This window comes from uncultured Tateyamaria sp., from assembly GCF_947497045.1.
Lineage (GTDB): Bacteria > Pseudomonadota > Alphaproteobacteria > Rhodobacterales > Rhodobacteraceae > Tateyamaria.
The window spans coordinates 1-210,372 of the sequence record NZ_CANMEU010000006.1; the positions used below are offsets into that span (position 1 = coordinate 1).

Sequence of the window (210,372 nt, forward strand, 5' to 3'; positions counted from 1 at the left end):
CTTAACTAAGCCCAGATGAGCGACGACTCCTCAAAGTCAAACCGCCATCTGTCTCAAACCATTTGATGACGGACAATTGTCTGAGGTCAGCGCCTATGGGACCATTTAGGGCGATTTGCTAAGAGAGGGTTTGTTGCTCATCGTAACCATTGAGGAGTGGACGATGAGAAAGACAGCGACGAGCCCTGGCGGGAAGATCGCCAAAGACATCAAGCGCGCCACGCGCAAGCAGTATTCTAGCGAAGAGAAGATCAGGATCGTGCTGGATGGCCTGCGTGGGGAAGACAGCATTGCTGAACTTTGCCGCCGTGAGGGCATATCGCAAGGCATCTATTACAAGTGGTCGAAGGACTTCATGGAAGTTGGTAAGAAGCGATTGGCGGGCGATACGGCACGCGCCGCGAACACCGATGAGGTCAAAGCACTGCGCCGCGCGGCAAAGGATCTGACTTCGGCATCCGTCGGGCCGCTTTGTGAAGCTCCGAAAGAAGGTCGAGATGCTCTTCGCCCATGTGTCACGTTTTTAGGCTTCTGTTGGTGGCTTGCGAACATGATGTGAACATCTCTGTGTCAGTTTTGTGTCAAAACGTGACGCAAGCGGCCTGAAAACCAGCGAAATCCAACGAATACAGGCGCTTAGGGTGTAATTGTGTGGTAATCAAAAAAGCGGTTGTTATTCAGTGCCTTGAAAGTTATTCCGATCAACGGAGACGTGGCCGAGTGGTCGAAGGCGCTCCCCTGCTAAGGGAGTAGGCCCGGAAGGGTCTCGAGGGTTCGAATCCCTTCGTCTCCGCCATTTTCTTTCTTGAGCTGCCGCCTCCGACTACCTAAGTGCGCCTGGGTTCGAACGCTGGCCGAACCACCCTGCCGCCCAGTCTACAATATCCATGACTTCCGCGCGAAGAGAGGCCGCTTTGGTTCGTGTTGGACCATGGTGGCGTTGCTGAACCGGGACTGTATTTCAACCCTTGGATATGAAACGAATTGCGCACATGTCAAAGCCGCAGGTGTTCCTGTGATGTAAAAGACCCTTATGGAACTGTCGGCAAACTGCACTCCGCTCGCCAGTGCAAACACCACGTGTTTGGCGATTTGGAACCCAACAGATGCACCGTGGTCAGAGGCCCGAAACGATACCTCCGTCATTCAAAGTCGGGAAGCGCGGCTTTCTTTTTCATGTATATCTTGGTCCGGTCTATGGCGGATTTTGCCAGACGGGTGCTTTCCATACCCCTCTTGATTGCGGATTGTGCATTGCGAATGGCGGCCTGTTTGGCGGGGATGAAGGTCCGATCCGCCATATGCAGTTGATTGGTGATCTCCTGTTTCAGATCGAACGTGGACGCATCCACCCACGCGTCCCAGGTCAGACCCTTGCCGCTGGTGCGCATGCGCGAAATCGTTGTCGCCCAAAAGCTGGGGCTGGTCATCTTGTCAAAGGACTCAGACAGCGTGCCCACGGTCAGGCCGACCATCGAAATCTCGTTCTTTGGGTCCAGCAGGTATTTTACACCGGCTTCTTTTGCAGCACCTTTGGCCTTTTCCGCGGGCACGCCGGTGATCTGTTTCATCGCCTCCTTGTTCAGTTTCGCAAGTTCGTCGCCTGATGCCTTGGCTGCTTTAGCTGCGGTCTTGGACAAGCCCACCAACAGGGTCAGAACAGCCGCGGCGATGTCCACGGCCTTGGAGGTGGCTTTGACGTCCTTTTCGATCCTCAGCAGATATTTCTCCAGATTATCCCGGGATTTCTGCAATTCCTTGATCCGGGCATCAGCCCGTTTGGCGGCGGTAGCGAACAGGTCCGACTGCTTGGCAAAGTGGGCAGCCAGCGCGGCCTCGCCGTCAATCAGGTCGAGGTAGTGCAGTTTCTTCTCGATGATCGCCTTCTTTTGCTTCAGCGTATAAGGAATCTGCAAGACGTCGCCGGGCACGAGCGCATCGGGCGTCTTGCGCTTGGACTTTACCGATTTGTTCATCGGGTCATCCCAGATATAGCTGGCTTTGGCGATGCCCCAAGACTTTGCAATTTTTTCGAGGGTGTCGTTCTTCTTGAATTTGTATTTGCCTTGTCCAGACATGGCGTAACCTCATCTAATTGGTTTAATAATCTTCTTTTCATTCAGTAAATTAGCACATTCCGATCACTCGGACGGGTCCAGACATGTCGATATCTGATGACAACAGGAGGCGAAAAATGCCTGCCAGTACATCAGCGACATGCGGTTGGTTCATAAAATATGGGCTAGGGTGACGGATTGCTCCGCGTGCGACAATAACTGTCTTGGTCATCGGCTTGGTCCCGCTGATCGGGGTCGGAAATGCCATCTTCAGGATTGTGATTTCGCGCTTTGCGGGTTGTCATCAAAGGCCTAAACTTGCGTGATAGCCAAAATCACATCCAACCTTCAGGAGTCGTCATGTCGCTCACTCTCAACCGCCGTAGTTTCCTCGCCAGCACCGCTGGTCTGATCGCATTGCACCCGTTTTCGGCCAATGCGGCGACAAATCAGGCCCACCTGCGGATCATGGAGACGACGGACCTGCATGTTCACGTGTTTCCTTACGACTATTATGCGGACAAACCGCGCGACACCGTCGGACTGGCCCGCACCGCCTCGCTGATCAATGCCATCCGGGCTGAGGCCTCAAATGCGCTGCTGATCGACAATGGTGACTTTTTGCAGGGCAATCCGATGGGGGATTACATCGCCTACGAGCGGGGCATGAAAGAGGGTGACACCCACCCCGTCATTCAGGCGATGAACGCGCTTGGGTTTGATGCCTCCACCCTTGGGAACCACGAGTTCAACTATGGCATAGACTTCCTGATGAAGGCGCTGGCGGGGGCCAACTTCCCGGTGGTGAATGCCAATATCGCGCTGGAATTGGGAAGCGATCCCACCAAGGACAAGACCCTGATCCCGCCCTATGTCATCCTTGATCACAGTGTGACCGACGGCGCAGGTGCGGCACATGACCTCAAGGTTGGTCTGATCGGGTTCACGCCGCCCCAGGTTATGAACTGGGACCGCCGCCATCTCGAAGGCAACGTGCAGGCCCGCGACATCATCGAGACGGCCAAGGCGTATATTCCGCAGATGAAAGAGCAGGGGGCCGATATCATCGTGGTGTTGTCCCATTCCGGCATTGGCGCAGCGGACGCCTCTGATGGGATGGAAAACGCGTCCGTCCCCTTGGCGGGGCTAGACGGGGTGGATGCCATTCTGACAGGGCACAGCCATCTGGTGTTTCCATCGCCGGACTACGCAGATTTTGCAGGCGCGGACGTGGATGCAGGCACCTTGATGGGCACCCCTGCGACGATGGGCGGCTTTTGGGGCAGCCATATGGGCCTGATCGATCTGTTGATCGAAAAGGATGGCAATGAGTGGCGTGTGGTGTCTGCCGTGTCCGAGGCGCGCCCGATCTCCAAACGCAACGAGGACCGGTCCGTTACCGCACTTGTCGAAAGTGATCCGGCAGTTCTGGCCGCTGCGCAAACCGAGCATGATGAAACCCTTGCCTATGTGCGCCGTGCGGTTGGCAAAACAGACGCGCCCCTGCACAGTTATTTCGCGCTGGTCGCTGATGATCCATCGGTGCAGATCGTGTCCATTGCGCAACTTTGGTACATTGAAGAGATGATGAAAGGGACCGAGCATGAGGGTCTGCCGATCCTGTCCGCAGCAGCCCCGTTCAAGGCCGGTGGGCGCGGAGGCCCGGAGTATTTCACCGACGTTCCAAAGGGCGATGTGGCGATCAAGAACGTCTCGGATCTGTACCTCTATCCAAACACCGTCCGTGCGGTGCGTGTCACGGGCCAACAGGTCAAGGACTGGCTGGAACGCTCGGCGGGGATGTTCAACCAGGTGGAGTCGGGTGCGCAGGATGTGGTCCTGCTGAACCCTGAATTCCCAAGCTACAACTTTGACGTGATTGACGGCGTGTCTTATCAGATCGACCTGTCGCAGCCGTCAAAATACGATCCCAAGGGTGAGTTGCTGGACGAAAATGCCAGCCGCATCGTCAACCTGACCTATGACGGCGCGCCGCTGGATCTCGCGGCCGAGTTCATCATCGCAACCAACAACTACCGCGCAGGCGGCGGCGGAAACTTTCCCGGCGCAACATCGGAAACGACCGTGTTTGAGGGTCCCGATACAAACCGCGATATCATCGTGCGCTACATCGTTGAAAAAGGCACGATCAGCCCGCGCGCTGACAGCAACTGGTCCTTTGCGCCGATGGAAGGCAGCACAGTCCTGTTCGACACGGGGCCTGCCGCGACGGCCTATCTTGATCAGGTGGACGTGGATATCGAGCCTGTCGGGGACGGCCCGGACGGGTTCGCACGCTTCCGTATCTCGCTTTAGTCGCGCGACTGCATGGTCGGGGTCTCCCGGCCATGCCAGTTTGAGCGGTCAATGCGCATCTCCTGCGACGTAGACAACTCCGGTTCCCAGAGTTCGCAAAAAAGCCGCGTGATCAACCATTCGTTGCAAATGCGCTCGTATTGATGAACTCTACACTTGGATCGAAAGCGATCTGTGGCAGAATGAAACATCCGGGGCCGCGAAGTAGGGGGAACGACAATGACACTCGAACTGCGCAATGTCTCGAAGGTGGTGGATGGGCTGACACATATCCATCCCACGGACCTGACGCTGAGCAAGGGGACGATGAATGTCCTGCTTGGGCCGACTTTGTCTGGCAAAACCTCTCTGATGCGGCTGATGGCAGGGCTGGATGTGCCCACGACGGGGCAGGTGTTCTGGCAAGGCGAGGATGTCACCGGCATGCGGGTGCAGGACCGCAAGGTGGCGATGGTCTATCAGCAATTCATCAACTACCCCTCCATGACCGTCTACGACAACATTGCCTCACCGTTGCGGCTGATGGGCAAATCCAAGACCGAGATTGACGCAGCCGTTCGAAAATCTGCGGACCTCATGCAGCTTTCGGCGATGCTGGATCGCAAGCCGCTGGAATTGTCGGGCGGGCAGCAACAACGCTGTGCCCTGGCGCGGGCCCTGGTCAAGGATGCGGGGCTGGTACTGCTTGATGAACCGCTGGCAAATCTTGATTACAAGCTGCGCGAAGAGTTGCGGGTCGAAATCCCCAAGATATTCGAAGAGGCGGGATCGATCTTTGTCTATGCCACGACCGAGCCGGAAGAGGCGCTGTTGCTGGGTGGGCATACCGCCGCGCTGTGGCAAGGCGAGGTGCGCCAGTTCGGGCTGACACCTGACGTTTATCGCCAGCCCGCAGATGCCATCACGGCCCGCGTGTTCAGCGACCCGCCCATGAATTTCCTGAAGGTGATCAAGGCGGGTGGCACCATCAAGTTTGGTGATGGGCAATCCGCGCCAGCCACGGGGCCACTGGCCAAGCTGACAGACGGTCAGTATCTGGCCGGGTTCCGCCCCAACCATGTGGAGTTACAGGCCCAAGGCGAGACCTCCCTGACCTTTGCCACAAAACTGAACGTGACCGAGCTGACGGGGTCGGAAACCTTCATCCACCTTGATCATCACGGGGACAGTTGGGTGGGTTTGGTGCACGGTATTCACGACCTCGACCTGGGGGCCGCGCTGGAGGTGCATATTGATCCGCGCCATGTCTACATCTTTGGTGAAACGGGCGATCTGGTGGCTCCCGCTGCCTATGCGATGGCGGCTTAAGGGAACGACAGAATGGCAGAAATCACGCTCGACAATCTGGCGCATTCCTACAGCCCCAACCCCAAGGGCGAGGGGGATTTTGCCCTCAAGGAATTGAACCATGTCTGGTCCGATGGCGAAGCCTATGCGTTGCTTGGAGCATCGGGCTGTGGCAAGTCCACATTGCTCAATATCATCTCGGGCCTTTTGCACCCCAGTCAGGGGCGCATCCTGTTTGACGGTAAGGATGTGACCCAAGCCACCACGGCGGATCGCAACATCGCGCAGGTGTTCCAGTTTCCGGTCGTCTACGACACGATGACGGTGCGTGCGAACCTCGCCTTCCCCCTCAAGAACCGGGGGGCTGACCCAAAGTATATCGCAGAGCGGGTGCAGCGGATCGGTGCCATGATCGGGATGGAGGCGGAATTGGACAAGCGCGCGCGCGGCCTGACGGCGGATGCCAAACAGAAGATCTCGCTTGGGCGTGGAATGGTGCGCGAGGACGTGAACGCCTTGCTGTTTGATGAGCCCCTGACCGTGATTGATCCCCACATGAAGTGGGAGTTGCGCACCCAGTTGAAATCGCTGCACCACGACTTTGGGCACACGATGATCTATGTGACCCATGACCAGACCGAGGCGCTGACCTTTGCCGACAAGGTGGTGGTGATGTATGATGGGCGCGTCGTTCAGATCGGCACCCCGCAAGAACTGTTTGACACCCCCCAGCATACCTTTGTGGGCTATTTCATCGGCTCGCCGGGGATGAACGTGATCCCCGCCACGGTGACGGGCAAGCATGCGATTGTGCATGGCAATGAGGTGGAACTGGCCCGCGGCTATGACGCCTTGGACGGTAAGGTCGAAATCGGCGTGCGGCCTGAATTCGTGCGGCTGACAGACGGTCCCGGCCTGCCTGTCACCATTCGCCGTGTCGAAGACGTTGGGCGCCACAAAATCGTGCGCGCTGACCTGTTTGGCAGCCCGATCAACATTCTGGCGGGCGAAGATCAATCCATCTCGCCCGATATGACTCATATCTCTTTCGATCCGGCCCGCGTGAACGTCTACGTGAATGACTGGCTGAAACATGGAAAGGCCGCCTGATGGAAAAGACAGTCAATCAAAAGGCATGGTTTCTCATCCTGCCAGTGCTGATCCTTGTCGCCTTTTCGGCGGTGATCCCGCTGATGACGGTAGTGAATTACTCGGTGCAGGACACATTCGGGCAAAACCAGTTTTTCTGGGCCGGTCTTGAGTGGTTTGCCGAGATGCTGGAATCGGACCGGATGTGGGATGCGTTGGGGCGTCAGTTGATGTTCTCGGCCATCATTCTGACGATCCAGATCCCGCTTGGGGTCTTTGTGGCGCTCAACATGCCCAAAAGCGGGTTCTGGTCCAGCTTTTGTCTGGTGGTGATGTCGCTGCCCCTGTTGATCCCGTGGAATGTGGTCGGCACAATCTGGCAAATCTTTGGCCGCGTGGACATTGGGTTGTTGGGCTACACGCTCGATGCGCTCGGCATTTCCTACAACTACACGCAGGACACGTTTGCGGCCTGGGCCACAATCATCGTGATGGATGTGTGGCACTGGACATCGCTTGTGGCCTTGCTGGCCTTTGCCGGTCTCAAGTCCATTCCAGATGCCTATTATCAGGCTGCCAAGATTGATCAGGCGAGCCGATGGGCGATCTTCCGCTACATCGAGTTGCCAAAGATGATGGGGGTGCTGATGATCGCGATATTGTTGCGATTCATGGACAGCTTTATGATCTATACTGAGCCGTTTGTGGTCACGGGCGGAGGGCCGGGCAACGCCACCACCCTGTTGTCCATTGATCTGGTGAAAATGGCGCTTGGGCAGTTTGACCTTGGCCCCGCAGCCGCGTTTTCGATCATGTACTACCTTGTAATCTTGCTGATTTCCTATGTGTTCTACACGGTTATGACCACTGTCGAAAAGAATGAGGGCTAGACCATGAGCGATACAACCCTCACCCAGGACGCGGCCCAACCGATCACCGCAACACCGCGCAAACCGTTCCGCATCAAAGGCTCGGTCGTGGTGATGACGCTCTATTTGGTGTTCCTGATGTTGCCGATCTATTGGCTGATCAACATGAGCCTCAAGACCAATACCGAGGTGCTGAACACCTTCACCCTGTGGCCCCGAAACCTGACCTTCGCCAACTACGTGACCATCCTGACGGACCCGGCGTGGTACAGCGGCTATATCAACTCGATCATCTATGTGGTGATGAATACGGTGATCTCGCTGGCTGTGGCACTGCCTGCGGCCTATGCGTTCAGCCGCTATCATTTCATGGGCGACAAGCATCTGTTCTTTTGGCTTCTGACCAACCGCATGGCACCGCCCGCGGTTTTTGCGCTGCCGTTCTTTCAGCTTTATTCATCCGTTGGCCTGTTTGACACGCACATCGCGGTTGCGCTTGCGCATTGCCTGTTCAACGTGCCGCTTGCGGTGTGGATTCTTGAGGGGTTCATGCGCGGTGTCCCAAAGGAGATTGACGAGACAGCCTATCTGGATGGCTACAGCTTTGGGCGGTTCTTCATCAAGATTTTTACGCCGCTGATTGCATCCGGCATCGGGGTGGCGGCGTTTTTCTGTTTCATGTTCAGTTGGGTTGAGTTGCTGCTGAGCCGGACATTGACCACCGTGGATGCCAAGCCGATTTCGGCAATTATGACGCGGACTCAGGGGGCGGCGGGCATTGATTGGGGCGTGCTGGCGGCGGCGGGGGTGCTGACCATCGTGCCGGGTGCCTTGGTTATCTATTTTGTGCGCAATTACATCGCCAAGGGTTTTGCCTTGGGCCGCGTGTAACAGCGCAACTTAAAAAAAGGGGAGATCAACATGGATTGGATGGCATGGACGTGGCCCACTGCCCTGTTCTTTATCTGCATCGTGGTCATACTGACGGTGTTCACCGTGCTTGCGATCAGATTTCCCGAAACACCCCGCAAAGGGATTTTACGACTTGAGACGACGCGCGGCGACCGTCTCTTTATCACACTGCTCGGCTCTGCCTTTATCAATCTGGCTTGGCTGGGGGTGGTCGGCGCGAACCAACCGCTCGCGCTGATTGTCTGCCTTGTCTATGCCGTCGCGGTTTTCCGTTGGGTCTAGGCAAGGATCGGCGCGCGACACAGCGAACCCATGCTGGCGCGCGCTATTTCAGAAGCATATTTCCGATAGGGAGGAAAGAATGACATTCTCACTTAAATCAAGTACGGCAATTGTGCTGTCGCTTGGCATGATGAGCACACCTGTGTTCGCTGATATGGACGCCGCACGTGCGTTCCTGGACAGCGAAATCGGCGATGTGTCGGTCCTGTCGCGAGCGGACCAAGAGGCCGAGATGCAGTTTTTCGTGGATGCCGCCGCACCGTATCAGGGGATGCAGATCAAGGTCGTCTCCGAAACCATCGCGACCCATGAATACGAAAGCCAGGTGCTTGCGCCGGCCTTTACGGCCATCACCGGCATTCAGGTCACCCATGACCTGATCGGCGAAGGTGATGTGGTTGAAAAGCTGCAAACCCAGATGCAGTCGGGCGAAAACATCTACGACGCCTATATCAACGACAGCGACCTGATCGGGACGCACTGGCGCTACCAGCAAGTGCGCAACCTGACTGACTGGATGGCGGGTGAAGGCGCGGATGTCACGCTACCGACGCTGGACCTTGACGACTTTATCGGGACGTCCTTTACCACAGGGCCTGATGGCAAGCTTTATCAGCTGCCCACACAGCAGTTCGCGAACCTTTATTGGTTCCGCTATGACTGGTTCAACGACGAACAGAACAAGGCCGACTTCAAAGAGCAGTTTGGCTATGATCTGGGCGTTCCGGTCAACTGGTCCGCCTATGAGGACATCGCCGAGTTTTTTACCGGCCGCGATTTGTCCCGCATGGGTGTGGATGGCGACGTGTTCGGCAATATGGACTACGGCAAGAAAGACCCGTCATTGGGCTGGCGCTATACTGACGCGTGGATGTCCATGGCTGGTATGGGCGACGCGGGTGAACCAAATGGCCTGCCTGTCGATGAATGGGGTATTCGTGTCAACGAGAACTCCCAGCCAACGGGGTCTTGTGTGTCTCGTGGGGGTGCCACAAACGCGCCTGCCGCCGTCTATGCAGTGACCAAGGCGATTGAGTGGCTCGACAAGTACTCGCCCCCTGCCGCAGCAGGCATGACGTTCAGCGAGGCGGGTCCAATTCCGGCCCAAGGCAACGTGGCCCAGCAAATGTTCTGGTACACAGCCTTTACGGCGGCGACCGTGCTGCCTGATCTGCCGGTGATGAACGAGGACGGTACGCCTAAGTGGCGCATGGCCCCCTCGCCCCACGGGGTCTATTGGAAAGAGGGCCAGAAGATCGGCTATCAGGATGCAGGATCCTGGACGCTGATGGAAAGCACCCCCGTGGATCGCGCACAGGCCGCATGGCTTTATGCGCAGTTCGTGGTGTCCAAGACTGTCGACCTCAAGAAGTCTGATGTGGGTCTGACCTTCATCCGCGAGTCCACCATCGACTCCGAGCACTTCACCGAGCGCGCACCCCGTTTGGGTGGTCTGGTAGAATTCTACCGCTCGCCCGCGCGCGTTCAGTGGTCACCAACCGGCACCAATGTCCCTGACTATCCAAAGCTCGCGCAGCTGTGGTGGCAGAATATCGGTGACGCAATGTCTGGTGCCAAGACGCCTCAGGAAGCGTTGGATGCGCTGTGTGCCGATCAGGAAAAAGTCCTGGCCCGGCTTGAGCGTGCAGGGGTGCAGGGTGATCTGGGCCCCGTTCTCAACGAAGAGATGGGTGCAGAGCACTGGTTTGCACAACCCGGCGCGCCCTTTGCCAAGTTGGAAAATGAGGACGAAGAGCCAAAGACAGTTCCCTATGACGAGCTGATAAAATCCTGGCAGTAAGCCCGGATCAAAAGGACACAAGGCGCTTTGAGGGAAGCGCCTTGTGTCACGTTTTGAGGGCGCTTCATCGGCCTAGCCTGGGGCTGTGACGCGCGTCAAAGACCGAACAGGCCGAGACATGACCACGGTCCTGACGCCTCCCTTCCTCTTCACCCACCCCCCCCCTATGAGCCGAAACCCGCAAGTGGCCATGGCCCTTCGAGGCCACGCTTGACTTCGCCACAGCGCGGGCTTTACCTAGCGAAACGCAATCCCTGCAAGGAGGACGACCATGACTGTTGGCAAGAATATCCTCCCGGCCGGCATCCCTTTTGGATTTGCCGCCTCCTGACAATTTGAGGCCGTATCGGCCCTTATGTCAGCCTTCTCTATTTCCGCTTTCGGAACCATCACATCTTTTGCAGGGCGCGGTTTTTGATACCGCGAAAATTCCATGTCCCGATTTTCTGCCGACGGTGCCCTTGCGCGCGTCCTTTCCTTCACCGTTCGGCTCTGGTTGCGCCTGCGCGGCCTTATCGTTGCCATTCTGGTCTTGGTGCTGACCTCGACCGCTGCGGATATCACGATCCCCGTGGTCACGGGGCGTCTGGTCGCTGCCGTCGCGGACGGGGCGACCCCTTGGGGCATCTTCGCCGCTCTTTTGGGGCTTGGGATCGTGTCGATCGGGGCCAAAATCCTCAGTTATTTCTGCATCATTGATCTGACAGTGCCCACGATGCGCACCGCCGAGGCCGAAGCCTTTGCGCATATCCAACGACTGCCTGCTGATTGGCATGCCAACGCATTTGCGGGGTCAACGGTGCGCAAGATCACGCGTGGGGCGTGGGCATTGGATGATCTGGGCGATGTTCTATTGCTCGCGCTCTTGCCTTCGGTGCTGATCCTGTTGGGCACCATCGGCACGCTGACGGCTTTCCGATGGGAGGTCGGGCTTGTCGCGTTCATCGGGGCCACGTTGTTCCTGGGGCTGTCCCTTGCGCTGACGCTGTTCTGGGTTGCACCAGCCGCGCGGCTTGCCAACGCCCAAGACAGTCGGGTGTCAGGCGCGCTGGCCGATGCGATTACGTCGAACGCGGTCGTGCGCGCCCATGCAGGCGAGGCGCGTGAGGACACCCGGTTGGGGCGGGTTCTGGACAAGTGGGCGCATCGCACACGACGCACGTGGCGGCGTGGCACATGGTCGGGATTGTCGCAGGACCTGTCGATCTGGGGACTGCGCGCGGCGGTGCTGGGAGGGGCCTTGCTCACCTATACGCGCGGTTTGGCGGATGCGGGCGAGATCGCCTTTGTTGTGTCGGCGCTTGGGATGCTGGACGGGTATCTGCGCCAGATTGGCAACCATGTGCGCGCGCTTCAAAAGGCGGTCAACGATGCCGAGGAACTGGTAGAGCTGATGGCGGCCGTCCCAGAACAGGAGGTTGCCCGCCGTCCCGCACATCCCCTGCCTGCACGTGCGGCGGCCCTTGCCTTCGAGCATGTGAATTACGGGTATGTCGGCGCGCCCTCACCGCTGTTCACGGACCTGCATGTCACGATCCCGGCCGGTCAGAAGGTTGGTCTGGTAGGCCGTTCTGGGTCGGGCAAGACGACGTTTGTGAAGTTGATCCAACGGATCCATGAAGTGTCGGGCGGTGCGATCACGCTGGAGGGCGTCGACATTGCGCGCGTGCCGCTGGCCCAGTTGCGCCGCCAGATCGCACTTGTGCCCCAGGAACCGATCCTGTTTCACCGCTCGCTTGCGGAAAACATCGCCTATGCCCGTCCCGGGGCCACGCGGGTCGACATCCACGAGGCCGCGCAGCAAGCGGGGGCGGCGGAGTTCATCGCCCGCCTGCCCAAAGGCTACGGCACCGAGGTGGGCGAGCGCGGCGTGAAGCTGTCAGGCGGCGAGCGCCAGCGCGTCGCCATTGCCCGTGCGTTCCTGTCGGATGCGCCGGTTCTGGTCATGGACGAGGCGACATCCTCGCTTGATTCCGAGGCCGAAGAGCGGGTCGCTGAAGCGGCTGAGCGCTTGATGGAAGGCCGCACGACCCTTGTGATCGCGCACCGGCTGGCGACGGTCGAACGGATGGATCGGATCCTAGTCTTTGATCAGGGGCGCATCGTCGAAGACGGTACGCCCGCTGCATTGATGGCCCGCGAAAACGGTCTGTATCGGGCTTTGCGCCAACGACAAACCTTGGTCGCGTAAACCAAAACGGGTCGGGGCGGATGGGGCGGGGATGCCTCATCCGCCTGCGATAGAGGGATCAAGTTGTCACGCAAAGAGTTGCGCCAGCGCCTGAAGCTCGCTTTGAACCAGTGCGTGTCCGCCGGTGTGAACATCCGTGTGTACCCTAGCGCCTTGGGCGGCGAACCAGTCGATCAGGGCCTGGGTTTGCGGCCAAGGGCAGATTGGGTCCCGCTGCCCCGCTGTGATCAGAACGGGACGCCCTGAAAGCTGTGGCGCGGGGGGCGGTGTCCATGGGATCAACGGGTGCGGCAACTCGATCCGATCAAACAGCTCCGGGTGCGTCATCGCGACCGAGGCCAGAATATTGGCCCCGTTCGAATAACCGAACCCATAGACCGGCGCATCTGGGTGGTCTGCTTTGTGGGCCGCAATGAACGCGGCCATTTGCGTGGCGCGTTTGGCCAAATCCTCCATGTCTTAGATGCCTTCCCCGGTGCGGCGGAAAAACCGCGCCGCACCCCCTTCGGAGACATCGCTCCGGGGCGAGATGACACCCGCGCCGGGTAAAAGTTGGCTGGCCAGATCAAAGAACTGGTGTTCATCCCCGCCGGTGCCATGAAAGGCGAATACAAGGGGTGCGCCGGGTACCGGCCGGGTGGACCGGCTGGTATAGGTGTGATGTGCCATGTCGTTATGCGCCTTAGCCAAAAATGGTTGGCAACAACCCCTCGATCTGGGCGCGCTGCGGCTCGTAGCGGGTGGGCAGCTTGAGGGTCTGGCCAAGGTTGGCCGTGTCCTCGTCCCGGTCAAAGCCCGGCTCGTTGGTGGCGATTTCGAACAGGATTCCGCCGGGTGTGCGGAAGTAAATCGCCCAGAAATAGTCGCGGTCGATCACGGGCGTGACCTGATACCCGGTGTCCATGAGCGCGCGTCGGACCTCAAGTTGGGCGGCGCGATCCTCGACCGCGAAGGCGATGTGGTGGACCGATCCGGCCCCTTGGGTGGCCGCCGCACTGCTTGGCATTTCCTGTAGGTCGATGGTGTCTGCGGCATTCCCGCCTTCGATCACATAGCGGGTTGTGTCGCCCTCACGCGTGTCTTTCTGATAGCCCATAAAGGTCAGCAACTCGCCCGTTGCATCGGCGTCGCGCAGCTGGAACCGCGCCCCACGAAAGCCCAATACGCCTGCGTCTTCCGGAACGTCGGCCTGGGTCCATGGCGTGCGCCCCTGCGCCTCGCTTTCGACAAGTGCAAAGCCGTCGCCATCGGGCCCATCAAAGGTCAGCCGATTTTCGCCAAGGAACGTATCCGTGCCAAGGCCTGTTACGCCGTGTTCGGTAAATCGCGCGCTCCAATAGGGCAGGGCACCCTTGGGCACCGCAAACTCTGTCACGCCCACCTCGCCCGTGCCGCGCCGTCCGCGTGGCATCTGACCGAACGGAAAGGCGGTCATCACTGACCCCGGTGTGCCGACCTCGTCCCCGTAATAAAGGTGGTAGACCTCCGGCGCGTCAAAGTTCACCGTCTTTTTCACCCGGCGCAGGCCGAGCGTCTTGGTGAAGAACGTATTGTTGGTATTCGCATCGCCAGCCATGGAGGTGACGTGGTGCAATCCTTTGATCTCTTTGATCATGGTGGGCCTCTTGGGGTTATTGTGTCGCTCGGGCCCTAGATAGTGGCGTTGATAATTGATCAGAATAGAAATAGTTGGGCATTCACTATTGTTATGAATGGAATAATTAAATGAAAGACCTGCATCCCATCCGCGTCTTTCTAAAGGTCGCGGAGCAGGCCAGCTTTGCTGCGGCGGCCCGTGATCTGGCCATGACGCCCGCATCGGTCACGCGGATCGTGGCCAAGCTTGAGCACACTCTGGGCCAGCAATTGTTGTTGCGGACGACTCGTCATGTGTCGCTGACGGCGGCAGGGTCGCGGGTCGCGACGCGTTTTGGCCCGATCGTCGAGGATTTTGACCGCGCAAGCGAAGAGATGGCGCAGGCCGTCCGCCCGGACCGAGGTCGGTTGCGTATCAATGCGCCGGTATCGATGGGGGGGCGCCTGCTGCCGGGGCTGATCGACAGCTTTCGCCTTGCTTATCCCAATATCGAAGTCGACGTGACGATGACCGACCGCCTCGTCGATATCATGGCCGAGGATTGTGATCTGGCGATCCGCATCTCGGGTCCGCCGGGTGATCTGTCGACAATCTGGCGCAAGGTATGCGAGATCCCGCGCCGCGCCATTGCGGCCCCTGCGCTGTTTGAGCGGATGGCGGGGCCTGTTCATCCCTCTGATCTGGTCGTGGACACCTGCCTGTCTTACAGTGCGGACGGTGCGGGTGAGCCGTGGGTTTTCACGAAAGGCACACACCGCCACAGCCTGCGGGCCGGAACGGCGGTGGTGTCCAACAACGGTGATTTCCTATACGCGCTGGCAAAGGCGGGCGGGGGCATCGCGGCGTTGCCGGATTTCATCACACATGCGGGTCTTGAGAGTGGTGCGGTGATCCCTGTACTGCCGGACTGGTCCGTCGCCTCGCTCTGGCTGATGCTGTACTATCCGCCCTACACGCAATTGCCGCCCCTTGTGGCCACGTTTACGGATTTCTTTGTGGCGTATATGCGCGATATGGATGGGTTGGACTTTTCGAATGCGACCTAGGCGTTCACCCCATCAAATGGGCTGGCGCTGCGTGGATTTTGGACGCAGAGTGCGCGCATTGTCCAAAGCGGTTTGTCCGCGACGTCCATCGATCAAAGAGACCACAGATGCCCAATACGACTCCGACTTTGCCACATTATGATGTTGTGATCATTGGTGGCGCAATCATGGGGGCTTCGACCGCGTGGTTCCTCAGCGACAACCCTGATTTTGATGGCTCTGTCCTCGTGGTCGAGCGGGACATGACCTATGAGGCCTGCTCGACTGCGCACACCAATTCCTGCATGCGCCAGCAGTTTTCGACGGAACTCAACGTGCGTATCAGCCAGTTTGCGGCGGACTTTGTCAAGAATATCCGCCGCTACATGGGGGGCGATGACCGCGTGCCCGACTTGGGCATTCGCAACTTCGGCTACATGTATCTGGCCGACGCCGAGGCGTTCGCGGATGTGCTGCGCGACAACCTCGCGGTGCAGCAGGCCGCCGGGGCCGGAACGCAGCTGATGACGCCCGAGCAGATCAAGGCCGCCTATCCATTCTACAATGTCGACGACATCGTGCTCGGCTCGATCAATACGGTGGACGAGGGATATTGGGACGGGGCTGCGGTCTTTGACTGGTGGCGGCGGCAATCGCGCGAGCGGGGTGTCGAGTATGTCCAGAACGAGGTTGTCGCGATGACTCGCAACCCGTCCGGGTCGCGGGTGGACAGTGTGACGCTGGCCAGCGGCGAGGTGATCGCGTGCGGGCAGGTCGTCAACGCCTCGGGGCCGCGGGCGGATCGCACGGCGCGGATGGCGGGCATCGCTGTTCCGGTGGAGCCACGCAAGCGGTTTTCGTGGATTTTCGCAGCGGAAAAACCGTTGGAGGTTGATCTGCCACTCACCATCGACCCCTCGGGCGTCCATGTGCGCGAAAACGGTGGTGGCACCTATCAGTGCGGTGGGCACTCCGATATTGACCCGGCTGTGGACTATGACGATTTCACCATGGATCACGCGATGTGGGAAAACCATGTCTGGCCGATCCTGGCCAACCGCATCCCGCAGTTCGAGGCGATCAAGGTCACCCATGAATGGGGCGGCCATTATGCGATGAATACCTTTGATCACAACGCGATCATGGGGCCGCATACCGAGGTCGAGAACTTCATTTTCCTGAACGGGTTTTCGGGTCACGGGTTGCAGCAATCACCCGCCATGGGGCGGGGGACTGCTGAGTGGTTGACCTATGGGGCCTATCGCAGCCTTGATCTGACTCCCTTCAACTATGCGCGCATCGTGCGCAACGATCCCATCATAGAAAAGGCGGTGATCTGATCACCGAAGGACTGGCATGAAGAAACTGATACTTACGGGGGCCGCAGGCCGACTCGGCTCGCATCTGCGCGGCCCGCTTGCGACATTGTGCGAGACGCTGGTCAGCACGGATATCGCCGACAACGTGACCGATCTTGCCCCGAACGAGACCTATGTGCAGGCCGATCTGTCCGATCTGTCTGCCATGGTAAATCTGCTGCAAGACGCTGATATAGTTGTGCATTTTGGAGCCATCGGAGACGAGGCCCCCTTTGACGACATCTTGAACGCGAATATCATCGGGGCCTACAACATCTGGGAGGCCGCCTATCGCAATGGGGTGCGCCGGGTGATCTATGCCTCGTCTATCCACGCGGTTGGGATGCATAAATCCGCAGATATGGTTGATGTGAACACATCCCATCGCCCCGACACCTATTACGGGCTGGCCAAATGCTTTGCCGAGGATCTGGCGCGCATGTATTGGGACAAGCGCGGGATCGAAGCGGTGTGCATGCGCATCGCCAGTTGCGCCACGGTGACCAACGCCCGGGCGGTTGGAACATGGCTCAGCTATGCCGACCTGATCCACATGGTGACCCGTGCCATCGACACTCGTGTCACTGAATTCTCCATCGTCTACGGAGTGTCGGACAACGACCGCTCTCCTTTCGACAACACCGGCGCGCGGCATCTGGGTTATCGGCCTCAAGACAATGCCGAACAGTTCGCCGACGAGATGTTTGCGCAGGCCCCGCCCGCTGATCCGTCCGACCCCGCGCAGGCCTGCATCGGTGGCCCCTTTGCGACGGTGGAATTGGGGGATAGCGGCCTGGCGGGCCTCAACCTTGCCAAGGACGAAACCTGATGCGCATCGACAACCTGCAATATGCCAACTGGTCGGAAAAGATTTTTCGCCAGATGCGCGCGGGTGAAGTGGATGCGGTGCATGTCACCATCGCCTATCACGAGAATTTCCGTGAAACGGTGCTGAATTTCGAGCAGTGGAACCGCTGGTTCGAGCTTTATCCCGATCTGATCACCAAGGGGCTCTGGGCCAGTGATATTGACCGGGCCAGGGCCGAGGGCAAGACAGCGATCTTCTTTGGCTTTCAGAACCCCAGCCCCATCGAGGATGATATCGGGCTGGTCGAGATCGTGCACAGCCTTGGTGCCCGTTTCATGCAGCTGACATACAACAATCAATCCCTGCTTGCGACGGGCTGTTACGAGGCCGAAGACACCGGCATCACCCGCATGGGGCGTCAGGTCATCAAGGAGATGAACCGCGTGGGTCTGGTCGTGGATATGAGCCATTCTGCGGATCGCTCGACTATTGAAGCGGCCGAGATATCCGAACGCCCCATCGTGATCACCCACGCCAACCCGCATGACTGGCATCCTGCCCTGCGCAACAAACGCGATGATGTGATCCGGGCGGTGACCGAGGCTGGCGGGATGATGGGCTTTTCGCTCTATCCCCATCACCTTAAGGGTGGGTCCGACTGCACGCTGACGGATTTTTGCGAGGCCGTGGCCCGCACCGCTGAACGCTATGGCACCGACCGGATCGGGATCGGGTCGGATCTGTGTCAGGACCAACCCGACAGCGTGGTTGAATGGATGCGCGTCGGTCGGTGGAGCAAGGAGATCGACTATGGCGAAGGTTCTGCCGCCGCGCCCGGGTTTCCGCCCCAACCAGGCTGGTTCCGCGACAATCGTGACTTTGGCAATATCGAGGATGGCCTGCGCGCCACAGGCATGAGCGATGCAGACGTGGCCGGGATCATGGGCGGCAACTGGTATCGGTTCTATGCCGGAAATTTCAGCCCCAAACCCTGAGCGTATGTCGCAAACAAGATGGACATGCCGCACACCTGTCCCTTGGCTGGATGCAAGGACCCCAGAGGGAGACAGGGCGCATGAAAATCGGATTTATCGGACTGGGCAATGTGGGAGGCAAGCTGTCAGGCAGCCTGATCCGCAATGGCCATCAGGTGTGGGTGCATGACCTGAACGCCGAATTTGTGGCCGGTAAGGTTGCGGATGGGGCGCGGGACGGTCAAAGCCCGGCGCAACTGATGCAGGACTGCGATGCGGTGATCACCTGCCTGCCAAGCCCTGCTGCTTCGGCTGCGGTGATGGCCGATATGTTGCCCTATGTCGGCTCCGGCAAAATCTGGATGGAGATGTCGACGACGGACGAGGCCGAGGTGAAACGCATCGGTGCGCAGGTAATTGACGCAGGCGGCGCAGCGGTGGACTGTCCGGTCTCGGGTGGGTGCCACCGTGCCGATACGGGCAACATCAGCATATTTGCAGGCTGCGACCGGGCGACCTTTGAGCGTATCCTGCCGCTTTTGACCACAATGGGGCGGCGGGTGTTGCACACGGGCGACCTTGGTTCCGCGTCCGTCCTCAAGGTGATCACGAACTACCTTGCCACTGCCAATCTGGTCAGTTGCGCCGAGGCGCTGACCGTGGCCAAGGGCGCGGGCATGGATCTTGGCACCGCCTATGAGGCCATAGCGATGAGTTCGGGCACATCCTTTGTGCACGAGACCGAAAGTCAGGTGATCCTGAACGGCAGTCGCGATATTTCCTTTACCATGGACCTTGTGGCCAAAGATATCGGCCTGTTTCAGGACGTGGCGGACCGGGCCGGGGTGCCTTTGCAGGTGAACCCGCTGCTGATCGACATCTTCAACGACGGGATCGCCCGGTTCGGGCCGCGTGAACTCTCGCCCAACATCATCAGGCGGCTCGAAGAGGCGACGGGCCTTGATGTGACGGCCCCCGGTTTTCCGGCCGGGATGACAGATGACGAACCCGAAGAGAAAGGGGCCGAGGTGATCGTGCGGCGCTGATGGGGCTTGTGAGCGGGCGGGGGGCGGGCTAGGAGCGCGACATGCTGCCAGAGAATACAGAGCCAGATCAGGTCATCGCGACCATCGCCGCCTCACCGGGCCGCCGCATCCTCGGGATCGGGTCGCTTTATATATTGTCGTTGATGGTGATTTACGTCGCCATCGTGCGCCCGCCCGATATCGGCTGGCAGGTATTCCTGTTCGTATTGGGCGGCGGGTCGATCTGGATCGCCGAGCAGATGCGGCGCGCCACGGCTGTGCGTCTGGAACTGACGATGGAGGCGCTGCGCGACAGTGATGGCGATATTCTGACACGTGTCGAGGATATCGTGGCCATTGATCGGGGCATGTTCGCCTTCAAGCCGTCCAACGGATTTCTGTTGCGTCTGTCCCGACCCGGCCCGCGCACGTGGCGTCCGGGCCTGTGGTGGCGGATGGGATCGCGCATTGGGGTCGGGGGCATGACGCCCGGTCATCAGGCGAAATTCATGGCCGAGATGATCTCGGCCATGATTGCGCAGCGCACGGGTGACTAGCTATTCGCTGCTCCACAAGACCCGCGGTGCATAGCGGGGACGGGTAAAGACCGAATTGTGGATCTCGCGCGCTTGCAGCCCGGTATCGAACGGCGGGTCGTATTTCACGAAGGTTTCGACCAGCATGATATGTTCGTTGTGCGGCAGGACAGGCAGCCTGTGCGCGATTTCGTTGACGTCTTCGGTCGTCAGAGACGCCTTCCAGCCCCGCTTTCTTGACCAGTGGCGTCGGTATTCGTCATAGGTCGCGTTATACTTGATGCTGGTGATCCGAATGGCCACGTCGCTCTCGTCGTTGGCCGTCAGATAGGCCAGCAGCTTGCGGGTGCCGTTCAGGTAATCCGGGTTCAGCGGCGTGGTTTCGCGCGAGATGATATCACCGATCGTATAGGCGGCCTTCACGTTCACCGCATGTTGGCGATAGGCGTCGAAAGTGGCGAACATGGCCAGGTACGCCCAGAACAGGGCAGGAATGATCAAGACGGTTTCCACCGCGATGCTGCCGCGTTCATCATCGCGAAAGCGACGCAGGTGTTTGAAGAGACGGATCATGAGTTTGGCTCCTGCACGAAGGCCGAGAGGGCAAGCATCTTGGCGCGCTCCGAGCCATCTTCGGTGCGGGTAAAGGCATAGCCCATGCCCGTCGTGGGAAAGATCGGATCAAAGAGATAGCACGCACGGATCATCATCAGCTGGTGCTCGCCACCATGCACAAACGTTCGTGACGGCTTGAGTGGTTTGGTGACGTCGATGCAGTCTGCCACACCACCGAAACCCGCAAACGAACGTGGATTGATTGGCGTCATCTCAAGCTTCAGGGCGTCGTCGCAATCGGGCAGAAACCCGGCATTCTCGCAGATCATCGTCTTGAGTTGAGCGTGTGTGTAGTTGATGGCCGTGTTCAGCCGCACATCGCGAATGGCCATATCGAGGCCACGGTCCAGAAAGTTCTGGCGCATGGCGTAGATGCCCATTTCAACCGAGGTGAGGAACAAGGTCAGGATCAATGGGACCGCGAGGGCGAATTCCACGAGCATCTGCCCATCCTCTTCGCGACGGAAGCGGCGCAGGAATGTTGTGACTGTGTGCATCATTTTGTCAGCCTCAGTTGGTTGATCTGCTTGGCAATCGCTTCGAAGGCCTCGGTGATCTCCACGCCTTCCACATCGAAATAGTGGCTGGGAGAGGACGCGCAGTCTTCCATGACCTGGCCGCCGTGGGTTTCGGTTTCGAACCCAACGGTCCAGATCACGATGCCTTTGGCTTTGGCGGCGTCACAGATGTCTTCCAGCAGGTCATCTGCGTGGCTGCTTGTGATATATTGGTAGTCCGCCGGTCCCTTGCCGCCGTTCCAGTTGTCGTAGACGTGGTATTCCCACCAACCGAAGTTCTGTTGCGACCATTGCTTGCGTTCGCTGTAGGAATTGTAGGCCCAGTTCGAAATCCGGTTGGAATTACTGTTCTGCCCATCGGTCATCAGAACGATGGTTTTCAGGGTTTCCTCGTCGTCGTAAGACACGGGGCGACCTTTCAACGGGTCCGTTGACGCTTGGTTTTTGTCAACAATTGTCCGCATCGAAGGGTCAAGCAGGGCAACGCCCCATTTCATTCCCATATAGATCGCCGTCCCCGCACGCGGCTGCAATGCCTCAATCTGGTTCTTGAGGGCCGTCTTGTTCTGACTGACCATTTGAATGCGTTCGTAGGAATATCGTGGACACACTGTATCCTTGACGGTGTAGCGGTTCGAGTAGTTCCATTGGAAATGCTGCGTTTGTTGATACCATATCGAGGTATCCAACGCGGTCTTGCCAAACTCGGCGTCCGGCACTTCGACGCAATGGGAGTAGCCGTGAGAGTGGTACCGGTTGAGGTTGTTGTAGATGTTGGGGCCGATATTCACGTGCTCGGAATAGGGCACAATCGACAGCGAGATCAGGTCTTGCGTTTCGGTTTTGATCACCGCGTCGACGAAGGCCTTGCCAGCCGCCCGCATGTTCTGAATTTTGCTGTCGTTCGCCATCGACCCCGAGATGTCGAGGATCAGCGAGATTTCGACGTTGGAAATCCGTTCTTCAGCCGAACTGGCGACGGGCACAGGCAACTCAGATACGCCCACCAGCCGCATGAACTGCGTTGGCGTAGTGTTGTTTGTGGTCGCGACGACGGTTTTGTAGTTGATGCCCTTGTACTGGACAGAGGCGTCGGGGTTCACGGACACGGTGTAGTGCCCCAAACCCGATTTCGCCATGTAGTCATCGACAACGGCCTTGGCATCCAGAGGCTGGTCAAGGTCAGCGGCGGCCAGCACGGCACGGTCCAAGGTGGCCTGCACCCGTGTGCGTTCCATCTCGTTGCGCATCAAGTCGACCCCGATACCCCCCACCAGCAACATCATCATAATAATGCCCAGGCCGAAATATGTCATCGATCCCGCTTCGTTGCGCACGAAGGAGCTGACGCTGCTTTTCAGCGCCGCTTTCGAGAGCGATTTCAATGTCCAGTTCGTTGACATGTTACACCTTGCTTTCTATCGCAGTCTGACCCGTATGGCCTTTTCGTCCGATGATTGGTGTGCAGGGGCATTGTGTTCGAAATCGGGCAAAACAGGGAAACCTCTGTGGAGTTTATGGACCTGTCTTGATCAATCCTGCACTGGGGCCGGGACTGTTTACGATTTGTTAATCAAAAGTGGTCTTGGCACCTATTTTCTCAATCTGCACAAAAAAGTCGCACCCATTAACGGAACCGTCATAGGCTGGGTCCACAGACTGCCCCCACAGGCGAGTCGAACTGTATAAAGGAGACCTGGATGAGCACCCCAAATGAACCGAGCTTCCGCGAGAGTGTGGATATCATGTTCAATCGCGCGGTGGCGCTGATGGACCTGCCCCCCGGGCTCGAAGAAAAGATCAGGGTATGTAATGCTACCTATACCGTCCGGTTCGGTGTGCGCCTGCGCGGCCAGATCCAGACCTTTACCGGATATCGCTCGGTCCATTCCGAACATATGGAACCGGTCAAGGGGGGGATCCGCTTTGCGCTCGGCGTCAATCAGGACGAGGTCGAGGCCCTTGCGGCGCTGATGACGTACAAGTGCGCATTGGTTGAGGCCCCGTTTGGTGGGTCCAAGGGGGGCTTGTGTATTGATCCGCGTGAATATGACGATCACGAGCTGGAGCTGATCACGCGCCGCTTTGCCTATGAGCTGATCAAACGCGATATGATCAACCCGGCCCAGAACGTGCCAGCCCCCGATATGGGCACGGGCGAGCGCGAGATGGCGTGGATTGCGGATCAGTACAAACGTATGAACACCACCGACATCAATGGTGTCGCCTGCGTGACCGGGAAACCGACCAATGCAGGTGGTATCCAGGGGCGCACCGAGGCGACCGGCCGCGGCGTTCAATACGCGCTGCGCGAATTCTTCCGGGATGATGAGGGCGTCGCCAAGGCGGGCATGTCAGGCACGCTTGATGGCAAGTCCGTGGTTGTGCAGGGCCTTGGCAATGTGGGGTATCACGCCGCCAAGTTCCTGTCCGAAGAGGATGGCTGCAAGGTTGTCGGTATCATCGAGCGCGATGGCGCACTGACGGACCCCAAGGGGCTGGATGTCGAAGCGGTGCGCAACTGGATCGCAGGCCATGGCGGGGTGAGCAGCTGTCCGGAAGGGACCCATGTGGAAAATGGCTCATCCGTGCTGGAGATGGATTGCGATATCCTGATCCCCGCAGCACTCGAGGGCGTCATCAACCAGTCAAATGCGCCGCGCATCAAGGCCCCGCTGATCATCGAGGCCGCCAATGGCCCCGTGACCGCTGGCGCTGACATGATCCTGCGCGAAAAGGGCTGCGTCATCATTCCTGATATGTATGCCAATGCCGGTGGGGTCACGGTGTCCTATTTCGAATGGGTCAAGAACCTCAGCCACATCCGCTTTGGTCGTATGCAGCGCCGTCAGGAAGAGGCGCGCCACCAACTGGTCGTGGATGAGCTGGAACGGCTGAGCCATCATTTGGGGGATGCGTGGAGCATTACGCCTGACTTCAAAAGCAAGTATTTGCGCGGCGCGGGTGAATTGGAACTGGTCCGCTCGGGTCTGGATGACACGATGCGCACGGCCTATCAGTCCATGGCATCCGTCTGGCACGAGCGTGGCGATGTCGATGATTTGCGCACTGCGGCCTATCTGGTGTCCATCGGCAAGGTTGCTGACAGCTACCGCGCCAAAGGTCTCTGACCGACCGGGCTGGCCCGTTGACGGGCCAGCCTGCCATTTGAGGCAGCAGTAGGAAACCGGGGCGCTGACGCGCTGCGCGACGTATTGCAGTGGCATCTTTGCATCTGGCGGGGGGCTTTGAACGGGGACGGGGGTTATCCCTCGGGCATCGCCGCACCGATCTGGTCATAAACAGCCGTGCAGATGTCGTCCATTTCGATCATAAAGAACGCCTTGGCCGCTTTTGTATTCGGGTGGTAGGGGTCCTTGACCTTGCCTGCGGAATTGACGCGAAAGTAATGCTTGTTTCCTTGATTGGCCGCGACCGTTTCCGGGGTCGCCCCTTCAACAAAGCTGCATGAACTGCCGGTTTCGGCAAAGGCCCGTTTGACATTGGCCTGCGCTTTGATCCTGAGATCGGTGATCTTCTTGGAGTAGCTTGGCGCGGTTGTCATAAAGATGCAGGCCGTGCCAGCGGGCAGTTGAGCGTTCATCTTTTCGACGTCCTCGCGAGCCGTTTCATAGTCCTCTGCCCACCGCTTGGCTGAATTGCCGAGGAAGGACAGCAAAATCAGTTTGGGGTTGTAATAATCCGGCCGGAACATCGTCTCAAACGCCGACTTGTCCATTTTGCAGAACTGGTAGGCGTCCCCCTGTCCGATTTGTTTGTACTTGTTGCCCGTGGTGTTGATGAACCCGTAGGTGCCTGCATTCACCTTCCATTTGGGGTCGACGTCGCAGATTGCGCCCTTGGCCCGACCCATCCGCGCCGTCCAGGAGTGCAGTGAGGTGGAGCGCACCCCGATTACCGCCACTTTCATGTCCGCCAGCACCTCAAGGTTTTGCGCCTGCGCAGGCGTTGGGGGGCAATGTGTTTTGATATTTTCGAAGAACTCGAGGAACACCGGCCCCGATCCAAACGGAATTTGGCTGTCGCCCAGGATCACGATGGAGGGGGAGTCAAAGCCCGCGTCTTGCGCATTGACCAGCACGGGCAGGCAAAGCGACAGGGCGGCGGTACGCAAGATCTTGAGCAGCATGGCGGGGCCTCGTTTTCCAATTTGACAATTCAACCGCAAAATCCATGGGCAGGACAGTCCCCACCCCCTCACTTTGTGCTGATCGGTCGCTGCCAGACCGGTCGGTGTCGAAAAGTGATGTGGTGTCGGGTTGGGGGCTTGATACATCAGAACAGATGTTGATGGTGTAAAGCCAATGACGCCGATGGTTATGGGGGCGAGGGTGCGCATGCGCTTTTCAGGGCTGAAGGTTCTCAAGGAAGGGCTGACCGGGAACAAGGGATGGGGCCCGCATTGGCGTAACCCCGAGCCGAAGTCCGAATACGATATCATCCTGATCGGCGGCGGTGGGCATGGGTTGGCCACAGCGCACTATCTGGCGAAAGTGCACGGGCTGCGGAATGTGGCGGTGCTTGAGAAAGGCTATCTTGGTGGCGGCAATGTGGGCCGCAACACCACCATCGTGCGCGCCAATTACATGCTGCCTGGCAATTCCGAGTTCTATTCCCATTCCCTCAAGCTGTGGGAAGGCCTGGAAGAAGACCTGAATTATAACGTGATGCATTCCCAACGTGGCATCATCAATCTGGTCCATTCGGACGGTCAGCGGGACGCCTTTGTGCGCCGTGGCAATATGATGGTGGGTCGTGGTGATGACGCCGAGATGCTGGACACGAATGGCGTGCGCAAGCTGCTGCCAATGATTGATTTCGACCAGACCCGGTTTCCTATCTATGGCGGGCTGTACCATCGCCGTGGCGGCACGGCCCGCCATGATGCAGTGGCGTGGGGCTTTGCCCGGTCGGCCAGCGATCATGGTGTCGATCTGATCCAGCAATGTGAGGTGACGGGTATCGATGTTGAGGGCGGCGTCGTAAAGGGTGTGCAGACCACCCGCGGTCCGATCCGTGCCAAGAAGGTGGGCATGGTCGCCGCGGGCCGGTCGTCTCAGGTCGCGGCGATGGCGGGCATGCGCTTGCCCATCGAGAGCCATGTCCTGCAAGCCTTTGTGACCGAGGGCCTCAAGCCTTGTCTGGACCATGTTGTGACCTATGGCATGGGCCACTTTTACATCAGCCAGTCCGACAAGGGGGGCCTCGTGTTCGGCGGTGATCTGGATATGTATTCCAGCTATGCGGCGCGCGGGAACCTGCCTCTGGTCGAACATGTCGCCGAGGCGGCCATGACCCTGATGCCCCGGATTGGCAAGGCCCGCGTGTTGCGCAGTTGGGGTGGCATCATGGACATGTCGCCCGATGGGTCCTTCATCATGGACAAGACCGATATCGAGGGTTTGTACGTCAACACCGGCTGGTGCTATGGCGGCTTCAAGGCGACCCCGGCGTCTGGGCATACCTTTGCCCATCTGCTGGCCACCGGAGCGCCACACCCGACCACCGTGCGCCATCGTCTCGACCGGTTCCGCACGGGCGCAGGTATCATGGACGAAGAGTCGACCGGCTCGCAACACAATCTGCACTAGGGGATACTCGGATGTTGGATGCCTCCGGCGGGAGTTTTTTTGGCAAGATGAAGCAGGGGATCACGCCCCGGGGAGAGGTCTGATGCGACTGCCTTGTCCGATGTGTGGCGCGCGGGACGTGCGTGAGTTTTACTATCAGGGTGCGGCGGTGATGCTGGATCGTCCCGCTCCGGATGCGGATGTTGAGGTGTGGGATCACTATCTGCATGTGCGTGAGAACCCCGCCGGGGATATTGAGGAGCTATGGAGCCACGATGCCGGGTGCGGTGCCTGGCTGAAGGTTGTGCGCAACACGGTCACCCATGAGGTGAAGAGTGCCAAACTGGCCGCAGAGGTGGCGCGATGAGGGTTGATGGCAAGGGCCTTGTTGACCGGACGCGTCCGCTGTCGTTTCGATTTGACGGGCAGAGCTATTCCGGATTTGAGGGCGACACGTTGGCCTCGGCGTTGCTTGCCAATGACGTGCGTCTGGTGGGGCGGTCGTTCAAGTATCACCGTCCCCGCGGCATTCTGACGGCCGGATCCGAAGAGCCCAATGCGCTTGTCACCACTGGCAAGGGCGGCGCGCGCGACCCCAATGTTCGGGCGACCGTTCAGGAACTCTATGCCGGGTTGGAGGCGCGCAGCCAGAATGCGTGGCCGTCGCTCGCCTTTGACCTGCTCAGCGTCAATGACCTTGCTGCCCCGTTTCTGGGGGCCGGGTTCTATTACAAGACCTTCATGTGGCCCCGCGCGTTCTGGGAGAAGGTGTATGAACCTGCGATCCGGCGTGCGGCGGGCCTGGGGGCGTTGGCCGAGACGAAGGATGGCGATCACTACGAGAAAGCCTATGCGTTTTGTGACGTTTTGGTCATTGGTGCAGGGCCGACCGGTCTGATGGCGGCTTGGGCTGCGGCGCAGTCCGGTGCTGATGTGATCTTGGCGGATGAGGATGCCCGCATGGGAGGCCGTCTGAACGCCGAGACGTTGCATGTGGACGGCATGCCCGGTGCGGAGTGGGCGGCTGATATGGTCGCGAAGTTGGCCGAGATGCCCAACGTACGCCTGATGACCCGCACCACCGTGACGGGTGCCCATGATGGCGGCACCTTTGGCGCGTTGGAGCGGGTCAGCCAGCATATCGACGGCCTGCCCAAGGGCGGCGTGCGCCAGACGTTCTGGCGCATCGTTGCCAAACGCTCTGTTCTGGCGGCAGGTGCGATTGAGCGTCATGTCGCGTTTCAGAACAATGACCGCCCCGGCATCATGGCCGCAGGTGCAGTGCGGGCCTACCTCAACCGTTGGGGGGTTGCCCCCGGTAAGACGATCAGCGTGTTCGCCAATAATGACGACGCCCACCGCACCGCGATGGATTTGCAGGAGGCGGGCGTGGATGTGGCAGCGGTGATCGACAGCCGCGCAGAGTCCAGGGCGCTTGGCGACTACCGTGTGATTGCGGGCGCGATGGTGACAGGCTCGACAGGGCGGAAGGGTTTGACGGGGATCGAGGTGCAGACCGGGTCCGGCACCCAAAAGATCGCGACTGATTGTCTGGCGGTATCCGGCGGGTGGAATCCGACCGTCCATATGACCTGCCACATGAACGGGCGTCCCACATGGAACGAGGAGATTGCCAGCTTTGTCCCGACTCCGGGCGCAATTCCGGGGATGGAGACCGCTGGTGCCTGCAACGGTGCCTTTTCGACCGCCGCCTGTCTGGCGCAGGGGGTTGCGGCGGCCAAGGCGAGCCTTGAGGCGATCAACATGAAAGTTACGGACGTGGACCTGCCCGTGGCCGATGACACTGCTTACAGTGTGGCCCCGCTGTGGGCCGTACCCGGCAAGGGGCGTGCCTGGCTCGATTTTCAGAATGATGTCAGCGTGAAGGACGTGCGCCAAGCGGCCAGGGAGAATTTCACCTCTGTCGAGCACATGAAACGCTACACCACCCAAGGGATGGCGACGGATCAGGGCAAAAATTCCAACGTGACCGCGCTGGCGCTACTGGCGGATGCGTCAGGCCGCGGTATTCCGGAAACCGGCACCACCACATTCCGCCCGCCTTTTGTCCCCGTGGCTTTGGCGGCCTTCGGGGCTGGCGCGCAAGGCAAAGGCTTTGCGCCCGAACGCAGGACCACCAGCCACGCGGCCACCATCGCGGCGGGTGCGCCCATGATCGAGGCGGGGATGTGGTATCGCCCCTCTTACTTTCCCGCACCGGGTGAGACCACATGGCGTCAGTCCTGCGACCGTGAGGTCGGCTATGTGCGCGAGGCGGTGGGCGTGTGCGATGTGTCCACCCTTGGCAAGATCGACATTCAGGGCCCGGACGCGGCCAAGCTGCTCGACTTTGTCTACACCAATATGTTCTCGACCCTCAAGGAAGGGCGCGTGCGCTATGGGCTGATGCTGCGCGAGGACGGGTTCGTGATGGATGACGGGACCACCGCGCGTCTTGGCCCCAACCACTATGTGATGACGACAACCACAGCCGCCGCGGGGCAGGTCATGCGCCATCTGGAGTTTGTGACCCAGGTGCTGCGCCCCGACTGGGACGTGCGGATCATGTCCGTCACCGAACAATGGGCGCAATTTGCCGTGGCCGGACCAAAGGCGCGCGATCTGTTGAACGGCTTGCTTGATACGCCCATCGACAATGACGCATGGCCTTTCATGGCCTGCGGTGAGGTGTTGGTGCAGGGCGTGCGGGGGCGCTTGTTCCGCATCTCGTTCTCGGGCGAGCATGCCTATGAGATTGCGGTACCGTCCCGCTATGGGGACAGCCTGTTCCGCCTCTTGGTTGCCCGCGCCGAGGGTGCAGGGGGTGGGGCTTACGGGATGGAGGCGTTGAATGTGCTGCGCATCGAAAAGGGGTTCATCACACATGCCGAAATCCATGGCCGCGTCACGGCGCAGGATATCGGGATGGGCCGGATGTTGTCCCGGAAAAAGGATTTCATCGGCAAGACCATGGCCGCCCGACCGGGGCTGAATGCCGAGGGGTTGGAGCAGCTGGTGGGTCTGAAACCTGTTGGTCCCGTCAAACAGCTGACGGCTGGTGCCCATATCTATTCAGATGGCGAAGAGGCCGTGAGCGAACATGATCAAGGCTATGTCACCTCGGTCGCATTCTCGCCGACGCTTGGGCACTACATGGGTCTGGGCTTTGTGCGTGACGGGCTGAGCCGGCATGGTGAAACGCTGAATATGGTGGATCATTTGCGGGGCATCCAAACACGGGTGGCGTTGTGTGATCCGGTGTTCTTTGACCCAGAAGGGGAACGCACCCGTGGCTGAGTTGACTGCAAAGACACCGCTTGATGGGGTCGGGCCCGTAACCCACGGCAGCGTGACGATGCGCGAGGTGGACCTTGGTGCGCTGACCTCAATCGCGCCCTTCAAAGGGCTGGGCAAAGCGGCGGGAGCCGCCCTCAAGGAAGCCCACGGGATCGCATGGCCCGCACCGAACCGGGCGACGGGCAAGGAGGGCGCGCGCGCTATCTGGTTTGGGCGCGATATGGTCCTGCTGGCCGGACCACGGGTGGATGCGCGTATGGCGCAGCATGCCGCCCTGACCGATCAAAGCGACGGGTGGAGCGCGGTTGAACTCTCGGGCGCAGATGTCGAGGATGTTCTGGCCCGGCTGATCCCGGTGGACCTGAGTGCTGCGACTTTCAAGCGTAACCATACTGCGCGCACCCAAGTGCAGCATATGAACGGCTCGGTCACACGCACCGGAGCCGAGACGTTCCTGATCCTTGTGTTCCGCTCGATGGCGGGCACTTTGCGTCACGATCTGGAGAGAGCCATGGCAAGCGTGGCCACACGGCGCTAAAAGAGGCGCCATGATTCTCGTATCTGACCGGAGCCTGCCATGACCCGCTTGTTTGTGACCCTGTTTGCCCTGATCCTCGCGCTGCCTGCGCTGGCGCAAGACACGGCCGAAACCCCTGAGGTTGACGAAAAAGTGGTGAGCTGCGGCTATCAATCCGATGTGGTTGCAGCTGTTCAGCAGGCCCGGCTTGAGCGGATCGCCGAACGCGACGTGCCCGAGCATGTGCTGGCACAATCGCCCGCATGGCCCGAAAAGTATAATAACGTGATCCCCCTGATCACCCCTTGGGTCTACGAGCAAAAGCGCAAGATCATCCGCAACGAAGATCTGGGTGCTGCCTGGAGCGAGCTGTGTTTGCAGCAATAGTCGGGACTCGACTCTGACCGCTCGCGCACCAATATTAAAGGGATGAGCCTGCCCCCTGGATTTCTGGACGAATTGCGCACGCGCCTGTCAATCGGGCAGGTGGTGGGGCGCAAGGTCACCTGGGATGCGCGCAAGTCCAATCAGGGCAAGGGGGATCTTTGGTCCCCGTGCCCGTTTCATCACGAAAAGACGGCCAGCTTTCATGTCGATGATCGCAAGGGCTATTACTATTGCTTTGGGTGTCATGCCAAGGGTGACGCTATCAGCTTCGTGCGCGAGACCGAGAATGTCGGCTTCATGGAAGCGGTCGAGATTTTGGCCGGTGAGGCGGGCATGCCGATGCCCGAACGCGACCCGCGTGCGCAGGAAAAGGCAGATCAGCGCACCTTGCTTGCGGACGTCATGGAAATGGCAGTTCAGCATTTTCGCCTGCAACTCAAAACCGGAGTGGCTGCGGATGCACGCGCCTATCTTGAGCGGCGCGGCCTTGATGCGGCTGCTCAGGACCGGTGGGAGATCGGCTTTGCCCCCGATGCGTGGCAGGGCCTTTGGGATGTGCTCAAGGCCAAGGGGGTCGAGGATGATCTGATCCTTGGCGTGGGGCTCGCCAAACCCAGCCAGAAGGGCGGCAAACCCTATGATACGTTCCGCGGGCGCATCATGTTCCCGATCCGCGATGCGCGCGGACGCTGCACGGCCTTTGGCGGTCGCGCGATGGACCCGAATGACAATGCGAAATACCTGAACTCGCCCGAGACCGAGTTGTTCGACAAGGGCCGCAGTCTCTACAACCACGGGCCGGCACGGACCGCTGCCGGCAAGGGCCAGCCGTTGATCGTGGCCGAGGGGTATATGGACGTGATCGCGCTGGCCGAACACGGGTTCGGTGCGGCGGTAGCGCCTTTGGGCACGGCGGTCACCGAACACCAACTCGCCATGCTGTGGCGTATCGCGGACGAGCCGATCATCGCACTGGATGGTGACAAGGCGGGCCTGCGCGCGGCCATGCGGTTGATCGATCTGGCACTGCCTGCGCTTGAGGCCGGGAAATCCTTGCGCTTTGCGTTGATGCCCGAGGGGCAGGACCCGGATGATCTGCTGAAATCCCAAGGGGCAGGGGCGCTGCAAAAGCTGCTGGATGAGGCCATGCCCATGGTCAAACTGCTCTGGCAGCGTGAGACCGAAGGACGCAATTTCGACAGCCCCGAACGCAAAGCAGCGCTCGACAAGGCGTTGCGCGACAAGATCAAACTGATTGCGGATCCGTCAATCCGGCAGCATTACGGTCAGGAAATCAAGGACTTGCGGTGGGCCTTGTTTCGCCCGCAACGCCCCGCTTTTGTGCCGGGGCGAAATGGGGGACGTGGATGGAAGAACGCGCCGCAACCCGCGATGCCCAGCACCAAATCCTCCGCACTTGTCTCGGGCGGCGAACAGGTCACGGAATATCTGGCCGAGGCGAAAATTCTTGCGGCCCTGATCTGCACCCCCGAAGTGGCGGATGAATTCGAAAGCGGGCTTGAGACACTGGTCTGCGCCGACCCGGATCACGGTATCTTGCGCGACCTGATTCTGCGCCACGCGCATGAGGGCGCGGAGGTGTTGCGTGAAAAGATATTTGGCGCACTGGGCCCCGATACCCTTGATAATATGCTGTCATCGCGCCATTTGGCAATTGTCCCGTGTATCCGCACACCCGGCAATGCTGACCTCGCCCGTATGACCGTGGCCGAGGAGCTTGCGAAACTCAGCGCGGCCAAAGGACTGAATGCAGAGATTGCAGATGCGATGCAGGATCTGGAAGGCGTTGCAGATGAAGGGGTGACCTGGCGGCTGAGCCAGGCCGCCGCTGCGGCGGAAAATGCGACACGCAGCGGGAAAGAGGACACCGCAGAATACGACACGGGGCATAACGGTGCCCGAATCAGTCGCAGCGAACGGGATGCGTTTGCCGCCCTGATGGAGCAGATCAAGTATTCAAAGCCGGGACACTGATGCGTTTTGGCCGCGATTCCTTAGGAAAATGCGTGTAGGAGGGTGGCCGAATCACCCTAGGCACGAAATGATTCTGGCAGCGATTCGGGCAAGCGAATCGTTCAGGAGCCCCGGTAAAGGAGCCCAGTATGGCCGCTAAAGACACGAACGAAGACGCAAAGACAGACGATCACGACGCCGAGCACTCGCTTGATATGAGTCAGGCCGCTGTCAAAAAGATGATCGGTGAGGCCCGTGAAAAGGGGTATATCACCTACGATCAGCTCAACACCGTGCTGCCCCCAGATCAGGTCAGCTCAGAGCAGATCGAGGACGTGATGTCGATGCTGTCCGAAATGGGCATCAACATCATCGAAGACGAAGAGGCCGAAGAGGAAGAGCAGAAAGGTTCGACCGATGTGGTCGCCACCGAAGGCACGCGTGATTTGACGCTTGGGGCCACGGGGCAGGAAAAACTTGACCGTACAGACGATCCCGTTCGGATGTATCTGCGCGAGATGGGCAGTGTTGAGCTGCTGAGTCGCGAGGGCGAGATTGCCATCGCCAAACGTATCGAGGCCGGCCGCAACACCATGATCGCGGGCCTGTGCGAAAGCCCGCTGACCTTTCAGGCCATCACCATCTGGCGCGACGAACTCCTGAGCGAAGAGATTTTGCTGCGCGATGTCATCGACCTTGAGGCCACATTCGGCGACCAGATGGGCGAAGAGGGCGAAGGCGTTTCCGAGCCCGTCGTGAATGCTGCCCCCGCCGCCTCGACCGAGGACAAGTCGCAGGCCAGCCCCGAGCTGGACGCGGACGGCAACCCCATCGCCAATGACGACGATGATGACGAAGACGAACAGGCCAACATGTCGCTTGCCGCGATGGAGGCCGCGCTCAAGCCGCAAGTGCTTGAGACCCTAGATGTGATCGCCAACGACTACGCGATGCTCAGCGAAATGCAGGACAGCCGGATTTCCGCGACCCTGAACGAGGACAACACGTTTTCGACCGGGGACGAGGAAACCTATCAAAAGCTGCGCGCCGAGATTGTGTTACTCGTCAACGCGCTGCACCTGCACAACAACCGGATCGAGGCGCTGATCGATCAGCTTTACGGCATCAACCGCCGGATCATGCAGATTGATTCAGCTATCGTGAAACTCGCCGATCAGGCCCGCATCAACCGCAAGGAGTTCGTCGATTCCTATCGCGGTCGCGAACTTGATCCCGGCTGGCTGGACGAAATGGGCGGCAAGACGGGTCGCGGCTGGCAGATGTTCATCGAACGCTCTGCCGAAAAGGTCGAAGAGTTGCGCAGCGACATGGCGCAGGTCGGTCAATATGTCGGCCTCGACATCTCTGAATTCCGCCGCATCGTGCAACAGGTCCAGAAGGGCGAAAAAGAAGCCCGCCAGGCCAAGAAAGAGATGGTCGAGGCCAACCTGCGCCTCGTGATCTCGATCGCCAAGAAATATACCAATCGCGGTTTGCAGTTCCTTGACCTCATTCAGGAAGGCAACATTGGCCTGATGAAGGCCGTGGATAAGTTCGAATACCGGCGCGGCTACAAGTTCTCGACCTATGCGACGTGGTGGATCCGTCAGGCGATCACCCGGTCCATCGCGGATCAGGCGCGCACCATCCGTATTCCTGTGCACATGATTGAAACGATCAACAAACTGGTGCGCACAGGCCGCCAGATGCTGCACGAGATTGGTCGCGAACCCACCCCCGAAGAATTGGCAGAAAAGCTGCAAATGCCTTTGGAAAAGGTGCGCAAGGTGATGAAGATCGCCAAGGAGCCGATCAGCCTCGAAACGCCCATCGGGGACGAGGAAGACAGCCAGCTCGGTGATTTCATCGAGGACAAGAATGCAGTGCTGCCGCTCGACAGCGCGATTCAGGAAAACCTCAAGGAAACGACGACCCGCGTTTTGGCGTCCCTCACCCCGCGTGAGGAACGTGTGTTGCGGATGCGCTTTGGCATCGGGATGAACACCGACCATACCCTCGAAGAGGTTGGCCAGCAGTTCAGCGTGACCCGCGAACGGATTCGTCAGATCGAGGCCAAGGCGTTGCGCAAGCTCAAGCATCCAAGCCGCAGCCGCAAGCTGCGCAGCTTCCTCGACCAGTAAGGGATCAGGGCCGTGTCAGTGACGCGGCCCTTTTTCTTATGCAGACCACCTTCAAGATACACACGCAGGGGCAGGGCCTGACGGAGTTCACCCGCGATGTCGCCGCATGGGTGCAAGGCGACGGCCTGCTGACCCTGTTTGTGCAACACACCTCCTGTTCGTTGTTGATCCAGGAGAATGCAGACCCCGAAGTGCAGGCTGACCTGCGCGCGTTTTTTGCCCGTCTCGTGCCGCCCACGACCGATCCTGCGATGGCATATCTGACCCACACCTATGAGGGCCCCGATGACATGCCTGCCCATATCAAGGCGGCTCTTTTACCGGTCAGCCTCACCATTCCGGTGCGCGACGGGTGCATGATGCTGGGCACATGGCAGGGCATCTACCTGTTCGAACACCGCGACACGCCCAAATTGCGCAAAGTGGCCGCGCATCTTTCCCAGGATTGTTGATATATCGTTGATTTGGCGCAGCGCCGCCTATGCGATACCATGGCGTGGATCGGAGTGCTGTCATGTTCAAATACTTGCGTCTTGTTGCGGTGGTCTTTGCTGTTCTGACCCCGGGTTGGGTGGGTGCAAATTCGTTTTTCCTGAAAGAGATTATCGTGATCCCGGTTCGCCCCATTGATGCAACCACGTTCGAAGTGATCGAAAATGACGGGGCCGGGGGCACGCAGATGTGGTGTGCGGCTGGCAAATTTACCCGCGGCTATTTGCGCCAACGTGGTGGCGATCTGACCGTGTTGACACCGCGGGCGGCGTCTGCGGTTTATGCGGGCCGCAAAAGTGTGATTTTCACCACTAGGGCTGTTGCAGGCGCGGTGTCGTCCACCTCGCAAGGGATCCGTACAGCCGGACAGAGCTTCAGCATGGCGCACGCCTATGCCCTGTGCAAATCCCGGCGCGAGCAATTCATCAAGGTGCGCGTCCTCGCCCCCCGAAATTAGATCGGGCGGGCCCTATTGCTCCAATTGGATTTGATGAAATAAGCCCTATCTTGTCGTCAAAGGAGATACCGCATGTTTCGTCCCATCCTTGCCCTCGCCCTTGGGGCTGCCATCTTCGTTCCAACCCTCGGTGCCGCCCAGGAAGAGGTGCGCCGAGAGCGGTTCGACATCCCGATTTTCCCCATTGATGCCAACACGTTCGAGGTGATCGAGAATGATGGGGCGGGGGGGACGCAAATGTGGTGTGCAGCCGGGATTTATACACGTCAATTTCTGGGGCAGCGTGGCGGGTCCATCTATATTCAGGCTGGCCGGGACAATTCCCGCGCGATTGTCGGCCGCAAAAGCGTGATCTTTACCACCCAAGCGGTCGAGGGTGCCTTTTCGTCCACGTCCCAGGGGATACGGCGCACGGGGCAGGTGTTCAGTATGGCGCATGCTTACGCGCTATGTCGCGGTACGCCGCGCCTGCAAATCAAAATCCGCGAGAACCGGCTGTAGCCCTGCCTGTCACAAGGCGGGCCATCAGTCGGTATCGTAAAGGACGGCTCCATACCAGCTGACCGGCGTATCGTAGTCTCGTGGCGGTTAAGTGATTTTCAATCGGGTCCAAGAGTCTCTATCTCTTGTGGGCAAAAGGAGATGTCCGATGTTGAAAAGGACCTTTGTTGTCGCGCTGGCCGTCGTTGTGACCACGCCTTCGCTGGCTTTGGCGGTGGATTCAATCCGTCAACGCTATACCCTGCCTGCTGCAGCCATCGATTCAAATTCATTCGAAATTATCGAAGCGGACGGCGCAGGCAATGCGCAGCTCTGGTGTGGTGCGGGCATTTATGCGCGTAAGGTACTCGGGGAACGGGGCGGTGATATCACGGTTGAAGTGGCACGTGGCCCCTCGCAAACCCGTCCGGGGCGCAAGGCTGTACGTTTCACAACCGACCCGGCTGCCGCTGCCGCTGGCACCTCGTCGCTGTCGTTGGGTGTGCGCCGGGAAGGTGTCGTTTTCACGATGACCCACGCCTATGCGCTGTGCCGCCAGTTTCCCCACCTCAAGCTGCGCACCGCACCCAACACATTGGTGCGCAAGTAACCCGTTCATGCCGAATGATACCGCTTATCTAGCGGTGTCATTTCCCCTCTACCCAAAACCTAGACAAACCCCTATAGTTTCGCCCAATGGGGGAGAAACCCCACGACAGGCAGGATATAAGAAGGGGGATGCGCGATGCGCTGTCCGTTTTGCGGCAATATCGACACTCAGGTAAAAGACAGCCGACCAGCCGAGGATCACGTATCGATCCGACGCCGCCGGTTCTGTCCCGCATGCGGGGGCCGGTTCACCACATATGAACGTGTGCAGCTGCGCGATCTGGTCGTTATCAAATCCAATGGCAAGCGTGAAGATTTTGACCGTGACAAGCTCGAACGCTCGATCCGTATTTCGATGCAGAAACGTCCCATTGATCCCGAACGTATTGATCAGATGATCTCGGGCATTGTGCGCCGCCTTGAATCCATGGGTGAGACCGACATCCAGTCAACCACCATCGGTGAGATCGTAATGGAGGCCCTGCACCGCATCGACACCGTTGCCTATGTGCGTTTTGCAAGTGTTTACAAGAACTTTCAGGCGGCGGACGATTTCGACAAATTCGTTCAGGAATTGCGGCCCGACAGCTCTTCGGACGAGTGAGCACAGACGACGACATCCGTTTCATGCGCCTTGCTCTCGCCCTTGGTCGGCGTGGGCAGGGCACGACCGCACCCAATCCATCGGTTGGGTGCGTTGTTGTTTCGGGGGGGCGGATCGTCGGGCGGGGCTGGACCCAACCGGGTGGGCGTCCGCACGCTGAAACCGTAGCGCTTGCGCAGGCGGGACAGGCCGCCAAGGGCGCGACGGTTTATGTCAGTCTTGAGCCCTGCTCTCATCACGGCAAGACACCACCCTGCGCCGAGGCGCTGGTTGCAGCAGGTGTGGCGCGCGTTGTTGTGGCAATCGAAGACAGCGATCCCCGTGTCAGCGGCGCAGGTCTGGCCCTGTTGGAAGCTGCCGATATCACGGTCGACACCGGAGTCTGTACCCAAGACGCCATGCGCGATCACGCCGGGTTTTTCTTGCGGACGGAACAAGGGCGCCCCTTTGTCACACTAAAACTCGCCAGCAGTTTTGATGGGCGCATCGCCACGGCCACGGGCGAAAGCAAGTGGATCACCGGCGGTGACGCCCGCCGCGCGGTTCATGCCATGCGCGCGCGTCATGATGCGGTGATGGTCGGTGGTGGCACCGCGCGCCACGATGACCCGGCCCTGACGGTGCGCGGTCTTGGGGATGTGCTCCAACCCGCCCGCGTGGTCGTGTCCCGCCGCCTTGATCTGCCGCTTATGGGCACGCTGGCGCGCACTGCCAAAGAGGTGCCTGTGCTGCTGTGTCATGGGCGTGACGCGGATATGATGTTGCAAAAAACTTGGCGTGATCTGGGGGCGACCTTGCTGCCTTGCGCGGCGCACGGTGCGCAGTTGGACCCGCATGATATCCTGCAAAATCTGGGTACGCATGGGCTGACCCGCGTCTTTTGCGAAGGTGGCAGCGCGTTGGCCGCCTCCCTTATCGAGACGGATTTGGTGGACGAGTTGGTGGGGTTTACCGCCGGTGTGACCATCGGTGCCGAAGGGTTGCCCAATATCGGCACGCTTGGCCTTGGGACGTTGAGCGAGGCGGCGCGGTTCGATCTGAAATCGGTGTCCAGGATCGGCGGCGATATCTGCCACATCTGGACCCGCACCCAAAACCCCTAGCGCCACAGATGCGCCCGACTGGCCAGTATCCCTTGCAGTTTTGACAAAAGCCGATTGGCAAGGCCAGCGCGGGGCAGGGTGCCTGTCGCAAGGCGTTCGACCACAACTTCGACCGGGCAGGGCTGGCCCGTCACGGGGTCAAAATAGCGCGGATAGTCGATCAATGTGGCATGTACGAGACCCATCAGGCTGATATCTTCGCGCCGCCGTGGCGGCACCGCCCCGCGATCCGTTGTCAGCCCCCACCCTGCATAAAACGGTGCCCCTGTGGTGACCACATCCACACCGCGCAGCAAAGCCTCGAACCCGGTCAGGGACGTCATTGTCCAGACCGTATCGACCGCCTCAAGCAGGGCCGTGATGTCCGCCGTCTCTGCGACAATATCGGCGACGGCCTGTGCGTCAAAGGCTCCGGCCCGCAGGCCAGCCTCAACATCCGGGTGGGGTTTGTAGATCAATGTGGCCTCTGGATGGGCCGCGCGTGCAGCATCCAGCAGGGCTGTATTTGTGGCAATCTCTCCGGCCCCTGTGCGGATCGAGGCGTCATCTTCGACCTGACCGACCACAAGTACTTTGGGCCCATCAGGCAGGGTGGGCATCGCGCCCCCAAGGTTATATTTGCTGAGGCCCTTGCGGGTCAGCGTGCGCACCAGCGCCTCGGCGCGGGCCACCTGATCGGGGCGCAGTGTCCGGCGCGATTGGATCAGCTTTTCCAGCCGGCTGGGACGGGACGGATCATAGTAAATGCCCAGATCATCGCTGACCAGCGACAGGGGCGGCACAAGTTCGGCACCCAACCCGCGCGAGCGCAGGAAGCCGTCTTCGATGCGCACCGCGCTCTCATGGCCGACTTCGGCCTTGCCCGCCCAAACCATCCACGGCCGGTCATGGGCGCGCGCCCTGGCCGGATCATCCTCGAATATCACCGGGATGTGCTGTCCGAATACCTGTTGCAAGGGCTTTCGTTTCCACATCCGCATGCCGCTTGCCACCCAGCCATGACGGTCAGCACGCCAAGCGCGGGTTTCGGCGGCCAGCGCCTCGATCGCGGTGGACAGGTCGCAAAGCTGATCGCGGTGCGGATCATACCACGTCGGGTAAAGCTCCATCGTGGCCGCAAAAAGCTGGGCGCGCGTCAGGCTGCGTTGGCGGCGCTGCACAGGGAATTCATCTGATGTCAGCCCCCATCCGGCATAGAAGGGTTGACCAAAGATACGCGGCTTGTGGCCTGCCAGGATCGCCTCGAACCCCAACCCCGACGACACCGTGTAGACCGCAATCGCACCTTCCATCAGCGTCCACGGGCTCACCGCATCGGTGAAGAGGCGCACGCGGCCATTGCAATCGGCCTCTGAAAAATAGCCACTGCGAAAGCCCTGTTCGGTCTCGGGATGTGTCTTGACCAGGATCTGCGCACCGGGATGTTCCTCCTGCGCGACGAACAACATCTCAAGAAAGCGGTTTCGATCCGCACCGCAGGCGGTGACGGAGGCGTCGCCTTCGGTCTGGTCAATCACCAGTACATAGCCAGGATCCGGCACGGCTGCGGCCGGGTCAAAGCCGGTGTACTTGGACAGGTGGGCCTCGGCCATCCGCGCGATGGCCCCGCGCGCCCGGTTCAGCAGGGCGGTGTCGTCAAGGGGGTGGGTGGCCAGCAGCTCTTCGAGGTCGGAAGGGCGCGAGGGATCAAAATGGACCCCCTTGTGGTCGACCAGCAGCCCCAAAGGCGGGGTGCCGCTGCGCCCGGGAAAGAGTGAGCGCAGGAACGCGTCTTCAACGCGCAAAACCTGTGCGGCGCGCCGTTCTGCCACGCCAAGACCGCGATGGGCGGTGGGGGAATTACCCCAGACCCCGACCAGATCATCAGGTCCCGGCCGCCCAAGCGAGATGTCATATCCCGCAAGGTCCAAGATGCGCCGCACCCGCTTCTGGGTCAGAAAACCGCCGTTATATACGTAAAGCCGCCGGGCCTTGTCAGGTCCGGCGGTTGGATTGGAGGTCTGTGTCACGCGCCCGCCGGATCAGTTACCCGTCAAACTGCCGGTGATCGAATTCACGCCAGAGATGGGGGTGGTCAGCGAGGTGATGATTTTCGCAAATTGCGTGAAGGGGGCCTCGGTTACATAAAGAGTGTCCCCGTCGCGAATGACGAAATCACGTGCCTGAAACATCCCGTTGGGTTGGGTCAGGTCAAGCACATAGATCAGCCGTTGCGCCCCGATCAGATCATCGCGGCCAAGCACCGCATTGGCGACCTCGGCAGGTTCGTTGCGAAAGACAAAGATGCCCGTGGGGTCCGACGCATTTGTCTGCAAACCGCCGACCTGCGCCAGTGCCTCAAGCGCGCTGAGCGTCTGGCTTTCGAATGGAACGACGGCCTGTCCGCCCGTTGCACCAAGGGCGGTGAAGGCGCGTGTGTCTTCTTCGACCAGCACCCGGTCGCCGCCACGCAGGGCGATATCGAGTTCGGGGTGGTCATAAAGATCCTGAAACCAGATGCGGCTGCGCATATCGCCCCGGATCACAGTCACCTGGGCGATTTCGGGTTCGATGGTCACACCGCCAGCACGGGCGAGCATGGTCGACAGGGTCCGCGTGGGACGCTCGATGGCATAGACGCCCTGTGCCCCCACGGACCCGATCAACGACACGGTTGAGCCGTCGCCTGCCACGCGGCGCACCTGCACCTGCGGGTCGGGTGTTTGCTCTTCGAGCTTGTTGGTGATGATGCGGCGGATCGCGTCCGGTGTGTTGCCAGAGGCCCGGATGCGGCCCGCATAAGGGACAAAGATAAAGCCAGCACCGTCAACCTGCACTTCTTCGAGGACGGTTGAGTTCTGGGTTTCGCCTGCGAGCAGCCCATCGTCCACGTTTTCCCAAATGGTGAGGCCGAGTACGTCGCCGGGCTGGATGGTGTCCGACCCGATCAGCCCTGCATTCTTGAACGCATCCGAAAAGCCCAAAGCAGGTGTTACAGCCGTGGCGCTTGTCACCTGATCGTTGACAGATACGATGAACGCATCACCTTCGCGCTGGACCGAGCCGGAATAGATCTGGCGCTTGTTCGGCCCGATCTGCGGCAATCCGCACGAGGAAAGGATGCCCACAAGGGCCAACAGCGCGCTCACACGCGTCCAGCGGAATGATTGGAAAATCACTGCTCGGTCTCCTCGACCTGTTCTTGTTCTGCCTCGGGATGCAGGTTGACCTGCACCATATTCTTTTTGTATCGCACTCATTCTGCGAGGTGCTTATTTGGGCTAACGTACCGGGTTGTGGTCCTAAAATCTAGCCATAGGGGTAGTGGTCATCAGGTTACCAACCGCAACTGTTGCCTTGGAGCCGCGGTGCCCGAGGCGAGCGCATCGTAAGGATCGTCGCCTGACAGCATCATATCGACCACCTGACGCAGCAATTGCCGCCTTCCCCGGGCCGAGTAGAACCCGCCGGGCAACTGGCTCGTTTCGAGCAGGTAGCGGCGGTAGTCCTTGTAGGCGCGGCTGTCGGGGCGGGTGGCGCCTGCAAAAAATTCGGGCAGGGGTTGGTCACTGACAAATTCCGGTTTGGCAAAGACCGCGCGCCCGAACACCTTGAGCGGGATACCCCGCCAAAGCACTTGCTGACCGGCGGTCGAATTGACGGTCACCGCGCTGCGCGCATCGTTGAGCAATTGCGCCAGTTTGCCACCGCGTACGAAATGCACCCGGCCTTGCAGCCCATGTTCTTTCATCAATTTGCGGATGGTCCGCCGGATCGGGGTGCGCCCGTCTTCGAGTGGGTGCGCCTTGATCACGAGGTGGTGGTGGCCGGGCGCCCCTTTGGCGAAGCCGTCAATGACCAGTTCCAGAAAGTCGGTCATCGTCCCGAAAGGGGAATGTTCCTGAAAGCTGCTGTCATGTTCGAGTTGCAAAAGCGCCAGATGATAGGGAAAGCCGCCATAGCGGATGCGCAAGGTCGCCTGCACCCGGTCAAGCGTGTGAAGCGGCATGAGCAGCAGCCGCTTGAGGTAGAGCTGGAATTCCTTGGCCACTGTCAGGGCGCGATGGGGCTGGAAATTGCGGTAATCGCCATTCCTAAACATCACGAACCAATGATAAAGCGCCCCGTAAAATACATGCTGGCGCATGTCGCCCCAGTGGCCCGGTGGCAATGGTGCTTCCATATCCGACAACGCAAGTGCGGCCTGCATCTGTGGCACACTCATCTCCATCAGCTTGGAATTGCCGTTGGACCCGCCGCGTTCATAAGTGACCCAGTAGGGGCGCATGTACCCTTCCTCGAACACATGGACCGCGATGCCGCGCCGTTCGGCTTCGGCCACGGCCTGGGCGTGGATGGGCCGTACATCACCGTAGAGAACGATGTCGGTGACACCCTTTTCTGTCACGAGCTGTGCGAAGGTCTCTGGCCATATGGCGGCCGTGCCCCGAAACGGAATATAGCTGCGGGGGTGAAACCAGAACGCCCGGTCGCCTGCGTTGAACCCGACCCGCCACACAACTGCCCCCGCCCGGCGCAGCATCGTGCCAAGCCGGTGAAAGAAGGGTCCGTGCGGGCCCTGAAGAAACAGGAAAACCCGGGGTGTCGGGGCGGCGAGGGTCATCGTGATCCTGCTTAGGCGGTATAACTTTGTATAAGGTGAACACCTGAGTGGGGCATTTTTATGGCCCGGATTGTGAAAATTCTCAATGGGTGTGGCCCTTGCCCTGACGCAGCGGCACGGCTAGGTCCAGTGGCGTAACATGAGGGACTGCAATGTTCACAGGCATTATCACCGATATCGGCACCATCTCAGAGCTGCATCAGGAAGGCGATCTGCGGGTGCGCATCGAGACGGCCTATGACACGGGCCACATCGACATGGGCGCGTCTATTGCGTCGGATGGGGTGTGTCTGACGGTCGTTGACCTCGGCCCGGACTGGTATGACGTGCAGGTCAGCGCCGAGACGGTGTCCAAGACCAACCTATCGGCTTGGGTGCCGGGTAAGCGCGTGAACCTTGAACGCGCGCTGCGGGTTGGTGACGAATTGGGCGGCCATATCGTATCGGGCCATGTGGACGGCGTGGCCGAGGTGATCTCGGTTGTGGATGAGGGCGACAGCACCCGCGTGCAGTTGCGCGCGCCCGCTGCGCTGTCCCGGTTTATCGCACCCAAAGGGTCGGTTGCCCTGAACGGGACGTCCCTGACCGTGAATGAGGTGCAGAGGGACGTGTTTGGCATCAATTTCATTCCCCACACCAAAGAGGTGACCACATGGGGCGATGTCGCGGTCGGTGATGCGGTCAATCTCGAGATCGATACGCTGGCCCGCTATGTCGCGCGCCTGGCCGAGGTCGGGTGATCCAACGGACAGGCCTTGCGGCCTGAATGTTCTTATCGCGCCCGTGGCCGCTGTTGCGTGTAACATGATCAGCTTGCCTGACCTGCGGAACGGTTTTCCGGCAGCAGTTTTTGGAACAAGACGCAAGGGCGCAGGCTCTGTGCGCGCCGTTTCTCTGGAACTCTGATCCTGCATCCTTTATGTCGCGGATGAGATGCTGCCACAGGTGATCCATGAGCTTTGAAACCCCCGGACCGGTCGAAACGGATTTGGCCTCTGCGATTTCGCCGATCGAAGAGATCATCGAGGCCGCCCGCGCAGGTCAGATGTTTATTCTGGTCGATCACGAGGACCGCGAAAACGAGGGCGATCTTGTCATTCCGGCCAATTTTGCCACCCCCGAGGCGGTGAATTTCATGGCCACCCATGGGCGTGGCCTGATCTGTGTGACCTTGCCGTCCGACCGGATTGACGCGTTGGGCCTGCCGATGATGGCGATGCACAACTCGTCGCGCCATGAAACCGCGTTTACCGTGTCGGTCGAGGCCCGCGAGGGGGTCAGCACCGGCATTTCCGCCGGAGATCGCGCGTTGACGATTTCGACGCTGGTGAACCCGCAGGCGACATCCGCCGATCTGGCCACGCCGGGGCATGTCTTTCCGCTGCGTGCCCGTCAAGGCGGCGTGCTGGTGCGCGCCGGACATACAGAGGCCGGATGCGATGTCGCCCGATTAGCCGGTCATTATCCCAGTTCCGTGATCTGCGAGATTATGAAAGAGGACGGCAGCATGGCCCGTCTGCCGGATCTGGTGGACTATGCCACGCGCCACGCCCTCAAGATCGGGACGATCAGCGATCTGATTTCCTATCGTCGGCGCCACGACAATCTGGTGGTCGAAACCGACAGACGCACCGTCACCTCGCAACATGGCGGTGAGTGGCTGATGCGCGTGTTCACCGACCAGACCCATGGGATCGAACATGTGACCCTGTCCAAGGGCGATCTGAGCACGGATGAACCTGTGTTGGTACGCACCCACGCGTTGACGGAAGTGACGGATATTCTGGGCCTGTCGGACAAGCCTGTGGGTGAATTGCCCCGCGCGATGGAGATCATCGCCGACGAGGGGCGCGGTGTTGTCTGCCTGTTCCGCGAACCGCGCAAGGCCCTGTTTTCCGAAGAGGAAGCAGGCCCGCGCATCATCAAGAACACCGGGCTTGGCGCGCAGATGCTCAGCAATATGGGCCTCACCCGCCTGATCCTGCTGACCGACAGTCCGCCCACGACCTATATGGGCATCGACGCCTATGACCTTGAAATCGTGGGCACCCGGCCCATCCTCGGAGACGGATAAATGGCCTCAATCGAACATCACGTTCTGGACCGCCCCAGTTTTGATGAGCCTGTGAAAGTACTCATCGTGGTCTCACCCTATTACAAGCAGATTGCGGCCCATATGGTCGAGGGGGCCAAGGCCGAGCTTGAGGCCGCAGGGGCCACATGGGATTTGATCGAGATGCCCGGTGCACTGGAAATTCCGACGGCCATTGGCATCTCCGAACGGATGTCGAATTTCGACGGTTATGTGGCTTTGGGCTGCGTCATTCGCGGTGAGACGACGCATTACGAAACCGTTTGCAATGACAGCAGCCGCGCGCTGCAATTGCTGGGCCTGCAAGGCTTGTGCATCGGCAATGGTATCCTGACGGTCGAAAACACTGAACAGGCCGAAGTGCGCGCGGACCCCGCCAAGCAAAACAAAGGTGGCGGGGCAGCAGCTGCGGCCTTGCACCTGATCGCGCTCAGCCGTAAGTGGGGCCGCCAGAGCAAGGGCGTCGGGTTCAAACCGGCCTCCGAGTATCAGCTGGCTGGCAACACGAGGTCGACCACCGCATGACCCTTTCGGGCAATCAGAAACGAAAAATGCGGTCTGCCGCGCGGCTTTACGCGGTGCAGGCCCTGTTCCAGATGGAGCAGTCCGCCCAGACCGTCGATCAGATCAAGGTCGAGTTCATGGACCACCGCTTTGGCGCGACCTATGAGGGTGATGAGCTGACCGAAGGTGATCCCGATCACTTTGCCCGTGTGATGGACGACGCGGTGAACTATCAGGCACCGATTGACCAGATGACGGACCGGGCCTTGGTCGCCAAATGGCCCATTGCGCGGATTGATCCGACCATTCGTGCGCTGTTTCGCGCCGCGGGGGCCGAGTTTCGGGACACATCCACGCCCCCCCGTGTGGTCATTACCGAATATGTCGATGTGGCCCGCGCGTTTTTTCCGGATGGGAAGGAGCCGAGTTTCGTCAACGCCGTGCTCGACCACATGGCCCGCGAGGCGCGCCCCGAGGCGTTTTGATTCCCGTCAGTGGCGGTTTTCAATCCGGTGGTGCAGATCCCGGATGATCTGACCGGCGGTGGATGGAAAAGCTGCCGGTACGATGGCGTGGATCAGCGCCGCCCCCGCAGCCAGCGCCAGAGCCGCCGCGAACCCGAGCGCAAAGCGGGCGTGTTCCCAGTAACTCTCGTTGACCTGTGCGGGGTGATCCACGAACAGGGCTCGCACGTGGCTGAGCGGACGGGGAAGAGCGGACATCGGGAAACTCCTGAGTTGGGGAATGGGGTGATGCCAATGTCTTGCGAAATGCTGCAAATGAAATCTCAAAGACGTTGATGATTGTGGAAAAGTCGGGATAATATCCCAGAGATGAATAGAAAAATGGATGAAATAGACCGTCGCATTCTGCGGGTCTTGCAGCGCGATGCGAGTCTCAGCGTGGATGCCGTTGCCGAGCGGGTGCACCTGTCGCGCAATGCCTGTTGGCGGCGGATCAAGACGCTTGAGGAAAAGAAGATCATTGCCCGTCGCGTGGCTTTGGTGACCCCCGAGGCGGTGGGACTTGACCTGACGGTCTTCGTGCTCGTGCGCACCAACCGGCATGACGCGGAATGGCTGACCCTGTTTGACAATGCGGTCCAGACCTTGCCTGAAATCATCGGGGCACACCGGATGTCGGGCGATCTGGATTATATCTTGCAGGTCCGCGTGGCTTGCGTAGCCGCCTATGACAAATTCTATCAACGTCTGATCGCACGGGTGCCGGTGTCGGATATTTCAGCCAGTTTCGTGATGGATGATATCAAGTGCACCACCGAATTGCCGCTCTAGGATGGTCGACTTCGACTTCGGCGGCGGCGCGGCTATCTTTCACGGCATGAGCGACCCCGGACCCAACCCCCTGATCCGACTGCTGCTGGGCGGCACTGCTGTAGGCTTTGCCCTGGCCGCGATCTTTGTCGCGATCCTGTGGGTGTGGGATGTGATGGGCCTTGCCAGTCATGCCGCATACAGTGGCGATGCGTTCCTGCTGCTCTTTATTCTGTGGTTCTTTAACGGCTTGTTGTTTGGGGCTGTGCAGATCAGCTATGTGGTTTGGACCATGGGGCGTGGCGAGGACTAGGCCCCCCGAACTCGCGGAGATATCGCAAATGCGCGCCATGCAAGTGACCGAACTGGGCCAACCCCTTGAGATGCGTGATGTGCCGACGCCCGCGCCAGATGCGAACGAGGTGTTGGTGCGCATCCACACCTGCGGGCTGAACTTTGGCGACACGTTGATTGTCAAAGGCACCTATCAGGAAAAACCGCCCCTGCCAGCGACATTGGGGATGGAGATGTGCGGCACCATCGAGGCGGTGGGTGCGGACGTTACCCACCTGTCCGTGGGCCAGCGTATCGCGGCCTATTCCGGTTTTGGGGGGCTGGCCGAATATGCGACCCTGGCTGCTGATATCTGCGTGCCGATCCCGGATGCGATGACGGCCCGTGACGCGGCGGCCTTTCTGATCGCCTATGGCACCAGCCATGTGGGGCTGGGATACAAGGCGGGCTTGCGCAAAGGCGAGCGCCTGTTGGTACTGGGCGCATCGGGCGGTGTGGGCCTGACGGCGGTGGAATTGGGCAAGCTGATGGGGGCGGAGGTGATCGCGGTGGCGCGCGGGGCGGAGAAGCTTGAGATTGCGCGCGCGGCAGGGGCGGATCATCTGCTGGACAGTGAAACCTGCGATCTGCGCGCCGACGTCAAGGCGCTTGGTGGGGCGGACGTGGTCTATGACCCCGTGGGGGGCGATCTGTTCATGGCGGCCTTGCGCGCCTGCAACCCCGAGGCGCGGTTGCTGCCGCTTGGGTTTGCAAGCGGTACGGTGCCGCAAATCCCGGCCAATATCCTGCTGGTCAAGAACCTCACCGTGATTGGCTACTATTGGGGCGGCTACACACGGGTCAACCCCTCGGTCCTGACGGACAGCTTTGCAGAGTTGTTCACATGGTATGAGCAGGGGCGGCTCAGCCCCCATGTCAGCCATGTTCTGCCGCTTGCCCAAGCCAATGAGGGGCTGGATTTGCTGCGTACCCGCAAGGCAACAGGCAAAGTCGTGATCGAGATCGAGATCGACGGCTAGTACCGTGCCTTGATCTTGGTGCGTGCCACAATGCGCGCTTTTTGACGCTCGCGCAGGAACACGAACAGGCCCGAGGCGAGGATGAGGGCGATGCCGACCCAGACCTCGACCACCGGTAGATCGCCAAAGACGACAAAGCCCCAGAACACGGCCAGCGGCAGGCCCACATATTCGAACGGCGCGACTGTGGCCGCATCTGCCAACCGATAGGCCTGGCTGAGGCAATAGCCGATGATTGCGGAATTGAACCCCAAACCCACCAGCACCCAAAGGTCTGCATCGGCAGGCCACACCCATGCGCGCAGCAAAAAGACCAGCGACGGGTTTGCAGCCCCTTGCGCATATCGCCCGTCTCCGGCGACCAGATAGAACGCAACCGAGACCAGAATGAACGTCGCCTGAATATAGACGGCCATGGCGCTGGCCTTGCTGTTGACCCCCAGTTTGCGGGTCAAAAGCTGGTTCAGGGCATAGGTGAGGGCGGCGACAACCGGCAACATGAGCACCCAACGATTGACATCCAGCGTGCCTGCATCCGCCCATGGGCGCTGCATGATGATAACCCCTGAAAAGCCGACCGCGACGGCCCCAAGACGCAGGGGACCAACCCGTTCGCCCAAAACCGGGATTGACAGCAGCGTGATGAACAAAGGGGCCGCAAAAAACAGTGCGGTTGCGTCCGCCAATGGCAGCACGGCCAGCGCCAGAAAAAAGGTCATGTTCGCAATCACGATCAACACCCCGCGCACCGTGTGCAGTAAGGGGTTCGCGGTGTGCAGAATGCTCCATCCGCCCTCGTATTGCACGATCAGCAGGGTGAACAGGATACCTATGCTAGAACGGGCAAAGACGATCTGATGCAAGGGGTAGCCGCCCGAGAGTTGCTTGATCAGCAGATCGTTGATCGAAATGCAAAACACTCCGACCAGCACAACCGCGATCGCCAGCCCGGCGATGTTTTGACGTGTCTCGCTCATGGGCTCAGCCCTATCACGGTCCGCCCATATGTCACGTGCGATGTGGGTCTAATCGCGGATAGGCAAAGTGCGAGACCTGCGATATTAGGGTCCCAAGTCCTGACGAATGGAGCCTTGCGCAATGAAGATGTCCGACACCCGCCAGATCGCCGCCCCACCTGCCGAGGTCTATGCCGCGTTGCTCAACCCGGATGTGTTGAAATCCTGCGTGCCGGGTGCCACCGAAGTCACAGGCAGCCCCGAGGGCGGGTTCGAGGCGTCGGTGACCCAAAAGGTCGGCCCCGTAAAGGCGACGTTCAAAGGGCAGGTGACCCTGTCCGATATGGTCGAAAACGAAAGCCTGACAATCACGGGCGAGGGCAAGGGCGGGGCCGCAGGCTTTGCCAAGGGCGGTGCCGAGGTGCGCATGACAGGCGTGGATGGCGACACTGAACTGTCCTATGACGTTGAGGCGAAGGTGGGCGGCAAGCTGGCCCAATTGGGCAGCCGGATCATCGACGGTTTTGCCAAAAAGATGGCTGATCAGTTTTTCTCGAACCTGCAGGAGACCCTTGAAGGGCCAAGTGCACCGATTGAGGATGAAGCCCCGCCCGAGGGCGAAGCCAAAAAGGGGTGGCTGGGACGACTGACGGGCAAGGACTAGATCACCTGCACAGCGCGTTGTGCGCTTGTGCGCTGGCATGGGCTGCGCCTGCGCGCTACTTCCCTGCCACCACCCTGAAGCGGAGACGGCATGCCAACCATTCTGAGTATCAAAGACCTGCGCAAAGCTTATGATGGCGGTTTTGAGGCGCTCAAGGGCGTATCGCTTGAGATTGACGAGGGCGAGATCATTGCACTGCTTGGCCCCAATGGGGCGGGCAAAACGACGCTGATTTCGACCGTGTGCGGGATCACAATGCCCACATCAGGGTCTGTCACGGTTGCCGGATTCGACATTCTGCGTGATTTCCGTCAGGCTCGTAGTCTGATCGGGCTTGTCCCGCAGGAAATCGCGCTTGAACCCTTTGAAAGGGTCATCAACACGGTGCGCTTTTCGCGGGGGCTGTTCGGCAAGGGGCGCAAGGATGCCGCTGTTGAGGATATTCTGAGACGCCTGTCACTTTGGGACAAACGCGACAGCCAGATCCGTGCGCTCTCGGGTGGTATGAAACGCCGGGTGCTGATCGCCAAGGCGCTGGCGCACGAGCCGCGCGTGCTGTTTCTGGATGAACCCACCGCCGGTGTCGACGTCGAGTTGCGCAAGGATATGTGGGAAATCGTCGAGGGCCTGCGGGCGGACGGTGTGACCACGATCCTGACGACGCACTACATCGAAGAGGCCGAAGCCATCGCCGATCGTGTGGGTGTGATCAACAAGGGCGAAATCCTGCTGGTCGAGGACAAGGACAAGCTGATGGCGCGCATGGGCCAAAAACAACTGAACGTCCAACTGACCACGCAACTGGACGCGGTGCCCGAAGCACTTGGTGGCTATGATCTGACACTTGGTGACGAGGGCTGGACGCTGATCTACAGCTACGACACCAAAAGCGAGCGCACAGGCATCACCAAGCTGCTTACGGATGTGGCGGGGGTCGGATTGCAACTGCGTGATGTGGTGACACGGCAATCGAGCCTTGAGGATATTTTCGTCTCCCTCGTCAAAGAACCGGAGGGCAGCGCATGAATTGGTCCGCAATCAGTGCCATTTACGTCTTTGAAATGGCACGTTTTTTCCGTACAATTGCACAGTCCCTCATCTCGCCGGTGCTGTCCACATCGCTTTATTTCGTGGTGTTCGGGGCCGCCATCGGCAGCCGTATCGACGAGGTCGAGGGCGTCAGCTATGGCGCGTTCATCGTGCCGGGGTTGATCATGCTGACGGTGATGACCCAAGCCATTTCTAATGCCTCTTTCGGGATATATTTCCCGAAATTCATCGGTACGATCTATGAATTGCTGTCGGCCCCGATCAACTTCCTTGAAATCGTCATGGGCTATGTGGGCGCAGCCGCCACCAAGGCGATGTTCATCGGGATCATCATCCTGATCACCTCGTTCTTCTTTGTGGATATTCAGATCCAAAACCCCTTGGCGATGGTGCTGTTTCTTGTGTTGACCTGCGTCAGTTTCGCCCTGTTCGGGTTTATCATCGGCATCTGGGCGGGCAATTTTGAACAGTTGCAACTGGTGCCCTTGCTGATCGTGACCCCGCTCGTGTTCCTTGGGGGCTCATTCTATTCGATCTCGATGCTGCCGCCAGTGTGGCAGACCATTTCGATGTTCAATCCGGTCGTTTACCTGATCTCGGGATTTCGGTGGGCCTTTTTCGGGGTGGCGGATGTGCACATCGGGATGTCACTGCTGGCGATTGCAGGCTTTACCGGGCTGTGTCTGGGGGCTGTGTGGTGGATTTTCAAAACCGGGTGGCGCATCCGGCAATGACGTGTCGGCACACAACTGATTGGGCGCGCGACCTTGTTTGGGTGATGGTCGCATTCTACATGGGCTGAGATGAAACGTTTTATCCCATTTTTGAAGTCTGACCCGCAGGTGGCCGTTATCCGGCTGCAAGGGGTCATCGCAGGCGGCACACGTGGCACGCTGAACGATCAGGCCCTCGCGTCGGTGATCGAAAAGGCATTTACCAAGGGTAAACCCGTCGCCGTCGCGCTTGAGGTCAATTCGCCCGGTGGCAGCCCTGTGCAATCCTCGCTGATTGGCGCGCGCATCCGGCAGCTGGCCGAGGAAAAGGACCTTCCCGTCATCGCCTTTGTCGAGGATGTGGCCGCATCCGGTGGCTACTGGCTGGCGGTGGCCGCAGACGAGATTTATGCCGATCCAAGTTCGGTTGTGGGCTCTATCGGGGTGATTTCAGCAGGGTTTGGCGCACATGAGTTCATGGCCAAGCAAGGGGTTGAGCGGCGGGTGTACACGGCCGGGAAATCCAAATCGATGCTGGACCCGTTCCGCCCCGAGAAACCCGAAGATGTGGCGCGCCTGAAAGGGCTGCTTGACGATATCCACACCAACTTTATCGACCACGTCCAAACCCGCCGCGCAGGCAAGCTGGACGCAGAGGCCGAGTTGTTCACGGGCGAGGTGTGGCTGGCGGCCAAAGCGCAGAAACTGGGGCTGATCGACGGGATCGGCCACCTCAAGCCGATGCTCAGGGCGCGCTTTGGCGACAAGGTCAAGCTACGTCGCTATGGTGTTCGCCGTCCTTTCCTGTCACGGTTCGGCGCACAAGTGATTGACGATACGATCAATTCCATCGAAGAGCGGGCAGCCTACGCCCAGTTTGGACTGTAACTGATGCTCTCAAAGATCGTCGTTCTGTTTCTGGTCTTTATCGGTGTGCTTGCCATGTTCGGCAAACTGCACTGGATCGGCGGCAAACGGCTGAGCAAGGCCAAGTGTGATTGCGGTCGCTATCGCATCGGCAAGGGGCCATGCGCCTGCGGGCGGGGCAAATCCTGATGGCCGAGCTGATGCCATGGAGCCTGAGCGGGTTGGGTCTGGTGATCCTGCTGCTTGCGGGGGACTCGCTGGTCAAAGGGGCGGTGAACCTGTCGCTGCGCCTCGGGGTGCCGGCCCTGATTGTCAGCCTGACCATCGTTGCCTTTGGGACCTCTGCGCCTGAACTGTTGATCGCGGTCGAGGCGATCCTTGATGATGCGCCGGGCCTTGCCATGGGCAATGTGGTGGGCTCCAACACGGCTAATATTCTGCTGGTCCTGGGCATTCCGGCGTTGCTTGCGACCATGCACACCTCTGAATGCGACACCAAAAAGACGTTCAACTACATGATTGCGGCGTCGATCCTGTTCATCGCCCTGGCTTTTCGTGGCACGTTTGACTGGGTTGCCGCCATCGTTCTGCTGGGTGCGTTGGCCTTTGTGCTCTTTGATCAGGCGATGGAGGCGAAAGGCCACCGCGACGCGGATGCGGCCACCCCTGATGTGGACGAAGAGATCGAAGGCGTTGACCCCGACCTGCCCGGTTGGCGCATTGCGGTGTTCCTGATCCTTGGGCTTATTGGTCTGCCGCTCGGGGCCAGCCTGCTGGTCGACAACGCCACCATCATCGCCAAGATGTACGGTGTCAGCGACACGGTCATCGGCCTCACGCTGGTGGCCATTGGCACCTCGCTGCCCGAACTTGCGACCACGGTCATGGCGGCCCTGCGCCGTCAGGCAGATGTGGCGCTTGGCAATGTGATCGGGTCGAACATGTTCAACCTGCTCGCCATCATTGGCATTGCGAGCCTTGTGGGGCCGATCCCGGTTGATCAGGCGTTCCTGCGCTTCGATCTGTGGGTGATGCTGGCCGCGTCGATCCTGCTGGTGCCCTTCGTCTACATGCGCCGGGATATCACGCGGATCTGGGGCGTGATCTTGACCGCGCTTTATGTGGCCTATCTGGCTGTTGTACTAAGCTGACAACCCAAGACAAAGGAGAGGGCGATGAAGCGCGCGCTTGTGACAGGGGCAGGGCACCGATTGGGCCAGGCCATGGCGGTCTATCTGGCCAAACGCGGATATGACGTGGCGGTGCATTACGCGAGTTCCGACAAAGGTGCGCTGGAAACCGTTGTACAGATCGAGGCCGAGGGGCAGCGCGGCGTCGCGCTCCATGCGGACCTGCTGGATGAGGACGCAACAGGAGCCTTGTTTGGCCGCGCGGTTGAGGCGTTGGGCGGGCCGATCACCTGTCTGGTCAACAACGCCTCGATCTTTGAATATGACGACATCACATCAGCGACCCGCGACAGCTGGGACCGCCACATGGACAGTAATCTGCGCGCGCCCTTCGTACTGACGCAGGCCATGGCAGCCCAGGGGCTTGAGCCTGCGCGCGACGACATGGACGAACCTGTGGCCGCGGGCCTTATACTCAACATGGTCGATCAGCGGGTGCGCAAGCTGACGCCCGAATTTATGACCTACACGCTGGCCAAGATGGGGCTGTGGGCGTTGACCCAAACAAGTGCGCGCGCACTGGCCCCTGTGATCCGGGTCAATGCCATCGGCCCCGGACCCACCCTGCAAGGGGGGCGGCAAAGCGCGGAGCACTTCGCCAAACAACGCGCTGCAACATTGCTGGAACGCGGATCAAACCCAGACGACATCGTCGCGGCCCTGGGCTATTTCCTCGACTCTCCTGCCATCTCGGGGCAATTGCTGTGCGTAGATGGAGGGCAACATCTGGCATGGGAAACACCGGACGTTGTAGGGGTCGAATAGAGGTGCCAAAGCAGACCGGCAGGATGACCCCAAGTAAGTTTTGCACCGCGTTAATCTCTGTTACAAAAATGTTAAAAAAATCTGAGACTTTTCAAATACTTGCGGTTGGCAAAAATAAAGGTCTTTATTTTTCAATGGGTTGAGTAACTGCCTAAAAATTAGGCATCCGAGAGAAGGGTCCAAAAAACAAGGAAAAATCCTCCCCACTTTTGAGTTATCTGCAGACTTACCCACAGGATCGGTGGATGCAAGATTGCTTGATCCCACCTTTGATACAGTGCAGCCCAACAGCGAAAAATACGAATCGAATGGCGAACGACTCAGATCATACTCTCCCTCAGGATGAGCAACCCGTGCCAACCGGCCACGCGGTTATTCATGCCTATCTCAAGACGCTGGATTCCTCGCCCGGCGTCTACCGTATGCTCGACCGCGAAAGCCGGGTTTTGTACGTTGGCAAGGCGCGCAACCTGCGCGCGCGGGTGTCGAATTATGCACGCCCTTCGCCGCAGCATTCGGGGCGGATTGCGCGGATGATTTCGATGACCGCGTCGATGATGTTCCTGACCACCCGGACCGAGACCGAGGCGCTGTTGCTGGAACAGAACCTTATCAAGCAGCTCAAGCCCAAGTTCAACGTGCTGTTGCGCGACGACAAATCCTTTCCAAATATCTTGGTCACGGGCGACCATTCCTTTGCGCAGATCAAGAAACATCGCGGTGCCAAAAAGGAAAAGGGGGCATATTACGGCCCCTTCGCCAGCGCGGGCGCGGTGAACCGCACCCTCAACCAGCTGCAAAAAGTGTTCCTGCTGCGCAACTGCACTGATTCAATGTTCCAAAGCCGGACACGCCCCTGCCTGTTGCACCAGATCAAGCGGTGTTCGGCCCCTTGTGTCGGCCTGATCTCCGAAGCGGATTACGCGCAATCGGTGAAGGATGCGGAACGCTTTTTGTCGGGGCGCAGCACGGATATTCAGGCCAAGCTTGCCGGGCAGATGGCTGAAGCCTCCGAGGCGATGGAGTTCGAACGCGCCGCCGCCCTGCGCGACCGTATCCGTGCCATGACCCAGGTGCAGTCCGCCCAAGGCATCAACCCGCGCAACGTGGACGAGGCCGACATCGTGGCCCTGCATCTGGAACAGGGACAGGCCTGCGTGCAGGTGTTTTTCATCCGTGCGGGTCAGAACTGGGGCAATCAGGATTTCTATCCCCGCGTGGGTGCGGATGTGGATGCGACCGAGGTGCTTGAGGCGTTCCTGGGGCAGTTCTACGACACCAAGGAACCGCCCCGCCAACTCATCCTGTCCAATGAAATTGAAAACCCCGACCTGATGGCCGAGGCGCTGACGGGCAAGCTGGGGCGCAAGGTCGAATTGCTGGTGCCCAAACGCGGCGAAAAGGCCGAACTTGTCGACAGCGCCCTGCGCAATGCCCGTGAAAGTCTGGCCCGCAAGATGTCCGAGACCGCGACCCAGACCAAATTGCTGCGTGGGTTGGCCGACGCCTTTGATCTGCCCGAACCCCCCGCCCGGATCGAGGTCTATGACAACAGCCATATTCAGGGCACGAACGCTGTAGGGGCCATGATCGTGGCCGGCCCCGAAGGTTTCGTGAAAAACAGCTATCGCAAGTTCAATATCAAGGGTGACGATCTGGTGCCCGGTGATGACTTTGGCATGATGAAAGAGGTGCTGCACCGCCGCTTCAAGCGGTTGCAGACCGAGGACCCGGATCGCGAAAAGGGCATGTGGCCCGACTTGTTGCTGATCGACGGCGGGGCGGGGCAGGTGAGCGCGGTGGCCCAGATCATGGCCGAACACGGGGTCGAGGACATTCCGATGGTGGGTGTTGCCAAGGGCGTGGACCGGGACGCGGGCAAGGAAGAATTCCATCGCATGGGCAAGCGCCCCTTTGCACTGCGCCACAACGATCCGGTGCTGTATTTCGTGCAGCGGATGCGGGACGAGGCGCACCGCTTTGCCATCGGCACCCACCGCGCCAAACGCGCCAAGTCCAATATGAAGAACCCGCTGGATGATATCGCGGGGGTGGGGGCGGCGCGCAAACGCGCATTGCTGGCGCATTTCGGGTCGGCCAAGGCGGTGGGGCGCGCCAATCTGGCAGACCTCAAGGCAGTCGAAGGGGTATCCGAGGGGTTGGCCCAGAAGGTCTATGACTTCTTTCACGACACATGATGCACGAGGCGAAAGGGGTAAGGCGCACGTCTGCGTGCGCCCCCTTCCGGCCCTGCGATGCGTAGGCTAAAGAGGGCGGTATGATCTGGAATGTTCCCAACCTTCTGACTGTTCTGCGCTTGTTGGCAGCCCCTTTGGTGGCTGTGATGTTCCTGTATTTCACGCGCCCCTATGCGGATCTGTTTGCGGTTGTGTTATTTGTGGGCGCGGCCATCACAGACTGGTTCGACGGCTATCTCGCCCGCGCGTGGGGGCAGCAGACGAAACTGGGCACCATGCTTGACCCCATTGCGGACAAGGCGATGGTGGTGATTGCGCTGATGGTCATTGTCGGGTTTTCGTCCTGGTCGCCGTGGCTTGTGTTGCCTGCGACCATGATCCTGTTCCGTGAGGTTTTTGTGTCCGGCTTGCGCGAGTTTCTTGGCGACACCGCAGGCACGCTCAAGGTGACGGCGCTGGCCAAGTGGAAGACCACGTTGCAGATGGTCGCCATTGCGGTTCTGTTTTCCCAAGGGGTTTTTGAACATTACTTCGGGATGTCGATCTGGGGCATGGACAATGAGATGGTGTCGGCCATTCTCAACGGGGACGAACCGGATTTGCTGGGCCTGCGCTGGAAGCTGAGCGGGGCCGAATGGTCGGGCCGGATCGGGCTGTGGCTGCTCTGGATCGCGGCGGCGCTGACCCTGATCACCGGGTGGGATTACTTCCGCAAGGCGACCCCCTATCTGAAAGGATAAGTGCGATGAATGTTTTGTACTTTGCATGGGTACGCGAGCGTATCGGACTGCCTCGCGAAGAGATAGAAACCGAGGCTGCGACGGTCGCGGATCTGGTCACTGAATTGTGCGGCCGTGAGGACCGTTATGCGGCAGCCTTTGCTGACCTCAGTGCATTGCGTGTTGCCGTCGATCAGACCCTGAGCGATTTTGATGCGCCTTTGGCGGGCGTGCGCGAAGTGGCGTTCTTTCCGCCCATGACCGGAGGGTAGCGCCATGGATGTGCGTGTGCAGGAGGCCACTTTTGACCTTGGTGCCGAGAGCGCGGGGTTTGTGGCACGCTGTGCGGCATCGGGAGCTGTGGTCACCTTCACAGGTATCGTGCGTGATGTGGCGCAGGGGCTTGAGGCGATGGAGATCGAGCACTATCCCGGCATGACCGAAGCCGCCCTAAGCGACATTGCTGCCGAGGCTTGTGCGCGCTGGATGCTCGAAGACGCGCTGATCATTCATCGCCATGGCCGTCTGGCCCCCGGTGAGATGATTATGATGGTGGCGACCGCGGCCCCGCACCGGAAGGATGCGTTCGAGGCGGCGGAGTATCTTATGGATTACCTCAAATCCCGCGCGCCGTTTTGGAAGCGCGAAATCACGCGGGCGGGGGCGACGTGGGTTGCGGCCAAAGATACGGATGAGGATGCCTTGAAGCGCTGGTGATCCGAAGGACGCCCTTGCGGGCGACACGATGTTCAGGGGGCGCTGCCCCCGTCGCTGGCGCGACTCCCCCGCGGTATTTTTGGTCAAAAGAAGGGGCGGAGTCGTAAGGCGGACGTGTCGTCCGCCCGTCTCAGCCTGCGTGTTGCCGGTCGATCCAGGCGCGTAGTTCTTCGGTTTCATGGCGCGCATCGCGCAGGCCATCCATGGCTGCGCGCAGTTCCGCCTCGGTCTGAGCCAGTTGGTTGGTCAGTTCCGCTTCGCGTTGTTGCAGATATGTGATCGCCTGATCGCGGGTTTCTTCGGCCTCGTGCAGTTCCTGACTCATCCGGTCGAGCTCGGCCACATCGCCCGCTGCAACCCGCGTAAAGCGGTGGATCAGCCAGTTTGCGAACCAGCCCAGACAGAACGCAATGAAGAGAATGATGGCTGTCGCAATGACAAACTCAGTTCTGCTCATCGTCGGATCCTTCGGTTTCGGCCGCAGCTTCGCTGTCTGTATCGCCTGAACCGGCGAGGGTTTCCAGCGTTGTTTCACCTTCCGGGGCAGATGGGGCAGGCCGGATCAGTTTGAATTCGATCCGCCGGTTGGCCTCGCGCCCTTCTTCGGTGTCGTTGTCCGCGATGGGGTTGCTTTCGCCGTATCCCTTGGCGGTGTAGGTTGAGGTCAGCACCCGGCGTGCCCGCAATTCGTTCAGCACCGACTGGGCGCGCGCCTGGCTGAGGCTTGCGTTCATTTCCTCGCGTCCCTGGCTGTCGGTATGCCCCTGAATTTCCAGTTTGATATCGCCGCATTGTTGCAGCAACTCGGCGATATCATCCATCGTACCCAAGGCACTTGCATCGATCGTCGCACTGCTGGGCTCGAATGTGATTTTCGAGGTCGTCAGGATGTTTGATATTTCGGCCTCGCATTCGTCGGGTGTGGGAAGTGCGGCAACCGGGTCCAGCTTTTCCTGATATGTCACCCGAATGTCGAATTCCTGTGCCTCTCCGAGTTTCGTGGCGAGCAGCGATGCAATATTCGTCGAGGCTTGCGGGTTGCCGGTGTTGCCTGACACCACCACCGTTTCCGGGGTGACCGTGACCGCGCCGTTTGACAGTTGCGACAGCGCCTCAAGCCCCGTCAGAACCCGCACGGGCCACGTATTGGGCAGGTTGTCGACAAGCCGCGTCGCCATGTAGACCGCATCCGATCCAAAGGCTGCCCGCGCATAGCTGTCCGCCACATTGCGCAGATTTTCGTCCGAAAGCCGTCCGCGCAGTTGCACCTGTCCTTCGGGGCTGAGCGTGGCCACAAATTCCTGGGGGCCCTGATTGGGGTCCACCGTCTCGGGCAGCTTGGCATAAAGGGCAAACACTTCGGGCAGGTCATTTTCCAACTCCCCCACGATCCGGTCGAAATCCGCCTGCTCTGTGCCTTCGGCTGCGACCAGCGTGATATCGGCATCCGAGAATGTGACCGTGCCCGCGCCAAGTTCTGCGAGTGCTGTGATGGCTTGTTCCACCGCTTGCGCCCATCTGGGACTGGGCACTCCCATGCCCACCATGCAGTCACCCGGCCCGGTCAATCCAGCGGCAAGGGCTGCATTCATAATCTGGGTTCGGCTTGCCATCGTGTCCGCCGAACATGCGTCAAACCGGGTTCCTTCGGTGTCCTTGACCAGCCGCAGCGTGAACGGTGTGATCACGGGTCGGGGGGCCGCGACATTCAGCGAGACCCGTAACCCCGGAGGTGTTGCGCGTCGCATTTGCGATTCCAGCCGTGTCTTTTCTTCTGCACTGTCGGTGATCGCATTTATTGCGACCCGCCCTGCGGACACGGACACCTTGGCGCGCGGCAGTCGTTCCATCGCGGTCAATGCAAAGCCAAGCGCGTCATTCCACCCGTCGGGCGTCGGATAGTCCGCCTGTTCGATCAGGTCGGTTACGGGGAGTTGTCCACTGATCGCGCGTACCCGGTCGAGCACCTCGTCCCGGTCGGTTTCCGCGGGGATCAGCCCGATGATTGACAGGCCCGCGTCGTTGCGCAGGATTTCAGCCGAAAACCGTGGGGGGGCGATGGCGGCTGCCGCTTCGACCTGCATGTCGTCAATGACCCGCGCCGCATCAACGACGGTGCCTGCTGTGGACAGTGCTGCAAAGCGCACTGCTTCGGTGGGTGCGATCCCGGCCAATGTCACTTGCAGCCCATCGGCCTGTACCTCGGCCCATGTCATGCCTTCTTCGTCCAGCGCGTCGCGCACCCCGATTTCCGAGCTGTCCTCGATCAATTGCACCGACAGATTGGCCGCCACCAGAGACAGCACCGCCGCCACGGCGAAAGTTCCGACAATCATCAAAAGCGAGGACAGGCGCATCGTGATCCCATGTGTTGTTGCTGTGGTTGTTCGGGTTTATGCCTGTCGGCCCCGTGTTTCAATCATGCCATAAGGGCAGCGCAAAAAAACAACAGCGGGATTATGCCAGTGTCTCGGTTGGCCCGGAACAGTTGCAGGCATTTGCCCGGGTCTTCGATGTCAAGCCCGCGCAGCTGCCATGCCATGTGCCAGCCCATCGCCCAAGGCCCCCCGAGTGCGAGGACCATGGCGAGGATTGACGCCTCATCAAGGGCTGCAAAGATCACGGCGATCCCCATCAACCCGACGGTGCTCATCAGGAACCGCCGCAGCCATTTGGCGGTATCCGTCCCGAACAGCCGGGCGGTCGATTTGATCCCGATCAGCGCGTCGTCCTCGGTGTCCTGATGCGCATAGATCGTGTCGTAAAACAACGTCCATGCGATCCCGGCGAGGTAGAGCACGACCGCCGGGGCTTCAAGCTGCCCGGTATGGGCGGTCCACGCCAAAAGCGCGCCCCAGTTGAAGGCAAGCCCCAAAAAGACCTGCGGCCACCACGTGAACCGCTTGGCAAACGGATAGATCGCCACGGGGACCAGCGCGAGAACCCCAAGCAGGATTGCGTTTGTGTTGAACGTCAGCAGGATGCCAAACGCGATCAAAGCCTGCGCGCACATCCAGATCACAGCGCCTTTGACGCTGACCTGTCCCGAGGGAATGGGCCGCGAGCGGGTCCGCTCGACCTGCCCGTCAAAGTCCCGGTCCGAAATATCATTCCATGTGCACCCTGCGCCCCGCATCAGGAACGCGCCGATCCCGCAGCCTATCGCGATCCATGCGTCGAACCACGTGGCACTCTGGTCGTGCAGCATTGCAAGGCTTAGCCCCCAGAGACACGGGATCAGAAGCAACCATGTGCCGATGGGCCGATCCGCCCGGCTCAGCCGCAGATAGGGTCGCGTCACGGCTGGTGCAATAGCGTCCACCCAATTGCCTTTTACCGCATCTGCGACATGCCCATCTGGTGCTGGTTCGGTGTTGGTCATATGCAGGGTCCATGAGTGAAGCCAAGATCCGCCTTTATGTAGAGCACCCTTTGGGGCAGGGGCAATCCGTCGTCCTGTCGCGGGACCAGGCGCATTATCTGTTTGGGGTCATGCGTTTGGCTTTGGGCGCGCCTGTGTTGCTGTTCAACGGGGTCGATGGCGAATGGCTGGCCGAGGTCGCCGAGGCGGGCAAGCGCGGCGGGGTTCTGGCCTGCGTCGCGGCGCGCCGCCCCTTGGTTATTCCGCCCGATCTGTGGTTGATGTTCGCCCCCATCAAGAAGGCCCGCACCGACTTCATCGTGGAAAAGGCCGCCGAGATGGGCGTGCGCCGCATTGTGCCTGTGCAGACCGAGTTTACCAATGCGGGCCGGGTGCAACGCGACCGGTTGCAAGCCCATGCGGTCGAGGCCGCCGAGCAATGCGGCGGCACCTTCGTGCCCGAGGTGGCTGAAATGGTGCGGCTGGATCGCGCTTTGGCGGATCTGGGCGACCGGCAGGTGATGTTTTGCGACGAGGCAGAGGTCGGCGGCGCGCCGGCCTTGCCGGACGTGGCGGGACCGTGGGCGGTGCTGATCGGCCCCGAAGGCGGGTTTTCGGACAAGGAACGCGCCCGGCTGCAAAGCCTTGATCAGGCGCATGCCGTCGCCCTCGGGCCGCGGATCTTGCGCGCCGATACGGCCGCTGTGGCTGCTTTGACCGTCTGGCAGCAACGCTTGGGGGATTGGTGAGGATGGCGCAGGACACCTGCGCCTTACGCCGTGCAGGCCGCGATGATGCAGCGGCGATAGAGCGGTTCCTGTCCGGGCATGCCGAAACCTCGATGTTCCTGCGGTCAAATCTGGCTGCGCATGGGATTGGGGACAGCACGGCGCGGGCCGCGACAGATTTCGTGATCGCACAAGATGCCGAGGGGATCAAAGCGGTCTTCGGGATCACCCGGGCGGGCTATGTGCTGGTACAGATGCCAAATCCCGTGCCGGAAATTCCGATATTGCAACACATGTGGGCCGGGCGGGCCGTTATGGGACTGACGGGGGTGCCGCATCAGGTTGCGGCGATGTTGACGGCGCTTGGCCTCGAACAGAGGGTGCCCGCGCTTGACGATAACGAACCGCTCTACACGCTCGCGCTTGGTGACCTGGCAGTACCACGTGTTGTGGTGCACCCGCCCACCCCGGCGGATCACACGCTGCTGGCGGGCTGGTTCGCAGCCTATGGGCGCGAGACCGGCACCGCCTTCACGGATGCCGAGGCACAGGAGCGGGCGACACGTGCCGTTGAAACCGCGGGGACACGTCTTCTCAAGGTCGAAGATCGCCCGGTTGCAATGACGGCCATCAATGCCAAAGTCAGTGATATGGTGCAGGTTGGGGGCGTGTTTGTGCCACCCGCTTTGCGCGCGCGCGGTTATGGCCGTCATGTGGTGGCAGGCCACTTGCAAGAGGCACGGGACGCGGGCATGAGCCGCGCCATCCTGTTCGCTGCCAACGCAGCGGCAGCCAGAGCTTACGAAGCGATCGGCTTCACACGGATCGGGGATTATCGCATTGTGATGTACGCCAACCCGGTCACCATCTGAAAGGAAGCGTGATGTTCTTTCGACCCGAAGCAACCGCCCAAATCTGGCGCTGGCGCGAAGTGCTGGTGGGCGTCGCACTGGCTGTTCTCGCCTTGTGGTGGTTGGCCGGGCCCGGCGGATTGCTGGGCTTCATCGCGCCCGTTCTGCTGGTCGGGGCAGGCGCGTTGATCATGGTCGGCCTGCAACGGGGCCGCTTTCGCGGGGCCGGGGGTGGGCTTGGTACCGTGCAGGTGGACGAAGGTCAGGTCACCTACTTTGGGCCACTGTCGGGCGGTGCCATCGCGATGCGCGAGATGCAGCGCCTCATGCTGGACGGCGCGCAGCGTCCTGCGCACTGGCGATTGGAACAACTTGGCCACCCGCCCGTGATGATCCCGGTGGATGCCGAAGGAGCGGATGCGCTTTTTGATGCGTTCGCGGCTTTGCCGGGGCTGAAAACCGAACGGATGCTGGCCCAATTGCGCGATGGACCCTCCAAGCCTGTGCTGATCTGGGAACGCGCCGCACCCACGCTTGCGCAGATGAAGCCTGCGGGCCGTGCCTGACTGCGCAAGCCCGAGTTGAGCGGGGGGCGAACCCATGCGCATCTGCGCGCACTGGCCCGTGAATTGGTGCAGACCCTGCGCGCATTGACACCCCCGCCAAATCGCCCCATCCCTAGACCTCAAACTTGCGGCCATTCGGGAGCGCCCAGTCCATGTCTATTCCCCAGTCCGGCGGCGGACCGATCGAGCATCACGACCAGTTGGCCGAATATATGGCTGAAGGGTGCAAACCCAAGGGCGCATGGCGCATCGGGACAGAGCACGAGAAATTCGGCTATTGTCAGGACACGCTGAAACCGCTGCCGTTCGAGGGCGCACGTTCGGTCGAGGCCGTTTTGGGTGGTCTGCGGGATCGCCACGGCTGGAGCGAAGTGCGCGAGGGTGGCAAGCTGACCGGACTTGAAAAGGGGAGGTGCAACATCTCGCTTGAACCCGGTGGCGCGCTGGAACTGGCTGGTGCCCCGCTCGAGACGATCCACGAGACCTGCGACGAGACCAACCAGCATCTGGCCGAAGTCACCGAGGTAGCCAATGAAATCGGAGTGGGTTTTATCGGTCTGGGGGCCGCGCCCCATTGGACGCACGAAGAAATGCCGCTGATGCCCAAGGGCCGCTACAAGCTGATGGATGCCTATATGGGCAAGGTCGGCACGATGGGGCGCACGATGATGCGGCGCACCTGCACGGTGCAGGTGAACCTTGATTTTGCCTCCGAAGCGGACATGGTCCAAAAGATGCGCGTCGCCGTGGCGTTGCAGCCCGTGGCCGTCGCCTTATTTGCAAACTCTCCGTTCTTTGAGGGCAAACTAAACGGCCACAAGTCGTGGCGGTCCCGTGTCTGGCGCGACCTTGACCCGGACCGCACCGGCATGGTGCCCTTCATCTTCGAGGACGGGTTCGGGTTCGAGGCATGGGTGCAATATGCGCTCGATGTGCCGATGTATTTTGTCTACCGCGACGGCAAATATATCGACGCGTTGGGTATGTCGTTCCGCGATTTCATGGCCGGAAAGCTGCCCGCATTGCCGGGCGAGACGCCGACGCTCAGCGATTGGGCCGATCACATGACGACCGCCTTTCCCGAGGCACGTGTCAAGAAATTCATCGAAATGCGTGGGGCGGATGGCAACCCGTGGCGGCGTTTGTGTGCGCTGCCAGCGTTCTGGGTCGGCTTGATGTATGATCAGAACGCGCTGGATGCAGCATGGGATCTGGTCAAAGGGTTTGACGCAGAAACGCGCGAAGGGTTGCGTGTCGCGGCCTCTGAACAAGGGCTTCAGGCCGAGGTGAACGGGGTGCGGATGCACGATCTGGCCCGTCAGGCGGTCGAGATTTCGCGGGCCGGGCTGGTGGCGCGGGCGCGCAGTGGTGCCGGTGGTCTGGTCCCGGATGAAACACATTTCCTGAACGCGCTTCAGGAAAGTATCGATACGGGCAAAGTGCCCGCGGACGAGTTGATCGACCGCTATAACTCCGACTGGAACGGCGACGTGACGCGGGTGTTTACGGACTATTCCTACTAGGCCAACTTGGCCGTCAGGATACGCAGGGCGGCGGCCCCGAAAAAGATCGCGAAGGCGGCCTCGAACATGCGTTTGGCGCGCGCATAAGCCCGGATCATTGGCCCGGATGAAAAGATAAACGCGTAGCCGTGAAAGACCGTAAAGCTAAGCGCGCCCACGGCCAGAATGACGGTGACAAGTGCCGAGACCGGCGCGCCGGGCGGCACCCCGACCGAATAAAGCGCGCCAAAGAACAGGATCGCCTTGGGATTCGTCAGATGCAGCCCCAGCCCCTTGGCATAGTGGCCCCGGATCGACTTTTGGCTGACGTCGGGCACTTTCAGTGAGGCACCCGCCCAGGCCGCGCGTGCGGATTTGATGGCCAGCCAGCCGAGATAGGCGGCCCCCGCATAGCGCACAATCTCGAACAGCCACGCATTGGCCAGCATGATCGCTCCAAGCCCAAAGGCCGCTGACACGGACCACATGAACGACCCTGTGGTCACACCTGATGCGACGGCCAACCCCGCCCGCCGTCCCGACGCCATGGAGGTGCCCGCAATCGTGAGCGTGGCCGGGCCGGGACTTGCGCCAGCCAACAAGGCGGCCAGCAGGATGAGGGGCAGGTTGATATCTGTCATGTTCGCCACCCTAGAGGTCAGGTCGCGCCGCGTCTACGAAGGCGCGCACCTTTTGATCAGACATTTCGCAGGGCCTGAGCTGTGCACCGGATGCCAGATCGTACCAGTTGAGGCTGATATAGTCCGGCCCGCCCAGTTCCTCTGCGACCAATTTAATGGATTTTCCGCCCGCAAAGCTGGATTTTGTGACCACATAGCGCCGCCCATATGCGGTGGCGGTGAAGGTGCCGTGCGGCAGGGCTGCAAGCCGTTGTGCAAAGCCGCTCAGTTGGATTTTGAACCGATCCTGGGCTCGGTCCCGGCGCGGATGCGTGCGATATTGGCCCGGTGGCGTAGAAAGATCAGCAGGGTCAAAAGGATGCCCATGATGATTGCATCGGGCCTGCCCAGAGACATCATAAGGAAGGTAGATGAGGCCGCCGCGACAAGCGCGCCCATCGACGACATTCGGCTCAGGGCTGCGCCCACCAGCCATGCCAGACAGGCACCAACCCCGATGGGCCAATGCAGCGCCAGAAGCAGACCGAGGAAGGTTGCAACCCCTTTGCCCCCCTTGAACGCCAGCCAGACCGGATAGCAGTGGCCAAGCATTGCGGCCAACCCGGCGATTTGGGCGGCATCCTCGACCCCCGTCATGGCCCGCGCCAGCAACAGGGCCACAGCCCCTTTGGCCGCATCCAGCACCAGCGTCAGTGCGGCGGCGGTCTTGTTGCCCGTGCGCAGGACGTTTGTGGCCCCGATATTTCCGGACCCGATGTCGCGCAAGTTGCCAAGGTTCATCACCCGGGCCAGCACCATGCCAAAGGGGATCGACCCCAAGCCATAACCAATCACCGCCCACAGGATCAGGGTGACCGCAGAAGAATCGAAGTAAGGCATTTAGGCTCTCTTATAGACAGAGTGACCGGCGACGAAGGTGTGCAACACTTTACCCTGCATCCGCGCCCCATCAAAGGGCGTGTTGCGCGATTTCGACTGGAGTGTGGCACGATCCATCACAAAGGGTGCGTGAGGGTCAAACAGCACCAGATCCGCAGGGGCCCCGATGGCGAGCCGCCCACAGGGCAGATCCAACCGTTTGGCCGGGTTCAGCGACATGGCCCGCCAGAGCGTCGGCAGATCAACATGATCGCTGTGAAACAGGCGCATGGCGGCGGGCAATAGGGTTTCCAGCGCAACCGCGCCCGACGCGGCGGCCTCAAAGGGCAGGCGCTTGCTTTCCTCATCCTGCGGTGTGTGCATCGATGATATCACGTCGATCAATCCGCTGTGGACGGCTTCGGCCATGGCAAGCCGGTCGTCCTCGTCCCGCAGGGGCGGTTTGATTTTGAAGAAGGTGCGGTAGTCGGCCACGTCCAGCGCATTAAGCGTGAGGTGGTGGATGGACGTGCCTGCGGTGATGTCGAACCCGTTTTGTTTGGCGCGTTCCAGCGGGGGCAGGGCGCGGGCAGTCGTGATCTGGTCGGCGTGATAGCGCGCGCCGGTCAGCTCGATCATCGCGATGTCGCGGTCCAGACCCATGCGTTCGGCCATGGGCGAGACGGCCGGCAGGCCGCGCAGGCTCGCGAATTTGCCGGATGTGGCCGCAGCCCCCGCCGAGAGGCCCGGATCCTGAGGATGCCCCAGCACCAGCGCGCCAAGCGAGCGCGCGTAGGAAAGCGCGCGCCCGAACACCTTGGTGTCGCTCACCACGTTGTCGCAATCGGTAAAGGCGACGGCCCCTGCATCAAGCAGAAAGCCGATCTCTGTCATTTCGCGCCCCTGTCGCCCTTTGGTCAGTGCGGCCATGGGCAACACGTTGACGGGCGCTGCTTCGCGTGCGCGGCGGATCACGAATTCCAGCGTTTCGGGGTTGTCGATGGCGGGGTCCGTGTCAGGACGTGTGACCATCGTGGTGACGCCGCCCGCGGCGGCAGCAAGCCCGGCTGAACCAAAGCTTTCCTTGTGCCGCTCGCCCGGTTCGCAGACTTTCACGCCCAGATCGACAAGGCCGGGGGCCAAGTGTTTCCTGTCGCAGTCCACAGTCTCTCTGGCCTGTGGGTGGGGCGTATCGTCCGTGATAATAGCCGAAATCCTGCCGTCCGTGACGCCGAGCGCCCCGGTGATGACAGTGCCACCTTCGGGGTCGACCAGCTTGGCATTGGTGAAAAGCGTGTCAATCATCCGGCGATCCAAATCATGGCCCATGTGAACAGACCCAACAGGATCAGCACAACGGTCGCGATGCGGCCTGACATGGCGGCATCCGATGGTTTCTTTTTTGTCGTGCCTTGCGGGGCGGAGTAGGGCTTGGCTGCCTCTGAGGTGACCGTTTCGGTCACGCTCCAGTCCGTGCGGACCTCGCCATAGGTGCCGATCAGTGTCAGCGCAGGATCGGGCGTCAGCGTGGTGGCGGTGCCCCCAAAGGCGCGGGAAAAGACGATCAGGACCCACCCGCCCAAGCGGTCGATCTTGGCGCGGTCGGGCGCGATCTGATCCTGGGGAACGGCATTGCCTTCGATCAGGTATCCGGCGAGGCCGACCCCTTCGAGGTCCGAGAGTGGAAAGATTTCGACCTGTTCGGCGTCGACATCGGCCCCGAGGGCCGTGTTGATCGTGCCCGGATTGTCCTTGAGGGCGTGAGCCTCCGTATCTGTCATCGACAGGGCGAAGACCCGGATCACACCGACTTCATGCGCGGGGATGGTGATGGGTGTCATGCCGCCCCCCCTTGCAGCGCGCGCTGGTTGCGGGCCAGCAAATCCATCGCCGCCATGCGCACGGCCACGCCCATTTCCACCTGATCCTGAATGACGGAGCGGTTGATGTCGTCGGCCAATGTGCCGTCGATCTCGACACCCCGGTTCATCGGGCCGGGATGCATCACGATGGCGTCGGGCTTGGCATAGGCCAGCTTGGCCGCGTCCAGCCCGTAGCGGTGATAATATTCGCGGCTTGACGGGATGAACCCGCCATCCATCCGCTCGCGTTGCAGGCGCAGCATCATCACCACATCGACGTCCTTGAGGCCCTCGGCCATGTCATCGAACACTTCCACACCGAACTCGGAAATCCCCGACGGCATCAGCGTGGGCGGCGCGATCAGGCGGATCCGGTTCTCCATCTTGCCCAGAAGGATGATGTTGGAGCGCGCAACGCGCGAATGCGCAATGTCGCCGCAGATCGCGATGTTGAGCCGATGCAGCCGCCCTTTGGCACGCCGGATGGTGAGCGCATCAAGTAACGCTTGGGTCGGATGTTCGTGCCGCCCGTCGCCCGCGTTCAGCACGGCACAGTTGACCTTCTGCGCCAGCAGATCGACTGCGCCGGAATGGGGATGGCGCACCACCAGCAGGTCGGGGTGCATCGCGTTCAGCGTCATGGCTGTGTCGATCAGGGTCTCGCCCTTGGTGATCGAACTGGCCTGCATGGCCATGTTCATCACGTCCGCCCCAAGGCGCTTGCCGGCCAGCTCGAAACTGGCCTGCGTGCGGGTCGAGTTTTCAAAGAACATGTTGATCTGGGTCAGTCCGGCCAGTGCGTCGCCATGCTTTTGCGTTGCACGGTTCAGGGTCACATAGTCTTCGGCCAGATCAAGCAGTGTCGTGATCTCGTCCTGGCGCAGGTGTTCGATGCCCAGAAGGTGGCGATGGGTGAAGGTCATGGTGATCCTTTGGCGCGTCTGGCGCGCTTATAGGCGGTGCGGGGTGGGCGCGGCAAGCGGTCGGATTTGCATATTTATCTGAACAATGAAGAGGCATTTTGGTTTCTGTTTGCACGGGATAGGCTGAGGGCATGGAATCGGCTGAATATCATAGCGCGTTGGCGGCCCTGTCCTGGCAGATTGAGCTGGGCGTGGACGAGTGCATCGCCGACGCACCCTTGGACCGCTATGATGTGCCTGCGGCAGTGCCGAAACCGGCCACCCCGGTTGTTGCGCCTTTGGTGGCCCCGGCGGTCGTTGAGGGCCCTGATCCGGTCGCCGCGGCCCAGGCGGCGGCGGATGCGGCGCAGGATCTGGATGGCTTGCGCGCAGCCCTTGCCACCTATGAGCATTGCGAGTTGAAGCTGGGCGCGCGCAATCTGGTGTTTTCGGATGGCACCCCCGGTGCGCGCGTGATGATTGTCGGTGAGGCTCCGGGCCGTGATGAGGACCGCGAGGGGCGTCCATTCGTGGGCCGCGCCGGGCAGTTGCTGGACAAAATGCTGGCCGCCATCGATCTGAGCCGCGAAAGCTCGGTTTACATCACCAATGTGCTGCCATGGCGTCCGCCCCAGAACCGGGACCCCAAACCCGAAGAGATTGCGATGATGCAGCCCTTCCTGCACCGCCATATCGCGCTTGCAAATCCGGATGTGCTGATGATTGTGGGCAATCATTCCTGTCAGGCCTTGCTGGGCGAGCGGGGGATCACCCGGCTGCGGGGCGACTGGACCGAGGCCTCGGGCAGGCCCGCGATCCCGATGTTTCACCCCGCTTACCTGCTGCGTAATCCGGCGGCCAAACGCGAGGCGTGGGCGGATCTGCTGAGCCTCAAGGCGCGGTTGCGTGATCGTTGATCCCATCCTGTTGCTGGCCTTCGTGCCTGCGGGCCTCGCGCTGAACCTGACGCCGGGGGCGGACATGATGTTCTGTCTGGGGCAGGGGGTGCGGTCAGGGCCGCGCGCCGCATTGGCGGCAAGTGCGGGCATTTCGCTTGGCGCGTTTGTGCATACTGCGCTTGCGGGTCTGGGACTTGGCGCGGTTGTGGCCACACTGCCTTGGGCGTTTGAGGTGATCCGGTGGGTTGGCGTGGCCTATCTGCTGTGGCTGGCGGTGCAGACCTTGCGCAATACAGCGCGCGCGGATGTGCCTGAGACCACGCCGCGCCGGGCCTTTCGCGCCGGGTTATTCGTAAACCTCACCAACCCCAAAGTGATCCTGTTTGTTCTGGCCTTTGTGCCGCAATTCGTGGACCCGACCGCCGGACCGGTCCTTGGCCAATTCCTGATCTTTGGCGCAATGCTGGCTTTGGGCGGGTTCGTGATCAACGGCGCAGTGGGCGTCTTTGCAGGTGGCATCGGTCAACAGCTTGCGCGCGGCAGCCGGGTGTTGGATTGGATTTCGGCCAGCGTGTTTGCGGCCCTGGCCGTACGTTTGGCAGTATTGGAGCGGACATGAGCCGGATTGACGAAGACCTTGATTTCATTGCTATTCGGATTGCCGTTCTCACGGTGAGCGATACCCGCAATCTGAGCGAGGACCGCTCGGGTGATGTGCTGGTGGGCCGGATCGGGCAGGCCGGGCACATGCTGGCGGATCGCAAGATCCTGCCTGATGAGCGCGCCCAGATCGCGGATCAGTTGCGCATGTGGTGTGATGACCCTGAGATCGACGTGGTGATTTCGACCGGCGGCACGGGCCTCACGGGGCGGGATGTGACGGTCGAGGCACACCGCGATGTCTATGAAAAAGAGATCGACGCCTTCGGCACCGTCTTTACCATCGTGTCGATGCAAAAGATCGGCACAAGTGCGGTGCAAAGCCGCGCCACAGGTGGCGTGCGCAACGGCACCTATCTGTTCGCGCTGCCCGGCAGTCCGGGGGCGTGCAAGGACGCATGGGACGACATCCTGGGCCGCCAGCTCGATTATCGCCACCGCCCCTGCAATTTTGTCGAAATATTACCGCGCCTCGACGAACATCAGCGACGGAAATAGGGTATGTGCCCGTAACAGTATTGTTGTTTGGTATTCTGCGCCAGTGGTCTACCTTATAGTGTGCTGCGATCCTGCGGGCTAAAGGCGTGAAAAGATGCGATTTTTGAGGCAGAGTCTGATCGGACTGGTGCTTGTGGCGCTCAGCCTCGGGTTGCTTGTCTATGCCGGACAGATCGTGGGGGCGGCGTTGCAGACCCGGCTTACACAGGACTCCAAGGCCCCTCCGGCGCGTGAACGGGTGTTTGCAGTGGGCGTTGTGCGCGCTACGCCCGACACCGTTATCCCGGTCTTGGAAAGCTTTGGAGAGATCGAAAGCCGCCGCCGCCTTGAATTGCGCGCAGCGGCATCAGGCCGGGTGATTGAACTGGCCGAGGGCTTTGAGGATGGAGGGGACGTGCGTGAAGGGCAGGTGCTTGTGCGCATCAATCCGGCAGATGCCCAGGCCGCACTTGACCGCGCTGATGCAGACCTGATGGATGCCGAAGCCGAGCTGCGCGATGCCGAACGCACGCTTGCCCTGTCGCGTGACGAAGAGACCGCGGCGCAGGAACAGGCGGACCTGCAACAGCGCGCCTATGAGCGGCAAGTCGATCTGGCTGACCGGGGTGTGGGCACCGCAGCAGCGGTCGAAGCCGCCGAACTGGCCGCCGCATCGGCGCGTCAATCGGTGTTGTCGCGCCGCCAATCCGTGACAGCGGCGGCTGCGCGCATTGACCAGGGCAACACGCGGCTGGCACGCGCCCGCATTGCATTGTCCGAGGCCGAGCGTGCCTTGAATGACACCACGCTCATTGCACCCTTTGACGGTACGTTGAGCGAGACCGATGTGGTCGCCGGTCGCCTCGCATCCGCCAATGAAAAGCTGGCCGTGTTGATCGATGCCCAGGCCCTTGAGGTCGCATTCCGCGTCTCGACCGCGCAATATACGCGGCTGCTGGATGCTGACGGCGCGGTGACCCCGGCCCCGGTCACGGTCACGCTGGATGTGGCGGGCATTGATCTTTCGGCCAGTGGCGTGATCAGCCGCGCCAGTGCGGGGGGTGAGATGCAGACCGGGCGTCTGATCTTTGCCCGTCTCGACACCGCGCGCGGGTTCAAGCCGGGTGATTTCGTGACCGTCTCGGTGCAGGAACCCCCGCTGGAAGATGTGGTGCGCCTGCCTGCGTCGGCCATTGATGCCAACAACACGGTGCTGGTCCTGGGTGAAGATGATCGGCTGGAATCCATCAAGGTTCGCCTGATGCGCCGTCAGGGTGATGACATTCTGGTGCGCAGCCCCGACCTTGTGGGCCGCGATGTGGTCGAGGCACGTTCGCCCTTGCTGGGTGCAGGCATTTCGGTCCGCCCTTTGCGCGCTGATCAGGCGATGGCAACGGAGCCGGAGATGCTGGAACTCAGCGCCGAACGCCGAGCCCGCCTTGTCGCTTTTGTCGAGGGCAACACCCGCATGCCGGCCGAGGCCAAGGCCCGCACTCTTGCCCAGCTTAGTGAGGACCGCGTGCCCGCCCAGATGGTCGAGCGGATTGAAAGCCGGATGGGGGGCTAGAGCATGGCGCGCGCAATCCCCAAAACGGCAGGTGGTATCCTCAGCTATTTCGTGCGTCACCGGACGGTTGCCAACCTGCTGCTGCTGGTCATGGTTGTGGCGGGTGTCGTGGCCATCCCCAACATGCGTGCGCAGTTCTTTCCCGATGTGATCATCGATAACGTGACTGTCTCCGTTCAGTGGGACGGGGCAGGGGCCGAGGATGTCGATGCGGGCATCGTGCAGGTACTTGAGCCGGGGCTTTTGGCTGTTGAAGGGGTCGAATCCTCCTCTGCCACCTCGCGCGAGGGCACGGGGTCGATCACGCTCGAATTTGAGCCGAACTGGGATATGGGCCGGGCGGCAGATGATGTGCAAACGGCGGTTGACGCGGTTACGACCCTGCCCGAGGAGGCCGAAGAGCCCACGGTGCGTCGCGGCGCGTGGCGCGACCGGGTGACGGATGTGGTGATCACGGGTCCTGTCGATCCCCAACAACTTGGCCTGTTTGCGGACGAGCTGGTTGTGCGCCTCTTTGCCGAAGGGGTCACGCGGACCACCATTCGCGGTGTCGCAGCGCCCCAGATTATGATCGAGGTGCCCTCGCTCGCGCTGATCGCAAATGACGTGACTATGGCCGAGATCGCAACAGCCATCGCCGCCGAGGTTGACACGGACCCCGCAGGGGATGTGACCGGGGCCAATGCGCGCGTGCGCACCGGCACCCAAAAGCGCACCCCCGAGGCGATCGGGGGGATCGTACTGCGCTCGAACCCGGACGGGTCCAAGTTGCGCATTCGCGACGTGGCGGGGGTCGAACAGTTGGGGGCTGCGCGCAATCGCAGTTATTTCGTGGGTGACAATCCCGCTGTCTCAATCCGGGTGGACCGCTCGAACCGGGGGGATGCCATTGCTGTACAGGCGCAGGTCGAGGATGTAGCGGCCGCGTTGCAATCGACCCTGCCCCCGTCCGTCTCGGTCGAGTTGATCCGCACTCGGGCCGAAGCGATTTCAGCGCGCCTCAACATCCTGATCGACAATGCGATGGTGGGGCTGACGTTGGTCGTGAGCCTGCTGTTCCTGTTTCTGAATGCGCGCACGGCCTTGTGGGTCGCCGCTGGTATTCCGGTTGCGCTGATGGCCGCGATTGCGCTGATGTATGTGGGCGGGTTGACGATCAACATGGTGTCGCTGTTTGGGTTGATCATCACCCTTGGGATCGTGGTGGATGACGCGATTGTGGTGGGTGAACATGCCGACCATCGCTACCGCGCCTATGGCGAGCCGCCTTTGGTAGCGGCAGAAAACGCGGCCCGACGCATGGCGATGCCGGTCTTTGCCGCGACGCTCACGACAGTGATTGCATTCTTCGGACTTGTGGCTGTGGGCGGGCGGTTTGGTGATCTGATCCGCGATATTCCTTTCACGGTCATCGTGGTGCTGATCGCCTCGCTGATCGAATGTTTCCTGATACTGCCGCACCATATGGGCCACGCCCTTGCCGCGTCGGATCGCCAACGCTTCAGCCAGGTCAAGCTGGGCCTTGCGGTGGTCAGCATCGCGGTGCTGATGGCGGTGATTTCGGGCGCGCTTGCCTATGTGTTGCTGCCCGGCGTGATGGAGGGTTCGGGCGATGCCGTCCCTTACCTGGCCCTCGGTCCGCTGGTGGCGGCGGCACTGTTCCTGCTCTCGCCCCGCGCGCGTAAAACCGAGTGGGTGGCGGCGATGGGCCTGCGTGGCCTCGATACCCCGTCCTTCATCGTCAATCGCGGTTTCGAGTGGATGCGCGAACGGGTCTTCCGCCCCTTCATGGCCGGTGTGATCATGGCGCGCTATGCGGTGTTGGCAGGTGTCTGTGTGGTCCTTGCCTCTCAGGTTGCCCTGTTCATCGAGGGCGACGTGCGCTGGCGGTTCTTCAATGCGCCCGAACGTGGCTCGGTCACCGGCAACTTCGTGATGGTCGAGGGGGCGAGCCGCGCCGACACGCTTGAGATGATGCGCGAGATGCAGCGCGCGACCAAAGCACTTGGGGCGGAATATGAGGCCGAACACGGGCGCAATCCCATCGACTATGTGATCGCCGAGATCGGGGGCAATGCGGGGCGCGGGCTGGCGGGGACCGACAGCAAGGATCCTGATCTTTTGGGCGGCATTTCCATCGAATTGATCGACGCCGATCTGCGCCCCTATTCGTCGTTTGCCTTTGTGGCCGCCCTGCAGGATGCGGTGATCCACCACCCGCTGGTGGAAACGGTCAGCTTTCGCGGCTGGCGCTCCGGGCCCGGGGGCGATGCGCTGGACGTCGAGTTCTTTGGCGCGGAGACTGACACCCTCAAGGCTGCCTCCGAAGACCTCAAACGCGCGTTGCTCCAATACGCCGAGGTCAGCGCGGTCGAGGACAATCTGGCCTATGACAAAGAGGAACTCATCCTTGATCTGACCCCCCAGGGCCAGGCTCTTGGGTTCACCATCGACACGCTTGGCCGGGCCCTGCGCGACCGGCTGAACGGGATCGAGGCGGCGACCTATCCTGACGGTCCACGCAGCGCGGAAATCCGGGTCGAGTTGCCTAAGAACGAGTTGACGGCTGACTTTCTGGATCGCACCCAGATGCGCACGCCCGAGGGCACTTATGTGCCGCTTGCGGACATTGTCAGTGTTGAGCGGCGCACCGGGTTTTCGACCGTGCGGCGCGAAAACGGGGTGCGGCTGATTTCGGTTACGGGTGATATTTCCGAAGATGACGCCACGCGTGCCGCCGAAATCAACACGGCATTGGCCGAAGATATCCTGCCCACCATCGCATCCGAGCGGCAGGTGGAGTATCGTCAATCGGGCCTGAACGAACAGGAAGACGAATTTCTGAGCGATGCCTTAACCGGGTTGATCCTGTGTCTGGCAGGGATTTATCTGGTCCTGTCATGGGTGTTTTCCAGTTGGACCCGGCCCATCGTCGTGATGGCCATCATTCCGTTCGGGCTGGTGGGCACGATCTATGGGCACGCGCTGTGGGATATCCCGCTGAGCATGTTCACTGTTGTGGGGCTGTTGGGGATGACAGGGATTATCATCAACGATTCCATTGTGTTGGTGACTACGATTGATGACTATGCCACCGAACGGGGGCTGGTGCCGTCCATTATTGATGGCGCGGCGGATCGGCTGCGGCCCGTGATTCTGACCACGTTGACGACTGTGCTGGGCATGGCACCGCTGCTTTATGAAACCTCGCAGCAGGCGCAGTTCCTCAAGCCCACGATTGTGACGCTGGTCTATGGGCTGGGGTTCGGGATGGTGCTGGTGTTGCTTGTCGTGCCGGCCCTTGTCGCGGTGCAACATGACGTGGGCCGTCAGGTGCGTGCCATGCGTCGTGGGTTGTGTGCGCCTGCGGGCGTGGTGCGGTGGGGGTTCATCGGCCTATGGGCCGTGGTGCTGGCCTGGTTTGGCGTGACAATGGGCCATGCGCTGATTTGGGGGAGCTTGCCGGATGCCATCCTTGGCGCAGTTCCGCAATTGGCGGGCAGCGGCGGCATGTCAGGTGCACTTGCGGTGTTTTCCGCTGGTGTTCTGATCGTGGGGTTTGTGGCTTATGTGCTGAGCGCGATTGGCTTTGCCCTGATGCGCCGGGCCTCCTAGCGCTGCTTACCCTGCGGTGCAGCCGCGCACGTCCACTGCATAGTCGCCACCCAGAATAGTGATCCGCACGTCCGAACGGTTCAGCGCAAAGGCCCCACCATCGGGGTGGATCATCTCGCTGATGGCCACGACGGTGTCGCCTTGACGCGTGGTGCGTGCTTCGCTGATCCACAAGCCCGGTGTGCCGGTTTCGATGACTGCGACCTCGGTGCCGCCGGTATGGGGCAGGGTCACATGGGCCTCAAGCTCCATGCCGAGATCGGTGGGGCGCAGGCTGCATGTGGCGGCGCGTACGCCTGCCTCGTCCGCGCTGTAGGGCGCATCGGCGAGGGCTGCGACAATGGCCGGGGTCGGGCTGGGATCGGGCGCATCCAGTGTCGCATCCAATTTGAACTGATGGGGCACGCAGACTTCGGCGCAGACCCCGATGGACACGGTGCTGCGCAAGCGGATCGGTTTGCTGTTTGTGCTTGGGGTCAGATACATCGGAATGATCACCTGATCCGAGTACCCGATAGAGCGCAGACCGTTTTGCTTATGCACCTTTGGGGTGGGCCAGGAGATCGAGACGGCCTCAAGGTTGCGTGCGCGGCTCCAGTCGAAATGGGGTGGAATGCCCGCATCGCCCGGCGCGCGCCAATAGGTTTTCCATCCCGGCGCAAGGGTTAGCTGCACGGCAGCGATGCGCCGCCCATCGGGCAGGTTCCAGCCCTGAAGCACGTCGGCCTTGAGCACATTGTCAAATTGCCCCTGGGCAAGGGCGGGGAAGGCTGTGGCGCACAGGACCAGAGCCGCGGCAGGGATCAAAGCGCGTTTCATGGCCCCTACATGGCCTTGCGCGCGATGAAATCCAAGTCACGATCCGGTGGGGCGTGCGTGGGCGTGCCTTTGCCGGTGCATGCCTCAGCCCTTGTCGGGCGGGTGACAGGGTTGCATGGTAACGGCTGATAGCAACAGGATGGCCCATGCAGGACCCCGATGACCTCGACCAGATCCTTGATCTGACCGGAACGCTATTGATTGCGATGCCGGGCATGGGTGATCCGCGCTTTGATCGGTCGGTCGTGTTCATGTGCGCCCATTCGGACGAGGGCGCGATGGGGCTGATCGTGAACAAACCGGCCCATGATATGGATGTGGGGGCGTTGATGGCGCAGCTGGATATCAATCCTCGGACCCGCGCGGCGAAATTGCCGGTCCATTTCGGGGGGCCGGTCGAGACGACGCGCGGCTTCGTGCTGCACACGGATGATTACCGCTCGCGCCTCCAGACGCTGAGCATTGCAGGTGGGTTCGGGATGACGGCGACGCTGGATGTGCTTGAGGACCTCGCGGCCGGAGAGGGGCCTGACCGTGCCTTGGTCATGCTGGGCTATGCCGGGTGGGGGCCCGGACAGCTTGAGGCAGAGATTGCCGAAAATGGCTGGCTGACAGTGGATGCGCATGCCGATCTTGTGTTTGGCACCGGCGACGGTGGCAAATGGATAGGGGCGCTGAAAACGCTTGGAATCGACCCGTTGGGACTATCCGGCGCGGCGGGGCGTGCCTGACGGGGCGCAGGACACCTGCGCCTTACGCTGCCATGCCATGCCGTAAGGCGCAGGTGTCCTGCGCCTGGGTCATCCCGTCAGCGCGGTGCGGCGGCGCGTGTCAGTCGGTCATTGATTGCCCGGCCCAGCCCTGTGTTCGGGATCGGGGCGGCGGCGATGGGCTGTCCCAGTGCATTCAGCCGGTGCAGGTGGTCAAACAGATGTGCTGCGGCCTCGACCAGATCGCCACTGACCGAAAGGTTCAGATCGGACTCCATCGGGCCAAAGCCCAACAGGACTTCGCCGGGGTGCGCGCGGTTTGCGTTCAATCTGACACTCGCGTCTGGCGCGTAGTGCGACGCCAGCTGACCGGGGGCTGTGATGGTGTCGACCCGCTTGGCCAAAGGCCCGATGATCGCCTCGATCTGTTCGACTGCGATGCCGCCGGGGCGCAAGAGGGCCGGGGGTATGCCTCCGATGATTGTGGATTCGAGGCCCACCGGGCAGCCCCCCCCATCCACCACCGCGTCGATCACCCCGGACAAATCGGCCAGCACATGAACGGCTGTTGTCGGGCTGATCCGTCCTGACAGGTTGGCTGAGGGGGCCGCAACGGGTCCACCAAAGCGCCGCAGGATTTGTTGGGCAAGGGGGTGTGCGGGAACCCGGATCGCTACGGTCCCCAAGTCCGCCGTGACCAGAGGGGACAACCCGTGCCCCATGGCCAAAGGCAATACCAGCGTCAATGCACCGGGCCAGAATGCAGCGGCCAGCTGCAACGCCATATCGTCGAACTGCGCAAACCTGCGTGCTGCGTCAATGTCAGGCACATGCACGATCAGCGGGTTGAAGCTCGGCCGGCCCTTGGCCGCGAATATCTGCGCCACCGCCCGCCCGTTGCGCGCATCGCCTCCCAGCCCATAGACCGTTTCGGTCGGGAACCCCACCAGCCCACCGCGCGCCAGCACCTTTGCGGCGGCCGCGATCCCCTCTGCATCGGGGGGCAGGGTCCGGGTGTCGATCGTGTTCATCTCTTGGGCATATCTGTCGAGGCGACCTTGTTGTGACGCGGCGTTTGAGTTGCGATGCAGGCTGCCGTCCGCATCTATTGTACCAAAGACGCCCCTTTACGCGTGAGCTTCGCGCTTGCCAAGACATTCATATCCGGAGCCCTTACTGATGCCATATCGCGCCCCCGTTGACGATTATACATTCCTGTTTGACCATGTGGTCGGGCTGGATCAGGTCACCTCAACTGATCGCTTTGCCGAGGCGACGCCGGACGTGACCAGCGCGATCCTCACCGAAGCGGGCAAACTGAGCGAGGACATCATGGCCCCGCTGCAACGTCCCGGCGACCTGCATCCGGCGCACCTTGAAAACGGTATCGTGCGCACCTCGCCCGGCTATGCCGAGGGGTACAAGGCCATCGCCGAAGGGGGCTGGGTCGGGATGGCCGCGGACCCCGAATATGGCGGCATGGGCCTGCCCATGACGGTGACAACGGCTGTGAACGAAATGATGAGTGCGGCCTGTCTGTCGCTGCAACTTGCCCCGCTCATGTCGCAGGGTCAGATCGAGGCGCTGGAACATCATGCCAGTGATGCGATCAAGGACCTGTACCTGCCCAAGCTGATTTCGGGCGAGTGGACCGGCACCATGAACCTGACCGAACCGCAGGCCGGATCGGATGTGGGCGCGCTGTCCTCGAAGGCCGCGGACAATGGCGACGGAACCTACAGCATCTCGGGTCAGAAGATCTATATCTCCTGGGGCGACAACGACTTTACCGAAAACGTATGCCACCTCGTGCTGGCCCGCCTGCCGGGTGCGCCTGCGGGCACCAAGGGGATCAGTCTGTTCCTTGTCCCCCGCAATATCCCGGACGAAGACGGCAATGCGGGCGTGGCCAACGCCCTCAAGGTCGTGAGCCTCGAGCACAAGATGGGCCTGCATGGTTCGCCCACCTGCGTGATGCAGTATGACGGCGCCAAAGGCTGGCTTGTCGGCCCGGAAGGGGGCGGCATGGCGGCCATGTTCACCATGATGAACAACGCCCGCCTTGGCGTGGGCGGGCAGGGTGTGGGTGCCGCCGAAGGGGCCTATCAGCACGCGCTTGGCTATGCGCTGGACCGCAAACAGGGCAAGACCGAGGGCGAGACCGGCACCATCATCGATCACGCCGATGTGCGCCGGATGCTGATGACCATGCGCTCCGAAACCTATGCGGCCCGCGGCATTGCGCTGATGTGTGCCGTCGCCATCGATATGGCCACCGCCACGGGCGAAGCGCGCTGGAAATCCCGCGCGGCCCTTCTGACCCCTATCGCCAAGGCCTTTGGCACCGATGTCGGCAACGAGGTCGCGGCCATGGGCATTCAGGTCCACGGCGGGATGGGCTTTGTCGAGGAAACGGGTGCGGCCCAATATGCCCGCGATGTGCGCGTGACCACCATCTATGAGGGCACCAACGGCATTCAGGCCATGGACCTTGTGGCGCGCAAGATGATGGATGGGGGTGAGGCGGCCAGCCTGATCTTTGACGAGATCGAAGCCGCCGCCGAAGCCGCGCGTGACACGCTGCCCGATCTGGCCGAGATGGTCTGGCAGGCCAGCGAATCCTTGCGCGAAACTACTGAATGGATGATCGAAAAGAACCATCGCGTCCGCTTTGCGGGGGCCGTGCCCTATCTGCGCGCCTTTGCCCGCGTTCTTGGGGCTTACGTCCACCTGATGTCCGCCGCTGCCGAACCCAATGGCGTGCGCGCCAAGGTGGCCCGGTTCTATATCCAGCGCATTCTGCCTGAACATGCGAGCCTTCTGGCTCATGCCATGGCGGGGGATTATGACGTCTATGCGCTCACGCCCGAAGAGTTCGCGGCCTGAAGCGTGGAGGATGCTGCCCCCGCCGGGCTGAGATATCCGTGGGAAGACCCACCCGTACCGGGCGCGGCCATCGAGGTTGCGCCGGGTGTTTTGTGGATGCGCTTGCCGTTGCCGATGAAACTGGACCATGTGAACGTCTACGCGCTTGATGATGGGGACAGCTGGACGATCATCGATACCGGGTTCTCGTCGGAAAAGACCATGGAAATCTGGCGTGATCTGATGGCCAGGCCTTTGGCGGGTCGGCCCGTCACGCGCGTGATCGTCACCCACCACCATCCCGATCATGTGGGCCTTGCGGGCTGGTTCCAGTCCGAATTCGGGGCCGAGTTGATCACAACCCGCACAGCTTGGCTGTTTTCGCGCATGTTGACGCTGGATGTGCAGGAAACGCCCGTGCCCGAAACGCTCGACTTCTGGCGCAGCGCGGGCATGGACGCGCAGGTGTTCGAGGCACGACGCCAGGAACGCCCCTTCAACTTCGGCGATATCGTGGCCCCCATGCCGCTTGGCTACACCCGGATCAAACAGGGTGACACGATCCGCATGGGCGGGCGGATATGGGATGTTCATATCGGGAATGGCCACGCGCCGGAACACGCCACCTTCTGGAGCAGGGACGACAATCTGGTGTTGTCGGGCGATCAGATTTTGCCATCAATCAGCCCCAATATCGGGGTCTACGCGACCGAACCGATGGCTGACCCGATTGCGGACTGGCTGGAAGCGTGCGAGCGGCTCGCTCCGCTTGCCCGGCCTGATCAACTGGTGCTTGGTGGGCACAAGCTGCCGTTCACCGGGCTGCCGACGCGCATGCGCCAGTTGATCGACAACCACCACGGCGCGCTTGAACGGTTGCACGCTTTCATTGACACCCCCAAGGCCGCCGCCGACTGTTTTGCCCCGCTGTTCAAACGCAAGATCGGTGCGGGTGAATATGGGCTCGCACTGGTCGAGGCCATTGCGCATTTGTCTCACCTTTATCAGACTGGGCGCGCGACCCGCGCACGGCGCGACGACGGGGCGTGGGTCTATCAGCGCAAAGGGTGACGACATGGACAACACGATCAAAACTGCCGCCGAAGCGGTCGAGGCCGAGGCCTTGCCGCGCAGGCATGAGGTTCACTCCGACCCCAAGGCGCGCAATGCCGCTGACCAGCCCGTGCCCAAGGGCGTGTCCAAGACCCCCGCAGCCAAGAAAAGCCCGGCCCAGTGGGCCTATGAGCGCATCATCATGTATCTCAAGAATTTCGAGGAAAGCCTTGATAACGAACATGAGGTCGCGATGGGCTTTACGGGCGGGGATGCAGGGGTGATGCGCATCGAGGGGATGGGGTATTTCGACCCCGATATCGTGACATTTTACGGCAGCGACCCGACGGGGGCCAAAACCCAACTGGTCCAGCATGTGACCCAGTTGAACGTGATGCTGCGTGCGCTGCCCAAAGCGGTTGAGCAGGCAGAACCCAACCGGATCGGGTTTCGACTGGCCCAGGATCTTGAGGATGAATAACGCCTCCCGCCCCGGTACACTGAATTGACGCAGTGACAGCATGAGCGCGATGCGCTAAAGCCCCGGGCAAGTCAATTCGAAGGAACCAGAAATGTCAGATCACAAGCACGGCGATATGGATGCCAAACCGCACGAGAAAACCTTTGACGGGTTCATGGCATGGACCAAGTGGAGTGTGATCGCGATCCTTGTGCTGTTGATCGGCATGGCGATCTTTATCTCCTGATCGACGGTGGATACAGGGATGTCCGGGATGCGTGTGATCGCAGCGCTTGCGGTGTGTCTGGTGCTGGCCGCCTGCGCGCAGCCGCCGGCAGTGCCTTATGCCTCAGATGAACGCGTGACTGCATCAGCCTACCGTGAACCCGGCCCCAATACGCTGACGGTTTTTACAATGGTCAGCAATCGTAACGGCAAAGGGGCGCATTCGGCCCTGATGATCAACGGCAGTCAGCGGGTGATCTTTGACCCCGCCGGATCATTTGTGAACGAGCGGGTCCCCGAACAGGAGGACGTGCTTTACGGTGTCTCGCCCGCGGTCCTCAAAGGATACAAGAGCGCGCATGCCCGCAGCACCTTTCATGTGGTCAGCCAGACCGTCGAAGTGACCCCCGAGCAGGCGGCCGTCGCCTTGCGTCTGGCCACCACAAACGGGGCTGTGCCGCGCGCCTTCTGCACCAGCGCCACCACGGGGTTGATGCAGCGCGTGCCCGGCTTTCAGGCGATTGAATCGACCATGTTCCCGACCCGGTTGATGGAACAGATGTCGACGTGGCCCGGTGTGGTCGAAGAGAAATACTATGAAGATGATGCGGGCGACATCGTGGAGGGCGTGGCCGGAATTGTGTTGCCCGACTAGGCGCGCCTAGACCAAACCATAGACCAGCGCGAGCAGGGTTGCGGCACCGGCCCCTATGGCCAGAAAGACGTTTTTGGTCCACATCCCTACGGCCAGCGTGACGATAGCGGCCGCAATACGCGTCGGGTCGGTGCTGCCGTTTTCGCCGGAAAACACCACAAGCGGCGTGACCAGTGCGGGCAGAATCGCAACGGCTGTATAGCGCAGATGGCGCAGGAGCCATTCTGGCAAAGGCCGATCCCCGACAAAGCCCAGAAAGGTAAAGCGCAGCAGAAAGCTGCCCACGCCAAGGCCAAAGATCACAATCCACAAGAGGGTGGTGTCAATCATGCCGCGCGCCTTTTCAGCCAAAGCTCAGTCTGTGCCCCGGCGATCATCCCGGCCATGCCCGCCACGATCAGGCCCATCGAATAGGGCACGTTGACTGCAAGCAGGCTGACCACGACGGCAACGAAGGCGGCAATCACGTGGGGCATGGTGCGCAGCATCGGGGCCACCATCGACAGGAACGCGATGGGCAGTGCAAAGTCCAAGGGCACATCCGGGGGCAGCGCCGTGCCCAGGGCCGCACCCGCATAGCTGCCCGCAAACCACACGATCATCACCAACGTGCAGGTTCCGAAATAGTAGGCCATACGCTGCGGCACGCTGAGTTCGGGCGTGGCCTCGAATTTGGCGTGGCTCAGCGCATAGCTTTGATCGACGAGTAAGTAGGCCGCAAAGATCCGCTGCCAAAGGGGCGCACCGCCCAGATAAGGGGTCAAAGCCGCGGAATACATCGCCACCCGCAGGTTTACGGCCAGTGCCGACATCAGAACGATGATGGTGGGGGCCTCATCCTGCATCAGTTGCAGGGCGGTGAATTGGGCCGCGCCTGCGATCACTACAAGCGAAAAACTCATCACCTCGAAAACGCTCAACCCCGCCTCGGTTGCCAACACGCCAAACAGCGCCGCAAACGGCCCTGCAACGGCCACAAAAGGTGCGCCATCGCGCACACCGGCAAGATATGCCGATTTGGTGGTGGTGGAGGACATAAGGACGCCTTACCGTGGGTGCGTAACGCTTAGCGGTCCGCATCCCGCGTTGCAATTGGGGGTATCACATTGGCACAGCACGACGACCTGACCGGATACATCATCGCGCCTGACCCGCAGGCCACCCGCCTGACGCGCAGCGTTGTGGGCCATGACCAGACCGGTGCCCCATCCGAGATTTCCGTGGTCGAAGAACGCCCCCTGACCATCTTTCTGAACGGGCAGGAAATTGTTACGGCAATGACCATCGGGGATTACCCCGACTACCTTGCCCTCGGGTTCCTGCGCAATCAGGGGATGCTGCTGGCCTCGGACAAGGTGACGGGTGTGTCCTATGATGACGAGTTGGAAACCGTTGTCGTGCGCACCGCCACCCCCACCAATCACGAGGAAAAGCTGAAGAAAAAGACCCGCACCAGCGGGTGCGCCGTTGGCACCGTCTTTGGCGACATGATGGAGGGGCTTGAGGATGTGCGGCTACCCGCAACGCCTGTCAAAACATCGGATTTGTATGCTTTAGCGGGCCGGATCAATCGGACGCCGTCCTTGTACCTGAGTGCGGGCGCGATCCACGGCACTGTCTTGTGTCAGGGTGCACAACCTCTTGTTTATATGGAGGATGTAGGCCGTCACAACGCGGTCGACAAGATCGCGGGCTGGATGCTGTCCGAAGGGGTCAGTGCGCAGGACAAGGTGCTTTATACCACCGGGCGGCTGACGTCGGAAATGGTGATCAAGACAGCGATGATGGGGGTGCCGGTGCTGGCGTCCCGGTCGGGTTTTACCGCGTGGGGCGTCGAGATTGCGCAACAGGTCGGGCTGACACTGATCGGGCGGATGCGCGGCCAGCGCTTCATTTGCCTGAGCGGAGAGGCGCGGTTGGTGCGTGATATCGACCCGGCCTCGGTTCCGGATGAGCCGCGTAAATCCGGACGCAAGGCCAGCGCATGAAACAGCCCCTTGGTGTTATCCTCGCAGGTGGGCAGGCCACGCGCATGGGCGGTGGCGACAAGGGTGTGCGCGTGCTTGGGGGGCGACGCCTGTTTGACCACGTGATAGACCGGCTGGCCCCGCAGGTGGCGGGCATGGCGCTGAATGCCAATGGCGATCCGGCCCGCTTTGCCGATCTGAACCTGCCGGTGATCGCCGACAGCATCGACGGGTTCGCCGGGCCGCTTGCAGGCGTGCTTGCCGGGCTGGATTGGGCCGCGACCCATGGGGCGGATGCCATCGTGACGGTGGCGGCGGATACGCCATTCTTTCCCTGTGATCTTGTGCCCTGTTTGCAGCTGAAGGGCGAGGGGATGACGCATCCCCTCGTGCTTGCTGCCACGCCGGATCCGAAACGCGGGCAGGCGCGACACCCGACCTTTGGGCTGTGGCCCATCGCCTTGCGTGATGATCTGCGCGCGGCCCTTGCGGGCGGGGTGCGCAAAGTCGTCCAATGGAGCGATCAGCATGACGGACGCACGGCGCTGTTTCCCGATGAGGCTGCATTTTTCAACGTAAACACACCCGATGATCTGATCCGGGCCGAGGCGATGTTATGAAAATATACGGCATTGTGGGGTGGAAAAATGCGGGCAAGACCGGGCTGATGGAGCGGCTGGTCGCAGAGATCAGCGGGCGGGGCTTTTCCGTCTCAACCGTCAAACATGCGCATCATTCTTTTGACGTCGATCATCCGGGCAAAGACAGCTTTCGTCACCGTGCGGCGGGGGCGCATGAAGTCCTGCTGGCCTCGCGCGAGCGGTTTGCGCTGATGCACGAGTTGCGCGGTGCGGACGAGCCGACGCTTGAGGCCTTGTTGGCCAAACTTGCCCCTGTCGATCTGGTGTTGGTCGAAGGGTACAAGCGTGACGCCCATCCCAAGGTCGAAGCGCATCGCGTGGTCACAGGCAACGCATTGATCGCGCCGGATGATCCGACCATACGGGCCGTGGCCAGTGACAGCCCGGTGGCGCTGGATCGCCCCATATTTGATCTGAATGACACCCGTGCGATTGCGGATTTCATCCTGCGCGAGGTTGCGTTGTGAGCATGGCGCGTGCCCATTTTGACACCATCATCATGGTGGATTGGTCGGGCGGGAACCAGGGGTCCGTCACACCGCAGGCGGATGCGATCTGGGCCTGTGTCGCGCAAAGGAACGAGGTCGATGCCCCCGTTTATCTGCGCAATCGCCAGCAGGCCGAAGAGTGGCTGCTGAAGACACTCGCGGCGGAACGCGCAGGCGGGCGGCGCGTCATGGTCGGGTTCGATTTTCCCTTTGGCTACCCCAAGGGGTTTGGGCGTGCGCTGACAGGCAGTGATGATCCGTTTGAGCTGTGGAACTGGTTTGCGCACCGGATCAAGGATGCGCCGACGGGGAACAACCGCTTTGATGTGGCGGGCCAGATCAACCTGCAATTTGGCGGCAACGGCCCGTTCTGGGGCAATGGGTTGAAACGCGAGGTGCCGGGTCTGCCGCGCACCAAGGAGGGTTATATCAATCCGTTCCCGATCAAGCGCGCGGCCGAAGAACATGCGACCCGCGCCTTTACAGTCTGGCAGATGTCGGGGGTCGGGTCAGTCGGCGGTCAAGTGATGATGGGCCTGCCTGTACTGTCGCGCCTGCGTGCGCATTTCGGGTCCGCCCTGTCGGTTTGGCCGCTTGAGGCGCGCGATGCGCCGATCACGGTGGTCGAAATCTGGCCGTCTCTCACTGTATCGACGGTGCCAGACGGTTGGATCAGGGATCAATGGCAGGTCTACGAGGTGGCCCGCGTGGTCGCCGCGATGAACGCCGATCTGTTGTGGCATATGTTGGATGTACCAGTCACGCCCGAGGGTTGGATATTCGGTCTGGGATTCGAGGACACGCTGCGTGCGGCGGCACCGGCACCTTTGCGCAACGACTGCTTTGCACTGCCAGCCGGGGTGGATTGGACGCCCGTGGATGCGGCTCTGACCGATTTGCGCGCCCGGCTTGGACCTGTGGTGGGAACCCAGCCTTGCCCGATTGGGGCGGCCTTGGGCCGGGTTGTGTCCGGCGACATCCGTGCGCCGCGCGCCCACCCGCCATTGCCCAACACGGCTGTGGATGGGTACGGCTTTGCCGGGGGGCGTGATGCGGGGCCGCATGTATTGCCTTTGGTCGCGGCGGACATGGCCGCAGGGCAGGCACCGGACACACCCGTTCCCGATGGCGCTGCGGTGCGCATCCTGACAGGTGCCGCTTTGCCACCGGGCGTGGACACGGTGATTTTGCAGGAAGAGGTCGAGGTCAACGGTGCCGAGATTTCATTTCTCGGACCCGTCAAGGCCGGGGCAAACACCCGTGCCGCCGGTGAGGACGTCACGCGCGGCGATATGGTGGTCCCGGAAGGGCGTAAGCTGACCCCCGCCGATCTGGCCTTGCTGGCCGCTGTGGGTGTGGAGGAGGTCGCGGTTCGCGTCCCCCTGCGCGTCGGGGTCGTATCGACTGGGGATGAATTGGTGCAACCGGGCAGCGATGCGGCCCCCGGTCAGATCTATGACGCGAACCGTCCCATGCTTGTGGGACTGGTAACACAGTTGGGTCATGTGGCCGTCGATCTGGGACACGTCCGCGATGATCGCGCAGCCTTGCGCGCGGTGTTCGATCGGGCGGCTGCGGCGGTGGATGTGGTGTTGACCAGTGGTGGTGCATCTGCGGGGGATCACGACCACGTGTCGGCCCTGCTGAATGATGCGGACGCGATGGCAACCTGGCGTATCGCGATGAAACCGGGCCGCCCGCTGGCCCTGGGGGTGTGGAACGGCACGCCGATCTTTGGCCTGCCGGGCAATCCGGTGGCCGCGATGGTGTGCACGCTTGTCTTCGCCGCCCCTGCGCTGGCCCAAATGGGCGGCGCAGCATGGCGTGATCCGCAAGGGTTCGAGGTGCCCGCGGGTTTTGAGAAGAACAAGAAAGCCGGGCGCCGGGAATACCTGCGCGCCCGTATGCGCGATGGCCGGGTCGAGGTTTTTGCCTCCGAAGGGTCGGGGCGGATCAGCGGGCTGTCATGGGCCGAAGGCCTTGTGGAATTGCCTGATCATGCGGTGCATGTGCGCCCCGGCGATCCGGTGCGGTTCATCCCGTGGGGTGGCTTCGGGCTTTAGTCGAACGTGCCTGCAACACGGCCAAGCAGCATGAAGGCGCGCGCCGTCCGGGTGTCACTGAGGGCCGAGATATCGGCGTCGCTGGCCCGTTCCGAGAAGCTCGAAATCGTCTTGTCAAAGCGGCGCAGGAAGTGGTGGGCGGCATCACGAAAGATCGGGTCCTGTTTCATCCGGCCCGCTGTAAGCGCCAATGAGGAGCGGTCGCGCACCCCGCCAAGAGCTGCCACGGGCCGTCCCCGCGCGCCACTAGCGAACTGGCGCCAGATTTCAGGGCGCGCGCGGTCGGGGCGCAGATCGTCCATGTAAATGCCGTCCTGGCTGAGTAGGGTCAGGATGTCCTGTGCCGCTTGAATCAGTTGCGAGGTTTCGCGGTCGCGCATCGCTTTGCGCAGGGCGGCGAACCCGGCTTCGTCCTCGGCGGTTTCGGGGAAATTCAGGGCGCGGATGAAATCTTCGGTCTCCAGCGGGCGGGCGAAATCGTCCGAGGATGTGCCAAGGGCCAGAACGGGCTGGTCATCGACCACGGGCGCTGCGGCAGGCGCAGGGGTGGCCGGTGCCGGATCATCGCGACGGCTTTGGAATGTGGCCAACGCGGTTTCGGTGTTGCGGGTGGCAGCGGCGATCTCGTCCAATTTGCGCGCGACCGAGGGTTCCTTGGTCAGATCGCGCCCTTGGGCCTGGGCGATATAGGCTTGTCGGATTGCGTCGATGGCGGTCTGCAATCGCTGGCTTTCCTCGCGCATGACGCGGCTGGATCGTGCAGCTGTTGCCGCCACCCAGATCATCGCGATGGGCATGAACACCGCCAGCATCGTGATGAGGAAACGCAGGCCTTCCGCCTCGGTCGGCTCGCCCTCGTCCCCGGTCAGCAGAAAGAACGCAGCGGCCCCCACCAACCAGATGGCTGAAAGGACAAGTGCCACGACTTCGATCTCTGTGACGCCCCCGTGTTTGGGTTTGTCATAGATGCCAAGGGGCGTCGGGCGCGCCTGAGGGTTGGGTTTATCGGCCATGGCCTCAGCTATAGCTGATTTTCAGGACTTCATAGGACTTTTCACCGCCCGGTGTGCGCACTTCGACACTGTCGCCCTCTTCCTTGCCGATCAAGGCGCGGGCAATGGGCGATTTGATGTTCAAAAGACCCTTTTCGATGTTGGCTTCGTATTCGCCGACGATCTGATAGGTCTTTTCCTCGTCCGTATCCTCGTCGACCAGCGTGACTTCGGCCCCGAACTTGATCGCGCCCGACAGCTTGGAGGTGTCGATGATGTCTGCCAGCGAAATCGCGCCTTCAAGTTCCTTGATCCGGCCCTCGATGAAGGACTGTTTTTCCTTGGCCGAGTGGTATTCGGCATTTTCGGACAGGTCGCCATGTTCGCGCGCTTCGGCGATGGCCGTGATGATGGCGGGCCGCTCCACGGATTTGAGCTGTTTCAGCTCGGTTTCCAGTGCGGTCGCACCGGCGCGGGTCATTGGGATCTTTTCCATCGGCGCGGTCCTACGTGTTGTCCTAATTGCGTGCGGCGGCCCCGATTGGGAGCCGCCGGTACATGCGATGGTCTTTACCTGACCCAAAGGCGCTGCGGATTGCAAGCGGATTTGGTGATTGCGCGATTGCGCTGCACACGTGTTTTGGCGAAAGGAGGGGGCGCTGCCCTTGTCGCATGTGCGCCCCCCCCCCGCGGTATTTTTGGTCAAAAGAAGATCGGGGTTGGTTGGTCCTAGTCGTATTGCACCACTTCGTATTCGATGTGGTCGGTGTCGTAGAAGTAGAACCGCTGGCCAGGTTCATAGTCGAAATGTTCGCCAGCCTCAAAGCCTGCCGCCTCGACGCGGGCGCGCATGGCGGCGATGTCGTCCACGACCACGGCGATGTGGTTCAGCCCGCCTTGGGTTGTGTAGTTGTCGATTGGTGCATCAAGGTTTCCGGTCTTGGGCGCATAAAGCGCAAGGTAGTGTGTGTCGGTTCCGACATGCACGGAATACCCTGTGGTCCGCGAGTCCCCCGTCCAGCGAATGTGCCAGTCAAACAGGGTGCACATCCATTTGGCTGTCGCATCAGGATCGGTGACGGTGAAGTTCGTGTGTTCAAGTTGCGCGGCCATATCTTTGGTTCCTTTACTGAGTTGATAAGGGTAGTGTCCGACCTCAAGTACACTTTAGGTCAAGAGGTTTTTTTCATGGCTGCATCCGAAGGTCTGAGCATCGGTGATATGGCGGCGCGCACCGGCCTCGCGGTGTCGGCGATCCGGTATTACGAGGATGAGGGTCTGGTGGCCCCGTGGCGCAATGGGGCGGGGCGACGCCGGTTTCAGCGCGCCGACCTGCGTCGGTTGAGCTTCATCATGGTGGCCCAGCAATTCGGATTCACGCTGGCCCAGATCAAGGTGGAACTGGACCGTCTGCCGCGTCACCGCGCCCCGACCAAGGCCGATTGGGCGCGTATCAGTGCCCAGTTTCGCGACGGACTGGACGCGCGCATTGCCCAGCTTGAAAAACTGCGCGACACGCTGGATGGCTGCATCGGCTGCGGGTGTCTGAGCCTTGAGGCCTGCGCGCTTTATAACCCGGCCGACAGCGCCGCCCGCTACGGAACGGGGCCGCGGTATTTGATGGGGGATCGACCGGCCCGCTGATCCTTCAGGGGTTGAAAAGCCCGTGTGATCGCGTTTCAAAGCGTACTTTTACGCCGTGTTCCAATTGCAATGCGTCCGGGGCTGGGCTAGCTGATTTGAAAGGGATTTTTGCGCGCAAACGCGCTGCACCGACAACATAAGGGAGACGCCCATCATGGCCCAGATTGAACGCGAAGCGATGGAATATGACGTTGTGATCGTGGGTGCGGGGCCTGCGGGTCTGTCTGCGGCGATCCGGCTTAAGCAGTTGGACGGCGACCTGAACGTGGTTGTACTGGAAAAGGGCTCGGAAGTGGGCGCGCACATCCTGTCCGGTGCCGTTCTGGACCCTGTGGGCCTGAACGAATTGATCCCGGATTGGGCTGAAAAGGGGGCACCATTGAACGTGCCTGTGACGGACGACAAGTTCTATATGCTGGGCGAAGCGGGCGCGATGCGCATCCCGAACGCACCCATGCCGCCGCTGATGAACAACCACGGCAACTACATCGTGTCGATGGGCAACGTCTGTCGCTGGATGGCCGAACAGGCCGAAGCCATGGGGGTCGAGATTTTCCCCGGCATGGCCTGTTCCGAGATCGTCTATGGCGACAAGGGCGAAGTGAAGGGTGTTGTCGCCGGTGTCTTTGGTCTTGAGGCGGACGGATCCTATGGCGAGAACACCGAGCCGGGCATGGAGTTGCACGGCAAATACGTGTTCCTGTCCGAAGGCGTGCGCGGGTCACTGTCCAAGGAAGTGATCGCCAAGTTCGATCTGGCCCAAGGCAAAGAGCCGCAGAAATACGGTCTCGGCATGAAGGAAATCTGGGAGATTGACCCCGACAAGCACAAGGAAGGGTCGGTCACGCACACGATGGGCTGGCCTTTGGGCGGCAATGCGGGTGGTGGATCATTCATCTATCATCTTGAGAAAAATCAGGTTTATGTCGGGTTCGTGGTGCATCTGAACTACAAGAATCCCTATCTGTTCCCCTACATGGAATTCCAGCGATTCAAGCATCACCCGATGGTGGCTGACCTGCTGAAGGGGGGCAAACGCATCGCCTATGGTGCGCGTGCAATCTCCGAAGGGGGATACCAGTCGATGCCCAAGATGGTCGCACCCGGTGTGGCGCTGTTGGGCTGTTCGGTGGGGATGGTCAACGTGCCACGCATCAAGGGCAATCATAACGCGATGCTGTCGGGCAAGGCCGCCGCCGAAGCCGCGTTTGACGCGATCAAGGCGGACCGCTCGGGCGATGAGTTGACCGCTTACGAGACCGAGGTGCGCGATGGTGCCATTGGGGCCGATCTGAAAAAAGTGCGCAATGTCAAACCTTTCTGGTCCAAGTGGGGCCTGACGGCGTCGCTGATGCTGGGTGGTTTCGATATGTGGACCAACACGCTCGGGTTCTCGTTGTTCGGAACCCAAAGCCACGGCAAGAACGACGCGGACGCGACCGAAGAAGCATCCCGGCACAGGCCAATCGACTACCCCAAACCCGATGGCAAGCTGTCGTTCGACCGGCTGACCAATGTGGCCTTCAGCTTTACCAATCACGAGGAAAGCCAGCCCGCGCATCTGCGTCTTAAGGATGAGAGTGTGCCGGTGAACGTGAACTTGGCCAAATACGCGGGCCCCTCGGCGCGGTACTGTCCGGCGGGGGTTTACGAGTTTGTGCAGGAAGAGGGCAAGGACACCCGCTTTGTCATCAACTTTCAGAACTGCGTGCATTGCAAGACCTGCGATATCAAGGACCCGTCGCAGAACATCACCTGGACCACACCACAAGGCGGGGACGGGCCGAACTATCCGAACATGTGATGATGCTATCTTGCGTCAGAAAAGGCCGGGCCATGTGCCCGGCCTTTTGCGTTGAACGGCCATGGACCTGCGGCCAAGCGCGCATCTTCTGACCATTTCGCGAGGTCACATTGCGCCCCGCGCCAGACGTGGTAGCCTCTGACCTACACAAAAGCAAAAAAGGCAGTACCCCCCGTGATCCGTTCGCTTTTTGGCAGCGCAGCGCTTGCCACCCTTCTTGCTCTTTCACCCGCCATCGGCACGGCGCAATCGCTTGCGGGCCCCTATCTGGCCGGGCGTCAGGCAGCGATCCTGAGCGATTATGAGGCTGCCGCGCGGTATTTCACTCAGGCCCTCGCACGCGATCCGTCAAACCCAAGTCTGATGGAAGACGCCATTGTGGGCCAATTGTCACTGGGCCGGGTGGATCGCGCCTTGCCCATCGCGCGTCTGATCGAGGAACAGGGGCTGCGCAGTCAGGCGGCCCACATGACCGTTATCGCGGATATGATCGCGAACGAGGATTACGAGGGCTTTCTGGCCCGTGACACCGAAACCCAAGGGATCGGGCCGCTGGTGGATGGGCTGCTGGTGGCCTGGGCCATGATCGGTGCCGACGACCAGGACGGCGCGCTGGCCGAATTCGACCGCATCAGCGAGGAACGGGGCCTGCGCGGCTTTGCGCTTTATCACAAGGCGATGGCGCTTGCGGGGCTGGGTGAGTTCGAAGCGGCTGAGGCGCTGTTCACGGACGAGGTGGGGCCCCTGCAACAGACCCGGCGCGGCGCGATGGCGCGGGCCGAGGTGTTGTCCCAACTGGACCGCAATGACGAGGCGGTCGAGTCGCTGCGTGTGTCATTTGGTACCGCGGCTGATCCCGAACTGCTGGCGATGATTGCAGCCCTTGAGGCGGGTGAGACGCTGCCATTCACCCATATCACCTCCGCCCGCGATGGCGCGGCAGAAGTGTTCTATTCGGTTGCGGGCGCACTGCGTCAGGATGCGGGTGCGGACTACACCCTGCTTTACGCCCGGCTGGCGCGGTATCTGCGTCCCGATCATATCGACGCGCTCTTGCTGACAGCGGACCTGCTCGAATCGCTGGATCAGTATGGGCTGGCCAACGCCGCCTACAAGCAGGTGCCGGCCGATCACCCCGCCTATCACGCCGCCGAGTTGGGGCGGGCCGCGGCCTTGCGCCAATCGGGCAAGCCCGAGGCCGCGATTGAGGTGTTGGAACAGCTGGCCAAGCGCTTTGGTGAATTGTCGATTGTCCATTCGACTTTGGGCGACGTCTTGCGTCAACAGGATCGGTTCGAGGAGGCCGTTGCCGCCTACGATCTGGCTATCGAACTTGACACCGAAAGCTTGCGGCGGTCGTGGTTCCTGCATTACGCCCGCGCGATTTCGCTGGAGCGGCTGGACGAATGGGATCGCGCCGAGGCTGATTTCCGCAAGGCGCTTGAATTGAACCCCGGTCAGCCGCAGGTGCTCAATTATCTGGGCTATTCGCTGGTGGAAAAGCAGATCAAGCTTGATGAGGCCCTTGGGATGATCGAGGAGGCCGTCGCGGCCAGCCCCGACAGCGGCTATATCGTCGATAGTCTGGGCTGGGTTCTTTACCGCCTTGGTCGCTATGACGAGGCCGTCGGCCATATGGAACGCGCGGTTGAATTGATGCCTGTTGATCCGGTGGTGAATGACCACCTCGGAGATGTCTATTGGGCGGTGGGGCGCGAACGCGAGGCCCAGTTCCAGTGGATGCGCGCGTTGTCCTTTGTCGACCCCGAAGAAGTGGACGGAGAGGCGGACCCGGCCCGGATGCGCCGCAAGCTGGAGGTCGGTTTGGACGTCGTTCTGCGGGAAGAGGGCGGCGAACCATTGAAGGTTGCGGATGAGGAGTGAGGCTTTTGCCCCGGCCAAGATCAACCTGACACTGCATGTCACCGGCCAGCGCGCGGACGGGTATCATCTGCTTGATTCGCTTGTTGTTTTTGCGGATGTGGGTGATCGGTTGTGGTTTGATGACAGCACATCGCTGAACCTTAAGGTGACGGGCCGTTTCGCGGGCGGAGTGCCCACAGATCAGCGCAATCTCGCGTGGCGTGCGGCTGAGGCTGCCGATGTGACCCCGCATATCCGCCTTGAGAAGAACCTGCCCCATGGCGGTGGAATCGGGGGCGGGTCGGCAGATGCCGCAGCGGTCTTGCGCCGCTTTGATGCGCCACAGGCCGCCGTAGATTTGGGGGCGGATGTGCCGGTCTGTTTGTCGGATGCACCACAACGGATGCGCGGCATTGGTGAGGATTTGAGCGATGTGCCGGGCGTTCCGGCCTTGGACATCGTCTTGGTGACCCCCGGCGTGTCAGTGCACACACCCGATGTGTTCCGCCGCCTTGTGCGCAAGGACAATGACGGGATGGGGGTGCTGCCGACATGGGCGGATCGGGCGGCATTTCTGGGTTGGCTTAACGAGCAGCGCAACGATTTGCAGGCACCGGCCTGCGATACCGCACCTGCAATTTCGGCGGCTTTGACCGCGTTGCAGGGCGCTGAACTGGCGCGGATGTCTGGCTCGGGCAGTACCTGTTTCGGGATCTATCCGACCGGGATGGCGGCAGCCGAGGCGGCAGGTCGGATCGCCAAGGCGCAGCCCTCGTGGTGGGTCTGCGCGGCGAAAACCAAAGGATCGCTTAGCTGACGCGCGCGACCACGTAGTCGGCCAGATCAATCAGCATGTCGCGCAACGCATGGGGGGGCAGGTGCCCAAGCGCGGTCTTGGCCTTGTCGGCCCAGGTCAAGGCATCCACCCTCGTCGCCTCAAGCGCGCCATGTTGGCGCAGCAGTGCCAGCGCATGATCCAGATCGCCGTCGCCTTGTTGCCCTTTTTCGATGGTGCGCGACCAGAAGGCGCGCTGATCCGCATCTGCTTTGGCCACCGCCTTGATGACCGGAAGGGTCAGTTTGCGTTCGCGAAAATCGTCGCCGATATTCTTGCCCGTGGCGGCGGACTGACCTTGATAATCAAGCAAATCGTCCACGATCTGAAACGCAATCCCAAGGGCGTCGCCGTAGTCAAACAAGGCGCGCACGATCTTGTCCTCGGCCTCTGCGATCACACCGCCCACTTCGGTGGCTGCCGAAAACAGTGCCGCCGTCTTGCCCCGCACCACTTGCAGATAGACCGCCTCGTCCGTCGCCAGATCCTGCGCGGCCGTCATCTGCAACACCTCGCCTTCGGCGATGGTGGCGGAGGCATCCGACAGGATGCGCAACACGTCCATGTTGCCCGTTTCGGTCATCAACTGAAAGCTGCGCGAAAACAGATAATCGCCCACCAGCACCGAAGACTTGTTGTCCCACAACAGGTTGGCCGTGGGTCGGCCCCGGCGCTGTCCGCTTTCGTCGACGACATCATCGTGCAGCAACGTGGCGGTGTGAATGAACTCGACCGTGGCGGCCAGATGGATGTGATAGGGGCCCTCGTAGCCACACAAATGGGCCGCCGCGAGGGTCAGCATCGGGCGCAACCGTTTGCCACCCGCATCGACCAGATGGCGGGTCACTTCGGGGATGCGGGGGGCGTGTTTGGACGCCATGCGCGTCTGGATCAGATCATTCACGGCCACCATGTCATCCGCCAGCCAGGCCGCCAGCCGATCATGGGGTTTTGCGATGTCAGATGCGTCCATTGCCCGCGCCCTCAATTTGAACTCTGCGCCCTCTCGACATTTAGTCCGCGATGGCCCTACATCCATGATATGAAGGAACTTTTGCGCAGCACTGACCCGACGATCATCGCCTTTGCCTCGGCCCTTCTTGAAGGCGAGGATATAGACTGCTTTCAGATGGACGTAAACATGAGCATCCTCGAAGGGGGCATCGGCATTTTCCCCCGCCGACTTATGGTGCGCAGCGATGATTATGACGCCGCGCTGCGCGTGGTGCGCGACAATGACATCGACCTCGGACAATGATCTGACATGTGATGCGTTTCTGGGCGGTAAACTGCATTTGTGGCAGCCGCGTGCGGGCTATCGTGCCGGGGTTGATCCGGTGCTGTTGGCCGCATCCGTGCCCGCCAAAGCGGGTGAAACAGTGCTGGATCTGGGCTGCGGTGTCGGGGCAGCGGCGTTGTGCCTTGGGGCGCGTGTACCGGGACTTGACCTTGTAGGGGTAGAGCGGCAAGGCGCATATGCCGCCCTTGCGCGGCGCAATGGGCTGAAGGTGTTTGAAACCGACCTGACGAACTTGCCCACGGCCCTTCACGAGTTGCAATTTGATCATGTGCTGGCGAATCCCCCCTTCTTTGATCGCAGGGCGGGGCGGTCGGCGGCGGATCAGGGGCGCGAAAGGGCGCGTGGGCATGATACACCCTTGGCCGCCTGGATTGATGCGGCAGCGCGGCGGCTGCGCTATCGTGGATACCTGCACATGATCCACCGCGCCGAACGGTTGCCTGAGTTGCTGGCGGGCACCACTGGGCGGCTTGGCAGCCCCGAAGTCTGGCCCATTTGCCCGCGGATTGGAAGACCGGCAGAACTGGTGATTTTCCGGGCACGCAAAGAAGGTCGGGCGCAATTTTGTCTGCATCCGCCAATTATTCTGCACAAAGGCGCGCGGCATGAACGGGACGGGATCAGCTATGTCCCTGAAATCGAGGCTGTTTTGCGCCACGGCGCGGCGCTGTTGAATTAACTGGTTGTTAATATCGAACCGATTGAATCGGCCATATGCTGCGCATGCGGCGTGACACAGACCTGAACCTGTGCTTGGCTGTACGTGCAACTTATCAGCAAGGAGTATTTTATGAGCGTGACAGCCCATCTCGAACAGTTGAAAAAGAAGCATCAGACATTGAGTGACGAGGTCGAAATGGCCGTCCGCTCACCGGGGGTCGACCAGATCGAAGTCGCCGCCATGAAAAAACAAAAACTCCGATTGAAAGAAGAAATCACGCGGCTGTCCAGCTAGTCGCGCCCAAGCAGGCTGGCGCGCGCTGCCAAAAGCGCGCCAGTCGTGATCAGCACGGCAGCGGCCACAAGCGACCAGCTTGGTGCTGCAACCCCAGCCATTACCAGTACAATCGTCGACAGCAGCGGTGCTGCATAGGATGCGGTGCCCAAAATCTGGATGTCGCCGCGTTTGACGCCAATATCCCAGACGTAAAAGGCCAGCCCGACAGGCCCAAGACCAAGCGCGATTGCGCTGCCCCATCCTGTCACCCCTTCGGGCCAGGCCGTCGTTTCGGTAATCAGATGCAGGGGCACGGATAGTGCGGCAGATGCCACGCAGAACATCGCGACCGATGCCGTGGGTACCATTCCGAACCGACGCGACATTACCGAATAGCTGGACCAGGTGAGCGCGCAGGCCATCGCCAAGGCGTAGCCAGGCAGGGCATCTGCCTGAAACCCGGTGGCTGCGCCGGTGACAATCAACGCGGCACCGCCAAAGCCGATGACCGCTCCGATGACATGGCCTGTGCGCAACCGCTCGCCCGGCAAAAGGCCGGACATCAGCACGATCAACAGGGGCCAAAGGTAGGCAATCAGGCTTGCCTCTGCCGCAGGGGCAAGGCGCAGGGCCGAAAAGTAGAGCGCATGGTATCCAAACAATCCCAATGTGCCGAGCAGATAGACGTGGACTGGCACGGTGCGCAGTTGCCCCAAACCACCAGAGGCCGCCGTCCAAACCAGCCCCAAAGTGCCGCCAACACTGAAACAGATGGCGTTTAGCAAGAAGGGCGGCGTGGGCGCAGACCCTACGGTGAACAGCGCCAGAACACCCCAGAGCAGGACGGCGACGAACCCGATCAAAGTGGCTGCGTTGCGGCTCATGGGGTCTGAAAATCGGCGGATGGCAGGCGGGTCAGCGCCTCTGTGATATGACTTGTCTTGTCGATTTCAGTCACGATCCAGTCCCGAAAGGCAGTGATTTGCGGACGGCTTTCCGCCCCTTGCGCGCACAAGAACCGGAAGCGGACCCCGGTGTCGAGTGCAATCGGAAACGGCAGCACAAGACGACCGTCCGCAACATCCTTGACCACCAACGCCCGGCGGCCGAGCACCACACCAACCCCGGCGAGGGCTGCGTCGATGGCATGATCCGCCTGGCTAAAGCGTGGGCCGTTCTGCGGGTCATGCTCAATCCCGACTGCGCGAAACCACGTCTGCCAGTCACTGCGCGGCTTTAGAAATCCGATACTGTCGTCAAAGATCAGGGGCGCGTCCTTCAGGCTTTCGACCGTTGGAAAACGGCGCGCCAATTCGGGGGTCATCACCGGGCACACCCATTCCTCGGCCAATGGGATCGAATACAGCCCCTCATCCTTGCCGTATCCAAACCGGATCGCAACGTCGATGGCATCGCGGCCAAAGTCCATCATCTTCAAGGATGCGGAAAAGCGCAGTTCGACCTGAGGGTGCGATTGGGCGAATTCATAAAGGCGCGGTGCAAGCCATTTTGCGGTAAAGGCTGGCCCCGCCGTGACGGTCAATGTCTGGTTGTCCTGGGTACGTTCGGCGGCACGCCACGCCGCAGCCAGCGCCTGAAACCCATCTGCGACACCGGGCGCGAGGGCATGCCCGGCTTCGGTCAATTCCACGGCTCGGTTCAGACGGCGAAATAACTGCGCGCCCAGATGTTCCTCAAGGGATTTGATCTGAAAGCTGAGCGCGGCAGGCGTGACGTGCAACTCATCCGCTGCTTTTGCGAATGACATATGACGCGCGGCGGCATCAAAGGCGCGCATCGCGGTCAGAGGGGGCAGGCGATCAGGCATGTTCAGTTAATTATAACTTAAGTGAAGGGATGAAAAGTCTCGTTTGTCGGATGCCGACCAAAGGCGCATATTCACCTCAAGTCAACTGACATCAGATCACAGGGAACGACACCATGTTTGAGACATCCGCAAATCCCGCCATCCGCAACGCCATCCAGAAAGCTCATACCGAACGTGGTGCCGTTCTTGCCGAAGCGTGGGGTTGGTTGTTCGGAGGCAAGGCTTTCCGCTGATGTGTGCACCATCTTACGGAATGTGAAAAGGGCCGGTACAGCGATGCATCGGCCCTTTTTTATATCTTAATCAGCTTGTTAGACGAAGAACTGCGCGCCGTTGGCCGAAATCGTCGAGCCGTTGATGAACCCGGAATCGTCGGAGGCAAGGAAGACGACGCAGCGCGCGATCTCTTCCGGTTCGCCCAAACGGCCCGCAGGAATTTGCGCGATGATCGATTCGCGGACCTTTTCAGGGACGGCCATGACCATGTCGGTGCCGATGTAGCCCGGGCAGATCGCGTTGGCGGTAATGCCTGCGCGCGCGCCTTCCTGCGCTAGCGATTTCACGATGCCCAGATCACCCGCTTTGGTCGCCGCATAGTTTACTTGTGCGAACTGGCCCTTCTGGCCGTTGATCGACGAGATCACGATGACCCGCCCGAACTTGCGTTCGCGCATGCCGGGCCATAGCGGATGGACGGTGTTGAACACGCCGGTGAGGTTCGTGTCGACCACCTGATGCCATTGTTCCGGCGTCATTTTGTGGAAGGGGGCGTCGCGGGTGATGCCTGCATTTGCGACCACAACGTCGATGGGTCCCAGATCGGCTTCGACCTTTTCAAGGCCTGCTTTGGAGTCGTCGTAAGCCGCGACGTTCCACTTGTAGGTCTTGATGCCGGTCTCGTCCGTGAACTTGGCCGCAGCCTCGTCATTGCCAGCATAGGTCGCCGCGACCGCGTAACCTGCATCTTTGAGGGCTGTGGAAATGGCGGCACCGATACCTCGGCTGCCTCCGGTGACTAGGGCGACGCGGGACATGGCTGGAACTCCTCCGGGTTATTTGTAATCTTATGTCGCTTATATTGGTGGTGCGCGCAAGATTGTTACGCGATACCGTCATGTTTCAGCGATCATTTAGGGGATCAAGGCGGCACGGGTCGGTGCCGCCTTGATCTGGATCAGCCCCGCTCAAGACACATGGCAACGCCCATACCGCCGCCGATGCACAATGTGGCAAGCCCTTTTTTGGCATCGCGGCGCTTCATCTCGAACAGCAGGGTGTTCAGGATGCGCGCACCGGACGCGCCGATGGGGTGACCGATTGCGATGGCACCGCCGTTGACGTTTACAATCGATGGATCCCAACCCATGTCCTTGTTCACAGCACAGGCTTGGGCGGCGAAGGCTTCATTGGCTTCGACCAGATCGAGATCTTCGGGTTTCCAGCCAGCCTTTTCCAGCGCTTTTCGGCTTGCATAGATTGGTCCGACACCCATGATCGACGGGTCAAGGCCCACGGTCGCGTAGCTCGCGATGCGCGCGAGCGGCTCAATCCCGCGCTTTTCGGCGTTCTTGGCGGTCATCATCAGGGCGGCTGCGGCCCCGTCGTTTAAACCGGATGCGTTCGCCGCAGTGACCGACCCCTCCTTGGTGAAGGCCGGGCGCATCTTGGCCATCGCTTCAAGGTTGGCACCGTGGCGGATGTATTCATCGGCATCGACCACGAGGTCACCCTTGCGGGTCTTCACGGTAAAGGCGGTGATTTCGTCCGCAAATCTGCCAGCTTTCTGGGCGGCTTCGGCCTTGTTCTGACTGGCGACGGCGAATTCGTCCTGCGTGTCGCGTGTGATTTGCCACTTATTCGCGACATTTTCTGCTGTCTGACCCATGTGATACCCGTTGAAGGCATCCCACAAGCCGTCACGGATCATGGTGTCGATATATTGGATATCACCCATTTTGTGACCGGCGCGCAAAGGAGCGGCATGGGGGCTGAGCGTCATGTTTTCCTGACCACCGCCGATAACGATGTCCGCATCACCCAATTGAATGTGCTGGGCAGCCAAAGCGACGGCGCGCAGACCTGATCCACAGACCTGGTTGATCGACCATGCAGCGGCCTGTTTGGGAAGACCGGCGTTGATGTGAGCCTGACGGGCGGGGTTCTGGCCTTGGGCAGCTGTCAAAACCTGACCCAAAATCGTTTCGGAGACCTCGGATTTGTCGATACCTGCCCGGTCCACGACGGCTTCAAGCACGGTTGCGCCCAGATCGTGGGCGGGTGTGTTGGCGAAAGAGCCACCAAAACTGCCAACGGCAGTGCGGGCGGCGGATGCGATGACGATATCGGTCATTTGAACAAATCCTCTGTCTGGTGAACGAGGATCAAGTCGGGAGCGGGCACCACAACTCTGGTGAGAGTGCCCCCAATCGCCTCGCGTTGACGTTGCGATACCGGATTCGCGTCGCCGTCGCAAACAGACAGCATGTCTCAGGCACGCATTCCCGCCTTGCTCACCCTGTTTTTATCACCGGATAGCCAACTTGGCCGGACTTGTGGTGCCTTGAAATAATACCCCTGCAGGCAATCGGCACCCATCTCGACCAGCATGTCGACGTCCCGGAGGCGTTCTACCCCCTCGGCAACGACCAGCATATCGAAGTGCTGCCCGATCTGGATCATGGCACGGGTCAGCACCTGCATATCGGGATCGTCCGCGATGCCATTGCAGAATTGCATGTCGATTTTCAGCACATCGAAATAGAAATCCTTGAGATATCGCAGCGCGGTATATCCGGCCCCGAAATCATCCAATGCAAAGCAGATGCCGCGTGTGCTGAGCCGGTTCATAAAATCGACAACCAGCTCGGGTTGGTCCATCGCAGAGCTTTCGGTGATTTCGAGGATCAGCCGCTCCCCCACCGAGGCGTCTTTTTTCAGCCAGCGGTTCAGGGTCTGCATCCAGCGTTGATACCCGATGGAGCGCGCCGACATGTTGATCGACAGCCGCACGGAGGGGTTTTCGTGCAACGTGCGCATGCCCATGTTCAGCGCGACGACATCGATTTCACGGCCCAACTCGGTCCGTTCGACCACGGGCATGAAGTCCTTGGCCGGGATGATCCGCCCGGTTTCATCCATGACGCGGATCAACCCTTCGTAAAAGCCCACGCGCGCCTGCTCCCGCGCGACGACCACGGGCTGAAAGGCAAGCAGCGTCTGTTGATGTTTGACCGCTTGGTCCACCATATGAAGGGTGTCGCGATCACGCCCACTGATCGCGGCGCTAAGCGGGTTTTCAGCCCCAGGGGGCACGTCAATCGGTCGATAATTTGGCATGGCCCGGCAGCGACCCCCCTAAATCAAATCCTCTGGCCAGCATTGCGCCATTGACGTAAAAACAGTCTTAATGTTTGCATTTTGTTCTAATTTTCCACGTTAACCAAAAGGGGTCTGATATGGGCGATGCATGTGGTTGGGCGGGGCCTGAACGGATCTACGCGGAGTATCACGACACAGAGTGGGGCGTGCCGGAATATGGGGCGCGCGCATTGTGGGAAAAGTTGATCCTTGAGGGGTTTCAGGCGGGCTTGAGCTGGATAACTATACTGAAAAAACGCGATAATTTTCGCGACGCCTTTGCCGGATTTGATCCTGACATTATCGCGCACTGGGGCGAGGATGACGCTGCGCGCCTGTTGGCCAACCCGGGCATCATCCGTCATCGCGGCAAAATTCAAGCGACGATCACTAACGCACAGATGTTCCAAAAGATTAACGCCCGGGAGGGGTTCGATCAGTTTTTATGGAAATATTTCGACGGTGTACCTTTGCAAAACCATTGGGAAACCGAAGCGGAGGTGCCGCCTTCTACCCTGCTATCCACCCAAATCTCGAAAGATCTCAAGAAAGAGGGGTTCAAATTCTGTGGCCCCACCATCGTCTATGCGTTTCTTCAGGCGTCCGGGCTGGTAAATGACCACATAACAACATGTTTTCGCCATGCCGAATGTGCCGCCCTCGCACCGGGTCCAAAGGGGCGTTGACTCTGTCCAGACCGCAGCTATAAGCGCGCATTCATTGGTGTTGGTGGCCCCCGCAAGGGGTTTCCTGTCGGTCTGGCAAAATCCAGGCAGAGGACAACGCCCTTTGGAAACCTGAACCGAAGGAGATCAGCCGTGACAAAACGCACAGCTGCCAAGTACAAACTTGATCGCCGCATGGGCGAGAACATCTGGGGCCGCCCCAAATCCCCCGTCAACCGTCGTGAATATGGCCCCGGCCAGCACGGTCAGCGCCGTAAAGGCAAGCTGTCGGATTTCGGCATTCAGCTGCGCGCCAAGCAGAAGCTGAAAGGTTACTACGGCGATCTGACAGAAAAGCAGTTCCGCCGCATTTATGCCGAAGCGGAACGGGTCAAGGGCGACACCGGTGAAAACCTGATCGGCCTGCTGGAACGTCGCCTCGACGCGGTTGTCTACCGTGCCAAGTTCGTCGCGACCGTGTTCGCCGCCCGCCAATTCGTGAACCACGGCCACGTCCGTGTGAACGGCAAGAAGGTGAACATCCCCAGCTACCGCGTCAAAGAAGGCGACGTGATCGAAGTGCGCGATCGCTCCAAACAGATGACGGCCATCCTTGAGGCGACACAGCTGCCCGAGCGTGACGTGCCCGACTACATGGACGTCGATCACTCCAAGCTGACCGCGACATTCGTGCGCACACCGTCTCTGGGCGATGTGCCTTATCCGGTGATGATGGAACCCAACCTCGTCGTCGAATTTTACGCCAAGAACTAAGCATCAGGCAGCACGCCTTGCTTTATCCTGCATCAGGCCGTCCCTCGGGGCGGCCTTTTTCTATGGTAAGGAATTGCTGCCTTTGCGTGCGGAAATTCTGACAGTACCATGGCGTATCTTCCGGGAAATTTCTGCCCGGTATCGGTTGCTGCTGTTGTTTTGTCGGAGTTTTTGAATGGAAAACAAATTGTCTGCCCCCGTGGGTGATCCAAAATGCAAGGACCCCAAACCGGGGAACAAGCCCAAGGATATCGCCACTATCGAATTGTGGCTGATTGCCCAAGGCGCGCCCTACAAGATGACGGGCAAGATGAACGCGGGTCTGGTCAAGATGATCCGGATGTATCAGGGCTCGAAGGGCAAGTTGTCCAAGGGCGACATCAACGGCGTGATCCAGCCCGGCGACAAGACGTGGAATGCGGGGGCCGTCAAATATTTCCGTTACCGCGATATGATTGCCAATTTCGAGGCCTATGAGGTGGTCGAAAAAGGCAAGACCAAGCTGATCGAGGTGGACGAATTCATCCGGCTTGAGATCGAGGCCCGGCGCAAGATCATCAACAATGCCAAGTCGGTACAGTCCGAAGCGGATGTGATCGAAAAACTGATCCGCAACGTCGAAGAAACGATGGCGGGGCAGGATGGCTATTTGAATGCGATGGTGGCGATTGGGATGCACGGTTTTGGCCTGTCCGATCCGCCCTCGGCCAAGGCCGCGCTGAATGCCCGTGCGGCCGCGGGCCAGGTGATCGCGGCCACGGACCGGTCCAAAGTGGACTGGAAAAAGGTCAAAAAGCTGTGCGCCCAGACCACCAAACTGCACAAGAAAGCGGTGAAGGAATGGAAGGATTACAACACCAAATACACCAAGCGGGCCGAGTGGGGGGCGTTTGGGGCCACAGTGGTATCCGAAGGGTCGTTTGCGGTGCTTGAGGTGCTGGCCACCGGGTACCTGATCACCACACGCGGGATGGACCCGAAACGGGCGCAGGTGATGGCGGCGGTGGGCTGCGAGGGCCTGAAGGTGTCCGCCGGAGAACTGGGCGAATACGCGGCCAACGACAAATTTGATCCCAAGGCGTCCACCCAGAAGGTGCTGGGCAACATGATGATCACCGGCGTTGCGGCCTCGCTTGGGGCGTCGCTGTCCTCCAAGGCCTATAAGGGCGTGGTGACCAAGGTTAGTCAGGCCGCCACCCGACAGTTCAACACGCGCATGCAGAAATACACGCTCAAGGTGGTGTCGGCCATCTTGGGCTCGGGCGTGGGGCAGAACATGATGAAAGGGGCGATTGCCGAAGTGGGCAACCTCGCCAAGGACGCCGCGGCGGGCAAAAAGATCGATGAAAAGCGGATTGTGGATGCACTGGCTAATTCGCTGATCGGCGGGCTTGCAGGGTGTGCGTCTTTCAAATCGCTCAAGAAATTCGACACCGGCTGGCAGAAACGATCTGCCGATATGGCGGGCACCCATTTCAGCCGGGCCATGGAAAAGTCGCTGTTCGTCAAAATGGTGGCCAAGCATGGCGACAAGTTCAGCAAGGCCGAGCTGATGGAATTTGCCTCGCGCGAAGGTGCGGACGTGACCATCGAAGCCGCCAAAAAGCTGACCGAACTGATGGGCAAGACTGCCTATGCCAGCATCGCCGACAAGATGACGGGCAACGAGGCCAGCGTTGAAGCCTATGAGAAGCTGGCGGCGAAAGGCTTGCAAAAGGACAGCGCCTTTATCTCTGCACTGGAACAGAAGGTGCTGGAAGAGGGCGAGAAGCGCCTGAAAAAGATGGCAAAAGCGAGCTAAGGCAGTCGCCCGATCCGTGCCGTTCTCCACACCGGGGCGGTCGATTGCGCGTGCGGCAAAAGTATCTCGCGCCGTGCCCGACCTGTGATAGACGTTAACTATTGATTAAGGACGTTGGAGGCTTGAGATGGGCGCACGCGACATTTCCTTTGCGAGCTTCAATCTGTTGAATTTGCAACTGCCCGGTGACGCCATTTACGGCGACCGCGACGGGTGGGATCAAGGCATTTATCAGCGCAAGATTGATTATACGGCCGCCACGATGGCGCTGCTGGATGCGGATGTGATCGGCATTCAGGAACTTTGGGCCAAAGAGGCGTTGGAACAAGCCTTGACCGAAGGCGGGATCGCGGACGACTACACCGCTCTTGTTCCGCCGGACCATAATGGCAAACGGATCGTGTGCGCGGCGGTGGTGCGTAATGACATGCTGGTGGGTACGCCGGAGTGGATCACCGACTTTCCCCCCGAATATGTCCTGAAGTCGGGCGGGGATGATCCGCAACAGGACTTCATCGAAGTCAAACTGAGCACCTTCTCGCGGCCCGTGCTGCACTTTCAGGTCCAGCCCGATCCGCGCACCCCTGCCATCCACGTGTTCGTGTGCCACTTCAAATCGCGCCGACCCACGCAGATCTGGCGCGAGCGCAGCTGGTATGACAAGGATGTGCACGGCCCCCACGCCAACGCGCTTGGCTACGCCATATCGACTGTGCGCCGCACCGCCGAGGCCGCAGCGTTGCGCGTGTTGGTCACGAACATCGTCAAAGGCTCGGACACGCCCGTCGTCGTGATCGGTGACATGAACGATGGCAAGGACAGCAACACGCTGAACATCCTGTCCGAGCAGCCCACGTATTTGTCCCCCTTGTCCACGGGGGGCGGTGACAACGCGCTTTATACCGCACAGACCATGCAGGAATATCGATCCGTGCGCGATGTCTATTACACCCACGTCTATCAGGGGCAGCGCGAAAGCCTTGACCATATCCTGTTCAGTCAGGAATTTTACGACAATTCCAAGCGGCGCAAATGGGCCTTTGACGAGATGACGGTGCAAAATGATCACCTGAATTACGATGATCACAAGGAAAGCGGCACCAACGATCACGGCATTATCCGCGTTGGGTTCAAATGGAAGCCCGCGCGGGGTACCACGAGCTAGCGGTCTTTTGTCACTGGTCACCTTGGCGTGTGGACCGTAAAACGGCTTCCAACCACGGAGGCCCCAATGACCCGCATCACCCCGCAACCCGGCATTATGGACATCGCGCTCTATCAGGGTGGGGCGTCGCATCTCGCGGGTGTGGAGGATGTGCTGAAACTCAGCTCGAACGAGAACCCGCTTGGCGCACCGCCCGTGGCGATCAAGGCGGTGTCGGAGGCGGTATTGGGCATGCACCGCTACCCCTCGACCGATCACGCGGGCCTGCGCGCAGCGATTGGCGAGGTGTGGGAGGTCGAGCCCGAGCGTGTCATTTGCGGGGTCGGTTCGGACGAGGTGCTGCAATTCGTGACCCAGGCGTTTTCCGGCCCCGGTGATGAGATTGTCTATACCGAGCACGGGTTTTCCATGTACCCGATCCTTGCGAACATGGCCGGGGCGACCCCGGTGCGTGTGGCCGAAGACGAGAGGGTTGTGAGCGTTGACACGATCCTTGCCGCTGTCACGGACCGAACCCGGATCGTGATGTTCGCCAATCCGGCCAATCCGACCGGCACCCTGCTTGAGATGGCAGAGGTCGAGCGGTTGGCGCGTAGCCTGCCGTCCCATGTGATCCTTGTGATCGACGGGGCCTATGTTGAATTTGCGCAAGGCTATGACGGGGGGCTTTCGCTGGCGCGCGCGCTGCCCAACGTGCTGGTCACGCGCACATTTTCCAAGATCTATGGCCTTGGCGGCTTGCGGATCGGATGGGGCTACGGCGCGCCGGAATTGATCGATGTAATGATGCGTATCCGCCAACCCTTTAACCTGTCGGTGGTCCAACTGGCGGCGGCGGAGGCGGCGGTGCGCGACACCGCCTGGGTGCGCGACTGTGTGGCGCTGAATGCGGATCAGCGGGCGCGGCTCACAGGTGCACTGCGCCAGTTGGGGCTCGCTTGCGATGACAGCCACGCCAATTTTGTGCTGGCGCGTGCCGGCTCCGTCGCTGAGGCGGATGCGGCAGAGGCGGCGCTGAACGCAGGCGGCATCCTTGTGCGCCGGGTCGCGGGCTACGGCTTTCCCGAGGGGCTACGGATCACGGTTGGGGATGCGGATCAGACGGGTCGCGTGATCGCGGCCCTGACCCGTTGGCGCGAGGAGGCAGCCGCGTGAGCACATATGATCGTGTCGCCCTGATCGGGCTGGGGCTGATCGCCTCGTCCATGTTCTGGGCCATCAAGCGGGGTAATTTGGCGGGCGAAGTTACCGGCTATGCCCGCACCGCCGAGACGCGCGACACCGCGCGCCGGATTGGACTGTGTGACCGGGTTTACGACAGTGTTGCCGAAACCGTTGAAGGGGCGGATCTGGTGGTGTTATGCGTGCCTGTCGGGGCGATGGGGGCGGTTGCGGCTGAAATGGCACCGCATCTGGCACCCGGTGCGACGGTCAGTGATGTGGGATCGGTCAAGCGTGCGGTGATTGACGCGGTGGGGCCGCACCTGCCGGAGGGCGTGCATTTCGTGCCGGGTCACCCGATGGCAGGCACCGAACATTCAGGGCCGGAGTCCGGCTTTGCGGAATTGTTTGACAACCGCTGGTGCCTGCTGGTCCCGGCGGAGGGCAGTGACCCGGCGGCGGTGGCGCGGCTGCGCGGCTTTTGGGAGGCGATCGGCTCCAACGTCGAGGAAATGGAGCCTGACCACCACGATCTGGTCTGCGCTGTGACCAGCCACGCGCCGCACCTGATTGCCTATACGATGGTGGGTGTTGCGGATGATCTGCGCCGCGTGACGGATACGGAAGTGGTCAAATATTCGGCCGCGGGGTTTCGCGACTTTACCCGGATTGCGGCAAGCGATCCGACCATGTGGCGCGATGTGTTTATGACGAACAAGGACGCCACCCTGGAGATTTTGGGGCGCTTTACCGAAGAGCTGTTCGCCCTTCAACGGGCTATCCGCACAGGCGACGGCGATCACCTGCACGACTATTTCACCCGCACCCGCGCGATCCGGCGCGGCATTATCGAGGCGGGGCAGGACACCGACGCGCCCGATTTCGGACGTGGAGCCAAGCGGTGAAAGCGTTGCTGCTGATCCTGTCGCTTTTCGCGACAAGTGCGGTGTCCGCGCCGGATGTGTCCAAGCGGCCCGTGGCGCGGGCTGGAACGGACGCGCGCAACGGCGCGTTCATACCACCTGTGCGGACGCAGGCGACGGCAACCCCGGCTGCGGTTATTGGCGGATCGCTCCGCCCGTCCTTGCGTCCGCGCGCCATTGAAAAGCGCATCATGTCGCGCCGTGCACAACGGCGCAAAGGGCAGGTCTGTGGCGATGTGGATCTGCAAGGCGACGTGGTGGGCGCAGTGCCCGGACGGATTGCAGGCTGCGGCATTCAGGATGCGGTGCGCTTGCGCTCGGTGTCCGGTGTGGTGCTGAGCCAGGCGGCGGTGATGGATTGCTCAACCGCCAAGGCGTTGAAAAAATGGACGGAAAAAGGGGCCAAGCCCGCATTGCGCAACACAGGTGGCGGTTTGGCCCGATATCGTGTGGCGGCGCATTATGCTTGTCGCACACGCAACAATCAGCGTGGAGCCCGTATCTCGGAACACGGGAAGGGGCGCGCGATTGATATATCGGGCTTTACCTTGCAGGACGGATCGACCTTGACCGTGCTCAACGACTGGAGTTCACGGCATCGTCGCGCGCTGCGCTCGATGCACAAGGCGGCGTGCGGGCCGTTTGGCACCGTGCTTGGACCCAATTCAGATCGGTTTCATCGCGATCATTTTCATTTTGATACAGCACGGTACCGCAGCGGCCCCTATTGCCGTTGATTTGATTGAGCGCTGCGCGCACCCGATGTTTTAGGGGGCTCTGCCCCCGCCCTCCGGGCTCCCCCGCGGTATTTCTGGTCAAAAGAAAGAGTGGGGTCAGCGGATGATGAGGCGGGGTGCGGGCGCGATTGGGATAAAGCCGAGATAGACCGCGCCATCTTTGAGCGCGAGATCGACATCCAATGTGGCCTCGTTGCCCGAGGCACGGGCGAGGGCGCGCAATATGCTGTCTGCCTGTTGTCTCAGTTGCGGGGGCAGCAGGCCGGAGGTTTCGGCCAGATCCAGCATGGTTGGCCAGTTTTCGGCCTGAAGTGCGACGCTGCCTTCTGGTGTCCCCGAATCATCAACCACAAGACTGGCCGCGATATTGAGGTTCAGGTCGCCCCATCGCGCCTCGGCCAGATGCAGGTCAATCTGGCGGGGTTGAGGGCGTTGGGCCTCAAGCGCGCGCCGGTCCCACGGGCGATCAAAGATGACATCGGCGTTCAGTTGCAGGCTGTCAAAGGCGCGTGGGATCGTTTCGGGTAGCCGGAGCGCGGCACGTGCGGTGTCCCCCGGTGCGAACCCGTCGGCGCGCGCCGTCAGTGCGTATGTGGCACCGGTCGTCTGCGTCATGGACAGGGTCAGCGTGTCAGCCTGCACCTGCACGCCGCGCGGATCAGCCACCTGCCATGACCCCGATGTCCACCCAAGGGCCTCAAGTTCAAGCGCGGTGCCTGGGTGCAGGTTCAGCGCCATAACGCCGCCTGACATGGTGAGGGTCGAGCGCCCCAAGGGTGAGGCGAGCAGGATTGGCCCGTCGCTGAGTGACACGGTGACATCGCCGGGCCACCAAGCCGGGGCGGTGATGTCCAGCCTGTCGGTTTCGATGGCCAGCCCGGCGTCGGGATCGGCCAGCGCCACATCGCGCAACTCGGCAACCAGGATGAGGGGGAAACCGCCCCCGTTGATCCCGGACAGGTCCGCTTGCCAGCCGGCCTCGGCCCGGTCCGCAAACCACGCCTCGATACTGCCGCGCAGCCCGGTCGAGGCCGCCCACCACCAACTGCACCACGCCATCGCACATAGTGCCAGTATCCACAACAGTTTGCGCATTGCCGCTCTTTCCCTCTGCCCTGAAATCGGGTCTACCGCACCTGAAACGGAAAGGACCAGAGGCAATGGCGATGTGGGTATTTGGCTATGGCAGTCTGTTGTGGAATCCGGGTTTTGAGGTTGCCGAGCAGCGTATGGCGACACTGCCCGGCTACGCGCGTTCGTTCTGCATGCGCTCGATCCACCACCGTGGGACCGAAGCGGAGCCGGGTTTGGTGCTGGCATTGGATGAGGTGGCCGATGCCAGATGTGATGGCGTTGCACTGCGGGTGAGCGAAGGGCAGGAGGACACCACGCTTGCCTATTTGCGCGAACGGGAACTGATTTCGTCCGCGTATCTGGAGAAGATGCTTGAGATCGGCTTGGCCGATGGGCGTCGCGTGACGGCGGTCACATACGTGATCGACGCGGATCATGTCCAATATTGTGGTGGGCTGCCGTTGGAAGAGCAGGCACAGATCATCGCCCGTGCCCATGGCGGGCGGGGGCCGAACCGCGAATATCTGCTCAACACGGCCGAGCATCTCCACGCCCTTGGGGTGGCGGATCCCGACCTGGATTGGCTGGCCCGCCGGGTTGCTGCGATTTCGGCATAAACCCTTGGCGCTCTGGCTCAATTCGAGATAGATTGCCACCAGAGCAGAGCAAAAGAAGAGGTCACGAGCCAGCCGATGGCACAGACCAGACCCGAGGCCCAACCGCACTTTTCCCAACCGGTGCGCCAAGTTGCATTGATGCTGATTGTGTTGATCCTGTCAGGGTTCGGCGCGTTTCTGGCGTTGCCAAGCGTGCTGCCGGTGTTTCGGTCCAACCCGTATCTGAACGGGTTCATCATGTTCGTGTTCCTGATCGGCGTCGTGTCCTGTTTCTGGATGGTTTATCAGCTGATCACCTCGGTGCGCTGGATCGAAGGGTTTGCCGCGGACGGCCCCTCTGCCAGCGGCAAAGCCCCGCAATTGCTGGCCTCCTTGGCATCGCTGCTGCGCTCTCGGGGCGCGCGGATGCAGCTTTCGGCGTCCTCGACCCGCTCGATCCTTGATTCGGTTGCGACCCGGATTGACGAGGTGCGCGAGATCACGCGCTATATCGTGAGTATGTTGATTTTCCTTGGTCTTTTGGGCACGTTTTATGGCCTTGCGACCACGGTGCCCGCCCTTGTCGAGACGATCCGCAGCCTTGCGCCACAAGATGGTGAAGCGGGGGTCGAGGTGTTCAGCCGCCTTATGACCGGGTTGGAATCCCAGCTTGACGGGATGGGCGTCGCCTTTGCCTCGTCATTGCTGGGTTTGGCGGGGTCGCTGATCGTGGGCCTGCTTGAGCTGTTTGCGGGTCACGGCCAGAACCGATTTTACCGGGAGTTGGAAGAATGGCTAAGCTCGATCACCCGTGTCGGCCTTAGTAATGAAGGCGATGTGACAGGCGATCAGACGGCGATGGCCGGGGTGATTGATCATCTGGCCGAACAGATGGAGAGCCTGCAAACCATGTTCACCCAATCTGACATCAGCCGGTCGATGGTTGATGAAAAGCTGGGCAAGCTGGCGGATGCGGTCGGGGATATGACGGCTCAGATGCGGGGACAGGGCGGCAGCGAGGCCATTTTGCAGCGCATGGCAGAGGGGCAGGATCGGCTGATCGAAGCCATTGAAGGGCAAGGCACAGGCGACGGCATTGATGCAGAAAGCCGGATGCGGTTACGCTCGATTGATGTGCAGATGTTGCGCATTCTCGAAGAGATCAGCGCGGGCCGCCAGGAAACCATGGCCGAGTTGCGCGCCGACCTGTCGGCACTGGCCACAGCGCTCAGCCAGCCGCGCGGTCAAAACCGCAAAGCGAGTGCGACCCGGTCTGCACGTCAGGGCCCTGAAACGGAAAGCAGCTGATCATGGCACTGTCGCGGCGCACAGGGCAACGGTTTCAGGCCTCGATCTGGCCGGGCTTTGTGGATGCGATGACGGGCCTGTTGCTGGTGCTGATGTTTGTGCTGACCATTTTCATGGTGGTGCAATTTGTCTTGCGTGAGACGATCACCGGGCAGGAAACCGAACTGGACCAGCTTGCCGGTGAGGTTGCGGCTCTGGCCGATGCCTTGGGGCTGGAGGAGCGGCGGTCAAACCAGTTGGACGCGCGTCTGTCGGCGCTGAATGCCACGTTGGCCGAATCCGAGGCGCAGGTGGACTCCCAAGCGGCGCTGATCCGCGATTTGACGGCAGAGCGCGATGCGCAGGCAACGGCACTGACCGAAGCCCAAACGCGGATTACCAGCTTTGAGGCACGGGTGGCCGCCCTGATCGCCGAACGTGACGGGGCCCAGAACACGATTGCGGGGTTGCAAGAGGCCCAAACCCGATTGCTGTCCGAGCAAGAGGCGTTGAATCTCGCGCTGGCGCAGGCCCGCACCGAAGTGGACGCACAAGCCGAAACCGCCCGGCTGGCAGCTGCACGTACCGAGGCGTTGCAGGCGTTGATCGCGGACTTGCGTGCGCGCAATGCGGACACGGCTGAACAGGCGGCAGGGCTACAGGCGGATCTCGAGGCCGCGCAGACATCGTTGAGTGATGAGGAAGCCGCCCGACTGGCCGAGGCGGCGGCGGCGCAAGCCTTGCGTGAGCGATTGGAGCAGGCCGATGCTGAATTGACGGCCATGACCCTCGCCCTTGAGGCGCAACGACAGGAGGCTGAGGATACCCTCACGCTTTTGGCCGCTGCGCGGGCCGCCGAGCAGGACCTTGATGCGCAACTCGCCGCGGCCCTGTTGGCCACACAAAACGCATCGCAGGACCGGTCAGAAACCCAAGCCCGCGTGGTAGAGCTGGAGGCGCAGCTGGCCGCAGCCCTGACCGAGTTGGAGGGGACGCAAAGCGAAAACAGTGACTTGGCCTCGGACCGTGCGGCGTTGCGTGATCAACTGGCGGCCGCCTTGGCCGCACAACTGGCCGCCGAGCAGGATGCGCAAACACTGGACGCCGATGGAGCTGAGGCACGGGCGGCTTTGGTGGATGCACTCGCCCAAAAAGCTGTCGCAGAACGGGCGTTGCAGGAACAGGCCGATCAGTCTCAGGCCCGGGCGGATTTGCTGGCGGCCGCACGCGAAGCCCTCAGCGTCGAAGAGGCGGCCACGCTTGCGGCTCAACGCCAGACCGAACTGCTTAACCAGCAAGTGGCCGCTTTGCGCGCACAATTGGGCCAGTTGCAGGCATTGTTGGACGATGCGGTCGCGCGGGATGCGGCACAGGACGTGCAGTTGCAATCGCTTGGATCTGAGCTCAACACGGCGCTGGCACGTGTGGCTGCCGAAGAACGGCGGCGGCGCGAGTTGGAAGAGGCCGAGCGCAAGCGGCTTGAGGCGGAGGCTCAGGATCTTGAGCGTTATCGCTCGGAGTTTTTCGGGCAATTGCGCGATGTGCTGGGCGCACAAGAGGGCGTGCAGGTCGTGGGCGACCGGTTCGTGTTTTCGTCCGAAGTGCTGTTTCCGCCGGGCGGGGCCGATCTGTCCGCGCTCGGTCAGGGCGAGATTGCCAAGATCGCGGGTATTCTGCGGAACATCGCAGACGATATCCCCCCCGAAATCGACTGGGTCATTCAGGTTGATGGGCACACCGACAACGTGCCCCTGTCGGGGGCAGGGGCCTTTGCGGACAACTGGGAGCTGAGCCAGGCACGCGCCCTGTCCGTGGTGAAATACATGGTGAACTTCCTTGGCATCCCACCGACCCGCGTGTCTGCCAACGGGTTTGGCCAGTATCAGCCGCTTAACCCTGCCGACACACCCGAAGCGCGCGCGCAAAACCGACGGATCGAGCTGAAATTCACAGGTAAATAGCGTCTAGCGAATCTCGACCACATTGCGCTGAGTGCCGATAATCTCGGCTCTGCGGATCAGAGTGGCCGTGCCCTCATAGATACCCACAGGCCAATGCGCATCGCGTCGCCGCTTGCCGATGGCGCGAAACAGTTGGGCCTGGGTACGGTCCAGATCGACGGCACGGTCGATGACCTCTCCGTCAGGTCCGGTGATGCGCAGATGCAGGGTATCGCCTGCGCGCGCGCCAAAGATATAGCCGAAAACAACCAGTGCCGGTGCGTCTGCGGGCAGTTCGGCCCTGTGCGCCTGTCCGGCCTTGATGGTGTCGTATTCGGGCACCGCATCCGCGAACCCGGTGGCGATCACACCGCCCGGTTGGTAGGCGATGGGGGTTTGCCACAGTGTTTCGGCGCTTGGCACCGCGCAGGTTGATGTGCCGGTCGGGTCGAATGGGTCGATAACCGCATCATCCTTGCGCACCGTGATATGGACATGTGGAAACTGGGTGCGTCCCGACAGGCCCACCTGGCCCAGGACGTCGCCCGATGTGACCTTGTCACCACTGCGTACCTGCACAGAGCCGCGTTTGAAGTGGCAGTACTGCGTTGACCACCCATCGGCGTGATCAATGACCAGCCCGTTGCCGCAATCGCGCCCGGCAAGGGCGGCGCGGTTTTCTGACGTCACAAGCTGATCTGCCATCCCGTCGCGAATGGCACGCACGGTGCCGGACGCGGCGGCGACTACATCGACACCCTGTTCCATCTGTGCGCGGGATCTAAGCGCGAAATCAGTGCCTTTGTGGCCATCATAGCTGAGGCTTTGGCAGCGAAAATCGCGCGCCCCATCAGTGGGGTCGCGGTCAACATATTGCTGGACAAAGCAGTCCGTGCCCAGATTGCAATCAATCGGGGGCACCAAAAGAAAATCCCTCGCCGCAAGGGGACCTGCGGCAAGGGAAAACATCAGCGCGGCAAGGGCCGCCCGCATCAGTCGGCGGTCAGCAGCGGTGGCTTGTTGCCGGACAGGCGCGGTTTGTCCGGCCCTTCCAGCTTCAGGTCAAGCGCGCCGTTCTTGACGCCGACCTTGACCACGCCACCTTTCATCAACTTGCCAAACAGCAACTCTTCGGCCAGTGGCTTTTTGATGTATTCCTGGATCACACGGCCAAGTGGACGCGCGCCCATTTTGTCATCATAGCCCTTGTCGGCCAGCCATTCCGCCGCGGGTTTGGTCAACTCGATGGTGACGTTGCGATCCATCAGTTGTGCCTCAAGTTGCAGCACGAACTTCTCGACCACAGACAGGATCGTATCCTTGCCAAGGGGGGCAAAGCTGATCACCGCGTCCAGACGGTTGCGGAATTCGGGCGTGAACGTCCGCTCAATCGCGGCGGTATCTTCGCCGGTGCGCCGGTCGCGACCGAACCCGATCGCGGCCTTGGCCTGTTCAGCAGCCCCCGCGTTCGAGGTCATTATCAGGATCACATTGCGGAAATCGACCGTGCGACCATTGTGGTCGGTCAGCTTCCCGTGATCCATCACCTGCAACAGGATATTGTAGACATCGGGGTGCGCCTTTTCCATCTCGTCCAGCAACAGCACACAATGCGGGTGTTGATCGACACCGTCCGTCAACATGCCACCCTGATCGAACCCGACATAGCCTGGAGGGGCCCCGATCAGGCGTGAAACAGCGTGTTTTTCCATGTACTCGGACATGTCAAAGCGCAACATCTCGACCCCGAGCGTGTCAGCCAATTGCTTTGCAACCTCGGTTTTGCCCACACCTGTTGGCCCTGCGAAAAGGTAGTTGCCGATGGGCTTTTCAGGTTCGCGCAGACCCGCACGCGCCAGTTTGATCGCCGAGGACAGCGCAGTGATGGCTTCGTCCTGCCCGAACACGACCCGTTTCAGGGACGCCTCAAGATCTTTCAGCGTCTCGGCATCGTCCTTGGAGACGTTCTTGGGCGGAATGCGCGCGATCTTGGCGACGACATTCTCGATTTCCTTGGTGCCGATGGTCTTGCGCCGTTTGGCCGCTGCAACCAGATGCTGGGCTGCGCCCGCCTCGTCGATGACATCGATGGCGCTGTCGGGCAGCTTGCGGTCGTTGATATAGCGGCTCGCCAGTTCGACAGAGGTCTTGATCGCGTCGGATGTGTATTTGACGCCGTGGTGATCCTCAAAATAGGGTTTGAGGCCCTTGAGGATCTTGGTGGCATCATCCACCGACGGCTCATTCACGTCGATCTTCTGGAACCGACGCGACAATGCGCGATCCTTTTCAAAGTGCTGGCGGAATTCCTTGTAGGTGGTCGAGCCCATGGTGCGCAGCTTGCCACCCTGCAAAGCAGGTTTGAGCAGGTTGGAGGCATCCATGGCACCGCCGGATGTCGCGCCAGCCCCGATCACGGTGTGGATTTCGTCGATGAACAGCACCGCGTCCTTGTGATCCTCAAGTTCGGTCACGACGGCCTTGAGCCGCTCTTCGAAATCACCGCGATAACGGGTCCCGGCCAGCAATGCGCCCATATCGAGCGAATAGATGGTCGTGCCCGAGAGCACTTCGGGGGTTTCGCCGGCCACGATCTTGCGCGCGAGCCCCTCGGCGATGGCGGTTTTGCCCACACCGGGGTCGCCCACCAGCAGCGGGTTGTTCTTGCGGCGACGGCAGAGCACCTGAATACACCGCTCCACCTCGGAATCGCGTCCGATAAGCGGGTCGATATCGCCCTCGCGGGACTTTTCATTCAGATCCACGCAGTATTTCGCGAGTGCGCTTTCTTTTTTCTCACCTTCGGTGACGCCTTGCGGCTCATCCTCGACTTCGGGCGCACCGGACACAGGCCGCGCCTCGCCAAAGGCGGGGTCCTTGGCAACACCGTGTGCGATGAAATTCACCGCGTCATAGCGCGTCATGTCCTGTTCTTGCAGGAAGTAGGCCGCGTTGCTTTCGCGTTCGGCGAAGATGGCGACCAGCACATTGGCGCCGGTCACTTCGGTGCGGCCCGAGGACTGCACGTGAATGGCGGCGCGCTGGATCACGCGCTGGAACGCGGCCGTCGGAACCGCCTCTGATCCATCAATGTCGGTGACCAGATTGGACAGGTCATCGTCCACAAATTCGTTGAGCGCGCCGCGCAATTCGTCAATGTCGACCGAACAGGCCTGCATGACGCGGCGGGCGTCGGGTTCATCCACCAGGGAGAGCAGCAAATGCTCGAGAGTTGCAAATTCGTGCCGGCGTTCGTTGGCCAGCGCAAGCGCCTGATGGATCGCTTTTTCCAGTGTCGTCGAGAATGAAGGCACGGCTCGTGCTCCTTTCGATCGGGGTCGGGTGGGGGCGCCAAGGAATGTCGAGGCCCCGTACCAACCATGGCCTCATGTGTTTAAGTTTGGTTGAACAACGCGCCGCTTCAAGGCTTTTCTTTGCACAAAACCTCACAATCTGCGTCAGGGGTGTGTTTTCGGTGTAGATTTAGGCGTGTATGAGAACAATCCGTCTCAGAAATTGTCCTTTCTGGTGCGGATTTCCGTGAACACGTCGGTGGCGTTTGCGCCGCTCATGCCCAAATGGGCCTGAATGGCGGGATCGTGAGCGCGCAGAAACGGGTTGGTTGCCAGTTCTTCGGACAGCAAAGAGGGGACAGTCGGGATACCGCTTGCGCGTTTTTCGGTCACATCCCGGACCCGCGATATAAGGTCGGAATTGTCCGGATCAATGGTCAGTGCGAATTTGGCATTGGCGGCGGTATATTCATGTCCGGAATAGACGACCGTGTCACCGGGCAGGGCGGCCAGCTTTTGCAGGCTTTCGTGCATTTGCGGCTTGGTCCCTTCAAACACCCGTCCGCATCCCAAAGCCATCAGGCTGTCCGCGGTGAACAGGGCCCGCGCACCGGGGAAGTGAAAGGCGACGTGATGGATCGTGTGTCCCGACACATCAATAACGGTGCCGGTTTCCGAGCCGATCTTGACCTCATCGCCCTCGGTCAGTGCGACATCCAGCTTGGGCAGGCGGTCGGCATCGGCAGCCGCCCCGATCACGCGGGCTGGGTGTTTGGCCAGCACGGCCTCCAGCCCGTCGACGTGATCCCAATGATGATGGGTGATCAGAATGTCGCTCAAGGTCCATCCCGTCTCGGCCAGCACATCAAGGATCGGGGCGGCCTCGGGCACATCCACCAGCGCTGTGGCCCCTGTTTCGGGGTCATGCGCCAGAAACGCATAATTGTCGGACAGGCAGGGGATTGTGCGGATATCGAGGGGCATGGCAATGGCGCTTTCTTGGGGTAGGGTTATATCAAAGGTGGCGTGTAGGGCCGCCAAGGGCAAGGGATCACGATGCATCTGGACGTGCAGGATTTGCGCAACTTCTACTACCGCAGCGCTTTGGGGCGGGCCGCGCAGGCTTCGATGCGGCGGCGCATGACCGAAATCTGGCCCGAAGCGGCGGGACAGACCGTGGCGGGCTTTGGCTTTGCCTTGCCGCTATTGCGCCCCTATCTGGCCGATGCGCGCAGGGTTATCGCGCTGATGCCGGGGCCGCAGGGCGTGATGCCTTGGCCTGCGGATGCGCCCAACGTCACCGTGCTGACAGAAGAAACCTTGTGGCCGATTGAGACGGGTCATGTGGACAAGCTGATCGTGCTGCACGGGCTGGAAACGTCCGAGCGGGCCTATGATCTGCTCGAAGAGGCGTGGCGGGTGCTGGGGCCGGGGGGCAAGGCGCTGTTCATCGTGCCCAACCGGGCCGGGCTGTGGTCGCGCCGGGATCGCACGCCCTTTGGCTATGGACGGCCCTATTCGGCCAGCCAGCTTGAGACGCAATTGCGCAAACACCAGTTCCTGCCGGAACGGCATCTGGGCGCGCTTTATCAATTCCCCTCGTCGCGCAGGGTCTGGATGAAGTCGGCACCCATGTTCGAAAAGGTTGGCCGCCTGATGCCGGGCATGTTCGCGGGAGGCGCGTTCATGGTTGAGGCGTCCAAGCTGGTCTATCCGCCCAAGGGCAAGGTGGTGCGGTCCAGGGCCAAGCGGCAAAAGGTGCCCCAGGGGGTGACGGCGCCGGTGGCTGGCCGGGTCTGATCCGTCGCACTACGTGAGGATGATCTGATCTTCGGTGATATCTGACAGGCCATTAATGCGAATGATGGCCATGCCCCTTTCGATATTGCTTGTCGGGGCAAAACTGACCCGCACATCCGTCACATTGTCACCCGGATTCTGCACGATATCGATATTTGTGACGGCTCCGTCGCCGAAGGACCCGATCTGCAAGATGTCTTCGTCTGTGTCGAAATCGGCAATCTCAAGGTACACGTACTCGGGCGCACCAAAGCCACCCCGAACCAAGGCGCTTATGGTGTCTTCGCCTTCGCCACCCGTCACGGTGGCCGGGCCGTCTTCATCATCATAAAAACCCATGACGTTGATCATATCGTCGCCTGCGCCACCAATGCCAGTCCCGCCTGGGTCCAACTGCAAGGTGTCATTGCCAAAACCGCCATCGCCCAAGGTGCCAGCGTTTGCGCCAATGAAGTCCGCGCCTTCACCACCAAAGGCTTCAGAGCCTTCGCCGCTGACAAACAAACGGTCATTACCGGCATCGCCGTAGAGCGTCGCCAGACCCGGCCCCCGTGCGTTCAGCCTGTCGTCTCCTTCGCCGCCGCGTGCCTCGCCGCCAAACATAGTGACCGAGTCGTCGCCCGCACCCGCATCTACCGTGGCGTTTGAGGTGCTGACATTGTCGTTTCCATCCCCGGCAACGATCACAACGCCGGGTTCGGTGCCGTCGATCCGTGAGAAACCCTGACCGCGTTCGGCAAACACCCCCTCGAAGGTGTCGTCCCCCACGCCGCCGGTCAGGGTCGTGTCGGCAAAGTCGGCGACAAGGGTGTCATTGCCTTCGCCACCATCAAGGGCCAGCCCGCTGGCACCGGCGGTCAACCAATCCGCGCCTGCGGTTCCGGTTGTGTCTTCGGTGACCACCTGCTCGGTCACGCCATTGCGGGTCACGATGTAGTCTTCGTTCAAGAACCTGATCAGGTCATCCCCATCGGTATTGGCTTCCAGATAGTGGACGGCCACGTCTGCATTGGAGGAAATCTGGGGCAGTACGTCCCGCATGGTGCCTGGCTCGGGCAAGGGGCGGCCACTTTCGGGCAGATCAAGGTCAACGGTTCCCAACAATTCAAGGCCAAGCTGCGCTTCGAATTCGGCCAGTTCATAGTCCAGCGAATTTCCGCCAAAGTCTTGCAGGCCAGGAATCGCGCCCTTGTTTTCAAAACCCTGATCGGACAGATTCGCCCCCTCCGGCACCAGATAAAACCGAGCCTCGTAGGTTTGGTAGACATTGGTAGGATTATCTTCGCTGTCGACGTAGATGATGCTGGCCAATGTGTCGGTCTCGTCGTCTCCCAGATCGAGACTGACCGCACCCGTGGACGGATCGACATCAAACGCAGCGCCCACATCCGGCTCTTCGGGGGGCGGTGGGGGCAATGGGTCCTGGGGGAGGTCCGGTGTGTCGGGTTCGCCAGATGTTTCCGGCGCGGTGTTTCCGCCGCCATCCTCCAAAGCGCCAAGCAACATATTGCCGGTCAACAAAGCCAGCAAAGCAAAAGGTCCCATACCGACCCCCCAGTCGAAATACGTCACTCGAATGCGAATGACGCTAGTTGGATTCAATGAGGTCGGCGCTTTGGCGCGGCCCTCGGACACAATCAGAAGTGCAGGCCAGAATTGTGTATTGGGGACGGAAGGGGGCCGGGTTTTGGACATCGACGCCATGTCCGATGACAGGAATCGCAGCCAAAGACGCACGTTTTGTGACCGAAATCCTACAATTCCTGCGGGCCAATAGGTCGCAGTTTCGTTAACTATTTGAAAACGCTTAAAAACCGCTCCGACCCTTGTTCGCGAACATATGTTGCGGGGTTCGATACCCTCTGCTACATCCCCCCTGATTTCCACGCTTTGGCCCAAATCAAGGCGTTCCCACGTCCCCGACCTTTGACCGCCTTCGGGTGGTAGAATGCGGGGCCAAGACATCGAAAGGGTGGACGTGTCCGAACCAGCTTCGATCTCCACAGGCATCGCGTCGCGCTATGCCACTGCTGTCTACGCGCTTGCCAAAGAGGGTAAAGCCGTCAAGAAAATCGAAAGCGATATTGAGGTGCTGAGCGCGGCCATGGCCGACAGCGCAGACTTCAACGCGTTGATCCATTCGCCGGTGTACAGCCGCTCTGAACAGGCTGCGGCCATTGCGGCTATCGCCAAAAAGGCGGGCATAAGTGACCTGATGGGCAACACGCTGGCCCTGATGGCTGAAAAGCGGCGCTTGTTTGTGGTGCCGCAACTCGTGCAGGCGCTGCGCAACATCATCGCCGAAGACAAGGGCGAGCTGACCGCAGACGTCACATCCGCCACCGCACTGACCAAGGCGCAATCAGACAGCCTTGCCAAGACGCTCAAGGCCCGCATGGGCAAGAACGTCACCATAAATGCGTCCGTCGATGAAAGCCTCATCGGCGGTTTGATCGTAAAAGTGGGCTCGAAGATGATCGACACGTCGATCCGCTCCAAGCTCTCTTCCCTCCAGAATGCAATGAAAGAGGTCGGATAAATGGGTATCCAAGCAGCAGAGATTTCTGCAATCCTGAAAGACCAGATCAAGAACTTTGGTCAGGAAGCAGAAGTGGCCGAAGTGGGCCGCGTTTTGTCCGTGGGTGACGGGATTGCCCGTGTTTATGGCCTCGACAATGTCCAAGCCGGTGAGATGGTCGAATTCCCCGGCGGCATTCAGGGCATGGCCCTGAACCTCGAAACCGACAACGTCGGTGTGGTGATCTTCGGTTCTGACCGGGACATCAAGGAAGGCGACACCGTCAAGCGCACGAACTCCATCGTGGACGTGCCCGTGGGCAACGAACTGTTGGGTCGGGTCGTGGACGGCCTTGGCAACCCGCTGGACGGCAAAGGCCCGATCAACGCCGCGCAGCGGTCGGTTGCGGACGTCAAGGCCCCCGGCATCATCCCCCGCAAATCGGTGCACGAACCGATGGCGACCGGCCTCAAGGCTGTGGACGCGATGATCCCGATTGGCCGTGGCCAGCGTGAATTGATCATTGGTGACCGTCAGACCGGCAAGACCGCCGTGGCCCTCGACGCGATCCTGAACCAGAAATCCTATAACGACGCCGCTGGCGATGACGAGAGCAAGAAGCTCTACTGCATCTACGTTGCCGTTGGCCAGAAACGCTCGACTGTGGCGCAGCTGGTGAAGAAGCTCGAAGAGTCCGGCGCGATTGAGTATTCGATCGTTGTGGCCGCGACCGCGTCCGATCCGGCACCGATGCAGTTCCTTGCACCTTATGCGGCGACTTCGATGGCGGAATTCTTCCGCGACAATGGCCGCCACGCGCTGATCATCTACGATGACCTTTCCAAACAGGCCGTGTCCTATCGTCAGATGTCGCTGCTGCTGCGTCGCCCACCGGGCCGCGAAGCCTATCCCGGCGACGTTTTCTACCTTCACTCGCGCCTTCTGGAACGCTCGGCCAAGCTGAACGAAGACAATGGTGCGGGCTCGCTGACCGCGCTGCCGATCATCGAGACCCAAGGCGGGGACGTGTCGGCCTTTATCCCGACCAACGTGATTTCGATCACCGACGGTCAGATCTTCCTTGAGACGGAACTGTTCTATCAGGGCATTCGTCCGGCGGTGAACACCGGTCTGTCGGTGAGCCGGGTTGGCTCCTCGGCCCAAACGGACGCGATGTCCTCCGTTGCTGGCCCCGTGAAACTGTCGCTGGCTCAGTACCGCGAGATGGCGGCTTTTGCCCAGTTCGGTTCGGACCTTGATGCCGCCACGCAGCAGTTGCTGAACCGGGGTGCGCGCCTGACCGAGCTGATGAAGCAGCCGCAATATTCGCCCCTGACCAATGCCGAAATCGTCTGCGTTATCTTTGCAGGCACCAACGGTTATCTGGACAAGGTGTCCGTGTCCAAGGTGGGCGAATTCGAAGCCAGCCTGCTCAAGTTCCTGCGCAGCCAGAAAACGGATTTCCTCAAGTGGATTTCGGACGAAGACCCCAAATTCAAATCGGGTGAGAACGTCGACAAGATGAAGGCGGTCCTCGACGAGTTCGCTTCGACCTTCGCTTGATCGGGAGGTAGGGCAATGCCAAATCTCAAGGACCTGAAAAACAGGATCGAGTCGGTCAAATCGACCCGCAAGATCACCAAGGCCATGCAAATGGTGGCCGCCGCGAAATTGCGGCGGGCGCAAGAGGCTGCCGAACAATCACGGCCCTATGCCGAACGGTTCAATGCCGTGATGGCGGGCCTGTCCTCGGCCGCGTCCGGGTCAGACAGCGCACCCAAGCTGCTGTCGGGCACGGGGTCGGACCAAGTGCATCTGCTGGTCGTGATGACCTCTGAGCGGGGCCTGTGCGGTGGGTTCAACACCAACATCGCCAAACTGGCGCGCACCCATGCCGCCAAGTTGCGAGACGAGGGCAAGACAGTCAAGGTTTTGACAGTCGGCAAAAAGGGCCGCGATCAGCTGAAACGGGATCTCGGCGACAAGTTCGTTGGTCACGTGGACATGTCCGAGGTCAAGCGGATGTCCTATGCGGACGCCCAAGGCGTGGCCAAGGATGTGCTGGGCCGCTTTGATGCGGGCGAGTTCGATGTGGCAACGATCTTTTTCGCGCGCTTCCAGAACGTGGTGACGCAAATCCCGACCGCGCAGCAGATCATTCCCTTTGCGGTGCCCGAAGGGTACGAGGCAAGCGAGACGCTGTATGACTACGAGCCGGACGAAGAGGCCATCCTGGCCGATCTTCTGCCGCGCGCCGTGGCCACGTCGATCTTTTCGGCCCTGCTGGAAAACGGCGCATCCGAACAAGGTGCGCGGATGTCGGCAATGGACAACGCGACTCGCAATGCGGGCGACATGATCGACCAACTCACGATCCAGTACAACCGCTCGCGTCAGGCCGTGATCACGAACGAGCTGATCGAAATTATTTCCGGCGCGGAGGCTTTGTGATGAGCGATCAGTACGATCCTGCAAAGTCAATGAACCCGGGCGACCCTGCCGCTATGCGATGGGCGATGGACATCGTTAACCGAATGGATGTCACAACTCTAGAAGAGTTGGACTTTGATGACAGTAGCAAGCTCAGAGCTTTCAAAGAGGCTCGTGAAAGCAAAATGAATTCCGGCGTGGAAGCGCTGTAAGAGAACCGGAGACGAAACATGGCAAACGCTAAAGGCAAAATTACACAAGTCATCGGGGCCGTCGTCGACGTCCAGTTCGATGACCACCTGCCGGAAATCCTGAACGCGCTGACCACCGACAACAACGGCAACAAGCTGGTGTTGGAAGTGGCGCAGCACCTGGGCGAAAACACCGTGCGCACCATCGCGATGGACTCATCCGAAGGTCTGGTGCGCGGTCAGGAAGTTGTGGACACCGACGGCCCCATCATGGTTCCCGTTGGCCCCAAGACCCTTGGGCGCATCCTGAACGTCGTGGGGGAGCCCGTTGACGAAGGTGGCCCTGTCGAGGCCGAAGAACGCCGCCCCATCCACGCAGACGCACCTGCCTTTGCCGAACAATCGACAGAGTCCGAAATCCTGGTGACAGGCATCAAGGTTGTCGACCTGCTCGCGCCTTATTCCAAGGGCGGCAAGATCGGCCTTTTTGGTGGTGCCGGTGTGGGCAAGACCGTTCTGATCATGGAACTCATCAACAACATCGCCAAGGTGCACTCGGGCTATTCCGTATTCGCCGGTGTGGGTGAGCGGACCCGTGAAGGCAACGACCTTTATCACGAGATGATCGAATCCAATGTGATCAAGCCCGACAACCTCGAAGAGAGTCAGGTGGCCCTCGTCTACGGTCAAATGAACGAACCTCCCGGAGCGCGGGCGCGTGTTGCTCTGACGGGCCTCACGCTGGCCGAACAGTTCCGCGATGCCTCGGGCACGGACGTTCTGTTCTTTGTCGACAATATCTTCCGCTTTACCCAAGCGGGTTCCGAAGTGTCCGCCCTCTTGGGCCGTATCCCTTCGGCGGTGGGCTATCAGCCGACACTGGCGACCGATATGGGCCAGATGCAGGAACGGATTACATCGACCAAATCCGGTTCGATTACCTCCATTCAGGCCGTGTACGTGCCTGCGGATGACTTGACCGACCCCGCACCTGCGACAACCTTTGCACACCTGGACGCGACCACCGTTCTGTCGCGTGCGATTTCCGAACTGGGCATCTATCCGGCCGTGGACCCGCTCGACAGTTCGTCGCGCCTGATGGATCCGCAGATCGTGGGCGAAGAGCACTACAAGGTGGCCTCGGACGTGCAGCAGATCCTGCAACGCTACAAGTCGCTGCAAGACATCATCGCGATTTTGGGCATGGACGAACTCAGCGAAGAGGACAAACTGACCGTGTCCCGTGCGCGCAAAATACAGCGTTTCCTCAGCCAGCCCTTTGACGTGGCCAAGGTGTTCACAGGCTCGGATGGTATTCAGGTGCCTTTGGAGGACACGATTGCCTCGTTCAAGGCGGTTGTCGCGGGCGAATATGACCACCTGCCTGAAGGTGCCTTCTATATGGTTGGCGGCATCAGCGAAGTGATCGCCAAGGCCGAGAAAATGGCTGCTGACGCAGCCTAAGAGATCGGGTGGGCAGGATTGCCCACCCTACGCCAACGCCCAAGGGTAGGGTGGGCAATCTGCCCACGGCCCTGCAAAGGAGGCAGCAATGCAATTTGATTTGGTATCCCCCGAGCGCAGCCTTGCGTCGATGGAGGCAACATCCGTTCAAATCCCCGGCGCGGACGGGGACATGACCGTCATGGCTGATCATGCGCCCACGATCACCACCTTGCGCCCCGGCGTGCTGAAGGTGGATGCGAGCGGGACGGTGCATGAGTTTGTCGTCACTGGTGGTTTTGCCGAGATCGGCACGCAAGGGATTTCGGTTCTGGCAGAGCGTGCCGTGTCCCGCAGCGACATCACCCAAACCGACATGGATGCGATGTTTGACGAAGCCCAAGACAGCTATAGCCGCGCCAAGGACACGTTCAAGAACGACTCTGGACCCATTGATGATGCAGCAAAACTGCTGGCTGACATGGTTGCGGTTGGGGCTGAAATCGGCCTGAGCACGAAACAGCCAAGCCTGTAAGGTCAGCCCGTCTGGTGCGACTTTGAAAGGTCCCGCAAAATGCGGGGCCTTTTTTGTGTTTTTTGCCTGATCCTGCGATCTTGACGTGCTAGCACTCCATAAGTTCGACAAAGACGATAGTATGAAACGATTACGTAACCATCTGATTGGCATCGACCAGGGCGACACTGTTCTGTTTTCCGACTTTGAGGATGGGGGCGAGATGTGGACGGGCCGTGGCCAGCGCGAACGCCGTCGTCGTATCGCGTTCGAGGAGCCTTTCCGATCCATCCCGGTCGTGCATGTGTCGATTTCGATGTGGGACGTGGATACGCAAACCACGTTACGTGCCGATATCACTGCCGAAACCATCACAGAGGGCGGGTTCGATCTGGTCTTTCGCACCTGGGGTGACACGCGCGTGGCCCGTGTGCGTGTGGCATGGATGGCGATGGGTGAGTTGCGCCAGGCGGATGAGTGGGATCTCTACTGAGCCCGGTGTGCTTTTGGCAAATCGGCCCTTCGGGGAGAGTTTTTCCGGCAAGATGAAGAGCGGATCAGCGCAGGATCGAGGCGAGGAACTTGCGGGTTCGGTCCCGTTTCGGGTTTGAGAAGATCGCCTCGGGTGGGCCTTCCTCGGCGATCACGCCTTGATCCATGAAGCAGACCCGGTCTGCCAGTTCGCGTGCGAACCCCATTTCGTGGGTGGCCAGTACCATCGTCATCCCTTCGTCCCTGAGCGCGCGGAGCACATCAAGCACTTCGCCGACGAGCTCGGGATCAAGCGCGGAGGTGATTTCGTCAAAGAGCATCGTTTGTGGTGTCATCGCCAATGCCCGGATCACCGCAACCCGCTGTTGTTGTCCGCCCGAGAGCTGATCGGGATACTTGTGCATGTGGCTGCCCAGACCAAACCGTTCAAACAGCGCCTCGACCCGGGGGTGCAATGCGCTGTCGGTTTCTCCCAGAACCCGGCGTGGCGCGAGGCACACATTGTCAAAGGCCGTCATGTGCGGAAACAGGTTGAAGGACTGAAACACGATCCCGATCCGTTGCCGGATGGGTGCGAGGTCAAAGCCGGGTTCTGCGATATCGAGCCCATCCAGCAGAACCGCCCCGTCATCAACAGGTTCGAGCCCGTTCATGCACCGCAGCAGGGTGGATTTGCCCGAGCCGGAGGCCCCGATCAGGCATACCATTTCGCCTTGTCCGATGGTCATGTCGATGCCTTTCAGCACCTGCGCATCGTCAAAGGATTTGGTGACGCCGCGCAACTCTAGTCTAGGATCGGGCATTGCGGTCCTTGTTCAGCAAATAATCTGCGTAACGTGTGGCGGGCACGGTGACGCAGAGAAAGATGATCGCTGCGGCCACATATGGTGTGAAATTCGCGAGCAGGCTTTTGAAGATACCCGCCTGGCGCAGGATTTCGACGGGGCCGATGAAGGACAGAAGTGCGACATCCTTTTGCAATGCCACCAGCATGTTCATGTTTGCTGGCACCACCCGTCGGATAGCTTGTGGCAGGATGACATAGCGCATCGTGTCACGTTCGCTGAGACCCAGGCAGATCGCCGCGTTGCGCTGACTGGCGTGGATGCTTTCGATGCCCGACCGCAGCACCTCGGCGACATAGGCCGAATAGGTCAGCACCAGCGCCACCGTGCCCCAGATATAGGGCGAGTTCCACGGGCGGGGCAGGCCGAGACCGGGAATGCCGAAGCCGACAAGGTAGACCAGCAGCACAACAGGTATGCCGCGGAACAGATCGACATAGACCGCCCCGAAAATGCGCAGCGGAAACAGCGCCGGATTGCGCGCGCCGCGTGCCAGCGCAATGGCCAGTCCAAGCGCAAAGATCAGCGGCACGGACCACGCGAAGATCGCTACATCCAGCACAAAGGCCTGCAACAGCCCCGGAAAGGTGCGCAGGAACACTTCGCCATCAAAGAACGACGCTTTGACCGCCTGCCAGCCGGGTGCAAGAGGGACCAGAACAAGGAGAAGGGCCAGCACCCCAAAGGTGCTGACCCCCGCAATCACGTTGGCCCGGCGGCGTTGCCGGGCCTCGTAGGCGGCGCGTCTTGTGCTCACTTGATCAGTGGAACGCCGGTGGCTTCTTGCAGCCATTCGGCCTCGATTTCGGCCAGTTTGCCACTGTCGCTCAGCGCGGTCAGTGCCTCGTCCACACAGGCCTTGAGCGGATTGCCTTCAGTCATCAGCATCCCGAATTGGTCCGGGTTTTCGGCCGCTTCGGGGTCGAATTGCCCCAACACCATTCCGTTGTCGAGCAACACAGCCGATGTAAACAGCGCCGTGGGCAGATCGAACAGGGCCGCGTCGATCTGACCGGCCTTGATCGCGGCGGTCACGTTGGCATTGTCGTCATAGACCAGCGGGCTTTGGTCGGGGGCGATGGTCTCCATCACGATGGGCAGCGCCGTGGTCGAGGCAACGACGCCCCATTTCAGGCCCTTCAGGCTTTCGAGCGTGGGTTTGGCCCCGCCCTCGGCGACCTCGACCGTGGTCAGGACCGCTTGGGGAGCGGTGTAGTACGGAGCGGAGAAATCGACGACCTTGTCGCGCTCGGCCGTGATCGAGAATTGCTGCATGTTGATGTCGAAATTCTTGGCACCGGGTTGGATCGCCTCGTCAAAGGAGGTGCGCACCCATGTGACCGCTTCGTCAGCAAAGCCCATCTCGCCCGCGAGGGCATAGGCTACGGCGGCCTCAAACCCCTGTTTGCTGTCCGGGGCATCGTCGATGACCCATGGGTAGTAGGCCGGGTTGCCGGTCGCGATTGTGAGCGTGCCGTCGGTCAGTGTTTTGCCAGCGGCGCAGTGGCCATCCGCAAGGGCGGCGGTGGCGGTGATTGTCAGGATGGCGGCGGTCAAAATGGTTTTCATGTGTGATCTCCCCGTGTGGTTGGGAAGATCATCGGCAATAGGGCGCAAGGTGTCCAGTGGGTTTGGGGGAGGGGGTGATGTTGGGGGCTGGCCAGGTGTAGCGGCGCACTTGAGTTGGCAAAATGGCTCACTTGATTTGTCAGGAAAATTTTTCCCGTAAATTGGCCCTCTAGCGGTCAAGAACTGACACGTACTCGCCTTGGGGTTTCTTCGACTTGGGTGCCTGTTTATCTGACTTGTCATCGGCCTCTTCTTCTTGACCGAACTCTGCTTCTACGGTCGTCTTCGCGCCGCCTTCCTCACCATAGTCCCACAAGTGCGTCACTGTCGAGGCCACCCATGACCCGTCGACATCCGGGGCCACGTTTGTGATGTTCAGCGGTGCCTCGGCACGCGCGTGTGGGTCGCCAATCAGCTCGAGGGTCAGCTCGCCTTCGCCAGCCCGCAATTCCTTCACGCGTGCGTCCGCCGCCTTCCGCGCATCCTCGCGATCCTGATAGACCTCTCGAAGCGTCATCGAAGGGCCTTTTTCAGCCGCTTTAACGGTCACGCGCTTGGTCGTTCCACTGCCCCGATCCTGCCAGTTCGCGATCACCTTGGAATAGCGCGAGCGCGGCTTCAGCTCCGGGTTGGCTTGCGTCCACGCGTTCACCTGTTCAACAAATCCGCGTGCGTTGGTCATCAGATCGGTGAAGATCGGCAAGAGCGCACCCGCCGGACCCAGCATGGCCGTCACGCTGTCGCGCAACAGCTTCCACTGCGCATTGAACCCCTGCAACACCCGCTCGGCGTCTGCATCCAGCGTCCCGTCGGCACCCATCGCCTTGTCCCGGATGCGCTGGTACTCTTCAAGGTTCGGAATGGCCGCGCGCAGGAAGTCCAGCACTTGTTTGTCTGCGAACAGCTCGCCCATCTTGAACGCGTCGCCACCGGTCATCTTCTCGATCACCATCAGCATGTGTTCGAGCGGATCGGTGCCTCGCTCGAGCGCGATCTTCAGCTCCTTCTCGATATCGGTCCCGGCGTCCTTGAACTTCTTGACCGTGTCAGGGGCCGTGATCTTGCCCATGAAGTTGGTCAGGTTCGTCGCCGCCTGATCCTCCGAGCCTGCCGCTTTCATGGCCACCTGAAGCGCAGCCGCCAAGGACGCAACGGCGTCCACTCCATCCATCTTGAGCGACTTCGCGCCCGCCGTGATTTCAGGAAACTTGCGCGCCATCGCGGCCAGCTCGAACGACCCTTCCTTGCCCGAGACGGCCATGACATCGAAGGCCTTCTTCAGCCGATCCGGTGCCACTTCGAGGTTGTCCATGATCGAAAAGCCGGAACTGGCCATCTCGTTCATCATTGATTTGGTGGCCACAGCCGCGATGCCCGTTGCCTCAATCGAGGCCAGCGCCTCGTCGAGGCCCAAACCCTTGCCCACGTAGGCCGAAAGCCCGTCGAGCAGTTCGACCTTGCCCTTGCCAGTCTTGCGCCGCAGATCATCCAGTTGCTGGTCCAGCGCCGCGACCCGATCGCCGCTGATCTCCGCCAGAATGGCGAAGTCGATCATCTTCTCTTCGAAGTTGCCCGCCACGATCACGGGGGCGGCAAGGGTTGCGGCCATCGCGGCCGCGCCCATCAGGCGACCACGCGCCTGACTGATCCGCTGTTCGCTGCGCTCGATGGCCTCCGCGATCGACACGAAGTAATCCAGCACCGTCTCATTGTTCGCGGGCCGGTCCTGAAGGTCAGGCGCGAGAGAGCCGACGGATCGCCGCTCGATCCGCGTCCCAACGCGGGCCGTGAACAGCACACCAAGTGACTGAGCGATATGCGCCCAGCCGTCGATGCGCTGTCCGGTGCGGCGATCCATCCCGGCCATGGCTTTACTTGTCGCTCTTCTTGCCTGGGCCCTGGTCTTTGGACGTCACCGTGGGTGCCTTTGTGGCGCTGCCCTTCAGGCGGATCGGCGAGGGCACGAGATACTTCGCTTGCGCGTCCGTCTTGTGAACAGTGTCGCCCACGGCGCGCAGATGGTTCCCGTCCCAGAACTCGGAGACGACCTCATAGGCCTTCGGCGTGTCCTGATCTTTTCCAGTTGGTTTTTTCGTCATGGTCTTGTCCTTCAGTTGGGTACTTTGGTGTCGTCAGGGCCTTTGGAGATGCCGCCATGCGTGTGCGTTGCACCCACGTCCTTGCCGTCATGGGTGATATCGCCGCCGGTTACGGTGATGCCGGATCCGGTCAGCTCGACGGTCACGCCACCGAGCACCACCACAGCCGATGCGCCCTTGAGCGTGATCGTGAGGCCGCCCAAGGTGAACACGGTCGCATCGCCATCCGCAGATGGTGCCGGGTTGGTGTCGGTGTAGCCGCCGCTGATCGCGAGCGACTTTTCGTCAAGATCACCCATGGGCGACATGACCGTCATCAGCGCGCCAACAGTCGGCGGGTTCCATGTCTTGGCCGCGCCGCCGGTGTCCGACCAGCGGATCCACGGCGAGACCAAGGGATTGTCGGCATCGCCCAGTTCGACCTTCACGCGCTGCGTTGCGGGATCGACGTCCACGACCTTGCCCGATCGCATGACATTGGCCTGTCGGCGCTCCAGCTCGACAATCTGGCGCTGCAGGCCAGCGATGATGGAAGGCAAACCGGACATCAGTCATCCAACCCCGGTTCTTGGATCAGCTCGAAATGCTCGGTCAGCTCGCGCTCCGAATCCGGCACCGCTGCATCCAGCGAGGCGGTACCGGAGCCGACGCTCGCGCCGATCCGCATGGCCTGCGTCCAGGACACCGAAAAGATCGACACGCCTTTATCATCCACATCGCCCGAATACAGAGTGTCCAGGCGGATGCTATCGGGGATCCCGACACGCGCATGGCTGAAGCGGTTCAGCTCGACAACCTCGGCCACGAGTTCGGTCAGGTCCAGGCCCTCGATCGCGCGGTTGCGCCCTTCGGTCAGGATGAACACCGCAAAGGCGCAGCCGTACCGGCGGGACGTGTCAGCCAAAGGTGTCGTGCGCGGTGCGCCAAGGAACGCCACGCGCAGCGCAGGCCCCCGGAAACTCGTGCGGCCCAGCTCGCTTGCGTCGAACCGCCCAGGCGAGATTGCCACGTCACAGCACGGCGGCAGATCGGCGTCATTCAACGCGGCCTCGATGGCTTGAAGGTGGGCGGCCAGCGTCATTGCAGCACCGCTTTCATGAAATCGCCGATCGCGCTCTCGATCTCGCGGGCGTTGTCGGTGCTGACACCCATGTAGGGGCGCGCCGGAATGGTGACCTGTTTGGCAAACACGCTGTCGCCACCCGCCTTGAACGCCAGCGCCTTGGCCTTCTTGGGTTTGATGACGCCGCCAAAATGGTGGATGGCCGCGTAGCTCAGCGGTGAGCCAACGGTGATGGAGTTCAGATCATCGAGACCACATCAGCCACCGAAACACGCCGCTCGGCGCATACGGTTCTGATGATGATCCCTATGATGCCGGAAAACCGCTGGCCATGATCCAAGTGCGGTTGCACTAGACGATCCCCCCGCCACGGCGCTCGTAAGCGATCTTGATGTCGATCGGTTCCATGGGGCGGCCTTGCCCGCGCGCAATCATCGCGGCCAGTTTCATGGTCTCACCTAAGGCACGGAATGCACCGGGTTTGTTGCTGACCTTGCGGGCGGTCTCGCGCAGATCCTCGCGGTCGATCTGCCACGCGTCGAGGAAAGCCTCTACATCCTCCGGGAATGGCCGCATCACATTCACCCGGAAACCGATGCGCGACACCACCTGCGTCGAAGCATGGTTGATGTCCCGGCTGGCATAGGGCGTTGTCGTCTCGTCATTGCCGAGCAGGACGAGGCCGCACTTGGCCTTGTCCCGGAAATACCGCAGCTCGTTGATGCTTTCCTCGGAGAGGTTCTGAGCCTCGTCGACAATCAGGAGGGCGCTGAAACCATCGCGCTTGAGCGCCGTGGTGATGCCGAGCTTGAGCGTCGCACCGTTCTTGGTGTCGAGGCCAAGCGCCGTACCGATCTCCGTCTTCATCGTGTGCGGGCTGCGGCTCGAAGGGCTGAGCGTGACGATGTAGACGTGCGGGTGCATCGCCTGAAACGCCTCGGCGGCTTCCGTCTTGCCCAGACCCGAGACGAGCGTGGCAATCGCCATGGTGGGCATCATCTGCGCGTAAGTGAAGGCCTCGAACAGTTCGCGTGCCACGCGGGTCTGCAGAAAGGCCGGCTCAACAGGCAGCGCAGAGCGGGCCTCAGTTTCGGTGCGAACCTGTGCGATCAGCTTTTCGACGGCTTTGGTCGTGGTGTCGTAACGGCCACCGTAGGTGCCGTCATACCAGCCCGAGAATGTACCAATGGCCATGTCGGCCCGGCGTGCAACCTCGGATTTGTTCCACCCCTGCTGAGCCGCGAGAATGGCCACCGTCTTCGTGGCAACAGTCCAGCGCTCGGACAGATTGGCGTCGCCCTTGAAGTCCGGCACGCTCTTTGGGCTTGAAAATACGCTGGCTTTGCTCGTGCCTTGATCTGATTTCCCGTTCATGGGATATTCCTTGTGTTAAGAGAGAGACTTTGAAGGGGGCGGTTTATCCGCCCTCTTTTTTTTGGCTCGGCGTGTCGAAGATGCTCGACACCCCAAGCGATGCGGCAAGACCGGAGCCGAAACCGTCATTCTCACTGTCCGTCGTGGTTCGGTGCTTGTCGGAAAACTCGAGACCAACCACCTTTGGCAGCGCCACGTCGATCGGTTCAGGGTCTGGGATCTGCGCGGCGACTTGTGCGGGCGTCAACTGGCGGGCAAGCCGTAGCATCTCGCGGTTCGCCTTCAGGAACTGGCGCTTCAGTTTGGCGTGTTCGCGGGCGGCACCGGCATCGTTGAAGCCCACGGCCTCGATGCACTCAGCGAAGTCGATGAACCGACCGTCGAGGGTGTAGACATAGACGCCGCCGTGCATGTTCTCGGGATCGAACCGGATCATCAGCTTGCGGCCTGCATGGGCGATCAAGTGTTCGCTCCAATAGCGGTTGCCCGCGAGGTGGATTTCGCCGTTGCCCTTGCGCGCCGTCTTGCCTTCACCAGCCAGCAGAAAGAACTGACGCTGCAGGGCCGAGGCCTTGCGCACCATCACGCCCGGCTTGTCGATGCTCTCCTGAAACACCTCATGGAAACTGCGGCCTTTGGCAGTTTGGGTGTTCCTGTCCTTACGGGTGTTGTGACGCATGATTTCATGCGCAACAAACTTCCGGAATTCGTCGATCGGGATAGCGCGGGCGCGGTAGTTCTCGGGCTTGGCGTCGATCGTGTTGCCGGTGAACGCGCCGTCCATCTTGGGGTGACGTGAAATGCGATCAACCATGTCGCGCCACGCCCGTTCGATTGGCTTGGCCTGCCCATGATAGGGGGTGGTGTTATGAACCTCGACGCCGAGCTGTGTCAGCACCCCGCGCGGTTCCTCTTCTTTGATCTTGAAGCGGAAGCGATGCTTCATGCCGCCGCCGGTGATCCACTTCGACATGAACGCGCGACCGTTGTCGAAATAGACATGCTCGGGGAAGCCAATCGCTCTTGTGCAGGCCGCGCACTTCGCCGAGCCACCGGTAGAGCGTGCGCTGCGGAACTTTCGATGAAATCTCGACCAAGGTCAGGGCGACCATGTCAGGCTTGCTCTCGCGCAGCTTGGCGATCTGCTGCACCAGCTTGAGGCGCTTGTCAGCTTCGGTGCGCGATCCCTCGGGGGCCGTCTGGAAGCGATGCCAGAGGCTTTCCGATACCAACTCCGCGCGCTGATCGCGTTCCTGGGCGGTGACCTCGTCGATCATGGCGTTGGTGACGAGTTCAGCCTGAAGGAAGTGAGGCAGCAGGGTGTAGTGGTATTCTTTGCGCACACCGCGTTGTCCACCGCCGCCTGCGACCTCACGTGATCGGTTTTTGTCAGCGTCCCAATGGTTGTCGCGGGCCGTCCTGCGCAGCGACTTCTCACTGCCGGGCAGGCTGGCGTGGCGCAGCGCGACGAGGTCAGAAATCGAATACCACTCTTTCATTGATCGCTCGCAATCCGGGCCAAGAATTCGTCCCGCCAGGCCTTCTTGCCTTCGCCCCAGTGTGCGATCTGCTTTTCCATCCAGGCAGCTTTCGCACCCAAGGGCTTAGCGGGTTCGTCGAGGTCGCCGATTGCGATGCGCCAGTCCTTCACCGAGCCATAGCGACCTTCCGCAATGTCGTCGGCGCAGCGCTCGATCTGCATGGGATCGTCCAGCTTTGCGATCGCCTTGAGCTGGACCATGTTGTCCGCGATGCTCGAGCGTGAAAGGCTTCGCAGGGCGTCGACACCGAGCGTCTTAAACAGAGCGATATCGTCTGCGTTACTGCGACCAGAGCGCCCTGTTTTGCGCTCCATGATCTCGCGGTAGGAAACATGTGGCAAAGTTTGCCGCTTGCTGTCCTGATCACTGCTTTTGCGGTCACCTCCATGCGCATATTCCGGGTTTTTGGCCCGAAAGGCTTCATCCCAAATGCCCATCGAAATGGCACGCTCCGCTGCCGTCAACTCCCTGCGCAACAGGTTCTCTTCGACCTCGACCAAGTCGGCCTCGTCGTCGTCGAGATCACGAACAGCGGCGCGGATTGCGTCCCGTCCCAAAAGCTCGTGGGCGCGCAACCGGTGTGCGCCAGCGACAAGATCAAAACGCCCGACTTCTGTTGGACGTACGACAATGGCTTGGTGCAGGCCGTTCTCTTCGATCGAGAGCGCGTACTCTTCTGCACGATGCTCGTTGACGTCGCGAAGCCGCACACCGATGTCGATCAGCTCAATGGAAACGAACTGCTCTTCAGTCATTGGGCGTCACCCCCGGCGTCGCTTCCGATCTGTAATTGAGCGCGAGCACGCTCACCGAACGATTTACGATCAAAAGTCACCCGAAAATCTCCCCGATCCAAAGCAACCCAAACAGGAGCACAAAGAGGCTCAGCGCGCCGATAATGTCGCCGACCCAGACCCACGCGGCGTGGCGCACGATACGGCTCACACGGTCTCGTATCGACGGGCGGGAGGAGGTGCCCGCCGATACGGTCGCGCGGCCTTTCGGCGTCTCCGCGAGTGGAGCTGACGTTGTGACAAAAGTGTCCGGGAGCCGAACAGAACCTCCGGACAAGGTGGCCCGACTAGCGGCTGAGCCGCGAGGCGTGGTCGGGCGATCTGGAATGATCTCTGTGGGCATCATGCGGCCCACCGGTTGAACTCTTCGGCCTGCTGCAAAAGGCGATAGGAATACAGCGACAGAACAACATCGCGACCGGCGTCATCAATCAGCTTGTCGAGGGTCTTCTTGCTGCGCGGTCCGGCGTTCAAACCGTAGGTGTAGGTACGAACTGTCGTGGAACTGATACCACGATCCTTGCACCACTCCTCAAGTTTGATGCCGCGCCCTTTGAGAGCGCCCATGATGGCCTGGTGTAGCCATTCGCCTGCTGCAGGATCGGGTGTTCGTTTCATAGCTCGCCTCAGATGTATGCGTTATGCCGTTGCCTCAACTAACGGCATTTCTGCGTTATATTGAGTGCACATGTCAACTGCTTTTCTGCGCTGCGCTGCCTGTCTAATTTTTGAGGTTTCCGAATCGCGGTTTGTCTGTCACGTCTTGGCGATGCTTGGGACTGGTCAAAGAATGCGCGCGGCGATCGAAGCGCGCGGTTTTAGCGAAGCGGCAATTTCTGCTAGGCTAGGCGTCCACAAGAGCACCTTTAACAATTGGCTCAACGACCGATCCGAACCAAAGTTCGCCACTTTGCTGTCCTTCTGCGAGATCGTCGGAGTGGACATTGGCAGCATCATCAAGCGTGACACCGACAGCCCTGTGAACCTTCATATCGACGCGGCAGATACCCGGTATGCCGAGATCGAATGCTACCCTTTTCCCGATGCGGATACGCCCGACATTCCCATTCAAGACCCGCCCGTGGCTTTCCTTTTGGAGTGGCTGAACCGTTCCGGCATCGACCCTGCCCACGCCTCCATAATTCAGGTCGCCGATGATGAGATGAAGCCTACCTTCAGCGAGGGCGATTTAGTCCTAGTCGACCACCGCAGCAACCGGACCGAAAGCAAGCGCGATGTCTATGCCGTGCGCGAAGGCGACCGGATCATTCTGCGCCGCCTGGAATACAACTTGGATGGCAAGATACTTGTGATGCACTCGGATCGCCATGACGTCCCATCGACGTTCGCATGGCGTGGGGAGCAAGGCCATTACCGCGTGATTGGTCGTGTCGTTTGGCTCGGGCGAAAACTGTAGGTACGACAGCGATAACTCGAATGTACCCACAGAACACGCCCAACCAGACGTCACCGCTGAGTTCGAAATCATCGGCGAGGTGGTGTGGTCTAACCGGGCGTGTCAGAATATTGGATACTGATGCAAAATAACGATTTTGGAAGGATCAAACCATGACCAAAACCAGTCGAAGTTTACTAGCGGCCTGCTTTGCCCTGGGCGCGATTTCAGTGACGACCACAGGGGCATCCGCAGCAAACATGAACGTCGATTTTGAAGGTTGCGGAACTGGTAAACTCGCGCTGGTTTCGTCCGAGATTTCAGCCGCCACTCTGTCCGATGGAGAGTTCTTAGTGACGCTTAAAAACGTCTCACCTGATGACGTCCACGGCGCGCTCATGCGCTTCAAGGTGACGGCCGGTGACCGCCCCACTCCGATCGCAATGGGCGTTGCTGGAAATCCGGCCTTTTTCTTCGGTGGATTAAAGCCCGGCGAACAGATCAGCGTCGCGATCTACCATTTCATGGGCGAGCGCGAACTCGGTTTTGCTCTGGAAGCTGAAGAGGTAAGCGCCACGTTTCAGGTCGATCATTTCTTTACAGCAGATCGTGAGCTTGTGCCGTGCGGTCAGTAGAATTTTGCATCGGGCGAACTGATACGGTCCGCCCTGCCCAATGCGTGAAAAAGTGCCGCTACTTCCAAACGAAAGGTGCGCACCTCACTGTCCCCGATCATGCCTATATACTTGAGCGAACGTTCGGTCTCTGCGTTACCAAGGGAGTAGGGACACATCGCCGGAACTTCTCGACTTCAGGCTTTCAACGCCGCAGCTATCTTGAGGCGCTCTCCACCCTTTATTCACTGGCTTTTGAAAGCCTTTCGAAAGCCGTTCGTCGGTGCGCGCACTTCGCCAATTCAAATGCGCCACAACAGCCTCGCCGCTCTTCTTTGCCATTTCATGTGAACCGCCGTTGTTCTCGCTCTGTCGATCGTCGCGCGTGCATCGGCCTTTTTTCTATGGCGTTCAGCGGATCCCGGCCTTACCCACCTCTACCCGCCTCTTTTGCCATCTCATGTGATCCATAACACCAGGTATTCCTGGGCAGCTGCAATAGGAAAGTCAGCTTAGAGCCCATATTGCCATATGCTGCCACATCTACCAATGTCGGCTCCATGTTGTTGTTTCTGGAGATTCGTCGGCTCGCGCAGGTGCGCAAATGAACGAGTACCAAGGCGTAATTCTGCTGGGAGCCATAGTAGTTGGATTCTTGCCTGTTACGATCATGATCGTTTTTTGCCTGTTAACAGGACGGACAACGGCGCTCTTTTCACATAAGAAAGCAGAACAGGTCGAAGATTCACCATTTCTTAGACTTATGGGGCGCCTAAGCCTTATTCTGTTTCCCGCTTACATTGTATTACTTCTCCTCTATGCGTTCCTTAACTTGAGTGGAGCTGGATCAGGCGAGTAGGGTTGCGATGTGAACCAAAGCAGTCATCGGCGCAATCGCAGCGAACTTCCGCAAAGTCCGCACCTGACCTCTCACTCCGCCGCATACATCCCGTCGTAAATCGGGCTCAGCGTTTCGGCCTCAAACAGCGACGACACGGACGTGCCGTGCCAGATGTTCAGGATCGCCTGGGCAAAGACAGGGGCTGTGGGCACGATGCGGATGTTGGGGGCAGATTTCACGGCATCAGTTGGTTCAATCGAATCCGTGATCACCAGCGATTTCATCACAGATGCCGTTACCCGCTCGACCGCGGGGCCGGACATGACGCCGTGCGAGATATAGGAATGGACCTCATTGGCCCCGTTTTCCGTCAGCACCTCGGCGGCTTTGCACAGCGTGCCTGCGGTGTCGACCATATCGTCCACGATGATGCAGGTCTTGCCCGACACATCCCCGATCACGGTCATTTCCGCCACTTCGCCCGCCTTTTCGCGGCGTTTGTCCACGATGGACAAGGGCGCGCCGAGGCGTTTGGCCAGATCACGCGCGCGGGCCACACCGCCTACATCCGGCGAGACGATCATCAGATCGTTCATCCGATCCGCAAATTGTGTTTTGATATCAAGGGCAAAGATCGGCGAGGCGTAAAGGTTGTCCACCGGGATATCAAAGAACCCCTGGATCTGGGCTGCGTGCAGGTCCATGGTCAGAACCCGTTCGATGCCTGCGCCCACCAGCATGTTGGCCACCAGTTTGGATGAAATCGGCGTGCGTGCCTTGGTGCGGCGATCCTGGCGGGCATAGCCGAAATAGGGGATTACGGCGGTGATGCGGGCCGCAGAGGAACGACGCAGGGCGTCGCACATGATCAACAGCTCCATCAGGTTGTCATTGGCGGGGTTCGATGTCGGTTGGATGATGAACATATCCTCACCGCGCACATTTTCGAAGACCTCAACGAAAATCTCGCCATCGTTGAACCGCTCCACCCGCGCCTCGACAAGGCCCACATTGACACCTCGATGCAGTGACATGCGCCGCGCGATGGCTTTGGCCAACGGCAGGTTGGCATTGCCCGAGATCAGCTTGGGCTCTTGAATGTTTGGCATATGTCGGTCCCCGTGCAGCACGATATGTGACAGATTCGTGTTGTTGACACCACCTAGCACGGGCGTACGGTCGCGCGAAACAAAAGACCCCCGAACCGGAGATAGAAATGGCCCATATCGATTATTATTTTGCGACACTGTCCCCCTACACCTACCTTGCTGGCACCCGCTTTGAAGCGATCGCGGCCAAACACGGGGCGAGCGTGAGTTACAAACCGCTGGACGTGGTTGCGCTGTTTGGACGGACGGGCGGCACCCCGCCCAAGGATCGCCACCCAAATCGCGTTCAATACCGTGCGCAGGAACTGGTGCGGCAGGCCAAAAAGCTGGACATGCCCTTCAACCTCAAACCCGCGCATTGGCCCACCAACGCGGCCCCGTCCTCCTATGCGATCATCGCCGCCCAAGCGGCGGGGGGTGGTGATCTGGGCGCGCTCGTGCATGCGGTCTTGCGTGCCGTCTGGGCTGAGGAAAAAGACATCGCGCAAGACGACGTGATCAAGGCATGCCTGAGTGAGGCGGGCTTTGATCCGTCACTGGCCGATAGCGGCCTGCTCAGCGGGGCCGAAACCTACGCCCGCAACCTCGAAGAGGCGGTGGACAAGGGTGTGTTTGGCGCGCCGTTCTACATCGTGGACGGGGACCAGCGGTTCTGGGGGCAGGACAAGCTCGATGATCTGGATATGCACCTGTCCGGCGATCTGTGATCCCACATATCCACCGGCGGACCTTTGGGACGGGCTCACGGCCTGTCCTCGCCATCCATTGCTCGCTGGCGCATTCCGGTGCGTGGCGGGGCGTGGGCGCGGCACTGTCGGATATCGCGACGCTCCATGCCTATGACCTGCCCAATCACGGGAAATCCGGTGATTGGGACGGGCAGGGGGTGATGCACGACACCGCCACCGATATGGCGCTGGCGGTGCTGGATGAGATTGGGCCGGTCGATGTGATTGGGCACTCTTTCGGGGCGACGGTGGCCTTGCGGCTCGCGATCGAGCATCCGATGCGTATCTGCTCCACCATCCTGTTTGAACCCGTCTATTTCGCACCTCTGATGGCCGACGATCCGGGATTTGCAGGCGGCTACAGGCATGACACCGCAGCCTACGATCAGGCGCTAGAGGCCGGGGACACGGCCGCTGCCGCAAAAGCGTTCAACAGCACATGGGGCGATACCGCCGCTTGGGACACCTTGCCCGAAGCGAGCCGGACCTACATGGCCGAGCGCATCCATTTCGTGCGCGACAGCGCCCCGTTTCTGATGAACGACAGCGCGGATTTGCTTGCACCGGGACGATTCGCGCAGGCCACCGGCCCGGTCTTGCTCATGCGGGGCGAAACGTCACCCTGGGCAGAGGATTTGAATGGGGCCATCGCGCGCAGGTTGCCAAATGTGCAAGAAGTCTCGTTGCCGGATCTTGGGCATATGGCCCCGATCACGCACCCTGATCGTGTTGCCACCCATGTGCGCAGCTTCTGGGCGGCGCAGGGCCAAGGCCTCAGGTCGGCTCGTCTATGATGTGATCTTCCCAATCGTCATCAGCGACATCGTATTCGCTGACGGTGCGCCCGCGCATGGACACGCCTGCGTCATGCACGCTGTCCGGGGTACCGCTGATCAGCGGGTGCCAGTCTGGCAAGGGCTTGCCCGCATGCAGCAGACGATAGGCGCAGGTCTGGGGCATCCAGTAGATATGACTGTCGATGTTGGAGGGTTTGAGGACAATGCAATCGGGCACAAATTGATGGCGCGTTTCATAATAGGCGCAGCGGCAGGTCGCATCGTTCAGCAAACGGCAGGCCACATTGGTCAATTCGACCCGCCCGCTGTCCTCGTCTTCCAGCTTGTTGAGGCAACACTTGCCGCACCCGTCACACAGGGCTTCCCACTCGGCGCGGTTCATCTTTTTCAAAGGGGTCGTTTCCCAATACCGGGGCTTGAGCCCCACGCGCGGGATCGGGTCGCTCACAGCGCCCCCAGGATGGCACGAGACTGTGCACTGTCGCGATCCATCTGCATGATCAGCGCGTCCAGCCCGTCAAATTTTTCCTCGTCGCGCAGATAGGACACAAGGGCGACGGACAAGGGGGTGCCGTAAAGGTCACCGGAAAAATCGAACAGGAATGTCTCAAGATTGGGGCGATTTTCCCCGAACATCGGGCGCACACCCATGCTGGCGACCCCATGATAATGCCCGGCATGGGGCCCTTCGAGCACATCGACCAATACTGCATAGACCCCGAACCGGGGTGGATGCAGACCATCAATGGACATGTTGGCAGTTGGGTATCCCAACTCGCGCCCGCGCTGCTCGCCGCCGATAACCGGGCCTTCGATCCGGTGCCAATGCCCAAGCATCGAGGCGGCGTCCTGTGGCCGCCCATCACTCAAGGCCTGACGGATCGCGGTCGAAGACACGGTGGCTTCGGAGTGTTCCAAAAGGGGGGCGATGGTGACGCCAAATCCCATGTCGGCACCAAAGTTCTTCAGTGTCTCGGCAGTGCCAAGGCGCTTGTGCCCAAAACAGAAATCAGCCCCCACAACCACATGGCGCAGGCCCAACCCTTCGCAGATCACGCGGCTGGCAAACTCCTCGGGGGTGAGGCTCGCCAGTCCCGCGTTAAAGGGCAATTCGTACAAGTGCTCCACCCCCAGCTTTTCAAGACGGCTGGCCCGGGCTGCTTGGCTCATCAGGCGAAACGGCGCGGCGTGCGGGGCAAAATACGCCCTCGGATGTGGCTCAAAGGTCAAAATACCCAAGGGGGCACCGGGGGCGGCCGCACGGGCCAGATCAATCACCGACTGGTGGCCCAGATGCACACCGTCAAAGTTGCCGATGGCCACGGTTGCGCCGCGACTCGACTGATCAACAAACTGATAATCCCGGATGATCCTCATAAGCGCCATGCCTAGCGGCACCACTCCGCAAGGGCAAGCAGGCGGCCCTGTCTTCTTTTGACCAGAAATACCGCGGGGGAGGCGTAGCCGGGGGCGGAGCCCCCCAAATAATGAATCCGGCCTTCGGCTCCTAGTCCGTCACACCATCAGTCGAACTTGCGCGACGGAGCCAGCACCATCGCCTCACCCACCAACACCTTCTTGCCCTCAACACTGCAATGGCAATCCAGCTTCACCCGGCGCTTGGCAAAATCAATGTCGATCACCTTCACCTCGGCATGGACCAGATCGCCAGGACGCACAGGGGCGAGGAACTTCAGCGACTGGCCCATATAGACGGTGCCATGACCGGGCAGCTGTTCGCCAATCACCGCAGAAATCAGACCAGCGGTCAGCATCCCGTGGGCGATGCGGCCCGCAAAGATCGTGTCGCGGGCATAGTCGTCATCCATGTGGACAGGATTGTGATCGGTGGAGACTTCGGCAAACAGTTCGATATCGCGATCCTTAACCTCTTTGCGCAGATACCGGGTCATGCCCATTTCGATGTCTTCGATACAGATCGTGCCGCGGGGCATATTGTCCAGCATATCGGTCTCCGGTAATTTTCTGACGCTTTGCGCGCCTCTCACGCAAGGTAATTACTTTGCGCGCGCAGAAAATCAAGCAGAAAGAAGGTCAGCGCAGATGCCCTATCGCAAAGGTCGGGCTGCTTTGTTCGGCCTGCAAATAGGTCTCAAGCGCCTCTGCATCCGGTTGGGTTACGGTTTTTGTCTCGCTTGCGGCCAACCCACCCGAGATAAACAGCGAATCGATATCCTCGCCCATCGCGCCTGCTATGTCCGTCAGCACCCCATCACCAATCGCCAGAATGCCGCTGTCAGCCACGTCCACACCCAGTTCCGCCAGGCGACGGCGCGCCAGATCATAGATCGGCGGATGGGGCTTGCCGAAATAAAGGCTCTCACCACCCATCTCTGTATAAAGCTGCGCCAGCGCGCCCGCGCACCATTCACGCACGTGACCCCGGTCCACGACGATATCCGGGTTGGCACATAGCAGCGGTAAACCCAGTTGCTTGGCCATCAGGAACTCACCGCGCATGGTGTCGGGATCGGCCATCGGGTCGCGCGGGCCGGTGCACACGATGCCCGTGGCCTGCTCCAGCGGGACCATCTTGATATCGACCGGGTCCTTGATCACGCCGATGGGTTCAAAGAATTTCTCCTCCCCCGGCTGCCCGACGAAATAGACCTTGTTGCCAACCGCCCCGCGAAACATCGCCGTGCGGGCACTGTCGCCCGAGGTGGCAATCGTGTCCCAGGCATCATCCGGCACACCAAAATGGACAAGCTGCTTTTTCACTCCGGCGCGCGGACGGGGTGAGTTTGTGACCAGCACCACCTTGCCGCCCTTGGCGCGGTAGGTCTGCAAGGCGGCAACCGCTTCGGGCAGGGCTTTGACCCCGTTGTGCACACAGCCCCACAGATCGACGAACAGTGCATCATAGCGGTCTGAAACCTCGGCAAGGGATGAAATGATCTGGGCCATGCGGCAAATCTCCTGAAGGTGCGAAAAAGACGTAAGGCGGACGTGTCGTCCGCCCTGTTTGGCCTCAGACCTTGAGGTTGGGAATGATCTGCTTCTTGCGGCTCATCACGCCGGGCAGCACGACAGTGTCACCGCTCACGCTCACATCAAAGCTCTTTTCGGCCACCCCTTTCACCCGATCATTGGGGATCAGCATGGTGGCTTCCTCGTTCAGAATATCGACAACGAACAACAACACCTCGTCTGCGCCGTCCTCGCGGGCAACCTCGCCCATGGAGGCGATGAGGCTGTCTTTGCGATCCAGCACGATCCTGGGGGCTGTGGTCTCCAGTACGGAGACGCGGAACTGTGTACCATCGACCTCGTATTCCTTGCTGTCCATGCGCAGCAATTCGGCATCTGAAAAGGCGGACACATCCGATTTCGCCTCGAACATCTCCGCTGCATATGCCGACAGATCAATGTCGAGATCGTTGGCCAGCCCATGTGCAATCGCCTTGTCTTCCTGCGTCGTGGTGGGCGAGCGGAACTCAAGCGTGTCCGAGAGGATGCAGGACAGCATCGCGCCCTTGATCGCGGAAGGGGCCTGCGCCATGTCCTTGCCGATCATCTTCCACATGATGGTGGCGGTGCAGGCCAGGGGTTCAATACGAATATCGATAGGGCCTTTGGTCTCAAGCCCGCCCACCAGCTTGTGGTGATCAATGATCGCCGTGATGTCCGCATCATTGATCGCGTCGGGCAGTTCGGCGGGGTTGTTGGTGTCCACGATAACCACGGGCTGATCTGCCGCCACGGCGTCGATGATGCGCGGCTTGGGCAGGTTCCACTTGTTCAGCACAAAGGCGGCCTCGGTGTTGGGCTCGCCAAGCAGGACCGCTTCGGCATCCTTGCCTTTGATCTCGTTCAGATACCAGGCCCAGATGATGGGCGATCCGGTAGAGTCGGTATCTGGGGATTTGTGGCCGAAAACGAGGGTGGTCATGGGGGTCAGGTCCTGAACTAGAGGTCATTTTGCGCCCTTATAGCAAGGTGTGGGGCCATGTCACGGGGGGCAGGGCTGCGCTGATGTCGCGGCGCGGATTTGACGGATGGCATTGCACGGGGTTATGGTTGGGCATCTGAAAAGGAGTGCCCTGCACATGGATCAGCTGGTTTAACCGCACACCCATCCTTGCGCCGCGATCTGGCGCGCCTTTCTTCAGGAGTGATCTGACAATGGACAAGTCCGACTGACCCGCTTGGCGGGCGCAGACCCTATTGGCCCTGCACGGCCAATGTCCCGATCCCATATGACAGATGAGGCACATCATGCCCAAATCCAAGAAACCAAACCGCACGCGCGGTGACACCCGCACCTTGCCCAAGACAAAGCGGCCTTCCCAACCCCCGGCGCGGCCTGGGCTGGCGGACACCCCGCACCTGCGCACGCAAATCCGGGGTGGGCGACCGCCCCGCTTTCCGGGGCGCACCGGCGGGCGCTAGGGCTTGCATAGAGGCCGCGCGTGGGGTTTCCTCGCGCGGCCCGATCTTTTCAAAAGTGATCCCGTGACGCTGCGCGAAACCGACCTTTACCCCCCCGTCAAAGCCTTTCTGGAAGGGCAGGGATATGTGGTGAAGTCCGAAGTGGGGGCTGCGGATGTGGTCGCGGTGCGCGGGGCCGAGCCACCTGTGATTGTCGAGTTGAAACTGGGGTTCTCGCTGACCCTTGTGCATCAATGCGTGGCGCGCCTTGCAGTCAGCGATGACGTCTACATGGCCGTGGGGCGCGGCAAGGGAAAGCGGTTCCTCAAATCGGTCAAGGACATGACGCGCCTGTGCCGCCGCCTTGGCTTGGGCCTGATCACGGTGCGCAGCAGCGACGGGCTCGTGACGGTCCATTGCGATCCCGGCCCTTACGCGCCGCGCAAGAACACCAAGCGCAAGGGGCAGTTGTTGCGTGAATTTGCAGGCCGCGTGGGGGACCCCAATGATGGGGGGCAAACGCGGGTCGGGCTGATCACGGCCTATCGGCAGGATGCGTTGAAGGTGGCGATGTACCTGTTCGAGGTGGGCGCGTGCAAAGGGGCCGATGTGGCGCGCGAAACCGGTGTGGGGCGGGCCACGACGATGATGCGGGACGATCATTATGGCTGGTTTGAGAAGGTGGAAAAGGGTGTCTACGGTCTGACCCCCCTCGGGGCCGAGGCGGTTGCGAAGTCCGGACGAGTCCTCGGGCAATAGACTTGTGGCGCGGTCGGTGGACTGTTGCGAAGGGTAGACCGGCCTCAGGCGGCGGGTTCGATCAGCGTATCCGCCATCAGATCATCCAGAAACAGGCTCAGCAGTTGAAGTCGCCCGGACACATCGGCTTTGCGATAGAGGGCCGCGCATTGCGCCTTGACCGTGCCTTGCGCGGTGTTGCGCAGCTGCGCCATGTCAGCCACGGAATAGCCTTTGATGGCCAGCACAGCGACGGCGCGTTCCGCTTCGGTCAGTTGCCACTCGGAAAACCGCACATCCAGCAGATCGCTGAACGCCCCGGAGGCGACCTTGAGCTGGTCGGTGATCTTGTCCTGACGGCGCATCAGGCGGCGCAATTCGGCCCCTGAAAAAGCCAGACCCAGAAACAAGGCCAGCGTTACGATGGCTTCGACAATGTCACTGTCCGCAAGTGTGTTGGTGTATTGGCGTAGAAAGAAATCAAAGAAGATGTCGATCAGGAAATAGCCGCAGCACAGGGCCTGCACGCAAAACAGGATCCAAAGGGTGGTGCGGCGTGATGGCATGATCAGTCTCAACTTTTGGGGTCGCCCGGCGCACCGGGCGACAATTGCTCAGCGGATGTTAGTCGTCTGTGTCGTCGTCGTCATCCTCGGTTTCGATCTCAATGACCTTACCGGTGTCGAGCGCGACCTCAATCTCGTACTCCACCCCATCGAGGGTCACTTCGGCCTCAATCTCGTCATCTTCGATTTCGATCTCCTGCACGTCATAACCCATAGCCGTCAACGCCGCCCGAATATCTGCCTCTGTTGTGCCAAGCTGATTGCCTGTGCTGAGGCCGGCCAGAGCAAAGCCCGGAACAATAAGGGCAGCCAGAACAGTGGTTTTTGTCATGTAAGTCATTGAGTTCTCCGTTTCTCGGTCTGTGCCGCATCGGGGCGGCTGGGATTGATCTGGGCACCGGATGGGGCGTGCTGAATAGGACTTTGGACCAAGACGGGCAGGCCTATGCCGAAGGTTTATGGAGGGCCGACGGCAAAAAACGGGAGGGATTTTAACAAACTGCTGAGTGCACCCCGTTGACTCGGTGCGGTGTGTTGCCTAACTACGCTTCGTTATCACTCGATACATATGAGTGATAACGGCCCTCGGATGAGGGCCCTAGGGAGAAACTTTGAGCCTAAAGGAGCTGCAAAGATGGCATTGAAACCGCTTCATGACCGCGTGCTGGTGCGCCGCACGGAAAGCGAAGAGAAAACCGCTGGTGGGCTTATCATCCCCGAAAGCGCCAAGGAAAAGCCAAGCGAAGGCGAAATCGTCGCAGCAGGCCCCGGTGCCCGCAAGGACAGCGGTGAGCTGATCGAGATGGCCGTCAAGGCTGGTGACAAGATCCTGTTCGGCAAATGGTCCGGCACCGAGGTCACCATCGACGGCGAAGAGCTGCTGATGATGAAAGAATCCGACATCATGGGGATCATCGAGTAAGCGCCTGCGCTCTCTCTGACCTCATTTCAAGACATTCTCAAAGGAGATAGAATATGGCTAAGGACGTCAAATTCGACACCGACGCACGCGACCGTATGCTCAAGGGCGTGAACACGCTCGCCAATGCCGTCAAAGTGACACTGGGCCCCAAGGGCCGCAACGTGGTTCTGGACAAATCCTTCGGCGCACCCCGCATCACCAAAGACGGTGTTTCGGTGGCCAAGGAAATCGAACTGGAAGACAAGTTCGAAAACATGGGCGCGCAGATGGTCAAGGAAGTTGCTTCCCGGACCAATGACGAAGCGGGCGACGGTACAACAACCGCCACCGTTCTGGCCCAGGCCATCGTCAAGGAAGGTATGAAATCGGTTGCCGCTGGCATGAACCCGATGGACCTCAAGCGCGGCATCGACATGGCGACCCTGAAGGTTGTCGAAGCGATCAAGGCCGCCTCGCGCCCCGTGTCTGACAGCGACGAAGTTGCTCAGGTCGGCACCATCTCGGCCAACGGCGAAGCTGAAATCGGTCGTCAGATCGCAGACGCGATGCAGAAAGTCGGCAACGAGGGTGTGATCACCGTCGAAGAGAACAAAGGCCTCGAAACAGAGACCGATGTTGTCGAAGGCATGCAGTTCGACCGCGGCTACCTGTCGCCCTATTTCGTGACCAATGCAGACAAGATGACAGCCGAACTCGAAGACTGTCTGATCCTGCTGCACGAAAAGAAACTGTCCTCGCTTCAGCCCATGGTTCCTCTGCTCGAGCAGGTGATCCAGAGCCAGAAGCCCCTGCTGATCATTGCTGAAGATGTCGAGGGCGAAGCCCTTGCCACGCTGGTTGTGAACAAGCTGCGCGGCGGTCTGAAAATCGCAGCCGTCAAAGCCCCCGGTTTTGGTGATCGTCGCAAGGCGATGCTGCAGGACATCGGTATTCTGACCGGCGGTCAGGTGATCTCCGAAGAGCTGGGCATGAAACTGGAATCGGTGACTATGGACATGCTGGGCACCGCCAAGCGCGTTCAGATCACCAAGGACGAGACCACAGTGATCGACGGTGCCGGTGCAAAGGCCGAGATCGAAGCACGTGTGACCCAGATCCGCGGCCAGATCGAAGAAACCACATCCGACTACGACAAAGAGAAGCTGCAAGAGCGTGTTGCCAAACTGGCAGGCGGTGTTGCCGTGATCCGCGTCGGCGGCATGTCCGAAGTGGAAGTGAAAGAGCGCAAAGACCGCGTGGATGATGCCCTGAACGCGACCCGTGCGGCCGTGCAGGAAGGTGTTGTCGTCGGTGGTGGCGTGGCACTGGTGCAAGCTGGCAAAGCACTTGACGGTGTGTCGGGCGAGAATGCGGACCAGAACGTCGGCATCTCGATCGTACGCAAGGCCATCGAATCGCCTCTGCGTCAGATCGCAGAGAACGCCGGTGTGGACGGCGCCGTTGTTGCGGGCAAAATCCGCGAAAGCGACGACCTGACATTCGGCTTCAATGCGCAGACCGAAGAATATGGTGACATGTTCAAGTTCGGCGTCATTGACCCGGCCAAAGTTGTGCGCACCGCCCTGCAAGACGCGGCATCCGTTGCGGCCCTGCTGATCACCACCGAAGCGATGGTGGCTGACAAGCCCGCCAAAGACGGTGGCGGCGCGCCTGCAATGCCCGACATGGGCGGCATGGGCGGCATGATGTAAATCACGCCAACCTTGTGTTGATTGAGAGGGGTCGCTTTCGAGCGGCCCCTTTTTTTGCTGGTCGGAGGGCTGGACTGTTTTGCCCAAAGGTCAAAAGGCACCCGCCCACCGACCCGTGACTGGACTGCGACCCGAAACGAGCGTACCCGTCTCAGATGCGTTTGTTCCTACTCACTGTTTTGACGATGACGGCCTTTGCCGCCAATTCGGTGCTGAACCGGATGGCGGTCGACAGCGGCGCGATTGATCCCTCAAGTTTTGCGATGATCCGCACATTGGCTGGCGCATTGGCGCTGTGCATGGTGTTGACCATCCGCGGTGGCGGTTTGCCCATTTTCGTGCGGGGCCGTGTGCTGGGGGCCACCAGCCTTGCCGCCTATATGATCGGGTTCTCGCTGGCTTATGTGAGTTTGGATGCGGGCCTTGGAGCCTTGATCCTGTTCGGGACGGTGCAGATTTCCATGTTCGGCTGGTCGGCCCTGCGGGGCAGCGCACCTTCGTCCCGTCAGATCATCGGGGCATGTGTCGCCTTTTTGGGGCTGGTCATTGCCTTGTGGCCGGGTGAAGCGGCGTCGGGCGATATGCACGGCTCGATCCTGATGGTGATCGCAGGGCTTGGGTGGGCCGCCTACACGTTGGCGGGCAAGGGCGCGCGCGATCCTGTGGCGACGACGGCGGCCAATTTTGTGGCGGCCTTGCCGCTGCTTGTACTGTTGCTGTTGGGGGCGGGACTGCACGCGGCACCTTCCGGTATTGCGCTTGCGATCCTGTCGGGTGCGCTGACATCGGGCTTGGGCTATGCGCTATGGTATCATGTGCTGCCGCAGTTTGCAGGCCAGACGGCAGCCGTCGTGCAGTTGAGCGTGCCGATCATCGCAATCGCAGCGGGGGCCGTGCTGCTTGGGGAAAGCGTGACGCTTACGATTGGGCTTGCGGCATTGCTGGTACTGGGTGGGATCGCCCTAGCGATCACGTCATCAGGGGTTCGAGGGGGTCGTAACTGATCCCGTCGCGCCCAAAGGCCACGCCCGCCAGACTGTCAGGTTTATGCGGCACCTGGGCCAGTTCCGCCGCGGTCAGCCAGCGGCGCAGCGTCACGACGTTTTCGGTATCGCACCACTCGTCCGGTCGGGCCGTTCCGGGCACAATGATGCAGCGAAAGAACAGCTCTACCTGATGAAACTGGCTGTCGGGGTCGTGGTACTCGTTCACAAGGCAGGGCGCGCCGACCTCGACCGTCAACCCGGTTTCCTCATAGACTTCGCGGGCCAGATTGGCGGGCAGGCTGGCGTTCACCTCGACCCCGCCGCCCGGCGCGCACATCAGCGGGCTTTTGGCCTCGTGCCACGCATTCACCATCAGCAGGCGGCCTTCCTCGACGATGATGGCGCGCACGGCAAGGCGTGGGGATTTTTGGCGCATGAGCAGCTTTCTCGCATTTGGACGGAGCGTTCCTGTTTCATATGGCGGCGTGCGACGCTATCTCAAGCGGTATGAGAGTTTTGACGGCCCTTTTCATGCTGATGCTCAGCACAGTGGCAGCCCGTGCGGATTGCGTTGTGTTGTTGCACGGCCTTGCCCGGACCGAGGCGTCGCTGATCGTCTTGGAACAGGCGCTTGAGGCGAAGGGCTACCGGGTGGTGCGTCCGGGTTATCCGTCGACCTCCGAAACGGTGCAGACACTGGCCAGCGCTGTGGTGCCTCAGGCCATAGCCCAATGCGGTGACGACGTGGTGCATTTCGTGACCCACTCGATGGGCGGGATCCTGGTGCGGTACTGGTTTGCGCACCACCACCGGCCGACCCGTCTGGGCCGCGTTGTGATGATGGGCCCACCCAACAGAGGCAGCGAGGTTGTCGACACATTGGGTGATCTTGAGGCCTTTGGCTGGTTGAACGGACCTGCGGGCGAGCAGTTGGGCACAGGGCCGCAGAACCTGCCGCGCGGTTTGCCTGCTGTGGATTATGAAGTGGGAATCATTGCGGGTAATCAATCTCTTAACCCCTACTTTTCATCCCTTTTGCCGGGACCGGATGATGGCAAGGTGTCGGTGCTGTCCACCCCTGTTGCGGGCATGCGCGACCATATCGTCTTGCCGGTGACCCATACGTTTATGATGAACAACCCAAACGTCATTGCCCAGGTGACGACCTTTCTTGAGACTGGCAAATTCGACCGCGATCTGCGGTGGGTGGATGCGGTGCTTGAGCAGTTGGGCTGTGACGATGGCAACTGTTTTCAGGACGAGGTCGATGCTGGAAATTGATCTGGTTGGTGCGGATGTGCTGACCCCTCGCGGCTTTGGGCCTGCGACAGTGTCCATGTCAGAAGGGTATATCGTGGCAGATCGCGCCGGACGGTGCGTAAACCTGAGCGGATACAAGGTGTTGCCCGGCATTATTGATGTGCATGGTGATGGATTTGAGCGGCACATGGCCCCGCGTCGGGGTGCGATGAAACAGATGGCCGAAGGCTTGATCGCGGTCGAGGCTGAATTGGCGGCCAACGGGATCACCACAGGCGTTCTGGCACAATTCGTGAGTTGGGAAGGGGGGGTGCGCAGCCTTGAATTCGCCGACCAAGTGTTTGGTTCCCTGCGCGATACCCGTGGTGCGCTCGTCACCGATCTGCGCCCGCAATTGCGCTTTGAGATCAGTCTGTTGGACCTTTATAAAGACTTGCCAAAGTGGATTGCGGACTGGGGCGTCACCTATGTCGTGTTCAATGATCATCTGCCGCATGACCGCCTGGCGGAGGGGCGCAAACCGCCTCGACTGACGGGGCAGGCGTTGAAGGCTGGGCGCAATCCGGAGGCGCATTTTCAGATGTTGCTGGAGTTGCATGCGCAGGCGATGCAGGCATCCGAAGCGTTGGGCCCTCTTTGCGCAACTCTGGCGGCGCAAGGTGTGAAGCTTGGCAGCCATGACGATAGTGCATCGCACGGACACCACATGTGGCACGAGCGCGGCGTTACTGTTGCGGAATTTCCCGAAACACTTGAGGCGGCAGAGGCCGCGCAGGGCGTGGGGAACACCGTGGTTCTGGGCGCGCCGAATGTCGTGCGGGGCGGGTCGCACAAGGGCAATGTCTCGGCGCTTGATCTGGTGACCATGGGGCTGGGTGATGCGCTCGCATCTGATTATCACTATCCCTCACCGCGCCGGGCTGCATTGATGCTGACGCGCACGGGGGTGCTTGATTTTGCGCAGGCATGGGCCTTGGTGTCGTCGGGTCCGGCGGCTGTTCTGGGATTGGACGATCGGGGGATCTTGGCACCTGGCAAGCGCGCCGATATCGTTGTGCTCGACGCGCAGGACCAGGTGGCCGCCACCCTGTCGGGCGGGCGCGTCAGTTACATGTCAGGCGATATTGCGGCGCGTTTTTTGGCGGGCTAAAGACCGCCTTACGAGGTGATGCGGTTGATGTGGCCCATCTTGCGGCCCTTACGTACCTCGGCCTTGCCATAAAGATGCAGCGCCGTTTTCGCCTCTTGCGCAAGGGCCGGGACCCGGTCCATATCGTCGCCGATCAGGTTTTCCATGCTCACATCAGAGTGCCGTTGCCCATCGCCCAGAGGCCAACCGATCACGGCCCGGATGTGTTGTTCGAACTGATCGACCACGCAGCCGTTTTGTGTCCAATGCCCGGAATTATGCACGCGGGGCGCGATCTCGTTCACGATCAGGCCCGTGGGCGTCACGAACAATTCCACCCCCAGCACACCGACATAATCAAGCGCATTCAGGATGTTGGCCGCCAGTAGCACCGCGTCGGTGCGTTGGCTGGCGCTCAGCCGGGCAGGGACGGTTGTGGTGTGCAGGATGCCATCGCGGTGCACATTTTCGCCCGGATCAAAACAGGCCACCGCACCATCTGCCCCACGTGCTGCGATCACGGAGACCTCATGGCTGAAATCCACGAACCCTTCGAGGATCGCAGGGGCGCCGTTCATGTCCGCCATTGCCGCCTCGGCCTGGCCCGTGTCCATGATCCGCGCCTGACCCTTGCCGTCATAGCCAAAGCGGCGGGTTTTGAGGATCGCAGGTGCCCCGATCTTGTCCAATGCAGCCGTCAGCGCGGTCATGTCAGGCACATCCGCGTAAGGGGCGGTGCGCAGGCCCAGATCGCTCAGGAACGCCTTTTCGACCAATCGATCCTGACTGACGCGCAACGCTTCGCGACCCGGTCGGATGGGTGCGTGATCCTCAAGCGCATCCAGTGACAGGGTGGGGACGTTTTCAAACTCGTAGGTGATCACATCGACCGTGGTGGCAAAGGCGAACAGGGCGTCGTTGTCTTCAAACGGGGCGGTGGTGACAAGGTGGGCGACATCGCCCGCAGGGGGCAGGGGGCCGGGATCAAAGATATGGGTCTTGAACCCAAGACGGCTTGCGGCCACGGCCAGCATGCGGCCCAACTGGCCACCGCCCAGAATGCCGATGGTTGATCCCTGGGGCAGCGGCTCAGTCATTTTGGGGTTCCTCTGGGATGGAGGCGGACAGGTCGGCGCGCCACGCATCCAGACGGGCGGCCAACGCAGGATCGGAGGTGGCCAGAATTCCGGCTGCCATCAAGCCCGCATTGGCCGCACCTGCCGCGCCTATGGCCATTGTGGCCACGGGAAAGCCACGTGGCATTTGCAGGATGGAGTACAGACTGTCCACGCCAGACAGCGCCTTGGTCTGCACCGGAACGCCAATCACCGGAACACGGGTTTTTGAGGCCATCATACCGGGCAGATGGGCCGCGCCACCCGCGCCTGCGATGATCGCCTTGAGGCCGCGGCTCGCAGCCGTCTTGCCATAGTCCCACAACCGATCGGGTGTGCGGTGGGCCGACACGATCCGGCTTTCGTAAGGGATGCCCAACGCGTCCAGCATCTGCGCGGCTTCGATCATGGTGGACCAGTCCGATTGACTGCCCATGATGAGGCCGACGGCGGGGGTTTGATCTGTCATTTCAGGGCCCTGATTAGCGAAAAAACCGCACTATAGCCAGATGGAACCGGGTGGCAATGGAGTGTCGTGATCAGGCGATGATATCCGGTGTCAGGCGGTCGTCGATGATGGCAATCTTGTCCTTGAGCTGTAGCTTTTTCTTTTTCAGCCGCTGGATGGTCAACTGGTCGGACGTGCCCAAATCCTGCATGGCCCGGATCGCTTCATCAAGATCGCGATGTTCCTGACGCAGCACTTCAAGCTCGAACCGCAGCACGTCGTCTGTTTTCATCGACAGGTCCGAAGGGGCGTTCATGGTGTGATTCCAAGCCGTTGCAGAACCTACAATATAATCACGCAGTTGCGACACGCCTAGCCCTTGTTCCAATCAGCGTTACCGCCCATATTCAGAGAGAACCACTGCCGAATCCGGGGTGGGCACTGACTGTCGCTTGATCAAAAGGACGTGTCGCATGACGAAAATGACTTTGGGCTCATACCCGCACATGCTGGGCTTTGAGCAACTTGAACGGCTTTTGGAACGCACTGCAAAGGGCAGTGAAGGGTATCCACCGTTCAATATCGAACAGACTTCGGACCATTCCTATCGGATCACTCTGGCTGTGGCCGGGTTCGCCGAAACCGACCTGTCCATCACCGTCGAAGATCGGCAACTGGTCATCCGCGGGCGCCAGTCCGATGATGGCGACGGGCGCATATTTTTGCATCGCGGCATTGCCGCGCGCCAGTTTCAACGAAGTTTTGTACTGGCGGAGGGTGTCGAAGTGGGCGAGGCTGTCATGGAAAACGGGCTGTTGCACGTCGACCTGACCCGCGCCCAGGCTGAAACGATTGTCCAGACCATCAGGATCAAGGCAACGCACGGAAAGGAAACGTCATGAACACTGCTTTTGATTTGAACGCCGATGTGGGCAGGATGGTCTATGTCAAACCTGTTCTGGTAACGGACCTTCCAAGTGAGGTGCGCGAGCAGGCGCAAGGTCTTGACCAACTGTTTGCGGTGCACGACGCGGAAGGTCAGCAACTGGCCCTTGTGGCGGATCGCAAGATGGCCTTTGCCTTGGCGGTTCAAAACGACTACGCCCCGCAACCCTTGCACTGATGCGGTTGTGATCCAGCCCCGCGATGCGGTGGGGCTGGGTGTTTTCGGGATCAGGCGCGTCAAGGTTTGCCTTGTGTCCCATCTCTGCTCGGACCAGTAATGGCGCGCTATTTCAGGTCTGAGGAGCCACGATGACATTCGATGTTGATTGGGTGGATGCGTTTACCGACGTGCCCTTTGGGGGCAATGGCTGCGCTGTGGTCCATGGTGGTGCGGTTTTGGACGATGCGACCTGCATGTCCCTCGTGCGCGAAACCTCCCTTGTGGAGTGCACGTTTACCGGCCCTTCCGACATTGCCGATATCCGCGTGCGATATTTTCTGGCCAGCCGAGAGATCCCGTTTGCAGGCCACCCGACCGTGGCCACCGTCGCGGCCTTGCGCCACCGTGATCTGATCGCAGATGGATCGCTGACGCTCGACACTGGTGCCGGTGTGGTCGCTGTTGAGGTGGACGGGATGCAAGTGAAAATGGCCCAGGTTGCGCCGCAATTCGGGTCATATGCGGAGCCGGGTATCGTGGCCGCGGTGGGGGGCATTGCGTCGGATCTGATCGTGCACCCGCCCCGCGTTGTCTCGACCGGTTTGCCGTTCTGTATCACGGTTCTGAAAGATCGGGTGGCCCTTGAAAGCCTGCGTTTTGATCAGGGTGCCTTTGGCGTCTATCTTGATCATTTGGGCGTGCAGGGCGGCACCGACATGATGGAGCCGTTTTGGGTGACCCAGACCGGCGCGACAGCGTCTGGCGACACGTTTGCGCGTTTGTTGATGGCCCCGCCAAGCCCTGCGGAAGATCCCTTTACCGGGTCGGCGACAGGTGCGATGGCGGCATATCTGTGGTCCGAGGGGCTGCTGGCAGGCCCGGACTTTATCGCCGAGCAGGGCCACGGCATGGGGCGGCCCGGGCGTGCATCTGTCCGTGTGCTTGGCCCGCGTGATGCGATCGCGGGGGTTGAGGTGTCGGGGTCTGCGCATGTGCTGATCAGTGGCACCTTGCATCTGTGATCCGAAGGGCGCTGCGCGACACGATGTTTTAGGGGGCTCCGCCCCCGTCCTGACGGACTCCCCCGCGGTATTTTTAGTCAAAAGAAGGGGTAAGGTCGTAAGGCGGAGGTGTCCTCCGCCCCTTTGGGTTTAGATCAGGCCTATGCTTTCGAGTTTCAGCAGCACCTGGTGGGCGCAATTGTCCACGTCCACGTTTTCCGTTTCGACCCGGAGTTCGGGGCTTTCGGGCACGTCGTAAGGATCCGAGATGCCTGTGAACTCCTTGATCTTGCCCTCGCGTGCCAGCTTGTAGAGCCCCTTGCGGTCACGTCGCTCGCATTCCTCGATGGATGTGGCGACGTGCACTTCGACAAAGGCCCCGAAGGCTTCGACATCTTCGCGCACGGCCCGCCGTGTGGTGGCATAGGGCGCGATGGGCGCGCAGATTGCGATGCCCCCGTTCTTGGTGATTTCACTGGCCACATAGCCGATCCGGCGGATGTTGAGATCGCGGTGCTCTTTCGAGAAGCCGAGTTCCGAGCTGAGGTTCTTGCGCACGATATCGCCGTCCAGCAGGGTGACGGGGCGTCCGCCCATCTCCATCAGTTTGACCATCAGCGCGTTGGCGATGGTGGATTTGCCCGACCCGGAAAACCCGGTGAAGAAGACGGTGAACCCTTGCTGGCTGCGCGGCGGGCGGGTGCGGCGCAGTTCCGCCACCACTTCGGGGAAGGAGAACCATTCGGGGATTTCCAGCCCTTCGGCCAGACGGCGGCGCAATTCGGTGCCCGAGATGTTCAGGATAGTGACGTTGTCGCGGTCCGCGATTTCGTCATTGGGTTCGTATTGGGCGCGTTCCTGCACATAGACCATGTGTTTGAAGTCGACCATTTCGATGCCCATCTCGTCCTGATGTTCGCGGAACAGATCCTGGGCGTCGTAGGGGCCGTAGAAATCCTCGCCGGCCGAGTTGGTACCGGGCCCTGCGTGATCGCGCCCCACGATGAAATGGGTGCAGCCGTGGTTCTTGCGGATGAGCCCATGCCAGACCGCCTCGCGCGGGCCGGCCATGCGCATCGCAAGGTTCAGCAGGGATATGGACGTGGTGGCTTGCGGATACTTGTCCAGCACCGCCTCATAGCAGCGCACGCGGGTGAAGTGATCGACATCGCCCGGTTTGGTCAGGCCCACGACAGGGTGGATCAGCAGGTTGGCCTGCGCCTCACGGGACGCGCGAAAGGTCAGTTCCTGATGGGCGCGGTGCAGTGGGTTGCGTGTCTGAAATGCCACGACCTTGCGCCAGCCCATCTTGCGGAAATAGGCCCGCAATTCGTTGGGTGTGTTGCGTTTGGCCCGGAAATCATAGTGCACAGGTTGCTGGATGCCGGTGATGGGTCCGCCCAGATAGACGTCGCCTGCGGTATTGTGCAGGTAGTTCACGGCCGGGTGGGCGCTGTCATCGGCCCCGAAGACTTTTTCGGCCTCATGTGCCTTGTTTGGCGTCCAGCGGTCGGTGACCGTCATGGTGGCGAGGATCACACCCTCCTGGTCGCGCAGGGCGATATCCTGACCCACCTCAAGGGTGTCGGCGAACTTTTGGGAAACATCCAGCGTGATCGGCATGGGCCAGAGCGCGCCATCGGCGGTGCGCATCGTATCCACGACGCTGTTGTAATCCGCCTCGCTCAGGAACCCTTTGAGCGGGTTGAACCCTCCGTTCATCAGCAGCTCCAGATCGCAAATCTGGCGGGGTGTCAGATCCCAGCTGATCAGATCGCCAGCTTCGGTTTTCAGCTTTTGGGCGCTGTCATAGGAGACGAATAATTCGGGGATCGGGGCAAGATTAGTGCTCATTATAACTCGGCTTTCTTGATCAACTCACGTGCGGTTGTGCGCGGGTTAAACGCTGATTCGGATTAAAGTCTAGCGTTGTTTGGGCGATTTCAGGGCGTCGGCGGAAAGCCGTGCCTTTCATGTTGCGCATCCCTCAGGCTGGCGCGCGTGATTTGAGGATTTCACCCAAGCGGGTGACATCGGCGATGGGCAGTGCCTTGAGCGCGCTGTCCCGCCCGCGCAAGGACAGATCAATCAGTGCGTCATGGGCCGCATCCTTGCCCGACGCCCGAAGCACGTCGATCGAAATCAGCGCCTGCACCCCAAGCGCCTTGGTCTGCCCCTCAAGTCGCGAAGCCGTGTTCACGGTGTCGCCGATCAGAGTGCGGGGAGCTTGCCCTGCGGCTCCGATCTCTCCCAGCACGACATTGCCCAGATGCACGCCCATGCCGATGGCCACAGGTGCGCTGCCTTCGGAGGTCAGGGTGGCATTAAAGTGATCCAGCGCGCCCCCGATCCCCTGCACCGCATCCAGGGCGGCCCGTGCCGAACTGCCCCCATCCTGCGTTTCGAACACGGCCATCAGCCCATCGCCCATGTATTTGTCGACGGTGCCCCCGCTTGCCACGATGGGCGGCACGATTTCATCAAAAAACCGGTTGAGCAGGAAGACCACGTCATAGGGCAATTGCCCGTCGGTGCGTGCCGTAAACCCGCGCATATCAAGGAACAGCACCGCCAGTTGCGCCTCTTTCCCCTGACTGGCGTGGGCGCGGCCGCGCTTGCCGTCGCTTGCAAAGACCCGGAACACGGTCAGGGGGGTGTTTGGGCTGACCTGACAGGCGAGCCGCGCATTTGGGGGCGCGCCCACGGCCTTGAGGCTGCGTGCTTCGGCGGCAGAGGGGGGCGGCAGGTCGCTCAGCCCCTCTTCGACGATGACACGGCAGGTGGTGCACCGCCCGCGCCCTCCGCATAGGGCGGTATGCGCCACGCCGCTGGTGCGCGATGTTTCGAGCAGGGTCTGATTACGCGGAGCGCGCACGGTTGGCCCATCAACATAGGTGATCCGCACCGGTTTGCGGATTGCGGCCAGTGTTCTTCGGGTGACAAAGATCAGGGCGGTGAGGCCAAGGATCGCCCAGATCACTTGTGTCCCGATCCGGTCCGCGGCGGCCAGTTGCGCAAATCCCGCCGCATCGGGCCATTGCCAGGCGTCATATGCCACGTCCCGCGCCCGCGGGTCGCGGAGCAGCCCGTCGATGACCCGTGCGAAGTTCACGTATCCCATCAGGGCCAGCGTCGGGATCAGCACCGCGAGGGCGATCATCCAAGGCATGACGGATGACCACCACCGCGTCAGACGCAGCCACATATGCACCCCTATGCACCCATGTGCCCAGGTGACCGTCAGCAAAATCGCCTGAAGCCAGCCATTGCTGGTGCCCCATATCAGTGTGGTCACATAGCCAAACATCGGAGTGACATCGAGCATCCCCACAGCGCCACGCGTATAGACAACGTGGCTGATCAGCAGCAGCGGTATCGCGAGGCCAAAGGCAATCTGGATGGCGTCTGTGACAGGCATCCGCAAGGTGCGGGCCAGCGCAACGCGCGACAGGGCCAGCACCATGTGAATGCCCAGTGCCAGCACTGTGATGGCGGTGCCGGGAACAGATCGGATGATGCTCAGCCGCACGGCCTGCACCGCATCAAATGCTGTCGGCGAAATCAGCACTGCCGCGAGATTGAGCAGATGTGCGGTCACATAGACTATCAGGACAAGGCCGGAGATGATGCGCAGACGTACGGCCCAACTGCCGCGCCACAAGGCCTGTGTCATGTCTGTCCTCATGTGTTGGTCGGCTCAGAGTGGCCTGTGCGTGCGCGTGGGTCAATGCTGGGGTGATGTAAGTGACCTTGGTGGGGCTTCCGCTTGGCGCGGCAGGCGCAAAAGGTGTCCAGCACGTGGGCGAGGCGTAAGGCGGACGTGTCGTCCGCCTGTCTGATCGCTACTCGGCGACTGCGCCATATCCCAGAGGCAGGCTTGTGTCTTTGTCCTCGTCCAGATCGTTTTCCGCCAGAAAGCGTTCGGCCTCAAGCGCGGCCATGCAGCCCATACCGGCGGAGGTGACCGCCTGGCGGTATTTGTGGTCTGTGAGGTCGCCTGCCGCAAACACACCGGGGATCGAGGTTTCGGTACTGTCGGGCTTGGTGACGACATAGCCGCCCATATGCGTCTCAAGCACGTCCTTGACCAACTCATTCGCGGGGGCGTGCCCGATGGCCACAAAGACGCCCTTGGCCGGGATATCCGTGATCTCACCGGTTTTTGTGTGCTTGACCTTGACCCCTTCGACGCCGAGGGGCGCATCGGTGCCATAGACCTCGTCGAGTTGGTGGAACCACAGTGGTTCGATCTTGGGGTTCTTCATCAGGCGGTCGATCAGGATCTTTTCGGCGCGCAGTTCGTCCCGGCGATGAATCAGGGTCACCTTGGAGGCGAAATTGGTCAGGAACAGCGCCTCTTCGACGGCGGTGTTGCCGCCCCCGATCACAACAATCTCCTGGCCCCGGTAAAAAAAGCCGTCGCAGGTCGCACAGGCCGAAACGCCAAAGCCCTTGAACTTTTCTTCGGTGGGCAGGCCCAGCCATTTGGCGCGCGCGCCCGTCGCCAGGATGATCGCGTCGGCCACATAAACCGTGCCGCTGTCGGATTGCGCCACAAAGGGCCGCTTGGAAAAATCAACCGACGATATGATGTCGCCGATGATCTCGCAGCCCATCGCCTTGGCGTGATCCTGCATCCGCACCATCAGATCGGGGCCTTGCACCTCGGTATCGCCCGGCCAGTTTTCAACCTCGGTCGTGGTGGTCAATTGCCCACCCGGTTCGATCCCCTGCACAAGGATGGGGTTCAGCATTGCCCGGCTGGCATAGACCCCCGCCGTATAACCCGCAGGGCCAGAGCCGATGATCAGAACCTTGGTGCGTTTGGTATCAGCCATGAGGGGCCCCTTGATATGGTGTGCAGCCTGTCCGATATAGCCCCGCGCGAGGCGGGTTTGAACCCTGATGTTACAGCTATGACTTGTGGTCATTAATTGGAGGCTGATTTCACAAAGTTGCGCGTATGCGAAACATTATTGCGTGCCGCCGTGGTGCTGCTATAAGAACCGAAAAAACAAGGAGCCCAATGTGGCAAGCACGCGCCTGGACCCGATTGACCGCAAGATTCTGGCTGAGCTGCAGGCCGATGGTCGCATGACCAATGTGGAATTGGCCAAAAGGGTTGGCATTTCAGCCCCGCCCTGTCTGCGCCGGGTGCGCACGCTGGAGGAAAACGGCTATATTCGCGGCTATCACGGCGATGTGGACGCGCACGAGTTGGGCTTTGAGGTTCAGGTGTTTGCCAATGTGGGCCTCGCCAGTCAGGCCGAAGCGGACCTGAGCGCCTTCGAGGATCGCTGCCGCGCGTGGCCTTTGGTGCGCGAGTGCCACATGCTGAACGGCGAGGTCGATTTCATCCTGAAATGCGTGGCCCCTGACCTGTCCAGCTTTCAAAGCTTTCTGACGGGCGAGTTGCTGACGACCCCGAATGTGGAATCGGTCAAGACGTCGCTGGTGATCCGGCAGGCCAAGGATGCCCCGGGCGTGCCGTTTGATGTGCTGGAGGAGCGGTTGGCCAAGCTGGCCTGACCTTGCCGCGATGCCTAGTCTTCGGTCTCGGGCGCGCGGGGATGCGCCAGGGGGCCGAAATCCGTCATGTGCGCGATGTGTGCAAACATCGACAAAAACAGATTGCGTTGCGCATGGGTGACCTGACGCGCGGCGCTCATGCCGGGGTGAAAGGTCTCGATCGCGATCCCGCCCACATCAATTGCGGCGTGGCGTGACAGACAGATGTGAAACAGCCGGATCGGGGTGGGGGGCACGACTTCGATCACATTGACGCCGTCCACGAAGGCGCTGACCGGGGTCAACATCGGTGCACCGCCCGTCGTGCCGCGCAGATGGGCGGGCGTTTGCAGGATACGTGCCCCCGGACCCACTGTCACAAACGAGGCGGGCCGTGATTGCCCAAAACTGTCGGCCATGATCCGGATCAACGGCACCCGCCGCCCCGCATCGGCGGGGACGAAACTTGACGAGCCGATCCAGACCACCTGCGCGGCCTCACCCGAGGTCGTGTTCAGCCAGTCGCCCGGCTGAAGGTCTTCGATTGCGATCCCGCCATCGGGACTGGACAGCACGACACCGCGTGCAAGGGCCGAAAAGGCCGACTCAAACAGGGGCAGTGCGGGCGCTTTGAACGTCGCAATCGAGCGGGTGCCATCGGCGCGCAACGCCGCCACCTCGAACAGGCGCACAGGGGGCGTGTCGGGCCGGTTGGAATGGCTGAAAAATCTATCGGTATCTGTGCGGGGGACCCGCAGGGCAGCAGTCTGTGTCATGTGTAACCTCATCTTATCGGTCACATCTGTGTCGGCCCCCACCGACGACGACAGATGGAATATGTCCATGTGCCTAAGCAATGCGCGATAATTCTTGTATTTAGATTAAACTGTCAAAAAATGAGGGACGTTAACCACAAAAGACGCACCAATGGCACGTCTTTTAGCGGAATTGTTCAGGCGGGGCTAGGCCCACTCGCCATATTTTGATTCGGTTATGTCGGCTCAGGCCGATTTGCGCAGTTGGGTGGGGGCGATGGTTTCGCCCTTACGCTTGGCGATAAAGGCCGCTCGGCGGGCCCCACGTGCCCAAGGCATCTGGGTTGTGTTGGCTTCGGCGGATTTGATCACCGATTTGATGAAGCGTGCGTTTGTCATGTGTCTGCCCTCGGCGTGTTTTGCGATGTGTGGGTCTGTTGCCCGTCTGAGGATCAAGATGGCGGGGCAATCGGGCAGGTTTTTGACGATTTGTCGAAAAATGCAGCTATTCTTTCACATGGTATCGCGCAAATGGGGCAATGCGGAGGGCCTTGTTTTCAACGGGAATGGCCGTGTGATTGGCCACGTCTTGGAAACAATGGGGCCGGGGTTGGGCAAACCCTGCCTCGTTTGTGCCTCACTTACAGAGTGATCGCCGAGATGAGCCGCCCGTAATCCGGATCTTTGGCATGCACCGCCCGGCGGTAGGAATAGAATCGGTCCGGGTCGTAATAGGTGCAGTGCCGCGTCCATTCCGCCGATGCGATCCCGGCGGCGCGCAATCGGGCCAGCCCGTAACCGGGCAGATCAAAGTGCATCCGGTCTCCGTCGCCGCCCGCGAAAAAACGGGTGTTGTCCGGGTCTTCGTCCAGAAAGGTGTCAAAGAATTCGGGCCCGACCTCATAGGCGCGATGACTGATCGAGGGGCCAATGACTGCATGGATCTGGTCGCGTTTGGCCCCCAGTGCGATCATGCCATCAATCGTGGCCTCAAGCACACCGCTTTGCGCGCCTTTCCAGCCCGCATGCGCGGCCCCTATGACCTGCGCGTCGTGGTCCGCAAACAGCACCGGCTGGCAATCCGCCGTCAGGATCGACAATGCGATGCCGGGGGTGGCCGTCACCAGGGCGTCGGCCTTTGGTTTGTCGCTTTGAGGGCCCGTGACATGAACCGCATCAGCCGAGTGTATCTGGTGCACGCCCGTGAGGTGGCCGGGTGCGACCCCCATGGCGCTGGCCACACGGGCACGGTTGATGGCGACGATTTCGGTTTGATCCGAGCTGCCGGTGCCGCAGTTCAAACCCGAGAATATGCCGGAAGAGGCCCCCCCCTTGCGGGTGAAAAAGCCGTGGCGCAGGGGCGCAAGGCTGTCAGCAGTCAGAATTTCCAAGGTCATGTGGTCAGTCCCGGTGGCGGGGCGGCGTGGCTTGGGAACAGTCCCAATACTTTGAACAGGTTTCCCATTTCGCCCGCGTGCGTCAACCGCCGATGCGCGGCAATGTGATGCTCAAGCGCTATATCACGCAAGTGTTGGGCCAGTGTTTCGGCCCTTTGGGTGATCCCGAGCCGTTCGAGAAATACACCTTGGGGCGTGACCATGGTGTGGGCGGCCGGGGCGGCGGCCCGTACCAGCGCCTCGAAATCGACGTGGGCGGTGAGATCTGCATTGCCCGGATCGGCCAGCGGGTCAGTTGGCGCATGCCCGCGCACGGCCTGCAACGTATCGCCTTGGCTGCACCAATCGCCGTAGTCCACGATCAGCGCGCAACCGCGTTCGGCGATCTGCGGTGCGATGTGCCGGATGAGCGCGGTGGCAGGCGCGCACAGCTCGACCAGATCGCCGTCGGTCGTATCCTCAAGCCTGTGCTCAAGTGCGGTTTGCGGCCCCAGAGGGGAAAGTCCGAAGGTCAGATGCCCGTCCTCCAGCCCCACGCATCGTTCCCGCCAGCCGTTTCCTTCGCGCACGAATTGGCGGATCGGCAGTGCATCAAAAAACTCGTTTGCGACCAGCCAGAGTGGTCCGGGGGGGATGTCTTCGACGCCGTTGACCCATGTGGGTGCGTGGTCCTTGAGCATCTCCGCCTGCGTCTTGCGCAACGCTGGGGATGCCTCAACAAGAACGACCTGCGCGCTGGCGAGAAAGCCCGGCACTGTGGCCGTGGCGCGCAGGATATCGGCCATCAGCGTTCCGCGCCCGGGGCCGAGTTCGGCCAGCACAAAGTCGGAAGGTGCCCCCTGATCCAACCAGCTTTGGGCCAGACACAGGCCGATCAGCTCGCCAAACATCTGGCTGATTTCGGGGGCGGTGGTGAAATCCCCTTGCGTGCCGAACGGGTCGCGGGTGGTGTAATAGCCATGCGTGGGGTGCAGCAGGGCAGTGGTCATATACTCGGCAATGGTGATCGGCCCTTGGGCCGCGATCCGCTTGATCAGCACATCCCGAAGGGTCATGTGACGACAGGTTTGCCGCGCCGTGCCCGCACGATCAGAAAGGCCCCCAGCACAATCATCGGCAGGGACAGCAATTGGCCCATGGTCAGTCCGTAGCCGCCGACATGGGCCGCCAGCCCGAGCGGGTTGCCCTCCGTCACGAATTGTGCATCGGGCTGGCGCATGAACTCGACGGCAAAGCGCGACAGCCCATAGCCCGCAAAGAAGGTGCCACAGGTGAGACCGGGCCGTTTGAACGCGCCCCGCCGCCAGACCATCCACAGCAGTACAATCAACAACAGCGCCCCTTCGAGCGTGGCTTCGTAAAGTTGCGACGGATGGCGCGCGCAAGCCCCTGCGATGTCGGGACAATATTGCGCAGCGCGTCCCGGAAAGACGACGCCCCATGGCAGTTCGGTGGGTCGCCCCCAGAGCTCTGCGTTGATGAAATTGGCGAACCGGCCCAGCAGAATGCCCGGTGGCACGCCAACCACGATGGCATCTGCCGCCGTCAGTTTGTTGATCCTGTGTCGGGTCGTATAAACCCATGCGGCGACGACAACGCCGATCAGGCCGCCGTGAAAGGCCATGCCCCCTTCCCAGATGGCCAGAATCGCCAGCGGGTCGCCGAGATAGGCACCGGGTTGGTAGAACAGCACATAGCCAAGCCGTCCCCCGAGGATCACCCCAAGGATGATCCATGTCAGCATGTCTTCGATCTGGGCAGGCGTCATAACGGGCGTGTCATCTGGCCAGAGCCGGGGTGTTTTGACCGTCATCACCACAAGCCGCCAGCCGATGATGATCCCCACGATATAGGCCAGCGCGTACCAGCGCAGCGCAAACTCCATCCCCCACAGCGAGATCGAGAAGATGTCGGGTGAAATATCGGGGAAGGGGATCATGGCATTCATCTGCGTCTGAATGCCTCTGCTTCAGGGCGAGGTCAACCTTGCCTCGCCCCGCCTTGCCCCCCATATATATCACGAGTTTGAAAGGGAGCCTTAATGATGCAGGCACGTGGCAAGATTTTCGACGATATTTCGCAGTTGATGACCAATGCGATGGGTGTCGCCCAAGGCGCACGCGACGAGGCCGAGACGGCGATGAAATCGATGATGGATCGCTGGCTGGCGGATCGTGATTTTGTCACCCGCGAAGAGTTCGACGCGGTGCGTGCCATGGCTCAGAAGGCCCGCGAAGAGAACGAGGCCCTCAAGGCCCGGCTGGATGCGCTTGAGGTCAAGTGATCCAAAGGCGGCGCTGCCGCGCCATTTTATACATTCCTAGCTGCATGTGATCGCCCGGGGGTTCCTCGGGTGGTTTTTCGTTTGTGCTGTCGGACCCTCTGGGGGAGGTATTTTTGGCGAAAGGAAGATAAGCGGTGTGCAATGCCCATATATTTTGGGCGTATTGCCGGGTTGTCCCCAACTTATTGGGTTTATCCCCAAATAAAGGGTTGCCAGATGTCCTGCCCGCCGTCACCATATCTTGTAGAGGTGCGGGGGATCGCCCCGATATCTCTGAGCAGGCACCTAGCGCTTGGGGCGCTGCCAGCCCCTTTCGCTAAAAAGCGAACAAAAGAGGTGGCGATATGGCACTTTCCGAGCAGTTCCTGGAAGACGACATTCATCCAATCGATATTGTCGAACATCTGGCCGAGCACCATGAGTGGGATTTTGACCGCATTGCGGATGATCAGATTGCCATGGCCGTCGAGGGGCAATGGCGCACCTATTCCCTGACCCTGGCCTGGTCGGGCTATGACGAGACGTTGCGCATGGTCTGCACCTTCGAGATGGAACCACCTGCTGAGAAGCTGGGCGCGCTTTATGAGCTTTTGAATCTCGTCAATGATCAATGCTGGGCCGGTGCCTTCACCTATTGGGAAGAGCAGAAACTGATGGTCTATCGTTATGGTCTGGTGTTGAGCGGGGGCCAGATGGCCAGTCCGGATCAGATTGACACCATGATCGGGGCCGCAGTAACGAGTGCGGAGCGGTACTATCCTGCTCTGCAGTTGCTGGTCTGGGGTGATCGCACGCCCAAGGATGCCATTCAGGTCGCCATTGCAGAGGCCTATGGCCGGGCGTAACCTGACCCTCTGACAGGTTTGAGGGGATGTTTTTATGAATGACGGTCGGATTGCCGCCTGCGGCTTGGTGTTGCTGGGCTGTGGCAAGATGGGGTCTGCCATGTTGGCGGGCTGGTTGGCGCGGGGCCTGCCTGCCACATCCGTTTGGGTGATGGATCCGGCCCCGTCTGACTGGCTGCGCGGCAGCGGCGTGCATGTGAATGCGCCCTTGCCTGACGCACCCGCTGTCGTCCTGATTGCGGTCAAGCCACAGATGATGGGAGATGCTTTGCTGGAACTTGTGGGCTTTGGCGGCTCGGATACGGTGTTCGTTTCTGTGGCCGCAGGCACGCCGCTGTCTGCGTTTGAGGCTGTATTCGGTGCGGACACCCCGATCGTGCGCGCCATGCCCAACACGCCAGCGGCTGTGGGCCAAGGGATCACCGCGATCTGTGCGAATGCGGCGGGACAGGGGGCCTTGGATGAGGCGGAAACGCTGTTGTCGGCGGTCGGTGCGGTCGTCCGCCTTGAAGACGAGGCACAAATGGACGCGGTCACGGGGGTTAGCGGGTCCGGTCCGGCCTATGTCTTTCATATGATTGAAACCCTCGCGGCGGGCGGCGTTGCCCAAGGGTTACCGCCGGAGCTGGCCATGACCTTGGCCAAGGCGACGGTTGCGGGGGCAGGTGCCTTGGCGGCCGCAGCAAAGGAAGACCCGGGTCAGTTGCGCATCAATGTGACGAGCCCAAATGGCACGACCCAAGCCGCGCTTGAGGTCTTGATGGATGAACAAAACGGTTTTCCCGCCTTGCTGCCCCGAGCGGTGGCGGCGGCGGCGGCCCGGTCCAGGGAGTTGGCCAGTGGATGAGATCGGCTTTGACGACTTTTTGAAGGTCGATGTGCGCGTCGGCCGGGTTGTACGTGCCGAACCCTACCCTGAGGCGCGCGTGCCTGCTATCAAGATGTGGGTCGATTTCGGACCTGAACTGGGAGAGAAGAAGACCTCGGCCCAGGTCACCGTTCACTACACGCCCGAGGATCTGGTTGGACGGCAGGTGATGGCGGTGGTCAACTTTCCGCCCCGTCAGATCGGCAAGTTCATGTCGGAGGTTCTGGTTCTTGGCGTTCCGGATGCGGATGGGGCAGTCGTTTTGGCGACGCCTGATGTGGATGTGCCCCTTGGGGGGCGGCTCCATTGAGCCGGGTCTGGATCACGCGGCCCTTGCCGGACACGGTTGTGGCGGCGGCGCGGGCCCTCGATGCAGAAATTGTGGTCCGCCGCGAGACATTGCCTTTGACGGCGGAGGAATTGCGTGCTGCGTTGCGGGACTTTGACGTGGTGCTGCCGACCCTGGGCGATCAGTTTTCTGCGCAGGTGTTTGCAGATGTCCCCGTGCCGCGCTGCACGTTGCTCGCGAATTTCGGGGTGGGGTACAATCATATCGATTTGGCTGCGGCGGCTGTGGCGGGTGTGCAGGTGACCAACACGCCCGGTGCGGTCACGGATGCCACAGCGGATATCGGGGTCATGCTGATGCTGATGTCGGCGCGCCGTGCGGGTGAAGGGGAGCGGATGGTGCGCAGCGATGCGTGGCCGGGCTGGCATCCGACGCAGATGCTGGGGCTGCATATGTCGGGCAAAACAGTTGGCATCGTGGGCATGGGCCGCATCGGGCAGGCCATCGCGCAGCGCTGCCATTTCGGCTTTGGGATGGCGGTGCGGTATTTCAATCGCTCGCCCAAGGAGTTGCCGTTTGCCGCAACACGGGTCGAGGATTTGAACGCGCTGGCCGCGAGTGTCGACTTTCTGGTCGCCGCTGTGCCGGGTGGGGGTGCCACACGCCATATCATTAACGCTGAAGTGCTGAGGGCGATGCAGTCCTATGCGCATTTGATCAATATTTCGCGCGGCGATGTGGTGGAGGAGGCGGCCTTGATCGCCGCTCTTGAGGCGGGTCAGATCGGTGGTGCGGGTCTGGATGTGTACGAACACGAACCTGCGGTGCCGGATGCGTTGCGGGCGTTGGACAATGTGACGCTGCTGCCGCATCTGGGCACGGCGGCGCTGGAGGTGCGCACTGATATGGGGCTGATGGCGGTGGATAATGTGGCCGCGTTCCTGGCCGGTCAAACGCTGCCGAACCCGGTCTGAACGGTCCCTAGGCGTCGGCCATCGCAGCACGCCAGTGGCGGCGACACAGCGACACATAGGTTTCGTTGCCCCCCACCTGTACTTGCGCCCCGTCCGCCATGGCGCGCCCTTCGGCGTCTTGCCGGATCACCATGGTGGCGCGTTTGCCGCAATGGCAGATCGTGCGGACCTCTCGCATTTCATCGGCCAGCGCGAGCAACGTGGCCGAGCCGGGAAACAGCTTGCCCTGAAAATCGACGCGCAGCCCATAGCACATCACCGGCACGCCCAGATCATCGACCACGCGGGCCAGATCCCACACCTGCTGTTCGGACATGAACTGGGATTCGTCCACAAAGATGCAGGCCACAGGCCCTTGGACCAGTCGGGCCTCAATCTTGGCAAAGAGATTTTCGGAAGTTGTGAACGTATCTGCGACCGCCTTGATCCCGATGCGGGACTCGATCTGGCCAGCCCCGGCGCGGTCGGCGAAATGGGCGGTCAGCAGATACGGCTCCATCCCCCGTTCGCGGTAGTTGTGGGAAGCCTGAAGCAGGACAGCGGACTTGCCTGCGTTCATCGTGGAATAGTGGAAATAGAGCTTGGCCATGGCGGGCTGAATAGTCGGGGCAGGCCCCTCGGACAAGGGGGCGGGCGGGTCCCGGGGGCGCACGCGATTGTTTTTATGCGCATCAAACCCCCGGACCGTTTTGGCACTGGGTGACATTGGGCAGACGTCGGGCTGCTTGCGCGCCCGCTCAGGGGATGGTGCCTGCCCCGTTACTTGTTACCTCAGACGGGCCTACCCCACTGACGACCAGCATGGCTGGCCCGCCGCCCCCAAACAGCAGAAGTGGTCGGCAGACCCCACCCGGTCCCGATGCTGGGGGCACCGGGTACTCGTTACGTCCCGAAAACCGAAGGGACGATTAACAAATGACATTTCGTCTCGGCCCTATTAATGGGAAAAGAGCACTCCGGTTCCCCCAACGTCTGGGTTGAATCAGGGTGTGCAGCGTAAACAGGGGCAGGTAAATGGCCGGTATGGGCAGCTATTTGAAAAAGCATACAGAGGCGCTGGTGAAGGATGTGGGCATCGAACCCGCCTGCGAACTGACCGGCAAATCCAAGGCCACGTTGGGCCGGTACTATTCGGACAACCCCGAACATGCGGACCGGTTCATGCCGATTGATGCGGTTGTGGCACTCGAAAAGGCGGCGAAGTATCCGCATGTCACCGCCGCGCTGGCCGAAATGCAGGGCATATCGCTCAGCTATGATGACCGTCGCCCCAATGCGGAACGAAAGGGGGGCGTGAACAGTGATGTGATCGCGCTCAGCCAGCGGTTTGCGATGCTGATGAGCGAATACCAGCAGTCCATCGAGGACGGCGTGATCACCGTGAACGAGGCCAAGCGCCTGCTCAAGGAGACGACAGGCCTGCAACAGGTGCTGATCGACATGAAGTTGCATCTGGAAGAAGAAAGTGGCTGACACGCCCGGCGCAGAAGACGACCTGCCGGCCTTGGTGAAGGCGGCGTTGCCTGCGATTGATATTGATGCGTTGCGCGACCCCAATGATCCCGGCCATCCGCCCCGCATCCTTCTGTTGTACGGATCACTGCGCGAAGCCAGTTATTCGCGCCGGGCCGCCGAAGAGGCCGCGCGCATTCTGCGCCATTTGGGCTGTGAGACGCGGCTGTTTGATCCCACTGGCCTGCCCTTGGTCGATGACACCAGCGCCGAACATCCAAAAGTGGTGGAATTGCGAGAACTGGCCGTGTGGGCTGAGGGCATGGTCTGGTCCAGCCCCGAACGCCACGGCGCGATGACCGGCCTGATGAAGATGCAGGTGGACTGGCTGCCCTTGTCCCTGAAGGGCGGTATTCGCCCGACCCAGGGCAAGACACTGGCCGTTATGCAGGTGTCGGGCGGGTCGCAAAGTTTCAATGCGGTCAATCAGATGCGCATTCTGGGGCGTTGGATGCGCATGGTCACCATTCCCAATCAGTCGAGCATCGCCAAGGCGTGGCTTGAGTTCGAGGGTGATCGCCTGCCTGCGGGGCCGTTTTATGCGCGTGTGGTGGACGTCATGGAGGAGTTGGTGAAGTTCACGTGGATGGTACGCGGGCGCGCGGCCTATCTGGTGGATCGTTATTCCGAACGTCGAGAAAGTGTCGAGGATGTGCACACGCGCGTCTCCGGGAAAGACATCTAGGCGCAGGTGCGCGGTGCCTTTCATGCGTGCGAGACATCAATCGGCACCCGTCTGCCGTTCCACCCTTCGCTCGTTTCGGCGGTCCGGGCCGCATGATGCTTGCCTGCGCGGGCGTGCGCGGTGCAGTCTGCGCGTCATATTGGGGAGCCTCGTGCCGTGAAAGACAGTATCCGCCGCGCCGAATTGATCGAGCTGTTGCAGGGCATTGAAGGGTTTAGTGCGCTGGAGCCGGACGTGATCGAGCAGATGGCGGACATTGCGGAGTACCGCGATGTCGAACATGGCGCATTGCTGATTGTCGAGGGGGACCCGGCGGATACGTTATACATCGTTCTCAAGGGGCGCTTTACGGTGTTGGCAGGCCCTCGGGCCATTGCGGAAATTCGCATGGGCGAACCGATTGGCGAGTTGGCCTTTTTCGCCGGGGGGACCCGTACCGCCAGCGTTGTGGCCGCGCGCAACAGCACTGTGATGGAGTTGAGCCGCGCGGCCTATGACGCACTTGCCGCGCGCACACCTGCGCTTGCCAATGGGATTTTGGCGGCAGTGTCGCAGCGTCTGGCGCGCACCATCCCTGCCAGTCCCGGTCTGCGTCCCGCAGCGGGACAGGTCTGTGCGGTGTTTCCTGGGGCGGGGCAACCGATGGATGCGGCCCTTGTGGCCGGATTGCGCGCGGCATTTGAGGGGGATCCGGTCTGGACGATCCTTGATGCGACCTCCTGCGATCCAGAGGCGCGCGGCACCGCGCAGTCCATGGCCAAGTGGCTGAATGCCCAAGAGGCGCGCTTGGGTCATCTGGTTCTGCTGTGCCCTGACCCTGAGACTGATCCGATATGGGCCGATGTGGCGGCAAACAATTGCGACACGGTGATGATCGCGCTGGCCAAGGCGGGCGGGTGTCAGCCTGCCCACGCGCCATCGCCGCTGGAAGAACGAATTTATCAGGCGACGTTGCCAGCCCACCTGCATCTGATCCTGCACCGGGCGCGCAGAGATGCGCCGACAACGCAGACTGTGGACTGGCTCAGGGATCGCCCCGTTGGCTTGCACCACCATCTTGCCCTTGACACGCCCGAGGATTTTGAGCGGATCGCGCGGTTCATTCGCGGCCATGCTCTGGGCCTTGTGCTGTGCGGTGGTGGCTCCTTTGGTACGGCGCATCTGGGCGCGATCAAGTCGTTGCAGGATCATGGCTACCGCTTTGACTTTGTCGGGGGCACCAGCGTCGGATCAGCCATGGCAGGCGCGTTGGCATTGGGGCGGTCACCGGATGCGATCATGGAGCAATGCGAGGATATCTTTATCCGCTCTAAGGCGATGTCGCGCCTCGCGGTGCCGCGCTATGCGCTGCTGGATCACCACCGCCTCGATGCCGCGTTCAAAAAGCATTATGGTGGCTATGATGTCGAAGATTTGCCAATCAACTTTTTCGCGGTGGCAGGCAGTCTGACCCATAATGATGTCAGCGTGATCCGCACCGGTCCCTTGTGGCAGGCCATCCGCGCCTCAACCGCGATTCCGGGTATTTTCCCACCCTTCGTGCGCGCTGACGGCGAGGTGCTGATTGATGGAGGACTGATCGACAATGTGCCCATGACGGCGATGCGTGATCTGAAACCGGGCGCGAATGTGGTGCTGAATTTTCTGCCGGGCAAGCCGTGGCTGGTGGCCGCGCGTTATGAGGACCTGCCTACGCGGATGCATGCCCTTGCCGGGTTACTCAGCAAGCCCAAAAAGGGTGTGCCATCCTATCCAACCGCTTTCGCAGTGCTGGCCCGCGCGATGGTCGTGAATGCGCGCAAACTGATGCGGCAGGTGGATGTGGAAAACGACGTGGTGCTGAATATCCCCGTGCTCAAGGGCATGAACTTTATGAACTGGCGTCGCGGGCGCGAACTGTTCGAGGCGACCTATGCGTCTATGGAGGCCGCGCTTGAGCGGAACCCGATGCCGCGCAGTGGGCCCGCCCCGCATATGGCGCGCCTGCGCCGGGTGGCCGATGTTGTCAGCACCATCACCGATGAACGCCTGAGCGAGCGTTAGCCGTGCCGCTCAACGATGACCGAGCCCACCGAATACCCGGCCCCGAACGAGCAGATGATGCCCAGATCGCCCGCGTTCAGATCGTCGGAATATTTCGAAAAGGCGATGATCGACCCGGCTGAGGACGTATTGGCATAGTCCTGTAGGATGTTGGGTTGTTCACCGGGGGCCGGGGTGCGCCCAAGGACCTTCTTGCCGATAAAGTCGTTCATGGATTTGTTGGCCTGATGCAGCCACAGCCGTTTGAGGTGATCGGCGGAAATGCCCGTATCCTCCATGTGCTCGGCGATGTGGGTGCTGACCAGGGGCAACACTTCCTTGAACACCTTGCGCCCGTTTTGCATGAATTGCATGTCGCGCCTGTCGGCAAGCCCATCCGGGCGCGAGCGGCGCAAGTATCCGTTATTGTTGCGGATATTGTTCGAAAAAGCGGTGGCGCAGCGTGTGGATCTGATCTTGAAATAGGGGCCTTTGGCGTCCTCTTCCCGCTCGATCAGCATGGCTGTGGCCACATCGCCAAAGATGAAGTGGCAATCCCGGTCGCGCCATTCCAGATGGGCCGAACAGATCTCGGGATTCACCACCAGTGCGGACTTGATCGAGCCCGCGCGGACCATGTCCGCCGCCGCCTGTATCCCGAAGGTGGCGGATGAACAGGCCACATTCATGTCAAAGGCAAAGCCGTTGACGCCAAGCAGGTCCTGTATCTCGATGGCGACAGCCGGATAGGCGCGTTCGAGGTTGGAGGCCGCGCAGATCACCGCCCCCACATCGCCCGCGGTCTTGCCCGCAGCCTTGAGTGCCTTTTGCGCTGCATCCAAGGCCATTTCAGCCATGATCGAAGGTTCGTCATCGTCGCGTTGACGCAGCAACGGGTGCATGATGTCTGGGTCCAGAACACCGGATTTGTCCATCACATAGCGTTGCTCGATCCCCGAGGCCTTGAGGATGAACTCCTCTGAGGAATGCGCCTTGGCCTCGACCGTGCCAGCGGCAATGGCATCCGCGTTTTCGGCATTGAACCGATCGGCATAGGCGTTGAAGGCCACGACCAGCTCGGCGTTTGAGATGGATTGCTCGGGCGTGAATACGCCAGTGCCGGTGATGACGGGAGTATAGGTCAAGGCGCGCCCCTTTTGCGGGTTGTCGGGTTGTGGGGAACGTACAGGGGGGCGTGTGAGGGGGCAAGAGGGGGAGGTGCCATGCTGTTACGGATCAGGTTCCAGCACCCATGTCCCGCTGCGCCGTGTCAGTGCGTGTCTGGCTTCGACAAACCGTTTGCCGTGTTGCGCCAGCCCTTGATTGATGGCCGCAATGATCGAACGCGGATTATTATCCAGAAAGGTCGTGTTGATTTGGTAGCGGCCCGTGTTGGTCGATAAGCCGAGCTTGCGATACCCGTACCACACCCCGCCATCGTCAATCTTGACGATCTCTGCCCAGGGCAAGGTTACCGGGTCCTGAACTGAACGGCTCAGCACAAACCAATGCGTTTTGTCGGGCACCAACCAGACGCCGTCATCCAAGACCTGCAAGCGCGGTTGCATCGAGGGGGGGCGAGCAACGGCCAACAGTCCCAGGCCGCCAAAGACAATCCCTGCCAAAAACAGGATAGTCGCTTGTGCGTATCCGATGATCGTCCCCATCCATAAAGCCAGAACCAGGATCAGTACGGCCAGCGACAGAAAGGCCCCACCGATGATCAAATGCAGCAGGCGGCTTTCGCGGATGTGCAGGTCTTGTGTCATATGGGGTCCGGGTGTTGCGCGGCACATACCGTGTCTGATCCTTGAAGGTTAGCATCAAGGCGGGGCACCGAAAAGGCGTTGATCCGTCTGTGAGGGATTGCATCAACATGGCTTGTGCGTCACGTGCGCCTTGCGCATGGTGGGCCCGTTTGATGCTGTGAAAGGTCCGCCCCGTGACATCCATTGTTCGCCATGCCGCTCACGATCTGTGGATCACATCGCGTGACGTGGCGGATGCCGATCAGGCCCCGGATCCTATCTGCCGAAGGCTGACCTGATGAACATTCTGCAAAACCCCCATCTGGGGACGGGCCTGACCCATCCTGCGTTGGCCGATGTGCCCTTTCCAAGCACTGATGCGCAGGCCCCCAAAACGCTGCTTGCGCGCTGCCCTGCTGCGGGCGTGACCCCTTTGCGCAGCGTACCCAGCCTTGCCGATGCGCTTGGTGTGGCCGAGGTGTGGGTCAAGGACGAGCGGGATCGTATGGGCCTTGGCAGCTTCAAGGCTCTGGGTGCGGCCTATGTGATCGCTTGCGATGCTGAAAACGGGGTCGCGCGCGGGACCACCTATGTCACCGCCAGTGCGGGCAACCACGGGCTGTCCGTCGCTGCGGGCGCGGCGGCATTCGGGGCGCGCTCGGTGATCTATCTGGCATACACCGTGCCCGAAGCCTTTGCGGAACGCCTGCGCGCAACCGGGGCGGAGGTTGTGCGGGCCGGGGACGACTACGAGGCGAGCATGGAAGCCGCGATGCAGGCGGCCGATGACATGGGTGCGGTGCTGCTGTCGGACAGTTCCTGGGCTGGCTATATGGCCCGCCCGCATCGGCTGATGGAGGGCTACCTTGCGCTCATGGCCGAGGTCTTTGACCGTGTGAGCGCGCCCACGCATCTGTTTTTGCAGGCCGGTGTGGGGGGATTGGCGGGGGCGGCTGCGGCCATTGCGCGCCAGCACTGGGGGGCGGGCCCGCGCATCATCGTGGTCGAGCCTGAAGTTGCGCCCGCGCTGATCGCCTCCATCAGGGCCGCAGGGCCGGTGCAAACGCAAGGCCCCGTGTCTGCGATGGGGCGGCTTGATTGCAAGGTGCCTTCTTTGATTGCGCTCAAGGGTTTGGCACGCGACGCCAATGATTTCATCACAATCACCGAGGCCGAGGGGCAGGCGGGTGCGGACTTGGCGCATGGTCACGATCTAAGCTCCACCCCATCCGGCGCGGCTGGTCTGGCGGGGGCTTTGGCGGGGGGTGCTCAACTGGGGTTGAGTGCGCAATCGCGGGTGCTGTTCATTCTGTCCGAAGGCCCCGAGGCATGACAGGTTTTGCGCCACAGGAATTCGAAGCCCGCATGGCGCGCGCGCAGGGCCTCATGGCAAAGGCCGGGATCGAGGCGCTGTTACTCACGACCGAACCGGAGGTGCGCTATTTCACGGGCTTTCTGACGCGGTTCTGGGAAAGCCCGACCCGCCCCTGGTTTGTGATTGTCCCGGCGCAGGGTCAGCCGATTGCGGTCATCCCGTCCATCGGGGCACCGCTGATGAGGCAGACCTGGCTGAGTGACATTCGGACGTGGCGTAGCCCGGACTACGGCGATGACGGGGTGTCGCTGGTCGCCGAAACCCTCGCAGAAGTGGTTCCGAAAGGGGGGCGGATCGCGGTGCCAAGCGGGCCTGAAACCCACTTGCGCTTGCCGCTGGAAAGTTGGGCCGCGCTCCGGTCCAAGCTGCCGGGTCGCAAGTTTGGCGATGATGTGCAAATCGCCAAACAGATGCGTATGGTGAAATCAACTGCCGAGATTGCCAAGATCGAAGCGGCCTGTGCAATTGGGGATGCCGCCTTTGTCCGTGTGCCTGAAATCGCGCAGGCTGGCGCGCCCCTGGCCCAGATATTTCGCGCCTTCCAGATGCTGTGTCTTGAGGAAGGGGCGGACTGGGTGTCCTATCTGGCGGGCGGCGCGGGTCCGGGGGGGTATGGCGATATCATTGCGCCGGCCACCGATGCACCGCTGCGCCCGGGCGACGTGCTGATGCTGGACACAGGCGTCGTACGCGATGGGTATTTCTGCGATTTTGACCGGAACTGGTCGGTCGGGCCGCCAGCACCCGAAACCCGTGATGCTTATGCCCGCGTGCTTGAGGCCAGCGACGCCGCCTTTGAGGTGGCGCGCCCCGGCGCAACCGCTGCGGACCTGTTCCGTGTGATGGACAGCGTGTTGACGGGCGGTGCCGGTGGATCGGACGCCGGGCGCTACGGGCATGGATTGGGCATGCAGTTGACCGAGTGGCCCTCGTTGATCCCGCAGGATCAGACCGTACTTGAGGCGGGGATGGTTCTGACGCTTGAACCGGGGATCGAGATCGCGCCCGGCCGCACCTTGGTGCATGAGGAAAACATTGTGATCACTGAAAGCGGCGCGCGCTATCTGTCGACGCCTGCGCCGCGCGACATTCCGGTGATCTAGGATGGCCTTTCGCTATACCCGCGCCGCAGACCTAAGACCCAGGCTGGGACTGATCGCCCTTCAGGCGGATCGCACGCTTGAGGATGACATGCGCCGCCTTCTGCCCCGCGAGGTCAGTTTGCTGGTGTCGCGCGTGCCCTCGGGGCTGGACGTGACATCCGACGCCCTAGCCGCGATGGAGGGGCATCTGAGCACGTCCGCCGCACTGTTTCCCGATGGTCACGTCTTTGACGCCATTGGCTATGGGTGTACCTCAGGCACGGCGCAAATAGGGGCGGCGCAGGTCGCAGGCAAGGTGCGGGCCGGGGCGCAAGCCCATGCGGTGACCGAACCCGTGTCCGCCTTGATTGCCGCTTGCGCTGCCCTTGAGGTGCACCGGATTGCCATTCTGTCACCCTATGTGGCCTCGGTATCGGACCGCCTGCGTGCCGTGTTGCAGGATGCCGCGATTGCTGCGCCCGTTCTGGGCAGCTTTGATGAAGCCGAAGAGGCGGCGGTCAGCCAGATTGATGCGCCCTCGATCAATGCGGCGGCTGAAACCCTGATGTGCGGGGCAGAGGTGGAGGCATTATTCCTGTCGTGCACAAACCTGCGCACTCTGGACGTGATCGCACCGCTTGAATCCACGCTCGGCTGTCCAGTCTTGTCCAGCAATCTGGTGTTGGCGTGGGATATGCTGCGCCTTGCCGGACATGATGTGGGGATGCCACGCGATCTGCTGTGAAAGTCCCGAAATTATCGGGCCATATTGGCGCGCGCTTGCACTTGCATTGCGCGTCGTGGTTTCGTGTCGCCAATATGGCCGCAAAAGAGGTAAGCGCGCGCGATGAAACTGGGATGTATTGGTGATGATTTCACCGGCTCAAGCGATCTGGCCAACACGCTGGCCAAAGAGGGGATGCGCACGACCCAATATACGGGCGTGCCCGCCCATGATGCCGACCCATCGGTCGAGGCGGGGGTGGTTGCACTCAAATCCCGCTCCATCGCCCCACAAGAGGCGGTGCGCAAATCCCTGGAGGCGCTGGAATGGTTGCGCGCACAGGGCTGCACGCAGTTCTTTTTCAAGTATTGCTCGACCTTTGACAGCACGCCGCAAGGCAATATCGGCCCTGTCGCGGATGCGCTGGCCGAGGTGCTTGAGGCGCATCGGGTCATTGTGTGCCCTGCATTTCCCGGCACCGGGCGATCCGTCTATCAGGGCCATTTGTTTGTGAATGACGTCCTGCTGAGCGAAAGCGGGATGCAGAACCATCCGCTAACCCCGATGACGGACCCGGACCTGCGCCGTTGGCTGGGCCAGCAATCAAGTCATATCGTAGGGCATGTGGGGGCGGAGGCCGTGTTCCAGGGTGCCGGGGCGATTGCTGCCGCTTTGGCCGCGCAGCAGGCCGCAGGCCATCGTCATATCGTTGTGGATGCGATCCGCGATGCGGATTTGCGCGCCATTGGGGCCGCAGCCCGGGATTTGCGGTTGATCACGGGGGGATCGGGGGTCGCGCTTGGGTTGCCTGCCAACTTCGGATGCGTGGCGGGCGCAGTGCCATGGCAGGGGCAGGACGGGCGTGCGATTGCGCTATCGGGCTCGTGTTCGACCGCGACACGGGCACAGGTGGTACAGCATGCCCTCAGCCATCCAACACGCGAGATCATCGTAGCGGATGTCATTGAGGGACGACTGACGGTGCAGGATATGGCGGATTGGCTGTTGGAACAGACTGGCGTGCCGCTGGCCTACAGCTCGGCCGACCCCGAAGAGGTGCGGCGCGTACAGGATAGGTTCGGACGAGATCGCGCCGCCGCGGCCCTTGAGGGGTTCTTTGCCGAAGTGGCCCAATTGGCGCGGGCACGCGGGGCCACGCGGATCATCACGGCGGGTGGCGAAACCTCTGGTGCGGTGGTCGAGGGGTTGGGGCTGACCACGTTTGAGATTGGCCCCGAAATCGACCCTGGCGTGCCGGCGCTACGTGCCGGTTCTGATTTGGTCGTTGCGCTCAAATCCGGAAATTTCGGCGCGCCGGACTTCTTTGCGAAAGCGGATGGGGTGCTGGCCGGATGAGCAGTGAAAGCGCGCTGCGCGAACAGATATGCGTTCTGGCCAAGTCGCTGTTCGACCGGGGGTTGACCCATGGCTCGACCGGGAACATCTCGGCGCGGACCGAGGATGGGGGGCTGCTTGTATCACCCACGGGCACCAGTTTCGGGCGGCTTGACCCCGGACGGCTCAGTCGGTTTGACCTACATGGCCAGCACGTCGCGGGCGATGCGCCGACCAAGGAGATGCCGCTGCATTCAGCATTTTATGACACGCGCAGCACGGCGGGCGCGGTGGTGCATCTACACAGTTGCCATTCGGTTGCGTTGTCGATGCTGCCCGGCGCGGATACGGACAACTTCCTGCCGCCGCTCACGCCCTATGGGATTATGAAACTGGGCAAGGTGACCTTGCTGCCCTTCTTTCTGCCCGGCGATCCGGCCATGGGCGAGGCGGTGCGCAGCCTTGCCGGGAAACGCGCTGCGGTGATGCTGGCCAATCACGGCCCCGTTGTGGCGGGCATGGACGTCGAGGCTGCGTGCAATGCCATTGAAGAGCTTGAGGACACCGCGCGCCTCGCGCTGATCACGCGTGGACTGTCGCCCCAGGCGCTGAACGCGGATCAGATCGCAGCGGTGGTGCGCAAGTTCGATGTCGACTGGGACGGCTAGGCCGACGCGCGGATCAAGTCGGATGCCTTTTCCCCGATCATAATGGCGGGCGCGTTGGTGTTGCCGCTGACGATTTCGGGCATGATCGAACAATCCGCTACGCGCAAACCTGTAATCCCGTGCACCCGCAGGTCCGCATCGACGACGGCGCTTTTGTCCTGGCCCATCTTGCAGGTGCCTGTGGGGTGATAGATCGATGCCGTGTTGTTGCGCGCCCAATCAAGCGTGGCGTCATAATCATCCATCGGCAGGTCAGCGTGCGGGCGGAACTCCTCGGAAATCTTTGAGGTGAGCGGCGCGTGCCGCGCGATCCGGCGCGCTATATTGACGCCTTCCACGATGGTGCGGCAGTCGGTTTCGGTGCTGAGATAGTTCGGAATGATCTTGGGGTAGGCACGGCCATCTTTGCTTGCCAGCCGGATTTCACCTTTGGATTCAGGGCGCAACTGGCAGACCGACATGGTGAAGGCCGAAAATTTGTCCGCCCCCTTGCCGGGGTTCTCGGCCGATAGCGGTTGGACGTGGAACTGGATGTCGGGCGTTTCCAGATCATCGCGGGTCTTCATAAAGCCGGTCGCCAGGCTGGCCGCCATGGTCATCGGTCCCGCACGGAACATCAGGTACTTGAGACCGATCTTGGCCTGTCCGAACAGGCTGCCGACCTCATCGTTCAGGGTTGGTTCGTTGCATTTGTAGACCAGCCGCGCCTGCAAATGGTCCTGCATGTTCTTGCCCACGCCCGGCAGGTCGGCGACGACATCTATGCCGTGGCGCTTCAGTTGCGCGGCCTCACCCAGACCTGACAGCATCAGCAGTTGAGGCGAGTTGATGGCCCCGCCGGACAGGATAACCTCGGACCGGGATATGATCGTGTGCAGGTTCCCGGCCTTGTCGCGATAGGTGACGCCCGTGGCGCGCTTGTCGGTGATTTCGACCTTTTCGACCTGCGCATGGGTGATGATTTGCAAGTTCTTGCGGTCTTTTACCGGGTTCAGGAACGCAACAGCAGACGAACAGCGCCGCCCGTTGCGCGCCGTCAGTTGAAAGAACCCGACCCCTTCCTGTTCGGCCCCGTTGTAATCAGGATTGAACTTGTACCCCGCGGCCTGGGCCGCAGCGACCCAGGCATCCGTGATCGGGCGCTGGATACGCATGTTGGACACTGACAACCCGCCCTGATCACCGTGAAACTCATCTGCCCCGCGCTCGTTCTGCTCGGAGCGCTTGAACAGCGGCAACACATCATCCCACGCCCAACCGCGATTGCCCATCTGAGCCCACCGGTCATAATCCTGAGGTTGTCCACGGACATAGAGCAGACCATTCAGCGAGGAGGAGCCGCCCAATACCTTGCCGCGTGGCCACTCGATCGAACGCCCGTTCAGCCCCGGATCGGGTTCGGTTTTGTAACACCAATCCACGCTGGGGTTGTGGATGGTTTTAAAATATCCCACCGGAATGTGAATCCATGGGTTAAGGTCACGACCACCGGCTTCGAGGAGAATCACTTTTTTGGAGGGGTCCGCACTGAGGCGGTTGGCAATCACGCAACCTGCGGAACCTGCACCAACAATGATGTAATCGGCTTCCATGATTTCACCCTCTCTCGCAATTTATTCAAAAAAAGACTATGCAGATTGATCTCCCTGCGCTAGCATTTTCTGAGATAAAACGTCTCAATAATATGCATCAGGGAGGATAGCATGGGAGTAGGAAACAAGATCAACGGCATTTCACGCCGGGATTTGTTCAGGGTGGCTGGTCGCTACGGCATGAGCTCGACGCTTATGGCAGCGGGTGGCTTTGGCGGCGCGATGAGCCTTGCCAACCTCGCAGCGGCGGCAGAGTCCACATATGAAAAGCGCTTTGCCAAGCCCGCCAAACATACGCTCAAGTTCGGCGCTGCCGGCTTTAACCAGCGTAACCTGTTGATTGAACGGGCTGGTGCGTTGGAATTTGCCCGCGATCTGGAAAGCCGGACCGACGGCGAAATTCGCATCGAGTTCATCGGCGACAACCAGATCTGTGGTCAGCTGAGCTGCGTTGAAAAAGCGCAGCAGGGTATCGTCGATATCTATGCGGCCTCCACGCAGAACTCCGCCGGTGGTGCGCCATATCTGAACGTGCTGGACTACGCCTACATGTTCCGCAATCGGGCCGATCAGTACCATTTCATGTACAGCCCCGAATCGCAGCGCATCCTGCGCGAGCCTTTCGAAAAGCGTCACGGCCTGAAATTCCTGTTCACCCACGCAGAGCTTCGCGGGATCCAGTTGGGTCTGGCGTGGGAAGACAGACCCACCGTCACAAAAATCGAAGAGCTGTTTGGCACTAAAAACCGCGTTACGGGCACCCAGTTGGGCCGGATCGCAATGAATGCCTTGAACCTGAATCCGGTTCCGGTTGCGTGGGAAGAAACCCTTGATGGTCTCAAGCAGGGCCTGATTGATGGTGCTGAAACATGGGCGTCGGCCGTGGCCTATGCCAACATGTCGCCAGTGGTCAGCCAGTCGGTCGATCTGCGCTTCTTCTGCGGCACAGAGCATACGGCGATGAACGCTTCGGTGTTCGACGGCCTTGACGGTAATCTGCAAGACGCAGTCATGGAATCCTCGTATCTTGCGCAGGTCCATGTTCAGGCCGCCAACGAAGCCGCACTGGTCAACACGGTCGGTCACTCCGATCCACAACTGCCAAACACGATTTTCGCACAAAACAACGTGCGCAACGCGTTTCTGGCCGATGACCAGATCAAGATTGCCGAAGAGATGTGTTCGCCCGAGTTCCAGCCCCAACTGTGGGAAGAATGGCGCGAGCGGATCAACGGCTGGGCCGGTGGTATCGACACGTATCAGGACATCTATAACGAAGTGCGCACGAACTCGCACACGTTGGCCGAAAACGTGGAACCCCGCCGCTGGTGGAAAGCCTAAGATACTGAAACAATCGGTGGACCGGCCCCTTCGGGCCGGTCCATATCACTTAATGCCACCCAATTGCGGGTGTGATGTGACCGTCCGCCAAGTGACGGCACTGGCGTAAAAATGGAGGGGGACCGGATGTCAGTCTGGGCAGACGCGATCGGGGTGTTTTCCGCGATCCTCACAAACGATTCATTCGAAATGAAAAACGCGTTCCGCACCCAGGGTGCGTATTTGGCTTTTGGCATCTTGACGTTGCTTGGGGGGACGTTGATGGCGTTTCTGTTCAAGCGCATCCCGCTGCTGGATCGCCATTTTGAGCGAACGATTATCATCTATGCCTATCTGATTATCGCCTGGATCATCTTTTCGGGTGTGGTGCAGCGCTTTGCGCTCAACGGTCAGCCGCCTTGGTCTTCGACCATTCCGCCCCTTCTGTTCATGGTGATGGTCTGGTTTGGCTGTTCCTTCAACGTCAAGCTGCGCACCCATCTCAGCTTTTCCGAATTCCGCTCCAATATGCCCCCCAAGGCGCAGCTGGTGGTGCTGAGCCTGGATGCGGTGCTGTGGCTGGTGTTCTGCATGATCTGCATGACCACGACCGCGCGCATCACCGCCAACTCTTCGGCGAACTTCCAGATCGTGCTTGGCACCGACGATTTCATGCAGTGGTGGTTCATTATCACTGTGCCCATCGCTTTCGTGGTGATGGCGGGGCGGGTCATCGAAAACCTGCTCGAGGATTACAGCAACTACCGCAACGGCAAGCCGTTGATTGAACAAGCGGTTATCGGGGGAGAGACATAATGGCTGACGGGACTCTGATCACCCTGATCTCGATCGGTGTGACCTTGCTGTTTATGCTGGGCACGCCGGTTTTGCTGGTCATCTTTTACTGGACAGTAGGATGCAGCCTTGTGTTGGGCCTGCAACTGGACAACACGGGCAACGAGTTGCTCAATACATTCAACAAAGGCTTTGCCCTTCTGGCGATGCCCCTGTTCATCCTGACCGGGGATTTGATCAACGTGTCCGGCATTGCCAAACGATTATCGGACTTTGCCTATGCCTGCCTTGGCTGGCTGCGCGGCGGTCTGGCGATGGCGGCCATCGGGGCGTGCGGATTGTTTGCTGCGATTTCGGGGTCGAACTCGGCCACGACGGCGACCATCGGGTCGATGTTGCACCCGGAAATGGTCAAAGGCGGTTATGACGAACGCTTCAGCGCGGCCACGGCGGCGGCGGGCGGGACGGTCGGGATCATCATCCCGCCCTCGATCATCTTTATCGTTTACGGGTTCCTGATGAACCTGCCGATTTCGGACCTGTTTGTGGCGGGTATCATTCCCGGTGCACTGATGGTGTTTGGTATGCAGTTCGCCGCCTGGATCATCTGCCGCCTCAATGGCTGGGGGGTTCTGATCCCGTTGCAACTGAACCGGGTTCTGAAAACCGCGTTCGGGGCGTGGCTGGGGTTCTTTGCCATCGGGCTTGTGCTTTGGGGCATTTACACCGGCAAGTTTTCCCCGACCGAAGCGGCGGGGGTCACGGTGGGCTTTTGTATCATCGTGGGACTGATCTGTTATCCGCTCAACAAGATGATGGCCAGGGACGCAGACCGGGATGTGAATGACAAAGGCTATAGCGAGATGTTCGTTGTCGAAGGGTTCACCATCCCCCAGATCCCGTCCATCGTGGTCCGTTCGGCCCAGATTACGGGCATTCTGGCCCCGCTGATTGCAATCTCGATTGCGATGCAGCAGGTGCTGTCCGCCCTTGGCGCGCAGGAGATCATCGGGAACTTCGTGACCGGAATGGGGGGCTATCATGCGGTCCTGTTCACCTCGATGGTCATCGTGTTCTTTTCAGGGATGATCCTTGAATCCCTGCCTGTGACGATTATTCTGGCGCCGATCCTTGCGCCGATTGCAGCCTCCGTGGGTATTGATCCGATCCACTTCTCGGTGATCTTCCTTGTGGGTGCCTCGATTGGCTTCATTACGCCGCCATATGGGCTGAACCTCTACGTGGCGTCAGGTGTGACGGGGGTTCCGTATTTCAAACTGCTCCGCTACATCGTGCCCTACCTGGTGGCGTTGATCTCGGTTTGGGTTATTGTTGCATTGACCCCCGATCTGGCGCTGATGCTGCTGCCAGAGAGATAAAGCGCTATTCATAATCACAACTGAGTGAGACATGCCTGACGATCACCGCCCCCGCAAGGAACACCAAATCCCCACCAATCTGCGTTTGCTGATGGTGATGGAAGAGGTGGCCAAGCGCGGGGTGGCCGTCAAACCCGTGGACCTTATCGAGGCCCTCGGGCTGCCCAAGCCCACCGTGCACCGCTTGCTGCAAACAGCCGAGGCCGAGGGGTTCTTGCAACGTGATCTGGATGGGCGCAGCTATGGCCCCGGTGCCCGACTGCGGGCGCTTGCGGTATCAACGATGTCGTCGGAACATTTGCGCACCGCCCGTCTGACCATCCTGCGCGGCGTTGCCGAAGAGATTGGCGAGACTTGCAATCTGGCCACCCCGGACCGCGAGGGGATGACCTATCTGGATCGGGTCGAGACCGAGTGGCCCTTGCGCATTCAACTGCCCATCGGCACCCAGGTCCCGTTTCACTGTACCGCCAGTGGCAAGATGTATCTGTCGACCCTGCGCCCGCATATTCTGGAATCGATTCTGACCGCCCGCCCGCTGGAAAAGCCGACGCCCACGACCCTCATCGGTCTGGCCGAGATCAAGGCCGAGCTGGAGGCAACCCGTCAGCGCGGTTATTCCACTGACAACGAAGAGTTCATGGCCGGGATGACCGCCATCGCAGTGCCAGTCTGGGATGGGAATGGAAAATTGCTTGCGACCCTGTCCGCCCACGCACCGATGCAGCGGCGGACCTTGCCCCAGTTGATCGAGTATTTGCCTGCGTTGCGCCGTGGGTCTGCGGACCTGACCAAGCTGCACATGGCCTAATGGCCTCTCACAATCCGTGAAACTGATGTTTGTCCAGCAGGGCGACCAGCATGTCGCGCGCGTGCCTTCGGTGGGCGTGATGCGTGTCATGGGCGCGGCTTGCGTCCCCTTGCGCAATGGCGTCATAGACCGCGCGGTGATCCGCGTTTGATTGCACCGGGGCGGGTCGGATGAACAGGGTCGTGGCGCGTGCCCGGCGCACCTGATCGCGCATGACCGACACGATCATGCTCAGCCGTGCATTGCGGCCCAAACGCACCAGTTCACGGTGAAACCGATCATCGGCCTCGGCCCATCCGCGCAGATCATCATGGCTCAGGCAGGCGTCCATATCCGTGATGGCGGCGGCCAGTGTCTCAAGGTCGGACACGGAATAACCCGCCTCGGCTGCGCGGGCGGCGGCAAGGCTTTCGAGCTCGGTCAGAATGTCGTAGATGTCGCTCATGTCCTGGGCCGATACGGGGCTGATGCGGATGCCCCGACGCGGGCGTAGTTCGACCAGCCCCTGCGCCTGCAACATCAACGCCGCCTCGCGCACGGGCGTGCGTGACATCCCCAGCTTTTCGGCCAGTTCGGTTTCCAGATGATCCGAGCCGGGTGTGAGCTCTCCGGCAAAGATCATCTGACGCAGGGCTGCGACGGCGCGCTCTACATTGCTGATGGCCCCCATCAGGTCACCCTTTCGATTGGCAGTTTGCGCGCCTCGGCGTGCGAGGCATAGATCGTGTCCTTGATGCGGATCACATCCAGATAGGCGCGTGCTTCGTTTTCCAACGCGGTCCCGTTCTGCATGGCCCCGATCACATGGGATTGCAGCGCATGCACACAGTCCCCGCCAAAGCCGTCATGGGTGTCGGCGGGCAGGATCTGTTGCGCATCCTGTTGCCCGAACAGGCGCCACCACACCGATCCATCGCCGCGCAAGTCCAGCGTGCCTTGGGTGCCCTCGATCAACGCTTCACCCATGGTGCGGCGGTGGTTGTCGGCAGCATGGTCCAGATGCCGGTTGCCGTCAAACAACGCCCGCACGCCCGAGGCGTGATCGAACACCACATGCCCAGCATCTTCGCCCGCAATCACCGGATTGATCCGGCGCAGATCGGCATAAACCGCCGTGGCGGGGCCAAACAGGTACTGAAACGTGTCCACCCAATGCACTGCGGTTTCATGGATCAAGAACCGCTCCATCGTCTGAAAATAGGGCTGGCGATCCAGATAGGCACGTGGCCCTTGCCCGTCGCCGGGACGCAAGCGGAAGGTGGCGTTCAGCACTGTCCCGATCCGGTCTGCGGCCAGCGCCTGTTTGAGAGTGCGATACCACGGCTGGAACCGGAAATTCTCATGTACGACCAGCCGCGCCCCTGCTGCGTCGGCTTCGGCGGTGATGGCCTGCGCCTCGACCAGATCATTGCAGAATGGCTTTTGGCAGATGATCCACTTGATCCCCGCCATGAGCGCGGCACGGATCGTTTGGGCATGCGCAGGCGGGGGCAGGATAATGTCGAGCAGATCCGGGGCAGTGTTCGTCAGCATCGCGCCCAGATCTTCAAAAGCGGGCATGCCTGTGGCGCGGGCCGCCTCGAGGTTCAGATCGCAGGCCCCGACAACCTCGATACCGCCCATGCGTGCCCAACTGCCATAGTGGAACTGGCTGAAATAGCCCGCCCCGACACAGGCGACCCGGATGCTCATGCGAGGGCCGCGCGCACAGCGTCCGCGACCTCGCTCGTGCCCGCGCTGCCGCCCAGGTCCCGGCTGGCCACATGGCCTGCCGCAATCACTGCCTCGACAGCGGCGCGCAGGCGATCCCCATCGGCGATCATGGCGGGGATGTCGTGTCGTCCGCCCAGCCATTCCAGCATCATTGCAGCGGACAGGATCATCGCCATCGGGTTTGCGACGCCTTGGCCCGCAATGTCGGGGGCCGAGCCGTGACAGGGCTGGAATACCGCGTGATCGGCCCCGATATCAGCCGAGGGTGCCAGCCCAAGCCCGCCCATCAGCCCGGCCCCCAAATCGGACAGGATGTCGCCAAACATGTTCTCGGTGACCATCACGTCAAAGGACCATGGCCGTTCGACCATCCAAAGTGCGGTCGCATCCACATAGGCATGATCGGCGGCAATGTCGGGGTGTTTGGTCGCCTCTGCATCGAACATCTCGCGGAAAAAGGCAAAGGCGCGGAACACATTGGCCTTGTCCACGCAGGTGACCTTGCCCGGACCGCGCCCGGCGGCCTTGCGGGCCTTGGCCAGATCGAAGGCGAATTTGAACAACGGCTCGGAAATGGCGCGGGTGATCAGCAGGGTCTCGCGGGCCTCGTCCTGCGTAACCTCGCCGCGCCCTTGGGTGTGAAACAACCCCTCGGTGCTTTCGCGGATCAGAACGAAATCGACCGTCTGCCCCCCCGTGAGGGCCAGAGGCGTGGGTTGGCCGGGGCGAATGGTCACGGGGCGCACACCTGCAAACAGGGTCAGCGCCTTGCGCAGATCGATCTGGGGCGAGATTTCGGTGCCGTCGGGATAGCGCACATCCGGTAGACCCATGGCCGACAGCAGGATGGCGTCCGCGGCGCGGGCCGCCTCCATCGATGCGGCGGGCAGGCTTTCACCGGTGCGTGCATAGTGGGCTGCCCCCGCAGGTGCATCCACATAGTTCAGCGCGTATTTGCCCGCCGCCACATGATCAAGCAGTGTCAGGGTGGGTGCCATAATCTCGGGGCCGATCCCATCCCCCTGAAAAACCGCGATATTAAATGAGTTCTGCATGGCGTGGGCTCCCTTTGGCCGTAGGATTGATCAAAGCGACTCGCCTTGTACTATACCTTAATGTATACATTGATGTATGCGTATTAAAACCCCATGCCCATGGGCCCCAGATGGAAAGACCAGATCATGCCCTATGCCGTCACCGTCGTGTTCGACATCAAGCCCGGCCACATGGACGCATTCATGCCCCATATCCTTCAAAACGCGCGCAGTTCCGTTCGGGACGAGCCGGGGTGCCGTCAGTTCGACGTGTGCACGGACCCCGCCTTGCCCGACACCGTGTTCCTATATGAGCTTTACGATGATCTGGCTGCATTCGAGGCGCATCAGGGCATGCCACACTACATCGCTTGCGGCTTGAAGATCGGAGATCTGGTGGCAGGCAAGACCCTGAAAACCTACGCGCAGGTCGACAGATGAGCACTGATTGGGAGGTCTACGCGATCAAATACGCTGACCGGGATGCACGCACCCGCGCGGACAGCTTTATCTTTGATGACAACCACGAAGCGCCCCATGCCATGGACTATTACATGTGGCTGATCCGGGGGGCGGGCCGGGTGATCCTCGTGGACACAGGCTATGATGTGGACGAAGGGGTGATGCGGGGGCGGCCCATCCGGCTGAACCCGGTCGAGGCATTGAAACCCTTTGATCTGACGCCCGAGGATGTGACCGAGATTATCGTCACGCACCTGCATTACGATCACGCCGGCGGTCTGCACCTGTTTCCCAACGCCCAAATCCACCTGCAAGCTGCTGAAATGGCCTATGCCACGGGGCCGTGCATGTGCCACGACACGCTGCGGATGCCGTTCACGGCGGCACATGTCTGCGAGGCGGTGACGCGGCTTTATGCGGGCAAGCTGACTTTCCATGACGGGGAGGGGGCGATTGCTGATGGGATTTCAGTGCATTGTATTGGCGGACACTCACGCGGGCTTCAGGCGGTGCGGGTGCGCACGCGCACGGGTTGGATGGTGCTGGCTTCGGATGCCGCGCATTACTACGAGAACTTTATGGCCCGAAAGCCGTTCCCCATCGTGGTCGACCTTCAGGATATGCTTGACGGGTTCAACACGCTGCGCAGGCTGGCAAGCAAGCCGGAATTGATCGTTCCCGGCCACGACCCGCTGGTGCGCCAGTATTTCGACAGTGCCCTGGCCGATCATATCATCCGCCTCGATGTCGGCCCGAACGGGACCATGGTGCTGTAACATTTGGCACATGTCCGTGGCGGGTTTTTGAAAAACGGGCAAGTTCTACCGCAAAATCGGTAACACTCGGCGGAATCCGTCACGTGGTTGCGATCCATCCTCATGCCGCATTGCAGCGAAGGGTGACCATGCGTAAATAGGGGTCAACCGCGTATTTCCGCATTGCAGCATGCCAAAAGGACCTCACTATGACACGCACCGCCATCATCACCGGATCCACCAGCGGCATTGGCCTTGGGATCGCCGAAGCCTTTGCCGCCCAAGGCATGAACATCATGCTCAACGGGTTTGGGGATCCGGACGAGATCGAGGCGACGCGCGCCGCATTGGACGCCAAGGCCGAAGGGACCGTGGCCTATCACGGGGCTGACATGACGAAACCGGATGAGATTGCCGATTTGGTGACCCAGACGGAAAAGCAGTTTGGTGCGGTCGATATCCTCGTGAATAACGCGGGCATCCAATATGTCGGCCCCATCGAAGAGTTCCCGCTGGAAAAATGGGATGCGATCATCGCGATCAACATGTCTTCGGCCTTTCACACGATCCGGGCGGCTTTGCCGGGGATGAAGGCACGTAGATGGGGGCGGATCATCAATGTGGCCTCGGCCCACGGGCTTGTCGCCTCTCCCTACAAATCGGCCTATGTGACGGCCAAGCACGGCATTGTCGGCCTGACCAAGACCGTCGCGCTTGAGGCCGCCGAACATGGTGTGACCTGCAACGCGGTTTGCCCGGGCTATGTGTTGACGCCGTTGGTCGAAGGGCAAATCCCCGATACCGCCAAAGCGCGCGGCATCACCGAAGAAGAGGTCAAACGTGATGTCCTTCTGGCCGCGCAGCCCACCAAGGAATTCGTGACCGTTGAACAGCTTGGGGCGGTCTGTACGTTCCTTGTCACAGATGCTGCTGCCTCGATGACAGGCACTGCCTTGCCTGTCGATGGTGGCTGGGTCGCCCAATAAACATGAACCGCGCCCTTACAGGAGGACAGACCATGTCCAGGACCAACGGTCGTTCAAAGCGGCATGAGAAATCCATCAACCTTGCCCTTCAGGGCGGCGGCTCGCACGGCGCGTTCACATGGGGCGTGCTGGATCGGATGTTTGAAGAGGATCGGCTGTGGATCGAAGGGGTCAGCGGCACATCTGCGGGTGCGATGAACGCGGTTGTCGCCACCCAAGGGATGTATGACGGCGGGGCCGCCGGTGCACGTCAGGCCCTGGAAGACTTCTGGCGCGCCGTCAGCGTTGCAGGTCAGGCCAGCCCCATTCAGCGCACCGCGTTCGAGAAGATCATGGGGTCATGGTCGCTGGATCTGAACCCGGGCTATGCAATGATGGACATGATGAGCCGCATGGCCTCGCCCTATGACCTCAACCCGATAGGCCTGAACCCGCTGCGTGATGTGGTCGAGGACTTCATCGATTTTGACAAGGTCGCCAACTGTTCGGACATGGGCCTTTATATCTCGGCCACCAATGTGGAAACCGGGCGCGCCCGGGTGTTTCACCGCGAAGAGGTGACGCTGGATGTGGTCATGGCCTCGGCCTGTCTGCCATCCATGTTCAAAGCGGTCGAGATTGACGGCACGCCCTATTGGGATGGCGGGTTCATGGGCAACCCGGTGCTGTTTCCGTTCATCGACCACTCACCGTCTTCGGATATCGTGATCGTGCAGATCAACCCGCTGCTGCGCCCCGGCACCCCGCGGCGCGCGCGAGATATCCAGAACCGGGTGAATGAGATCACCTTCAACGCTTCGCTGCTGCGCGATCTGCGCACCATTGATCTGATCCACCGCCTGATCGAGGACGGGGCGCTGTCGGACAACGAATATCGGCGCATGAATATGCACATGATTGACGGATGTGGCGACATGCTGGCGCTGGATGCGTCCTCCAAGATGAACTCGGAATGGGCGTTCCTGATCCACATGCGTGATCTGGGCCGCGAACATGCGGATCGCTGGCTGGCCGCAAATTTCGACAAGATCGAGAAGGAAAGCACGCTGAACCTGCGTGAATTTTTCGATGACTTCGGGGCCCCGCACGGGGGCAATGCGGTCGAGTTGAAATCCAGAAAGGATTGAAACCATGACAATTCGCACGATCACACTCGGGCTCGCAATCGCGACGCTCGGCACGGCGGCTTTTGCCTTCGATCTGGGCGGGCTCAAGACCAAGGTGCTTCATGGGCTTGAGGGGCCAAGTCAGGCGCGTGATATCTCGAACAAGGTGCTGGGCGATACGGCGCTCGCGGATGAAGGGATCGCGGAACTGGCCGGGCGCAACCTGCGCACGCGGTTCTGGACGATCAACGACAAGGGCATCGTGCCAATCCACGATCACGCAAGCCGCCCCGCCGTGTTCACCGTCCTGTCGGGGCAGATTTACGAATACACCTCGACCTCTGAGAACCCGGTGCTGCACGACACGGGCGGCCTTGCCCTGGAAGAGGGCGCACTGGCGCATTGGTGGCTGAACGAAGGTGACGAGACGGTGCATCTGATCGCCTTCGATGTTTATGCGCCCGATGGTGCATCCACCGATGTGGCATCGCGACCTGCCGGAATGGATGTGAAAACCCCGGACAATCAGAGGGTGGAGCATGCGCTGTTGGGGTCCGTCAACATCGGCAAACACTTTGGCGATGGTACGGGCGAGGGCTGGGTGCTCAGCACCTATCGCACCACGATCGAGCCCGGCGGCACCTTTGCCAGCTTTACCGCACCCGGCGAGCCGATCCAGAGTTTCGTCTGGGAAGGTGAAGTGACCGAGTACAGCGTTTCGGACCCCAAGGTCCTTGCAACCCGGAGCGGGTCGACGGTCGCGGGCGGTGCCCAGGCGTGGTGGGAAAATACCAGTGATGGGCCTGCGGTGATCTATTTCGGTGTGGTTGAACCGGCCTCCGAAGTGGCCGGTGTCGAACGCGTCGGTCCACTCGCGCATGGCAGCCACGGAGAGTAAGCGATGACGGCCATGCCCGATCCCGCGGCCGCGATGACGGGCATGGCCCCCGCGTTGACCGAAAAATCCCCCGAAGACCGGGCGATGGTCATTCGCCGCTCAACCATGATTGCCCTGATCGCGTTTCTGACGCTGATTGACTTGTTCGGCTCGCAGGCGCTGCTGCCCACATTGGTTGAGGTTTACGGGGTCAGCCCGGCGGTCATGGGCTTTGCGGTCAATGCCTCGACCATCGGCATGGCGGCGGCCAGCCTTATCGTGGCGCTGTTTGCGCGCAAGATCGACCGCAAGCGCGGGATTTGGATATGTCTGGCGCTGCTGAGCCTGCCCACGATGCTGCTGGCGCAACAACCCGACCTCACCACCTTTACCCTTCTGCGTGTGGCCCAAGGCGTGTTCATGTCCGCCGCCTTCACGCTGACGCTGACATATCTCAGCGAGGAATGCTCGCTGACAGCCGTGGGCGGGGCGATGGCGGCCTATATCACCGGCAATGTGGCCTCCAACCTGTTCGGGCGGCTGTTGGCCTCGGGGATTGCGGACAATATCGGGCTGCCCGAAAGCTTTTATGGCTTTGCCCTTCTTAACCTCACTGGCGCACTGGCCGCATACCTTTATCTGGGAGGACGGGACGGTGCGCGCAGCGGTCACGCACAGGATACAGGGTCTGTGGTCGAGGCGTGGAAAGACCACCTGAGCAACGCCAGGCTGGTCGCCATGGTTGCGATCGGGTTTGTCTTGCTGTTCGTCTTTGTGGCGACCTTCACCTACGCCAACTTCATCCTGTCCGAGGCTCCTTTTGCGCTGCCCCAGACCTATATCGGGTTCGTGTATTTCGTGTTTGTTCCTGCGATCCTGACCACGCCGCTCGCGGCGGCGTCGGTGAAACGTTATGGTGCGCGGGCAAGCTTTCATGGCTCGATCCTCGCATCGCTCTTTGGGCTGCTGTTGCTTCTGACCCCCTCTCTGACCTTGTTTCTGATCGGGTTGGCGTTGGTCGGTGCCGGGCTGTTCTTTGCCCAATCGGTCGCCACCGGCTATGTGGGTCGCACGGCCATGCATGACCACGCTGCGGCCAACGGACTCTACCTTGCCAGCTATTATCTTGGCGGGATCAGTGGCGCATTTGCTATCGGGCGCGTTTTTGAAGCGCATGGCTGGGCCATGTCCATCGGCGTGCTGGTCACGCTGACAGCCCTCGCTGGTGCATTATCTTTGAAAATGATGCGTTAGAACCAAGAAAGCAGTGCATATTTTTTGAACGATGAAAGGGAAGTTCCTCCAACTTCATTGTTCTTCAAATATGCAAACCCAGATGTATCAATCTGTGGCATCGACCATGTGGCAGGCCACGCGGCTGGTGCCAATCTGGCGTAATTCAGGGCGTTTGGTGCGGCAAATATCTGCGGCCAGTGGGCAGCGCGGATTGTATGCGCAGCCGGGAGGCGGGTTGATCGGGTCGGGGATTTCGCCCGTGGGTGGGATCACTTCGCGCCCAAACCCATCCAGTTGCGGGGCGGCAGCCAGCAGCATCTGCGTGTAGGGGTGTTTGGGCGTTTCAAACAGCGTATCGGGGTCCGCCTCTTCGACCAGACGGCCCAGATACAGCACCCCGATCTTGTCGGCCATGTGCTGGACCACCGTCAGATCGTGGCTGATGAACAGATAGGTGAGGCCAAACTCGTCCTTGAGGTCGCTCATCAGATTCAGCACCTGCGCCTGCACGCTCACATCCAGCGCGCTGGTGGGCTCATCACACACGATCAGCTTCGGCTCGGATGCCAGTGCGCGCGCGATGCAGATCCGCTGGCGCTGGCCGCCTGAAAACTCGTGTGGAAACTTGCCCGCATCGCGCGCGGCGAGACCCACCTGTTCGAGCAGTCGTTCGGACAGTCCTTTGGTGTGCCCACCACGCGCTGCCACCGGTTCGGCGATGATATCACGCACCCGCCAGCGCGGGTTGAGCGAGGCAAACGGGTCCTGAAAAATCATCTGGATGTCGGCCCGCACGTCGTCGATCTTTTGCGCATCCGTCTCGCGCGCCAGATCGACCCCGCGAATGTCCACGGACCCGGTCGAGGGCTCAAGAAGGCCGACCAGCATCTTGCCGATGGTGGACTTGCCCGACCCGGATTCGCCGACCAGCGCATAGACCGTCTGCTCTTCGATGTTGAAAGACACGTCCGATACCGCCGTCAGGAGGGCCTTTGGCTGGCGTTCGATCACCCGGTTCAGCCACGGTTTGGAGACGTCAAATATGCGGGTCAGATGAGAGACACTTACCAAGGCCATCAAGCGACATCCTCGCGTAAAAGCGGGTGAAAACAGGCGGCACGTCCCTGAGCATCGGCCAGCGTCGGGCCAGGATTTCGCGTGCAATCGGCCTGCGCGCGCGGGCAGCGTGGATGAAACGCACACCCATCGGGCAGCGTATCCAGTCGCGGCATTGCACCGGGGATCTGATGCAGCCGCGCCTTGCCCCGCGAGGCCAGCGGGGTCGAGCCCATCAGCCCGTCCGTATAGGGGTGCAGCGGCACGGTCAGCACATCGCGCACCGGCCCCAACTCGGCCAGTTGGCCCGCATACATCACCGCCACCCGGTCGGCAGCTTCGGCGATCACGCCCATGTCGTGGGTGATCAGCATGACGGCGGTGCCGCGATCCCGGCAGAGCCGTTTCAGCAACGCGATGATCTGCGCCTGTACGGAGACGTCCAATGCAGTGGTCGGTTCATCCGCAATGATAAGGCTCGGCTCGGCACACAGGGCCAGCGCGATCACGACCCGTTGGCGCATGCCCCCCGAAAATTGGTGCGGATAGCTATCGACCCGTTGGGCGGCACCCGGAATGCCCACCTCTTCCAGCGCGGCGATGGCTCGCTTGCGCGCGTCCGACTGGCTGATGTCGAGATGGGCCAGCATCGTCTCGGTCAACTGGTCCCCGATCTTGAGCAGCGGATTGAGCGAGGTCAGTGGATCCTGAAACACCATCCCGATATGCTTGCCCCGCAACCGCCGCATGTCGTCGCCTTGCAGGTGGTCGATGCGGGTGCCGTTCAGATGAATTTCACCTGAGGCGATATGGGCAGGCGGGTTGAGCAGACCGATAACTGCGTTCCCGGCCATTGACTTGCCCGCCCCGGACTCGCCAACCACGCCGAGGATTTCCCCTTGGGCAATGTCATAGGAAACGTCTTGAACGGGTCGTAGCGTGCCGTGGCGCGTGGGGATGTCGACGGTGAGGTTGTGGATGGAGAGGGTGGGGGTCATCTAAGCCTCGGATTCAACGCATCACGCAGCCAATCGCCCAGCAAATTGACGCTCAGCGCCAATGTCAGCAGCGTCAGCGCCGGAAACAGCAGGATCCACCACTCGCCCGAGAACAGGAAGCCTTGGCCGATCCGAATGAGTGTACCAAGCGAGGGTTGTGTGGGCGGTGCGCCGACGCCGAGGAAGGACAGTGTGGCCTCGGCGATGATCGCCAGTGCCAGCGAGATCGTCGCGATCACCAGCACAGGGCTCAGTACATTGGGCAGGATGTGGCGCAGCATGATTGCAGGGCCGGTGCGCCCGATCAGCTTGGCGGCGGCCACGTATTCCTTGTTCTTTTCGACCAGCGTGGCCCCCCGCACGACCCGTGCGAACTGCACCCAATCGGACAGGCCAATGGCGATGATCAGCACCCAGATCGCCATCTGGTCACGGTATTCGACCGGAGTGACCCCCTTGGCCACACCAAAGATCAGCATCGCCACAAGGATACTGGGAAAGGTCAGCTGCACGTCTGCAATGCGCATGATGATCGTTTCGGTCCAGCCGCCCACATAGCCTGCGAGCAGCCCAAGCGTGATGCCCAGCACCATCGCAAAGGCCACCGCAGCGGCCCCTACGAACAGCGATATGCGCATGCCATAAAGGATCGTGGAAAACACATCGCGCCCCTGATCATCCGTGCCCAGCCAAAAGCTGTCGCCGGTGAAAGCGTTGGGGGTCATCGGGGCGGAAAACCCGTTCATCAGGTTCAGTGAGCCGGGATCAAACGGGTCATAAGGCGCGATCAGGGGAGCAAAGATGGCGCTCAGCACCAGCAGCAGCGTGATCGCAAAACTGACGACCGCCACGGGCGAGCGTTTGAACTGGTAGATAAAATCCGATTGTAGCGCGAGGCGCAGTCGTGACGGATCTTTGGCCGCGCTGTCGGAAAGGGGGGTGTCGACCATGGCTTAATGCCCTCCGGTCCGATCAACGCGCAGGCGCGGGTCAATGGCAAAATAAAGCAGGTCCACGATCAGGTTGATGCCGACGAACATCACCGAAATCAGCATGAGATAGGCGGCCATCACCGGGATATCGACAAACTGGATCGCGTTGATGAACAGCAGACCCACACCGGGCCACTGAAATACCGTCTCGGTGATGATCGCGAACGCGATGATCGACCCCAGTTGCAGCCCTGTGACCGTGATCACCGGCACCAGCGTGTTCTTGAGCGCATGGCGGAAATTCACCGCCCGTTCGCGCAGGCCCCGGGCGCGGGCAAAGCGGATATAGTCCTGACGCAGCACCTCAAGCATCTCGGAACGCACAAGCCGCATGATCAGTGTCATCTGGTAAAGACCAAGGGTAATTGATGGCAATATCAGTGCCTTGAGCCCCGTTTCGGTCAGGAACCCTGTGGACCAGTTGCCAATCTTGACGGTCTCGCCACGTCCGAAACTGGGTAGCCAGCCCAGCTCGACCGAAAACAGATAGATCAGCAATATCCCGATCAGGAAGGTGGGCAGGGACACCCCGATCAGCGAGGCGGACATGATCACGTTGGCCGTAATCCCGTTGCGCCGGATGGCGGTGAAAACGCCCAACCCGATCCCGATGGAGATGGCGAGAAACCCGCTGACAGCGGCCAGTTCCAACGTCGCTGGCGCACGCTCCAGCAGGATTTCGGACACAGGCCGCCCCTGGCGATAGCTGACCCCGAAATTGCCCTGCACCGCGCCGCCGAGAAATTTGACATATTGCATGACGAACGGCTGATCGAGGCCAAGCTGCCCGCGCAGCCGGTCAATGTCTTCCTGTGTGCGTTCCTGGCCCAGCATGTTATCGATGGGATCGCCCACGAAACGGAACATGGAAAAGGCGACAAGCCCGACAATCAGAAGGACAAGTGCGCTTTGGCCGATGCGTTGGATGATGTAGGCGAGCATGAGCTGAGCAGATAGGGAGTAGGCGGCGGGGTCAAGGTGGGGATTGTGGTAAATGCGGGGGAAGTAGGGGAAATGTTGCGGTTTGATTGAGGCGGTCGCGATGAGCGGGTGCTGAGGTGTAAGGGGATCGAAGTGTAGTGTTTGGCTACTATGCGGACGAAGCGGACCTCCAATCTAAAGTGCGCCGCACTCCTTCAGCACAATTTCGGCCCGTTCTCGAACAGATACCTTTGGCAACTCCATTCTCGTGTAGCCAAGTGCGTCCAACGCCTGCTCGATGCGGAGGTGTTCCTGCACTGCCGCTTCAAAACTATGCTGTCGTTCGGCGTCATTGGCAAACAGCTCCGTCCAGGGCGGGACCACGAAAACGCGCTTCCAGTATGCTTGGGTTTCTCCCAGTGTTTCTTCAATCCCTTGACCGCCTGAATGGGCCAAAGCGATAGCCGCGTCGATCAAACCACGGTCAAAGAAGACAATGCCATCAGAGTTTTGCGCGTCCTGCAAGTCGGACTTGGCCATCTCGATTGCGCGCAGAGCGAACGCTTTCATATCCACCCATGGCAAGGCCTTTCCCCCTGTCGCAAGTTCATCCGAAACGATGCGGCGGCCCGGCTCTTTGACTGTCGCAAATCCGCGCTCTTTCAAAGCCTTCAACAAGGTTGATTTCCCACCGCCAGAACACCCAGTCAGCAGGACAAATCTTCGGCTCAAATCGACTACCCCTTTGCGGTCCCATCATCTTCAATCCATTTGATGCTGCAATGCCGAAAGAAGCAACTTGGGCTCAAAGCCGCCATCAGACGCAGCGCAACCTAACGAGACGGCAGCGAGTGCATCGCACCCGCTCCCATCCTTTGATAGGCAAGAGCCCCGCCTCAATTCACCGTCACCCACCGCAGGATAAAGAAGTTATCGGGGCGTTGCGTCAGGTCCACATTCGCTTGTGCGCCCCACACCAGTGGCTGCACGTAAAGCGGCACATAGGCGACCTCGCCCTGCAAAACCTGCGTGACCTCATCCAGCATCGCCTGACGCTTTGCATCGTCGATCTCGGACTGGATCAGGGGCAGCAGTTCGTCCACCCGTGCGTTTGAATATCCGCCAAAGTTCCAGGATCCCAGCTTCTTTTCCTCGTTCGGGGTCGCGGCAAGGAAACGGATCGGATGTTCGGCATCAAATGTGCCCGGCGACCAGCCAAGCAGGTACATGTCGTAATTGTCTTCGCGCAGTTCGGGCCAGTAGTTCTGCACGGGCATTGCATCCAGCACCGCAGTGATCCCGACCTGTGCCAGCATGCCGGTGATTGCCTGACACACTGCCTCGTCATTCAGGTAGCGGTCGTTGGGGCACTTGAGACCGAAGGAAAACCCGGTCTCATAGCCCGCTTCGGCCAGCAGCGCCTTGGCGGCGTCCACGTCATAGGCGGGGCGCTCGGCCAGGCCGGTCGAAAACCCGCGCATGGCGGGGCTGACCAACTGGCTGGCCGCTTCGGCATTGCCGCGCATGATGGTTTGCAGGATGGCCGGCACATTCACCGCCTGGGCCACGGCCTTGCGCACCCGTACGTCTGCAAAGGGGTTCGCGTCGGTGGTTTCTGCCGAGTATTTCAGGCTGTCGGCCTCGTGCGGGAAGCCAAGCATGATGACGCGTGCCTCGATCCCCTGAATAACCTTCACCGCGTCGTTGGCCGCCAGCCGTGCGGTATCCTGAATCGGCACTGGGTTGATCAGGTCCACATCGCCTGACAACAACGCCGCAACAGCCGTCGCCGGGTTCTGGATCGGCGTCAGTTCGGCGCGGGTGATGTTGTGAGTTGCCTCATCCCACCACCCGTCAAAGGGTTCCAGCACGGTCGTGAGGCCCGGCTGGCGGTCGGTCACGCGGAAGGCCCCCGTGCCGTTGGTGTTAAGCGTGGCGTAGTTGCCGTTTTCCTTGTCGGGCAGGGTGGTGGCGTTTGCTTCGGCCCATCCGCTGTCCATGATCATCCAGTTGGCGATGCTGTCGGGAAAGATCGGGTTGGGGGCCGAGGTCATAATATCGACCGTATAGGCATCGACCTTGATCACCTCCGAGACTGGCGCAAACCAGCTGCGCGTGTCCGAGGATTCGTCGCTGGCACGGGTGTAGCTGAAAATCACATCATCCGCATCGAATGCGGCCCCGTCATGGAACGTCACACCTTGGCGCAAGGTGAACCGCCAGCCCTCACCCTCGCCAATCGGCTCCCAGGCCGTGGCAAGTGCGGGCTCGATGGCCATGTCCTTTCCCCGGCGCACAAGGCCTTCATAGACGTTGTTCAAGAAGCCCAAGACTGGGGCCGAGTTGACCGCATGGGGGTCCATCGTCTGCGGGTCTGTCGTTTCGGCCCACTTGAAGGTTTCGGCCATGGCGGGGGCAGCCGACAGGCCGATGGCAACGGGGAGAATGTAGCGGATCATGGGCATCCTTTCCTTTGAAACGCGCGCGTGCAGTTGCGAACACTAGAGCGGAGTGCGCGCAAAAAGGGAAGGGGGGCGGGGGTCGGGTGGTGAGGTTGAGCGTCTGGAGGGTTTGAGCCCTCTTTGACCGATACCGCTCGATGTATGAAGGTCTGCTTCGGCGCTCAGTTAATGCAGAGTATGACTCTTCAGCAAACCTCATATAATATGGACAACAGTATAGCCGAGCATCGGGTTGATCCTCCGAAAACAGGACTATTTGAGATGAAGGAAGATGGTAGACCGGGATTTGAGTCGTTCGAGCGTGTATGCAAAGACGAACCTTGGTTTGAAGCTTACCGTATCACATCAGATATCTTCGTCATTCACGAGCCCCGGCACTACGAAGGTACAACGCTTACATTGATCATTGGCACACAAGTCGCTCTTCTAATAGATACCGGCTGTGGAATAGGCAATTTGCGACCTTTGGTTGAAAGACTTACAGACAAGCCGGTTTTGGTCGTGAATACCCACACGCATCTTGACCATCTCGGAGCCAATTATCAGTTTGATAACGTAGCCATGTTTGATCACCCCGTTACGCGCCGGATTGCAGAACATGGGGTATCCTCAACTGAGTATCAATTCGAAATATTGTGTGATGGTCTGGTGGAGGGACCATTACCTGAGCATTTTGATGCTCATTCGGCCATCCTACAGCCATTTACTGTCAGCCGCTGGCTACAAGACGGTGATCAAATTGACATTGGCGGATCACAACTGGAAGTGCTCTTCACCCCTGGTGAAGCAGTCGACAATTTTTGTTTGCTGGATCGCTATCGACGAATTCTGTGCTCCAGTGATATCGTCCTGTTAGGCGGCGTCTGGTCACATTTGCCCGGGGGCAACGTCCATGACTTGGCCAAGAGCTACCAAAGACTGATGGTGCATTTTGATGATTTTGACCATATCATGCCCAGCCACGGTCCAACATGGTTGGACAAGGATCTGTTGCCTGAAATGCTTGCCGGGGTGCAGGCGGTATTGTCCGGTGCGAGCAAGGCTGTCAGTTGCACAGATCCTTGGGGTAGACGATTTCAGAATCATAAGTTTGATTGCTTTGGTATTCAGATACGCTGATACCCTGCGGCACAAAGTCAACCTCCGGGATATCGAGCCAGAAGCATTATTCGCAGAATAATCCCGAGAGCTCACATTGTCCGCTTGTCAAACCTCTAAAGACGTGAGCCGGGTGGCCGGCGAAGACAGCACCCCGCCGGGCGAGGAGGCGCTGCTGGTGGTGCCCGCGGATATGACCGGGCTTTCGAGCTGCTGGTAGGCGGGTAAGAAGATGGACGGCTGGATGTCCGCAGTGAGCCCATAGCGACTGATGCTGCAAACTGCAAGACTGACTGGATTCTAACCAAAACGGGCCATTATTTAGCGACTAACGCGACCCCTGATGCGCTCGTACTGCATGACCGAATGCCTCGAAGATTGCCCGCGATGCGCTGTCGGTTTCTGCCCAATACTCGGGATGCCACTGAACACCGATTGCAAAACTCTTGGCATCTCTTACTGAAACAGCTTCGACAGTCCCATCGGACGCGGTTGCCTCGACCTGAAGGCGCGGTGATACGTGATCAAGAGCTTGGCTGTGCAGCGAATTGGTTCTGAACTCTGGCCCGAGAATTTCGGCGATGCATCCACCCTCGCGTGCTGTCACATCTTGATTAATCTCGAACTGCTTGTCCCGATCAAGAACATCTGCAGCCCTATGATCCAGTCGGTCTGGTTCTTCATGGATGAGGGGGCGAAGTGAGCCTCCGAGCGCCACGTTGAGCTCTTGAATTCCACGACAAAGTGCAAGGAGAGGCACGCCCTTGTCGATGCATGCAGTCACCAATAATAAAGATGTCGCGTCGCGCCTCAAATCGTAAGGCTCATATCGCGAGTCAGGCTCAACACCAAAGTAGGATGGATGCACATTCGCCTTCGATCCCGTCAGCATCACGCCATCGACCCGATCCAGCAAGGACGCGTGATCCACGAAGTCCCCCAAAGCCGGTATGAAGATCGGCAGGACTTTGGCGACCTTCGATAGCGCATCCATGTACTGGTCCGGCACGCAATGCCAGTCTTCGTTGTCGAATTCGCGAGTGTCAGCGACGATGGCGACGATGGGTTGCATGAGGTGTTTTTCCGTCAGTGGTTGTCCCTGCGCAGCAGGTTTTGGAGGTGAAGAGAATATCGCGCCATCGCATAGCAAACGACGTAGAAAAGAAGCCCGACAAAGATGAACAGTTCCCAATAGATGCCGTTCCATTCTGGCGTTGCTCGGATGGCCCGAGTCACACCGATTGGGTCGAGCAATCCGATAAAAACGACATGGGTGGTATCTTTGAAGAGCCCTATAAATTCGTTGACGATGCCGGGGATTGATATCTTCAAAGCTTGCGGCAGAATGATCAGACGCATTAACTGCCAGTAGCTCAAACCGAGACTGCCAGCACCCTCGTATTGGCCATTTGGCAAGGCTGCGAGACCCCCGCGTATGACCTCGGCGATGTAGGCTGCAGCAAACAGGGTCACCATGATGATGACGCGCAACGTCAGATCAAAGCTGGTTCCAGGCGGCAGGAAGTAGTTGAGCAATAGCTGCGCTGTGAAGAGCCACACGATCAGGGGGACCCCGCGCACGACTTCAATGAAGACGATTGCCGACCACTTGATGAGAGGTAAGTCAGACTGACGGGCAAGAGCCAGCAGAACTCCAAGTGGCAGCGACAGCACAATTGCTGACAGACCAATAGTCGCTGCCAACATGAAACCGCCAAATTCGCGTGATGCAACAGGTCGAATGCTCAGGGATACGTCCGCTTCCATGATCCCAACAAGTGGGATCAGCACGAACCAGAAGAAGCTAACCAGAAGGGCAAGTGTTGCCAGTCCAGTCAGGGTCGGACCAATAAGATGTCCGATCAGCCGAGCGGCGGCATAGAGCACGACCGCGACTGGCAAGGTGAGCACTGCGGCCTGCCAGTACCAGGTCACGGGTCGCTGTCCTGTCGTCGTTTGCTTGAGATCAGCAAAGGCCTTGATGCCGATGCTGATCATCAGGCCAAATGCAAATGTTGCGAAGATAACAGCCCAGTCTGCACCACCGGAAGCTACCGCAGCGAGCCCATCGCGCGGAGCGATAGCCTCACTTCCGCTCAGTGAGTTGGTGAAGGCGACCCGAGGGACATAGGCCCCACGCGCTGTCACTGCGACAGAGTCAAAAAGTTGCATGGATGCCGTCGCATCACGCCAAGCTCTTCAGCCGTGATAAGTGCATTAAGCGACCAACGCACGATGTCTTCCCACTCGCTGTCGCCGTGGCGCACTGCTGGTCCAAGCGGCTCTTTGGAGATGATTTCTGGAAGGACCACATAATCATCAGGATTTGGGAAGGTTGCCCGGTTTGCAGCCAGACCGGAGGCGTCGCCTGTGAAGACGTCGCAGGACCCAGACAGGAATTGCTGTTGCGCTTCTGCGTCTGTTTCAAGAGGCACTGGTTCGCAGGTCATGCCGTTGCCACGGAAGTAGTCAGCGACGTTCAGCTCCGTAGTTGTGCCAGTGTTCACACAGATTGTTGTACTATCCAGTTCAAGTGCCGATGAGACACCAAGCGCCTTTGGCACCATGAAGCCTTGGCCATCATAGAAGTTGATGCCGACAAACTCATTCTTGAGGTCGGTATCGCGCGAGAATGTCCATGTAGTTGTCCGTGCCAGCATGTCGATTTCGCCGGACGCCAGTGCTGTGAAACGTGTCGCACCTGTGACGGGGATGTATTCGACGGCTTCTGAATCGCCAAAGACCACAGCGGCAACGGCACGGCAAATATCAACATCAAGACCTTGCCATTGTCGGTTGGCGTCCGGTGCGGCAAAGCCGGCAAGACCTTCGTGAATGCCGCACTTCAGTTGTCCGGCTTCGCGGACATCTTCGAGTGTCGTCGCACTCGCCATTGACGCAGCGAACGCGATTGGCGCTGCCGCAGCCACGAGAATACTTGTTGTGGATTTGAGTTTCATTTTTCTAGCTCCCTGTTAGTTCGAGACCTATGGAAGCCAGACGATCGCCTTAGTTCTTCCGGGATATTGTATTAAATTTCCAGAATATGCCAAACTGATCAGGCGCTAATCTCTTGGGACTCTGCACTTGGCACAGGCGCTCGACACAAACAGTTTGGAACAACCTGATCATATTGATTGGGATATGCTGGCCAGCGACCGTGGTATCTCTGTCCAACGGCGACAGCCGAGTGCGACACCAGAACCCGCCCATTTTCACCCATCGATTGAGATCAATTTCCTAATGGGATGCGACATGACCTATTCCTTTTCAGGAGATGAGATCGAGATACCACGCGAACGGTTCTGCATCTTTTGGGCCGCTCACCCTCATAGCAACCTGCGCGTTCGTGATACGGGCATCATGACAAACATCTACGTGTCTTTGTCGGAGTTCCTTCAATGGTCGCTTCCGGCTGGGTTTGTGAACGCAATTTTGAGCGGCGGCGTGCTGGCGACGAAGGCCAAGACCAAGGGTGATGTGACCTTCGCGAAACGTCTTGCTGATGAACGTGACATCCCAGGCCTCGCGTGGCAGCGGCTGCACGCACAAGAGGTCAGTGCGCGCCTTGCAAGAATGGCCCTGGAAGGTTGGGACACGCTTCGCGCGCCTCCCTCAAATGTTCCGCCTAACTTGATCGGTGGCAATGCCATCCAGCATTTTGAGAAGATGCTGAGATTTGTCGCGGTCCACTTTGTCACCCGGATTACGATTGCTGATGTGGCGGCATCAGCAGGTGTTTCGCAGAGCTATGCTGTTTCGTTATTCAGCAAACTCCTTGGCCGGACGATAATGGAACACATCCGCGATATGCGGATCGTGCATGCGAAGATGCTTCTCATCGAAACTGACCAGAAAATCCTTACAATTGCGATGGACTGTGGTTTCGGTTCGCTTTCCTCATTCTATGAGTGCTTCCAGAGCTATGTGGGCGTGTCTCCTGCGGCGTTTCGAAAAAATCCGAACCAAGCTGCCGTGCAGAATGACCTCATCGCGACATGACACACCAGTCGGTCTGGTAGCACCGATTAGCAAATCTCGGAACTTTTGTAGTAAAAATCGTAAGACAGCAGGAGTTGGTAATACTTATGTAAGGCAAAATCCTATCGAGTGGTGCCAATCCGATGACGACCTCCCCAGACTATGTTGCACACAAAGCCGGAACACCATTCGAGATCGATGGTGATTTGAGCAAGCCCGTTTCGGCTTCCGCCGAGAAATCCAAGCGGTTTGTCGACATGGCAACAGGTGGACCGGCCTTTTACGACACTCGCTCAGCCTGTCTTTGGGATGACGAAAACCTCTATGTTGCCTTTTGGGTTGAAGAACCCTTTGTGTCCGCAGAGCTCACCGAGCGGGATGACATCATTTTCCAGGAGAACGATGTCGAGATCTTCATTGACGGCGGGGACTGCTATTACGAGCTGGAGCTAAACGCCCTCGGAACGATTTATGAGATGATGTTCATTTGGCGGGATGCGTACAAGCGCGGTGACAAATTCGATGCTCCTGAGTTCGACCTGATTGACCAACACGCCTATTCCTTCGGTGGTGACTTTGATCGTCAACCGGAGTCCTTTTGGGATGGCACGCATCCGCGCGGCACCCGTTGGGCTTTCCGGAACTACGACATGGAGGGGCTGCAGGTCGGCGTACAAGTGCAGGGGAAGATCAACGATCCGGATCACGTAGACAAGGGCTGGACGGCCGAGATCGCCATCCCATGGAAGAGCTTGCACTGGCTCGCCAATGGTCGATCACTTCCGCCAAAGAATGGCGATGAATGGAAAATCTTCTTTGGCAGGTTTCAAAAGTTGATGAATGCCGGACAGGAAATTAGCCCTCACCCGGCTTGGGTGCTCAAACCACATGGGAAGTATGACACTCATCAACCTGAACAGTTTCCGGTCGTGAGGTTCGTCGAAGGTTGAACGATAATCTTGGCATGATCCCACAGTAAGCTCTTACAGCATTGAATGACCGCAGCCGTCCGGATGCGGGCGCTCTCATTCGAAATGTAAACGTTGCCTTTGTCCGCTAAGTGTGAATTCACCCACCACCAAATCTTGCAAACGCAGCGAATGGCGGCTCTGACGGGCTGCACTGCAGCAGGGTTGAGGACGCGTTAAGGTCGGCTTTGGGCCGTCTCTGAAAATGAGAGTTTTGGTGGGTCGGCGGCGTGAACTAAAGAGGGCATCTAAGTCTTCACCCGATTGGCCAAGTCTGTCACGGACACACCGTTAAGCTCCTCCTCAAATAGGCGACGTGCGGCCGCCAAAGCGGCTCTGGTTGCGTCGCTTGCCGCGTGTTCCAGCAAGCAAGGTGAGGAAGGCTCCGGCGCGCCGATAGCAAAGACGTTAGGTGAGCCGAGTGCGGTGTAGACTTCTAAAAGGCTGATCTCGGCAGTCGGGCGCTGTAGGTGCCATCCACCGCCATGCCCTTTGATCGACGCCACAAGCCCATGTTTTCGCAGGCCACCCATGGTGCGACGGACCAGTGAAGCGTCCATACCGAACATCTCGCCCATGCGCTCGGACGTCACCGGCTCATCGATTTCATCGAGATGGAGCAAGATGTGCAGGACACGGGGGAGCCTGTTGTCTGTTCTCATGTGGCCAACTGTATCTCATCCAGTTTCTCGTGACAATTGTCAGCACGTGAGATTGACATTGCAAGTCACGTGACAATATAGATCACGTGACTTGATCGAACTGGAGGCTCCATGTCCACCCCGCAATCAGACCAATCGCACGCCACAGGCGCGCAGTGGACAGCTGTCTGCGCTCTTCTGCTCGCAGCATTTGTCACGCTGCTGGACGTCACGGTGGTCAACCTCGCGGTGCCGAGTATCGCCGCTGATCTTCAGGCTACGGAATATTATCACTGCACGCGGGTCGTTGCCGCGCGCGGCACTTGTATGCGCTTGTTGCCATCTCAGTATGAAAATACGCCGTCTGAAAAATTCGATCATAATTCACACAAATTTAGAATGAACTTTTGAAATCGAGGTAGTTGCCCAATTGTCCACAGACGGCTCCAGTTTTTCAACATCTTCCAATGCATGCATTGTTCTCTCTGGTGTTACATCAACGGCAGAGCACTTTGAACTCGATACATCATTGATGCTTGAATGCGGCCATTGGAGCAGGTGCCGCGAACGTCAGCAAAGTCCGGCGGTTTCAACGGGTGAGCGCAACACTTTACTCTTTTTGGAAAGATGGAGTGTGAGAGATGAAGTATCGTAGGCGG

General features: G+C 60.4%; 219 protein-coding genes, 1 tRNA gene and 4 pseudogenes. 135 read left to right on the forward strand and 89 right to left on the reverse strand.

What is annotated here, in order from left to right:
• Nucleotides 1-163: 163 nt before the first annotated feature.
• Both Q0859_RS13030 and Q0859_RS13035 read left to right on the forward strand, forming a co-directional pair.
• A pseudogene (locus tag Q0859_RS13030) lies at nt 164-439 on the forward strand (transposase); the annotation flags it as partial.
• Between the two features lie 267 nt (nt 440-706).
• Nucleotides 707-796: transfer RNA gene (locus Q0859_RS13035), tRNA-Ser, on the forward strand.
• 346 nt (nt 797-1,142) lie between these two features.
• Here the strand turns inward: Q0859_RS13035 and Q0859_RS13040 are convergent.
• Nucleotides 1,143-2,078 (reverse strand): LysM domain-containing protein, encoded by a 936-nt coding sequence (locus tag Q0859_RS13040; protein ID WP_299151840.1) that lies wholly within the window; start codon nt 2,076-2,078, stop codon nt 1,143-1,145.
• A 339-nt stretch (nt 2,079-2,417) separates the two neighbouring features.
• On the opposite strand from Q0859_RS13040, the gene Q0859_RS13045 reads away from it, so the two are divergent.
• The 8 genes from Q0859_RS13045 to Q0859_RS13080 all read left to right on the forward strand — a co-directional run bounded on the left by Q0859_RS13045 (nt 2,418) and on the right by Q0859_RS13080 (nt 12,804).
• The gene (locus tag Q0859_RS13045; protein WP_299151842.1) at nt 2,418-4,373 is read left to right on the forward strand and encodes a bifunctional 2',3'-cyclic-nucleotide 2'-phosphodiesterase/3'-nucleotidase; all 1,956 of its coding nucleotides are present in this window, start codon (nt 2,418-2,420) and stop codon (nt 4,371-4,373) included.
• 219 nt (nt 4,374-4,592) lie between these two features.
• A complete protein-coding gene (locus tag Q0859_RS13050; protein ID WP_299151844.1) occupies nt 4,593-5,681 on the forward strand; it encodes an ABC transporter ATP-binding protein in 1,089 nt (362 codons plus the stop codon).
• 12 nt (nt 5,682-5,693) lie between these two features.
• A complete protein-coding gene (locus Q0859_RS13055; protein ID WP_299151846.1) occupies nt 5,694-6,770 on the forward strand; it encodes an ABC transporter ATP-binding protein in 1,077 nt (358 codons plus the stop codon).
• Nucleotides 6,770-7,639: a sugar ABC transporter permease gene (locus tag Q0859_RS13060; RefSeq protein WP_299151848.1), complete on the forward strand. Its 870-nt coding sequence runs from the start codon at nt 6,770-6,772 to the stop codon at nt 7,637-7,639. Before Q0859_RS13055 ends, Q0859_RS13060 begins: the two co-directional genes overlap by 1 nt.
• Before the next feature lie 3 nt (nt 7,640-7,642).
• Nucleotides 7,643-8,509 (forward strand): carbohydrate ABC transporter permease, encoded by an 867-nt coding sequence (locus Q0859_RS13065; RefSeq protein WP_299151849.1) that lies wholly within the window; start codon nt 7,643-7,645, stop codon nt 8,507-8,509.
• 30 nt (nt 8,510-8,539) lie between these two features.
• Nucleotides 8,540-8,812: a DUF2160 domain-containing protein gene (locus tag Q0859_RS13070; protein ID WP_299151850.1), complete on the forward strand. Its 273-nt coding sequence runs from the start codon at nt 8,540-8,542 to the stop codon at nt 8,810-8,812.
• 79 nt (nt 8,813-8,891) lie between these two features.
• Nucleotides 8,892-10,613 carry an ABC transporter substrate-binding protein gene (locus tag Q0859_RS13075; RefSeq protein WP_299151851.1) on the forward strand — a complete coding sequence of 574 codons (1,722 nt, stop codon included), beginning with the start codon at nt 8,892-8,894 and terminating at the stop codon, nt 10,611-10,613.
• Between the two features lie 433 nt (nt 10,614-11,046).
• The gene (locus Q0859_RS13080) at nt 11,047-12,804 is read left to right on the forward strand and encodes an ABC transporter ATP-binding protein (protein ID WP_299151852.1); all 1,758 of its coding nucleotides are present in this window, start codon (nt 11,047-11,049) and stop codon (nt 12,802-12,804) included.
• Between the two features lie 66 nt (nt 12,805-12,870).
• Here the strand turns inward: Q0859_RS13080 and Q0859_RS13085 are convergent.
• Nucleotides 12,871-13,473, reverse strand: a pseudogene (locus Q0859_RS13085) (alpha/beta hydrolase).
• Nucleotides 13,474-13,486: 13 nt separating this feature from the next.
• Nucleotides 13,487-14,419, reverse strand: coding sequence for a ring-cleaving dioxygenase (locus tag Q0859_RS13090; RefSeq protein WP_299151853.1), 933 nt, complete (start codon nt 14,417-14,419; stop codon nt 13,487-13,489).
• 110 nt (nt 14,420-14,529) lie between these two features.
• Here Q0859_RS13090 and Q0859_RS13095 point away from each other — a divergent pair, with 110 nt between their 5' ends.
• From Q0859_RS13095 to Q0859_RS13120, 6 genes are all read left to right on the forward strand, one after another.
• Complete coding sequence (locus tag Q0859_RS13095) at nt 14,530-15,447, forward strand: LysR family transcriptional regulator (RefSeq protein WP_299151855.1); 918 nt, start codon at nt 14,530-14,532, stop codon at nt 15,445-15,447.
• Between the two features lie 107 nt (nt 15,448-15,554).
• Nucleotides 15,555-16,766 carry an FAD-binding oxidoreductase gene (locus tag Q0859_RS13100; RefSeq protein ID WP_299151857.1) on the forward strand — a complete coding sequence of 404 codons (1,212 nt, stop codon included), beginning with the start codon at nt 15,555-15,557 and terminating at the stop codon, nt 16,764-16,766.
• Between the two features lie 16 nt (nt 16,767-16,782).
• Nucleotides 16,783-17,613 (forward strand): NAD(P)-dependent oxidoreductase, encoded by an 831-nt coding sequence (locus tag Q0859_RS13105; protein ID WP_299151858.1) that lies wholly within the window; start codon nt 16,783-16,785, stop codon nt 17,611-17,613.
• On the forward strand, nt 17,613-18,587 hold the full coding sequence (locus Q0859_RS13110; protein WP_299151860.1) for a membrane dipeptidase: 975 nt from the start codon (nt 17,613-17,615) through the stop codon (nt 18,585-18,587). The genes Q0859_RS13105 and Q0859_RS13110 overlap by 1 nt, the downstream gene beginning before the upstream one ends.
• Before the next feature lie 80 nt (nt 18,588-18,667).
• The gene (locus Q0859_RS13115) at nt 18,668-19,612 is read left to right on the forward strand and encodes an NAD(P)-dependent oxidoreductase (protein ID WP_299151861.1); all 945 of its coding nucleotides are present in this window, start codon (nt 18,668-18,670) and stop codon (nt 19,610-19,612) included.
• A 41-nt stretch (nt 19,613-19,653) separates the two neighbouring features.
• Nucleotides 19,654-20,148, forward strand: a complete 495-nt coding sequence (locus Q0859_RS13120; RefSeq protein WP_299151862.1) for a hypothetical protein — start codon at nt 19,654-19,656, stop codon at nt 20,146-20,148.
• On the opposite strand, the gene Q0859_RS13125 is transcribed toward Q0859_RS13120, so the two are convergent.
• From Q0859_RS13125 to Q0859_RS13135, 3 genes are read right to left on the reverse strand one after another with little or no spacing between them, the layout of a single operon-like run.
• Nucleotides 20,149-20,700 carry a TadE/TadG family type IV pilus assembly protein gene (locus Q0859_RS13125; RefSeq protein ID WP_299151863.1) on the reverse strand — a complete coding sequence of 184 codons (552 nt, stop codon included), beginning with the start codon at nt 20,698-20,700 and terminating at the stop codon, nt 20,149-20,151. It lies immediately after the preceding gene.
• Nucleotides 20,697-21,239 (reverse strand): TadE/TadG family type IV pilus assembly protein, encoded by a 543-nt coding sequence (locus tag Q0859_RS13130; RefSeq protein ID WP_299151864.1) that lies wholly within the window; start codon nt 21,237-21,239, stop codon nt 20,697-20,699. Before Q0859_RS13130 ends, Q0859_RS13125 begins: the two co-directional genes overlap by 4 nt.
• On the reverse strand, nt 21,239-22,663 hold the full coding sequence (locus Q0859_RS13135) for a TadE/TadG family type IV pilus assembly protein (protein WP_299151865.1): 1,425 nt from the start codon (nt 22,661-22,663) through the stop codon (nt 21,239-21,241). Before Q0859_RS13135 ends, Q0859_RS13130 begins: the two co-directional genes overlap by 1 nt.
• Nucleotides 22,664-22,960: 297 nt before the next feature.
• Between Q0859_RS13135 and Q0859_RS13140 the strand changes: the two genes are divergently transcribed.
• Nucleotides 22,961-24,391 carry a Glu/Leu/Phe/Val dehydrogenase gene (locus tag Q0859_RS13140; RefSeq protein WP_299151868.1) on the forward strand — a complete coding sequence of 477 codons (1,431 nt, stop codon included), beginning with the start codon at nt 22,961-22,963 and terminating at the stop codon, nt 24,389-24,391.
• A gap of 134 nt (nt 24,392-24,525) precedes the next feature.
• Here Q0859_RS13140 and Q0859_RS13145 read toward each other — a convergent pair whose 3' ends face one another.
• Nucleotides 24,526-25,410, reverse strand: a complete 885-nt coding sequence (locus Q0859_RS13145; protein WP_299151870.1) for an SGNH/GDSL hydrolase family protein — start codon at nt 25,408-25,410, stop codon at nt 24,526-24,528.
• A gap of 44 nt (nt 25,411-25,454) precedes the next feature.
• On the opposite strand from Q0859_RS13145, the gene Q0859_RS13150 reads away from it, so the two are divergent.
• The 14 genes from Q0859_RS13150 to ribD all read left to right on the forward strand — a co-directional run bounded on the left by Q0859_RS13150 (nt 25,455) and on the right by ribD (nt 38,912).
• Entirely contained in the window at nt 25,455-25,580 is a 126-nt protein-coding gene (locus Q0859_RS13150) for a hypothetical protein (RefSeq protein ID WP_299151872.1), read from the forward strand.
• A gap of 38 nt (nt 25,581-25,618) precedes the next feature.
• Nucleotides 25,619-26,872 (forward strand): sarcosine oxidase subunit beta family protein, encoded by a 1,254-nt coding sequence (locus Q0859_RS13155; RefSeq protein WP_299152122.1) that lies wholly within the window; start codon nt 25,619-25,621, stop codon nt 26,870-26,872.
• 82 nt (nt 26,873-26,954) lie between these two features.
• Nucleotides 26,955-27,218, forward strand: a complete 264-nt coding sequence (locus tag Q0859_RS13160) for a sarcosine oxidase subunit delta (protein ID WP_299151873.1) — start codon at nt 26,955-26,957, stop codon at nt 27,216-27,218.
• Nucleotides 27,215-30,148 (forward strand): sarcosine oxidase subunit alpha family protein, encoded by a 2,934-nt coding sequence (locus tag Q0859_RS13165; protein ID WP_299151875.1) that lies wholly within the window; start codon nt 27,215-27,217, stop codon nt 30,146-30,148. The genes Q0859_RS13160 and Q0859_RS13165 overlap by 4 nt, the downstream gene beginning before the upstream one ends.
• Nucleotides 30,141-30,686, forward strand: a complete 546-nt coding sequence (locus Q0859_RS13170) for a sarcosine oxidase subunit gamma (protein ID WP_299151876.1) — start codon at nt 30,141-30,143, stop codon at nt 30,684-30,686. Before Q0859_RS13165 ends, Q0859_RS13170 begins: the two co-directional genes overlap by 8 nt.
• 39 nt (nt 30,687-30,725) lie before the next feature.
• Nucleotides 30,726-31,052 carry a hypothetical protein gene (locus Q0859_RS13175; RefSeq protein WP_299151877.1) on the forward strand — a complete coding sequence of 109 codons (327 nt, stop codon included), beginning with the start codon at nt 30,726-30,728 and terminating at the stop codon, nt 31,050-31,052.
• Between the two features lie 42 nt (nt 31,053-31,094).
• On the forward strand, nt 31,095-33,047 hold the full coding sequence (gene dnaG, locus Q0859_RS13180; RefSeq protein WP_299151878.1) for a DNA primase: 1,953 nt from the start codon (nt 31,095-31,097) through the stop codon (nt 33,045-33,047).
• Nucleotides 33,048-33,175: 128 nt separating this feature from the next.
• Nucleotides 33,176-35,167: an RNA polymerase sigma factor RpoD gene (rpoD, locus tag Q0859_RS13185; RefSeq protein WP_299151879.1), complete on the forward strand. Its 1,992-nt coding sequence runs from the start codon at nt 33,176-33,178 to the stop codon at nt 35,165-35,167.
• A 38-nt stretch (nt 35,168-35,205) separates the two neighbouring features.
• Nucleotides 35,206-35,619: a secondary thiamine-phosphate synthase enzyme YjbQ gene (locus Q0859_RS13190; protein WP_299151881.1), complete on the forward strand. Its 414-nt coding sequence runs from the start codon at nt 35,206-35,208 to the stop codon at nt 35,617-35,619.
• A gap of 62 nt (nt 35,620-35,681) precedes the next feature.
• Nucleotides 35,682-36,116, forward strand: a complete 435-nt coding sequence (locus Q0859_RS13195; protein ID WP_299151883.1) for a hypothetical protein — start codon at nt 35,682-35,684, stop codon at nt 36,114-36,116.
• A gap of 72 nt (nt 36,117-36,188) precedes the next feature.
• Nucleotides 36,189-36,617, forward strand: coding sequence for a hypothetical protein (locus Q0859_RS13200; protein WP_299151884.1), 429 nt, complete (start codon nt 36,189-36,191; stop codon nt 36,615-36,617).
• A gap of 148 nt (nt 36,618-36,765) precedes the next feature.
• Entirely contained in the window at nt 36,766-37,206 is a 441-nt protein-coding gene (locus Q0859_RS13205; protein ID WP_299151885.1) for a hypothetical protein, read from the forward strand.
• 135 nt (nt 37,207-37,341) lie between these two features.
• Nucleotides 37,342-37,809, forward strand: coding sequence for a transcriptional regulator NrdR (gene nrdR, locus Q0859_RS13210; RefSeq protein WP_299151887.1), 468 nt, complete (start codon nt 37,342-37,344; stop codon nt 37,807-37,809).
• Entirely contained in the window at nt 37,806-38,912 is a 1,107-nt protein-coding gene (ribD, locus tag Q0859_RS13215; protein WP_366523202.1) for a bifunctional diaminohydroxyphosphoribosylaminopyrimidine deaminase/5-amino-6-(5-phosphoribosylamino)uracil reductase RibD, read from the forward strand. The genes nrdR and ribD overlap by 4 nt, the downstream gene beginning before the upstream one ends.
• Here the strand turns inward: ribD and Q0859_RS13220 are convergent.
• The 3 genes from Q0859_RS13220 to Q0859_RS13230 form a co-directional block, all read right to left on the reverse strand.
• Nucleotides 38,909-40,921 (reverse strand): capsular polysaccharide biosynthesis protein, encoded by a 2,013-nt coding sequence (locus Q0859_RS13220; RefSeq protein ID WP_299151889.1) that lies wholly within the window; start codon nt 40,919-40,921, stop codon nt 38,909-38,911. The two genes, ribD and Q0859_RS13220, sit on opposite strands and share 4 nt — an antisense overlap.
• A gap of 12 nt (nt 40,922-40,933) precedes the next feature.
• Nucleotides 40,934-42,070: a polysaccharide biosynthesis/export family protein gene (locus Q0859_RS13225; protein ID WP_299151890.1), complete on the reverse strand. Its 1,137-nt coding sequence runs from the start codon at nt 42,068-42,070 to the stop codon at nt 40,934-40,936.
• Nucleotides 42,071-42,222: 152 nt separating this feature from the next.
• Nucleotides 42,223-43,515, reverse strand: coding sequence for a capsular biosynthesis protein (locus Q0859_RS13230; RefSeq protein ID WP_299151892.1), 1,293 nt, complete (start codon nt 43,513-43,515; stop codon nt 42,223-42,225).
• A gap of 152 nt (nt 43,516-43,667) precedes the next feature.
• On the opposite strand from Q0859_RS13230, the gene Q0859_RS13235 reads away from it, so the two are divergent.
• The 4 genes from Q0859_RS13235 (at nt 43,668) to nusB (ending at nt 46,596) form a co-directional block, all read left to right on the forward strand.
• Nucleotides 43,668-44,255, forward strand: a complete 588-nt coding sequence (locus Q0859_RS13235) for a riboflavin synthase (RefSeq protein WP_299151893.1) — start codon at nt 43,668-43,670, stop codon at nt 44,253-44,255.
• A 212-nt stretch (nt 44,256-44,467) separates the two neighbouring features.
• Entirely contained in the window at nt 44,468-45,589 is a 1,122-nt protein-coding gene (gene ribB / locus Q0859_RS13240) for a 3,4-dihydroxy-2-butanone-4-phosphate synthase (RefSeq protein WP_299151894.1), read from the forward strand.
• On the forward strand, nt 45,590-46,132 hold the full coding sequence (locus Q0859_RS13245; RefSeq protein WP_299151896.1) for a 6,7-dimethyl-8-ribityllumazine synthase: 543 nt from the start codon (nt 45,590-45,592) through the stop codon (nt 46,130-46,132).
• A complete protein-coding gene (gene nusB / locus Q0859_RS13250) occupies nt 46,129-46,596 on the forward strand; it encodes a transcription antitermination factor NusB (RefSeq protein WP_299151898.1) in 468 nt (155 codons plus the stop codon). The genes Q0859_RS13245 and nusB overlap by 4 nt, the downstream gene beginning before the upstream one ends.
• A 6-nt stretch (nt 46,597-46,602) precedes the next feature.
• On the opposite strand, the gene Q0859_RS13255 is transcribed toward nusB, so the two are convergent.
• Nucleotides 46,603-46,833 (reverse strand): DUF6356 family protein, encoded by a 231-nt coding sequence (locus Q0859_RS13255; RefSeq protein WP_299151899.1) that lies wholly within the window; start codon nt 46,831-46,833, stop codon nt 46,603-46,605.
• Between the two features lie 111 nt (nt 46,834-46,944).
• On the opposite strand from Q0859_RS13255, the gene Q0859_RS13260 reads away from it, so the two are divergent.
• The 3 genes from Q0859_RS13260 to Q0859_RS13270 are packed head-to-tail and all read left to right on the forward strand — an operon-like array spanning nt 46,945 to nt 48,698.
• The gene (locus tag Q0859_RS13260; protein WP_299151900.1) at nt 46,945-47,406 is read left to right on the forward strand and encodes an Lrp/AsnC family transcriptional regulator; all 462 of its coding nucleotides are present in this window, start codon (nt 46,945-46,947) and stop codon (nt 47,404-47,406) included.
• Nucleotide 47,407: 1 nt separating this feature from the next.
• Nucleotides 47,408-47,698, forward strand: coding sequence for a hypothetical protein (locus Q0859_RS13265; RefSeq protein ID WP_299151903.1), 291 nt, complete (start codon nt 47,408-47,410; stop codon nt 47,696-47,698).
• A 28-nt stretch (nt 47,699-47,726) separates the two neighbouring features.
• Nucleotides 47,727-48,698: an NADPH:quinone oxidoreductase family protein gene (locus Q0859_RS13270; protein WP_299151904.1), complete on the forward strand. Its 972-nt coding sequence runs from the start codon at nt 47,727-47,729 to the stop codon at nt 48,696-48,698.
• On the opposite strand, the gene Q0859_RS13275 is transcribed toward Q0859_RS13270, so the two are convergent.
• Nucleotides 48,695-49,675, reverse strand: coding sequence for a DMT family transporter (locus Q0859_RS13275; protein ID WP_299151905.1), 981 nt, complete (start codon nt 49,673-49,675; stop codon nt 48,695-48,697). The genes Q0859_RS13270 and Q0859_RS13275 overlap by 4 nt on opposite strands.
• Nucleotides 49,676-49,796: 121 nt before the next feature.
• Between Q0859_RS13275 and Q0859_RS13280 the strand changes: the two genes are divergently transcribed.
• The 11 genes and pseudogenes from Q0859_RS13280 to Q0859_RS13330 all read left to right on the forward strand — a co-directional run bounded on the left by Q0859_RS13280 (nt 49,797) and on the right by Q0859_RS13330 (nt 58,537).
• Nucleotides 49,797-50,318 carry a carbon monoxide dehydrogenase subunit G gene (locus tag Q0859_RS13280; protein WP_299151906.1) on the forward strand — a complete coding sequence of 174 codons (522 nt, stop codon included), beginning with the start codon at nt 49,797-49,799 and terminating at the stop codon, nt 50,316-50,318.
• A 90-nt stretch (nt 50,319-50,408) separates the two neighbouring features.
• On the forward strand, nt 50,409-51,344 hold the full coding sequence (locus Q0859_RS13285; RefSeq protein ID WP_299151907.1) for an ABC transporter ATP-binding protein: 936 nt from the start codon (nt 50,409-50,411) through the stop codon (nt 51,342-51,344).
• A complete protein-coding gene (locus Q0859_RS13290) occupies nt 51,341-52,102 on the forward strand; it encodes an ABC transporter permease (RefSeq protein WP_299151910.1) in 762 nt (253 codons plus the stop codon). Before Q0859_RS13285 ends, Q0859_RS13290 begins: the two co-directional genes overlap by 4 nt.
• Nucleotides 52,103-52,171: 69 nt before the next feature.
• Nucleotides 52,172-52,969: a S49 family peptidase gene (locus Q0859_RS13295; RefSeq protein ID WP_299151911.1), complete on the forward strand. Its 798-nt coding sequence runs from the start codon at nt 52,172-52,174 to the stop codon at nt 52,967-52,969.
• Nucleotides 52,970-52,972: 3 nt separating this feature from the next.
• Entirely contained in the window at nt 52,973-53,137 is a 165-nt protein-coding gene (locus tag Q0859_RS13300) for a hypothetical protein (RefSeq protein WP_299151912.1), read from the forward strand.
• 8 nt (nt 53,138-53,145) lie between these two features.
• Nucleotides 53,146-54,099 (forward strand): calcium/sodium antiporter, encoded by a 954-nt coding sequence (locus Q0859_RS13305; RefSeq protein WP_299152124.1) that lies wholly within the window; start codon nt 53,146-53,148, stop codon nt 54,097-54,099.
• 18 nt (nt 54,100-54,117) lie between these two features.
• Nucleotides 54,118-54,903 (forward strand): annotated as a pseudogene (locus Q0859_RS13310) (SDR family oxidoreductase); the annotation flags it as partial.
• Nucleotides 54,904-55,256: 353 nt separating this feature from the next.
• The gene (gene uvrC, locus Q0859_RS13315; RefSeq protein WP_299151914.1) at nt 55,257-57,101 is read left to right on the forward strand and encodes an excinuclease ABC subunit UvrC; all 1,845 of its coding nucleotides are present in this window, start codon (nt 55,257-55,259) and stop codon (nt 57,099-57,101) included.
• A gap of 80 nt (nt 57,102-57,181) precedes the next feature.
• Nucleotides 57,182-57,841 carry a CDP-diacylglycerol--glycerol-3-phosphate 3-phosphatidyltransferase gene (pgsA, locus tag Q0859_RS13320; RefSeq protein WP_299151917.1) on the forward strand — a complete coding sequence of 220 codons (660 nt, stop codon included), beginning with the start codon at nt 57,182-57,184 and terminating at the stop codon, nt 57,839-57,841.
• 5 nt (nt 57,842-57,846) lie between these two features.
• Nucleotides 57,847-58,092 (forward strand): molybdopterin converting factor subunit 1, encoded by a 246-nt coding sequence (gene moaD / locus Q0859_RS13325; RefSeq protein ID WP_299151918.1) that lies wholly within the window; start codon nt 57,847-57,849, stop codon nt 58,090-58,092.
• Between the two features lie 4 nt (nt 58,093-58,096).
• Nucleotides 58,097-58,537 (forward strand): molybdenum cofactor biosynthesis protein MoaE, encoded by a 441-nt coding sequence (locus tag Q0859_RS13330; protein WP_299151919.1) that lies wholly within the window; start codon nt 58,097-58,099, stop codon nt 58,535-58,537.
• Between the two features lie 130 nt (nt 58,538-58,667).
• Here the strand turns inward: Q0859_RS13330 and Q0859_RS13335 are convergent, their stop codons facing one another.
• The 3 genes from Q0859_RS13335 to ubiA all read right to left on the reverse strand — a co-directional run bounded on the left by Q0859_RS13335 (nt 58,668) and on the right by ubiA (nt 61,919).
• On the reverse strand, nt 58,668-58,994 hold the full coding sequence (locus tag Q0859_RS13335) for a hypothetical protein (RefSeq protein WP_299151920.1): 327 nt from the start codon (nt 58,992-58,994) through the stop codon (nt 58,668-58,670).
• Nucleotides 58,981-60,894, reverse strand: a complete 1,914-nt coding sequence (locus Q0859_RS13340; protein ID WP_299151921.1) for an OmpA family protein — start codon at nt 60,892-60,894, stop codon at nt 58,981-58,983. The genes Q0859_RS13335 and Q0859_RS13340 overlap by 14 nt, the downstream gene beginning before the upstream one ends.
• A gap of 62 nt (nt 60,895-60,956) precedes the next feature.
• Nucleotides 60,957-61,919 carry a 4-hydroxybenzoate octaprenyltransferase gene (gene ubiA / locus Q0859_RS13345; RefSeq protein WP_299151922.1) on the reverse strand — a complete coding sequence of 321 codons (963 nt, stop codon included), beginning with the start codon at nt 61,917-61,919 and terminating at the stop codon, nt 60,957-60,959.
• An 11-nt stretch (nt 61,920-61,930) separates the two neighbouring features.
• On the opposite strand from ubiA, the gene Q0859_RS13350 reads away from it, so the two are divergent.
• The 4 genes from Q0859_RS13350 (at nt 61,931) to Q0859_RS13365 (ending at nt 65,566) form a co-directional block, all read left to right on the forward strand.
• Nucleotides 61,931-62,647 carry a 16S rRNA (uracil(1498)-N(3))-methyltransferase gene (locus Q0859_RS13350; RefSeq protein WP_299151925.1) on the forward strand — a complete coding sequence of 239 codons (717 nt, stop codon included), beginning with the start codon at nt 61,931-61,933 and terminating at the stop codon, nt 62,645-62,647.
• Nucleotides 62,648-62,649: 2 nt separating this feature from the next.
• Nucleotides 62,650-63,498 carry a GNAT family N-acetyltransferase gene (locus tag Q0859_RS13355; RefSeq protein WP_299151928.1) on the forward strand — a complete coding sequence of 283 codons (849 nt, stop codon included), beginning with the start codon at nt 62,650-62,652 and terminating at the stop codon, nt 63,496-63,498.
• Nucleotides 63,499-63,506: 8 nt separating this feature from the next.
• The gene (locus Q0859_RS13360; RefSeq protein WP_299151931.1) at nt 63,507-64,043 is read left to right on the forward strand and encodes a hypothetical protein; all 537 of its coding nucleotides are present in this window, start codon (nt 63,507-63,509) and stop codon (nt 64,041-64,043) included.
• Nucleotides 64,044-64,195: 152 nt separating this feature from the next.
• On the forward strand, nt 64,196-65,566 hold the full coding sequence (locus tag Q0859_RS13365) for a glutamate--cysteine ligase (protein WP_299151933.1): 1,371 nt from the start codon (nt 64,196-64,198) through the stop codon (nt 65,564-65,566).
• Here the strand turns inward: Q0859_RS13365 and Q0859_RS13370 are convergent.
• From Q0859_RS13370 to Q0859_RS13395, 6 genes are read right to left on the reverse strand one after another with little or no spacing between them, the layout of a single operon-like run.
• The gene (locus Q0859_RS13370; protein WP_299151935.1) at nt 65,563-66,186 is read right to left on the reverse strand and encodes a LysE family transporter; all 624 of its coding nucleotides are present in this window, start codon (nt 66,184-66,186) and stop codon (nt 65,563-65,565) included. The two genes, Q0859_RS13365 and Q0859_RS13370, sit on opposite strands and share 4 nt — an antisense overlap.
• A 10-nt stretch (nt 66,187-66,196) precedes the next feature.
• A complete protein-coding gene (locus Q0859_RS13375; RefSeq protein WP_299152125.1) occupies nt 66,197-66,424 on the reverse strand; it encodes a hypothetical protein in 228 nt (75 codons plus the stop codon).
• A 26-nt stretch (nt 66,425-66,450) separates the two neighbouring features.
• Nucleotides 66,451-67,065, reverse strand: coding sequence for a glycerol-3-phosphate 1-O-acyltransferase PlsY (gene plsY / locus Q0859_RS13380; RefSeq protein ID WP_299151936.1), 615 nt, complete (start codon nt 67,063-67,065; stop codon nt 66,451-66,453).
• The gene (gene pyrC, locus Q0859_RS13385) at nt 67,066-68,349 is read right to left on the reverse strand and encodes a dihydroorotase (protein ID WP_299151937.1); all 1,284 of its coding nucleotides are present in this window, start codon (nt 68,347-68,349) and stop codon (nt 67,066-67,068) included. It lies immediately after the preceding gene.
• The gene (locus Q0859_RS13390; RefSeq protein ID WP_299151938.1) at nt 68,346-68,885 is read right to left on the reverse strand and encodes a hypothetical protein; all 540 of its coding nucleotides are present in this window, start codon (nt 68,883-68,885) and stop codon (nt 68,346-68,348) included. Before Q0859_RS13390 ends, pyrC begins: the two co-directional genes overlap by 4 nt.
• The gene (locus tag Q0859_RS13395) at nt 68,882-69,829 is read right to left on the reverse strand and encodes an aspartate carbamoyltransferase catalytic subunit (protein ID WP_299151939.1); all 948 of its coding nucleotides are present in this window, start codon (nt 69,827-69,829) and stop codon (nt 68,882-68,884) included. Before Q0859_RS13395 ends, Q0859_RS13390 begins: the two co-directional genes overlap by 4 nt.
• A gap of 131 nt (nt 69,830-69,960) precedes the next feature.
• Here Q0859_RS13395 and Q0859_RS13400 point away from each other — a divergent pair, with 131 nt between their 5' ends.
• From Q0859_RS13400 to Q0859_RS13420, 5 genes are all read left to right on the forward strand, one after another.
• The gene (locus tag Q0859_RS13400) at nt 69,961-70,725 is read left to right on the forward strand and encodes a uracil-DNA glycosylase (RefSeq protein WP_299151940.1); all 765 of its coding nucleotides are present in this window, start codon (nt 69,961-69,963) and stop codon (nt 70,723-70,725) included.
• Nucleotides 70,718-71,326 (forward strand): LysE family translocator, encoded by a 609-nt coding sequence (locus tag Q0859_RS13405; protein WP_299152126.1) that lies wholly within the window; start codon nt 70,718-70,720, stop codon nt 71,324-71,326. Before Q0859_RS13400 ends, Q0859_RS13405 begins: the two co-directional genes overlap by 8 nt.
• Nucleotides 71,323-71,865, forward strand: a complete 543-nt coding sequence (gene moaB, locus Q0859_RS13410; RefSeq protein ID WP_299151942.1) for a molybdenum cofactor biosynthesis protein B — start codon at nt 71,323-71,325, stop codon at nt 71,863-71,865. Before Q0859_RS13405 ends, moaB begins: the two co-directional genes overlap by 4 nt.
• 94 nt (nt 71,866-71,959) lie before the next feature.
• Nucleotides 71,960-73,411 carry an HlyD family efflux transporter periplasmic adaptor subunit gene (locus Q0859_RS13415; RefSeq protein ID WP_299151943.1) on the forward strand — a complete coding sequence of 484 codons (1,452 nt, stop codon included), beginning with the start codon at nt 71,960-71,962 and terminating at the stop codon, nt 73,409-73,411.
• 3 nt (nt 73,412-73,414) lie between these two features.
• Complete coding sequence (locus Q0859_RS13420) at nt 73,415-77,026, forward strand: efflux RND transporter permease subunit (RefSeq protein ID WP_299151944.1); 3,612 nt, start codon at nt 73,415-73,417, stop codon at nt 77,024-77,026.
• 6 nt (nt 77,027-77,032) lie between these two features.
• On the opposite strand, the gene Q0859_RS13425 is transcribed toward Q0859_RS13420, so the two are convergent.
• A complete protein-coding gene (locus tag Q0859_RS13425; RefSeq protein ID WP_299151945.1) occupies nt 77,033-77,845 on the reverse strand; it encodes a protein-disulfide reductase DsbD domain-containing protein in 813 nt (270 codons plus the stop codon).
• Nucleotides 77,846-77,991: 146 nt separating this feature from the next.
• Between Q0859_RS13425 and Q0859_RS13430 the strand changes: the two genes are divergently transcribed.
• Nucleotides 77,992-78,576 carry a YqgE/AlgH family protein gene (locus Q0859_RS13430; protein WP_299151947.1) on the forward strand — a complete coding sequence of 195 codons (585 nt, stop codon included), beginning with the start codon at nt 77,992-77,994 and terminating at the stop codon, nt 78,574-78,576.
• Between the two features lie 77 nt (nt 78,577-78,653).
• On the opposite strand, the gene Q0859_RS13435 is transcribed toward Q0859_RS13430, so the two are convergent.
• Nucleotides 78,654-79,586, reverse strand: coding sequence for an L-threonylcarbamoyladenylate synthase (locus tag Q0859_RS13435; protein ID WP_299151949.1), 933 nt, complete (start codon nt 79,584-79,586; stop codon nt 78,654-78,656).
• 148 nt (nt 79,587-79,734) lie between these two features.
• Between Q0859_RS13435 and Q0859_RS13440 the strand changes: the two genes are divergently transcribed.
• The 5 genes from Q0859_RS13440 to Q0859_RS13460 all read left to right on the forward strand — a co-directional run bounded on the left by Q0859_RS13440 (nt 79,735) and on the right by Q0859_RS13460 (nt 83,813).
• Nucleotides 79,735-81,441, forward strand: coding sequence for an acyl-CoA dehydrogenase (locus tag Q0859_RS13440; RefSeq protein WP_299151950.1), 1,707 nt, complete (start codon nt 79,735-79,737; stop codon nt 81,439-81,441).
• A gap of 3 nt (nt 81,442-81,444) precedes the next feature.
• Nucleotides 81,445-82,491, forward strand: a complete 1,047-nt coding sequence (locus tag Q0859_RS13445; RefSeq protein WP_299151951.1) for an MBL fold metallo-hydrolase — start codon at nt 81,445-81,447, stop codon at nt 82,489-82,491.
• 4 nt (nt 82,492-82,495) lie between these two features.
• Nucleotides 82,496-82,954: a DUF6173 family protein gene (locus Q0859_RS13450; protein WP_299151952.1), complete on the forward strand. Its 459-nt coding sequence runs from the start codon at nt 82,496-82,498 to the stop codon at nt 82,952-82,954.
• Between the two features lie 91 nt (nt 82,955-83,045).
• The gene (locus Q0859_RS13455; protein WP_299151953.1) at nt 83,046-83,180 is read left to right on the forward strand and encodes an aa3-type cytochrome c oxidase subunit IV; all 135 of its coding nucleotides are present in this window, start codon (nt 83,046-83,048) and stop codon (nt 83,178-83,180) included.
• 27 nt (nt 83,181-83,207) lie between these two features.
• Nucleotides 83,208-83,813, forward strand: coding sequence for a hypothetical protein (locus Q0859_RS13460; protein ID WP_299151954.1), 606 nt, complete (start codon nt 83,208-83,210; stop codon nt 83,811-83,813).
• A 6-nt stretch (nt 83,814-83,819) separates the two neighbouring features.
• Here the strand turns inward: Q0859_RS13460 and Q0859_RS13465 are convergent, their stop codons facing one another.
• Nucleotides 83,820-84,143, reverse strand: coding sequence for an AzlD domain-containing protein (locus tag Q0859_RS13465; RefSeq protein WP_299151955.1), 324 nt, complete (start codon nt 84,141-84,143; stop codon nt 83,820-83,822).
• The gene (locus tag Q0859_RS13470) at nt 84,140-84,850 is read right to left on the reverse strand and encodes an AzlC family ABC transporter permease (protein ID WP_299151956.1); all 711 of its coding nucleotides are present in this window, start codon (nt 84,848-84,850) and stop codon (nt 84,140-84,142) included. Before Q0859_RS13470 ends, Q0859_RS13465 begins: the two co-directional genes overlap by 4 nt.
• Nucleotides 84,851-84,919: 69 nt before the next feature.
• Between Q0859_RS13470 and Q0859_RS13475 the strand changes: the two genes are divergently transcribed.
• The 4 genes from Q0859_RS13475 to glp are packed head-to-tail and all read left to right on the forward strand — an operon-like array spanning nt 84,920 to nt 88,972.
• On the forward strand, nt 84,920-85,801 hold the full coding sequence (locus tag Q0859_RS13475; RefSeq protein WP_299151957.1) for a formate dehydrogenase accessory sulfurtransferase FdhD: 882 nt from the start codon (nt 84,920-84,922) through the stop codon (nt 85,799-85,801).
• Entirely contained in the window at nt 85,798-86,400 is a 603-nt protein-coding gene (gene mobA, locus Q0859_RS13480; protein ID WP_299151958.1) for a molybdenum cofactor guanylyltransferase MobA, read from the forward strand. Before Q0859_RS13475 ends, mobA begins: the two co-directional genes overlap by 4 nt.
• On the forward strand, nt 86,397-86,888 hold the full coding sequence (gene mobB / locus Q0859_RS13485; RefSeq protein ID WP_299151959.1) for a molybdopterin-guanine dinucleotide biosynthesis protein B: 492 nt from the start codon (nt 86,397-86,399) through the stop codon (nt 86,886-86,888). Before mobA ends, mobB begins: the two co-directional genes overlap by 4 nt.
• A 2-nt stretch (nt 86,889-86,890) precedes the next feature.
• Entirely contained in the window at nt 86,891-88,972 is a 2,082-nt protein-coding gene (gene glp / locus Q0859_RS13490) for a gephyrin-like molybdotransferase Glp (RefSeq protein WP_299151961.1), read from the forward strand.
• Here the strand turns inward: glp and Q0859_RS13495 are convergent.
• From Q0859_RS13495 to Q0859_RS13505, 3 genes are all read right to left on the reverse strand, one after another.
• A complete protein-coding gene (locus Q0859_RS13495; protein ID WP_299151962.1) occupies nt 88,969-89,985 on the reverse strand; it encodes a hypothetical protein in 1,017 nt (338 codons plus the stop codon). The two genes, glp and Q0859_RS13495, sit on opposite strands and share 4 nt — an antisense overlap.
• Before the next feature lie 4 nt (nt 89,986-89,989).
• Entirely contained in the window at nt 89,990-90,460 is a 471-nt protein-coding gene (gene greA, locus Q0859_RS13500; protein ID WP_299151963.1) for a transcription elongation factor GreA, read from the reverse strand.
• Nucleotides 90,461-90,693: 233 nt separating this feature from the next.
• A complete protein-coding gene (locus tag Q0859_RS13505; protein ID WP_299151964.1) occupies nt 90,694-91,077 on the reverse strand; it encodes a VOC family protein in 384 nt (127 codons plus the stop codon).
• A 75-nt stretch (nt 91,078-91,152) separates the two neighbouring features.
• Here Q0859_RS13505 and soxR point away from each other — a divergent pair, with 75 nt between their 5' ends.
• The 4 genes from soxR (at nt 91,153) to Q0859_RS13525 (ending at nt 96,092) form a co-directional block, all read left to right on the forward strand.
• Nucleotides 91,153-91,608: a redox-sensitive transcriptional activator SoxR gene (gene soxR / locus Q0859_RS13510; RefSeq protein ID WP_299151965.1), complete on the forward strand. Its 456-nt coding sequence runs from the start codon at nt 91,153-91,155 to the stop codon at nt 91,606-91,608.
• A 154-nt stretch (nt 91,609-91,762) separates the two neighbouring features.
• Nucleotides 91,763-93,412, forward strand: coding sequence for an electron transfer flavoprotein-ubiquinone oxidoreductase (locus tag Q0859_RS13515; RefSeq protein ID WP_299151966.1), 1,650 nt, complete (start codon nt 91,763-91,765; stop codon nt 93,410-93,412).
• Nucleotides 93,413-93,586: 174 nt separating this feature from the next.
• Nucleotides 93,587-95,296, forward strand: a complete 1,710-nt coding sequence (locus Q0859_RS13520) for a tetratricopeptide repeat protein (protein WP_299151967.1) — start codon at nt 93,587-93,589, stop codon at nt 95,294-95,296.
• Nucleotides 95,286-96,092 carry a 4-(cytidine 5'-diphospho)-2-C-methyl-D-erythritol kinase gene (locus tag Q0859_RS13525; protein ID WP_299151968.1) on the forward strand — a complete coding sequence of 269 codons (807 nt, stop codon included), beginning with the start codon at nt 95,286-95,288 and terminating at the stop codon, nt 96,090-96,092. Before Q0859_RS13520 ends, Q0859_RS13525 begins: the two co-directional genes overlap by 11 nt.
• Here Q0859_RS13525 and Q0859_RS13530 read toward each other — a convergent pair.
• Entirely contained in the window at nt 96,085-97,083 is a 999-nt protein-coding gene (locus Q0859_RS13530) for a polyprenyl synthetase family protein (protein ID WP_299151969.1), read from the reverse strand. The genes Q0859_RS13525 and Q0859_RS13530 overlap by 8 nt on opposite strands.
• A 69-nt stretch (nt 97,084-97,152) precedes the next feature.
• On the opposite strand from Q0859_RS13530, the gene Q0859_RS13535 reads away from it, so the two are divergent.
• The 3 genes from Q0859_RS13535 to Q0859_RS13545 all read left to right on the forward strand — a co-directional run bounded on the left by Q0859_RS13535 (nt 97,153) and on the right by Q0859_RS13545 (nt 98,365).
• Nucleotides 97,153-97,368, forward strand: coding sequence for a DUF2007 domain-containing protein (locus Q0859_RS13535; protein ID WP_299151970.1), 216 nt, complete (start codon nt 97,153-97,155; stop codon nt 97,366-97,368).
• Nucleotides 97,346-98,089, forward strand: a complete 744-nt coding sequence (locus tag Q0859_RS13540) for a methyltransferase (protein WP_299151971.1) — start codon at nt 97,346-97,348, stop codon at nt 98,087-98,089. Before Q0859_RS13535 ends, Q0859_RS13540 begins: the two co-directional genes overlap by 23 nt.
• A 111-nt stretch (nt 98,090-98,200) precedes the next feature.
• Nucleotides 98,201-98,365, forward strand: coding sequence for a DUF465 domain-containing protein (locus Q0859_RS13545; RefSeq protein WP_299151972.1), 165 nt, complete (start codon nt 98,201-98,203; stop codon nt 98,363-98,365).
• On the opposite strand, the gene Q0859_RS13550 is transcribed toward Q0859_RS13545, so the two are convergent.
• The 5 genes from Q0859_RS13550 to Q0859_RS13570 form a co-directional block, all read right to left on the reverse strand.
• A complete protein-coding gene (locus Q0859_RS13550; protein WP_299151973.1) occupies nt 98,362-99,231 on the reverse strand; it encodes an EamA family transporter in 870 nt (289 codons plus the stop codon). The two genes, Q0859_RS13545 and Q0859_RS13550, sit on opposite strands and share 4 nt — an antisense overlap.
• A complete protein-coding gene (locus Q0859_RS13555; RefSeq protein WP_299151974.1) occupies nt 99,228-100,175 on the reverse strand; it encodes a transcriptional regulator GcvA in 948 nt (315 codons plus the stop codon). Before Q0859_RS13555 ends, Q0859_RS13550 begins: the two co-directional genes overlap by 4 nt.
• 311 nt (nt 100,176-100,486) lie before the next feature.
• Complete coding sequence (gene phbB, locus Q0859_RS13560; protein WP_299151975.1) at nt 100,487-101,209, reverse strand: acetoacetyl-CoA reductase; 723 nt, start codon at nt 101,207-101,209, stop codon at nt 100,487-100,489.
• 140 nt (nt 101,210-101,349) lie between these two features.
• Complete coding sequence (locus Q0859_RS13565; RefSeq protein WP_299151977.1) at nt 101,350-102,525, reverse strand: acetyl-CoA C-acetyltransferase; 1,176 nt, start codon at nt 102,523-102,525, stop codon at nt 101,350-101,352.
• A gap of 137 nt (nt 102,526-102,662) precedes the next feature.
• Nucleotides 102,663-103,511, reverse strand: coding sequence for an EAL domain-containing protein (locus tag Q0859_RS13570; protein WP_299151978.1), 849 nt, complete (start codon nt 103,509-103,511; stop codon nt 102,663-102,665).
• Nucleotides 103,512-103,630: 119 nt separating this feature from the next.
• Between Q0859_RS13570 and Q0859_RS13575 the strand changes: the two genes are divergently transcribed.
• From Q0859_RS13575 to Q0859_RS13605, 7 genes are all read left to right on the forward strand, one after another.
• Nucleotides 103,631-104,218, forward strand: a complete 588-nt coding sequence (locus Q0859_RS13575; protein WP_299151979.1) for a DNA-3-methyladenine glycosylase I — start codon at nt 103,631-103,633, stop codon at nt 104,216-104,218.
• A 132-nt stretch (nt 104,219-104,350) separates the two neighbouring features.
• Nucleotides 104,351-104,971 (forward strand): 30S ribosomal protein S4, encoded by a 621-nt coding sequence (gene rpsD / locus Q0859_RS13580; RefSeq protein ID WP_299151980.1) that lies wholly within the window; start codon nt 104,351-104,353, stop codon nt 104,969-104,971.
• Between the two features lie 175 nt (nt 104,972-105,146).
• Nucleotides 105,147-106,772: a hypothetical protein gene (locus Q0859_RS13585; RefSeq protein WP_299151981.1), complete on the forward strand. Its 1,626-nt coding sequence runs from the start codon at nt 105,147-105,149 to the stop codon at nt 106,770-106,772.
• Nucleotides 106,773-106,899: 127 nt separating this feature from the next.
• Nucleotides 106,900-107,937 carry an endonuclease/exonuclease/phosphatase family protein gene (locus tag Q0859_RS13590; protein ID WP_299151982.1) on the forward strand — a complete coding sequence of 346 codons (1,038 nt, stop codon included), beginning with the start codon at nt 106,900-106,902 and terminating at the stop codon, nt 107,935-107,937.
• A gap of 66 nt (nt 107,938-108,003) precedes the next feature.
• A complete protein-coding gene (hisC, locus tag Q0859_RS13595; RefSeq protein WP_299151984.1) occupies nt 108,004-109,092 on the forward strand; it encodes a histidinol-phosphate transaminase in 1,089 nt (362 codons plus the stop codon).
• The gene (locus tag Q0859_RS13600; RefSeq protein WP_299151986.1) at nt 109,089-110,003 is read left to right on the forward strand and encodes a prephenate/arogenate dehydrogenase family protein; all 915 of its coding nucleotides are present in this window, start codon (nt 109,089-109,091) and stop codon (nt 110,001-110,003) included. The genes hisC and Q0859_RS13600 overlap by 4 nt, the downstream gene beginning before the upstream one ends.
• Nucleotides 110,000-110,758 carry an extensin family protein gene (locus tag Q0859_RS13605; RefSeq protein ID WP_299151988.1) on the forward strand — a complete coding sequence of 253 codons (759 nt, stop codon included), beginning with the start codon at nt 110,000-110,002 and terminating at the stop codon, nt 110,756-110,758. Before Q0859_RS13600 ends, Q0859_RS13605 begins: the two co-directional genes overlap by 4 nt.
• A 96-nt stretch (nt 110,759-110,854) precedes the next feature.
• Here the strand turns inward: Q0859_RS13605 and Q0859_RS13610 are convergent, their stop codons facing one another.
• The gene (locus tag Q0859_RS13610; protein ID WP_299151989.1) at nt 110,855-111,853 is read right to left on the reverse strand and encodes a DUF2125 domain-containing protein; all 999 of its coding nucleotides are present in this window, start codon (nt 111,851-111,853) and stop codon (nt 110,855-110,857) included.
• 65 nt (nt 111,854-111,918) lie between these two features.
• Between Q0859_RS13610 and Q0859_RS13615 the strand changes: the two genes are divergently transcribed.
• The 3 genes from Q0859_RS13615 to Q0859_RS13625 all read left to right on the forward strand — a co-directional run bounded on the left by Q0859_RS13615 (nt 111,919) and on the right by Q0859_RS13625 (nt 115,676).
• Entirely contained in the window at nt 111,919-112,449 is a 531-nt protein-coding gene (locus Q0859_RS13615; protein ID WP_299151990.1) for a gamma-glutamylcyclotransferase, read from the forward strand.
• A gap of 75 nt (nt 112,450-112,524) precedes the next feature.
• Nucleotides 112,525-113,736 carry a biopolymer transporter ExbB gene (locus Q0859_RS13620; protein WP_299151992.1) on the forward strand — a complete coding sequence of 404 codons (1,212 nt, stop codon included), beginning with the start codon at nt 112,525-112,527 and terminating at the stop codon, nt 113,734-113,736.
• Nucleotides 113,737-113,738: 2 nt separating this feature from the next.
• Entirely contained in the window at nt 113,739-115,676 is a 1,938-nt protein-coding gene (locus Q0859_RS13625; protein ID WP_299151993.1) for a peptidoglycan -binding protein, read from the forward strand.
• Nucleotides 115,677-115,679: 3 nt separating this feature from the next.
• On the opposite strand, the gene Q0859_RS13630 is transcribed toward Q0859_RS13625, so the two are convergent.
• From Q0859_RS13630 to gloB, 3 genes are all read right to left on the reverse strand, one after another.
• Nucleotides 115,680-116,576, reverse strand: coding sequence for a M23 family metallopeptidase (locus tag Q0859_RS13630; RefSeq protein ID WP_366523203.1), 897 nt, complete (start codon nt 116,574-116,576; stop codon nt 115,680-115,682).
• A 71-nt stretch (nt 116,577-116,647) separates the two neighbouring features.
• Nucleotides 116,648-118,969: an ATP-dependent Clp protease ATP-binding subunit ClpA gene (gene clpA, locus Q0859_RS13635; protein ID WP_299151995.1), complete on the reverse strand. Its 2,322-nt coding sequence runs from the start codon at nt 118,967-118,969 to the stop codon at nt 116,648-116,650.
• 195 nt (nt 118,970-119,164) lie between these two features.
• Nucleotides 119,165-119,932: a hydroxyacylglutathione hydrolase gene (gene gloB / locus Q0859_RS13640; RefSeq protein ID WP_299151996.1), complete on the reverse strand. Its 768-nt coding sequence runs from the start codon at nt 119,930-119,932 to the stop codon at nt 119,165-119,167.
• 72 nt (nt 119,933-120,004) lie between these two features.
• Between gloB and Q0859_RS13645 the strand changes: the two genes are divergently transcribed.
• Nucleotides 120,005-120,748 carry a hypothetical protein gene (locus Q0859_RS13645; protein WP_299151997.1) on the forward strand — a complete coding sequence of 248 codons (744 nt, stop codon included), beginning with the start codon at nt 120,005-120,007 and terminating at the stop codon, nt 120,746-120,748.
• Nucleotides 120,749-120,757: 9 nt separating this feature from the next.
• On the opposite strand, the gene Q0859_RS13650 is transcribed toward Q0859_RS13645, so the two are convergent.
• The gene (locus Q0859_RS13650) at nt 120,758-122,293 is read right to left on the reverse strand and encodes a hypothetical protein (RefSeq protein ID WP_299151999.1); all 1,536 of its coding nucleotides are present in this window, start codon (nt 122,291-122,293) and stop codon (nt 120,758-120,760) included.
• A gap of 433 nt (nt 122,294-122,726) precedes the next feature.
• On the opposite strand from Q0859_RS13650, the gene Q0859_RS13655 reads away from it, so the two are divergent.
• From Q0859_RS13655 to Q0859_RS13685, 7 genes are all read left to right on the forward strand, one after another.
• Complete coding sequence (locus Q0859_RS13655) at nt 122,727-123,287, forward strand: F0F1 ATP synthase subunit delta (RefSeq protein ID WP_299152127.1); 561 nt, start codon at nt 122,727-122,729, stop codon at nt 123,285-123,287.
• Nucleotides 123,288-124,829 (forward strand): F0F1 ATP synthase subunit alpha, encoded by a 1,542-nt coding sequence (gene atpA / locus Q0859_RS13660; RefSeq protein ID WP_299152001.1) that lies wholly within the window; start codon nt 123,288-123,290, stop codon nt 124,827-124,829. It begins immediately after the preceding gene.
• A gap of 15 nt (nt 124,830-124,844) precedes the next feature.
• On the forward strand, nt 124,845-125,717 hold the full coding sequence (locus Q0859_RS13665; RefSeq protein ID WP_299152002.1) for a F0F1 ATP synthase subunit gamma: 873 nt from the start codon (nt 124,845-124,847) through the stop codon (nt 125,715-125,717).
• Nucleotides 125,717-125,908, forward strand: coding sequence for a hypothetical protein (locus Q0859_RS13670; protein WP_299152003.1), 192 nt, complete (start codon nt 125,717-125,719; stop codon nt 125,906-125,908). The genes Q0859_RS13665 and Q0859_RS13670 overlap by 1 nt, the downstream gene beginning before the upstream one ends.
• Before the next feature lie 18 nt (nt 125,909-125,926).
• The gene (atpD, locus tag Q0859_RS13675) at nt 125,927-127,351 is read left to right on the forward strand and encodes a F0F1 ATP synthase subunit beta (RefSeq protein ID WP_299152005.1); all 1,425 of its coding nucleotides are present in this window, start codon (nt 125,927-125,929) and stop codon (nt 127,349-127,351) included.
• Nucleotides 127,352-127,439: 88 nt separating this feature from the next.
• Nucleotides 127,440-127,865, forward strand: coding sequence for a F0F1 ATP synthase subunit epsilon (locus tag Q0859_RS13680; protein WP_299152007.1), 426 nt, complete (start codon nt 127,440-127,442; stop codon nt 127,863-127,865).
• A gap of 121 nt (nt 127,866-127,986) precedes the next feature.
• Nucleotides 127,987-128,337 (forward strand): H-type lectin domain-containing protein, encoded by a 351-nt coding sequence (locus tag Q0859_RS13685; protein ID WP_299152008.1) that lies wholly within the window; start codon nt 127,987-127,989, stop codon nt 128,335-128,337.
• A gap of 64 nt (nt 128,338-128,401) precedes the next feature.
• On the opposite strand, the gene Q0859_RS13690 is transcribed toward Q0859_RS13685, so the two are convergent.
• From Q0859_RS13690 to Q0859_RS13750, 13 genes are all read right to left on the reverse strand, one after another.
• Entirely contained in the window at nt 128,402-129,139 is a 738-nt protein-coding gene (locus Q0859_RS13690; RefSeq protein WP_299152009.1) for an amino acid ABC transporter ATP-binding protein, read from the reverse strand.
• Nucleotides 129,126-129,974: an amino acid ABC transporter permease gene (locus Q0859_RS13695; protein WP_299152010.1), complete on the reverse strand. Its 849-nt coding sequence runs from the start codon at nt 129,972-129,974 to the stop codon at nt 129,126-129,128. The genes Q0859_RS13690 and Q0859_RS13695 overlap by 14 nt, the downstream gene beginning before the upstream one ends.
• Nucleotides 129,935-130,750 (reverse strand): ABC transporter substrate-binding protein, encoded by an 816-nt coding sequence (locus Q0859_RS13700; protein WP_299152011.1) that lies wholly within the window; start codon nt 130,748-130,750, stop codon nt 129,935-129,937. Before Q0859_RS13700 ends, Q0859_RS13695 begins: the two co-directional genes overlap by 40 nt.
• Nucleotides 130,751-130,919: 169 nt before the next feature.
• Nucleotides 130,920-132,608, reverse strand: a complete 1,689-nt coding sequence (locus tag Q0859_RS13705; protein WP_299152013.1) for a phage tail tape measure protein — start codon at nt 132,606-132,608, stop codon at nt 130,920-130,922.
• 13 nt (nt 132,609-132,621) lie between these two features.
• Nucleotides 132,622-132,849 carry a hypothetical protein gene (locus tag Q0859_RS13710; RefSeq protein ID WP_299152014.1) on the reverse strand — a complete coding sequence of 76 codons (228 nt, stop codon included), beginning with the start codon at nt 132,847-132,849 and terminating at the stop codon, nt 132,622-132,624.
• Between the two features lie 11 nt (nt 132,850-132,860).
• The gene (locus Q0859_RS13715) at nt 132,861-133,397 is read right to left on the reverse strand and encodes a phage baseplate assembly protein V (protein WP_299152016.1); all 537 of its coding nucleotides are present in this window, start codon (nt 133,395-133,397) and stop codon (nt 132,861-132,863) included.
• A complete protein-coding gene (locus Q0859_RS13720) occupies nt 133,397-133,930 on the reverse strand; it encodes a hypothetical protein (protein ID WP_299152017.1) in 534 nt (177 codons plus the stop codon). Before Q0859_RS13720 ends, Q0859_RS13715 begins: the two co-directional genes overlap by 1 nt.
• Complete coding sequence (locus tag Q0859_RS13725) at nt 133,927-134,154, reverse strand: phage virion morphogenesis protein (protein ID WP_366523204.1); 228 nt, start codon at nt 134,152-134,154, stop codon at nt 133,927-133,929. Before Q0859_RS13725 ends, Q0859_RS13720 begins: the two co-directional genes overlap by 4 nt.
• 109 nt (nt 134,155-134,263) lie before the next feature.
• Entirely contained in the window at nt 134,264-135,286 is a 1,023-nt protein-coding gene (locus tag Q0859_RS13730) for an AAA family ATPase (protein ID WP_299152018.1), read from the reverse strand.
• 43 nt (nt 135,287-135,329) lie between these two features.
• Nucleotides 135,330-136,259, reverse strand: coding sequence for a transposase (locus Q0859_RS13735; protein WP_299152019.1), 930 nt, complete (start codon nt 136,257-136,259; stop codon nt 135,330-135,332).
• The gene (locus Q0859_RS13740; protein WP_299152020.1) at nt 136,153-136,785 is read right to left on the reverse strand and encodes a hypothetical protein; all 633 of its coding nucleotides are present in this window, start codon (nt 136,783-136,785) and stop codon (nt 136,153-136,155) included. Before Q0859_RS13740 ends, Q0859_RS13735 begins: the two co-directional genes overlap by 107 nt.
• Nucleotides 136,782-137,582 carry a ParB N-terminal domain-containing protein gene (locus Q0859_RS13745; protein WP_299152021.1) on the reverse strand — a complete coding sequence of 267 codons (801 nt, stop codon included), beginning with the start codon at nt 137,580-137,582 and terminating at the stop codon, nt 136,782-136,784. Before Q0859_RS13745 ends, Q0859_RS13740 begins: the two co-directional genes overlap by 4 nt.
• Nucleotides 137,583-137,963: 381 nt before the next feature.
• Nucleotides 137,964-138,239, reverse strand: coding sequence for a hypothetical protein (locus Q0859_RS13750; protein WP_299152022.1), 276 nt, complete (start codon nt 138,237-138,239; stop codon nt 137,964-137,966).
• 172 nt (nt 138,240-138,411) lie between these two features.
• On the opposite strand from Q0859_RS13750, the gene Q0859_RS13755 reads away from it, so the two are divergent.
• Complete coding sequence (locus tag Q0859_RS13755) at nt 138,412-139,038, forward strand: XRE family transcriptional regulator (protein ID WP_299152023.1); 627 nt, start codon at nt 138,412-138,414, stop codon at nt 139,036-139,038.
• Between the two features lie 152 nt (nt 139,039-139,190).
• Nucleotides 139,191-139,652 (forward strand): hypothetical protein, encoded by a 462-nt coding sequence (locus tag Q0859_RS13760; RefSeq protein WP_299152024.1) that lies wholly within the window; start codon nt 139,191-139,193, stop codon nt 139,650-139,652.
• 909 nt (nt 139,653-140,561) lie between these two features.
• On the opposite strand, the gene Q0859_RS13765 is transcribed toward Q0859_RS13760, so the two are convergent.
• The gene (locus tag Q0859_RS13765) at nt 140,562-141,581 is read right to left on the reverse strand and encodes a ribose-phosphate pyrophosphokinase (RefSeq protein WP_299152025.1); all 1,020 of its coding nucleotides are present in this window, start codon (nt 141,579-141,581) and stop codon (nt 140,562-140,564) included.
• Between the two features lie 107 nt (nt 141,582-141,688).
• Between Q0859_RS13765 and Q0859_RS13770 the strand changes: the two genes are divergently transcribed.
• Nucleotides 141,689-142,288, forward strand: a complete 600-nt coding sequence (locus Q0859_RS13770; RefSeq protein WP_299152026.1) for a 2-hydroxychromene-2-carboxylate isomerase — start codon at nt 141,689-141,691, stop codon at nt 142,286-142,288.
• Complete coding sequence (locus Q0859_RS13775; protein WP_299152027.1) at nt 142,285-143,103, forward strand: alpha/beta hydrolase; 819 nt, start codon at nt 142,285-142,287, stop codon at nt 143,101-143,103. Before Q0859_RS13770 ends, Q0859_RS13775 begins: the two co-directional genes overlap by 4 nt.
• Here the strand turns inward: Q0859_RS13775 and Q0859_RS13780 are convergent.
• The 5 genes from Q0859_RS13780 to Q0859_RS13800 all read right to left on the reverse strand — a co-directional run bounded on the left by Q0859_RS13780 (nt 143,084) and on the right by Q0859_RS13800 (nt 147,019).
• Nucleotides 143,084-143,554: a YcgN family cysteine cluster protein gene (locus tag Q0859_RS13780; protein WP_299152028.1), complete on the reverse strand. Its 471-nt coding sequence runs from the start codon at nt 143,552-143,554 to the stop codon at nt 143,084-143,086. The two genes, Q0859_RS13775 and Q0859_RS13780, sit on opposite strands and share 20 nt — an antisense overlap.
• Complete coding sequence (locus tag Q0859_RS13785; protein WP_299152029.1) at nt 143,551-144,483, reverse strand: bifunctional riboflavin kinase/FAD synthetase; 933 nt, start codon at nt 144,481-144,483, stop codon at nt 143,551-143,553. Before Q0859_RS13785 ends, Q0859_RS13780 begins: the two co-directional genes overlap by 4 nt.
• Before the next feature lie 146 nt (nt 144,484-144,629).
• The gene (locus Q0859_RS13790; RefSeq protein WP_299152030.1) at nt 144,630-145,073 is read right to left on the reverse strand and encodes a MaoC family dehydratase; all 444 of its coding nucleotides are present in this window, start codon (nt 145,071-145,073) and stop codon (nt 144,630-144,632) included.
• Nucleotides 145,074-145,161: 88 nt separating this feature from the next.
• Nucleotides 145,162-146,034 (reverse strand): TIGR01459 family HAD-type hydrolase, encoded by an 873-nt coding sequence (locus Q0859_RS13795; protein WP_299152032.1) that lies wholly within the window; start codon nt 146,032-146,034, stop codon nt 145,162-145,164.
• A gap of 64 nt (nt 146,035-146,098) precedes the next feature.
• Nucleotides 146,099-147,019: a manganese-dependent inorganic pyrophosphatase gene (locus Q0859_RS13800; RefSeq protein WP_299152034.1), complete on the reverse strand. Its 921-nt coding sequence runs from the start codon at nt 147,017-147,019 to the stop codon at nt 146,099-146,101.
• A 326-nt stretch (nt 147,020-147,345) separates the two neighbouring features.
• Here Q0859_RS13800 and Q0859_RS13805 point away from each other — a divergent pair, with 326 nt between their 5' ends.
• Nucleotides 147,346-147,519 (forward strand): hypothetical protein, encoded by a 174-nt coding sequence (locus Q0859_RS13805; protein WP_299152036.1) that lies wholly within the window; start codon nt 147,346-147,348, stop codon nt 147,517-147,519.
• 69 nt (nt 147,520-147,588) lie between these two features.
• Nucleotides 147,589-148,257, forward strand: a complete 669-nt coding sequence (locus Q0859_RS13810; protein WP_299152129.1) for a DUF2161 family putative PD-(D/E)XK-type phosphodiesterase — start codon at nt 147,589-147,591, stop codon at nt 148,255-148,257.
• Between the two features lie 44 nt (nt 148,258-148,301).
• Here Q0859_RS13810 and Q0859_RS13815 read toward each other — a convergent pair whose 3' ends face one another.
• Together Q0859_RS13815 and Q0859_RS13820 are read right to left on the reverse strand one after the other, a co-directional pair.
• Entirely contained in the window at nt 148,302-148,802 is a 501-nt protein-coding gene (locus Q0859_RS13815; RefSeq protein ID WP_299152038.1) for a hypothetical protein, read from the reverse strand.
• A 58-nt stretch (nt 148,803-148,860) separates the two neighbouring features.
• Nucleotides 148,861-149,142, reverse strand: a complete 282-nt coding sequence (locus Q0859_RS13820) for a PepSY domain-containing protein (RefSeq protein WP_299152039.1) — start codon at nt 149,140-149,142, stop codon at nt 148,861-148,863.
• A gap of 294 nt (nt 149,143-149,436) precedes the next feature.
• Here Q0859_RS13820 and Q0859_RS13825 point away from each other — a divergent pair, with 294 nt between their 5' ends.
• The 3 genes from Q0859_RS13825 (at nt 149,437) to Q0859_RS13835 (ending at nt 152,419) form a co-directional block, all read left to right on the forward strand.
• On the forward strand, nt 149,437-149,724 hold the full coding sequence (locus tag Q0859_RS13825) for a co-chaperone GroES (protein ID WP_299152040.1): 288 nt from the start codon (nt 149,437-149,439) through the stop codon (nt 149,722-149,724).
• Nucleotides 149,725-149,777: 53 nt separating this feature from the next.
• On the forward strand, nt 149,778-151,415 hold the full coding sequence (gene groL, locus Q0859_RS13830; RefSeq protein ID WP_299152041.1) for a chaperonin GroEL: 1,638 nt from the start codon (nt 149,778-149,780) through the stop codon (nt 151,413-151,415).
• A gap of 155 nt (nt 151,416-151,570) precedes the next feature.
• Nucleotides 151,571-152,419 (forward strand): DMT family transporter, encoded by an 849-nt coding sequence (locus Q0859_RS13835; protein ID WP_299152042.1) that lies wholly within the window; start codon nt 151,571-151,573, stop codon nt 152,417-152,419.
• Here Q0859_RS13835 and Q0859_RS13840 read toward each other — a convergent pair.
• Nucleotides 152,385-152,837: an NUDIX domain-containing protein gene (locus Q0859_RS13840; RefSeq protein ID WP_299152043.1), complete on the reverse strand. Its 453-nt coding sequence runs from the start codon at nt 152,835-152,837 to the stop codon at nt 152,385-152,387. The two genes, Q0859_RS13835 and Q0859_RS13840, sit on opposite strands and share 35 nt — an antisense overlap.
• 71 nt (nt 152,838-152,908) lie before the next feature.
• On the opposite strand from Q0859_RS13840, the gene Q0859_RS13845 reads away from it, so the two are divergent.
• Together Q0859_RS13845 and Q0859_RS13850 are read left to right on the forward strand one after the other, a co-directional pair.
• On the forward strand, nt 152,909-153,682 hold the full coding sequence (locus tag Q0859_RS13845; RefSeq protein ID WP_299152044.1) for an alpha/beta fold hydrolase: 774 nt from the start codon (nt 152,909-152,911) through the stop codon (nt 153,680-153,682).
• Complete coding sequence (locus Q0859_RS13850) at nt 153,669-154,811, forward strand: alpha-D-ribose 1-methylphosphonate 5-triphosphate diphosphatase (protein WP_299152045.1); 1,143 nt, start codon at nt 153,669-153,671, stop codon at nt 154,809-154,811. Before Q0859_RS13845 ends, Q0859_RS13850 begins: the two co-directional genes overlap by 14 nt.
• A gap of 8 nt (nt 154,812-154,819) precedes the next feature.
• Here Q0859_RS13850 and Q0859_RS13855 read toward each other — a convergent pair whose 3' ends face one another.
• The 3 genes from Q0859_RS13855 to Q0859_RS13865 form a co-directional block, all read right to left on the reverse strand.
• Complete coding sequence (locus Q0859_RS13855; protein ID WP_299152046.1) at nt 154,820-155,887, reverse strand: 5-(carboxyamino)imidazole ribonucleotide synthase; 1,068 nt, start codon at nt 155,885-155,887, stop codon at nt 154,820-154,822.
• Nucleotides 155,880-156,374 carry a 5-(carboxyamino)imidazole ribonucleotide mutase gene (purE, locus tag Q0859_RS13860; RefSeq protein ID WP_299152047.1) on the reverse strand — a complete coding sequence of 165 codons (495 nt, stop codon included), beginning with the start codon at nt 156,372-156,374 and terminating at the stop codon, nt 155,880-155,882. The genes Q0859_RS13855 and purE overlap by 8 nt, the downstream gene beginning before the upstream one ends.
• A gap of 70 nt (nt 156,375-156,444) precedes the next feature.
• A complete protein-coding gene (locus tag Q0859_RS13865) occupies nt 156,445-156,669 on the reverse strand; it encodes a DUF465 domain-containing protein (RefSeq protein ID WP_299152048.1) in 225 nt (74 codons plus the stop codon).
• 157 nt (nt 156,670-156,826) lie between these two features.
• Here Q0859_RS13865 and Q0859_RS13870 point away from each other — a divergent pair, with 157 nt between their 5' ends.
• From Q0859_RS13870 to Q0859_RS13880, 3 genes are all read left to right on the forward strand, one after another.
• Nucleotides 156,827-157,255 (forward strand): Hsp20 family protein, encoded by a 429-nt coding sequence (locus Q0859_RS13870; protein ID WP_299152049.1) that lies wholly within the window; start codon nt 156,827-156,829, stop codon nt 157,253-157,255.
• Entirely contained in the window at nt 157,252-157,476 is a 225-nt protein-coding gene (locus Q0859_RS13875) for a DUF1150 family protein (RefSeq protein ID WP_299152053.1), read from the forward strand. The genes Q0859_RS13870 and Q0859_RS13875 overlap by 4 nt, the downstream gene beginning before the upstream one ends.
• Nucleotides 157,477-157,607: 131 nt before the next feature.
• On the forward strand, nt 157,608-158,480 hold the full coding sequence (locus Q0859_RS13880; RefSeq protein WP_299152054.1) for a PhzF family phenazine biosynthesis protein: 873 nt from the start codon (nt 157,608-157,610) through the stop codon (nt 158,478-158,480).
• A gap of 129 nt (nt 158,481-158,609) precedes the next feature.
• Here Q0859_RS13880 and Q0859_RS13885 read toward each other — a convergent pair whose 3' ends face one another.
• The 3 genes from Q0859_RS13885 to trxB all read right to left on the reverse strand — a co-directional run bounded on the left by Q0859_RS13885 (nt 158,610) and on the right by trxB (nt 163,297).
• Nucleotides 158,610-160,313 carry a bifunctional sulfate adenylyltransferase/adenylylsulfate kinase gene (locus Q0859_RS13885; protein ID WP_299152055.1) on the reverse strand — a complete coding sequence of 568 codons (1,704 nt, stop codon included), beginning with the start codon at nt 160,311-160,313 and terminating at the stop codon, nt 158,610-158,612.
• Nucleotides 160,314-160,446: 133 nt separating this feature from the next.
• Nucleotides 160,447-162,132, reverse strand: coding sequence for an adenylate/guanylate cyclase domain-containing protein (locus Q0859_RS13890; RefSeq protein ID WP_299152056.1), 1,686 nt, complete (start codon nt 162,130-162,132; stop codon nt 160,447-160,449).
• 169 nt (nt 162,133-162,301) lie between these two features.
• Nucleotides 162,302-163,297: a thioredoxin-disulfide reductase gene (trxB, locus tag Q0859_RS13895; protein WP_299152059.1), complete on the reverse strand. Its 996-nt coding sequence runs from the start codon at nt 163,295-163,297 to the stop codon at nt 162,302-162,304.
• A gap of 190 nt (nt 163,298-163,487) precedes the next feature.
• On the opposite strand from trxB, the gene Q0859_RS13900 reads away from it, so the two are divergent.
• Complete coding sequence (locus Q0859_RS13900; protein ID WP_299152060.1) at nt 163,488-163,988, forward strand: Lrp/AsnC family transcriptional regulator; 501 nt, start codon at nt 163,488-163,490, stop codon at nt 163,986-163,988.
• Between the two features lie 14 nt (nt 163,989-164,002).
• Here Q0859_RS13900 and Q0859_RS13905 read toward each other — a convergent pair whose 3' ends face one another.
• The 5 genes from Q0859_RS13905 to lgt form a co-directional block, all read right to left on the reverse strand.
• Entirely contained in the window at nt 164,003-164,743 is a 741-nt protein-coding gene (locus tag Q0859_RS13905) for a Hint domain-containing protein (RefSeq protein ID WP_299152061.1), read from the reverse strand.
• Between the two features lie 225 nt (nt 164,744-164,968).
• A complete protein-coding gene (locus tag Q0859_RS13910) occupies nt 164,969-165,121 on the reverse strand; it encodes a hypothetical protein (protein WP_299152063.1) in 153 nt (50 codons plus the stop codon).
• 242 nt (nt 165,122-165,363) lie between these two features.
• Nucleotides 165,364-166,119 (reverse strand): peptidoglycan editing factor PgeF, encoded by a 756-nt coding sequence (pgeF, locus tag Q0859_RS13915; protein ID WP_299152064.1) that lies wholly within the window; start codon nt 166,117-166,119, stop codon nt 165,364-165,366.
• Nucleotides 166,116-167,174, reverse strand: coding sequence for an SAM-dependent methyltransferase (locus tag Q0859_RS13920; RefSeq protein WP_299152066.1), 1,059 nt, complete (start codon nt 167,172-167,174; stop codon nt 166,116-166,118). Before Q0859_RS13920 ends, pgeF begins: the two co-directional genes overlap by 4 nt.
• Nucleotides 167,171-168,067 carry a prolipoprotein diacylglyceryl transferase gene (lgt, locus tag Q0859_RS13925; protein WP_299152067.1) on the reverse strand — a complete coding sequence of 299 codons (897 nt, stop codon included), beginning with the start codon at nt 168,065-168,067 and terminating at the stop codon, nt 167,171-167,173. The genes Q0859_RS13920 and lgt overlap by 4 nt, the downstream gene beginning before the upstream one ends.
• Before the next feature lie 96 nt (nt 168,068-168,163).
• Here lgt and Q0859_RS13930 point away from each other — a divergent pair, with 96 nt between their 5' ends.
• The 5 genes from Q0859_RS13930 (at nt 168,164) to Q0859_RS13950 (ending at nt 171,379) form a co-directional block, all read left to right on the forward strand.
• Nucleotides 168,164-168,403, forward strand: coding sequence for an accessory factor UbiK family protein (locus tag Q0859_RS13930; RefSeq protein WP_299152130.1), 240 nt, complete (start codon nt 168,164-168,166; stop codon nt 168,401-168,403).
• Between the two features lie 344 nt (nt 168,404-168,747).
• Entirely contained in the window at nt 168,748-169,248 is a 501-nt protein-coding gene (locus Q0859_RS13935; protein WP_299152068.1) for a YbjN domain-containing protein, read from the forward strand.
• A gap of 34 nt (nt 169,249-169,282) precedes the next feature.
• Complete coding sequence (gene proC / locus Q0859_RS13940) at nt 169,283-170,095, forward strand: pyrroline-5-carboxylate reductase (RefSeq protein ID WP_299152069.1); 813 nt, start codon at nt 169,283-169,285, stop codon at nt 170,093-170,095.
• Nucleotides 170,088-170,426, forward strand: a complete 339-nt coding sequence (locus Q0859_RS13945) for a tRNA-binding protein (protein ID WP_299152071.1) — start codon at nt 170,088-170,090, stop codon at nt 170,424-170,426. Before proC ends, Q0859_RS13945 begins: the two co-directional genes overlap by 8 nt.
• Nucleotides 170,423-171,379 carry a D-glycerate dehydrogenase gene (locus tag Q0859_RS13950; protein ID WP_299152072.1) on the forward strand — a complete coding sequence of 319 codons (957 nt, stop codon included), beginning with the start codon at nt 170,423-170,425 and terminating at the stop codon, nt 171,377-171,379. Before Q0859_RS13945 ends, Q0859_RS13950 begins: the two co-directional genes overlap by 4 nt.
• 7 nt (nt 171,380-171,386) lie before the next feature.
• Here the strand turns inward: Q0859_RS13950 and Q0859_RS13955 are convergent, their stop codons facing one another.
• Nucleotides 171,387-171,968 carry a thymidine kinase gene (locus Q0859_RS13955; protein WP_299152073.1) on the reverse strand — a complete coding sequence of 194 codons (582 nt, stop codon included), beginning with the start codon at nt 171,966-171,968 and terminating at the stop codon, nt 171,387-171,389.
• A 425-nt stretch (nt 171,969-172,393) separates the two neighbouring features.
• Between Q0859_RS13955 and Q0859_RS13960 the strand changes: the two genes are divergently transcribed.
• The 3 genes from Q0859_RS13960 (at nt 172,394) to Q0859_RS13970 (ending at nt 175,619) form a co-directional block, all read left to right on the forward strand.
• Entirely contained in the window at nt 172,394-172,852 is a 459-nt protein-coding gene (locus Q0859_RS13960; RefSeq protein WP_299152075.1) for a hypothetical protein, read from the forward strand.
• Nucleotides 172,853-172,874: 22 nt separating this feature from the next.
• A complete protein-coding gene (arsH, locus tag Q0859_RS13965; protein ID WP_299152131.1) occupies nt 172,875-173,576 on the forward strand; it encodes an arsenical resistance protein ArsH in 702 nt (233 codons plus the stop codon).
• A gap of 156 nt (nt 173,577-173,732) precedes the next feature.
• Nucleotides 173,733-175,619, forward strand: coding sequence for a patatin-like phospholipase family protein (locus Q0859_RS13970; protein ID WP_299152077.1), 1,887 nt, complete (start codon nt 173,733-173,735; stop codon nt 175,617-175,619).
• Here Q0859_RS13970 and Q0859_RS13975 read toward each other — a convergent pair.
• Nucleotides 175,616-176,743: a beta-ketoacyl-ACP synthase III gene (locus tag Q0859_RS13975; RefSeq protein ID WP_299152078.1), complete on the reverse strand. Its 1,128-nt coding sequence runs from the start codon at nt 176,741-176,743 to the stop codon at nt 175,616-175,618. The two genes, Q0859_RS13970 and Q0859_RS13975, sit on opposite strands and share 4 nt — an antisense overlap.
• Nucleotides 176,744-176,827: 84 nt before the next feature.
• Nucleotides 176,828-177,367 (reverse strand): hypothetical protein, encoded by a 540-nt coding sequence (locus Q0859_RS13980; RefSeq protein ID WP_299152079.1) that lies wholly within the window; start codon nt 177,365-177,367, stop codon nt 176,828-176,830.
• A gap of 277 nt (nt 177,368-177,644) precedes the next feature.
• On the opposite strand from Q0859_RS13980, the gene Q0859_RS13985 reads away from it, so the two are divergent.
• The 5 genes from Q0859_RS13985 to Q0859_RS14005 all read left to right on the forward strand — a co-directional run bounded on the left by Q0859_RS13985 (nt 177,645) and on the right by Q0859_RS14005 (nt 182,530).
• On the forward strand, nt 177,645-178,679 hold the full coding sequence (locus Q0859_RS13985) for a pyridoxal-phosphate dependent enzyme (RefSeq protein WP_299152080.1): 1,035 nt from the start codon (nt 177,645-177,647) through the stop codon (nt 178,677-178,679).
• A complete protein-coding gene (locus Q0859_RS13990) occupies nt 178,676-179,824 on the forward strand; it encodes a Xaa-Pro peptidase family protein (protein WP_299152081.1) in 1,149 nt (382 codons plus the stop codon). Before Q0859_RS13985 ends, Q0859_RS13990 begins: the two co-directional genes overlap by 4 nt.
• Before the next feature lies 1 nt (nt 179,825).
• Entirely contained in the window at nt 179,826-180,548 is a 723-nt protein-coding gene (locus Q0859_RS13995) for an Asp/Glu racemase (RefSeq protein WP_299152083.1), read from the forward strand.
• A gap of 102 nt (nt 180,549-180,650) precedes the next feature.
• The gene (gene otnK, locus Q0859_RS14000; RefSeq protein WP_299152085.1) at nt 180,651-181,883 is read left to right on the forward strand and encodes a 3-oxo-tetronate kinase; all 1,233 of its coding nucleotides are present in this window, start codon (nt 180,651-180,653) and stop codon (nt 181,881-181,883) included.
• Complete coding sequence (locus Q0859_RS14005; RefSeq protein ID WP_299152086.1) at nt 181,880-182,530, forward strand: aldolase; 651 nt, start codon at nt 181,880-181,882, stop codon at nt 182,528-182,530. The genes otnK and Q0859_RS14005 overlap by 4 nt, the downstream gene beginning before the upstream one ends.
• Here the strand turns inward: Q0859_RS14005 and Q0859_RS14010 are convergent.
• The gene (locus tag Q0859_RS14010) at nt 182,527-184,122 is read right to left on the reverse strand and encodes a choline dehydrogenase (RefSeq protein WP_299152087.1); all 1,596 of its coding nucleotides are present in this window, start codon (nt 184,120-184,122) and stop codon (nt 182,527-182,529) included. The genes Q0859_RS14005 and Q0859_RS14010 overlap by 4 nt on opposite strands.
• 111 nt (nt 184,123-184,233) lie before the next feature.
• On the opposite strand from Q0859_RS14010, the gene Q0859_RS14015 reads away from it, so the two are divergent.
• The 4 genes from Q0859_RS14015 (at nt 184,234) to Q0859_RS14030 (ending at nt 188,427) form a co-directional block, all read left to right on the forward strand.
• A complete protein-coding gene (locus Q0859_RS14015; RefSeq protein WP_299152089.1) occupies nt 184,234-185,463 on the forward strand; it encodes a TRAP transporter substrate-binding protein in 1,230 nt (409 codons plus the stop codon).
• A gap of 126 nt (nt 185,464-185,589) precedes the next feature.
• Nucleotides 185,590-186,258, forward strand: coding sequence for a TRAP transporter small permease subunit (locus tag Q0859_RS14020; RefSeq protein ID WP_299152091.1), 669 nt, complete (start codon nt 185,590-185,592; stop codon nt 186,256-186,258).
• A complete protein-coding gene (locus tag Q0859_RS14025) occupies nt 186,258-187,616 on the forward strand; it encodes a TRAP transporter large permease (RefSeq protein ID WP_299152092.1) in 1,359 nt (452 codons plus the stop codon). Before Q0859_RS14020 ends, Q0859_RS14025 begins: the two co-directional genes overlap by 1 nt.
• A gap of 31 nt (nt 187,617-187,647) precedes the next feature.
• Complete coding sequence (locus Q0859_RS14030) at nt 187,648-188,427, forward strand: IclR family transcriptional regulator (protein ID WP_299152093.1); 780 nt, start codon at nt 187,648-187,650, stop codon at nt 188,425-188,427.
• A 7-nt stretch (nt 188,428-188,434) separates the two neighbouring features.
• Here Q0859_RS14030 and Q0859_RS14035 read toward each other — a convergent pair whose 3' ends face one another.
• Genes Q0859_RS14035 through Q0859_RS14045 form a run of 3 tightly spaced genes read right to left on the reverse strand, consistent with a single transcriptional unit; the run spans nt 188,435 to nt 191,195 of the window.
• Entirely contained in the window at nt 188,435-189,097 is a 663-nt protein-coding gene (locus Q0859_RS14035; RefSeq protein ID WP_299152095.1) for a GntR family transcriptional regulator, read from the reverse strand.
• Nucleotides 189,097-190,119 carry a Gfo/Idh/MocA family oxidoreductase gene (locus Q0859_RS14040; protein ID WP_299152097.1) on the reverse strand — a complete coding sequence of 341 codons (1,023 nt, stop codon included), beginning with the start codon at nt 190,117-190,119 and terminating at the stop codon, nt 189,097-189,099. The genes Q0859_RS14035 and Q0859_RS14040 overlap by 1 nt, the downstream gene beginning before the upstream one ends.
• Nucleotides 190,116-191,195: an isocitrate/isopropylmalate family dehydrogenase gene (locus tag Q0859_RS14045; protein ID WP_299152099.1), complete on the reverse strand. Its 1,080-nt coding sequence runs from the start codon at nt 191,193-191,195 to the stop codon at nt 190,116-190,118. The genes Q0859_RS14040 and Q0859_RS14045 overlap by 4 nt, the downstream gene beginning before the upstream one ends.
• 99 nt (nt 191,196-191,294) lie before the next feature.
• Here Q0859_RS14045 and Q0859_RS14050 point away from each other — a divergent pair, with 99 nt between their 5' ends.
• From Q0859_RS14050 to Q0859_RS14075, 6 genes are all read left to right on the forward strand, one after another.
• Nucleotides 191,295-191,615: a putative quinol monooxygenase gene (locus Q0859_RS14050; RefSeq protein WP_299152100.1), complete on the forward strand. Its 321-nt coding sequence runs from the start codon at nt 191,295-191,297 to the stop codon at nt 191,613-191,615.
• Entirely contained in the window at nt 191,612-192,412 is an 801-nt protein-coding gene (locus Q0859_RS14055; protein WP_299152102.1) for an N-acyl homoserine lactonase family protein, read from the forward strand. The genes Q0859_RS14050 and Q0859_RS14055 overlap by 4 nt, the downstream gene beginning before the upstream one ends.
• A gap of 188 nt (nt 192,413-192,600) precedes the next feature.
• Nucleotides 192,601-193,377, forward strand: coding sequence for a 3-hydroxybutyrate dehydrogenase (locus Q0859_RS14060; protein WP_299152103.1), 777 nt, complete (start codon nt 192,601-192,603; stop codon nt 193,375-193,377).
• 32 nt (nt 193,378-193,409) lie between these two features.
• Nucleotides 193,410-194,504 carry a patatin-like phospholipase family protein gene (locus tag Q0859_RS14065; RefSeq protein WP_299152104.1) on the forward strand — a complete coding sequence of 365 codons (1,095 nt, stop codon included), beginning with the start codon at nt 193,410-193,412 and terminating at the stop codon, nt 194,502-194,504.
• Nucleotides 194,505-194,508: 4 nt separating this feature from the next.
• Entirely contained in the window at nt 194,509-195,381 is an 873-nt protein-coding gene (locus Q0859_RS14070; protein ID WP_299152105.1) for a hypothetical protein, read from the forward strand.
• Nucleotides 195,382-195,384: 3 nt separating this feature from the next.
• Nucleotides 195,385-196,614 carry an MFS transporter gene (locus Q0859_RS14075; RefSeq protein ID WP_299152106.1) on the forward strand — a complete coding sequence of 410 codons (1,230 nt, stop codon included), beginning with the start codon at nt 195,385-195,387 and terminating at the stop codon, nt 196,612-196,614.
• A gap of 87 nt (nt 196,615-196,701) precedes the next feature.
• On the opposite strand, the gene Q0859_RS14080 is transcribed toward Q0859_RS14075, so the two are convergent.
• The 6 genes from Q0859_RS14080 to Q0859_RS14105 form a co-directional block, all read right to left on the reverse strand.
• Entirely contained in the window at nt 196,702-197,673 is a 972-nt protein-coding gene (locus Q0859_RS14080; RefSeq protein WP_299152107.1) for an oligopeptide/dipeptide ABC transporter ATP-binding protein, read from the reverse strand.
• Complete coding sequence (locus Q0859_RS14085) at nt 197,673-198,650, reverse strand: ABC transporter ATP-binding protein (RefSeq protein ID WP_299152108.1); 978 nt, start codon at nt 198,648-198,650, stop codon at nt 197,673-197,675. The genes Q0859_RS14080 and Q0859_RS14085 overlap by 1 nt, the downstream gene beginning before the upstream one ends.
• On the reverse strand, nt 198,647-199,600 hold the full coding sequence (locus tag Q0859_RS14090; RefSeq protein ID WP_299152109.1) for an ABC transporter permease: 954 nt from the start codon (nt 199,598-199,600) through the stop codon (nt 198,647-198,649). The genes Q0859_RS14085 and Q0859_RS14090 overlap by 4 nt, the downstream gene beginning before the upstream one ends.
• 3 nt (nt 199,601-199,603) lie before the next feature.
• The gene (locus Q0859_RS14095; RefSeq protein WP_299152110.1) at nt 199,604-200,584 is read right to left on the reverse strand and encodes an ABC transporter permease; all 981 of its coding nucleotides are present in this window, start codon (nt 200,582-200,584) and stop codon (nt 199,604-199,606) included.
• 174 nt (nt 200,585-200,758) lie between these two features.
• Nucleotides 200,759-201,295 carry an AAA family ATPase gene (locus Q0859_RS14100; RefSeq protein WP_299152111.1) on the reverse strand — a complete coding sequence of 179 codons (537 nt, stop codon included), beginning with the start codon at nt 201,293-201,295 and terminating at the stop codon, nt 200,759-200,761.
• A gap of 164 nt (nt 201,296-201,459) precedes the next feature.
• Nucleotides 201,460-203,028: an ABC transporter substrate-binding protein gene (locus Q0859_RS14105; protein ID WP_299152113.1), complete on the reverse strand. Its 1,569-nt coding sequence runs from the start codon at nt 203,026-203,028 to the stop codon at nt 201,460-201,462.
• 117 nt (nt 203,029-203,145) lie between these two features.
• On the opposite strand from Q0859_RS14105, the gene Q0859_RS14110 reads away from it, so the two are divergent.
• Entirely contained in the window at nt 203,146-204,144 is a 999-nt protein-coding gene (locus Q0859_RS14110; RefSeq protein ID WP_299152114.1) for an MBL fold metallo-hydrolase, read from the forward strand.
• A gap of 307 nt (nt 204,145-204,451) precedes the next feature.
• On the opposite strand, the gene Q0859_RS14115 is transcribed toward Q0859_RS14110, so the two are convergent.
• From Q0859_RS14115 to Q0859_RS14125, 3 genes and pseudogenes are all read right to left on the reverse strand, one after another.
• The gene (locus tag Q0859_RS14115; RefSeq protein WP_299152115.1) at nt 204,452-205,195 is read right to left on the reverse strand and encodes a gamma-glutamyl-gamma-aminobutyrate hydrolase family protein; all 744 of its coding nucleotides are present in this window, start codon (nt 205,193-205,195) and stop codon (nt 204,452-204,454) included.
• A gap of 14 nt (nt 205,196-205,209) precedes the next feature.
• Nucleotides 205,210-206,295: an amino acid ABC transporter permease gene (locus Q0859_RS14120; RefSeq protein WP_299152116.1), complete on the reverse strand. Its 1,086-nt coding sequence runs from the start codon at nt 206,293-206,295 to the stop codon at nt 205,210-205,212.
• 14 nt (nt 206,296-206,309) lie between these two features.
• A pseudogene (locus tag Q0859_RS14125) lies at nt 206,310-207,083 on the reverse strand (amino acid ABC transporter substrate-binding protein); the annotation flags it as partial.
• Between the two features lie 127 nt (nt 207,084-207,210).
• Here Q0859_RS14125 and Q0859_RS14130 point away from each other — a divergent pair.
• Nucleotides 207,211-208,125, forward strand: coding sequence for a helix-turn-helix domain-containing protein (locus Q0859_RS14130; RefSeq protein WP_299152118.1), 915 nt, complete (start codon nt 207,211-207,213; stop codon nt 208,123-208,125).
• A gap of 122 nt (nt 208,126-208,247) precedes the next feature.
• Nucleotides 208,248-209,054 carry a carbohydrate-binding family 9-like protein gene (locus tag Q0859_RS14135; protein WP_299152119.1) on the forward strand — a complete coding sequence of 269 codons (807 nt, stop codon included), beginning with the start codon at nt 208,248-208,250 and terminating at the stop codon, nt 209,052-209,054.
• Between the two features lie 266 nt (nt 209,055-209,320).
• On the opposite strand, the gene Q0859_RS14140 is transcribed toward Q0859_RS14135, so the two are convergent.
• Nucleotides 209,321-209,734, reverse strand: a complete 414-nt coding sequence (locus Q0859_RS14140; RefSeq protein ID WP_299152120.1) for an Rrf2 family transcriptional regulator — start codon at nt 209,732-209,734, stop codon at nt 209,321-209,323.
• A 111-nt stretch (nt 209,735-209,845) separates the two neighbouring features.
• Between Q0859_RS14140 and Q0859_RS14145 the strand changes: the two genes are divergently transcribed.
• Entirely contained in the window at nt 209,846-210,124 is a 279-nt protein-coding gene (locus tag Q0859_RS14145; RefSeq protein WP_299152121.1) for a hypothetical protein, read from the forward strand.
• The last annotated feature ends 248 nt before the right edge of the window (nt 210,125-210,372 follow it).

Bases quoted from the DNA above. Each gene is read 5' to 3' on its own strand.
- Q0859_RS13570 (WP_299151978.1), bottom strand. From the start codon at position 103,511: ATGCCAAATTATCGACCGATTGACGTGCCCCCTGGGGCTGAAAACCCG.
- Q0859_RS13300 (WP_299151912.1), top strand. From the start codon at position 52,973: ATGCTCTCAAAGATCGTCGTTCTGTTTCTGGTCTTTATCGGTGTGCTT.
- Q0859_RS13590 (WP_299151982.1), top strand. From the start codon at position 106,900: ATGGGCGCACGCGACATTTCCTTTGCGAGCTTCAATCTGTTGAATTTG.
- Q0859_RS13855 (WP_299152046.1), bottom strand. From the start codon at position 155,887: ATGACTGAGCCGCTGCCCCAGGGATCAACCATCGGCATTCTGGGCGGT.
- Q0859_RS14020 (WP_299152091.1), top strand. From the start codon at position 185,590: ATGTCAGTCTGGGCAGACGCGATCGGGGTGTTTTCCGCGATCCTCACA.
- Q0859_RS13545 (WP_299151972.1), top strand. From the start codon at position 98,201: ATGAGCGTGACAGCCCATCTCGAACAGTTGAAAAAGAAGCATCAGACA.
- Q0859_RS13760 (WP_299152024.1), top strand. From the start codon at position 139,191: ATGACCAAAACCAGTCGAAGTTTACTAGCGGCCTGCTTTGCCCTGGGC.
- Q0859_RS13195 (WP_299151883.1), top strand. From the start codon at position 35,682: ATGTTCAAATACTTGCGTCTTGTTGCGGTGGTCTTTGCTGTTCTGACC.
- pgeF (WP_299152064.1), bottom strand. From the start codon at position 166,119: ATGACCTTGGAAATTCTGACTGCTGACAGCCTTGCGCCCCTGCGCCAC.
- Q0859_RS13850 (WP_299152045.1), top strand. From the start codon at position 153,669: ATGCTGGAAATTGATCTGGTTGGTGCGGATGTGCTGACCCCTCGCGGC.
- Q0859_RS13260 (WP_299151900.1), top strand. From the start codon at position 46,945: ATGAATAGAAAAATGGATGAAATAGACCGTCGCATTCTGCGGGTCTTG.
- Q0859_RS14145 (WP_299152121.1), top strand. From the start codon at position 209,846: ATGTCCACCCCGCAATCAGACCAATCGCACGCCACAGGCGCGCAGTGG.
- moaD (WP_299151918.1), top strand. From the start codon at position 57,847: ATGAATGTTTTGTACTTTGCATGGGTACGCGAGCGTATCGGACTGCCT.
- Q0859_RS13110 (WP_299151860.1), top strand. From the start codon at position 17,613: ATGCGCATCGACAACCTGCAATATGCCAACTGGTCGGAAAAGATTTTT.
- Q0859_RS13040 (WP_299151840.1), bottom strand. From the start codon at position 2,078: ATGTCTGGACAAGGCAAATACAAATTCAAGAAGAACGACACCCTCGAA.
- Q0859_RS14095 (WP_299152110.1), bottom strand. From the start codon at position 200,584: ATGCTCGCCTACATCATCCAACGCATCGGCCAAAGCGCACTTGTCCTT.
- Q0859_RS13115 (WP_299151861.1), top strand. From the start codon at position 18,668: ATGAAAATCGGATTTATCGGACTGGGCAATGTGGGAGGCAAGCTGTCA.
- Q0859_RS13495 (WP_299151962.1), bottom strand. From the start codon at position 89,985: ATGGCCGATAAACCCAACCCTCAGGCGCGCCCGACGCCCCTTGGCATC.
- Q0859_RS13710 (WP_299152014.1), bottom strand. From the start codon at position 132,849: ATGACGAAAAAACCAACTGGAAAAGATCAGGACACGCCGAAGGCCTAT.
- rpoD (WP_299151879.1), top strand. From the start codon at position 33,176: ATGGCCGCTAAAGACACGAACGAAGACGCAAAGACAGACGATCACGAC.
- Q0859_RS14005 (WP_299152086.1), top strand. From the start codon at position 181,880: ATGAGCAGTGAAAGCGCGCTGCGCGAACAGATATGCGTTCTGGCCAAG.
- Q0859_RS13200 (WP_299151884.1), top strand. From the start codon at position 36,189: ATGTTTCGTCCCATCCTTGCCCTCGCCCTTGGGGCTGCCATCTTCGTT.
- Q0859_RS13390 (WP_299151938.1), bottom strand. From the start codon at position 68,885: ATGACACCCATCACCATCCCCGCGCATGAAGTCGGTGTGATCCGGGTC.
- Q0859_RS13955 (WP_299152073.1), bottom strand. From the start codon at position 171,968: ATGGCCAAGCTCTATTTCCACTATTCCACGATGAACGCAGGCAAGTCC.
- Q0859_RS13700 (WP_299152011.1), bottom strand. From the start codon at position 130,750: ATGAAAACCATTTTGACCGCCGCCATCCTGACAATCACCGCCACCGCC.
- Q0859_RS13530 (WP_299151969.1), bottom strand. From the start codon at position 97,083: ATGGACGCATCTGACATCGCAAAACCCCATGATCGGCTGGCGGCCTGG.
- Q0859_RS13985 (WP_299152080.1), top strand. From the start codon at position 177,645: ATGAACATTCTGCAAAACCCCCATCTGGGGACGGGCCTGACCCATCCT.
- Q0859_RS13460 (WP_299151954.1), top strand. From the start codon at position 83,208: ATGCGTGTGATCGCAGCGCTTGCGGTGTGTCTGGTGCTGGCCGCCTGC.
- Q0859_RS13745 (WP_299152021.1), bottom strand. From the start codon at position 137,582: ATGACTGAAGAGCAGTTCGTTTCCATTGAGCTGATCGACATCGGTGTG.
- Q0859_RS13455 (WP_299151953.1), top strand. From the start codon at position 83,046: ATGTCAGATCACAAGCACGGCGATATGGATGCCAAACCGCACGAGAAA.
- Q0859_RS13505 (WP_299151964.1), bottom strand. From the start codon at position 91,077: ATGGCCGCGCAACTTGAACACACGAACTTCACCGTCACCGATCCTGAT.
- Q0859_RS13435 (WP_299151949.1), bottom strand. From the start codon at position 79,586: ATGAACACGATCGACACCCGGACCCTGCCCCCCGATGCAGAGGGGATC.
- Q0859_RS13770 (WP_299152026.1), top strand. From the start codon at position 141,689: ATGGCCCATATCGATTATTATTTTGCGACACTGTCCCCCTACACCTAC.
- Q0859_RS13370 (WP_299151935.1), bottom strand. From the start codon at position 66,186: ATGACAGATATCAACCTGCCCCTCATCCTGCTGGCCGCCTTGTTGGCT.
- glp (WP_299151961.1), top strand. From the start codon at position 86,891: ATGGCGCGTGCCCATTTTGACACCATCATCATGGTGGATTGGTCGGGC.
- Q0859_RS13175 (WP_299151877.1), top strand. From the start codon at position 30,726: ATGACCCGCTTGTTTGTGACCCTGTTTGCCCTGATCCTCGCGCTGCCT.
- Q0859_RS14040 (WP_299152097.1), bottom strand. From the start codon at position 190,119: ATGAGCATCCGGGTCGCCTGTGTCGGGGCGGGCTATTTCAGCCAGTTC.
- Q0859_RS13230 (WP_299151892.1), bottom strand. From the start codon at position 43,515: ATGACCCTCGCCGCCCCGACACCCCGGGTTTTCCTGTTTCTTCAGGGC.
- Q0859_RS13825 (WP_299152040.1), top strand. From the start codon at position 149,437: ATGGCATTGAAACCGCTTCATGACCGCGTGCTGGTGCGCCGCACGGAA.
- Q0859_RS14085 (WP_299152108.1), bottom strand. From the start codon at position 198,650: ATGACCCCCACCCTCTCCATCCACAACCTCACCGTCGACATCCCCACG.
- Q0859_RS13165 (WP_299151875.1), top strand. From the start codon at position 27,215: ATGAGGGTTGATGGCAAGGGCCTTGTTGACCGGACGCGTCCGCTGTCG.
- Q0859_RS13285 (WP_299151907.1), top strand. From the start codon at position 50,409: ATGCCAACCATTCTGAGTATCAAAGACCTGCGCAAAGCTTATGATGGC.
- Q0859_RS13565 (WP_299151977.1), bottom strand. From the start codon at position 102,525: ATGACCGATATCGTCATCGCATCCGCCGCCCGCACTGCCGTTGGCAGT.
- Q0859_RS13100 (WP_299151857.1), top strand. From the start codon at position 15,555: ATGCCCAATACGACTCCGACTTTGCCACATTATGATGTTGTGATCATT.
- Q0859_RS13765 (WP_299152025.1), bottom strand. From the start codon at position 141,581: ATGCCAAACATTCAAGAGCCCAAGCTGATCTCGGGCAATGCCAACCTG.
- Q0859_RS13735 (WP_299152019.1), bottom strand. From the start codon at position 136,259: ATGTCGAAGTGGATCACCGGCGGCGGCATGAAGCATCGCTTCCGCTTC.
- mobB (WP_299151959.1), top strand. From the start codon at position 86,397: ATGAAAATATACGGCATTGTGGGGTGGAAAAATGCGGGCAAGACCGGG.
- Q0859_RS14025 (WP_299152092.1), top strand. From the start codon at position 186,258: ATGGCTGACGGGACTCTGATCACCCTGATCTCGATCGGTGTGACCTTG.
- Q0859_RS13870 (WP_299152049.1), top strand. From the start codon at position 156,827: ATGACGAAAATGACTTTGGGCTCATACCCGCACATGCTGGGCTTTGAG.
- soxR (WP_299151965.1), top strand. From the start codon at position 91,153: ATGGCTGCATCCGAAGGTCTGAGCATCGGTGATATGGCGGCGCGCACC.
- Q0859_RS13155 (WP_299152122.1), top strand. From the start codon at position 25,619: ATGCGCTTTTCAGGGCTGAAGGTTCTCAAGGAAGGGCTGACCGGGAAC.
- proC (WP_299152069.1), top strand. From the start codon at position 169,283: ATGAATGACGGTCGGATTGCCGCCTGCGGCTTGGTGTTGCTGGGCTGT.
- Q0859_RS13450 (WP_299151952.1), top strand. From the start codon at position 82,496: ATGGACAACACGATCAAAACTGCCGCCGAAGCGGTCGAGGCCGAGGCC.
- Q0859_RS13120 (WP_299151862.1), top strand. From the start codon at position 19,654: ATGCTGCCAGAGAATACAGAGCCAGATCAGGTCATCGCGACCATCGCC.
- Q0859_RS13575 (WP_299151979.1), top strand. From the start codon at position 103,631: ATGGGCGATGCATGTGGTTGGGCGGGGCCTGAACGGATCTACGCGGAG.
- Q0859_RS13995 (WP_299152083.1), top strand. From the start codon at position 179,826: ATGGCCTTTCGCTATACCCGCGCCGCAGACCTAAGACCCAGGCTGGGA.
- lgt (WP_299152067.1), bottom strand. From the start codon at position 168,067: ATGAATGCCATGATCCCCTTCCCCGATATTTCACCCGACATCTTCTCG.
- Q0859_RS13350 (WP_299151925.1), top strand. From the start codon at position 61,931: ATGAGTGAAGCCAAGATCCGCCTTTATGTAGAGCACCCTTTGGGGCAG.
- Q0859_RS13610 (WP_299151989.1), bottom strand. From the start codon at position 111,853: ATGCGCAAACTGTTGTGGATACTGGCACTATGTGCGATGGCGTGGTGC.
- Q0859_RS13935 (WP_299152068.1), top strand. From the start codon at position 168,748: ATGGCACTTTCCGAGCAGTTCCTGGAAGACGACATTCATCCAATCGAT.
- Q0859_RS14080 (WP_299152107.1), bottom strand. From the start codon at position 197,673: ATGGCCTTGGTAAGTGTCTCTCATCTGACCCGCATATTTGACGTCTCC.
- Q0859_RS13105 (WP_299151858.1), top strand. From the start codon at position 16,783: ATGAAGAAACTGATACTTACGGGGGCCGCAGGCCGACTCGGCTCGCAT.
- Q0859_RS13705 (WP_299152013.1), bottom strand. From the start codon at position 132,608: ATGGATCGCCGCACCGGACAGCGCATCGACGGCTGGGCGCATATCGCT.
- Q0859_RS13395 (WP_299151939.1), bottom strand. From the start codon at position 69,829: ATGACCTTCACCCATCGCCACCTTCTGGGCATCGAACACCTGCGCCAG.
- Q0859_RS13125 (WP_299151863.1), bottom strand. From the start codon at position 20,700: ATGATCCGTCTCTTCAAACACCTGCGTCGCTTTCGCGATGATGAACGC.
- Q0859_RS13205 (WP_299151885.1), top strand. From the start codon at position 36,766: ATGTTGAAAAGGACCTTTGTTGTCGCGCTGGCCGTCGTTGTGACCACG.
- ribB (WP_299151894.1), top strand. From the start codon at position 44,468: ATGAGCTTTGAAACCCCCGGACCGGTCGAAACGGATTTGGCCTCTGCG.
- Q0859_RS13465 (WP_299151955.1), bottom strand. From the start codon at position 84,143: ATGATTGACACCACCCTCTTGTGGATTGTGATCTTTGGCCTTGGCGTG.
- Q0859_RS13845 (WP_299152044.1), top strand. From the start codon at position 152,909: ATGAGAGTTTTGACGGCCCTTTTCATGCTGATGCTCAGCACAGTGGCA.
- Q0859_RS13080 (WP_299151852.1), top strand. From the start codon at position 11,047: ATGTCCCGATTTTCTGCCGACGGTGCCCTTGCGCGCGTCCTTTCCTTC.
- Q0859_RS13840 (WP_299152043.1), bottom strand. From the start codon at position 152,837: ATGCGCCAAAAATCCCCACGCCTTGCCGTGCGCGCCATCATCGTCGAG.
- Q0859_RS13540 (WP_299151971.1), top strand. From the start codon at position 97,346: ATGACATCGACCTCGGACAATGATCTGACATGTGATGCGTTTCTGGGC.
- Q0859_RS13275 (WP_299151905.1), bottom strand. From the start codon at position 49,675: ATGAGCGAGACACGTCAAAACATCGCCGGGCTGGCGATCGCGGTTGTG.
- Q0859_RS14065 (WP_299152104.1), top strand. From the start codon at position 193,410: ATGTCCAGGACCAACGGTCGTTCAAAGCGGCATGAGAAATCCATCAAC.
- Q0859_RS13290 (WP_299151910.1), top strand. From the start codon at position 51,341: ATGAATTGGTCCGCAATCAGTGCCATTTACGTCTTTGAAATGGCACGT.
- Q0859_RS14060 (WP_299152103.1), top strand. From the start codon at position 192,601: ATGACACGCACCGCCATCATCACCGGATCCACCAGCGGCATTGGCCTT.
- nrdR (WP_299151887.1), top strand. From the start codon at position 37,342: ATGCGCTGTCCGTTTTGCGGCAATATCGACACTCAGGTAAAAGACAGC.
- Q0859_RS14035 (WP_299152095.1), bottom strand. From the start codon at position 189,097: ATGGGGGCCATCAGCAATGTAGAGCGCGCCGTCGCAGCCCTGCGTCAG.
- Q0859_RS13280 (WP_299151906.1), top strand. From the start codon at position 49,797: ATGAAGATGTCCGACACCCGCCAGATCGCCGCCCCACCTGCCGAGGTC.
- Q0859_RS14050 (WP_299152100.1), top strand. From the start codon at position 191,295: ATGGGCCCCAGATGGAAAGACCAGATCATGCCCTATGCCGTCACCGTC.
- Q0859_RS14140 (WP_299152120.1), bottom strand. From the start codon at position 209,734: ATGAGAACAGACAACAGGCTCCCCCGTGTCCTGCACATCTTGCTCCAT.
- mobA (WP_299151958.1), top strand. From the start codon at position 85,798: ATGAAACAGCCCCTTGGTGTTATCCTCGCAGGTGGGCAGGCCACGCGC.
- Q0859_RS13755 (WP_299152023.1), top strand. From the start codon at position 138,412: ATGCGCGCGGCGATCGAAGCGCGCGGTTTTAGCGAAGCGGCAATTTCT.
- Q0859_RS14090 (WP_299152109.1), bottom strand. From the start codon at position 199,600: ATGGTCGACACCCCCCTTTCCGACAGCGCGGCCAAAGATCCGTCACGA.
- Q0859_RS13075 (WP_299151851.1), top strand. From the start codon at position 8,892: ATGACATTCTCACTTAAATCAAGTACGGCAATTGTGCTGTCGCTTGGC.
- Q0859_RS13865 (WP_299152048.1), bottom strand. From the start codon at position 156,669: ATGAACGCCCCTTCGGACCTGTCGATGAAAACAGACGACGTGCTGCGG.
- Q0859_RS14120 (WP_299152116.1), bottom strand. From the start codon at position 206,295: ATGCAACTTTTTGACTCTGTCGCAGTGACAGCGCGTGGGGCCTATGTC.
- Q0859_RS13805 (WP_299152036.1), top strand. From the start codon at position 147,346: ATGCCCAAATCCAAGAAACCAAACCGCACGCGCGGTGACACCCGCACC.
- Q0859_RS13420 (WP_299151944.1), top strand. From the start codon at position 73,415: ATGGCGCGCGCAATCCCCAAAACGGCAGGTGGTATCCTCAGCTATTTC.
- plsY (WP_299151936.1), bottom strand. From the start codon at position 67,065: ATGCCTTACTTCGATTCTTCTGCGGTCACCCTGATCCTGTGGGCGGTG.
- Q0859_RS13295 (WP_299151911.1), top strand. From the start codon at position 52,172: ATGAAACGTTTTATCCCATTTTTGAAGTCTGACCCGCAGGTGGCCGTT.
- Q0859_RS13055 (WP_299151846.1), top strand. From the start codon at position 5,694: ATGGCAGAAATCACGCTCGACAATCTGGCGCATTCCTACAGCCCCAAC.
- Q0859_RS14105 (WP_299152113.1), bottom strand. From the start codon at position 203,028: ATGCCCATGATCCGCTACATTCTCCCCGTTGCCATCGGCCTGTCGGCT.
- Q0859_RS13875 (WP_299152053.1), top strand. From the start codon at position 157,252: ATGAACACTGCTTTTGATTTGAACGCCGATGTGGGCAGGATGGTCTAT.
- Q0859_RS13515 (WP_299151966.1), top strand. From the start codon at position 91,763: ATGGCCCAGATTGAACGCGAAGCGATGGAATATGACGTTGTGATCGTG.
- Q0859_RS13190 (WP_299151881.1), top strand. From the start codon at position 35,206: ATGCAGACCACCTTCAAGATACACACGCAGGGGCAGGGCCTGACGGAG.
- atpD (WP_299152005.1), top strand. From the start codon at position 125,927: ATGGCAAACGCTAAAGGCAAAATTACACAAGTCATCGGGGCCGTCGTC.
- Q0859_RS13330 (WP_299151919.1), top strand. From the start codon at position 58,097: ATGGATGTGCGTGTGCAGGAGGCCACTTTTGACCTTGGTGCCGAGAGC.
- Q0859_RS14135 (WP_299152119.1), top strand. From the start codon at position 208,248: ATGACGACCTCCCCAGACTATGTTGCACACAAAGCCGGAACACCATTC.
- Q0859_RS13255 (WP_299151899.1), bottom strand. From the start codon at position 46,833: ATGTCCGCTCTTCCCCGTCCGCTCAGCCACGTGCGAGCCCTGTTCGTG.
- Q0859_RS14070 (WP_299152105.1), top strand. From the start codon at position 194,509: ATGACAATTCGCACGATCACACTCGGGCTCGCAATCGCGACGCTCGGC.
- Q0859_RS13670 (WP_299152003.1), top strand. From the start codon at position 125,717: ATGAGCGATCAGTACGATCCTGCAAAGTCAATGAACCCGGGCGACCCT.
- Q0859_RS13140 (WP_299151868.1), top strand. From the start codon at position 22,961: ATGAGCACCCCAAATGAACCGAGCTTCCGCGAGAGTGTGGATATCATG.
- Q0859_RS13890 (WP_299152056.1), bottom strand. From the start codon at position 162,132: ATGACACAGGCCTTGTGGCGCGGCAGTTGGGCCGTACGTCTGCGCATC.
- hisC (WP_299151984.1), top strand. From the start codon at position 108,004: ATGACCCGCATCACCCCGCAACCCGGCATTATGGACATCGCGCTCTAT.
- Q0859_RS13740 (WP_299152020.1), bottom strand. From the start codon at position 136,785: ATGAAAGAGTGGTATTCGATTTCTGACCTCGTCGCGCTGCGCCACGCC.
- Q0859_RS13555 (WP_299151974.1), bottom strand. From the start codon at position 100,175: ATGCCTGATCGCCTGCCCCCTCTGACCGCGATGCGCGCCTTTGATGCC.
- Q0859_RS13920 (WP_299152066.1), bottom strand. From the start codon at position 167,174: ATGACCCTTCGGGATGTGCTGATCAAGCGGATCGCGGCCCAAGGGCCG.
- Q0859_RS14115 (WP_299152115.1), bottom strand. From the start codon at position 205,195: ATGCAACCCATCGTCGCCATCGTCGCTGACACTCGCGAATTCGACAAC.
- Q0859_RS13160 (WP_299151873.1), top strand. From the start codon at position 26,955: ATGCGACTGCCTTGTCCGATGTGTGGCGCGCGGGACGTGCGTGAGTTT.
- Q0859_RS13880 (WP_299152054.1), top strand. From the start codon at position 157,608: ATGACATTCGATGTTGATTGGGTGGATGCGTTTACCGACGTGCCCTTT.
- Q0859_RS13335 (WP_299151920.1), bottom strand. From the start codon at position 58,994: ATGAGCAGAACTGAGTTTGTCATTGCGACAGCCATCATTCTCTTCATT.
- Q0859_RS13130 (WP_299151864.1), bottom strand. From the start codon at position 21,239: ATGCACACAGTCACAACATTCCTGCGCCGCTTCCGTCGCGAAGAGGAT.
- Q0859_RS13145 (WP_299151870.1), bottom strand. From the start codon at position 25,410: ATGCTGCTCAAGATCTTGCGTACCGCCGCCCTGTCGCTTTGCCTGCCC.
- Q0859_RS13620 (WP_299151992.1), top strand. From the start codon at position 112,525: ATGGCACAGACCAGACCCGAGGCCCAACCGCACTTTTCCCAACCGGTG.
- otnK (WP_299152085.1), top strand. From the start codon at position 180,651: ATGAAACTGGGATGTATTGGTGATGATTTCACCGGCTCAAGCGATCTG.
- Q0859_RS13440 (WP_299151950.1), top strand. From the start codon at position 79,735: ATGCCATATCGCGCCCCCGTTGACGATTATACATTCCTGTTTGACCAT.
- Q0859_RS13910 (WP_299152063.1), bottom strand. From the start codon at position 165,121: ATGACAAACGCACGCTTCATCAAATCGGTGATCAAATCCGCCGAAGCC.
- Q0859_RS14075 (WP_299152106.1), top strand. From the start codon at position 195,385: ATGACGGCCATGCCCGATCCCGCGGCCGCGATGACGGGCATGGCCCCC.
- Q0859_RS13990 (WP_299152081.1), top strand. From the start codon at position 178,676: ATGACAGGTTTTGCGCCACAGGAATTCGAAGCCCGCATGGCGCGCGCG.
- groL (WP_299152041.1), top strand. From the start codon at position 149,778: ATGGCTAAGGACGTCAAATTCGACACCGACGCACGCGACCGTATGCTC.
- Q0859_RS13525 (WP_299151968.1), top strand. From the start codon at position 95,286: ATGAGGAGTGAGGCTTTTGCCCCGGCCAAGATCAACCTGACACTGCAT.
- Q0859_RS13720 (WP_299152017.1), bottom strand. From the start codon at position 133,930: ATGACGCTGGCCGCCCACCTTCAAGCCATCGAGGCCGCGTTGAATGAC.
- Q0859_RS13785 (WP_299152029.1), bottom strand. From the start codon at position 144,483: ATGAGGATCATCCGGGATTATCAGTTTGTTGATCAGTCGAGTCGCGGC.
- Q0859_RS13585 (WP_299151981.1), top strand. From the start codon at position 105,147: ATGGAAAACAAATTGTCTGCCCCCGTGGGTGATCCAAAATGCAAGGAC.
- Q0859_RS14055 (WP_299152102.1), top strand. From the start codon at position 191,612: ATGAGCACTGATTGGGAGGTCTACGCGATCAAATACGCTGACCGGGAT.
- Q0859_RS13340 (WP_299151921.1), bottom strand. From the start codon at position 60,894: ATGCGCCTGTCCTCGCTTTTGATGATTGTCGGAACTTTCGCCGTGGCG.
- Q0859_RS13930 (WP_299152130.1), top strand. From the start codon at position 168,164: ATGCAGGCACGTGGCAAGATTTTCGACGATATTTCGCAGTTGATGACC.
- Q0859_RS13730 (WP_299152018.1), bottom strand. From the start codon at position 135,286: ATGAACGGGAAATCAGATCAAGGCACGAGCAAAGCCAGCGTATTTTCA.
- Q0859_RS13715 (WP_299152016.1), bottom strand. From the start codon at position 133,397: ATGTCCGGTTTGCCTTCCATCATCGCTGGCCTGCAGCGCCAGATTGTC.
- Q0859_RS13645 (WP_299151997.1), top strand. From the start codon at position 120,005: ATGCATCTGGACGTGCAGGATTTGCGCAACTTCTACTACCGCAGCGCT.
- Q0859_RS14030 (WP_299152093.1), top strand. From the start codon at position 187,648: ATGCCTGACGATCACCGCCCCCGCAAGGAACACCAAATCCCCACCAAT.
- Q0859_RS13535 (WP_299151970.1), top strand. From the start codon at position 97,153: ATGAAGGAACTTTTGCGCAGCACTGACCCGACGATCATCGCCTTTGCC.
- pgsA (WP_299151917.1), top strand. From the start codon at position 57,182: ATGATCTGGAATGTTCCCAACCTTCTGACTGTTCTGCGCTTGTTGGCA.
- Q0859_RS13885 (WP_299152055.1), bottom strand. From the start codon at position 160,313: ATGAGCACTAATCTTGCCCCGATCCCCGAATTATTCGTCTCCTATGAC.
- Q0859_RS13685 (WP_299152008.1), top strand. From the start codon at position 127,987: ATGAAACGATTACGTAACCATCTGATTGGCATCGACCAGGGCGACACT.
- Q0859_RS14010 (WP_299152087.1), bottom strand. From the start codon at position 184,122: ATGGAAGCCGATTACATCATTGTTGGTGCAGGTTCCGCAGGTTGCGTG.
- ubiA (WP_299151922.1), bottom strand. From the start codon at position 61,919: ATGACCAACACCGAACCAGCACCAGATGGGCATGTCGCAGATGCGGTA.
- Q0859_RS13960 (WP_299152075.1), top strand. From the start codon at position 172,394: ATGGCCGGTATGGGCAGCTATTTGAAAAAGCATACAGAGGCGCTGGTG.
- Q0859_RS13415 (WP_299151943.1), top strand. From the start codon at position 71,960: ATGCGATTTTTGAGGCAGAGTCTGATCGGACTGGTGCTTGTGGCGCTC.
- Q0859_RS13050 (WP_299151844.1), top strand. From the start codon at position 4,593: ATGACACTCGAACTGCGCAATGTCTCGAAGGTGGTGGATGGGCTGACA.
- Q0859_RS13365 (WP_299151933.1), top strand. From the start codon at position 64,196: ATGTCTATTCCCCAGTCCGGCGGCGGACCGATCGAGCATCACGACCAG.
- Q0859_RS13980 (WP_299152079.1), bottom strand. From the start codon at position 177,367: ATGACACAAGACCTGCACATCCGCGAAAGCCGCCTGCTGCATTTGATC.
- Q0859_RS13270 (WP_299151904.1), top strand. From the start codon at position 47,727: ATGCGCGCCATGCAAGTGACCGAACTGGGCCAACCCCTTGAGATGCGT.
- Q0859_RS13095 (WP_299151855.1), top strand. From the start codon at position 14,530: ATGAAAGACCTGCATCCCATCCGCGTCTTTCTAAAGGTCGCGGAGCAG.
- Q0859_RS13820 (WP_299152039.1), bottom strand. From the start codon at position 149,142: ATGACTTACATGACAAAAACCACTGTTCTGGCTGCCCTTATTGTTCCG.
- Q0859_RS13060 (WP_299151848.1), top strand. From the start codon at position 6,770: ATGGAAAAGACAGTCAATCAAAAGGCATGGTTTCTCATCCTGCCAGTG.
- phbB (WP_299151975.1), bottom strand. From the start codon at position 101,209: ATGTCCCGCGTCGCCCTAGTCACCGGAGGCAGCCGAGGTATCGGTGCC.
- Q0859_RS13650 (WP_299151999.1), bottom strand. From the start codon at position 122,293: ATGGGACCTTTTGCTTTGCTGGCTTTGTTGACCGGCAATATGTTGCTT.
- Q0859_RS13065 (WP_299151849.1), top strand. From the start codon at position 7,643: ATGAGCGATACAACCCTCACCCAGGACGCGGCCCAACCGATCACCGCA.
- purE (WP_299152047.1), bottom strand. From the start codon at position 156,374: ATGACAGATCAAACCCCCGCCGTCGGCCTCATCATGGGCAGTCAATCG.
- Q0859_RS13815 (WP_299152038.1), bottom strand. From the start codon at position 148,802: ATGCCATCACGCCGCACCACCCTTTGGATCCTGTTTTGCGTGCAGGCC.
- Q0859_RS14045 (WP_299152099.1), bottom strand. From the start codon at position 191,195: ATGCAGAACTCATTTAATATCGCGGTTTTTCAGGGGGATGGGATCGGC.
- Q0859_RS13680 (WP_299152007.1), top strand. From the start codon at position 127,440: ATGCAATTTGATTTGGTATCCCCCGAGCGCAGCCTTGCGTCGATGGAG.
- Q0859_RS13835 (WP_299152042.1), top strand. From the start codon at position 151,571: ATGCGTTTGTTCCTACTCACTGTTTTGACGATGACGGCCTTTGCCGCC.
- Q0859_RS13355 (WP_299151928.1), top strand. From the start codon at position 62,650: ATGGCGCAGGACACCTGCGCCTTACGCCGTGCAGGCCGCGATGATGCA.
- Q0859_RS13550 (WP_299151973.1), bottom strand. From the start codon at position 99,231: ATGAGCCGCAACGCAGCCACTTTGATCGGGTTCGTCGCCGTCCTGCTC.
- Q0859_RS14015 (WP_299152089.1), top strand. From the start codon at position 184,234: ATGGGAGTAGGAAACAAGATCAACGGCATTTCACGCCGGGATTTGTTC.
- Q0859_RS13470 (WP_299151956.1), bottom strand. From the start codon at position 84,850: ATGTCCTCCACCACCACCAAATCGGCATATCTTGCCGGTGTGCGCGAT.
- nusB (WP_299151898.1), top strand. From the start codon at position 46,129: ATGACCCTTTCGGGCAATCAGAAACGAAAAATGCGGTCTGCCGCGCGG.
- Q0859_RS13070 (WP_299151850.1), top strand. From the start codon at position 8,540: ATGGATTGGATGGCATGGACGTGGCCCACTGCCCTGTTCTTTATCTGC.
- Q0859_RS13090 (WP_299151853.1), bottom strand. From the start codon at position 14,419: ATGATCAAAGAGATCAAAGGATTGCACCACGTCACCTCCATGGCTGGC.
- trxB (WP_299152059.1), bottom strand. From the start codon at position 163,297: ATGGCTGATACCAAACGCACCAAGGTTCTGATCATCGGCTCTGGCCCT.
- Q0859_RS13150 (WP_299151872.1), top strand. From the start codon at position 25,455: ATGGGCAGGACAGTCCCCACCCCCTCACTTTGTGCTGATCGGTCGCTG.
- Q0859_RS13750 (WP_299152022.1), bottom strand. From the start codon at position 138,239: ATGAAACGAACACCCGATCCTGCAGCAGGCGAATGGCTACACCAGGCC.
- Q0859_RS13265 (WP_299151903.1), top strand. From the start codon at position 47,408: ATGGTCGACTTCGACTTCGGCGGCGGCGCGGCTATCTTTCACGGCATG.
- Q0859_RS13235 (WP_299151893.1), top strand. From the start codon at position 43,668: ATGTTCACAGGCATTATCACCGATATCGGCACCATCTCAGAGCTGCAT.
- Q0859_RS13045 (WP_299151842.1), top strand. From the start codon at position 2,418: ATGTCGCTCACTCTCAACCGCCGTAGTTTCCTCGCCAGCACCGCTGGT.
- Q0859_RS13400 (WP_299151940.1), top strand. From the start codon at position 69,961: ATGGAATCGGCTGAATATCATAGCGCGTTGGCGGCCCTGTCCTGGCAG.
- Q0859_RS13425 (WP_299151945.1), bottom strand. From the start codon at position 77,845: ATGAAACGCGCTTTGATCCCTGCCGCGGCTCTGGTCCTGTGCGCCACA.
- Q0859_RS13245 (WP_299151896.1), top strand. From the start codon at position 45,590: ATGGCCTCAATCGAACATCACGTTCTGGACCGCCCCAGTTTTGATGAG.
- Q0859_RS13135 (WP_299151865.1), bottom strand. From the start codon at position 22,663: ATGTCAACGAACTGGACATTGAAATCGCTCTCGAAAGCGGCGCTGAAA.
- Q0859_RS13665 (WP_299152002.1), top strand. From the start codon at position 124,845: ATGCCAAATCTCAAGGACCTGAAAAACAGGATCGAGTCGGTCAAATCG.
- Q0859_RS13790 (WP_299152030.1), bottom strand. From the start codon at position 145,073: ATGCTGGACAATATGCCCCGCGGCACGATCTGTATCGAAGACATCGAA.
- Q0859_RS13800 (WP_299152034.1), bottom strand. From the start codon at position 147,019: ATGACCACCCTCGTTTTCGGCCACAAATCCCCAGATACCGACTCTACC.
- pyrC (WP_299151937.1), bottom strand. From the start codon at position 68,349: ATGATTGACACGCTTTTCACCAATGCCAAGCTGGTCGACCCCGAAGGT.
- Q0859_RS13690 (WP_299152009.1), bottom strand. From the start codon at position 129,139: ATGCCCGATCCTAGACTAGAGTTGCGCGGCGTCACCAAATCCTTTGAC.
- Q0859_RS13615 (WP_299151990.1), top strand. From the start codon at position 111,919: ATGGCGATGTGGGTATTTGGCTATGGCAGTCTGTTGTGGAATCCGGGT.
- Q0859_RS13625 (WP_299151993.1), top strand. From the start codon at position 113,739: ATGGCACTGTCGCGGCGCACAGGGCAACGGTTTCAGGCCTCGATCTGG.
- Q0859_RS13905 (WP_299152061.1), bottom strand. From the start codon at position 164,743: ATGACACAGACTGCTGCCCTGCGGGTCCCCCGCACAGATACCGATAGA.
- dnaG (WP_299151878.1), top strand. From the start codon at position 31,095: ATGAGCCTGCCCCCTGGATTTCTGGACGAATTGCGCACGCGCCTGTCA.
- atpA (WP_299152001.1), top strand. From the start codon at position 123,288: ATGGGTATCCAAGCAGCAGAGATTTCTGCAATCCTGAAAGACCAGATC.
- Q0859_RS13695 (WP_299152010.1), bottom strand. From the start codon at position 129,974: ATGGCTGCAAGAAGCCACCGGCGTTCCACTGATCAAGTGAGCACAAGA.
- Q0859_RS13430 (WP_299151947.1), top strand. From the start codon at position 77,992: ATGCAGGACCCCGATGACCTCGACCAGATCCTTGATCTGACCGGAACG.
- greA (WP_299151963.1), bottom strand. From the start codon at position 90,460: ATGGAAAAGATCCCAATGACCCGCGCCGGTGCGACCGCACTGGAAACC.
- Q0859_RS13795 (WP_299152032.1), bottom strand. From the start codon at position 146,034: ATGGCCCAGATCATTTCATCCCTTGCCGAGGTTTCAGACCGCTATGAT.
- gloB (WP_299151996.1), bottom strand. From the start codon at position 119,932: ATGCCCCTCGATATCCGCACAATCCCCTGCCTGTCCGACAATTATGCG.
- moaB (WP_299151942.1), top strand. From the start codon at position 71,323: ATGAGCCGGATTGACGAAGACCTTGATTTCATTGCTATTCGGATTGCC.